At 70.5% G+C, this 224,952-nt stretch carries 207 protein-coding genes, 3 tRNA genes and 4 pseudogenes (2 of these 214 only partly in view); 118 read left to right on the top strand and 96 right to left on the bottom strand.

All coding sequences use genetic code 11. The features are described from left to right. Positions 1-200, bottom strand: the 5' end (the start) of a protein-coding gene (locus H516_RS19540; RefSeq protein ID WP_022889611.1) for an FAD-dependent monooxygenase. 1,063 nt of this gene lie to the left of the window's left edge; only the first 200 of its 1,263 coding nucleotides appear in the window; the start codon lies at positions 198-200; the stop codon falls past the left edge of the window. A 105-nt stretch (positions 201-305) separates the two neighbouring features. Here H516_RS19540 and H516_RS0110145 point away from each other — a divergent pair, with 105 nt between their 5' ends. Beyond that, complete coding sequence (locus H516_RS0110145) at positions 306-872, top strand: TetR/AcrR family transcriptional regulator (protein ID WP_026378653.1); 567 nt, start codon at positions 306-308, stop codon at positions 870-872. A 6-nt stretch (positions 873-878) separates the two neighbouring features. Here H516_RS0110145 and trhO read toward each other — a convergent pair whose 3' ends face one another. Continuing rightward, entirely contained in the window at positions 879-1,781 is a 903-nt protein-coding gene (gene trhO / locus H516_RS0110140; protein WP_026378652.1) for an oxygen-dependent tRNA uridine(34) hydroxylase TrhO, read from the bottom strand. Between the two features lie 82 nt (positions 1,782-1,863). Between trhO and H516_RS0110135 the strand changes: the two genes are divergently transcribed. Then, positions 1,864-2,409 (top strand): YbhB/YbcL family Raf kinase inhibitor-like protein, encoded by a 546-nt coding sequence (locus H516_RS0110135; protein WP_022889609.1) that lies wholly within the window; start codon positions 1,864-1,866, stop codon positions 2,407-2,409. A gap of 520 nt (positions 2,410-2,929) precedes the next feature. Here H516_RS0110135 and H516_RS21345 read toward each other — a convergent pair. Beyond that, positions 2,930-3,379, bottom strand: a complete 450-nt coding sequence (locus H516_RS21345) for an ArsR/SmtB family transcription factor (RefSeq protein ID WP_022889608.1) — start codon at positions 3,377-3,379, stop codon at positions 2,930-2,932. 97 nt (positions 3,380-3,476) lie between these two features. Continuing rightward, positions 3,477-4,114: pseudogene (locus tag H516_RS20945) on the bottom strand (LysE family translocator). Between the two features lie 47 nt (positions 4,115-4,161). Between H516_RS20945 and H516_RS19525 the strand changes: the two are divergent. Then, positions 4,162-5,241 carry an enoyl-CoA hydratase/isomerase family protein gene (locus H516_RS19525; RefSeq protein ID WP_051138789.1) on the top strand — a complete coding sequence of 360 codons (1,080 nt, stop codon included), beginning with the start codon at positions 4,162-4,164 and terminating at the stop codon, positions 5,239-5,241. A 119-nt stretch (positions 5,242-5,360) separates the two neighbouring features. On the opposite strand, the gene sufU is transcribed toward H516_RS19525, so the two are convergent. Beyond that, a complete protein-coding gene (sufU, locus tag H516_RS0110115; protein ID WP_022889606.1) occupies positions 5,361-5,822 on the bottom strand; it encodes a Fe-S cluster assembly sulfur transfer protein SufU in 462 nt (153 codons plus the stop codon). Beyond that, positions 5,819-7,162, bottom strand: a complete 1,344-nt coding sequence (locus H516_RS0110110; protein ID WP_022889605.1) for an aminotransferase class V-fold PLP-dependent enzyme — start codon at positions 7,160-7,162, stop codon at positions 5,819-5,821. Before H516_RS0110110 ends, sufU begins: the two co-directional genes overlap by 4 nt. Positions 7,163-7,338: 176 nt before the next feature. On the opposite strand from H516_RS0110110, the gene H516_RS0110105 reads away from it, so the two are divergent. Genes H516_RS0110105 through H516_RS19520 form a run of 5 tightly spaced genes read left to right on the top strand, consistent with a single transcriptional unit; the run spans position 7,339 to position 12,375 of the window. Beyond that, complete coding sequence (locus H516_RS0110105) at positions 7,339-8,004, top strand: GntR family transcriptional regulator (protein WP_022889604.1); 666 nt, start codon at positions 7,339-7,341, stop codon at positions 8,002-8,004. A gap of 30 nt (positions 8,005-8,034) precedes the next feature. Continuing rightward, complete coding sequence (locus H516_RS0110100) at positions 8,035-9,570, top strand: MmgE/PrpD family protein (protein ID WP_022889603.1); 1,536 nt, start codon at positions 8,035-8,037, stop codon at positions 9,568-9,570. A gap of 55 nt (positions 9,571-9,625) precedes the next feature. Further along, positions 9,626-10,525 carry a methylisocitrate lyase gene (gene prpB / locus H516_RS0110095; RefSeq protein WP_026378650.1) on the top strand — a complete coding sequence of 300 codons (900 nt, stop codon included), beginning with the start codon at positions 9,626-9,628 and terminating at the stop codon, positions 10,523-10,525. A gap of 23 nt (positions 10,526-10,548) precedes the next feature. Further along, on the top strand, positions 10,549-11,682 hold the full coding sequence (locus H516_RS0110090; protein ID WP_022889601.1) for a bifunctional 2-methylcitrate synthase/citrate synthase: 1,134 nt from the start codon (positions 10,549-10,551) through the stop codon (positions 11,680-11,682). A gap of 3 nt (positions 11,683-11,685) precedes the next feature. Beyond that, the gene (locus H516_RS19520; RefSeq protein WP_022889600.1) at positions 11,686-12,375 is read left to right on the top strand and encodes a dihydrofolate reductase family protein; all 690 of its coding nucleotides are present in this window, start codon (positions 11,686-11,688) and stop codon (positions 12,373-12,375) included. 133 nt (positions 12,376-12,508) lie between these two features. On the opposite strand, the gene H516_RS0110080 is transcribed toward H516_RS19520, so the two are convergent. Then, complete coding sequence (locus tag H516_RS0110080; protein WP_022889599.1) at positions 12,509-13,651, bottom strand: M24 family metallopeptidase; 1,143 nt, start codon at positions 13,649-13,651, stop codon at positions 12,509-12,511. 128 nt (positions 13,652-13,779) lie between these two features. Here H516_RS0110080 and H516_RS0110075 point away from each other — a divergent pair, with 128 nt between their 5' ends. Then, positions 13,780-14,340, top strand: a complete 561-nt coding sequence (locus H516_RS0110075) for an acyl-CoA thioesterase (protein WP_022889598.1) — start codon at positions 13,780-13,782, stop codon at positions 14,338-14,340. A gap of 131 nt (positions 14,341-14,471) precedes the next feature. On the opposite strand, the gene H516_RS0110070 is transcribed toward H516_RS0110075, so the two are convergent. Next, positions 14,472-15,581 (bottom strand): AI-2E family transporter, encoded by a 1,110-nt coding sequence (locus tag H516_RS0110070; RefSeq protein WP_022889597.1) that lies wholly within the window; start codon positions 15,579-15,581, stop codon positions 14,472-14,474. A gap of 79 nt (positions 15,582-15,660) precedes the next feature. Then, positions 15,661-16,167 carry an SRPBCC family protein gene (locus tag H516_RS19515; protein ID WP_169513515.1) on the bottom strand — a complete coding sequence of 169 codons (507 nt, stop codon included), beginning with the start codon at positions 16,165-16,167 and terminating at the stop codon, positions 15,661-15,663. A gap of 88 nt (positions 16,168-16,255) precedes the next feature. Here H516_RS19515 and H516_RS0110060 point away from each other — a divergent pair, with 88 nt between their 5' ends. Beyond that, a complete protein-coding gene (locus H516_RS0110060) occupies positions 16,256-16,624 on the top strand; it encodes a hypothetical protein (protein ID WP_026378649.1) in 369 nt (122 codons plus the stop codon). Here H516_RS0110060 and H516_RS0110055 read toward each other — a convergent pair. The 4 genes from H516_RS0110055 to H516_RS0110040 all read right to left on the bottom strand — a co-directional run bounded on the left by H516_RS0110055 (position 16,621) and on the right by H516_RS0110040 (position 21,503). Further along, on the bottom strand, positions 16,621-18,273 hold the full coding sequence (locus H516_RS0110055; protein ID WP_022889594.1) for a phytoene desaturase family protein: 1,653 nt from the start codon (positions 18,271-18,273) through the stop codon (positions 16,621-16,623). The two genes, H516_RS0110060 and H516_RS0110055, sit on opposite strands and share 4 nt — an antisense overlap. Positions 18,274-18,319: 46 nt before the next feature. Further along, positions 18,320-19,423 (bottom strand): MBL fold metallo-hydrolase, encoded by a 1,104-nt coding sequence (locus tag H516_RS0110050; RefSeq protein ID WP_022889593.1) that lies wholly within the window; start codon positions 19,421-19,423, stop codon positions 18,320-18,322. A 185-nt stretch (positions 19,424-19,608) separates the two neighbouring features. Continuing rightward, a complete protein-coding gene (locus tag H516_RS0110045; RefSeq protein ID WP_022889592.1) occupies positions 19,609-20,385 on the bottom strand; it encodes an ABC transporter permease in 777 nt (258 codons plus the stop codon). Positions 20,386-20,513: 128 nt separating this feature from the next. Continuing rightward, on the bottom strand, positions 20,514-21,503 hold the full coding sequence (locus H516_RS0110040) for an ATP-binding cassette domain-containing protein (RefSeq protein ID WP_022889591.1): 990 nt from the start codon (positions 21,501-21,503) through the stop codon (positions 20,514-20,516). A 60-nt stretch (positions 21,504-21,563) separates the two neighbouring features. Between H516_RS0110040 and H516_RS0110035 the strand changes: the two genes are divergently transcribed. Then, a complete protein-coding gene (locus H516_RS0110035; RefSeq protein ID WP_022889590.1) occupies positions 21,564-22,556 on the top strand; it encodes a helix-turn-helix transcriptional regulator in 993 nt (330 codons plus the stop codon). Here H516_RS0110035 and H516_RS19510 read toward each other — a convergent pair. Continuing rightward, positions 22,507-23,178: a TetR/AcrR family transcriptional regulator gene (locus H516_RS19510; RefSeq protein ID WP_022889589.1), complete on the bottom strand. Its 672-nt coding sequence runs from the start codon at positions 23,176-23,178 to the stop codon at positions 22,507-22,509. The two genes, H516_RS0110035 and H516_RS19510, sit on opposite strands and share 50 nt — an antisense overlap. Positions 23,179-23,260: 82 nt before the next feature. Between H516_RS19510 and H516_RS0110025 the strand changes: the two genes are divergently transcribed. Then, positions 23,261-24,055 (top strand): alpha/beta hydrolase, encoded by a 795-nt coding sequence (locus tag H516_RS0110025; RefSeq protein ID WP_022889588.1) that lies wholly within the window; start codon positions 23,261-23,263, stop codon positions 24,053-24,055. Positions 24,056-24,162: 107 nt separating this feature from the next. On the opposite strand, the gene H516_RS22715 is transcribed toward H516_RS0110025, so the two are convergent. Together H516_RS22715 and H516_RS0110015 are read right to left on the bottom strand one after the other, a co-directional pair. After that, positions 24,163-24,615, bottom strand: coding sequence for an META domain-containing protein (locus H516_RS22715; RefSeq protein ID WP_245561785.1), 453 nt, complete (start codon positions 24,613-24,615; stop codon positions 24,163-24,165). A 53-nt stretch (positions 24,616-24,668) separates the two neighbouring features. After that, on the bottom strand, positions 24,669-25,646 hold the full coding sequence (locus tag H516_RS0110015; protein WP_022889585.1) for a LysR family transcriptional regulator: 978 nt from the start codon (positions 25,644-25,646) through the stop codon (positions 24,669-24,671). A 168-nt stretch (positions 25,647-25,814) separates the two neighbouring features. Between H516_RS0110015 and H516_RS0110010 the strand changes: the two genes are divergently transcribed. Next, entirely contained in the window at positions 25,815-29,489 is a 3,675-nt protein-coding gene (locus H516_RS0110010; RefSeq protein ID WP_022889584.1) for a proline dehydrogenase family protein, read from the top strand. A gap of 157 nt (positions 29,490-29,646) precedes the next feature. Here H516_RS0110010 and H516_RS0110005 read toward each other — a convergent pair whose 3' ends face one another. Further along, entirely contained in the window at positions 29,647-30,144 is a 498-nt protein-coding gene (locus tag H516_RS0110005; RefSeq protein ID WP_026378647.1) for an ATP-dependent zinc protease family protein, read from the bottom strand. 26 nt (positions 30,145-30,170) lie between these two features. Between H516_RS0110005 and H516_RS0110000 the strand changes: the two genes are divergently transcribed. Continuing rightward, positions 30,171-31,364, top strand: a complete 1,194-nt coding sequence (locus H516_RS0110000) for a RimK family alpha-L-glutamate ligase (RefSeq protein WP_022889582.1) — start codon at positions 30,171-30,173, stop codon at positions 31,362-31,364. 101 nt (positions 31,365-31,465) lie between these two features. On the opposite strand, the gene H516_RS0109995 is transcribed toward H516_RS0110000, so the two are convergent. The 3 genes from H516_RS0109995 to H516_RS19495 all read right to left on the bottom strand — a co-directional run bounded on the left by H516_RS0109995 (position 31,466) and on the right by H516_RS19495 (position 32,982). Then, complete coding sequence (locus H516_RS0109995; RefSeq protein ID WP_022889581.1) at positions 31,466-31,837, bottom strand: GntR family transcriptional regulator; 372 nt, start codon at positions 31,835-31,837, stop codon at positions 31,466-31,468. A 16-nt stretch (positions 31,838-31,853) separates the two neighbouring features. Further along, positions 31,854-32,291 carry an Lrp/AsnC family transcriptional regulator gene (locus tag H516_RS0109990; protein ID WP_022889580.1) on the bottom strand — a complete coding sequence of 146 codons (438 nt, stop codon included), beginning with the start codon at positions 32,289-32,291 and terminating at the stop codon, positions 31,854-31,856. Between the two features lie 70 nt (positions 32,292-32,361). Further along, on the bottom strand, positions 32,362-32,982 hold the full coding sequence (locus H516_RS19495) for a TetR/AcrR family transcriptional regulator (protein ID WP_022889579.1): 621 nt from the start codon (positions 32,980-32,982) through the stop codon (positions 32,362-32,364). A gap of 117 nt (positions 32,983-33,099) precedes the next feature. Here H516_RS19495 and H516_RS0109980 point away from each other — a divergent pair, with 117 nt between their 5' ends. Genes H516_RS0109980 through H516_RS0109970 form a run of 3 tightly spaced genes read left to right on the top strand, consistent with a single transcriptional unit; the run spans position 33,100 to position 37,025 of the window. After that, complete coding sequence (locus tag H516_RS0109980) at positions 33,100-34,773, top strand: amidohydrolase (protein ID WP_022889578.1); 1,674 nt, start codon at positions 33,100-33,102, stop codon at positions 34,771-34,773. A gap of 26 nt (positions 34,774-34,799) precedes the next feature. Then, positions 34,800-36,176 carry an APC family permease gene (locus H516_RS0109975; protein WP_022889577.1) on the top strand — a complete coding sequence of 459 codons (1,377 nt, stop codon included), beginning with the start codon at positions 34,800-34,802 and terminating at the stop codon, positions 36,174-36,176. 45 nt (positions 36,177-36,221) lie between these two features. Further along, positions 36,222-37,025: an LLM class F420-dependent oxidoreductase gene (locus H516_RS0109970; RefSeq protein ID WP_022889576.1), complete on the top strand. Its 804-nt coding sequence runs from the start codon at positions 36,222-36,224 to the stop codon at positions 37,023-37,025. 120 nt (positions 37,026-37,145) lie between these two features. Here H516_RS0109970 and H516_RS21340 read toward each other — a convergent pair whose 3' ends face one another. The 3 genes from H516_RS21340 to H516_RS19485 form a co-directional block, all read right to left on the bottom strand. Continuing rightward, positions 37,146-39,470, bottom strand: coding sequence for an alpha-L-fucosidase (locus H516_RS21340; RefSeq protein WP_022889575.1), 2,325 nt, complete (start codon positions 39,468-39,470; stop codon positions 37,146-37,148). A 216-nt stretch (positions 39,471-39,686) separates the two neighbouring features. Next, positions 39,687-41,231, bottom strand: a complete 1,545-nt coding sequence (locus H516_RS0109960) for a glucoamylase family protein (protein WP_022889574.1) — start codon at positions 41,229-41,231, stop codon at positions 39,687-39,689. Between the two features lie 160 nt (positions 41,232-41,391). Next, positions 41,392-42,072 carry a TetR/AcrR family transcriptional regulator gene (locus H516_RS19485; protein ID WP_022889573.1) on the bottom strand — a complete coding sequence of 227 codons (681 nt, stop codon included), beginning with the start codon at positions 42,070-42,072 and terminating at the stop codon, positions 41,392-41,394. A gap of 192 nt (positions 42,073-42,264) precedes the next feature. Between H516_RS19485 and H516_RS0109950 the strand changes: the two genes are divergently transcribed. The 4 genes from H516_RS0109950 to H516_RS0109935 are packed head-to-tail and all read left to right on the top strand — an operon-like array spanning position 42,265 to position 46,482. After that, positions 42,265-43,524: a sugar ABC transporter substrate-binding protein gene (locus H516_RS0109950; RefSeq protein WP_022889572.1), complete on the top strand. Its 1,260-nt coding sequence runs from the start codon at positions 42,265-42,267 to the stop codon at positions 43,522-43,524. Positions 43,525-43,528: 4 nt separating this feature from the next. After that, entirely contained in the window at positions 43,529-44,449 is a 921-nt protein-coding gene (locus H516_RS0109945; RefSeq protein ID WP_022889571.1) for a carbohydrate ABC transporter permease, read from the top strand. Position 44,450: 1 nt separating this feature from the next. After that, on the top strand, positions 44,451-45,272 hold the full coding sequence (locus tag H516_RS0109940; protein WP_022889570.1) for a carbohydrate ABC transporter permease: 822 nt from the start codon (positions 44,451-44,453) through the stop codon (positions 45,270-45,272). Between the two features lie 40 nt (positions 45,273-45,312). Continuing rightward, positions 45,313-46,482, top strand: coding sequence for a glycoside hydrolase family 1 protein (locus tag H516_RS0109935; protein ID WP_022889569.1), 1,170 nt, complete (start codon positions 45,313-45,315; stop codon positions 46,480-46,482). A gap of 71 nt (positions 46,483-46,553) precedes the next feature. On the opposite strand, the gene H516_RS0109930 is transcribed toward H516_RS0109935, so the two are convergent. Continuing rightward, a complete protein-coding gene (locus H516_RS0109930) occupies positions 46,554-47,303 on the bottom strand; it encodes a DUF4097 family beta strand repeat-containing protein (protein WP_084620601.1) in 750 nt (249 codons plus the stop codon). Between the two features lie 127 nt (positions 47,304-47,430). Here H516_RS0109930 and H516_RS0109925 point away from each other — a divergent pair, with 127 nt between their 5' ends. Both H516_RS0109925 and H516_RS0109920 read left to right on the top strand, forming a co-directional pair. After that, positions 47,431-48,948, top strand: coding sequence for a peptide MFS transporter (locus H516_RS0109925; protein WP_084620599.1), 1,518 nt, complete (start codon positions 47,431-47,433; stop codon positions 48,946-48,948). A gap of 60 nt (positions 48,949-49,008) precedes the next feature. After that, positions 49,009-49,752: a polyprenol monophosphomannose synthase gene (locus H516_RS0109920; protein WP_022889566.1), complete on the top strand. Its 744-nt coding sequence runs from the start codon at positions 49,009-49,011 to the stop codon at positions 49,750-49,752. 59 nt (positions 49,753-49,811) lie between these two features. Here H516_RS0109920 and H516_RS0109915 read toward each other — a convergent pair whose 3' ends face one another. The 5 genes from H516_RS0109915 to H516_RS0109895 all read right to left on the bottom strand — a co-directional run bounded on the left by H516_RS0109915 (position 49,812) and on the right by H516_RS0109895 (position 56,054). Further along, positions 49,812-51,053, bottom strand: a complete 1,242-nt coding sequence (locus H516_RS0109915; protein ID WP_022889565.1) for an ROK family transcriptional regulator — start codon at positions 51,051-51,053, stop codon at positions 49,812-49,814. A 91-nt stretch (positions 51,054-51,144) separates the two neighbouring features. Beyond that, complete coding sequence (locus H516_RS19480; RefSeq protein ID WP_022889564.1) at positions 51,145-52,773, bottom strand: carboxylesterase/lipase family protein; 1,629 nt, start codon at positions 52,771-52,773, stop codon at positions 51,145-51,147. 9 nt (positions 52,774-52,782) lie between these two features. Next, positions 52,783-54,096: an MFS transporter gene (locus H516_RS0109905; RefSeq protein ID WP_022889563.1), complete on the bottom strand. Its 1,314-nt coding sequence runs from the start codon at positions 54,094-54,096 to the stop codon at positions 52,783-52,785. A 159-nt stretch (positions 54,097-54,255) separates the two neighbouring features. Continuing rightward, positions 54,256-55,461 (bottom strand): ROK family transcriptional regulator, encoded by a 1,206-nt coding sequence (locus tag H516_RS0109900; RefSeq protein ID WP_022889562.1) that lies wholly within the window; start codon positions 55,459-55,461, stop codon positions 54,256-54,258. Further along, positions 55,458-56,054 (bottom strand): TetR/AcrR family transcriptional regulator, encoded by a 597-nt coding sequence (locus tag H516_RS0109895; protein ID WP_022889561.1) that lies wholly within the window; start codon positions 56,052-56,054, stop codon positions 55,458-55,460. Before H516_RS0109895 ends, H516_RS0109900 begins: the two co-directional genes overlap by 4 nt. A 95-nt stretch (positions 56,055-56,149) precedes the next feature. Between H516_RS0109895 and H516_RS0109890 the strand changes: the two genes are divergently transcribed. From H516_RS0109890 to H516_RS0109860, 6 genes are all read left to right on the top strand, one after another. Continuing rightward, entirely contained in the window at positions 56,150-57,466 is a 1,317-nt protein-coding gene (locus H516_RS0109890) for an MFS transporter (RefSeq protein ID WP_022889560.1), read from the top strand. Next, complete coding sequence (locus H516_RS21335; protein WP_022889559.1) at positions 57,466-58,254, top strand: phosphatase PAP2 family protein; 789 nt, start codon at positions 57,466-57,468, stop codon at positions 58,252-58,254. Before H516_RS0109890 ends, H516_RS21335 begins: the two co-directional genes overlap by 1 nt. After that, positions 58,251-60,581: a glycoside hydrolase family 3 C-terminal domain-containing protein gene (locus tag H516_RS0109880; protein ID WP_022889558.1), complete on the top strand. Its 2,331-nt coding sequence runs from the start codon at positions 58,251-58,253 to the stop codon at positions 60,579-60,581. Before H516_RS21335 ends, H516_RS0109880 begins: the two co-directional genes overlap by 4 nt. Before the next feature lie 502 nt (positions 60,582-61,083). Continuing rightward, complete coding sequence (locus H516_RS19470; protein ID WP_022889556.1) at positions 61,084-61,407, top strand: hypothetical protein; 324 nt, start codon at positions 61,084-61,086, stop codon at positions 61,405-61,407. A gap of 63 nt (positions 61,408-61,470) precedes the next feature. After that, positions 61,471-63,105, top strand: a complete 1,635-nt coding sequence (locus H516_RS0109865) for a helix-turn-helix transcriptional regulator (protein WP_026378641.1) — start codon at positions 61,471-61,473, stop codon at positions 63,103-63,105. 122 nt (positions 63,106-63,227) lie between these two features. Next, positions 63,228-64,391: a flavin-containing monooxygenase gene (locus H516_RS0109860; protein WP_022889554.1), complete on the top strand. Its 1,164-nt coding sequence runs from the start codon at positions 63,228-63,230 to the stop codon at positions 64,389-64,391. A 100-nt stretch (positions 64,392-64,491) separates the two neighbouring features. Here H516_RS0109860 and H516_RS0109855 read toward each other — a convergent pair whose 3' ends face one another. Together H516_RS0109855 and H516_RS0109850 are read right to left on the bottom strand one after the other, a co-directional pair. Then, on the bottom strand, positions 64,492-66,285 hold the full coding sequence (locus H516_RS0109855; protein WP_022889553.1) for a SulP family inorganic anion transporter: 1,794 nt from the start codon (positions 66,283-66,285) through the stop codon (positions 64,492-64,494). 94 nt (positions 66,286-66,379) lie between these two features. Then, positions 66,380-66,952, bottom strand: coding sequence for a TetR/AcrR family transcriptional regulator (locus H516_RS0109850; protein WP_022889552.1), 573 nt, complete (start codon positions 66,950-66,952; stop codon positions 66,380-66,382). A 72-nt stretch (positions 66,953-67,024) separates the two neighbouring features. Here H516_RS0109850 and H516_RS0109845 point away from each other — a divergent pair, with 72 nt between their 5' ends. After that, positions 67,025-67,609: a dihydrofolate reductase family protein gene (locus tag H516_RS0109845; protein ID WP_022889551.1), complete on the top strand. Its 585-nt coding sequence runs from the start codon at positions 67,025-67,027 to the stop codon at positions 67,607-67,609. Positions 67,610-67,642: 33 nt separating this feature from the next. On the opposite strand, the gene H516_RS0109840 is transcribed toward H516_RS0109845, so the two are convergent. From H516_RS0109840 to H516_RS0109830, 3 genes are all read right to left on the bottom strand, one after another. Then, positions 67,643-69,013, bottom strand: a complete 1,371-nt coding sequence (locus tag H516_RS0109840; protein ID WP_022889550.1) for an alpha-hydroxy acid oxidase — start codon at positions 69,011-69,013, stop codon at positions 67,643-67,645. A gap of 56 nt (positions 69,014-69,069) precedes the next feature. Next, positions 69,070-69,786: a FadR/GntR family transcriptional regulator gene (locus H516_RS0109835; protein WP_211217087.1), complete on the bottom strand. Its 717-nt coding sequence runs from the start codon at positions 69,784-69,786 to the stop codon at positions 69,070-69,072. A 398-nt stretch (positions 69,787-70,184) separates the two neighbouring features. After that, positions 70,185-71,258 (bottom strand): NYN domain-containing protein, encoded by a 1,074-nt coding sequence (locus tag H516_RS0109830; RefSeq protein ID WP_022889548.1) that lies wholly within the window; start codon positions 71,256-71,258, stop codon positions 70,185-70,187. Positions 71,259-71,461: 203 nt separating this feature from the next. Between H516_RS0109830 and H516_RS0109825 the strand changes: the two genes are divergently transcribed. Further along, complete coding sequence (locus H516_RS0109825; protein ID WP_022889547.1) at positions 71,462-72,433, top strand: aldo/keto reductase; 972 nt, start codon at positions 71,462-71,464, stop codon at positions 72,431-72,433. A gap of 1 nt (position 72,434) precedes the next feature. On the opposite strand, the gene H516_RS0109820 is transcribed toward H516_RS0109825, so the two are convergent. After that, positions 72,435-73,367: a 2-hydroxyacid dehydrogenase gene (locus H516_RS0109820; RefSeq protein ID WP_022889546.1), complete on the bottom strand. Its 933-nt coding sequence runs from the start codon at positions 73,365-73,367 to the stop codon at positions 72,435-72,437. Between the two features lie 143 nt (positions 73,368-73,510). Between H516_RS0109820 and gdhA the strand changes: the two genes are divergently transcribed. From gdhA to H516_RS22140, 15 genes and pseudogenes are all read left to right on the top strand, one after another. Then, positions 73,511-74,872, top strand: coding sequence for an NADP-specific glutamate dehydrogenase (gdhA, locus tag H516_RS0109815; RefSeq protein ID WP_051138787.1), 1,362 nt, complete (start codon positions 73,511-73,513; stop codon positions 74,870-74,872). Positions 74,873-74,972: 100 nt separating this feature from the next. Next, entirely contained in the window at positions 74,973-75,986 is a 1,014-nt protein-coding gene (locus H516_RS0109810; RefSeq protein ID WP_026378636.1) for a LacI family DNA-binding transcriptional regulator, read from the top strand. Between the two features lie 209 nt (positions 75,987-76,195). Beyond that, positions 76,196-77,527, top strand: coding sequence for an ABC transporter substrate-binding protein (locus H516_RS0109805; RefSeq protein ID WP_022889543.1), 1,332 nt, complete (start codon positions 76,196-76,198; stop codon positions 77,525-77,527). A 100-nt stretch (positions 77,528-77,627) separates the two neighbouring features. Then, entirely contained in the window at positions 77,628-78,581 is a 954-nt protein-coding gene (locus H516_RS0109800; RefSeq protein WP_022889542.1) for a carbohydrate ABC transporter permease, read from the top strand. Further along, positions 78,581-79,546, top strand: a complete 966-nt coding sequence (locus H516_RS0109795) for a carbohydrate ABC transporter permease (RefSeq protein WP_022889541.1) — start codon at positions 78,581-78,583, stop codon at positions 79,544-79,546. The genes H516_RS0109800 and H516_RS0109795 overlap by 1 nt, the downstream gene beginning before the upstream one ends. A 93-nt stretch (positions 79,547-79,639) precedes the next feature. Further along, positions 79,640-81,136: an arabinosylfuranosidase ArfA gene (arfA, locus tag H516_RS0109790; RefSeq protein ID WP_022889540.1), complete on the top strand. Its 1,497-nt coding sequence runs from the start codon at positions 79,640-79,642 to the stop codon at positions 81,134-81,136. A 20-nt stretch (positions 81,137-81,156) separates the two neighbouring features. Next, positions 81,157-81,456, top strand: coding sequence for a hypothetical protein (locus H516_RS0109785; RefSeq protein WP_157432215.1), 300 nt, complete (start codon positions 81,157-81,159; stop codon positions 81,454-81,456). Between the two features lie 2 nt (positions 81,457-81,458). Continuing rightward, positions 81,459-82,766: a D-arabinono-1,4-lactone oxidase gene (locus H516_RS0109780; RefSeq protein ID WP_026378634.1), complete on the top strand. Its 1,308-nt coding sequence runs from the start codon at positions 81,459-81,461 to the stop codon at positions 82,764-82,766. 58 nt (positions 82,767-82,824) lie between these two features. Further along, the gene (locus H516_RS0109775) at positions 82,825-83,940 is read left to right on the top strand and encodes a LacI family DNA-binding transcriptional regulator (RefSeq protein ID WP_022889537.1); all 1,116 of its coding nucleotides are present in this window, start codon (positions 82,825-82,827) and stop codon (positions 83,938-83,940) included. 182 nt (positions 83,941-84,122) lie between these two features. After that, complete coding sequence (locus tag H516_RS0109770) at positions 84,123-84,878, top strand: L-ribulose-5-phosphate 4-epimerase (protein ID WP_022889536.1); 756 nt, start codon at positions 84,123-84,125, stop codon at positions 84,876-84,878. Continuing rightward, entirely contained in the window at positions 84,875-86,599 is a 1,725-nt protein-coding gene (locus tag H516_RS19465; protein ID WP_022889535.1) for a xylulokinase, read from the top strand. Before H516_RS0109770 ends, H516_RS19465 begins: the two co-directional genes overlap by 4 nt. 119 nt (positions 86,600-86,718) lie before the next feature. Then, entirely contained in the window at positions 86,719-88,242 is a 1,524-nt protein-coding gene (araA, locus tag H516_RS0109760; RefSeq protein ID WP_022889534.1) for an L-arabinose isomerase, read from the top strand. Continuing rightward, positions 88,239-89,204 (top strand): aldose 1-epimerase family protein, encoded by a 966-nt coding sequence (locus H516_RS0109755; protein ID WP_033197000.1) that lies wholly within the window; start codon positions 88,239-88,241, stop codon positions 89,202-89,204. Before araA ends, H516_RS0109755 begins: the two co-directional genes overlap by 4 nt. A gap of 101 nt (positions 89,205-89,305) precedes the next feature. Next, positions 89,306-89,539 (top strand): hypothetical protein, encoded by a 234-nt coding sequence (locus H516_RS22145; RefSeq protein ID WP_157432214.1) that lies wholly within the window; start codon positions 89,306-89,308, stop codon positions 89,537-89,539. After that, a pseudogene (locus tag H516_RS22140) lies at positions 89,481-89,947 on the top strand (family 1 glycosylhydrolase); the annotation flags it as partial. The gene H516_RS22145 and the pseudogene H516_RS22140, both read left to right, overlap by 59 nt. A 202-nt stretch (positions 89,948-90,149) precedes the next feature. Here the strand turns inward: H516_RS22140 and H516_RS0109740 are convergent. Further along, positions 90,150-91,505, bottom strand: a complete 1,356-nt coding sequence (locus tag H516_RS0109740) for a xylulokinase (protein WP_022889530.1) — start codon at positions 91,503-91,505, stop codon at positions 90,150-90,152. A gap of 20 nt (positions 91,506-91,525) precedes the next feature. After that, positions 91,526-92,716, bottom strand: coding sequence for a xylose isomerase (gene xylA, locus H516_RS0109735; RefSeq protein WP_022889529.1), 1,191 nt, complete (start codon positions 92,714-92,716; stop codon positions 91,526-91,528). A 113-nt stretch (positions 92,717-92,829) separates the two neighbouring features. Here xylA and H516_RS0109730 point away from each other — a divergent pair, with 113 nt between their 5' ends. After that, positions 92,830-93,858 (top strand): LacI family DNA-binding transcriptional regulator, encoded by a 1,029-nt coding sequence (locus H516_RS0109730; protein WP_022889528.1) that lies wholly within the window; start codon positions 92,830-92,832, stop codon positions 93,856-93,858. 99 nt (positions 93,859-93,957) lie between these two features. Here the strand turns inward: H516_RS0109730 and H516_RS0109725 are convergent, their stop codons facing one another. From H516_RS0109725 to H516_RS0109710, 4 genes are read right to left on the bottom strand one after another with little or no spacing between them, the layout of a single operon-like run. Continuing rightward, complete coding sequence (locus tag H516_RS0109725) at positions 93,958-96,300, bottom strand: beta-xylosidase/alpha-l-arabinosidase (RefSeq protein WP_033196999.1); 2,343 nt, start codon at positions 96,298-96,300, stop codon at positions 93,958-93,960. After that, on the bottom strand, positions 96,297-97,193 hold the full coding sequence (locus H516_RS0109720) for a carbohydrate ABC transporter permease (protein WP_022889526.1): 897 nt from the start codon (positions 97,191-97,193) through the stop codon (positions 96,297-96,299). Before H516_RS0109720 ends, H516_RS0109725 begins: the two co-directional genes overlap by 4 nt. Next, the gene (locus tag H516_RS19460) at positions 97,193-98,179 is read right to left on the bottom strand and encodes a carbohydrate ABC transporter permease (RefSeq protein ID WP_022889525.1); all 987 of its coding nucleotides are present in this window, start codon (positions 98,177-98,179) and stop codon (positions 97,193-97,195) included. The genes H516_RS0109720 and H516_RS19460 overlap by 1 nt, the downstream gene beginning before the upstream one ends. A gap of 1 nt (position 98,180) precedes the next feature. Beyond that, entirely contained in the window at positions 98,181-99,503 is a 1,323-nt protein-coding gene (locus H516_RS0109710; protein WP_022889524.1) for an ABC transporter substrate-binding protein, read from the bottom strand. 144 nt (positions 99,504-99,647) lie between these two features. Here H516_RS0109710 and H516_RS0109705 point away from each other — a divergent pair, with 144 nt between their 5' ends. Further along, the gene (locus tag H516_RS0109705) at positions 99,648-100,823 is read left to right on the top strand and encodes an ROK family protein (protein ID WP_022889523.1); all 1,176 of its coding nucleotides are present in this window, start codon (positions 99,648-99,650) and stop codon (positions 100,821-100,823) included. A gap of 64 nt (positions 100,824-100,887) precedes the next feature. Here the strand turns inward: H516_RS0109705 and H516_RS19455 are convergent, their stop codons facing one another. Continuing rightward, positions 100,888-102,294 (bottom strand): MFS transporter, encoded by a 1,407-nt coding sequence (locus H516_RS19455; protein WP_022889522.1) that lies wholly within the window; start codon positions 102,292-102,294, stop codon positions 100,888-100,890. A 5-nt stretch (positions 102,295-102,299) separates the two neighbouring features. Then, positions 102,300-102,833 carry a MarR family winged helix-turn-helix transcriptional regulator gene (locus H516_RS0109695; RefSeq protein WP_022889521.1) on the bottom strand — a complete coding sequence of 178 codons (534 nt, stop codon included), beginning with the start codon at positions 102,831-102,833 and terminating at the stop codon, positions 102,300-102,302. Positions 102,834-102,970: 137 nt separating this feature from the next. On the opposite strand from H516_RS0109695, the gene H516_RS0109690 reads away from it, so the two are divergent. From H516_RS0109690 to H516_RS19450, 7 genes are all read left to right on the top strand, one after another. Further along, entirely contained in the window at positions 102,971-103,927 is a 957-nt protein-coding gene (locus H516_RS0109690; protein WP_022889520.1) for a virulence RhuM family protein/type II toxin-antitoxin system death-on-curing family toxin, read from the top strand. Between the two features lie 230 nt (positions 103,928-104,157). Then, positions 104,158-105,228 carry a glycoside hydrolase family 183 protein gene (locus tag H516_RS0109685; protein ID WP_245561784.1) on the top strand — a complete coding sequence of 357 codons (1,071 nt, stop codon included), beginning with the start codon at positions 104,158-104,160 and terminating at the stop codon, positions 105,226-105,228. A gap of 212 nt (positions 105,229-105,440) precedes the next feature. Further along, complete coding sequence (locus H516_RS0109680) at positions 105,441-106,757, top strand: ABC transporter substrate-binding protein (protein ID WP_211217086.1); 1,317 nt, start codon at positions 105,441-105,443, stop codon at positions 106,755-106,757. Beyond that, positions 106,750-107,670: a carbohydrate ABC transporter permease gene (locus tag H516_RS0109675; protein WP_022889517.1), complete on the top strand. Its 921-nt coding sequence runs from the start codon at positions 106,750-106,752 to the stop codon at positions 107,668-107,670. Before H516_RS0109680 ends, H516_RS0109675 begins: the two co-directional genes overlap by 8 nt. Continuing rightward, positions 107,667-108,572, top strand: a complete 906-nt coding sequence (locus H516_RS0109670) for a carbohydrate ABC transporter permease (protein WP_022889516.1) — start codon at positions 107,667-107,669, stop codon at positions 108,570-108,572. The genes H516_RS0109675 and H516_RS0109670 overlap by 4 nt, the downstream gene beginning before the upstream one ends. Next, positions 108,569-109,321 (top strand): hypothetical protein, encoded by a 753-nt coding sequence (locus H516_RS0109665; protein ID WP_022889515.1) that lies wholly within the window; start codon positions 108,569-108,571, stop codon positions 109,319-109,321. Before H516_RS0109670 ends, H516_RS0109665 begins: the two co-directional genes overlap by 4 nt. Continuing rightward, on the top strand, positions 109,318-111,804 hold the full coding sequence (locus H516_RS19450) for a GH116 family glycosyl-hydrolase (RefSeq protein WP_022889514.1): 2,487 nt from the start codon (positions 109,318-109,320) through the stop codon (positions 111,802-111,804). Before H516_RS0109665 ends, H516_RS19450 begins: the two co-directional genes overlap by 4 nt. A gap of 66 nt (positions 111,805-111,870) precedes the next feature. On the opposite strand, the gene H516_RS0109655 is transcribed toward H516_RS19450, so the two are convergent. Next, positions 111,871-113,004 carry a glycoside hydrolase family 172 protein gene (locus tag H516_RS0109655; protein ID WP_022889513.1) on the bottom strand — a complete coding sequence of 378 codons (1,134 nt, stop codon included), beginning with the start codon at positions 113,002-113,004 and terminating at the stop codon, positions 111,871-111,873. A gap of 86 nt (positions 113,005-113,090) precedes the next feature. Between H516_RS0109655 and H516_RS0109650 the strand changes: the two genes are divergently transcribed. The 3 genes from H516_RS0109650 to H516_RS0109640 all read left to right on the top strand — a co-directional run bounded on the left by H516_RS0109650 (position 113,091) and on the right by H516_RS0109640 (position 117,455). Continuing rightward, a complete protein-coding gene (locus tag H516_RS0109650; RefSeq protein WP_245561782.1) occupies positions 113,091-114,107 on the top strand; it encodes a LacI family DNA-binding transcriptional regulator in 1,017 nt (338 codons plus the stop codon). A gap of 146 nt (positions 114,108-114,253) precedes the next feature. Beyond that, a complete protein-coding gene (locus H516_RS0109645; RefSeq protein ID WP_022889511.1) occupies positions 114,254-115,756 on the top strand; it encodes an FGGY-family carbohydrate kinase in 1,503 nt (500 codons plus the stop codon). Between the two features lie 49 nt (positions 115,757-115,805). After that, positions 115,806-117,455, top strand: coding sequence for a fucose isomerase (locus H516_RS0109640; RefSeq protein WP_022889510.1), 1,650 nt, complete (start codon positions 115,806-115,808; stop codon positions 117,453-117,455). A 27-nt stretch (positions 117,456-117,482) separates the two neighbouring features. Here H516_RS0109640 and H516_RS0109635 read toward each other — a convergent pair whose 3' ends face one another. Continuing rightward, a complete protein-coding gene (locus H516_RS0109635) occupies positions 117,483-117,848 on the bottom strand; it encodes a hypothetical protein (protein WP_157432213.1) in 366 nt (121 codons plus the stop codon). A gap of 77 nt (positions 117,849-117,925) precedes the next feature. Continuing rightward, positions 117,926-118,072 carry an NPCBM/NEW2 domain-containing protein gene (locus tag H516_RS21760; protein ID WP_169513514.1) on the bottom strand — a complete coding sequence of 49 codons (147 nt, stop codon included), beginning with the start codon at positions 118,070-118,072 and terminating at the stop codon, positions 117,926-117,928. A gap of 88 nt (positions 118,073-118,160) precedes the next feature. Between H516_RS21760 and H516_RS22885 the strand changes: the two are divergent. The 3 genes and pseudogenes from H516_RS22885 to H516_RS19440 form a co-directional block, all read left to right on the top strand. Further along, positions 118,161-118,283 (top strand): annotated as a pseudogene (locus H516_RS22885) (alpha/beta hydrolase); the annotation flags it as partial. A 103-nt stretch (positions 118,284-118,386) separates the two neighbouring features. Next, the gene (locus tag H516_RS20940) at positions 118,387-119,010 is read left to right on the top strand and encodes an alpha/beta hydrolase (protein ID WP_342663204.1); all 624 of its coding nucleotides are present in this window, start codon (positions 118,387-118,389) and stop codon (positions 119,008-119,010) included. A 177-nt stretch (positions 119,011-119,187) separates the two neighbouring features. Continuing rightward, positions 119,188-120,459 carry a glycoside hydrolase family 6 protein gene (locus H516_RS19440; RefSeq protein ID WP_033197069.1) on the top strand — a complete coding sequence of 424 codons (1,272 nt, stop codon included), beginning with the start codon at positions 119,188-119,190 and terminating at the stop codon, positions 120,457-120,459. 88 nt (positions 120,460-120,547) lie between these two features. On the opposite strand, the gene H516_RS0109615 is transcribed toward H516_RS19440, so the two are convergent. Further along, positions 120,548-120,793, bottom strand: coding sequence for a hypothetical protein (locus H516_RS0109615; RefSeq protein WP_022889506.1), 246 nt, complete (start codon positions 120,791-120,793; stop codon positions 120,548-120,550). A gap of 32 nt (positions 120,794-120,825) precedes the next feature. Continuing rightward, positions 120,826-121,470, bottom strand: a complete 645-nt coding sequence (locus H516_RS0109610; RefSeq protein ID WP_022889505.1) for a histidine phosphatase family protein — start codon at positions 121,468-121,470, stop codon at positions 120,826-120,828. Positions 121,471-121,612: 142 nt separating this feature from the next. Here H516_RS0109610 and lplAB point away from each other — a divergent pair, with 142 nt between their 5' ends. The 4 genes from lplAB to H516_RS0109590 all read left to right on the top strand — a co-directional run bounded on the left by lplAB (position 121,613) and on the right by H516_RS0109590 (position 125,199). Then, complete coding sequence (lplAB, locus tag H516_RS0109605) at positions 121,613-122,662, top strand: lipoate-protein ligase LplAB (protein WP_022889504.1); 1,050 nt, start codon at positions 121,613-121,615, stop codon at positions 122,660-122,662. Positions 122,663-122,803: 141 nt separating this feature from the next. After that, the gene (locus H516_RS19435; RefSeq protein ID WP_022889503.1) at positions 122,804-123,130 is read left to right on the top strand and encodes a hypothetical protein; all 327 of its coding nucleotides are present in this window, start codon (positions 122,804-122,806) and stop codon (positions 123,128-123,130) included. 61 nt (positions 123,131-123,191) lie between these two features. Continuing rightward, entirely contained in the window at positions 123,192-124,079 is an 888-nt protein-coding gene (locus H516_RS0109595) for a DNA-methyltransferase (RefSeq protein WP_022889502.1), read from the top strand. 199 nt (positions 124,080-124,278) lie between these two features. Continuing rightward, the gene (locus tag H516_RS0109590) at positions 124,279-125,199 is read left to right on the top strand and encodes an alpha/beta fold hydrolase (RefSeq protein ID WP_084620589.1); all 921 of its coding nucleotides are present in this window, start codon (positions 124,279-124,281) and stop codon (positions 125,197-125,199) included. Between the two features lie 65 nt (positions 125,200-125,264). Here H516_RS0109590 and H516_RS0109585 read toward each other — a convergent pair whose 3' ends face one another. After that, positions 125,265-125,810, bottom strand: coding sequence for a hypothetical protein (locus tag H516_RS0109585; protein WP_022889500.1), 546 nt, complete (start codon positions 125,808-125,810; stop codon positions 125,265-125,267). A 53-nt stretch (positions 125,811-125,863) separates the two neighbouring features. After that, a complete protein-coding gene (locus H516_RS0109580; RefSeq protein WP_022889499.1) occupies positions 125,864-126,145 on the bottom strand; it encodes a DUF3892 domain-containing protein in 282 nt (93 codons plus the stop codon). Positions 126,146-126,329: 184 nt separating this feature from the next. On the opposite strand from H516_RS0109580, the gene H516_RS0109575 reads away from it, so the two are divergent. From H516_RS0109575 to H516_RS0109545, 7 genes are all read left to right on the top strand, one after another. Beyond that, positions 126,330-128,372 carry a hypothetical protein gene (locus tag H516_RS0109575; protein ID WP_033196997.1) on the top strand — a complete coding sequence of 681 codons (2,043 nt, stop codon included), beginning with the start codon at positions 126,330-126,332 and terminating at the stop codon, positions 128,370-128,372. Then, complete coding sequence (locus H516_RS0109570; protein WP_022889497.1) at positions 128,372-130,009, top strand: class I SAM-dependent DNA methyltransferase; 1,638 nt, start codon at positions 128,372-128,374, stop codon at positions 130,007-130,009. The genes H516_RS0109575 and H516_RS0109570 overlap by 1 nt, the downstream gene beginning before the upstream one ends. Next, the gene (locus H516_RS21755) at positions 130,009-131,178 is read left to right on the top strand and encodes a restriction endonuclease subunit S (protein ID WP_084620587.1); all 1,170 of its coding nucleotides are present in this window, start codon (positions 130,009-130,011) and stop codon (positions 131,176-131,178) included. The genes H516_RS0109570 and H516_RS21755 overlap by 1 nt, the downstream gene beginning before the upstream one ends. A gap of 69 nt (positions 131,179-131,247) precedes the next feature. Then, positions 131,248-131,610 (top strand): hypothetical protein, encoded by a 363-nt coding sequence (locus H516_RS0109560; protein ID WP_022889495.1) that lies wholly within the window; start codon positions 131,248-131,250, stop codon positions 131,608-131,610. Beyond that, the gene (locus tag H516_RS21330; RefSeq protein WP_022889494.1) at positions 131,607-131,996 is read left to right on the top strand and encodes a helix-turn-helix domain-containing protein; all 390 of its coding nucleotides are present in this window, start codon (positions 131,607-131,609) and stop codon (positions 131,994-131,996) included. The genes H516_RS0109560 and H516_RS21330 overlap by 4 nt, the downstream gene beginning before the upstream one ends. Continuing rightward, positions 131,993-132,400: a hypothetical protein gene (locus tag H516_RS0109550; RefSeq protein WP_022889493.1), complete on the top strand. Its 408-nt coding sequence runs from the start codon at positions 131,993-131,995 to the stop codon at positions 132,398-132,400. Before H516_RS21330 ends, H516_RS0109550 begins: the two co-directional genes overlap by 4 nt. A 185-nt stretch (positions 132,401-132,585) precedes the next feature. Beyond that, the gene (locus tag H516_RS0109545) at positions 132,586-133,482 is read left to right on the top strand and encodes a hypothetical protein (RefSeq protein WP_022889492.1); all 897 of its coding nucleotides are present in this window, start codon (positions 132,586-132,588) and stop codon (positions 133,480-133,482) included. Positions 133,483-133,527: 45 nt separating this feature from the next. On the opposite strand, the gene H516_RS21325 is transcribed toward H516_RS0109545, so the two are convergent. Continuing rightward, complete coding sequence (locus H516_RS21325) at positions 133,528-134,787, bottom strand: beta/alpha barrel domain-containing protein (RefSeq protein ID WP_022889491.1); 1,260 nt, start codon at positions 134,785-134,787, stop codon at positions 133,528-133,530. Between the two features lie 131 nt (positions 134,788-134,918). Between H516_RS21325 and H516_RS0109535 the strand changes: the two genes are divergently transcribed. From H516_RS0109535 to H516_RS0109525, 3 genes are all read left to right on the top strand, one after another. Then, positions 134,919-135,185, top strand: a complete 267-nt coding sequence (locus tag H516_RS0109535; RefSeq protein ID WP_022889490.1) for a helix-turn-helix domain-containing protein — start codon at positions 134,919-134,921, stop codon at positions 135,183-135,185. Then, positions 135,182-136,459 (top strand): HipA domain-containing protein, encoded by a 1,278-nt coding sequence (locus H516_RS19415; protein WP_022889489.1) that lies wholly within the window; start codon positions 135,182-135,184, stop codon positions 136,457-136,459. The genes H516_RS0109535 and H516_RS19415 overlap by 4 nt, the downstream gene beginning before the upstream one ends. Before the next feature lie 112 nt (positions 136,460-136,571). Then, a complete protein-coding gene (locus H516_RS0109525; protein ID WP_051138781.1) occupies positions 136,572-139,772 on the top strand; it encodes a type I restriction endonuclease subunit R in 3,201 nt (1,066 codons plus the stop codon). A gap of 48 nt (positions 139,773-139,820) precedes the next feature. Here the strand turns inward: H516_RS0109525 and H516_RS0109520 are convergent, their stop codons facing one another. From H516_RS0109520 to H516_RS0109500, 5 genes are all read right to left on the bottom strand, one after another. Beyond that, a complete protein-coding gene (locus H516_RS0109520; RefSeq protein ID WP_026378626.1) occupies positions 139,821-140,846 on the bottom strand; it encodes a LacI family DNA-binding transcriptional regulator in 1,026 nt (341 codons plus the stop codon). 21 nt (positions 140,847-140,867) lie between these two features. Beyond that, positions 140,868-142,331 (bottom strand): glycoside hydrolase family 1 protein, encoded by a 1,464-nt coding sequence (locus H516_RS0109515; RefSeq protein WP_026378625.1) that lies wholly within the window; start codon positions 142,329-142,331, stop codon positions 140,868-140,870. A 26-nt stretch (positions 142,332-142,357) separates the two neighbouring features. Next, positions 142,358-143,314: a carbohydrate ABC transporter permease gene (locus H516_RS0109510; RefSeq protein WP_022889485.1), complete on the bottom strand. Its 957-nt coding sequence runs from the start codon at positions 143,312-143,314 to the stop codon at positions 142,358-142,360. Further along, positions 143,311-144,342, bottom strand: coding sequence for a carbohydrate ABC transporter permease (locus H516_RS0109505; RefSeq protein WP_022889484.1), 1,032 nt, complete (start codon positions 144,340-144,342; stop codon positions 143,311-143,313). Before H516_RS0109505 ends, H516_RS0109510 begins: the two co-directional genes overlap by 4 nt. Before the next feature lie 122 nt (positions 144,343-144,464). Next, on the bottom strand, positions 144,465-145,769 hold the full coding sequence (locus tag H516_RS0109500) for an ABC transporter substrate-binding protein (protein ID WP_026378623.1): 1,305 nt from the start codon (positions 145,767-145,769) through the stop codon (positions 144,465-144,467). 254 nt (positions 145,770-146,023) lie between these two features. Between H516_RS0109500 and H516_RS0109495 the strand changes: the two genes are divergently transcribed. Both H516_RS0109495 and H516_RS0109490 read left to right on the top strand, forming a co-directional pair. After that, positions 146,024-146,830 carry a M15 family metallopeptidase gene (locus H516_RS0109495; protein ID WP_245561780.1) on the top strand — a complete coding sequence of 269 codons (807 nt, stop codon included), beginning with the start codon at positions 146,024-146,026 and terminating at the stop codon, positions 146,828-146,830. 5 nt (positions 146,831-146,835) lie between these two features. After that, positions 146,836-148,233, top strand: coding sequence for an MFS transporter (locus H516_RS0109490; protein WP_022889481.1), 1,398 nt, complete (start codon positions 146,836-146,838; stop codon positions 148,231-148,233). On the opposite strand, the gene H516_RS0109485 is transcribed toward H516_RS0109490, so the two are convergent. Together H516_RS0109485 and H516_RS0109480 are read right to left on the bottom strand one after the other, a co-directional pair. Beyond that, on the bottom strand, positions 148,202-149,215 hold the full coding sequence (locus tag H516_RS0109485; RefSeq protein ID WP_022889480.1) for a DUF1648 domain-containing protein: 1,014 nt from the start codon (positions 149,213-149,215) through the stop codon (positions 148,202-148,204). The genes H516_RS0109490 and H516_RS0109485 overlap by 32 nt on opposite strands. Next, complete coding sequence (locus H516_RS0109480) at positions 149,212-149,562, bottom strand: GntR family transcriptional regulator (protein ID WP_022889479.1); 351 nt, start codon at positions 149,560-149,562, stop codon at positions 149,212-149,214. Before H516_RS0109480 ends, H516_RS0109485 begins: the two co-directional genes overlap by 4 nt. Before the next feature lie 228 nt (positions 149,563-149,790). Between H516_RS0109480 and H516_RS0109475 the strand changes: the two genes are divergently transcribed. Beyond that, positions 149,791-151,215: an amidase domain-containing protein gene (locus H516_RS0109475; RefSeq protein WP_169513513.1), complete on the top strand. Its 1,425-nt coding sequence runs from the start codon at positions 149,791-149,793 to the stop codon at positions 151,213-151,215. A gap of 128 nt (positions 151,216-151,343) precedes the next feature. Here the strand turns inward: H516_RS0109475 and pgm are convergent, their stop codons facing one another. Then, positions 151,344-152,969 (bottom strand): phosphoglucomutase (alpha-D-glucose-1,6-bisphosphate-dependent), encoded by a 1,626-nt coding sequence (gene pgm / locus H516_RS0109470; protein ID WP_022889477.1) that lies wholly within the window; start codon positions 152,967-152,969, stop codon positions 151,344-151,346. A 173-nt stretch (positions 152,970-153,142) separates the two neighbouring features. Beyond that, entirely contained in the window at positions 153,143-154,426 is a 1,284-nt protein-coding gene (locus H516_RS0109465) for a DUF445 domain-containing protein (protein WP_022889476.1), read from the bottom strand. A gap of 48 nt (positions 154,427-154,474) precedes the next feature. Here H516_RS0109465 and pheA point away from each other — a divergent pair, with 48 nt between their 5' ends. After that, on the top strand, positions 154,475-155,437 hold the full coding sequence (gene pheA / locus H516_RS0109460) for a prephenate dehydratase (protein WP_022889475.1): 963 nt from the start codon (positions 154,475-154,477) through the stop codon (positions 155,435-155,437). Between the two features lie 34 nt (positions 155,438-155,471). Continuing rightward, a complete protein-coding gene (locus H516_RS21320) occupies positions 155,472-156,374 on the top strand; it encodes a hypothetical protein (protein ID WP_051138757.1) in 903 nt (300 codons plus the stop codon). 37 nt (positions 156,375-156,411) lie between these two features. Here H516_RS21320 and H516_RS0109445 read toward each other — a convergent pair whose 3' ends face one another. Next, positions 156,412-157,422, bottom strand: a complete 1,011-nt coding sequence (locus tag H516_RS0109445; protein WP_245561779.1) for a diacylglycerol/lipid kinase family protein — start codon at positions 157,420-157,422, stop codon at positions 156,412-156,414. A gap of 92 nt (positions 157,423-157,514) precedes the next feature. Here H516_RS0109445 and serS point away from each other — a divergent pair, with 92 nt between their 5' ends. The 6 genes from serS to H516_RS0109415 all read left to right on the top strand — a co-directional run bounded on the left by serS (position 157,515) and on the right by H516_RS0109415 (position 162,906). Then, the gene (serS, locus tag H516_RS0109440; RefSeq protein ID WP_022889471.1) at positions 157,515-158,780 is read left to right on the top strand and encodes a serine--tRNA ligase; all 1,266 of its coding nucleotides are present in this window, start codon (positions 157,515-157,517) and stop codon (positions 158,778-158,780) included. A gap of 2 nt (positions 158,781-158,782) precedes the next feature. Beyond that, complete coding sequence (locus H516_RS19405; protein WP_022889470.1) at positions 158,783-159,685, top strand: HAD family hydrolase; 903 nt, start codon at positions 158,783-158,785, stop codon at positions 159,683-159,685. 189 nt (positions 159,686-159,874) lie between these two features. Next, positions 159,875-161,182 carry an LCP family protein gene (locus tag H516_RS19400; protein WP_022889469.1) on the top strand — a complete coding sequence of 436 codons (1,308 nt, stop codon included), beginning with the start codon at positions 159,875-159,877 and terminating at the stop codon, positions 161,180-161,182. 125 nt (positions 161,183-161,307) lie between these two features. Continuing rightward, positions 161,308-161,392 (top strand) — tRNA-Ser (locus tag H516_RS0109425). Positions 161,393-161,420: 28 nt separating this feature from the next. Further along, on the top strand, positions 161,421-162,719 hold the full coding sequence (locus H516_RS21750) for an LCP family protein (RefSeq protein ID WP_022889468.1): 1,299 nt from the start codon (positions 161,421-161,423) through the stop codon (positions 162,717-162,719). Between the two features lie 98 nt (positions 162,720-162,817). Further along, positions 162,818-162,906, top strand: a tRNA-Ser gene (locus H516_RS0109415). Positions 162,907-163,007: 101 nt separating this feature from the next. On the opposite strand, the gene H516_RS0109410 is transcribed toward H516_RS0109415, so the two are convergent. Further along, positions 163,008-163,568: a CPBP family intramembrane glutamic endopeptidase gene (locus H516_RS0109410; RefSeq protein WP_022889467.1), complete on the bottom strand. Its 561-nt coding sequence runs from the start codon at positions 163,566-163,568 to the stop codon at positions 163,008-163,010. A 341-nt stretch (positions 163,569-163,909) separates the two neighbouring features. Between H516_RS0109410 and H516_RS0109405 the strand changes: the two genes are divergently transcribed. Both H516_RS0109405 and H516_RS0109400 read left to right on the top strand, forming a co-directional pair. Then, positions 163,910-164,698, top strand: a complete 789-nt coding sequence (locus tag H516_RS0109405) for a sulfite exporter TauE/SafE family protein (protein WP_022889466.1) — start codon at positions 163,910-163,912, stop codon at positions 164,696-164,698. Between the two features lie 84 nt (positions 164,699-164,782). Then, complete coding sequence (locus H516_RS0109400) at positions 164,783-165,220, top strand: hypothetical protein (protein WP_022889465.1); 438 nt, start codon at positions 164,783-164,785, stop codon at positions 165,218-165,220. Between the two features lie 179 nt (positions 165,221-165,399). Here the strand turns inward: H516_RS0109400 and ku are convergent, their stop codons facing one another. Next, on the bottom strand, positions 165,400-166,320 hold the full coding sequence (gene ku / locus H516_RS0109395; RefSeq protein ID WP_022889464.1) for a non-homologous end joining protein Ku: 921 nt from the start codon (positions 166,318-166,320) through the stop codon (positions 165,400-165,402). 186 nt (positions 166,321-166,506) lie between these two features. Between ku and H516_RS0109390 the strand changes: the two genes are divergently transcribed. Beyond that, the gene (locus H516_RS0109390; RefSeq protein ID WP_022889463.1) at positions 166,507-168,990 is read left to right on the top strand and encodes an ATP-dependent DNA ligase; all 2,484 of its coding nucleotides are present in this window, start codon (positions 166,507-166,509) and stop codon (positions 168,988-168,990) included. 134 nt (positions 168,991-169,124) lie between these two features. On the opposite strand, the gene H516_RS0109385 is transcribed toward H516_RS0109390, so the two are convergent. After that, on the bottom strand, positions 169,125-169,391 hold the full coding sequence (locus tag H516_RS0109385; protein ID WP_022889462.1) for a DUF7218 family protein: 267 nt from the start codon (positions 169,389-169,391) through the stop codon (positions 169,125-169,127). 33 nt (positions 169,392-169,424) lie between these two features. Next, positions 169,425-170,309 (bottom strand): SDR family oxidoreductase, encoded by an 885-nt coding sequence (locus tag H516_RS0109380; RefSeq protein ID WP_245561778.1) that lies wholly within the window; start codon positions 170,307-170,309, stop codon positions 169,425-169,427. A gap of 202 nt (positions 170,310-170,511) precedes the next feature. On the opposite strand from H516_RS0109380, the gene H516_RS22390 reads away from it, so the two are divergent. The 3 genes and pseudogenes from H516_RS22390 (at position 170,512) to H516_RS0109365 (ending at position 171,434) form a co-directional block, all read left to right on the top strand. Continuing rightward, on the top strand, positions 170,512-170,676 hold the full coding sequence (locus tag H516_RS22390; protein WP_022889460.1) for a hypothetical protein: 165 nt from the start codon (positions 170,512-170,514) through the stop codon (positions 170,674-170,676). Positions 170,677-170,788: 112 nt separating this feature from the next. Next, a pseudogene (locus H516_RS19395) lies at positions 170,789-171,088 on the top strand (DUF7882 family protein); the annotation flags it as partial. A 127-nt stretch (positions 171,089-171,215) separates the two neighbouring features. After that, complete coding sequence (locus H516_RS0109365; RefSeq protein ID WP_022889458.1) at positions 171,216-171,434, top strand: hypothetical protein; 219 nt, start codon at positions 171,216-171,218, stop codon at positions 171,432-171,434. A gap of 9 nt (positions 171,435-171,443) precedes the next feature. On the opposite strand, the gene H516_RS0109360 is transcribed toward H516_RS0109365, so the two are convergent. Then, entirely contained in the window at positions 171,444-171,767 is a 324-nt protein-coding gene (locus tag H516_RS0109360; RefSeq protein ID WP_022889457.1) for a DUF7882 family protein, read from the bottom strand. A 62-nt stretch (positions 171,768-171,829) separates the two neighbouring features. Further along, on the bottom strand, positions 171,830-172,558 hold the full coding sequence (locus tag H516_RS0109355) for a DUF6766 family protein (RefSeq protein ID WP_245561776.1): 729 nt from the start codon (positions 172,556-172,558) through the stop codon (positions 171,830-171,832). 123 nt (positions 172,559-172,681) lie between these two features. On the opposite strand from H516_RS0109355, the gene H516_RS0109350 reads away from it, so the two are divergent. From H516_RS0109350 to H516_RS0109305, 10 genes are all read left to right on the top strand, one after another. Next, positions 172,682-173,689, top strand: coding sequence for a LacI family DNA-binding transcriptional regulator (locus H516_RS0109350; RefSeq protein ID WP_022889455.1), 1,008 nt, complete (start codon positions 172,682-172,684; stop codon positions 173,687-173,689). A gap of 222 nt (positions 173,690-173,911) precedes the next feature. Further along, entirely contained in the window at positions 173,912-175,591 is a 1,680-nt protein-coding gene (locus tag H516_RS0109345; RefSeq protein ID WP_022889454.1) for a glycoside hydrolase family 13 protein, read from the top strand. A gap of 82 nt (positions 175,592-175,673) precedes the next feature. Then, on the top strand, positions 175,674-177,032 hold the full coding sequence (locus H516_RS0109340; protein ID WP_022889453.1) for an ABC transporter substrate-binding protein: 1,359 nt from the start codon (positions 175,674-175,676) through the stop codon (positions 177,030-177,032). 224 nt (positions 177,033-177,256) lie between these two features. Beyond that, positions 177,257-178,231: a carbohydrate ABC transporter permease gene (locus H516_RS0109335; protein ID WP_022889452.1), complete on the top strand. Its 975-nt coding sequence runs from the start codon at positions 177,257-177,259 to the stop codon at positions 178,229-178,231. Further along, a complete protein-coding gene (locus H516_RS0109330) occupies positions 178,231-179,217 on the top strand; it encodes a carbohydrate ABC transporter permease (RefSeq protein WP_022889451.1) in 987 nt (328 codons plus the stop codon). The genes H516_RS0109335 and H516_RS0109330 overlap by 1 nt, the downstream gene beginning before the upstream one ends. A gap of 71 nt (positions 179,218-179,288) precedes the next feature. Then, complete coding sequence (locus H516_RS0109325) at positions 179,289-179,687, top strand: MmcQ/YjbR family DNA-binding protein (RefSeq protein WP_022889450.1); 399 nt, start codon at positions 179,289-179,291, stop codon at positions 179,685-179,687. Between the two features lie 134 nt (positions 179,688-179,821). Then, positions 179,822-179,894 (top strand) — tRNA-Arg (locus tag H516_RS0109320). A 340-nt stretch (positions 179,895-180,234) separates the two neighbouring features. Beyond that, a complete protein-coding gene (locus H516_RS22710; RefSeq protein ID WP_022889449.1) occupies positions 180,235-181,578 on the top strand; it encodes a DUF998 domain-containing protein in 1,344 nt (447 codons plus the stop codon). Next, entirely contained in the window at positions 181,466-181,840 is a 375-nt protein-coding gene (locus H516_RS0109310; protein WP_245561775.1) for an Hsp20/alpha crystallin family protein, read from the top strand. Before H516_RS22710 ends, H516_RS0109310 begins: the two co-directional genes overlap by 113 nt. Beyond that, complete coding sequence (locus H516_RS0109305; RefSeq protein ID WP_022889447.1) at positions 181,837-182,136, top strand: GNAT family N-acetyltransferase; 300 nt, start codon at positions 181,837-181,839, stop codon at positions 182,134-182,136. The genes H516_RS0109310 and H516_RS0109305 overlap by 4 nt, the downstream gene beginning before the upstream one ends. A gap of 300 nt (positions 182,137-182,436) precedes the next feature. On the opposite strand, the gene H516_RS0109300 is transcribed toward H516_RS0109305, so the two are convergent. From H516_RS0109300 to upp, 3 genes are all read right to left on the bottom strand, one after another. Next, positions 182,437-182,880 (bottom strand): MarR family winged helix-turn-helix transcriptional regulator, encoded by a 444-nt coding sequence (locus H516_RS0109300; protein ID WP_022889446.1) that lies wholly within the window; start codon positions 182,878-182,880, stop codon positions 182,437-182,439. Positions 182,881-183,291: 411 nt separating this feature from the next. Then, on the bottom strand, positions 183,292-184,107 hold the full coding sequence (locus H516_RS0109290) for a winged helix-turn-helix domain-containing protein (RefSeq protein WP_022889444.1): 816 nt from the start codon (positions 184,105-184,107) through the stop codon (positions 183,292-183,294). A gap of 496 nt (positions 184,108-184,603) precedes the next feature. Then, a complete protein-coding gene (upp, locus tag H516_RS0109285) occupies positions 184,604-185,236 on the bottom strand; it encodes a uracil phosphoribosyltransferase (RefSeq protein WP_022889443.1) in 633 nt (210 codons plus the stop codon). A 61-nt stretch (positions 185,237-185,297) separates the two neighbouring features. On the opposite strand from upp, the gene tadA reads away from it, so the two are divergent. After that, positions 185,298-185,780, top strand: a complete 483-nt coding sequence (tadA, locus tag H516_RS0109280) for a tRNA adenosine(34) deaminase TadA (RefSeq protein WP_022889442.1) — start codon at positions 185,298-185,300, stop codon at positions 185,778-185,780. Here tadA and H516_RS19390 read toward each other — a convergent pair. After that, positions 185,699-186,997, bottom strand: coding sequence for an MFS transporter (locus H516_RS19390; RefSeq protein WP_022889441.1), 1,299 nt, complete (start codon positions 186,995-186,997; stop codon positions 185,699-185,701). The genes tadA and H516_RS19390 overlap by 82 nt on opposite strands. 131 nt (positions 186,998-187,128) lie before the next feature. Between H516_RS19390 and H516_RS19385 the strand changes: the two genes are divergently transcribed. Beyond that, positions 187,129-188,043 (top strand): winged helix-turn-helix transcriptional regulator, encoded by a 915-nt coding sequence (locus tag H516_RS19385; protein ID WP_051138777.1) that lies wholly within the window; start codon positions 187,129-187,131, stop codon positions 188,041-188,043. 160 nt (positions 188,044-188,203) lie between these two features. On the opposite strand, the gene H516_RS0109265 is transcribed toward H516_RS19385, so the two are convergent. Then, the gene (locus H516_RS0109265; protein WP_022889439.1) at positions 188,204-189,166 is read right to left on the bottom strand and encodes a cation diffusion facilitator family transporter; all 963 of its coding nucleotides are present in this window, start codon (positions 189,164-189,166) and stop codon (positions 188,204-188,206) included. A 24-nt stretch (positions 189,167-189,190) separates the two neighbouring features. Here H516_RS0109265 and proC point away from each other — a divergent pair, with 24 nt between their 5' ends. The 3 genes from proC (at position 189,191) to H516_RS22135 (ending at position 191,774) form a co-directional block, all read left to right on the top strand. Continuing rightward, positions 189,191-190,054 (top strand): pyrroline-5-carboxylate reductase, encoded by an 864-nt coding sequence (gene proC / locus H516_RS0109260; RefSeq protein WP_033197054.1) that lies wholly within the window; start codon positions 189,191-189,193, stop codon positions 190,052-190,054. Continuing rightward, positions 190,051-191,391: a beta-N-acetylhexosaminidase gene (locus H516_RS20935; RefSeq protein ID WP_022889437.1), complete on the top strand. Its 1,341-nt coding sequence runs from the start codon at positions 190,051-190,053 to the stop codon at positions 191,389-191,391. The genes proC and H516_RS20935 overlap by 4 nt, the downstream gene beginning before the upstream one ends. 173 nt (positions 191,392-191,564) lie before the next feature. Further along, the gene (locus H516_RS22135) at positions 191,565-191,774 is read left to right on the top strand and encodes a family 20 glycosylhydrolase (protein WP_157432211.1); all 210 of its coding nucleotides are present in this window, start codon (positions 191,565-191,567) and stop codon (positions 191,772-191,774) included. A gap of 50 nt (positions 191,775-191,824) precedes the next feature. On the opposite strand, the gene H516_RS0109250 is transcribed toward H516_RS22135, so the two are convergent. The 3 genes from H516_RS0109250 to H516_RS21315 all read right to left on the bottom strand — a co-directional run bounded on the left by H516_RS0109250 (position 191,825) and on the right by H516_RS21315 (position 194,794). Next, the gene (locus H516_RS0109250) at positions 191,825-193,342 is read right to left on the bottom strand and encodes a SulP family inorganic anion transporter (RefSeq protein WP_022889436.1); all 1,518 of its coding nucleotides are present in this window, start codon (positions 193,340-193,342) and stop codon (positions 191,825-191,827) included. 184 nt (positions 193,343-193,526) lie between these two features. Beyond that, a complete protein-coding gene (locus tag H516_RS0109245) occupies positions 193,527-194,279 on the bottom strand; it encodes a cytochrome c biogenesis CcdA family protein (protein ID WP_022889435.1) in 753 nt (250 codons plus the stop codon). A gap of 14 nt (positions 194,280-194,293) precedes the next feature. Then, on the bottom strand, positions 194,294-194,794 hold the full coding sequence (locus H516_RS21315) for a thioredoxin family protein (protein WP_022889434.1): 501 nt from the start codon (positions 194,792-194,794) through the stop codon (positions 194,294-194,296). A gap of 154 nt (positions 194,795-194,948) precedes the next feature. Between H516_RS21315 and H516_RS0109235 the strand changes: the two genes are divergently transcribed. Together H516_RS0109235 and H516_RS0109230 are read left to right on the top strand one after the other, a co-directional pair. Continuing rightward, on the top strand, positions 194,949-195,749 hold the full coding sequence (locus H516_RS0109235; RefSeq protein ID WP_022889433.1) for an MTAP family purine nucleoside phosphorylase: 801 nt from the start codon (positions 194,949-194,951) through the stop codon (positions 195,747-195,749). After that, on the top strand, positions 195,746-196,801 hold the full coding sequence (locus tag H516_RS0109230; protein ID WP_022889432.1) for an NAD-dependent epimerase/dehydratase family protein: 1,056 nt from the start codon (positions 195,746-195,748) through the stop codon (positions 196,799-196,801). Before H516_RS0109235 ends, H516_RS0109230 begins: the two co-directional genes overlap by 4 nt. Here the strand turns inward: H516_RS0109230 and H516_RS0109225 are convergent. After that, the gene (locus H516_RS0109225) at positions 196,798-197,943 is read right to left on the bottom strand and encodes a sensor histidine kinase (RefSeq protein WP_022889431.1); all 1,146 of its coding nucleotides are present in this window, start codon (positions 197,941-197,943) and stop codon (positions 196,798-196,800) included. The genes H516_RS0109230 and H516_RS0109225 overlap by 4 nt on opposite strands. Beyond that, positions 197,930-198,676 (bottom strand): response regulator transcription factor, encoded by a 747-nt coding sequence (locus H516_RS0109220; protein WP_084620573.1) that lies wholly within the window; start codon positions 198,674-198,676, stop codon positions 197,930-197,932. Before H516_RS0109220 ends, H516_RS0109225 begins: the two co-directional genes overlap by 14 nt. A gap of 105 nt (positions 198,677-198,781) precedes the next feature. Here H516_RS0109220 and H516_RS0109215 point away from each other — a divergent pair, with 105 nt between their 5' ends. The 4 genes from H516_RS0109215 (at position 198,782) to H516_RS0109200 (ending at position 202,271) form a co-directional block, all read left to right on the top strand. Then, positions 198,782-199,450, top strand: a complete 669-nt coding sequence (locus H516_RS0109215) for a glycosyltransferase family 2 protein (RefSeq protein ID WP_022889429.1) — start codon at positions 198,782-198,784, stop codon at positions 199,448-199,450. After that, positions 199,447-200,088, top strand: coding sequence for a TIGR04282 family arsenosugar biosynthesis glycosyltransferase (locus H516_RS0109210; RefSeq protein ID WP_022889428.1), 642 nt, complete (start codon positions 199,447-199,449; stop codon positions 200,086-200,088). Before H516_RS0109215 ends, H516_RS0109210 begins: the two co-directional genes overlap by 4 nt. Next, the gene (locus tag H516_RS0109205; protein WP_022889427.1) at positions 200,085-200,852 is read left to right on the top strand and encodes a class I SAM-dependent methyltransferase; all 768 of its coding nucleotides are present in this window, start codon (positions 200,085-200,087) and stop codon (positions 200,850-200,852) included. Before H516_RS0109210 ends, H516_RS0109205 begins: the two co-directional genes overlap by 4 nt. Positions 200,853-200,942: 90 nt before the next feature. Continuing rightward, positions 200,943-202,271, top strand: coding sequence for a hypothetical protein (locus H516_RS0109200; protein ID WP_211217085.1), 1,329 nt, complete (start codon positions 200,943-200,945; stop codon positions 202,269-202,271). Positions 202,272-202,312: 41 nt separating this feature from the next. Here H516_RS0109200 and H516_RS0109195 read toward each other — a convergent pair whose 3' ends face one another. The 3 genes from H516_RS0109195 to H516_RS19370 are packed head-to-tail and all read right to left on the bottom strand — an operon-like array spanning position 202,313 to position 204,798. Continuing rightward, positions 202,313-203,095: an ABC transporter permease subunit gene (locus H516_RS0109195; RefSeq protein ID WP_245561773.1), complete on the bottom strand. Its 783-nt coding sequence runs from the start codon at positions 203,093-203,095 to the stop codon at positions 202,313-202,315. 10 nt (positions 203,096-203,105) lie between these two features. Then, positions 203,106-204,056, bottom strand: a complete 951-nt coding sequence (locus H516_RS0109190) for an ABC transporter ATP-binding protein (protein ID WP_022889424.1) — start codon at positions 204,054-204,056, stop codon at positions 203,106-203,108. 40 nt (positions 204,057-204,096) lie between these two features. Further along, complete coding sequence (locus tag H516_RS19370; protein ID WP_157432210.1) at positions 204,097-204,798, bottom strand: TetR/AcrR family transcriptional regulator; 702 nt, start codon at positions 204,796-204,798, stop codon at positions 204,097-204,099. Positions 204,799-204,921: 123 nt separating this feature from the next. Here H516_RS19370 and H516_RS0109180 point away from each other — a divergent pair, with 123 nt between their 5' ends. Both H516_RS0109180 and H516_RS0109175 read left to right on the top strand, forming a co-directional pair. Next, positions 204,922-205,308: a YciI family protein gene (locus tag H516_RS0109180; RefSeq protein WP_022889422.1), complete on the top strand. Its 387-nt coding sequence runs from the start codon at positions 204,922-204,924 to the stop codon at positions 205,306-205,308. After that, the gene (locus tag H516_RS0109175) at positions 205,305-206,585 is read left to right on the top strand and encodes a DUF6596 domain-containing protein (protein ID WP_022889421.1); all 1,281 of its coding nucleotides are present in this window, start codon (positions 205,305-205,307) and stop codon (positions 206,583-206,585) included. The genes H516_RS0109180 and H516_RS0109175 overlap by 4 nt, the downstream gene beginning before the upstream one ends. An 86-nt stretch (positions 206,586-206,671) precedes the next feature. Here H516_RS0109175 and rlmC read toward each other — a convergent pair whose 3' ends face one another. Continuing rightward, entirely contained in the window at positions 206,672-207,838 is a 1,167-nt protein-coding gene (gene rlmC / locus H516_RS0109170) for a 23S rRNA (uracil(747)-C(5))-methyltransferase RlmC (protein ID WP_022889420.1), read from the bottom strand. A 250-nt stretch (positions 207,839-208,088) separates the two neighbouring features. Between rlmC and H516_RS19365 the strand changes: the two genes are divergently transcribed. After that, positions 208,089-210,008: an NAD(P)-binding protein gene (locus H516_RS19365; protein ID WP_022889419.1), complete on the top strand. Its 1,920-nt coding sequence runs from the start codon at positions 208,089-208,091 to the stop codon at positions 210,006-210,008. 187 nt (positions 210,009-210,195) lie between these two features. Beyond that, complete coding sequence (locus tag H516_RS0109155; protein ID WP_022889418.1) at positions 210,196-210,774, top strand: DUF402 domain-containing protein; 579 nt, start codon at positions 210,196-210,198, stop codon at positions 210,772-210,774. A gap of 160 nt (positions 210,775-210,934) precedes the next feature. Here H516_RS0109155 and H516_RS0109150 read toward each other — a convergent pair whose 3' ends face one another. From H516_RS0109150 to H516_RS22125, 7 genes are all read right to left on the bottom strand, one after another. Next, entirely contained in the window at positions 210,935-211,630 is a 696-nt protein-coding gene (locus tag H516_RS0109150) for a response regulator transcription factor (RefSeq protein WP_022889417.1), read from the bottom strand. Beyond that, positions 211,627-214,146 carry a DUF4118 domain-containing protein gene (locus H516_RS0109145; protein WP_022889416.1) on the bottom strand — a complete coding sequence of 840 codons (2,520 nt, stop codon included), beginning with the start codon at positions 214,144-214,146 and terminating at the stop codon, positions 211,627-211,629. Before H516_RS0109145 ends, H516_RS0109150 begins: the two co-directional genes overlap by 4 nt. A gap of 86 nt (positions 214,147-214,232) precedes the next feature. Further along, a complete protein-coding gene (gene kdpC / locus H516_RS0109140) occupies positions 214,233-214,838 on the bottom strand; it encodes a potassium-transporting ATPase subunit KdpC (protein WP_022889415.1) in 606 nt (201 codons plus the stop codon). A gap of 122 nt (positions 214,839-214,960) precedes the next feature. After that, entirely contained in the window at positions 214,961-217,171 is a 2,211-nt protein-coding gene (kdpB, locus tag H516_RS0109135; RefSeq protein ID WP_022889414.1) for a potassium-transporting ATPase subunit KdpB, read from the bottom strand. A gap of 1 nt (position 217,172) precedes the next feature. Continuing rightward, complete coding sequence (kdpA, locus tag H516_RS0109130; protein ID WP_022889413.1) at positions 217,173-218,846, bottom strand: potassium-transporting ATPase subunit KdpA; 1,674 nt, start codon at positions 218,844-218,846, stop codon at positions 217,173-217,175. After that, positions 218,846-218,935, bottom strand: coding sequence for a potassium-transporting ATPase subunit F (locus H516_RS22130; RefSeq protein WP_022889412.1), 90 nt, complete (start codon positions 218,933-218,935; stop codon positions 218,846-218,848). The genes kdpA and H516_RS22130 overlap by 1 nt, the downstream gene beginning before the upstream one ends. Next, positions 218,932-219,081: a hypothetical protein gene (locus H516_RS22125; protein ID WP_157432209.1), complete on the bottom strand. Its 150-nt coding sequence runs from the start codon at positions 219,079-219,081 to the stop codon at positions 218,932-218,934. The genes H516_RS22130 and H516_RS22125 overlap by 4 nt, the downstream gene beginning before the upstream one ends. Before the next feature lie 183 nt (positions 219,082-219,264). Between H516_RS22125 and H516_RS22120 the strand changes: the two genes are divergently transcribed. After that, positions 219,265-219,762, top strand: a complete 498-nt coding sequence (locus tag H516_RS22120; protein ID WP_022889411.1) for a hypothetical protein — start codon at positions 219,265-219,267, stop codon at positions 219,760-219,762. Positions 219,763-219,824: 62 nt separating this feature from the next. Here H516_RS22120 and H516_RS22115 read toward each other — a convergent pair whose 3' ends face one another. The 8 genes from H516_RS22115 to H516_RS0109075 form a co-directional block, all read right to left on the bottom strand. After that, positions 219,825-220,043, bottom strand: coding sequence for a hypothetical protein (locus H516_RS22115; RefSeq protein WP_157432208.1), 219 nt, complete (start codon positions 220,041-220,043; stop codon positions 219,825-219,827). A 20-nt stretch (positions 220,044-220,063) separates the two neighbouring features. After that, positions 220,064-220,393, bottom strand: a complete 330-nt coding sequence (locus tag H516_RS22110; protein ID WP_026378613.1) for a hypothetical protein — start codon at positions 220,391-220,393, stop codon at positions 220,064-220,066. Positions 220,394-220,506: 113 nt separating this feature from the next. Next, entirely contained in the window at positions 220,507-221,076 is a 570-nt protein-coding gene (locus tag H516_RS0109100) for a hypothetical protein (protein WP_022889410.1), read from the bottom strand. 123 nt (positions 221,077-221,199) lie between these two features. After that, the gene (locus tag H516_RS0109095; protein WP_157432207.1) at positions 221,200-221,763 is read right to left on the bottom strand and encodes a hypothetical protein; all 564 of its coding nucleotides are present in this window, start codon (positions 221,761-221,763) and stop codon (positions 221,200-221,202) included. Between the two features lie 115 nt (positions 221,764-221,878). Next, positions 221,879-223,408: an alpha/beta hydrolase gene (locus tag H516_RS0109090; RefSeq protein WP_022889408.1), complete on the bottom strand. Its 1,530-nt coding sequence runs from the start codon at positions 223,406-223,408 to the stop codon at positions 221,879-221,881. A gap of 157 nt (positions 223,409-223,565) precedes the next feature. Then, positions 223,566-223,880 carry a hypothetical protein gene (locus tag H516_RS22105; RefSeq protein WP_022889407.1) on the bottom strand — a complete coding sequence of 105 codons (315 nt, stop codon included), beginning with the start codon at positions 223,878-223,880 and terminating at the stop codon, positions 223,566-223,568. Positions 223,881-224,038: 158 nt separating this feature from the next. Next, positions 224,039-224,524: a GbsR/MarR family transcriptional regulator gene (locus H516_RS0109080; RefSeq protein WP_022889406.1), complete on the bottom strand. Its 486-nt coding sequence runs from the start codon at positions 224,522-224,524 to the stop codon at positions 224,039-224,041. Between the two features lie 26 nt (positions 224,525-224,550). After that, a protein-coding gene (locus H516_RS0109075) for an ABC transporter permease (RefSeq protein ID WP_022889405.1) crosses the window boundary here: on the bottom strand, positions 224,551-224,952 show its 3' portion. 1,221 nt of this gene lie beyond the right edge of the window; the window shows 402 of its 1,623 coding nt (coding positions 1,222-1,623); the start codon falls outside the window, past its right edge; its stop codon occupies positions 224,551-224,553.

Below are 224,952 nucleotides of genomic sequence, written 5' to 3'. Positions count from 1 at the left end.
ATGCCGGCCATGAGCCCCATGCGTTCGGCGACCTCGCGGCTCGCGCCGCGCAGGTCGACGGCCTGGCCGCCGGGCCGGGGAGCGTCGGCGCGCTCGACGATCGTCGAGCGGATGCCGCTGCGCGTGAGCTGCAGTGCAAGGGCGAGGCCGGCGATGCCGGCGCCGGAGACCAGGACGTGCGGTGAGGAGGTGGTGGTCATCGTGGTGTCCCTTCCGAATGAAACAAATGTCTAATACAGATGTCTAACAGGTGAGTGAGACGTTTGTCTAGCACGAATGTCTAAGAGGGCGGCTACCATGGTGCCATGGGCAATCGTGAAGACCTGCTGGCCGGCGCCCGCCGGGTGATCGTCGAACGCGGCGTCGCGAAGGCGACCGCGCGCGACATCGCCGCGGAGGCGGGGGTGAGTCTCGCCGCGATCGGCTATCACTTCGGTTCGAAGGAGGCGCTGATCACCGCGGCGCTCGCCGAATCGCTCAGCGACGGCATCGGCGACGGCATGGAGGCGGTCGTCGGCGAGACGGCCGGGATGCCGCTCGTCGACGGCTTCGCCGCACTCTGGAACCGCATGCCCGAGGTGTTCGCCGAGAATCGCGAAGCACTGATCGCGAGTCTCGAGAACACCGTCCGGGTGCTGCGCGACCCCGAGGCGACGAGCGGCCTTGCGGCCGCGGTGGGGGAGGGCTACCTCGGCATCGCCGAGCAGTTGCGCGAGAACCGGCCCGAGCTGTCGGCCGCCGACGTCGATGCGATCGCGAAGCTCGACTTCGCGCTCGTGCAGAGCCTCGGCATCCTCTGGCTCGTCGACCCCGAACGGCTGCCGAGCGGCGACGAGCTCGCCCGCGCGATCTCGGCCATCGCGGGCGAGTAGCGAGCGTCAGCCCGCGGGCTCGGCCTCGTGCGTTGGGCAGGTGGTCGAGTCGCACGACGCACACAGGACGAACTCGACGTCGCACGAGGCATCCGTGCAGTTGACGGTGCGATTCGTCGCGTCGCCGCAGCGCGCGCATTCGCCGACGAGAGCGGCGTGGTCGCTGAAGTCGATCGAGCCGCGGCCGTCGAAGACATAGAGCGAGCCCTGCCAGAGCCCGTCGTCGCCGAAGCGCTCGCCGTAACGGACGATCCCGCCGTCGAGCTGGTAGACCTCCCCGAACCCGCGACTCACCATGAGGCTCGAGAGCACCTCGCACCGGATGCCTCCGGTGCAGTAGGTGACGACCGGGCGCCCCTTGAGCTCGTCGAACTCGCCCGAGTCGAGCAACCGCACGAAGTCGCGCGTCGTCTCGACGTCGGGCACGACGGCGCCCTGGAAACGGCCGATCGCGGCCTCGAGGGCATTGCGGCCGTCGAAGAAGGCGACCTCGTCACCCCGCTCGGCGACGAGTTCGTGCAGCGCTTCGGGGGTGAGCCTCGTACCGCCGCCGACGACGCCCGCGGCGTCGACCGCGAGTTCGCCGGGTGCGCCGAAGCTCACGATCTCGTCCCGCACCTTGACGCTGAGCTTCGGGAAGTCGAGGCTCGCACCCGACTCGTCGAGGCCGGTGCCCTCGCTCCACTTGAAGTCGATGTGCTTGAACGCGGGGTAGTCGCGAGTCGAGCGCACGTAGCGCTTGAGGGCGCGCAGCTCGCCGCCCAGGGTGCCGTTCAGGCCGTCCTTCGAGATGAGGATCCGCCCGCGCAGTCCCAGCGAGGCGGCGAGATCGCGCTGCCAGAGCCGCACCGCGTCGGGGTCGGCGAGCGGCGTGAAGGCGTAGTAGAGGAGGATCTTGGCGATCGGCACCACGAGAGTCTACGAGCGGATGCTCCGCGCTCGCCGTGTGCGCTCCGGCATAGGCTGGAGGCATCCGTCGAGAGGAACGCCGATGTTCGATCACGACCCGTACGCCGCGTTGCAGGCGCTGAAGCCGATGGCCGAGTTCTCGCTCGAGAGCGCTGACCTCGTCGACGGCGCCGAAATGCCGCTGCCGTTGCGCGCCGCGGGGCCCGGCGCGGGCGATCGTTCGCCGCAGCTGTCGTGGTCGGGGTTCCCGCCCGAGACGCGGAGCTTCGCTCTGACGTGCTTCGACCCCGATGCGCCGACCGGTTCGGGATGGTGGCACTGGGCCGTCGCGAACCTGCCGGCCTCGGTCACGAGCCTCGACGCCGATGCGGGTGAACCGGGCGCACTCAAGCTGCCCGCGGGCGCGCTCGTGCTGCCCAACGAGGACGGGGAGCGGCGCTACGCGGGCTCGGCGCCGCCGCCGGGCACCGGCGTGCACCGCTACATGTTCGCCGTGCACGCGCTCGACGTGCCGCGGCTGACGATCGACCCGGAGGCGACGCCGGCGAACCTCGCGATCCAGTGCTTCTTCCGCGGCATCGGCCGTGCGGTGCTCGTCGGCACAGCGGTGAATCCGGCCGACGCGTAGCCGCGCATCCGGTCGCCCCTGGGAGCTCGGTTCGCCGCCGTTCTTCCGCGGGGAACTCTGGGCGCGTGACGTTCTTCGTTTTGAGTGGTGCCGGTTCCCCCTCATCGGGGAGTGGGGGCGTGAGGTTCTTCGTTTTGAGTGGTGCCAGTTCCCCCTCATCGGGGAGAGCGGCCGGAGCCGCCGGACATGGGCCCGTTCAGAGGAGAAGCCGGGAAGGGATGGCTGCGCTCGCCCTCGGATGAGGGGGAACTGGCACAGCACGAAATCGAAACGTCGCAGGGGGAAGTCGGCGGTGGGGCGGTGGGGCGGTGGGGCGGTGGGGCGGCGGGGCCGTTGGGCAGAGGGCAGGGGGCAATGGGCAGGGGCAGCGGGTGGGCAGGGGGCAGTGATCAGGGGGTGTGCGGCGATGCCCTGCGCGGGCTTGACTGGGATGAGCACCCGCGGGCTGCGATCTTCCCGAATGAGGGGGAACTGGCATAGCTCGAAACGGAAACGCTCGCCGCAGGCCGGCCGGGACGGGTCACTCGCCCTCGGCGTCATCGAGCCACTTGCCGGGTTCGAATCCGCGACGGCCCTTGCGCCCCGCTCGGTGCGGGTGCGGTGCGTTCCGGGTGCGCGGCGGGTGAGGCATCCTCGGCGCGCGCGATGGGTGTTCCGGTGGGAGGGGTGCGCGGTCGTTACCGAAGCCGTAGCGGTGATCCCAGAGGTTGAACAGCTCATCGACCGCCTGGTCGAGGCTGAGCATGAATTCCTCCTCGAGCAGGTAGAGCCGCTCCGTGCAGGCGGGGATGACCCTGACGACCTGCTGCTCGCGCAGGATCTTGAGGTGGTGCGACACGGCCGAGCGAGACACCTGGAATTCCATCGTGATGACGTCGGTGATCATGCCGACGGGGTGCGACCCGACGGCGAGTACTTCGACGATGCGTCGCCGGACCGGTTCGGCGAGGATCTCGAACGGATGCATCATGGCCGCAGGCTACGTGTGCGATTCACCACGCCGACGGGTCTCGGCACGCGTCGTGCGCACTGGGGCCACCCGTCCGTCTGGGGAGGAGCGGCGCGCGTCAGTGCTTGTTGCCGCTGAGCGCGAGCACGCCGCCGAGGCCGATCATCATGACGCCGCCGGTGGCCGAGAGGTGCTCGATGCGCCTCGGCGATCGGGCGAACCAGTTGCGGGCCGCGCTCGCGGCGAGGGCCCAGATCGAATCGCAGGCGAGGGCGAGCACGATGAAGACCATGCCGAGTTCGAAGAGCTGCATGGGAATTACCCCGGCTTCGAACGACACGAACTGCGGCAGCACCGCGACGAAGAAGGCGATCGTCTTCGGGTTCGTGACCCCGACGACGAAGCCCTCGCCGAGCTGCCGCCAGTGCGAGCGTGGGGCGACTTCGCCTTCGGCGGCGCGGGCGGCCTCCTTGCGGTGCCGGATCGCCTGGACGCCGAGGTAGACGAGGTAGGCGGCACCGGCGAACTTGATGATCGTGAACAGCACGACCGACTGCGCGACGATCGCGCCGACACCGAGGGCGACCGCGATGACGAGGGGCACCATGCCGAGCGCGTTGCCGACGACGCTGAGCAACCCCCGAGGCGCCCGAGGGCGAGCGAGCGGCCGATGACGAAGAGCACGCTCGGGCCGGGGATGACGATGAGCACGACGGAGGCGAGCACGAACGCCCAGAGGTTCTCGACGGGGACCATCTCGGAATCCTATTCGCGTTCTCCGCCGGGGCGATACGGTGGCAGGCGTGAGCGACCACATCTCCGCGAGCGTGGCCGACGGCGTCGGCCACGTCACGCTCGACCGACCCCAGGCGCTCAACGCGCTCTCGTACGACATGATCCGCGCCCTCGCCGAGGTGTTCGAGGCCTGGCGGCACGACTCGGAGGTCGCGCTCGTCGTGCTCGACGGCGCCGGCGAACGCGGCTTCTGCGCCGGCGGCGACATACGCGAGCTCCACCGCTACGCCGTGAATGACGACCACGCGGAGGCCCGCGAGTTCTTCCGTGCCGAGTACCGGCTGGATGCGGCGATCGCCCGCTACCCGAAGCCGGTCGTGGCCATCATGGACGGCATCACCATGGGCGGCGGCATCGGCCTCGCCGGGCACGCCTCGGTACGCATCGTCACCGAGCGCTCGCGCATCGCGATGCCCGAGACCCGCATCGGCTTCACACCCGACGTGGGCGGATCGTGGTTGCTCGCGAAGGCGCCGGGCGAACTCGGCGTGCACCTCGCCCTCAATTCGCGCACCATGGACGCGGCCGATGCCCTGCACGCCGGCTTCGCCGACGCCTTCGTGCCCTCCGAGCGCATCCCGCACGTGCTGCAGGCGCTCGCCGAGCGCGCCGACCCCGGCAGCCCCGCCGAGATCGTCATGCTCTTCGACGAGACGCCGGGCCCGTCCGCGCTCGCGCTCTCGCGCGACTGGGTCGACGCCTGCTACTCGGCGCACACGGTGACCGAGATCATCTCGCGACTGCGCGCCCACGCGCACCCAGGGGCCGCCGAGGCCGCCGACGAGCTCGAGGCGCTCTCGCCGACGGCCCTCACGGTGACCCTCGAGTCGGTGCGGCGGGCGCGAACCCTGCCGAACCTCGAGGCCGCGCTCGAACAGGAGTTCCGGGCGGTGACCTGGTTCATCGAGCAGCACGACCTGCGCGAGGGCATCCGGGCGCAGGTGATCGACAAGGACCGCTCGCCCCGGTGGGACCCGCCCGAGCTCGGCGAGGTGCCCCCCCGCCTCGCGGCGAGCGTGCTCGACGAGGCGCGCTTCGGCCCCGTCTTCGACGAGATGAATGAGTCCGATCGCATTCAGCGGCCGTAGGCGCTGAGCTGGCCGTTGCTCGTTTCGGGGGTGCTTTCCCGCAGACCTCGGCACGGAATCGCGGCACCATCTTGCGGGTAAGCACCCCCGAAACGGTGTGGTTCACACGCAGGGCGTCGCTACTCGACCACCGGTGCGGCAGGCGCCGCCTTCGCGAGCGCCGCCTCGAGCGCGACCCACGCGAGCATCGCGCACTTGACGCGCATGACGTACTTCGAGACGCCGTGGAACGCGATCGCGTCGCCGAGCAGCTCTTCGTCGGGTTCACCTGTCCCCTGCGAACGCAGCATAGCGCGGAACCCCTCGATGAGCCCGCCGACCTCGTCGACCGGGCGTCCCACCGCGAGCTCGGCGAGCGTCGACGCCGAGGCCATCGAGATGCTGCAGCCGTCGCCCTGCCACGCGAGTTCGGCGAGGCGCACGCCATCGTCGTCGAGCTTCACCCGAACGGTGATCTCGTCGCCGCACGTCGGATTGAACTCGTGGTGCTCGGCGTCGGCCCCGTCGAGCGGCCCGTCGCCATTGCGACGCTTCGCCTGGTCGAGGATGATCTGCTGGTACAGCCCCTCGAGCCCGCTCATGCGATCACCGCCGCGACCTCGTCGGCGACGCCGAAGAAGCTCCGCACTTCGCCGAGGGTCGCGACGAAGCGGTCCATCTCGTCGGCGGTCGTGTAGACGTGCGCACTCGCGCGGGTCGTGGCGGTGATGCCGAGTGCACGGTGCAGGGGCTGCGCGCAGTGGTGGCCGACGCGCACGATGACGCCGGCGTCGTCGAGGAACTGCCCCACGTCGTGCGCGTGTACCCCGTCGACGGCGACCGAGACGAGGCCGGCGCGCGGCGAGCCCGCGGGCGGCCCGATGAGTCGCACGCCCGGCACCTCGGCGAGCTGCACGGCGACCCGCTCGGCGAGCGAGCGCTCGTGCGCCGCGACCGCGGCCATGCCGAGCGACTCGAGGTAACGTACCGCCTCGGCGAGGGCGACGACCTGCGACACCGGCTGGGTGCCGGCCTCGAAGCGGTGCGGCGCCGGCAGGAACTCGGCCGAATCGATCGTCACGCGCGTGATCGTCGAGCCGCCGGTGCGTGCGGGAGGAAGTGCGTCGAGCAGTTCGGCGCGACCGTAGAGCACGCCGATGCCGTTGGGGCCGAGCATCTTGTGCCCCGAGAACGCGGCGAAGTCGACGCCGAGCGCGCCGAGATCGCTCGGCAGGTGCGGCACCGACTGGCAGGCGTCCAGCACGACGAACGCGCGCGGCGAGCGTTCGCGCACGAGCGCGACGACGTCGGAGACGGGTGCGAGGTACCCGGTCACGTTCGACACCTCGGCGATCGCGACGACGCGCGTGCGCTCCGAGAGCTCGGCGGCGAGCGCGTCGACCGACCAGAGCCCGCGTTCGTCGATGCGCACGGCCCGGAGGCGCGCGCCGGTGCGTGCGGCGAGGCGCTGCCACGGAATGAGGTTCGCGTGGTGCTCGGCCTCGGTCACGACGATCTCGTCGCCGGCTTCGAGGGCGAACCGGGATGCCTCGGGCCCGCCGAGTCCGGCCGAGGCATCCGCCATGCCGAGCGCGACGATATTGAGCGCGTCGGTGGCGTTCTCGGCCCAGACGATCTCGCGCTCGCCGGCGCCGACGAATCGGGCGACCGTGGCGCGGGCGTCCTCGAAGAGGGTCGTCGAGCGGCCGACGGCGGCGCTCGCACCGCGGTGCACGGGGGCGAGGTGCTGCTCGAGGTACTCGCGTTCGGCGTCGAGCACGCGAGCGGGGCGCTGGGCGGTCGCGGCCGAGTCGAGGTACGCGACCGGCGCGCCGCCGTCGGGTCGGGCGCCGTAGGCGGCGCCGTCGGCGAAGGCGGGGAAGTCGCGGCGGAGGTCGGTGACCGCGCGCTGCCCGATGGTGTCGAGGTCGCTGGTGCTCATCACTTCCATCGTCCCACGCGCAGCGGTGCCGGAGGCCGGTCACGGGAGATGTCCAGCCGCGGGCATGCCGCGACGCCCGACGGTCGAGAACGGTACGATGTATACACCAAGCCACATACAAGTGGCGGATCGCGCGCCTGAGTGCGTGAATGTATACATAAGAGTGAGGGGGGTCGATGCGAGCGAGTGAACGCGCGTACCGCGCACTGCGCGAGGAGATCCTCGACGGCGCCCTCGAGCCCGGCGCCGCGCTCGCCGAGGTCGAACAGGCGAACCGGCTCGGCGTCTCCCGCACCCCGGTGCGCGAGGCGCTCGCCCGGCTCGAGGCCGACGGGCTCGCGACCGCCGCCTCCGCGCGAGTGCTCCAGGTCTCGGCGCTCGACGCCGCGAGCATCGTCTCGCTCTACGAACTGCGCGAGGCGCTCGAAGGCCAGGCGGCCCGCCTCGCCGCGGGCCGGCGCGAGCCCGAGCGCTTCACCGCGCTCCGCAAGCGGATCGCCGGCGCCCCCGAGCTGCTCGACTCGGGCGACGAGGGCCTCCGCGCCTACTACGGCGCCGTCGACGCGCTCGACGACGAGATCGAGTCGGCCGCCGCGAACGCGATGCTCGGCGCGGCGCTCCGCAGCGTCCGCCTGCACTCGGCCCGGGTGCGCCGGCTCGCGCGCCACCATCCCGAGCGGCTCCGCGCCGCGGCATCCGAGCACCTGCTCATCGTCGATTCGATCATCGCCGGCGATGCCGACCTCGCGGCCCATGCCACCCATGTGCACCTGCACCTGAGCCTCCGCCATGCGCTCGCCTCGATCGAGGCTCGTCACCCCGACGGCCACCGCGTAGCCTGACCGATGGAACACTTCAGAAAGGTCCACCCCATGCAACTCCACCACGTGCGCACCCACCGCAGCGACGAGAACCTGACCCGAGAAGGACAGCTCGCCTGGAAGCTCGCGGGAGTCGCGACCGACCCGGTCGAGCTCGACGACGACGTGGTCGACATGGTGGTGAACCGGGTGATCGACAACGCCGCCGTCGCGGCGGCGGCGATCGCCCGCCGGCCCGTCGTCTCCGCGCGCAGCCAGGCGCTCTCGCACCCGGTCTCGATCGGCGGCGACGGCGCGACGGTGTTCGGCGCCGACGCGGCCCGCCGCACGAGCCCCGAGTGGGCCGCCTGGGCGAACGGGGTCGCCGTGCGCGAGCTCGACTACCACGACACCTTCCTCGCCGCCGAGTACTCGCACCCCGGCGACAACATCCCCCCGATCGTCGCGGTGGCCCAGCACCTCGCGCAGAGCCGTGGACTCACCGGGCGCGACGTCGTGCGCGGCCTCGCGACGGGGTACGAGATCCAGATCGACCTCGTGAAGGCGATCTCGCTGCACAAGCACAAGATCGACCACGTCGCCCACCTCGGCCCGTCGGCCGCCGCGGGCATCGGCACGCTCCTCGGCCTCGACCAGGAGACGATCTTCCAGGCGATCGGGCAGGCGCTGCACACGACCACCGCGACCCGTCAGCCGCGCAAGGGCGAGATCTCGACGTGGAAGGCGCACGCCCCCGCGTTCGCCGGCAAGATGGCGATCGAGGCCGTCGACCGCGCGATGCGCGGCGAGACGAGCCCGGTGCCCATCTACGAGGGCGAGGACGGCGTCATCGCGTGGCTGCTCGACGGGCCGGATGCCTCGTACGAGGTGCCGCTGCCCGATGCGGGCGAGGCGAAGCGGGCGATCCTCGACTCGTACACGAAGGAGCACTCGGCCGAATACCAGGCGCAGGCGTGGATCGACCTCGCCCGCAAGCTCCACGACGAGTACCCGCTCATCCTCGACGCCGAGCACATCGAGTCGATCACGCTGCACACCTCGCACCACACGCACTACGTGATCGGCTCGGGCGCGAACGACCCGCAGAAGTACGACCCCGACGCCTCGCGCGAGACGCTCGACCACTCGATCCCGTACATCTTCACCGTCGCGCTGCAAGACGGCGCGTGGGACCACGAGACCTCCTACTCGCCCGAGCGCGCCCACCGCGCCGACACGGTCGAACTGTGGCGCAAGGTCACCACCGTGGAGGACCCCGAGTGGACGCGCCGCTACCACTCGCTCGACATCGCCGAGAAGGCCTTCGGCGGCCGCGTCGTCATCAAGCTCGCCGACGGCGGCGAGATCGTCGACGAGATCGCGGTGGCCGACGCGCACCCGCTCGGTGCCCGGCCGTTCGCCCGCGAGCAGTACGTGCACAAGTTCCGCACCCTGGCCGAGTGGGCCGTGACGCCCGACGAGATCGAGCGGTTCCTCGACCTCGCGCAGCGTCTGCCCGAGCTCTCGCCCGACGAGCTCGGCGGGCTCACCTTCACGGTCGCGCCGGGTGCGCTCACCGGAGTCGAGATCCCCGAGGGGCTGTTCTGATGCGACCCCCCGGTCGAGTAGCGAAGCGTATCGAGACCCCCGGAGGAGCGTGCTGATGCTCTACTCATCTCTTCCCGCGCACGAGAAGCGGCGCCTGTTTCGCGAGCGGCTCGCGACCGGCCAGATCATGCGGTTCCCGGGGGCGTTCAACCCGCTCTCGGCGAAGCTGATCGGCGAACGCGGCTTCGAGGGCGTCTACATCTCGGGTGCGGTGCTGAGCGCCGACCTGGGGCTGCCCGACATCGGGCTCACGACCCTCACCGAGGTCGCGGGCCGAGGCAGGCAGATCGCCCGCATGACCGAGCTGCCCGCCATCATCGACGCCGACACCGGCTTCGGCGAGCCGATGAACGTCGCCCGCACGGTGCAGGAGATGGAGGACGCCGGCCTCGCCGGCCTCCACATCGAGGACCAGGTCAACCCCAAGCGCTGCGGGCACCTCGACGGCAAGCAGGTCGTCGACGACGAGACGGCGCTGCGCCGTATCCGCGCGGCGGTCGACGCGCGCCGCGACCCGAACTTCCTCGTCATGGCGCGCACCGACATCGCCGCCGTCGACGGGCTCGAGGCCGCGGTCGACCGGGCGAAGGCCCTCGTCGACGCGGGCGCCGACGCGATCTTCCCCGAGGCGATGCGCTCGCTCGAGGAGTTCGCGGCGATCCGCGCCGCGGTCGACGTGCCCCTCCTCGCGAACATGACCGAGTTCGGCAAGAGCGAGCTGTTCACCGTGCAGCAGCTGGCCGACGTCGGCATGAACATCGTCATCTGGCCGGTGTCGTTGCTGCGGCTCGCGATGGGCAGCGCGATGCGCGGACTCGACGAGCTCGAGGCATCCGGTTCGCTGACCGCCCGCCTCGGCGAGATGCAGCACCGCACGGAGCTCTACGATCTGATCGACTACGAGGGCTACAACCACTTCGACACTTCGATCTTCAACTTCACCGTCGCACGCTGACGCCGAACGCAAGGGAGCACCAATTGGCCGAGCAGGAGATCTACAAGGGCCTGGCCGGTGTGCCGGTCGACTACACCGCCGTCTCGAAGGTCAACCCCGACACGAACTCGCTGCTCTACCGCGGATACCCCGTGCAGGAGCTCGCCGCCTCGTGCACCTTCGAGGAGGTCGCCTACCTGCTCTGGTACGGCGAGCTGCCGAACGACGAGGAGCTCGGCGCCTTCGAGGATCGCGAGCGGTCGCTGCGAGGGCTCGACCACGACGTGAAGCGGATCGTCGACGAGCTGCCGCTCACGGCCCACCCGATGGACGTCGTGCGCACGGCGGTCAGCGTCATCGGCGCGAGCGACCCGGCGACGCCCGACGACTCGCCCGAGGCCAACCTCGACAAGGCCATCCGGCTGTTCGCGAAGCTGCCCTCGATCGTCGCCTACGACCAGCGCCGCCGCCACGAGCTCGAGTTCGTCGAACCACGCGACGACCTCGGCTACTCGGCCAACTTCCTCTGGCAGACCTTCGGCGAAGCGCCCGAGCTCGAGGTCGTCACCGCGTTCGACGTGTCGATGATCCTGTACGCCGAGCACTCGTTCAACGCCTCGACGTTCACGGCGCGCGTGATCACCTCGACGCTCTCCGACCTGTACTCGGCCGTGACCGGCGCGATCGGCGCGCTCAAGGGCGCACTGCACGGCGGCGCGAACGAGGCCGTGATGCACGCGTTCGACGAGATCGGCGCCGGACCGGGCGGCGCCGAGCGTGCGGTCGCCTGGCTCGACGAGGCGCTCGCCTCGAAGCGCAAGATCATGGGCTTCGGGCACCGCGTCTACAAGAACGGCGACTCGCGGGTGCCGACGATGCGCGATGCGATGGAGCGCATGGTCGAGCACTACGACCGCGCCGAGCTGCTCGAGCTCTATGTCGCGCTCGAAGCGGCGATGGGCGAGCGCAAGGGCATCAAACCCAACCTCGACTACCCGGCCGGCCCCGCCTACCACCTGATGGGCTTCGACACCCTGACGTTCACGCCGCTGTTCGTGGCGTCGCGCATCACGGGGTGGACGGCGCACATCATGGAGCAGTCCGCCGCGAACGCGCTCATCCGCCCGCTGTCGGTCTACAACGGCGTCGATGAGCGGCACGTGCCGGTCAAGGACTGAGCCGTGTCGCACGTCTTCCTCGAGATGACGATGACCCTCGACGGCTTTACGGCCGCTCCGGGCGTGAGCCTCGAGCACCCGCTGGGGCTGGGCGGCGAGCGGGTGAACGAGTGGATCCACAACTCGGTGTTCGACGGAACCGTCCCGCGCGGCGACAGCGACGGCCTCGTCGACACGGAGCCAGCACGCGTCGACCGGGAGGCCGCGGAGCGGATGTTCGAGTCGACCGGCGCATTCGTGCTCGGACGGCGCACGTTCGACGTCGGCGAGTCGCAGTGGGGCGACGCACCGGTGTTCGGCGGACGCCCGTGCTTCGTCGTCACGAGTCGCGATCGTGAGCCGCTCGAGCGGGGCGGGTCGCGGTTCGAGTTCGTCACCGGGGGCGTCGCCGAGGCGATCTCACGTGCGAGCGACGTCGCCAGCGCGGCCTCGGTGTGCGTCATGGGCGGTGCCGAGGTCGCGCGCCAGGCGCTCGCCGCGGGCCTCGTCGACGAGGCGCGGCTGCACCTCGTGCCCGTGCTGCTCGGCGGCGGGTCGCGGCTCTTCCCCGACTCGGCCGCTCGCCGCGTGGAGCTCGTGCCGATCAGCGTCGCCCAGGGCGCGAAGGCGACGCACCTGCGCTATCGGGTGCTGCACCCGCCCGCAGTCGTGGATGGTCCTCCGGAGGGTCCTCCGGATGGCACGTTCGGGTGATCCCGCCTCGACCGCCGGGGCACGGGGTCGATCTGGCGGAGGCGACCACATGACCACATGACCACAGGTGGGGCGACCAAATGACCACTTGACCACACCTGCGGCAGAGGTGAAGGCGCCCTCGCAGGGACTTCTACACGACGAGGAGCCCGATCGGCGAGGTGTTCATGAGCCGGGCGCCGTCGTCGCCGACCACGACGATGTCCTCGATGCGCACCCCGAACCGGCCCGGCAGGTAGATGCCGGGCTCGATCGAGAACGCCATACCGGGTTCGAGCTGGCGGGTGTTGCCGGCGACGATGTACGGGTGCTCGTGCACCTCGAGCCCGATGCCGTGGCCGGTGCGCGTGATGAAGTACTCGCCGTAGCCGGCCTGCTCGATCACCTCGCGGGCGGCGCGGTCGATCGACTCGGCCGTCGCCCCGGGCCGCACGGCGTCGACGGCGGCGCGCTGCGCCGTGCGTACGAGCTCGTGCACCCGCGCGAACTCGGGGTCGGGCTCGCCGCCCGCGACGAGGTAGGTGCGGGTGCTGTCGGAGTTGTACCCGGCCGGGTTCGGGCCGCCGATGTCGACGACGACGGGATCACCGGCCCGGATGACCCGGTCGGCGGCTTCGTGGTGCGGCGACGCGCCGTTCGGGCCGGATGCGACGATGACGAAGTCCGCCGTGCGATGCCCCTCTTCGACGAGAGCGGCGGCGATGTCTGCGGCGACCTCGTTCTCGGTGCGGCCCGCTCGCAGCCATTCGCCGATGCGCCGGTGCACGCGGTCGATCGCGGCGCCGACCGAGGCGAGCTCGTCGACCTCGGCGGGCTGCTTGCGCATGCGAAGCTCGGACATGAGTTCGCCGGCCGGCCGCATCCGCAGCTCGGGCCGGGCCTGCTGCAGCCGGAAGGCGTGCAGGTAGGGCAGGTGGTCGTCGACGGCGACGGTGCCGATCGCGGCGCCTGCGGCAGTGGCGCCCGCATCGAGCGCGCTGAGCAGCACCGCATACGGATCCTCGCCGTCGAGCCAGGTCACGAAACGCACCCCGGCGACCTCGGCCGGGCTGCCCTCCCAGCCGCCGCGTTCGAGGGCGGGCAGGATCATGACCGCTTCATGCGGGGCGCTCACGGGCACCGCGAGCAGCGTGAGCCGCTCGTGCGAGGGCACCGAGTGCCCGACGAGGTAGGCGAGATCTGGGCCCGGAGCCACCAGCACCACGTCGATGCCCGCGTCTCGGGCGGCATCGGCGAGGCGGCGGAGGCGGTCGGTGGTCGTGGCTGCGGTCGGCATGCTCGGAGTCTACGGCGGGCCGCTCGCTGCCCGTCGGCCACAAGTCGGGCGCGAGGCATCCGGCCCTTCGTTGTCAGGATCGACGGAATCTCGAGACGCACCGCGATCTCGGCCTACAGTCGTGGATCATGCACATGTTCTTCCGCACGATGCTGCATCTGGTGCTCGCCCGCTTCCGCTCGCGGCTCGGCCACGGCGACGTCGCCCGCACGAACTTCATCACGCTGCCGACCGACCTCGACATCCTCAACCACATGAACAACGGGGTCTACTTCTCGATCATGGATGTCGCGCGGTTCGAGATGCTCGTGCGCAACGGCGTCTGGCAGCTCATGCGCGAGCGCGGCTGGTACCCGGTCGTCGCGAGCGAGACGATCACCTTCCGCAAGTCGTTGAACCCCTGGAACCGGTTCACGATCGAGTCGCGCATCGTCGGCCACGACGACAAGGCGGTCTACATGGAGCAGCGATTCGTCCGGCCGGATGCCACGGGCGCGCCCGAGATCTACGCGACGGGGCACATCCGTGCGCGGTTCCTGCGCAAGGCGGGCGGCACCGTGCCGATGACCGAGCTCGTCGAAGCCTTCGGGGTCGAGGGTTTCGACGGCATCCCCGAGTGGATCGAACGCTGGGGGCAGGATGTCGCGCTGCCCCCGATGCGCGCGGCGGCGCCGTCGATCTGGGACTGAGCCCGTGCAGTGCCGGCTCTGCGACCGTCCCGGGGGTGCTTTCCCGCAACACCACGACTGAGTCAGCTGCCCAGCTTGCGGAAAAGCACCCCGGGAAGCTTCTCGGAGCGCGCGGCGCGTGCGGAGCGGCGCTAGCTCCGCGCCTTCATCGGGACCACGACCTCTTTAATGATGAGCAGGATGCCGGCCGCCACCGGAATCGCGACGAGCGCTCCGGGCAGGCCGGCGAGGGTGCCGCCGGCGAGGGCCGCGATCAGCACGATCGAGCCGGGAACCTGCACGGCCTTACTCATCACCTTCGGGGTGAGGATGTACGCCTCCACCTGCATGTAGACGAGCATGCCGACGAGCACGATGAGCGCGGCGACCGGTGAGACGAAGAGCGACAGCACGGTCATCACGGCCGTCGTCAGCACCGTGCCGATGAGCGGGATCAGGGTGATGAAGAACGCCGCGACCGAGATGACGAGCGCGAAGGGCACCTGGGCGACGGTCAGCAGAATGAGGCTGTACAGGGCGTTGAAGAACGCGAGCACGACCATCCCGCTGAGGTAGCGGCCGACGTTCTGCATGATCCGCTCGGCATACCCGACGACCCGCTCGCGGTGCGAGGCGGAGATGAGCGTGTAGATCGCGGCCTTCGACGGGTCGAGCGTGGCCGTGAAGTAGATGGTCAGGATGAAGACGAAGAACGCGCTCGACAGGCCGCCGAGGAGGGCGAAGCCGAAGTTGAGCGCGCCGCCGCCGATCGTGGTCCAGAACGTGGGGTCGCTGATCGTCTCCACGATCCACTCGTAGATCGAGCCGACGACGCCGCCCGAGCCGTTCACCGCGTCCTGGTACCACTGCTGCTGCTGCAGATTCTCGTACGCCTGGGGCAGCGATCTGACGAAGGCGACGGCCTGGCCGATGACGAGCGGCAGCACGAGCCAGAGCATGCCGACGATGACCAGTACGAAGAGGATGATGACGGTCAGGATCGCGAGGCCGCGCTTCATGCCGCGCCGCTCGAACCAGCGCACGAGCGGGTCGAGCCCGAGCGTGATGAACGCCGCGGCGAGCACCGAGAACACGACGCTCGACATGCTCGCGAACGCCGCCGCGATGCCGAGCGCCACGACGACGCCGAGCGTCGCGACGAACGCCCACTGGAAGGGGCGGTTCGCCATGAAGTCGGCGGCGCGGCCGACGCCGGGCGTCTCGGAGGCGGTCTCGTGCGCGCGGCGCTGGATCGGGTTCACCGCGCCAGTCTAGGGCTGGCAGAGTCGACATGGCGGATGCCGCGTGGCCGAGGCATCCGCGATGCTCGACCGGCGACGCTCAGCCCTTCGCCGCATCGGGAACCTTCAGCTCGCGGTAGTGGGGCGAGAAACCGGGGTAGTAGACCTCCCAGACGGGCAGTTCCGCACCCGAGCGCGCGGCGGCGAGCCGATCGAGGTAGAAGTCCCAGCCGGGCCCGATGCTCGCCGCGTCGGCCGCGTCTCTCACGCGCTGGCCGAGGGTGAGCGTCGTCATGCCGCCGCCCTCGACGAGGTGGCAGAACACGCGCACCCCCGTCGGGCCCGAGCCCGAGTCGGCCGTGAAGCTGTGCGGCGCGCGGCATTCGAGGATGGAGACGTTCATCCACTCGGCGCCCTCCTCGCTCATCTGGAAGCGGACGCCGCCCGTCGACGGACTGCCCGTGTACGTGCCGATCCACCCCTTCATCGCGTTGGGGTTCGTCAGGCTGAACCACACGTCTTCGATCGGCGCGTGGAACAGGCGGTCGAACTGCAAGTACAGGCCGTCGGCCTTCAGCACGTAGTGTCCGGTCGGTTTCGCGGTCATCATCGCCCCCACTCGCTCGTGACTTTCAGGCTAATCCGGGCGGGTGCCGAGCACTAGAGCCGCGCGCGCGAACGACTAGAGTCGGAGCATGAGTTCCAAGGGGACGGCGCGCGTGGCGCACGAAGAAGCGATGGATGTCACTGACGGCAAGTCCGGCCTGTGGGGTTGGCTCGTCGGCCTGATCGTGCTCGCGCTCATCGCCGTGCCGCTCTCGGCCTCCTTCGCGTTCGCGACGCACCCGCACTCGCAGCAGTTGTTCGCCGGTCGTCTCGAAGAGGTCGGAAACGGCGCCTACCAGGCCTTCTGGTGGATCGTGACGCTCTTCCTCGTCGCCCTGCCGATCCTCGTCGGCTACGTGGTGGCGAAGCTCTCGGCGAAGTCCCTCGCGGTCGCCGGTGCGATCATCGCGCTGTTCGTCATCGCGATCCTGGTGCTCGGCCAGCTCTTCGTCTTCTAGGCGAACCCCTCGAGCACGGCCATCGCGGCGTTGTGCCCGCCGATGCCGCTGACGCCGCCGCCGCGCACCGCGCCCGATCCGCACAGGAGAATGCGCGGATGCAGCGTGGCGACGCCCCAGCGTTCGGCCGGCGTCGTGAGCGGTGCGCCGGGCTCGGCCCACGGCCACGACAGCGGACCGTGGAAGATGTTGCCGCCGGGCATCCGCAACGCGGCCTCGAGATCGAGCGTCGTCCTGGTCTCGATGCAGGGGCGGCCCGAGGCATCCGTCATGATCACCGATTCGACGGGTTCGGCGAGCACCGAGTCGAGTGAATCGATGACCGCCTGTTGCAGCAGGGCGCGCAGTTCGTCGTTGCCGTGGCGCTCGAGCAGGCGGTGCGGCACGTGCAGGCCGAAGACGGTGAGGGTGTGCGCGCCCGAGGCGGCGAGCTCGGGCGACAGGATCGACGGGTCGCTCAGGGTGTGGCAGTAGACCTCGCAGGGGAGGGGCGAGGGGATGCCGCCGCGCACCGCCGTCGCGTATGCCGCGTCGAGTTGGGTGGCGAGCTCGTTGATGTGGAGGGTGCCCGCGAAGGCCTGCTCGGGGGCGACCTCGGTGTCGTGCAGGCGGGGGAGCCGGGTGAGCAGCAGGTTCACCTTGACCTGCGCGCCCTCTGGGGCGTGCAGTGCCCGCAGGCGCTCGCGGACGACGGGCGGTACGGCGCTCGTGCGGGTCTCGGCCGAGACATCCGCTGCGCCCGCCTCGAGGAGGACTTCGAGCACGGCGGGTGCGACGTTCGCGAGCAGTGTGCCCGCGCTCGCATGGTGTTCCTCGCCCGCGAGGCGGTAGCGCACCCTGCCGGCGGGGTCGATGCCCAGCACCTCGGCGCCGGTGACGAGCTCGGCCCCGGCCTCGCGCGCCGCGCGGGCGAGCTCGCCGCTCACCGTGCCCATGCCGCCGAGCGGCACGTCCCAGTCGCCGGTGCCGCCGCCGATCACGTGGTAGAGGAAGCAGCGGTTGGCGTCGAGCGCGGGGTCGTCGAGCGAGGTGAAGGTGCCGATGAGTCCGTCGGTCGCGACGACGCCGCGCACGAGGTCGCTCGTGAAGCGCGCGTCGATCGTCTCGCCGAGCGGGCGTTCGACGAATGCGCGCCAGACGTCGTCGTCGCCGACGAGCGCGCGGGCCTCGGCGCGGGTCGGCAGCGGTTCGGTGAGGGTCGGGAAGAGCCGCTCGGCGATGCGGGTCGTGTCGGCGGAGAACGCCTGCCACGCCGCGGCGTCGGGTTCGGCGTCGATTCGGGCGAAGGCGGCGGCGGATGCTGCGGCGTCTGCCTCGTTGTCGATGAGCAGGCCGCGCGTACGATCGGCGGGCGTGTACGACGAGAATCGCCGGCGCACGAGCTCGACGTCGAGACCGAGATCGTCGATGATGCGCTGCGGCAGCAGGCTGACGAGGTACGAGTAGCGCGAGAGTCGCGCTTCGACGCCCGCGAAGGCCTCGGCCGAGATCGCCGCCCCGCCCAGGTGGTCGTCGCGCTCGAGGACGAGCACGTCGAGCCCGGCCCGGGCGAGGTAGGCGGCCGCGGTGAGGCCGTTGTGGCCGCCGCCGACGATCACGACGTCGTGGGCGGAGGGCGCGGGGGCCCCGGCGTGCTCGGTGCTGGGCATGAGTCGAGCGTAGGCGGTGGCGGTCCGACGGCCGAGCCGCCCCGGCTCAGTTCGCGCGGCGGCCGATGCCGATGGCGTCGCCGTCGCGGCCGACGAGGACGGTGCCGTCGAAGCCCTTCCGCGCCTGCCGCTTCCACACGTGGTCGGGCACATCGCGGATGCCGGCGGGCACGAGGTGGCTCAGCGCCAGCGTTCGGACGCCCGCGGCGGTCGCCACCTCGCCGACGCGATCGGACGCCGTGTGCGTGCGTGAGAACGTCTCGGCGAGACGGGGGTTGATGGCGGCGAAGTAGGGGTGGTCGTACACCTCGTGCACGAGGAGATCGGCACCCTCGGCGAGGCGGACCAGATTGCCCGACGGCGCGGTGTCGCCGCTGATGACGACCGAACCGTCGGCGGTGTCGAAGCGGTAGGCGAACGAGGGGAAGACCGGCGGGTGATCGACGAGGATCGCCGTGACCCGAACGAAGCCGTCGTCCATGACCTCGAACGGCTCCATCTCGGGCGCCCGGTTCGCCGCACTCGCGCCGATGTCGGGGAGGTCGATGTCGTGCGGGTCGAGCACGTTCCAGATGTCGGGCTTGCGGCTCTCGGCCATTCGGGTGTTGAGGTCGTAGGCGGTGGCGGCGACCGAAGCGCGGAGGAAGTCGGTGAGCCCGGGCGTCGGCGCGTCGGGCTGCTGGACCGGGGCTCCGGGCGCCTGGGGTGCGCTCCCTGCCGGGCCGGGGCCGTAGATGCCGACCGGTCGTGTGACGCTGCCGCGGGCGCCGGGGGCGCCGTAGTTCAGCCAGAACAGGTTGTACACCTCGGCCAGATGATCGGAATGCAGATGGGTGACGAACACCGACTGGATCTGCTCCATCGCGAGGCCCGCCCTCGCGTACGCCGTCACGGCGCCGGGCCCGAGGTCGACGAGGTAGGCGCGCTCCTCGACCAGCACGACGGTGCAGATGCCCAGGCGCCCGTCCTGCGGGGGCGGGCCCCCGGCGGTGCCGGCCAGCACGACGCGCGTGCGGTACCCGCGGGCCGTCAGCGGCGTCGCCGCAGCCGGAGCCGACCCGAGGGCGACGCCGCCGGCGCCGATCACGGCCGCGCCGGTGAGCATGCTGCGGCGGGTGAGCCCCGAGTGGGATGCGGATTCGAACGTCATCGGTCTTCTCCTTGATTCTGGATACGGTATCCGAAACAAGGTATCGGCAGCGGCCTGCTGTGGCAATGCGAGGCGGCGGGCCGCTCGGGCGGCACTACGTCACTGATTCGCCTGTGGTATCAGTGACGTAGTGCCCTTGCGGTGTTCTCGGCCGGGGTCGATACGGTGCATCGGCCGAGGCCGGCTCAGCTCGCTCGGCGCATCGCCCGCACGCCGACGAGCACGCCGATCGCACACGTCACGACCGCGGCGATCGCGCCGCCGATGACGGCGGGGTCGGCGAAGTCGCCCGCGAGCAGCGCCCGCTCGGCGCCGACCAGGTAGCTGAGCGGGTTCACCGCGGCGGCGACCTTCATCCAGTCCGGGCCGTCGTCGAGCGGCAGCAGCATGCCCGACAGGATCATCAGGGGGAACAGCAGGGTCTGGTGCACCATCCAGAACATCCAGTCGCGGTTGCGGCAGGAGAGCGCGAGCGTATAGCTCAGCGCGCCGAAGCCGATACCGAAGACGGCCAGGATCGCGAGGCCGAGGATGAGCCCCGCGACATCCACCGCGAAGCCGAAGGGCACCGCGACGACGACGACGATCGTGCCCTGGATGACGAGCGGCACCACCTCCTTGAGGGCGCGGCCGACGAGCAGCGCGCTGCGGGAGAGCGGGGCGACGAGCGTGCGTTCGTGCGACCCGGTCTGCATCTCGAAGAGCAGGTTCGCCCCGGTCGAGGCGGTGCCGAAGAGCGCCACCATCACGAGGATGCCGGGGACGAACCACTGCAAGGTGCCGGCGACGTCGCCGCCGGCGGCGCCGATGAGCAACGGCCCGAAGAGGCCGAGGAAGACGAGCGGCTGCACGAGCGAGAACATCACACTGAACGGGTCGCGCACGAGCGGCTTCGACTCGCGGACGAAGACGGCGGCGGTGTCGCGGACGAAGCCCGTCGGGCGGGTGGTGGTGGTGGTCATGAGGGTGGTCCTTTCGGTGGAGGTGGGTTGAGGAGGCGCGGAGCGCCGTCTCGAAACCGGGTGGGTTGAGGAGGCGCGGAGCGACGTCTCGAAACCGGGTGGGTTGAGGAGGAGCGGAGCGCCGCTCCTCAACCGACGAGGGCGGGCTCGGCGTGCGCCGCCTCGTCGCGGAGGCTGCGCCCGGTGAGCGCGAGGAACACATCGTCGAGGGTCGGCTGCCGATGGGTGGCCGCGGCGACCTCGATGCCGAGCTCGGCGAGCTCGAGGATGTACCGGGGCAGCGCGAGGTCGCCGCCGGGCGCCGTGATGTTCACCACGTGGGCGGAGGCACCCTCGGCCCCGCCGATCTCACCGCCGAGGCGTGCGGCGGCGGCCGAGGCATCCGTCGCGTTCTCGAAGGTGAGCGTGACCCGGTCGCCCGCGAGCGACCCTTTGAGGGCCCACGCGGTGTCGTCGGCGATGACCGAGCCGTGGTCCATCACCATGACGCGTTCGGCGAGCCGATCGGCCTCGTCGAGGTAGTGCGTCGTGAGGAAGATGGTGGTGCCGGTGGCCCGGCGCAGCTCGACGATGTGCTGCCAGAGGTTCGCCCGGCTGTGCGGGTCGAGCCCCGTCGACGGCTCGTCGAGGAAGAGCAGCTCGGGCCGGTGGATCAGCCCGAGGGCGATGTCGAGCCGGCGCTTCTGCCCACCCGAGAGCGACTGCACCGTGCGGTTCGCGACCTGTCCGAGCTCGAGCGACTCGATCAGCTCGGCGGCCCGGGTGCGCGTCTCTCGACGGCCGATCCCGTAGAACGCGCCCTGGGCATGCAGCTCGTCGCGCACGCGCTGGGTGTGCCCGCCCGAGCTGCCCTGGCCGACGTAGCCGATGCGGCGGCGTACGCCGGCGGGATCGCGGCGGACATCGCATCCGGCCACGACGGCGTCGCCGCTCGTCGGGGGAAGCAGAGTGGTGAGCATGCGAAGGGTCGTCGACTTGCCGGCCCCGTTCGGGCCGAGGAAGGCGACGAGTTCGCCTTCGCCGACGGTGAGGTCGAGTGAACGGACGGCCTCGACGGTCTGCCCCTTCGAGCGGAACGTCTTCGTGAGGCCCTGTGCGGTGATCATCTGGTTCGTCATGGGGCCAGTTTCTCGAGACATCCGGTCACTTTTCGTCCGCATTGGCGAGAGAATCGAGACATGGCCGCGACCACCTCGAGAACCCTCGAACTCCTCTCACTCCTCCAGAGCCATCGGCACTGGTCGGCGCGCGAACTCACCGGTCGGCTCGGCGTGAGCGACCGCACCCTGCGCCGCGACGTCGAGCGCCTGCGCGAGCTCGGCTACGGCATCGAATCGCTCCGCGGCAGCGCGGGCGGCTACCGGCTCGAAGCCGGAACGGGCCTGCCGCCGCTGCTGCTCAGCGACGACGAAGGGGTCGCGATCGCCCTGGGGCTCCGCTCGCAGGCGACCGCCGGGCTGCGCGGCGCCGAGCACACGACCCTCTCGGCGCTCGCGAAGATCGAGCAGGTGCTGCCTCCCGCGCTGCGTCGCCGCATCGAGGCGCTGCAGTCGCACACCGCGGTCGGGGCGGGCGGCGCGTGGAACCGTTCCGGCCGGCCCACGCCCGAGGTCGACGCCGAGCTCCTCGGCCTCCTCGCACTCGCGAGCCGCGACAGCGAGCGGCTGCGATTCAGGTACACGGATGCCACGGGCGCGGCCTCGGCGCGCGTCGTCGAGCCGTACCGGCTCGTGCCCGTCGCACGCCGGTGGTACCTGCTCGCGTGGGACCGCGAGCGACTCGACTGGCGCACCTTCCGGCTCGACCGCATCAGCGAGGTGTTCTCGACGCGCGTGCGCTTCGAGCCGCAGGAGATGAGCGAGGAGGCCGCCCGCGAGCGGGTCGAGCGTGCCGTGCGGCACCGGCGCCGCAGCATCCGCGCCCGTATCGTCGTGGAGCTGCCGCAGGCCGAGCTCGCCGAGCACCTCGGCTGGTACGGCCGCGAGGTCGAAGCGGTCGACGCGTCGCACTGCGCCTGGCCGATCGAGGCCGAGTCGGTCGAGGCACTCGGCATGGCACTCATCTGGCTTCCCGCGGGGGTGGCCTATCGCGTCGAGGACTCGCCGGAGTTGCGCGCGTACCTCACGGCGCAGGCTGAGCGGTTCGCCGCGGCGGCGAGGGCGTCGGCCTGATCGGTCGGCCCTCGAGCGTGCCACCGAACGCGGCGAAGAAGACCTCGAGCGCCGAGTCGACCTGGGCCTCGATCTCGGACGCCGACGGGATCGCCGTGTCGCCGAGCAGCATCGCGCGGTTGAGCGGCTCGCCCATGACCAGCCAGTTCAGCTGCGAGGCGGCGCGCTCGGGGTCGTCGATGCGCAACGCCCCGGCGTCTCGGAGTTCGGCGATGAGCGCGGCGAGCTTCACGATCGCGCGCCGCGGACCCTGCTCGTAGAGGGCGGCGGCGAGCTCGGGGGAGCGGGTGAGCTCGCCGATGACGAGCCGCCGCAGGCTGAGGATGCCCGGCGACATGACCGTCGTGAGCTGGGCGATCAGGAGCTCGCGCAGCACCGGCCGGGGGCCGTCGACGGAGTCGAGGGATGGTGAGACGGCGCGTCTGGCGGCGACGGTCTTCGCGGTGACGAGTTCGAGGAAGAGCGCGCGCTTCGAGCCGAAATGGCTGTACAGCGTCTGCTTGGCGACGCCGCACTCCTTCGCGATGGAGTCCATCGTCACCGACTCGTACCCCGTCGACAGGAACTGCCGCTCGGCCGCGCGGAGGGCGGCCTCGCGCTTCTGCCTGGAACTCGGACGCATGGGACGACCTCCTTGCAACATCATACCGACGGGTCTATATTCTGGGGTAACAAGACTCATCGGTCTAGAAAACGGGGCGATCATGTCACCGAAGTCAACGCTCGAGTCCGTACAGACGCGCGAAGGCGACCGCGTCGTGTTCGACCGCCACGGTGCGGTCGGCGCACCCGCGGCCCTCTTCATCCAGGGCGCAGGGCCCACCCGCGCCGACGATCCCGTGACCGCCGAGACCGCGCAACTGCTCGCCGCGCGGGGGTTCCAGGCGCTCGTGCACGACCGCATCGGCCGCGGTGAATCGCCCGCGGCCGGTCCGATCCCGCTCGAGCGCGAGCTCGACGCGATCGGGGCGCTCGCCGAATCGGCGGCCGGCCCGGTCGTGCTCGTCGGTCACTCCTCGGGTTGCGCGATCGCCATGCTCGCCGCGTCGCGGGTCGAGCGACTCGCGGGGCTCGTGCTGTGGGAGGCGCCGCTCGGCCAGTTCCCCGACGGCGCGCCGGCCTGGTGGGCAGAGGTCGAGCGGCATCTCGACGCCGGCGAACTCGAACAGGCCGTCGCCGCCTACATGGTCGACATGCCGCCCGAATGGATCGAGGAACTCCAGCGGTCGCCCGACTATCCCGGACTCGTGCAGAGCTGGATCCCCGACGGAGAGGCGCTCGCCGCCGTCGAATCGCGGGGAGCGGCCGCATCGATCGGTGAGCTCGAGGTGCCGGTGCTCGCCGTCGTCGGCGCCGAGACGTTCCCGGGCATGGGCGCAGCCGCCGACGCGATCGCCGCGGCGGCCCCGCACGGCCTCAGCGAAGAGCTCGCCGGCGCGTGGCACAGCTGGGATCCGGAGGCGATGTCCGCGCGGCTCGCCGTGCTGCTCGCCGGCTGAGACGGCGTCTCTGCCGTGCCGGGTGGGCCGGCGCCGAGCCGCTCAGCCGGTGCGCTCGGCCGGTGCGCTCGGCCGGTGCGCTCAGCCGGTGCGCTCAGCCGGTGCGCTCAGCCGGTGCGCTCGAGGGTGCCGATCACGACGTCGTCGTCGCCGAGCACGGTCATCGTGTCGCCGTCGATCGTGGCCTCGTCGAGCGCCGAAAGCCAGGTGTCGACGCCCCCGCACGCCATGCGCGTCGAGGCCACATCGTCGAACTCGATGCGGCCGCCGCCCTCGTCCTCCCAGCGGCCGATGAGCCGGTTGCAGCCGTCGGTGCCCGAGAGGGTGCCGTCGGCGGCGAGCGAGAGCGACGGCACCGTGGCGTCGTTCGTATCGCCCCAGGCGCCCACCGGGCTCATCGAGACCGGAAACGGCGATGGCGTCGTCGCGGGCACGCTCGCCGGGGGCGTGTTCGAGGTGCCGGTGCTCGTGCACGCCGCAGTCAGTACGAGCGTCACGACGGCGACCGAACCTGCGAGCCCCGCGCGGGCGGAGCGCCGATCGATCGATGACGTGCTCATGGGCCGAGCGTAACCCTCCGTCCCGATGTCCGCAGCAGTCGCCCCGCGCGTCGTCAGCGATGGCCCGGCGTCGCGGTCGCCCGCGCAGCGCGGGCGAGGGCGTCGCGGCAGGCGACGACGGCCGGGCGGGCGGCCGCGGCGTGCCGCGTCGAGGTGAAGACCTCGCGCTCGGGATGCCCCGGCAGGTCGACGAGCCGGACGCTCGGCGCCTCGCCCGCCCACACGAGGTCGGGCAGCAGCCCCACCGCGTTCCCCGAGCGGATCAGCCGGATGTGGGCCATCAGGTCGGCCGTCTCGAATCGCACATCCGGTTCGAACCCCGCCTCGCGGCAGAGCTGCTCGGCCCACTCGCGCGAGGCCGTGCCCTGCGGCTCGAGCACCCACGGCATGCGGGCCGCGGCGGACAGTTCGTGCCGCGGCTCTCGAGCGGGCGATGTTGGCGGAGTCGTGCGGCGAGACACAGCCAACTTCGCCCACTCGACTGTGGAGCTCGAGGGGTGCGGGGGGAGGGCGAGCCGGATCGCGTCGGCGGCGAGGTGCACGCGATCGAGCTCGGCGCGGTGCGCGCGGGTGTGGCCGGGGTACTGCTCGGCGACGACGAGGTCGAAGTCGCGCGCCGCGACCTCGAAGAGGCCGACGTCGGGCTCGCGCTCGGTGATCTCGACGCGCAGCGCCGGGTGCTCGGCGCGCAGCAGGGTGAGCGCCTGCGGCACGACCGCGTGCGCCGCCGACTGGAAGACCGCGACGCGCACCGTGCCGCCGACGGCGGTGAGCGAGCGCGCCACCTCGGACTCGGCCTCTTCGAGCCGGTCGAGGATCGCGCGGGCGTGCTCGACGAGCACGAGAGCCTGCGGGGTGAGCTGCACACGCCGGCCGACCTGCACGAGCAGCGGCACGCCGGCCTCGCGCTCGAGCAGGCTGAGCTGCTGCGACACCGAGGAGGGGCTGTACGAGAGCGCCTCGGCGACCGCGGTGAGCGTGCCGCGCTGGCTGAGTTCGACGAGCAGCCGCAGGCGGCGGACATCGAGCATGGGGGCCTCCGTGGCATCCGCTTCACGAACGCGAAATCTTTCGGTTCTTCCGAACAGTATCCATCAGAATCATTCGCTGTACCGAATGGATGTCTCGGGCGCACACTTGATCCGACAGGCGCGCGTACCCCCGGCGTGCCCGAAGAAAAGGACACTACCCTCGTGACCATGTCGAACGCCGCCACCGATGCCCGGCCGGATACCGATCACGTCGTCGCCCTCGTGCGCCGCTGGCTCGAAGAGAGCGCGAAGTACCCCGTCGAGCCCGCCGCCGAGCGGCTCGCGGGCGTGCTGAAGGACCCGAACGGACTCGCCTTCACCGTCGGCTTCGTCGACGGGGTCATGCGCCCCGAAGACCTCGGCGTCGCCGGCCGCAACCTCGAGCAGGTCGCGAAGCTCACCCCGAAGTTCCTGCCCTGGTACCTCAGGGCCGCGATCCGCCTCGGCGGCGTCGTCGCCCCGGTGCTGCCCTGGGCGGTCATCCCGATCGCGCGCCGGGTGCTGCGCGCCATGGTCGGGCACCTCGTGCTCGACGCGACCCCCGACAAGCTCGGCCCCGCGATCGCGAAGCTGCGGCAGGGGAGCGGGCAGCAGTCGGGCAATCGCCTGAACCTGAACCTCCTCGGCGAGGCCGTGCTCGGCGAGCAGGAGGCCGACCGCCGCCTCATGGGCACCTTCGAGTTCCTCGCTCGCGACGACGTCGACTACGTCTCGATCAAGGTGTCGTCGGTCGTGAGCCAACTCTCGATGTGGTCGTTCGACGAGGCCGTCGCGAAGGTCGTCGAGAAGCTGACGCCACTCTACGAGCTCGCCGCGGCGAGCGAGGCCCGCGGGGTCTCGACGGGCTCGACCTCCGGAAAGAAGTTCATCAACCTCGACATGGAGGAGTACCGCGACCTCGACCTCACGATCGCGGTCTTCACGACCCTGCTCGACCAGCCGCAGCTGCGCGGCCTCGAGGCGGGCATCGTGCTGCAGACCTACCTGCCCGACGCGCTGGGCGCGATGCAGGAGCTCACGGCCTGGGCGACCGCGCGCCGCGCGGGCGGCGGTGCCCCCATCAAGGTGCGCGTCGTCAAGGGAGCGAACCTCGCCATGGAGCACGTCGACGCCGCCGTGCACGGCTGGCCGGTGGCGACCTTCGGCACCAAGCAGGACTCCGACACGAACTACAAGCGCGTGCTCGACTGGTCGATGACTCCCGAGCGCACGCACGCGGTGAAGCTCGGCGTCGCCGGCCACAACCTCTTCGACGTCGCCCACGCCTGGCTCACGGCACGCGAGCGCGGCGTCGAGAGCCGCGTCGAGTTCGAGATGCTGCTCGGCATGGCGACCGGCCAGGCCGAGGCGGTGCGCGGCGACGTCGGCAAGCTGCTGCTCTACACGCCGGTCGTGAACCCCTCCGAGTTCGATGTCGCGATCGCGTACCTGATCCGCCGACTCGAAGAGAACGCGAGCGACGAGAACTTCATGTCGGCCGTGTTCGAGCTCGCCGCGAACGAGCGCCTGTTCGAACGCGAGCGCGCCCGCTACGAGCGTTCGCTCGCGGTGCTGCTCGCGGAGCCGGATGCCACGGTGCCGGCCCCGAACCGCACGCAGAACCGCCGCACCGAGTGGCAGGGCGACGCGCTCGCCGCCGCGCTCGCCGCGCCCGAGGCTCCGGCGCCGGGCACCGAGCACGACGACGACGCCTCGCTCACGAGTGTCGTGCTCGGCATCACGCGCGGCTCGGGCGGTGCGGAGCTCGCCGAGCCCGCGGCATCCGGCCTCGTGCCGAGCGGTCCGGGCGTGACCCCCGGCTTCCGCAACGAACCCGACACCGACCCGGCCCTCGCCCCGAACCGCGAGTGGGGCCGCCGGATTCTCGCCCGCGTGCCCGACACGACGCTCGGCCTGGCCACCATCGAGGCCGCCCGCGTCGATGACGAGGCCGATCTCGAGCAGATCATCGCGACCGTCGCGGCCCGGGGCAAGGCCTGGGGCGAACTGCCCGGCGCCGAGCGCGCCGCCGTGCTGCACCGCGCCGGACTCGCGCTCGCCGCGAACCGCGACCGCCTGATCGAGGTGATGGCCGCCGAGACCGGCAAGACCATCGCCGAGGCCGACCCCGAGATCAGCGAGGCCATCGACTTCGCGCACTACTACGCCGAGCGCGCCCGTGAGCTCGACCATGTGCAAGGCGCTGTCTTCGTGCCGCCCCAGCTGACCGTCGTCACCCCGCCGTGGAACTTCCCCGTCGCGATCCCCGCGGGCGGCGTGCTCGCCGCGCTCGCCGCAGGCTCGGGCGTCGTCATCAAGCCCGCGAAGCTCGCCCAGCGCTCGGGCGCCGTCATGGTCGAGGCGCTGTGGGAGGCGGGCATCCCGCGCGACCTCCTCGCGCTCGTCGACATCGGCGAACGCGAGCTCGGCAGGCAGCTCGTCTCGCATCCCGCGGTCGACCGGGTCATCCTCACGGGCGCCTACGAGACGGCCGAGCTGTTCCGCTCGTTCCGCGAGGATCTGCCGCTGCTCGCCGAGACGAGCGGAAAGAACGCCATCATCGTGACACCGTCGGCCGACCTCGACCTCGCGGCCTCCGACGTCGTGAAGAGCGCTTTCGGCCACGCCGGCCAGAAGTGCTCGGCGGCCTCGCTCGTGATCCTCGTCGGCTCGGTCGCGAAGTCCGAGCGCTTCCACCGGCAGCTCGTCGACGCGGCGACCTCGCTGCGCGTCGGTTCCGCGGCCGACCCGCAGAGCCAGATGGGCCCGATCATCGAGCCCGCGAACGGCAAGCTGCTGCACGCCCTCACCCAGCTCGGCATCGGCGAGGAGTGGCTCGTCGAGCCCGAGCAGCTCGACGCGAGCGGCAGGCTCTGGTCGCCCGGCGTGCGCACGGGAGTCGCGCCCGGTTCGTACTTCCACCTCACCGAGTTCTTCGGGCCGGTGCTCGGCATCATGCACGCCCGCGACCTCGATGAGGCGATCCGCTTCCAGAACGCGGTCGACTACGGCCTCACCGCCGGCCTCCACTCGCTCGATGCGGGCGAGCTCGCGACCTGGCTCGACAAGGTCGAGGCGGGCAACCTCTACGTCAACCGCGGCATCACCGGCGCGATCGTCGAGCGGCAGCCGTTCGGCGGCTGGAAGCGGTCGGCCGTCGGCGCCGGTGCCAAGGCCGGGGGTCCGAACTACCTCTTCGGCCTCGGCGACTGGGTTCCGGCGAGCGGCAGCTCATCCTCGAAGTCGCTGCACCTGCGCGGACTCGAGCGCCGCGTCTCCGAGCTCATCGAGGCCTCGCAGTCGGCGCTCGACTACGACTCGTTCGAGGTGCTGCGCCGCTCGGCGCTCTCCGACGAGGTCGCATGGGCCGAGGAGTACGGCACCGTGAAGGACGTCTCGGGCGTCGGCGTCGAGCGCAACCTCTTCCGCTACCGCTCGCTGCCGGTCGCGGTTCGCATCGGCGAACACGCCTCGCTCGCCGAGGGCCTGCGCGTCATCGCGGCGGGACTCCTCGCGAAGTCGGCGTTCACCGTGTCGTCGGCGGTCGAACTGCCGAAGGGCGTCCACACTCTGCTCGCCGCGCGCGAGGTGAAGATCGTGCGGGAGGGCGACGCCGCCTGGCTCGGCCGGGTGGCGAAGGATGCTTCGTCGGCGCTCGTCGGCGCGAGCCGGGTGCGGCTCGTCGGGGGGGATGCGAAGGCGCTGGCTTCGGCGCTCGGCGGAACGCCCGACGTCGCGGTGTGGTCGCACCCCGTGACCCCGTCGGGCCGGGTCGAGCTGCTGCCGTTCCTGCACGAGCAGGCGATCTCGATCACGAACCACCGCTTCGGCAACCCGACGACGCTCTCGGACGGGGTGATCTGAGCGGACCCCGTGGGCGGAGGAGCGACGAAGGAGCGTCTCGAAACCCTTTCAGGCGTCATCAGTTGCAGGACGAGCGGGTCGGCACCCCCGGAATCCGGAGGTGCCTGCCGGCTCGTCCTGCATTCGTGGGCACGCCGTTCAGCCTCGGCGCCCGGGTTCAGCGCCCGCGGTTGCGACGGCGGATGCCCCGGGGTGCCCGCCCACCGACGAACGACCGGGCCGAATCGACGACGAAACCCTGCCGCAGCGCCTCGCGCCCGATGAGCATGCGGAAGCCCATCTCGTCGCGGTTCGTGAGGGTCACCTCGGCGGTGACGGTGCGCTCCTGCAGCACGAGGTCGAGGAGCACGACCATCCGCTCCTCGGAGTGGCCCGAGGAGCTGCGCACCTGACGGCGGTCGTGCACGGGCAGTTCGACGACGACGGCGTCGTCGTCGCTCTCCTGCCAGGGGCGGATGCCGAAACGCACGCGGCCGAGCGACGCCCCCGCCGAGTCATCCGAATCGTCGGGAAGTTCTTCGACGTCGAAGGCGTGCAACGACGAGGTGCGCGCCCCGGTGTCGAGTTTCGCCTTGATCCAGGGCACCCCGGCGTCCGGCAGGCTCACCCATTCTCGCCACCCGGCGATGGTGCTTGAATGGGATTCCTCGTTCACTCGACCATCTTGGCAGGGCTCACCCGATGAAACTCGCGATCCTCTCGCGCGCGCCGCAGGCGTACTCGACCCAGCGACTGCGCGCCGCCGCGCAGCAGCGGGGTCACCAGGTGAAGGTGCTCAACACCCTGCGTTTCGCGATCGATCTCTCGGGGCCCGAGCCCGACCTTCAGTTCCGCGGCCGCCCGCTCTCCGACTACGACGCGATCCTGCCGCGCATCGGCAACTCGATCACGTACTTCGGAACGGCCGTGGTGCGCCAGTTCGAGCAGATGGACGTCTATACGCCCAACACCGCGAACGGCATCTCGAACGCCCGCGACAAGCTGCGCGCCAACCAGATCCTCTCGCGCCACAACATCGCGCTGCCGCCGACCGCGTTCGTGCGCAACCGTGCCGACGTGCGACCTGCGATCGAACAGGTCGGCGGTGCGCCCGTCGTCATCAAGCTGCTCGAGGGCACCCAGGGCATCGGCGTGATCCTCGCGCCGCAGGTGAAGGTCGCCGAGGCGATCATCGAGACGCTGCACTCGACGAAGCAGAACGTGCTCATCCAGAGGTTCATCGCCGAGAGCCGTGGCCGAGACATCCGCGCCCTCGTCGTCGGCGACCGCGTCGTCGCCGCGATGCGCCGCGTCGCGAGCGGCGACGAGTTCCGCTCGAACGTGCACCGCGGCGGCAGCGTCGAGGCCGTCGAACTCTCGCCCGAGTACGAGCTCGCGGCGGTGCGCTCGGCGCAGATCATGGGACTCAAGGTCGCCGGGGTCGACATGCTCGAGGGCAACGACGGTCCGCTGGTGATGGAGGTCAACTCCTCGCCCGGCCTCCAGGGCATCGAGACGGCCACGAACCTCGACATCGCGGGCGCGATCATCGACTACATCGCGAACCAGGTCGCGTTCCCCGAGATCGACGTCCGCCAGCGGCTCACCGTCTCGACCGGGTACGGCGTGGCCGAGCTGCTCGTGCACGGCAACGCCGACCTCGTCGGCAAGACGCTCGGCGAATCGGGCCTGTGGGAGCGCGACATCACGGTGCTCACGCTGCACCGCGGCACGAACGTGATCCCGAACCCGCGCAAGGGCGTCGTGCTCGAGGCCGACGACCGGCTGCTCTGCTTCGGCAGGCTGGAGGAGATGCGCTCGATGATCCCCGAGCGTCGTCGCCGCCGGGCGAAGGTGCGAAAGCTCCCGAAGCAGCCGCTCCAGCAGAACGAGTAGCGCCTTTCGGGTTTACAGGACAAATCGGGCTGCACAGGTCGGCTTCTGCGCTCAACCGTCCTGCAAATCGGCCGATGTCCTGTAAACCCCCCCCCGGGGGGTCAGTGGCTCCGGAGCGCGGTGGTCACGATGTCGAGGGCGGATGCCTCGGCTCCGAGTCTGCGCGCGAGCGCCGCGTAGTCGGCGGCGGCGAGTTGGAGGGCTCGCTCGGCCGGGTCGCCGTGCTCGGCCACGAAGGTGCCGTTGCGGCCGCGCCCCTCGATGACCCCGTCGGCTTCGAGCGCCTTGTACGCCTTCGCGACGGTGTTCACCGCGAGCCCGAGCACCTCGGCGAGGGCCCGGACGGTCGGCAGCTTCGAGCCGGGCGCGAGCCTTCCGTCGGCGACCGCGGCGACGACGGCGCCGTGCAGCTGCTCGTAGGGGGCGGGCGCCGCGCTCGCGTCGATCGAGAGGCCGAGGCTCGAGGCATCCATGTCGGAGTCGCGGGCGTCAGTCGCGGTTGCGGTTCACGAGGCGCGACAGCACGATCGCACTGCGCGTGTGATCGACGTTCGGGGCGATGCGCACCCGCTCGAGGGCGTCTTCGAGCGAGGCGATGTCGCGCGCGCGGATCTGCACGATCGCGTCGGCGCTGCCGGTGACGGTGCCCGCGTAGACGACCTCGGGCACGTCCTGGAGGATGCGCTTGAGCTCGTCGGGCGCGACGGTGCCCCGGCAGAACAGCTCGACGTACGCCTCGGTCGACATGCCGTCGACCGTGGGGTCGACCTGGATCGTGAACGAGCGGATGACGCCGTCGGCGACGAGCCGGTCGACGCGGCGCTTGACCGCCGAGGCGCTGAGCCCGACGGACGACCCGATGTCGCCGTACCCGGCCCGGGAGTTCTGCCGGAGCAGGTCGAGGATGGCGCGATCGAGGTTGTCCATGGTGGGAGTGTACGCGGGTTCTTTGCGCCGTGACCTCTGATTACGGCGGATTCGTGCGGAGCGCGCGGTGTCAGTCGGTTGCCGAGAGGGTGGCGCGCCGCGCGCGCAGGCCGTCGAGGAGCGCGGCGATGCCGAGCTCGAACGCGGCGATCGCGCTGGTGGACTCCTCGTAGCGCGGGTCGAGCGCGGCATGCGCCCGCTCGAGCTCGGCGGGCACCGAGGCCTGGTCGAGCATGTCGCTCGGGGCCACGATGTCGAGCGCCGAGCCGAGCACGTGCGCCTCGACCGTACGCATCACGGCGACCGCGTCACCGTGGGGCCAGCCGCCGTCGATGAGCGCGCCGATGACGACGTCGTAGATCACGAAGGTCGAGACGTCGCGGATCGGGGTCGTCGCGAGCAGCCGGATGAGGTTCGGGTGGGCGGCGAAGACCGTGAGGTACGAACGCGCCCAGGCCTCGAGCGCGACGTCCCACGAGTTCTCGGCGAACGGCGAGGTGTCGATGCCCTCGACGATGCGGGCGCGCACGAGTTCGATGAGCTCGTCGCGACTGCCGACGTGGTTGTAGAGCGAGGAGACCTGCCGGTTCACGCGCTTCGCGAGGGTGCGCATGGTGAGCGCGTCACTGCCCTGCGTGTCGACGAGGTCGAGGGCGACGCGCACGAGTTGCTCGCGATTCACCGTCGACATGGATTCCCCTCGACTCTTCCGTCAGCTCTGCGGAGAGTGTAACCTCTCACCACTGATACGAACAGTGTTCGTATGAACATTGTTCGTACGGCGCTCGGCTCACGAAGGCAACGGTGCATGACGACACTCCACTTCTCCGGCGGAACCATCTGGCGCGGCGCGGGAGCGCCCACGGCGCGGTCGCTCCTCGTCCAGGCGGGGGTGATCGTCGCGTTCGATGACGAGGCGGATGCCACGGCCGACGCGGCACGCGAGACGGAGCACGTCGAGTCGGTCGACCTCGAGGGCGGATTCCTCATGCCCTCGTTCGGCGACGGCCACGCCCACCCGCTGTTCGGCGGGCTCGAAGCCGAAGGCCCGGCGGTGCGTGACTGCGCGACCGTCGACGAGATCGTCACCGCCGTCGCCGAGTTCGCCGCCGCGAACCCCGAGGTCGAGTGGATCATCGGCGCCTCCTACGACCCCAGCCTCGTCGAGGAGGGACTCTTCGACGCGCACTGGCTCGACGCGGCCGTCGCCGATCGCCCGGTCGTGCTGCGCGCCTACGACTATCACACGGTGTGGGTGAACTCGCGGGCGCTCGAGCTCGCCGGCATCGACGCCCAGACCCCCGAGCCCGAGCTCGGTCAGATCATGCGCCGTGCCGACGGCAGCCCGCTCGGCACCCTGCGCGAGTGGGGGGCCGTCGACCTCGTCCTCGACGCCGCCTCGGTCAGGCCCGCCGAGGAGCGCATGCGTGCCCTGCGACGGGCGGGGGAGTACTACCTCGAGCGGGGCGTCACCTGGGTGCAGGATGCCTGGGTCGAGCCCGGCGACGTCGACAGCTACCTCGACGCGGCGGAACGCGGCATCCTGCCCGTGCGATTCAACCTCGCGCTCTACGCCGACCCCCGGCACTTCGCCGCTCAGCTGCCGGTCATGCGCGAGTCGCGCCGCCGCGTCGACGCGCTCGGGTCGCCGATGCTCACCGCGAACACCGTGAAGTTCTTCGCCGACGGGGTCATCGAGTCCGAGACCGGCGCGCTGCTCGAGCCGTACTGCACGGGGCTCCACGACCACGGCGAACGCGGCCGCGGCATGACGGTCTGGGAGGGCGACTCGCTCCGCGACGCCGTGCTCGCCGTCGATGCCGCCGGCTTCCAGGTGCACATCCACGCGATCGGCGACGCCGCCGTGCGCCAGGCCCTCGACGCCGTCGAGCGCGCGATCGACGCGAACGGACCGCGCGACCGGCGTCCGGTGATCGCGCACGCCCAGCTCGTCGACGAGGTCGACCTCGGCCGCTTCGCCGGGCTCGGCGTGGTCGCGTGCATGCAGCCGCTCTGGGCGCAGCTCGACCCGCTGATGACCGTGCTCACCGTGCCCCGCCTCGGGCGGGAGCGCGCCGACCGCCAGTACCGCCTCCGCACGATCGACGCCTCGGGCGCCGTGCTCTCGTTCGGCTCGGACTGGCCCGTCAGCTCGGGCGCCCCGCTCGACGGCCTCGCGGTCGCCGTCTCGCGCCGAACGAGTGCGGGCGACCCCGAGGGCGGGTGGACGCCGGAGGAGATCCTGCCGGTCGAACGCGCGCTCGCTGCGTACTCGACGGCCGTCGCCCACCAGGCGTTCGCCGACGAGGCATCCACCCCATGGGGTCGCATCGAACCCGGTGCGAGCGCCGACCTCGTCCACCTCGCGCGCGACCCGCGCGACGTCCCCGCCGGCGAGCTGGCCGGCATCGCCGTCCTCGCCACCTATCTCGCAGGAACCCCCCATCTCGCAGGAAGCCCCCGATACCGCGCCGCAACGTAGCCGCGCGCCACGAAAGGACCCCCGTCATGTCCCAGCCCGCTCCCCAACCGCTCATCTCGCCCACCTCGGCGACCGCCCAGGTCACCGAGGGCCGCTTCAAACGGGTGCTCGGCACCCCGTCGCTCGTGCTGTTCGGCCTCGTCTACATGGTGCCGCTCACCGTGTTCACGACCTACGGCATCGTCACCCAGCTCACCGGCGGGCGGGTGCCCGTCGCCTACCTGATCACGCTCGTCGCAATGGTGTTCACGGCCCGCTCGTACGCGCGGATGTCGGTCGCCTACCCGTACGCGGGCTCGGCCTACGTGTACACGCAGCGCAGCTTCGGCGGCGCCGTCGGCTTCCTCTCGGGGTGGGCGCTGCTGCTCGACTACCTGTTCCTGCCGATGATCAACTACCTCGTCGTCGGCATCTATCTGAACGCCACCTTCCCCGCCGTGCCTGCGTGGGTGTTCGTCGTCGGGGCGATCGCGCTCGTCACCGTGCTCAACATCGTGGGCATCGCCTCGGTGAACCGCACGAACATCGTGATCATCGCGATGCAGGCGATCTTCATCGTGGTGTTCCTCGTGCTCGCGTTCGGCGGAGCGGCGGGCAACGGCGTCGACCCGCTGCTGCCGTTCACCGGCGACGGCTCGGCCTCGGGAATCGGGGTGCTGTTCGCCGGCGCCGCGATCCTGTGCCTCTCGTTCCTCGGGTTCGATGCCGTGTCGACGCTCGCCGAGGAGGCGAAGGACTCCACGCGCACCGTGCCGCGGGCGATCATGATCACGACCCTCGCGGCGGGCGTCATCTTCATCGTGATCTCCTACGCCTCGCAGCTCGTCTTCCCCTCGAACGAGTTCACCGACGTCGACTCGGCTGGCCTCGACGTCGTGGCGGCCGCAGGCGGCGAATGGCTCTCGGCGCTGTTCATCGCCGGCTACGTCGCCGGCGCGACCGGTTCGGCGCTCACCTCGCAGGCCTCGGTCGCACGAATCCTCTTCGCGATGGGCCGCGACGGCGTGCTGCCGCGCGCGGTCTTCGGGCACCTCAGCAAGCGCTTCGGCACCCCGGTCGTCGCGATCCTCGTGGTGTCGGCGCTCTCGATGCTCGCTCTCGTGCTCGATCTGCTGCTGCTCACCGAGATGGTCAGCTTCGGCGCGCTCATCGCCTTCTCGGTCGTCAACCTCTCGGTGATCAAGCACTACTTCGTCGACGGCCGCGCGCGCTCGGGCGTCGCCGCGCTGAACAACCTCGTGCTGCCCCTCATCGGCTTCGGGCTGACGGTCTGGCTCTGGACGAGCCTGTCGGGTCGCACCTTCGCCATCGGCCTCTCGTGGCTCCTCGTCGGCGTGATCATCCTCGCGATCGCGACGAAGGGGTTCCGTCGTCCGACGCCGATGCTCGACCTGAAGGAGTGACCCGGCGACCCGGGTGCACGCCCGGTGCGTCATAGGCTGGAGCGCATGCCCTACGACGACCGTGTGCGCCTCGGCGTGCAGCTCCAGCCCGAACACGCCCTCTACCCGGGCATCCGCGACGCGGTGCTCCGGCTCGAGGAGCTCGGCGCCGACCTCGTCTTCAACTGGGATCACTTCTTCCCGCTGCACGGCGACCCCGACGGCCGCCACTTCGAAGCGTGGACGATGCTCGGCGCCTGGGCCGAGCAGACCGAGCGCATCGAGTTCGGCACGCTCGTCAACTGCAACTCGTACCGCAACGCCGATCTCCAGGCCGACATGGCCCGCACGCTCGACCACATCTCGGCGAAGGGCACGGGCGTCGGGCGGTTCGTGTTCGGCACCGGCGCCGGCTGGTTCGAGCGCGACTACGTCGAGTACGGCTACGAGTTCGGCACCCGCGGCTCGCGCCTGGACGACCTCGGCCGGGCGCTGCCCCGCATCGAGGCGCGCTGGGCGAAGCTCAACCCGGCGCCGACGCGGCGCATCCCCGTGATGATCGGCGGCAAGGGCGAGCTGAAGACCCTTCGGCTCGTCGCGAAGCACGCCGACATCTGGCACTCCTTCGTCGCGCCCGACGAGATCGCGCACAAGCTCGACGTACTGCGTCGCTGGGGCGACGAGGTCGGCCGGGATGTCTCGGAGATCACCGTCTCGAACGAGCTCGACCGGCACGGGGTCGATCTCGAGCACGCCGACGCGCTCTACGACGCGGGCGTGCGGTTGTTCACCGTGGGGGTCGACGGGCCCGATTACGACCTCGGGCCGGTGAAGCGCTGGCTCGCGTGGCGCGACGCACGCAACGGCTGAGCGCGGGCGACGCGGTGACGCGGCGAGGCGCCGACCGATGTTCCGGCCGGCGCCTCGCCCCACCCTCTCCCGCCCGCGCGTGTCACACGGGTCGGTCCGACAGGGGGAGTGATCTCTCGCTCATCGCTCGGCGGTGAGGGCGAACAGGTGCGCCGCGACGCTCGGAGCGCCGCTCGGCTTCGCGAACGCGACCGACGCGACCGTCTTCTCCGGGTCGATCGCCACCTCGTATCGGTACATCTTCGTCACTGCGTCGGCCTTCGACCCCCATGCGTACCGATGCGCCGTCGTGAACACCGCGGGGTCGCCGCCGGTCATCCAGTCTGCGACGGTGACCGATTCATCCGTGGTGGTGCCGTCGGCATACGTCACGGTGACCGTGCTGGTACCCGGCCCGTCGGCCGCGGCGGCGAGGAGGTGCAGTCGCCGGTACTGGCCCGGCGGCAGGTCCACCGCCTGGCCGTTCAGATTGAGGTTGTTGTTCACGCCGTTCTCCCCGGAGGGCCAGAGGAATCGCACCTTCTCGTACATCAACTCGCCGGGAGCCGGGATCTCGTCGGCGGGATACGCGACCGGGGCGCTGCCGAAGCTGCCGTCGTTCGGGGCGTCGGCGGTGGCGATGGAGTCGAAGTCGTAGGGCAGGGTCACCGGAACCGACTCGCCGACGATCGCGAGGTCGGTGGAGGCGGTGAACTCGCCCTGCTTGCGTGGCTTCGCGGTCACCTCGATGGCAGCGGACCCCGGCGAGGCGGTCGCGGGGACGTCGACGTCGATCGTGAACGTCGTGCGCGTGTGCGGCGGGAGGGCGTCGAACGAGTGCACGACGGGCTCGCCGAACGGCACGTCGATCGACAGGGTTCCCGCGTTGACCTTCTGGTCGCCCCGGTTGGCGAGCGTGACGGTGACCTGCGCGGTTTCGCCCACCGCGGCGGCGTCCGCCTGCATCTCGACGCCGAGCAGCGTGGCCGTCTCCGCGTCATAGCCCTTCGATGCGATGCGGAAGGTGTACGCATACGGCTGGGCGCCCCTCGTGCCCTGGGTCGTGATCTCGAGCAGCCCGTCGGCTCGCTTCGTCCACTTGAGCGGCTTGTCCTGACCGAGCAGCGTGATGGTGTCACCCCGCTCGATCGGGACGTCGGCGCTCAACGTCAGTTTCTCCCCGGGCCAATCCAGGGCGGTCGCGTAGAACGCCTCGGGCTGCGTGGTGAAGCGGACCGGGACGGTTGCGCCGGCGTCCTCCGCCTGGGTCCAGTAGCGGGAGCCGTAGATCGCCTCGCCGTTGACGTCCAGCCAGTCGCCGAGGGCGCGTACGCGCGACGCCTGAAGCTCGGGCACCGTTCCGTCGGCCTTCGGGCCGATGTTCAGCAGGAGGTTTCCGTTCTTCGAGACGACATCGACGAAACTGTCGACGAGACCATCGGGAGTGAGCGTCTGCGCGACGCCCTCTTGCGCGTTGTACCCGTACGACTGGCCGAGGCCGCGACTCGCCTCCCACTTGGATGCCTTGATGTCGGGTTCGACGGAATACTCCGGGGTGCTGTAGTCGGAGACGTTGTTGCCGCAGCGATCGTTGATCGTGACGTCCTTCCGCCCCGCCGCGTTGTTGAAGTAGTAGGCCATGAAGTCGTTGCTGTCGTTGACCCCGCCGATGTCGCACCACATGATGTCGGGGTCGTACTTGTCGACCAGCTCCTTCATCTGGGGCAGTTGGAAGTCCTTGACGTAGTCGTCGACGGGGAGGTACCCGGTGTACGGAACCTCCTCCTGGGTGAACGGATTGCGCGGCGCGCCGCTGCCGAACCACCCGCCCCACTGGACGGGTGACGCCGGATTGTGCCACTCGGGGAGCGAGAAGTAGACGCCCTCCTTGAGTCCGTAGTCGCCGGCACGGTTGGCGGCCGAAAGTTCGCCGACGAAATCGCGCTTCGGGCCGTACTCGACGGTGCTCCGGTCGCTGACATCGGTGTCGTAGAGCGCGATGCCATCGTGATGCTTCGCCGTCAGCACGTAGTACTTGCCGCCGCCTCGCTCGAACAGGTCGAGCCAGGCGTTCGGGTCCCACGACTCCGCCTTCCATTCACGCAGGAAGTCGTCGTACGCGAAGTCACGGCCGTAGGTCTTCTCGTGGTACTTCTGCGTCGAACTGCCGGCGGTGTTCATCTGCGCCCAGTACCACTCGGAGTACTTGTTCTCCGTGCCGGTGAGCGGCGCGTACGCCGGGACGGAGTACGCCCCCCAGTGGACGAAGAATCCGAGCTTCGCGTCGTCGAACCACTGCGGCGCAGAGTGGCCTGAGAGCGACTCCTTCGTCGGCTCGTAGGCGTCGGCATCGGTCGCGGGGGCCGCGGGGGCCGCGGGGGCCGCAGCGGCGGCGGCGGCGCCGAACAGCATCACGCTCGTGGTGGCGGCCGCGGCGACGATGCCGCGCCATGTTCGTTTCATCATGAGTCGAAGTCTGAAAGATCAGATGTTCTATTGTCAAGAGAAAACCGGTCGAGTGTCAGGGATCGGTTCAGATCCGCTCTCTTCCGTCAAAAGCGAGCGCCTGGGTGGGGCGCATGTCGGCTGGGCAAGGAGCAGAACATCAGATGTACTCGGGCAGGATGCCGCGGCGGACCGTATCGAGTTGCCTGCGGCCTCGATACGGTCCGACGCGATGCTTCAGTCAGCCGACGACGGCAGCTCGGAGCCGAACTCGAGTGCTTCCACCAGTGGCCGCACCGTTGCCGTGAACGCGTCGTCGACGAAGTAGTCCTTCAGTCGATCGTCCTTCAGCTCGTTGCCGATCGCGGCCATGATCATCGACTGGTCGAGGCTCAGGTAGCGTTCGGCGATCGTGCCGCTGCCGACGGCGACCGAATCGTAGAACCCGCCCGGGCCGTAGGCGCCGAGGTCGCGCTCGAGCCCGGCGAGGTTGTCGAGCACCTCGCGCTTCGCATAGGGCAGTGCGAGGAACGCGGCGTGCGGGGTGACCACGCCGTCGCCGAAGTCGGGCGTCGGGTTCGTCGCCTCGCGGCATCCCTCGTAGCCGCCGTCGACGTTCGTGCGCTCGACGTCGCTCGCGTACCCGTCTGAGCTGATGCCGATCGCCTCGACACCGTACTCGCGGTACTCCGCGAACGGGTCGGAGGCCGGCGAGAAGCCCCAGTAGCCGTACTCGGCCTCGTCGAGCCCGTGCTCGATCTGGGCGCGCACGGTCGCGGGGTGGTTGACCGCCCACGAGTCGGCGCCCCAGTCGGACTCGGGCACGAACAGGTCGGGCATGAGCGCTTCGAACATGCTGCCGCCCCACGCGGGCACGAGCTTCATGCCGCGGTACTCGTAGACGCTCTCGTACACGGGCACGCCGAGATACTCGCGCATCTCACCGCTCGGCTTCTGCTCCTGCCAGGCCCAGTCGCAGCCCCGGTCGGGCATCGTGCGGAGCGTGCCGTAGTACCCCTCGGCGGGGATCTGCCCGTTGGCGATGCCGAGGTAGGTCGCGATGCGCGACTCACTCACGGTCGTGTCGTAGTGATGGCAGGTGTAGAAGACGTCGGGCCCGTCGTCGCCGTAGTTGCCGGGCACCGAGCAGCCCGCAGGGGCCTCGACCCAGAAGCCACCGCGGTTGATGCCGACGTCCGGGCGCGCCTCGAGGTCGTGGAACCATCCGAAGTCCATGCTCTCGTAGAGAGCGGATGCCTCGTCGGCGAGTTTCGGTTCGGCGGATGCCACGACGCGAAGCGCGGCCGCCAGCCAGCCGTTGTCGACGGTCGAGAGGAAGGGGTCCACCGCGCTGCCGCTCGAGGGCCAGGTCGTGAGCTTCGAGCCGTCGGCCGGCGAGTACCAGTTGTAGTACATGCCGCTCGGCTCATGGCGCTCCATCGTCGCGAGGGAGTCGAGCGTCAGGGACATCCGCTGGCGCGCCTCCTTGCGGGTGATGAGGTGCAGGTCTCGCGCGACCACTGTCGACCAGAGGTACCCGCCGATGTTCGTCGGGCTCGTGTACCCGCTCGCGGCGGTGAGGTCGCCCTCGATGTTGTCGGCGACCAGCCCGGTGTCGGGGTCGGTCATCGCGGTGAGCGAGGCCCAGGTGTCTGACGCGTAGCGCTTGAGCGTGTCGTCGTCGGCCTTGCTTCCGCGGTTTCCCGCGAATGCGGCGGTCGGCGGCACGAGCAGTGCCGCCGTCAACGCGACGCCGATCAGCGCGCGGAGACTCGATCGCATGGTGACTCCTTCGTCATGGTTCCCGGCGGGAACGCGTGCGGCGAGTATGACACGAATACCTAACGTGCGAAAGGTTTTGATCGACCGTGTTCGGCGTCGTGCGCACGCCGCAGCGCGCTCACGACGCGACCCGGCGATGCCGGGTCGCGTCGGTGTCGCGTCAGCTCTCGGGGGGGCCGGCGTGATCGTTGCCGACCGGGTCGAGGAGGTATCCGCGGACGAACTCGTCGAAGGCGGCCGTCATGTCGACGGACGGGTCGAGCAGCCACTGCTGCTGCAGGCCGTCCATGACGGCGGAGATGAGCCGCGCCGCGTGGGCCGTGTCGATGTCGGCGCGGATCAGCCCGTCGCGCTGCGCGTCGGCCAGCACGTCGCGGGTGCCTGTGGCGTTCTCGGCGTACCGGCGCGCGAACTCCGCGTGAGCGGGATGGGCGGGGTCGGTCGCCTCGGCGGAGATCACGGTATAGAGCGAGGTGAGGCCGCGAGTCGTCTGGTTGTAGGCGACGACCTTGCGCACCTGCTCGAGCAGGGTGAGCTCGGAGACGTCGCCGGCGGCGGCCTGGACCCGCGCGTCACGCTGGCGAAGCACCTCGGTGAAGAGCTCCTCTTTGCCGGAGAAGTGGTGCATGAGCCCGGCCGGCGTGAGATCGACGCGCTTGGCGATCTCCCTCAGCGACCCGCTGTGGAATCCGCTGCGCCCGAAGACGACGAGCGCCGCGTCGACGATCTCCTGACGCTTCGCCTGGCCCTTCGCATAGCTTCCCCGTCGCGCCCGTCGCCCCGTGCGAGGGTCGGATGCCTCGCGCGCCGCGATCTCGGCTGTGGTGTCTCCCTCGCCCATGCCATGAATCTATCGCATGCGAAACAAAAACCTATCGCCTGCAAGGTTTTATGAGTATGGTGTGAGTCGACCGGGCGGGATTCGCCACGGACACCTGCAACAGACGAGAATCCGCTGGAAGGCGGACAGCGACCAATGGAGGCCGAACCGATGAATCGATGGAGATCACACCGACCCCTGCGACGGGTGGCGATGGCCGGCGCGGTCGTCGCCGCGAGCGCGATCGTGCTGACCGGCTGCGGGCGCGGTGACGGCGGAGGTGGAGGCGACGCCGAGAGCAAGGGCGCGATCAACGACGAGCCCGCCACGGGCACCGTCGAGATCTGGGCGATGGGCAACGAGGGCGAGCTGCTGAGCGAGCTCGCCGCCAAGTTCGAAGAGGAGAACCCCGACGTCACGATCGACGTCACCGCCGTGCCGTGGGACGGCGCGCACGATCGCATCGCGACCGCCATCGCCGGCGGCAAGACGCCCGACATCTCGATGCTCGGCACGACCTGGGTCGGCGAGTTCGGCGCGACCGGCGCATTCGAGCCGACGCCCGAGGGCCTCGTCGACGAGGGCGACTTCTTCGACGGCTCCTGGAACACCGCCGTCGTCGACGGCGTCGCCTACGGCGTGCCGTGGTACGTCGACACCCGCGTGCTCTACTACCGCACCGACCTGGCCGAAGCGGCCGGTGTCGAGGCGCCCGAGACGTGGGAGGAGCTCACCTCGTTCGTGACGGCGCTGCAGGGGCAGGGCGCGACCTCTGGGCTCTCGCTCCCGCCCGGCGGGTTCGACTCGTGGCAGTCGATCTCGCCGTTCGCCTGGCAGCAGGGCGGCGACATCCTCGACCCCGACGGCGAGACCTTCACCCTCGACAGCCCGGCATGGCAGGAGGCGTTCGAGTACTACGCGAGCTTCTTCGAGGAGGGCCTCGCCGAGCCGGTGCGCCTCGAGGGCGGCGAGCTCGAGCAGAAGTTCATCAGCGGCGAGCTGGGGGCGTTCTACAGTGGCCCGTGGCACACCGGCATCCTGCTCGACCAGGGCGGCCCCGAGTTCGCCGACAAGTTCGCCCTCTCAGTGGTGCCCGGCGCCGACAGCCGCACCAGCTTCACCGGCGGCGGCAACCTGGCGGTGTTCGATGAGGCCGCGAACCGGGATGCCGCGTGGAAGTTCGTGCGCTGGCTGACCGAGCCCGAGACCCAGGTCGCCTGGTACGAGATCGCGGCGGTCATGCCGAGCGTCGAGGCCGCGTGGGAGGCCGAGGCCTTCACCGACGACCCGTACCTCAGCGTTTTCGGCGAGCAGCTCCTCGATGCCAAGGCGCCGCCCGCGATCCCGACCTGGGCGCAGGTTTCGGCCGTCATCGACCAGGAACTCGAGAAGGTGACCCGCGGCGAGACGAGCGTCGAGGACGCGCTCGCCACCATGCAGTCGCAGGCCGAGTCGATCGGCACCGGCTTCTAGTCACATGGTCGCACTCACCCCGTCGGCTCCGACGCGCGCTCGCGCGTCGCGTCGGAGCCGACGCACCACCCTGATCGCCTGGGGCTTCGCCGCCCCATTCGTGATCCTCTTCCTCGTCTTCATGGCCGGCCCGATCGTGGCGTCGTTCTTCATGAGCTTCACCGACCTCACGACACGAGACCTGCAGACGCCGTTCAACGTGAACGTCGTCGGCTTCGAGAACTACGCGAAGCTCTTCGACGACCCACGGTTCCTCCGCTCGCTGCTGAACACCGCGGCGTTCGTGCTCGTCGGGGTCCCGCTCACGATGGCGCTCGCGCTCGCCGTGGCGCTCGCGCTGAACACGGGCATCTCGAAGTTCCGCACCGTCTTCCGGGTCGGCTACTACGCGCCGGTCGTGACGAGCATCGTCGCGATCGCGATCGTCTGGCGGTTCATCCTCCAGCCCGACGGCCTGCTCAACGCCTTCCTCGGCTGGTTCGGCATCACCGGCCCCGACTGGCTGCAGTCGACGACCTGGGCGCTGCCCTCGCTCATCCTCATGGCGGTGTGGCGCAACATCGGCACCCTCATGGTGATCTTCCTCGCCGGCCTCCAGGGCGTGCCGAAGGAGCACCACGAGGCCGCGATGGTCGACGGTGCGAACGCGTTCCAACGCTTCGGCAGCATCACGCTGCCGGCCATGCGCCCGACCCTGCTCTTCGCCGCCGTGATCACCGGCATCGGCTACCTGCAGTTCTTCGAGGAGCCGTTCGTCATGACGCGCGGCGGCCCGCTCGATTCGACCCTCTCGACGGCGATGTACACCTACAACCAGTTCGGCTTCGGCAACTACTCGTACGCCTCGGCCGCGAGTTACGTGCTGTTCCTCGCGATCGTGGTGCTCTCGCTCATCCAGTTCCGCTTCCTCGGAAGGAAGGACTGACATGACTCGCACTCGCACCCGCTGGTGGCTCTACGTCGTGCTCGTGCTCGGTCTGGTCGCGATGGTCATGCCGTTCGTGTGGATGATCCTCGGCTCGTTCAAGACCACCGCCGAGATCCGGCAGTACCCGACGAACTTCTGGCCGATCGATCCGACGCTCGACAACTACGCGCAGCTGTTCGGCCGGCTCGACTTCACGGCGTTCTTCACGAACAGCATCATCGTGGCGTTCTTCGTGACGGCCGGCAACATCGTGTTCTCGTCGATGGTGGGCTACGCGCTGGCGAAGCTCGAGTTCCGTGGCAAGAAGTTGCTGTTCGCGGTCGTGCTCTCGACCCTCATGGTGCCGGGCGTCGTCACCTTCGTGCCGCTGTTCGTGCTCACCGCGAACCTCGGCCTCGTGAACTCGTATCCGGGCCTGATCCTGCCGTTCCTGATCACGCCGCTCGGGGTCTTCCTCATGCGCCAGTTCATGCTGAGCCTGCCCGACGACATCATCGAGGCGGCCCGCATCGACGGGGCGGGGGAGTGGCGCATCTTCCTGCGGGTGATCATGCCGCTCTGCGGCCCCGCGGTCGCGACGCTCACGATCCTCACCTTCCTCGGCAGCTGGAACAACTTCCTCTGGCCGCTCGTCGTCGCGACGACCGAGGACAAGTACACCCTCCCGGTGGCGCTCGCGCTCTACTCGGTGGGCCAGAACGCGGCGCAGTACGGCCTCATGATGGCGGGCGCCGTCGTGGTCGTCGTTCCGGTGCTGCTCATATTCGTGGTGCTGCAGCGCTACTTCGTGCAGGGCATCGCCCTCACCGGAATCAAGTGACGGCTCCGGCCGGCAAGAAACAAGAAGCAAGGAGACCTGGATGGCAGACATCCGCTACCCCGACGGCTTTCTCTGGGGGGCCTCGACCGCCGCGCACCAGGTGGAGGGCAACAACATCAATTCAGACTGGTGGCAGCGCGAGCACGGGCACCTGTCCGGCGCGCCCGTCGAAGCACCGTCGGGAGACGCCGCCGACAGCTTCCACCGCTACCCCGAAGACATGGCGCTGCTGGCCGACGCCGGGCTCAACTCCTACCGGTTCAGCGTCGAGTGGGCACGCATCGAACCCGAAGAGGGCTTCGTCTCGCGGGCGATGATCGACCACTACCGGCGCATGGTCGACACCGCGCGCGAGCTCGGCCTCGAGCCCATGGTCACGCTCCACCACTTCACGAATCCGATCTGGTTCGCGAAGGCCGGTGGCTGGCTGACGGATGCCTCGGTCGATCGCTTCACCCGGTTCGTCGAGGCCGCACTCCCGGTGATCGTCGGCGTCGACCTCGTGTGCACCATCAACGAGCCGAACATGGTCTCGGTGCTCGCCGACCCCGAGGTCGGCTTCCCGTCGATCGGGCTGCCGCCGGGCGTGCCGCACGTGACCGACCGGCTGATCGCGGCGCACAAGCGCGCCGTCGAGCTCGTGCAGGGCATCGGCGGCAAGGCCGGCTGGTCGGTCGCCACGCAGGCGTATCAGCCGGAACCCGGGGCCGAGCAGGTCGCTGCCGACTACGGGCGCTCGCGCGAGGACGTGTTCCTCGACGCGGCATCCGGCGACGACTGGGTCGGGGTACAGGCGTACACGCGGACGAAGATCGGTGCCGAGGGTCCGCTCCCGATTCCCGAGGGCGCCGAGCGCACGCTTACCGGATGGGAGTACTACCCGCCGGCGATCGGCGACGGCATCCGCAACTCGTGGGCCCGCAACGGCCTTCCGGTCTACGTGACCGAGAACGGCATCGCGACCGCCGACGACGCCCGGCGCATCGACTACACGCGCGGGGCGCTCGAGACGATCGCCGCGTGCATGGCCGACGGCATCGACGTGCGCGGGTACCTGCACTGGAGCGCGCTCGACAACTACGAGTGGGGCAGTTTCCGGCCGACCTTCGGGCTCATCGGCTGGGATCCGCTGACCTTCGAACGGCGGCCGAAACCGAGCCTCGCCTGGCTGGGCGAGGTCGCGCGTTCGGGCAGGCTGATCGATGGGTGAGCCGCGCGGTAGCTCGGTTGCCTGCCCGTGTCGGCCTTTCGTCCGGCCAGTCCCAGCGCGTAGCCTCGGGGTCAGCGCCCGACGACGGTGATCGCGCCGTTCGAGGTCGAGAGATCGAGCAGGAACTCGCCGTCGGCGAGGTCGTCGATGTCGACGTCGATCGAACCGTTCGAAGTGTCGGTCTCGACCCGATAGCTTGCTTCGGCGGTCGGCACGGCGACGTCGATCGAACCGTTCGAGGTGCGCGCCTCGACGTCCTGCGGTGTCGCCAGGCGGAGCTCGATCGCGCCGTTCGAGGTCGAGGCGAACACGCCGCGGCCGCTCAGCCCGCGGCCCTCGATGCGTCCGTTGCTCGTCTTCGCCTCGATCTCTCCGGTGACGTCGTCGAGCTCGATCCGTCCGTTGCTCGTCTCGACGTTGACGTCGTCGACGCCGGTGAGGGTGATCGCTCCGTTCGAGGTCGCCCCGCTGACGTCCGCGCCGATCGGGACCTCGACCGTGTAGTCGACCGAGCAGTCGCGCCCGCATCCGCCGAGCACGAGCACCTCGCCGTGCATCTCGGTCGTCTCGCCGACCTCCCGATCGCCGCGATACGACACCGTGCGGGACACCGCGATCGACGAGGCGCCTTCGACGCCCTCGATCGTCACGCGACCCTCGGGGTGATCGATCTCGATCGACCGAACCGGCCCGTCGAGGGTGGCGTCGTCGCTGAACCGCTCGGTCGGCGCGAGCCAGGCGCATCCGCTCGTCGCCGCCGTGGCGGCGGCTGCGATCGCGACGATCGCGATCGTCCGGCCCGTGCGCGTCATTCGAGTCATGATGCTCCCCCTTGCGATCGGGTGCTTCCGCCCCCACGACCGATGCTAACCAGCCCTCCCGGCGCGGGAACGGGGGCTCACCCCCGGATCCGGTCGGGGGATGGCGACGGGGAGTAAGGTGACCCCCATGGGCAGTGTCACCGAACCTGCCCCGGGGGAGTACGGGCCACCGGAGCCGGGCGTGGGCGACGGTGGCGAGCGCGACACCCGGGGTGACCACGGATTCTTCGGGCAGCCGCGGCCGCTGGTCCACATCTTCGGCGTCGAGATGTGGGAGCGGTTCAGCTTCTACGGCATGCAGGGCATCCTGCTGCTCTACCTCTACTACTCGACCGCCGACGGCGGGCTCGGCATGGACCAGACCGCCGCAGCTGGCATCGTCGGCGCCTACGGCGGCACGGTCTACCTCTCGACGATCCTCGGCGCGTGGATCGCCGACCGGCTGCTCGGCAGCGAACGCGTGCTCTTCTACAGCGCGAGTGTCATCATGGCCGGGCACCTCGCCCTCGCGTTCCTCCCGGGGTTCTGGGGCGTCGGCGTCGGGCTCGTGCTCGTCGCCTTCGGCTCGGGCGGGCTGAAGGCGAACGCGACGAGCGTCGTCGGCACGCTGTATTCCGAGCATGACCCGCGCCGCGATGCCGGCTTCTCGATCTTCTACCTCGGCATCAACCTCGGCGCCTTCCTCGGGCCGATCCTCACGGGGCTCGCACAGACCACGCTCGGCTTCCACTGGGGGTTCGGGCTCGCCGCCCTCGGTATGGCGTTCGGACTCATCCAGTACTCGTTCGGCCGCAAGAAACTGCCGCCCGAGGCATCCGTGGTGCCCAACCCACTGCCGCGCGACCGCATCGGTCTCGTGATCGGCGTCGCGGTCGCAGCCGTCATCGTCATCGCGGTGCTCGTGCTCACCGGGCTCGTCACCGCGACGAACCTCGTGACCTGGGTGATCGGCGGAACGGTCGTCGCGGCCGTCGCGTACTTCATCGTGATCCTCGCGAGCCGGCACATCTCCACGACCGAGCGCAGCCGGGTGTACGCGTTCATTCCGCTGTTCATCGCGAGCGTCGCGTTCTGGTCGCTCTACCAGCAGCAGTTCACCGTGCTCACGATCTACTCAGACGAACAGCTGAACCGCGACCTGTTCGGCTGGACGATGCCGGTGTCGTGGGTGCAGTCGATCAACCCGATCTTCATCATCATCCTGTCGGGCGTTTTCGCCGCGATCTGGACGAAGCTCGGCGACCGGCAGCCGTCGACGCCGATCAAGTTCGCGCTCGGCACGGCGATCATGGGGCTCGCGTTCCTGCTGTTCCTGCCGTTCGCCGGTGGCGGCGAGGCCTCGACACCGCTGCTCTGGATGGTGCTGATCCTGTTCGTGTTCACCGTCGCCGAGCTGCTGCTCTCGCCCGTGGGGCTGTCGGTCGCGACGAAGCTCGCGCCGCAGCGGTTCCACACGCAGATGGTGGCGCTGTTCTTCCTCTCGGTCGCGCTCGGCACGGCGATCGCGGGCCTGCTCGCCGAGTTCTACACGGTCGTGAACCAGGCCACCTACTTCGGGGTGCTCGGCGGCATCGCGATCGTGCTCGGCGGCGCGCTCGCGCTCGGCAGCCGCGGCGTGCTGAAGCTCATGGCGGGCGTGCGCTGACCTCTTCGCGGGTCGAGATGGAGCGCGGCGACATCCCGAAACCCGGTTACGATTCTGGGGATGTCCCGACCGCTCGTGGTGATCCCCACGTACAACGAACGTGAGAACCTCGCCGCGATCGTGGCGAGGGTGCGCACGGCGGTTCCGGATGCCTCGGTGCTCGTCGTCGACGACGCCTCGCCCGACGGCACCGGGGCGATCGCCGACGAACTGGCGGCGGGCGACTCGGCGGTGCAGGTGCTGCACCGCCGAGGGAAAGAGGGCCTCGGCGCCGCCTACCTCGACGCCTTCGAGTGGGCGCTCGCGCAGGGGTTCGACCCCGTCGTGCAGCTCGACGCCGACGGGTCCCACCAGCCCGAACAGCTGCCGTCGCTGCTCGTCGCGCTCGCGGGCAGCGACCCCGCGGGCGAGCCCGTCGACCTCGTGATCGGCTCGCGCTGGGTGGCGGGCGGATCGATCGAGAACTGGCCCCGACGTCGGCAACTGCTCTCGCGCGGCGGCAGCGCGTACGCCCGCTGGGTGCTGCGGCTGCCGACCCGCGACGCGACCGCGGGGTACCGGGCGTTCCGCGCCGACGCGCTGCGACGCATCCGGCTGGAAGACGTGCACACGCGCGGGTATGGATTCCAGGTGGACATGCTGTGGCGTGCCCGCGAGGCGGGGCTCACCGTGGCCGAGGTGCCCGTCACCTTCGTCGAACGCGAGCGCGGGCGGTCGAAGATGAGCTTCGGCATCGTCGTCGAGGCGATGCTGCACGTCACCGCATGGGGCATCGCGAGCCGGTTCCGGCGCACCCCGCGCTGAGACGCCGTGTCGGTCGCGCGCAGCCGGGACTGTCGCGCGCAACAAGCGGCGCGCCGTGCTCAGCCGGCGAGCAGCGACGGCTCGGCGACCAGTCGTTCGCGCGCCTGACGGCGGGCCCCTGCGAACACGGCGCCCGGGCCGAGCCGGGCGGGAGCCAGCGTCGGGATCGCCTCGAGCGCACCGCCGCCGATGGTCGGCCGGTTCGCGCGGAACGCCGCATCGATGTCGCCGAGGAGGACGCCCCAGTAGCCGCCGACGATGACCGCTGACGGGTCGAGCGTCGGGACGACGAGCTGCAGTGCACGGCCGATCCAGTGCGCGGCGTCGAGCCACGACCAGCGCGCCCGGTCGTCGGCGGCCGCGACGCGCTCGACGAGTTCGGCGAGGGCGGCGGCGCGACCGCGGGCGGCGGCGTATTCGGTGAGGCCGGCGCGCTCGAGCACGAGCTCGGGGGCCGCGACCGTGGCGAGGCAGCCGAGCTGTCCGCAGGTGCAGCGTGCGCCGCCGGGCACGACCGGGAGGTGCGCGAAGGTGGCCGCGAGACCGTGGGCTCCCGTGAGCGGGCGACCGCCCGCGATCGCAGCGGCCGTCACCGAATCGTCGCCCGCGATGTAGAGCAGTTCGTCGATGCCGGGCAGCTCGGCGTGTTCGGCGGACGCGGCCGCCGCGGCCGCGCTCTGAAGGGTGATCGGGAGCGACAACCCGGGTTCGAGTTCGGCGAGCGTCGGGGCGAGGCTCCGCAGCGCCGCGAGCACGTCGACGGGTTCGCTGCCGATGCGTGCGTCGGCGATGACGACCGAGGGGCGCCCGACGACGGCGCCGTCGACGAGCACGGTGAGGTCGGCGACGGGGTGCTCCCCGCGCTGCGCCCTGGCCACGGCGCGGGTGAGCACGAGTGCGAGGAGCTCGAGCGGGTCGGCGAAGCCGCTGCCGGCATCGATCAGCGGTTCGACGAACCGGGCGATCTCGTCGCCGCCGAGCCCGGCGACGGTGGCGACGGCCTCGTCGGGAGTGAGCATCGCGGTGACGAGCACCCGGTCGGCGGCGGTCAGCGCGAGCGGTGCGGTGCGACCGTCGCCCGAGGCCGCCGTTCCGCCGGGGCGCAGCACGCCCGCGTCGAGCAGGCGCGAGGCGAGCCCGGCGATGGTGCCGCGCCCGAGGCCCGTCGCCGAGGCGAGTTCGGAGCGGGTCGCCGGCCCGTGGACGACGAGGTGGTCGAGCAGGCGGGCCGACTGCGCCCGGTGCACCTCGTCGAGCGGTCCGGTGGTGGTGGGTACGGAGGATTCGCCGGCCGCGGTCATGTCGTAAGCATGCTCGGCTCGGGACGTGCGGTCACGTACCCCGTTCGGGGGACACCTCGTATCGCGGGCACGGCCGATGCGCGGGCGAGGTTCACAGCAGCGGGCGGACGCTTGCAAAGCCGTCGTCCACCATGTGCGACGGGGTGTGGTAGACCCGGGTCGCGCGCGTGGCATCCGACCATCTCGGCCACCCGGCGCCCGGGTCGCCGCTCGCGATGAACGCGACCGCGGCGGCGTGCAGTTCGTCGGCGAGCGCCTGCGGCGGGTTCGGGCCGGCGAGCGGAACCATGGCCGGCCCGTCGAGGCAGTCGAAGAAGAACGGCACGTCGAGGCAGTGCTCGGCGAAGCCGAACGTGCCGCTCGGCCATGAGAAGCGGTAGAGCCAGGTGCCGGCGGCGACGGTGCGCCCGGCCGCGCCAACCGGGCCCGCACCGCCCACGTCTGCGGTGCCCGCGGCCGTCGCGCGGGCGGCGACCGTTCGCAGCATCGGCACCTTGAACATGCGGTCGGTGATGAGCCGGCCGAGCAGCCTGGCGTTGCCGTGCTTCGCGACCGCGCGGTTGGCCGCGAGGTAGTCGCGGGCGACCTGCTTCGACAGGCCCGACTTCTTCAGGAGCTTCGACTTCGGCACGAACCGCAGCAGCTTCGGCGCGTTCATGAGCGCCATCGCGAACTCGTCGTCGGTCGCCCCGAGTACGAGCGGCTTGTCGGCTCCGACGCCGGCCGTCAGCGAGCAGGTCGTCGGGCGTCGCAGCAGATCGCCGTCGATCGTCGGGCCGAGCGGCAGGCCGAGCTCGAGCATCTCGTTCATCGCGTCGGAGCCGCTGGGGGCGGTCGCCGTCTTCTGCGCCTCGAGCAGTCGCTCCTCGTCGACGGAGCGGAACCCCGCGAGGGTCGGCTCGACGCCGAGCTCGCCGGCCATCTTGCTTGCGAGCGCTTCGGCGCGCTCGGGTGCGACGTCGGCCGTCGCCCCCGAGATGGCGTAGACACCGTGGAAGAGGTGCTGCGCCGCCTCCATGCCGAGGAGCGTCAGCACGGCGCCGCCGCCCGCTGACTGGCCGGCGATCGTGACCCGCGAGGGGTCGCCGCCGAAGGCGGCGATGTTCTGCTGCACCCACTCGAGGGCGAGCAGCCAGTCGCGCACGCCGCGGTTCGACGGGGCATCCGCGATCCAGCCGAAGCCGTCGAAGCCGAGCCGGTACGAGATCGACACGGTGACGACGCCGTCGCGGTTGAAGTTGCGGCCGTCGTACCAGGGGCTCGCGGGGGAGCCCGCGAAGTAGCCGCCGCCGTGGATCCAGACGAGCACCGGCAGCGCCTCGGCCGTGCCCGGCGCGACCGTTCGGGGGTTCGGCGTGAAGACGTTCACGTTGAGCGTCGAGTCGCCCTCGATGCTCGGCTCGGGGATGAGCGTGACTCCCGGGTCGCCGCGCTGCGCCGTCGGTGCGAACTCGAGCGCGTCGCGCACCCCCGCCCACGGCGCCTTCGGCACGGGAGCGGCGAAGCGCAGCTCACCGACGGGCGCCTCGGCGAACGGGATGCCGAGGAACGCTGCCGAGCTCTCCGCACCGCGGCCTCCGGCCGCGTCGCCGGCGTGGCGCACGGTCGGGCGCCACCGGCCGCGCACGCGGCCCGCGAGGGTGTCGACCTCGACGAACGGGGATGCCGCCGAGGCATCCTGCTCGGTGCTCGTGCCGGGCTGGACGGGGGTGTGCGACATGTGTTGCTCCTAACGCACGCTCTTGATCGGGGCCACGGCGATCGCGGCGATGAAGACGAAGACCATGGCGAAGACGAACAGCATCGCGTACCCGCCGAGGGCGCTGATGATGAGGGCGGCGACCGCTGCGCTCATGGCCTGGGGGATGTTGGTGGCGATGTTCAGGATACCGAGGTCCTTGCCGGCGTCCTTGCCGCCGCCGGGCAGCACCTCGGTCATGAGTGCGGTGTCGACCGACATGTAGAACCCGAACCCGAAGCCGATGATGATGTTCATGATGAGCATGCCGGTCATGTCGGGCATGAAGAGCGGGAAGGCGAGGCTCGCGACCATGATCGCCGACGAGGCGTAGATGAACACCTTGCGCCGGCCGATCTTGTCGCTCCACCAGCCCGAGATCGTGACCGCGACGAGCGTCGGCACGAGCCCGGCGAGCGTCAGGGTCGCCTGCGCTCCCGCCGCGTCGGCGAGCGACATGCCGATGTAGTCGGTCAGGATGTAGAGCCCGTACGCCGTGACGACGAAGTAGCCGAGCATGAACAGGAATCGGGCCGTGAACGCCCAGGCGAAGTCGGGGTGCTTCTTCGGGCTCACCCAGAATCCGGCGAAGAACGCCCTCCAGCTCCACGGGGCGACCGCGGCCTCTTTCGACGACCAGTCGCGGTCGATGACGACGTAGGCGACGGTGACGACGATCACGATGACGCCGAACACCGAGTAGCCGACGCCGAAGTTCGTCGCGAACTGCCCGGCGAGCACGATGCCGAGCGTCGCACCGATCTGCATGCCGAGACCGAACATCGCGCTCGCGACGCCGCGCTTGTCGCGCGGGAAGCGGTCGGGGGTGATCGCAGACAGCGGACCCTGCACGGCGTTCAGCGAGACCTGGACGAGCACCCAGAAGATCGTGAGCCAGAGGATCGAGTCGAGGAAGCCCATGCCGAACAGCAGGACGCCGCCGATGAGCGCGCCGCCGACCATCCAGGGGGCACGGCGGCCGAGGCGTGAACGGGTGCGGTCGCTGATCGCGCCGACGATCGGCTGGGCGAAGAGCGTGAAGACGAACGAGACGGTCATGATGATGCCGAGGTTGGTGACCTTGTTCGCCTCGTCGATCATGGCGACCTGGATCGGAAGCAGGATGGCGATGAGACCGGCGTAGGTGGCGAACAGTGTGAGTGCCACGAGCAGGATGCCGGGCAGGGTGCGCTTGGTCGGCGGCGGGCTCTGCGGCGGTTCGCCCGGAACGGGCGCGGTGGCCGAGATGACACCGGTCGGTGCCACCTCCGTCGTGGGGTCGGGCAGGGGCGGTTGCAGTGACATGGGGCTCCTCATCGTCGAGACGTCCGTGGTCGTCGGGGAAGGTGCAGGCATGAATACCGAGTGGTGTTCGGCTTCAGTGTGACGCGAAGCGGGGTTAAATTCAAGTCTCGAACTATATCGGGACGCGCGTGCGCCGATGCAGGGTCGCGCGGCTCCGCGTCAGGCCCGGGCGAGTGTCGTGGGGTCGGCGAGCAGCCGCGCGATCGCGGCCCGTTCGGCGCCGATGAGCGCGGCGTCGCGCCCCAGCAGGCTCCCGACGATCGGAGGGGCCGTGAGGAAGGCCTGCTCGACGCTCGGCTGGATCTTCGCGAGCCGATCGCCCAGGTCGTCGGCGAGGGCCGCGAGGTAACCGCCGACGACGATGAGCGCGGGGTCGACCGTCAGGGTCACGATCTGGAGGGTGCGGGCGAGCTCGGCCGCACCGGCCTCCCAGGCGTCGACCGCGGCGGGCTCGCCCGCGCGGATTCGTCGCACGAACTCGTCGAGGGCTGCGGTCAGGCCGTCGTCTCGAGCGAGCTCCGACAGCCCTGCCCGCTCGAGCAGCACATCGGGCCCGGCGACCGTGACGAGGCACCCGTGCTGGCCGCACGCGCACGGCGCCCCGCCCGGAACGACGGGCAGGTGCCCGAGCGCGCCGGCCAGGTGATGGCTGCCGTCGAGCGGCAGGCCGGCGACGACGACCGCGCCGCCGATGCCCGAGTCGCTCTTGAGGTAGACGAGCTCGCTCGGCCGCCCGGCGGCCGCGTGCTCGGCGAGCGCCGCCACCTGCGTGTCGGCGACGAGGCGGGCACGGCCGGCCTGCATCAGCGACGCGAACCCCGGCGAGCGTTCGGCGAGCAGCGCGAGGAGGTCGACGGTGCCCCAGCCCAGGTCGGTGTCGGCGAGCACGATCGCCGGGTCGCCGCCGACGGGTGCCCAGACCACCGCGGAGACCTCGGCGATCTTGCGCTCGCCGACTTCGCCGACCACGGCGTCGAGCGCCTGCGCCGCCACGTCGAGCACCCGGGCGGGGTCGCCCATCGGTCGTCCGTGACGGCGTTCGACGCGAGCCAGCCGACGGCCGCCCAGCGTCGAGGCGACCGCCGCCGCATGGTCGGCGTCGATGAGCAGCGTGACGATCGCCAGGTGATCGGCCGAGAGCTCGAGCATCGTGCGCGGCCGGCCTTTGCCCTCGGCGGCGACCTGCACGGTCTCGCGCACGAGGCCATCGGCCTCGAGTCGCCGCACCAGCGCCGTCACCGAGCCGCGGGCGAGCCCGGTGGCATCGGCGAGGTCGCTGCGCGAGGCGACCCCGACTTCGGCGAGACGTGTCGCGATGAGCGCGAGGTTGTGCCGGCGCACGTCGGCGCTCGCGAGCGAGCTCATGGCGCGGCCGGCCGGCCGAGGATGCCGATGAATTCCTCGATGTGCGCCGCCATGTCGATCGACGGGTCCATGAGCCACTGGGTCTGCAGCCCGTCGGCGAGGGCGAGCAGCATCGTCGCCACGCGACCGGGGTCGAGTTCGGCGGGCAGGCCGCCCTCGCGCTGACGCTCGCGGATTCCCTCCGCGGCCATCTCTCGGAACGCCCTGAAACGCTCGTCGAAGAACGGACGGGCGGCGTGCTCGGGCTCGGTCGCCTCGGCCGACAGCCGTACGTAGAGCTGCACGAGCCCGGGCACGTCGATGTTGTGGCGGACGACCTCCACGAATCCGTCGAGCACGCCGAGCTCGTGGTCGGCGTGGGCCGCCGCGATCGTGTCGCGGTCGACCTCGTCGCGCTTGCGGAGGATCTCGGCGAACAGCTCCTCCTTCGAGGAGAAGTAGTGCAGGAGGCCCGCCTGGCTGAGGCCCACGGCCTCGGCGAGCTCGCGCACCGACGCGCGACCGTAGCCGTTTCGGGCGATGACCTCGAGCGCCGCGGTGAGGATCTCCTCCCGCTTCGCGATCCCCTTCGCGTACGAACCTCGTCGTGCCATGTCTGCAATGGTAGTTGCTTGCCAAGCAAAACCGAGTGGCGTATGGTTTTCGAACTCGGTCTCATCGGCGAGGCCGCTCGAGAAGGATCCCCCAGATGACAACGGCGTCAACCCCCGAACCCGCCACCGACCTCCGCCCCGACGAACCCGACGACGCGGCCGCCTTCATCGAAGCGGCCGCGGGCACCGACGACCCGCCTGCCCCGATCACGGGCGTCCGACGCCTGCTCGGCTGGATCATCCCCGCCAACCTCGGCATCTACATGATCTGGGGCGCCGTCCCCGGCCTCCTGCTGCCGGCGCAGATCGCCTCCCTCTTCGGCGAGGCCGACAAGGTCGCGAACCTCACGATCGTGGCGACGATCGGCGCGTTCTGCTCGATGCTCGCCCAGCCGATCGCGGGTCAGGTCTCCGACCGCACCCGCTCGCGGTTCGGCCGTCGCGCCCCGTGGATCATCATCGGCTCGCTCGCCGGCGGCCTCGCGCTGATCGGTCTCGCGTTCGCGAACAGCCTCGTCGGCGTCATCATCGCGTGGAGCCTCGTACAGATCGCGTACAACATCGCGCAGGGCCCGCTCAGTGCGGTCATGCCCGACCGCGTGCCCCGCAGCCGTCGCGGCACGTTCGCCGCGCTCTCGGGGATCGGCCTCATGGTCGGCGCGCTCGGCGGCCAGGTCGTCGGATCGATGTTCCTCGGCTCCATCGCCGCGGGCTACGTCACCTTCGCGGTGATCTCGCTCGTGGTCCTCAGCCTGTTCGTCGTCTTCAACCCCGACCACTCCTCGAAGGACCTCGAGCCCGAGCCCTTCAGGTTCGTCGACTTCCTCCGCACCTTCTGGGTGAACCCGGTCGAGCACCCCGACTTCTTCTGGGCGTTCACCGGGCGACTGCTGCTCTACACCGGCTACTTCGCGGTCACCGGCTTCCAGTTCTTCCTGCTGACCGACTACTTCGGCGTCGAGAAGCCCGGTGAGGTCATCCCGATGCTCGGGCTCATCAGCCTCGTCGGCATCCTGATCTCGACCATCGTCTCGGGTCCGCTGTCCGACCGGGTCGGTCGCCGCAAGCCCTTCGTCTTCGCGTCGTCGATCGTCACGGGTCTCGCGCTCGTCGTGCCGTGGATGTGGCCCGACCTCACCGCCTGGATGATCATGACGTTCATCTCGGGCATCGGCTTCGGCATGTTCCAGGCCGTCGACACCGCGCTCATGAGCGAGGTGCTGCCGTCGGCGAAGTCGTTCGCGAAGGACCTCGGCGTCGTGAACATCGCGGCGACCCTGCCGCAGACCCTCGCTCCGGGGGTCGCGGGCGCGATCGTGCTCACGCTCGGCTACGCCGCGCTGTTCCCCGTCGGCATCGTGCTCTCGGTGATCGGCGCGTTCGCGGTCTGGCCGATCAAGGCGGTGAAGTGATGGCGGATGCCACGGACACCACTGCTGCGTCGGCATCCGTGCCGCTCGGGGCCGAGGCCGGCGAGGCATCCCGCCAGACGCGGCCGCGCGCGCTGCTCGTGACCGGCATCGCGGGGCTCGTCGTCTTCGTCGCCTTCGCCTTCGCCTTCGCCGTCGCGCAGAACGTCGACGCGCCGTTCACCCAGCCGTTCGACGACGCCTGGCGCGCCCTCGTGGGGCTCGTGCCCGGCACCGGCGGCGAGGCCTGGGCGCTGCCGATGTTCTTCCAGTACCTCGGCGAACTGCCCGGCGCCGTCCTCACGATCCTCCTCATCCCGATCTGGCTGTTCGTGATCCGCCGCTGGCGGTCGGCGCTGTTCTTCATCACGGCCGAGCTCGGGGGCACGCTCCTCGTCTCCCAGCTCGTGAAGAACCTCGTCGACCGCCCCCGACCGGCCGACGACCTTGCGGCGGGTTTGTCCGGTCCGCTGTTCTCGGTCGACCACGGCTCGTTCCCCTCGGGGCACGCGGTGAGCGCGGGCATCCTGCTCGTCGCGGTCGCGGCGATCCTGCCCGCGGCGATGCGTCGCTGGTGGTGGATCGTCGGCGGCCTCATCGCGGTCGGCATGATCTGGCAGCGCACCCTCATCAACGCGCACTGGTTCTCCGACGCCGTCGTCGGCGTCATCGGGGGAGCGAGCGCGACCCTCATCGTCTGGTGGCTCTTCGCGACACTGCTCGCGAAGGACGACGGCAGACCCCTCTTCCGGCGCACGACCGTCGCGCCGGCGAACGAAGGAGCAACATGACCGACACCCTCGAACCGACCGCTGCCGACGCCACGACCTTCGCCGCGCGCGGCGCCGCCGAGATCGTGGCCGAGCTCACCCTCGAGGAGCAGGCGGCGCTCACGAGCGGCGCGAGCTTCTGGACGACGCAGGCCGTCGAGCGCGCCGGGATCCCGGCGATCGTGCTCACCGACGGCCCGCACGGGGTGCGACTGCAGAAGGGCAGCGCCGACCACCTCGGCATCGGCGACAGCGTGCCCGCGACGTGCTTCCCGCCCGCGGTCGCCCTCGGCTCGACGTTCGACCCCGAGCTGCTCGAGCGCGTCGGCCGCGCCCTCGGCGAGGAGGCCCGCGCCGAAGGCGTCGGCGTGCTGCTCGGCCCGGGCATCAACATCAAACGCTCGCCGCTGTGCGGGCGAAACTTCGAGTACCTCTCGGAGGATCCGATCGTGTCGGGTGTGCTCGGCAGCGCGCTCGTCACCGGCCTGCAGTCGCAGGGGGTCGGCGCCTCGCTCAAGCACTTCGCCGCGAACAACCAGGAGCACGACCGCATGAGCGCGTCGAGCGACGTCGACCCGCGGCCGCTCCGCGAGATCTACCTGCGCGGCTTCCAGCGGGTCGTCGAAGACGCCCAGCCGTGGACGGTCATGTGCTCGTACAACCGGCTCAACGGCGTCTACACGAGCGAGGACCCGTGGCTGCTGACCTCGGTGCTGCGCGAGGAGTGGGGCTTCGAGGGTCTCGTCGTGAGCGACTGGGGGGCCGTGAACGACCGTGTCGTCGGCCTGCCGGCCGGCCTCGACCTCGAGATGCCCTCGAACGACGGCCGCTCGGCGGCGAAGCTCGTCGCCGCCGTCGCCGACGGTTCGCTCGACGCGCAGGCGCTCGAGCTCGGCGCCCGCCGCGTCGTCGAACTCGTGCAGAAGGCGGTGGCCGGGGCTCGTTCGTCGTCGGTTGAGCCTGTCGAAACCTACGACGCCGACGCGCACCACGCCCTCGCCCGCGAGGCCGCGGGGCGCGGCGCCGTGCTGCTCAAGAACGACGACGCCATCCTGCCGCTCGCCGCCGAAACGCGGGTCGCCGTCATCGGCGAGTTCGCACGCACCCCGCGCTACCAGGGCGCCGGCTCCTCGCTCATCAATCCGACCCGCCTCGACAACGCGCTCGACGCCGTCATCGAGGTGGCGGGCGCCGAGCGGGTGTCGTTCGCGCCGGGCTTCATGATCGACGGTTCGGATGCCGCGGGGCTCGTCGAGCCCGCGGTGACCGCCGCCGCGGACGCCGACGTGGTGCTGCTCTTCCTCGGCCTGCCGGGTTCGTACGAGTCGGAGGGCTTCGACCGCGAGAACCTGCGGCTGCCGGTCGAGCAGCTCGCCCTGCTCGACGCCGTCGTGGCCGCCAATGCGAACGTCGTGGTCGTGCTCGCGGGCGGCGGCGTCGTCGAGCTGCCGTTCGCCGACGACGTGCCCGCGATCCTCGAGGGCTGGCTCGGCGGGCAGGCCGGCGGCAGCGCCATCGCCGACGTGCTCTACGGTGCCGTGAACCCCTCGGGCCGGCTCGCCGAGACCATCCCGCTGCGCCTCGAGGACACCCCCGCGTTCCTCGAGTTCCCGGGCGAGTTCGGGCATGTGCGTTACGGCGAGGGGCTCTTCGTCGGCTACCGCTGGTACGACGCCCGCGACGCCGCCGTGCGGTACCCCTTCGGGCACGGACTCTCGTACACGACGTTCGAGTACTCGGGGCTCGAGGTCGAGGCGGCGGGGCCCGGCGGGCCCGGTTCGGGGCTCGTCGTGCGCGTCACCGTGACGAACGCCGGTTCGCGCGCGGGCCGCGAGGTCGTGCAGGTGTACACGGGCCGCACGGCTTCGGCGGTGCAGCGTGCACCTCGCGAACTCAAGGGCTTCGCCTCGGTCGAGCTCGCCGCGGGCGAGTCGCGCGAGGTGGAGATCACGGTGCGCCGCGAGGATCTCGCCTACTGGGATCTCCGGGTCGACCGCTGGATCGTCGAGGGCGGCGAATACACGGTCGAGGTGGGATCGTCGAGCCGCGACGTGCGCCTGTCGGCCACGGCCGAGGTGGCCGGTGACACGGTGCGCCTCCCGCTCTCGCTCGGGTCGTCGATCGCCGAGGTGGCGGCCGACCCGATCGCCGGGCCGATCGTGATGCAGGCGATGGGGTCGTTCGCGGCCGGCATGGCCGACACCGACATCTTCGACGCCGACGGTCTCGAGAAGATGATGGCGTCGTTCCCGATCGGCAAGCTCGCCGGGTTCCCGGGAGTGCCGGTCACGCCCGACCAGATCCAGCAGCTCCTCGACGCGGCGAACGGCGCCGACGGCGCACGGTAGCTCGCCCTGCCCGGGCGGGCGGGCGTCGCTCTGCCCGGTCGTTTCGCCGCGCCGGAAGGGCAGGTGCGGCCTCGGCGGACTACGTCACTGATTCGTCGGTGGTATCAGTGACGTAGTCCGCGGCAGGCGTGTGTCCACCGGGGTGATACCAGAGGCGAATCAGTGACGTAGGTCCTGATAGGCGTGTCCGCTGGGAGTGATACCAGAGGCGAATCAGTGACGTAGTGCGTGACGGGTCGTGGTCACCGCGCGAGGATCGGCGTCGTTCGGACGGCGACGAGTCGGGTGCCGGGTGTGGGCGACCGCGAGGTCGCGCCGGAGGCGCCGGGACGCGAAGGGACGGGCGGCCGCAAGCCCGCGTCGAGCGAGTCGCCCCACTCCACGGGACGACAGACCACCCACGTCGTGCGCCGTTCGGCTCGGAATCGTCCTCGTCGTGGCATCCGCACGATGGGTGCTTCTCCCGATGCGGGACCGCCCCGCGCTCCGTACCTTCGGTGTCATGGATGTCGCCGTGATCGCCGGCGTCGTTTCGACCGGCCTCTTCGCCATGAGCTACCTGCCCATGCTGGTGAAGGCGGCGCGCACCAAGGACCTCTCGTCGTACAGCCTCGGCAACCTCGCCATCACGAATCTCGGCAACGTCGTGTACTCGGTCTACGTGTTCAGCCTGCCCTTCGGGCCCGTCTGGTTCCTGCACTCCTTCTACCTCGCCGCGTGCGGCCTCATGTTCGTGTGGTTCCTCCTCTGGGGCGGAACCCGGCGTCGGTTCGTCTCCCGCGGGACGACGAGGGGCGGGCTTGCCGCGACCAGGCACCGGGGGTAGCTTGACCGTATCCGGCGGGTGCACCGCGAGCTGCCGAGCCAGGTGCGCCGCCACGGAGGTGCCATGACGTCTGCACGCGCACTCGAACGCGGACTCGAGGCCTTCGCCGGGCAGCGGTGGCGCGAGGCCTTCGACGCGCTGACCGAGGCCGACGCGGATGCCGAGATCGAACTCGGTCCCGAGCAGATCTCGCAGCTCGCGACCGCGGCGATCCTCATCGGTGACGTGTCGGGAATCGAGACGGCGACCCGGGCGCACGAGGCGTTCCTGCGTCAGGGCGACGACGCGGCCGCCGCGCGGGCCGCGGTGTGGATCGGCATGCACCTGCAGGACGAGGGCGAGCTCGCGCGTGCGGGCGGCTGGATCGCGCGCGCCCAGCGCATCGTCGGGGCGGGCGGCGAGGCCGAGTCGGTCGGTGGATTGCTGCTCATTCCGCAGGGGCTCGGCGCCCTGTACGGCGGGGACCAGTCGACTGCCCGGGAGATGTTCAGCAGGTCCCTCGCGCTCGGCGAGCGCTTCGAGGATCGTGACGCGGTCGCTCTCGCGCGAATGGGGCTCGGCGAGATCGAGATCGCTCGCGGCGAGTCCGAAGCCGGATTCGCGCTCATCGACGAGGTGATGGTGGCGGTCACGGCCGGCGAACTCTCACCAGTGCCGTCGGGAATCGCCTATTGCGAGGTCATCGGGCTCTGTCAGGTCGCCTTCGACTTCAGCAGGGCGCGGGAATGGACGTTCGCCTTCGATCACTGGTGCCGTGCCCAACCCGACATGGTCGCATTCAGCGGGCAGTGCCACGCACAGCGCGCGGCGCTCTTTCGTCTGCATGGTGCCTGGCAGGACGCGTTCGAGGCGGCGACCGCGGCACTCGCGCGTGCGCGCCGCGGCAATCGCGACGCCTTCTACGGGGCGTGGTACGAGCAGGGCGAGATCCAGCGCCTGCGCGGCGAGGGCGCCGCGGCCGAGGAGTCGTACCGTCATGCGAGCGAGACGGGATACCCGCCCGAGCCCGGACTCGCGCTGCTCCGGTTGGCGCAGGGCAGGGCGCGCTCCGCGCAGTCGTTGATCCGTGAGGCGATGGTGGACGCCGATCCGGCCGACCGGCGGCGATTGCTTCCCGCGATGATCGAGATCTCGCTCGCGATGCACGACCTCGCCGCCGCCCGCCGGGCCGTCGACGAGCTGATCGCGACGCTCCCGGTCGCCCCGAAACCGATGCTCCGGGCCGTCGTCGACGCCGCCGAAGGTGCAGTGCTGCTCGAGGAGGGCGCTGCGCGAGACGCCCTCGAGCGGTTGCGCCGGGCGTGGGCGACCTGGCATGAACTCGACGTCCCCTACGAGGCCGCCCGATGCCGGGTGCTCGCGGCCCGGGCATGCCGCGCACTCGGCGACGAGGCATCCGCTTCGATGGAATTCGATGCTGCGCGTACCGCGTTCGCCGAACTCGGAGCGGCAGTCGACCTCACCCGGCTGGACGCGCTCGCTCGCTCGATCTCGAACGCCGCGTTCGGCCCACTGACCGCACGCGAGGTCGAGGTGGTGCGACTCGTCGCCGCCGGCAAGACGAATCGTGCGATCGCGAGCGAGCTCTACCTCAGCGAGAAGACCGTGGCGCACCATCTCAGCAACGTGTTCGTCAAGCTCGGCCTCGCCTCGCGGGCGGCGCTGACGGCCCACGCGTACGAGCACGCCCTGGTGTGAGACGCCGCCGGGGCCGTTTGCTCCCGCGTGCAGGATGGGGAATTCGTCCGATGCGGGCGGCGCTCGCGGCTTCTACGGTCATGCATACATCAATTCGCACCATCGCATGACGGAGGCCCGAAATGCGCACCGACAGCACCGACAGCACCGACAGCACCGACAGCACCGACAGCACCGACAGCACCGGCAGCACCGAGTTCGTCGACACCGTGATCATCGGCGGCGGGCAGGCGGGGCTCGCGATGGGGGCCGAACTGGCTCGCCAGGGGCGTCTCTTCGTCATCCTCGACGCAGCGCAGCGGGTGGGCGACTCCTGGCGACAGCGGTGGGACTCGCTGCGGCTGAACACGCCGGCCCGCTACGACGGCCTGCCGGGGATGCCCTTCCCCGGCGACCCGTTCGCGTTCCCCGCCAAAGACGAGCTCGCCGCGTTCCTCGAGGAATACGCCGCATCCCGGGGGCTCCCGGTGCGCAGCGGCGTGCGGGTGGACGGGCTGCGGCGCGACGGCGACCGCTTCGTGACCACCTCCGGCGCCAGCAGCTGGGAATCGCACAATGTCGTCGTCGCGACGGGCGGGTGTCAGGCGCCGAAGGTGCCCGGCCTCGCCGAGCGACTCGGCGACGAGATAGACCAATTGCATTCGAGCGACTACTGCAACCCGGCTCAGCTGCCCGCGGGCCCGGTGCTCGTCGTCGGGATCGGCAATTCCGGCGCCGAGATCGCCCGCGAGATCGCCGCGTCGCACGAGACCCTGATCGCGGGAAGGCCGAGCGCCCAGCCCCCGGTGCGTCCGAACCGCGCGAATGCACGTTTCTTCTACCCGGTGATCCGATTCGTGGGGCTGCACGTGCTGACGACGGCGAACCCGCTCGGTCGCAGGTCGGCCGTGAAGATGGCTGCCGCTCCGCTCATCCGCACCAAGGTCTCAGACCTCGTCGCCGCGGGCGTGCGAGTCGTTCCGCGTATCACCGGTGTGCGCGACGGGCGTCCGGCCTTCGCCGACGGCTCGTCGTGCGACGTGTCGAGCGTGATCTGGTGCACGGGGTACCGCAACGACTTCGGATGGATCGATCTGCCCGCCTTCGACGACAACGGCGAACCGCTGCATCACCGCGGCGTGGTCGAGGCCGTTCCGGGGCTGTACTTCATCGGCATCGAGTTCCTGTACGCGCTCTTCTCGGCGACGCTGCCCGGGATCGGCCGCGACGCGCGCCACCTCGCGAGGCGGATGCCGCGGCCGCAGCTCGCGCCGGTCGTGCTCGCAGAGGGCCGGGTTCGGGCGTGATCGTGCGCGCTCGCATCGGTGATTCGACGGAGCGGGCGGACACGACTCGTGTGCGGTGGGCCTGATCGACGGCGCGTGCGGGCCGCCGCAGCGGAGTGAACTACCGTTCGGGGGCATCGGCGGCGAAGGCGCGGGCGGCCGCAAGCCCCGCGTCGAGCGAGTCGCCGATGCGGGGGGTCGCGGCGAACACCCGGTCGCGGCCGATCACCACGCTCGCGCGGGTCGCGTCGAGCTGGGTCATCACGCGATCGCCGAGGCCGACGAGGATGAGCGCGCCGCCCGCGCGCCGCAGGCGCTCGGCGTAGTCGGTGACGACGCGGATGAACGTCGAGCCGAGTTCGTCGGTGCCGCGCATGCGGAGCACGACCACCGCGCGATCGCATCGTTCGGGGATCTCGGGCAGTTGACGGGCGAAGACCGGCGCGGCTGCGAAGAACAGGCTGCCGTAGGGGACGAGCACGACGACCTCGCCGGGTGCGAGCGTGGCGGGCGGGTCGGTTTCGGCCGGGTGCGGGCTCGAGTCGTCGTACACCCAGCGACGGATCACGACCCGGTTCGACTGCCGAGCCACGTGCAGCACGACCGCCAGGCCCACGCCGACGAGCACGGCGTACTGGAGCGGCACGATGAGCGTGAGCACGAAGGTGACCGCGACGACACTCGACTGGATCGGGCCCGTCCGCCACACCATGACGAGGTCGTGCGGCTTGAACGTTCGCACGCCGACGAGGATCAGGAGTCCGGCGAGGGCGGGCATCGCGACCGAGCCGATGAGGCCGCCGAGCGTGAGGATGCCGATGATCATGACGACAGCGGCGACCAGGTTGCCGAGCGCGCTGCGGGCGCCTGCCGAGCGCACGATGGCCGTCGCCGACATCGACCCGCCCACCGGCAGGCCCTGGAAGAGCCCGCTCGTGAGATTCGCGATGCCCTGACCGCGGAAGTCGGCCGAGGCATCGGGGAAGCGGCCGTCGGGATTCGCGATCCCGCTCGAGATCGCGGCGCCCTGCACGAGTCCGACGAGCGCGAGCGAGAGCGCGGGCACGGCGAGCTCGAGCACGAGCGCGAGGTCTGGCAGCCCGGGCAGGGGCAGCGAGTTCGGCACCTCGGTGAGGTCGCCGACGAGTGCGACTTCGCCGAACCACGGGATGAGCGGGAGGGCGGAGGCGACGACCACCGCGACGACCATCGCGAGCGCGCCGAGGAAGGTGCGCTCGAGCAGCAGGATGACGCCGACCGTGATCGCGCCCACGATCACGCTGGGCCAGTGCAGGGCGGTGAGATGGAAGACGGTGTCGAAGGTCCGGGTGAGACGATTCGCCCCCTCGGCGTCGTAGCCCGTGAGGTTCGTCAGCTGGCCGAGCACGATGTTCACGGCGACGGCGTTCATGAAGCCGACGAGCACGGCCGTCGGAATGAAGCGCACGAGCGAGCCGAGGTTGGCGAGCCCGAGTGCGAGCATCACGACGCCGGTGAGCATCGCGAGCGTGGCGATGGCGACGCCCTGGTCATCGGCGCCGACGACCGCCGGCACATCGGCGATCATCACGGACATCGCCCCGGTGGCCTGCACCGACATGAAGACCGAGCCCGTGGCGAGCGCCCCGCCCAGCGTGCCGAACAGATAGCCGTAGAGGCCGTAGACCGGGTTCACCCCCGCGAGGACGCCCGAAGCGAGGCCGTCGGGGATGCTCTCGACGCCGAGGACGAGGCCGGCGCGGGCGTCGGCGAGCACCGTGCACCGCGTGCCGAATCGGGCGAGGTATCGGCGCAGCCAGCCGGGAACGCGGCGGCGCGTCGCAGGCTCGACGCGTGCCTCGGGCGCCGCGGGCGTCGTGCCCTCGGGCTCGGCGGCGGGGTCCTCCGACCCCGTCCCGCCCGTGGCATCCGACATACGAACCTCCCCGCCTCATCGTAGGCGGGGGTCGGCCGAGGCCGCAGCACTCGGCGCTCGACGCTCGAGACGTGCCGCGTCGGCGAGTCGCGGGTCAGGAGCCGGGCAGGAGCCCTGCGACGAGATCGTCGATGACCTCGTCGGTCGTCGTGCCGGGATCGATCGGCGTCGTCAGCCGGTCGAGCATGAGGCCGTCGATCGCGTAGTGGAAGAGCGCGATCTCGCGCGCGTCGCCCGGGAGGCCCGCCGAGCGGTTGAACTCGACGTCGGCCGAGAAGGCGGCCCGCTGCCACTCGGCGAGCGTCGCCGCGACCTCGGGTCGTCGGGCGCCCTCGAGGCGGAGTTCGAAGAGTGCGAGCGTCACGTCGGGGTGCTCGCCGAGCCGCCGGACGATGTCGCGGACGTAGTCCGCGAAGAGCGCGCGGCTCGGCGGCCGAGCAGCGCGGCGCGCGAGGTCGGCCTCGGTCGGCATGAGCCGCTCGCCGATGCGGGTGACGAGTCCTGCGATGAGCGCGTCGCGGGTGCGGAAGTAGTTCGAGGTCGTGCCGGTCGGGACGGCGGCCTCGTCGTCGACCGCCCGGTGCGTGAGCCCCCGGGCGCCTTCGCGGGCGAGCACGGACAGCCCGGCGTCGGCGAGCATTCGGCGGCGGTCGTCGTTTCGGGCCATGGCTCCGAGTCTAGACACCATCACGACAGCTGTAGTAGTCTCGCAACCACGACATCAGTAGTGGATGGGAAGATGATGCGAGAACTCGTGTACTACGTGGCCGTCAGCCTCGACGGCTTCATCGCCGGCCCGAACGGCGAATACGACGCCTTCGCCGTCGAGGGCGACCACATGACCGCGATCAACGAGCGGTACTCCGACACTGTGGCGACGCACGTCGCAGAGGCCTTCGGGGTCGAGGCCGACGGGCACATGTTCGACACCGTGCTCATGGGGTGGAACACCTACGCCGTCGGCCTGCCGTTCGGCATCACGAGCCCCTACCGGCACCTCCGGCAGATCGTGTTCTCCCTCGAGCACGCGTCCGCGGCTGAGCCGGCCGACGGCGTCGAGGTGACCGATCGCGACCCCGTCGAGTATGTGCGCGAGCTCAAGGCGGAGGAGGGGAACTCCATCTGGCTCTGCGGCGGCGGGGCGCTCGCCTCGGTGCTCGCCGACGAGATCGACCGCCTCGTGATCAAGCGCTACCCCGTGATCTTCGGAGCGGGCGTCCCGCTGTTCGGGCTGCGGCCGTATGCACCGCGGGCGTTCGAGGCCCTCGAGGCGCGTGCGTTCGAGTCGGGGGTGACCATCGGCGAGTACGCCCGGTCTGTCTGAGCGGCGCCCGGCCCACGGCCGGCGGCCGGAGGCTCAGCTCTTGGCGGCCGTGCGGGGCTTCGCGGCCGGCTTCGCCGCTGCGGCCTTCGCCGCGGTCGGTTTCGTCGCACGCGGCGCCCGCACCGTCTTCGGCGCCGTCGACGAGGCCGACTCCGCGGCATCCTGCATCGGGCGCGCGATGGGCGTGAGGCGCGCCAGTTGCGTGACGTGCTGGGGGCCGAGCTCGTCGAGCGTCTGCACCTCGAGCAGCTTCATCGTGCGCACGACCTGCTTCGAGAGGATCTCGATCGTCTTGTCGACGCCCTCGCGGCCACCCGCCATGAGGCCGTAGAGGTAGGCCCGGCCGATGAGCGTGAAGCGCGCACCGAGCGCCACCGAGGCCACGATGTCGGCACCAGACATGATCCCGGTGTCGAGATGCACCTCGAGGTCGCCGCCGACCTCGCGCGCCACTTCGGGCAGCAAGTGGAACGGGATCGGCGCGCGGTCGAGCTGGCGGCCGCCGTGGTTCGAGAGCACGATGCCGTCGACGCCGCGGCTCGCGAGCTCCTTCGCGTCGGCGAGCGTCTGCACGCCCTTCACGACGATCTTGCCCGGCCACATCGCCCGGATCGTGTCGAGGTCGTTCCAGCCGATCGTCGGGTCGAACATGCCGTCGATGAGCTCGCCGACGGTGCCGCCGGTCGACTGCAGCGAGGCGAACTCGAGCTTCGGCGTCGTCAGGAAGTCGACCCACCATGCGGGGCGGGGGAGTGCGTTGATGACCGTGCCGGGCGTGAGCTGCGGCGGGATCGAGAAGCCGTTGCGGGTGTCGCGCAGGCGCGCGCCGGCGACCGGGGTGTCGACCGTGAAGAAGAGCGTGTCGAACCCGGCGGCCGCCGCGCGGTGCACGAGCTCGTACGAGCGATCGCGGTCGCGCATGACGTAGAGCTGGAACCAGTTGCGCCCGTTCGGGTTCGCCGCCCTGACGTCTTCGATCGAGGTCGTGCCCATGGTCGAGAGCGTGAACGGGATGCCCGCGGCGCCCGCCGCGCCGGCGCCCGCGACCTCGCCCTCGGTCTGCATCATGCGGGTGAAGCCGGTCGGGGCGATGCCGAACGGCAGCGCGGTGGGCCCGCCGAGCACCTCGCGGCTCGTGTCGACCTCGGGCACGTTGCGCAGGATCCCGGGGTGGAACTCGATGTCCTCGAAGGCCTGCCGGGCGCGCGCGAGCGACAGCTCGCCCTCGGCGGCGCCGTCGGTGTAGTCGAACGGCGCCTTCGGCGTGCGGCGCTTCGCGATCGCGCGGAGGTCGGCGATCGTCAGCGCGGCATCGAGCCGGCGCCGCTTCGCATCGAACGTCGGCTTCTTGAAGCGCATGAGCTCGGCGAGCTCTCTCGGGTTCGGGAACTGGCGCTGGACCATCGGGTGCTGCCTCTCGTGTCTCGTGCGTGTGGTATCGGTGGGGGTCTGCGTGGGTGTCAGTGGTGGATCGAGGTCTCGGCGTAGTACCCCGAGATGTGATCGTGCGTGCGAGCGCGTGCCGACGAGGCATCCGCCGCCCTGATCGCGGCGACGATGCCGCGATGCTCGCCGCGGAGCCGCTGCGAGGTCGCCTGCCAGTCGTCGAGGTGCGCGAGGCCCTCGAGGGCGTACCCCTCGATACCGCTGCGGAGCCCCGCCATGGTGGCGGTGATCACCTGGTTGCCGGAGGCCTCGGCCAGCGCGAGGTGGAACTCGGCGTCGAGCGCGAGGAACTCGGCGGGGGCGAGGGCGGGGGAGTCCATCGCGTCGAGCAGGCGATCGGCCGCGCTGAGATCGATCGGCTCGGATGCCTCGCGCCCGAGCCGTTCGGCGAGCTCGCCCGCGACCGTGCTCTCGAGGATGAGCCGGGTGCGCACGATGTCGGCGACCGGGAACCCGCTCGCCGCGACCTGAAGGCGCATGAGGGCGCTCATGGCGCCGCCGGGCGTTGCGATGATGACGGCGCCCGCGCTGGGGCCCGAGCCCGCCTGCGTGCGGATGAGGCCGAGCACCTCGAGCACCCGCAGCGCCTCGCGCACACTCGAGCGGCCGACGCCGAGCTCGGCCGAGAGGGCGCGTTCGCCGGGGAGGTGATCGCCGGGGCGGAGGGCGCCGTCGAGGAGCTGCGTCTCGATGTGCTCGAGCACGGTGCGCCAGGCGCGGGTCTCGCTCATGGCCGCCTCCGTGCTCATGTGTCAGCTCACCGGATGCCCGACCGCCCGGTGTGGTCAGGCCACAGGTTACCAGATGTGGTCAGACCACACAGTGCCGGTGTCTCGCCGCGTCATCCACCCGCCGTTCTCTCGCGCCCCCCGCCGCGCGCGCGCCCCGCGCCCCCCCCCTGCGCGCGCGCCCCATCCCGCCGCCACGATGTTTTGCGGGCGCACGACGGATCGCGGCCGACGGCGAAAGGACGTGGGGCGGCAAAACGTCGTCACGAGGGCGAAGCGCGGGCGGCGCGAGGCGCGCGGGCGGCACGAGGGCGAAGCGCGGGCGGCACGAGGCGCACGGGCGGCACGATACGCGCCTCGGGGCCCGCCACCGGAGGGAGCCGCGAGGTCAGGCGCGAGGCTCAGTCCTTCTTCGGGCGGATGCGCACTCGACCGCGCCCGGTCTCGTCGAGCTCGACGACACCGCCGCGCGACTTCAGGAACTCGGTGAACGAGGCGAACCCGAGGCGTCGCTCCTGGAACGACGGGTCCATGCGCAGCATCTGGTTCTTCACCGCGCTCGACGACTGCCACTCCTCGTCGTTCTTCGCGTGCAGCAGCTCGATCGCCTTCTGCAGCAGACGTCCGGGATTACGCGGGCTGCCGCTGCCCTCCTCGGGCACGGGATCGCCCGGCGCCACGAACTGCAGCACGCGCGGCGAAAGGCGCTCGACCGACGCGACCGGCTCGGCGGGCTCGTCGGCCTCCACGGGTTCGCTCTTCGCGCGCCGCGAACCACGGGCACGGCCGGATGCCTCGGGCGCGTCGTCGGCCGTGGCATCCACCGTCTTCGTCGATGCCCGGCGGCGCCGGTTGGGCGCGGGCTCCGGAGGTGCGGCCGCCACCGTCTCGTCGGCGTCGTCGGTCACCTCGGCGTCGGTCGCGAGCAGGGCGTCGTAGTCGGCGAACTCGTCGACCGCCGCCGTCAGGGCCCGACTCGTGCCGCCCGCGACGCCGATGCCGACGACGTAGCGGCCGAGCCGCTTCGCCTTCTGCGCGAGCGCGACGTAGTCGGAGTCGCCGGCGACGATCACGATATGAGTGAGGTCGTCGATGCGGAACATGTCCTCCACCGCGTCGACCGCGAGCCTGATGTCGGCGCCGTTCTTCGTCGACGACAGCGGGAACAGCTGCACGAGGTCGACGGCGCGGTCGATGAGCTGGCCGCGGTAGCTCGCGTTCACCGGCGTCGACCAGTCGGCGTAGGCGCGGGCGATCGCGATCGTGCCGAAGGTCGCGGCGAAGTCGAGAACGGCGTCGATGTCGACCGTCGCCTCCCGCAGCTTCTCGGCGGTCTTCGTGCCGGCGGTCGGCGCCTTGGAGCGGGAGGTGTCCTTGCGGTACGCGAAATCGCCGTGCAACTGGTCGTAGCGCGAGATGACGATGTTGTCGAAGTCGAAGTACAGGGCCACGCGGGGTTCTGCCGAGATGGGCATGGAGACCTTCCATCGAGGGTGTGCCTCCGATGCTACGCCGCCGAGCTGTGCGAACCCGGGAGACGGCACGCCGGGCACTCCGGGCGGGCCGGCGACACCCGGCGACAGCTGGGAATACCTGCATCCGCCCGTCGTTGTGGTCACTGCCGGAGGCACGCGCGTCGCCGGTGCCGACCCTGACGGCCGACCCGACTGGAGCACGCATGCCCGAGACCGCCACCCCCGCCGCACGCGCCCGCATCGGCGCATCCGACCTCGAGATCGCCCCGCTCTCGCTCGGAACGAACGTCTTCGGCTGGACGGCCGACCGCGACGCCACCTTCGCCGTGCTCGACGCGTTCACGGCCGGCGGCGGGAACTTCCTCGACACCGCCGACGGCTACTCCCACTGGGTGCCCGGCAACACCGGCGGCGACAGCGAGCGCCTGATCGGCGAGTGGATCGCCTCGCGGAGCGCGCGCAACGACGTGGTCATCGCGACGAAGGTGAGCAGCCACCCCGAGTACCCGGGCCTCTCGGCGGCCAACATCCGCGCCGCGGCGGATGCCTCGCTCCACCGCCTCGGCACCGACGTCATCGATCTCTACTACGCCCACTTCGACGACGCCGAGGTGCCGCTTGCGGAGACCGTCGGCGCGTTCTCGGAGCTGGTCGACGCCGGCAAGGTGCGCGCGATCGGCATCTCGAACTACTCGACCGAGCGCATCGACGAGTGGTTCAGCGTCACCGAGGAGCACGGCCTCCACCGCGCGGTCGCCCTGCAGCCGCACTACAACCTCGTCGAGCGAGAGTTCGAGACGAACGGGCTGCGCGAGCGCGCCGAGCGCGAGGGGCTCGCGGTCTTCCCGTACTTCTCGCTCGCGAAGGGCTTCCTCGCGCGCAAGTACCGTACCGAGAGCGACATCACCGCCGAGGGCGCGAGCGTGCGGGCGGGCGGGGTGGCGCCCTACCTCGGCGAGCGCGGGAGCCGGGTGCTCGCGGTGCTCGACGAGGTGGCGGGTGCCCACGGGGCTTCCGTGGCCTCGGTGTCGCTCGCGTGGCTCCGGCAGCAGCCGACGGTCGTCGCCCCCCTCGCGAGCGCCCGCAGCGTCGAGCAGCTCGAAGACCTGCTCGCCTCGATCCCGCTCGAGCTGACCGCGGCGGAGCTCGAGGCCCTCGCCGACGCCTCGTCCTGATTCAGCTGCGCAGCACGACGTTCGCGGGCTCGTCGCCCCGGAGCATCCGCTCGATCTGCTCGCGGAGGAGCCGCGCCATGCGCGGGATCATCGCCGTCGACGCCCCGCCGACGTGCGGGGAGACGAGCACGTTCGGCAGTGCGAAGAGCGGGTGGCCGTCGGGCAGCGGCTCGGGGTCGGTGACGTCGAGGGCGAAGCGCAGGCGCCCCGAGCTCGCCTCGGCGAGGACCGCCTCGGTGTCGGCGACCTTGCCGCGGGCGATGTTCACGACGAGGGCGCCGTCGGGCAGCGCCGCGAGGAAGTCGGCGTCGACGAGACCCGTCGTCGCGTCGTTGAGCGGCACGCCCACGATGACGATCTCGGCCTCGGGCAGCAGCGCCGGCAGTTCGTCGACCCCGTGGATGCGGCCGCGCTCGTCGTCGCGCGCGCGCCCGGCGACCCGCGTGATCTCGACCTCGAAGGGCTCGAGCCGCGCCTCGATCGCGCGGCCGACCCCGCCGTAGCCGACGACGATCACGCGCCGGTCGGCGAGGCTCTCGTACCGTGCGGGCGCCCAGCGGCCCTCTCCGGCGGCTCGCACGAAGTCGGGGATGCCGCGCTGGGCCGCGAGCACGAGGGCGAGGGTCAGTTCGGCCGTCGAGGGCTCGTGCACGCTCGCGGCGTTCGCGAACACGTGCCCCGGCGGCAGGGCGTCGGCGATGTCGTCGTAGCCGATCGACTGCGACTGCACGAGCCGGGTGGTGACGTCGGCGAGCGCCCCGAGCCGGTCGGCGGCGCCCATGTACGGCGGCACCACGATGTCGAGGTGCTCGGCCGGGGGCGGCGAGTCGAGGGCCCAGACGGCGACCTCGACCCCATCGGGAAGCGGCCCGAGGGCGAGCACTGCGTCGCGCAACGTGGCGCCGGGAACGGTGACGAGAAGCGGGGCCGGCATGCTCCGATCCTTGCAGATCGGTCCCTGCGCGGCGGAGGGTGACGATGTCGCACTCGACCGAGGCATCCGGTGCCGTGGGTATGGTGGAGAGCGCCGCGCGCGACTGCACCACGTGGCATCCGTTCGACCATGAAGGAGCGCGCGTGACCGCATCTCGCACTGCCATCGACGACGTCTACGCCCAGATCCTCGCCCGCAACCCGGGCGAGTTCGAGTTCCACCAGGCGGTGCGCGAGGTCTTCGGCTCGCTCGACCGGGTGCTCGAACGCAACCCGCACTATGTGCAGGCGTCGATCCTCGAGCGCATCTGCGAGCCCGAGCGGCAGATCATCTTCAGGGTGCCGTGGGTCGACGACGCCGGGCGCGTGCAGATCAACCGCGGCTTCCGCGTGCAGTTCAACTCGGCGCTCGGCCCGTACAAGGGCGGGCTGCGGTTCCACCCGAGCGTGCTGCTCGGCACCGTGAAGTTCCTCGGCTTCGAGCAGATCTTCAAGAACTCGCTCACCGGCATGCCGATCGGCGGCGGCAAGGGCGGCAGCGACTTCGACCCGAAGGGCAAGAGCGACGCCGAGGTCATGCGCTTCTGCCAGTCGTTCATGACCGAGGCGTACCGGCACCTCGGCGAGTACACCGATGTGCCTGCGGGCGACATCGGCGTCGGCGCGCGCGAGATCGGCTACCTCTTCGGCCAGTACAAGCGCATCACCAACCAGTACGAGTCGGGCGTGCTCACCGGCAAGGGCCTCACCTGGGGCGGCTCGCTCGTGCGCACCGAGGCGACCGGCTACGGCGCCGTGTACTTCACCCAGCACATGCTCGAGACCCGGGGCCGGTCGTTCGACGGCGCGCGGGTGCTCGTCTCGGGCTCGGGCAACGTCGCGGTCTACGCGATCGAGAAGGTGCACGAGCTCGGCGGCGTCGTGGTCGGTGCGTCCGACTCCTCGGGCGCCGTGTACGACCCCGACGGCATCGACGTGGCGCTCCTCCGCGAGGTGAAGGAGGTGCGTCGCGAGCGCATCGAGCGCTACGTCGACGAGCGCGGCGGCCGTGCCGAGTTCGTCGCCGGCGCCACCGTGTGGGACCTCGCCGGCCGCGGTCCCGTGCAGGTCGCGCTGCCGTGCGCGACGCAGAACGAGCTCGGCGAGACGCATGCGCGTGCGCTCGTCGCCGCCGGCGTCGTCGCGGTCGCCGAGGGTGCGAACATGCCGACCACGCCCGAGGCGATCTCGGTGCTCCGCGAGGCGGGAGTGCTGTTCGGCCCCGGCAAGGCTGCGAACGCAGGCGGCGTCGCGACGAGCGCGCTCGAGATGCAGCAGAACGCCTCGCGCGACTCGTGGAGCTTCGAGCACACCGAGCAGCGGCTCGCCGAGATCATGGCCTCGATCCACGAGCGCTGCGCGAGCACGGCCGAGGAGTACGGTGCGCCGGGCGACTATGTGGTCGGCGCGAACATCGCGGGCTTCGTGCGCGCGGCCGACGCGATGCTCGCGCTCGGGGTGATCTGAGCCGGCATCGCGTGCGGGCGCCTTGGCCCGCGCCTCCCCAGCCGAGGGGCTACAACGTTGTACAGTGTTGCGGGTCGAATGGATGGTGAAGGAGAGCCCGATGGCGGTCACGCTGCACGACGTCGCCCGACTCGCGGGGGTCTCGATCAAGACGGTCTCGAATGTCATCAACGACTACCCGCACATCCGCCCGGCGACCCGTGAGAAGGTCGAGCTCGCCATCACCGAGCTCGGCTACACGCCGAACCTGACGGCGCGGAGCCTCCGCTCGGGCCGCACGGGCGCCATCGCGCTCGCCGTACCCGATCTGGCTCTCGCCTACTTCGCCGAGCTCGCGGCGGCCGTCATCGCGGCGGCCGAGGCATCCGGGCTCGTGGTGCTCGTCGAGCAGACCGGTGCCGACCCCGAGCGCGAGCGCGAGCTGCTGCGAAGCCCCCGGCTGAAGATGACCGACGGGCTCATCTTCAGCCCGCTCGGTCTCGGCCAGGAGGACATCGCCGCACTCGAGGTGCCGTATCCGCTGGTGCTCCTCGGTGAGCGGATGTTCGACGGGCCGAGCGACCACGTCACGATGCAGAACGTCGAGGCGGCGCGCGCGGCGACCGAGCATCTCATCGCTGCGGGGCGTCGCCGCATCGCGGTGATCGGCTCGCACGAGGGCGAGGTGATCGGTTCGGCCGGGCTGCGCCTGCGCGGCTATCGGGAGGCGCTGGAGGCGCACGGCATCGCATACGACGAGTCGATCATCGGGCCGTCGATGGCCTGGCATCGCGAGAGCGGCGCCAGGGCGATGCGCGAGCTGCTCGCGCGCGGCGTCGGGTTCGACGCGGTGTTCGCCCTCAACGACACCCTCGCGCTCGGGGCGATGCGCGCCCTGCTCGAGGCGGGCCGGCGGGTGCCCGACGACGTCGCCGTGATCGGGTTCGACAACATCGACGAGGCGCAGTACACGGTGCCGTCGCTCTCGACGGTCGATCCGGGCCGCGCGTGGATCGCCGAGACCGCGGTCGCGACCCTGCTCGAGCGCATCGCGCATCCGCAGAGCGACGTTCCGCCGCGCCTGCTGCTCGCCGACTTCAGCGTCGTCGCACGCGAATCGACCCACGCAGCGTAGTTGCGCGAGTTGCAACCGCACGCCGCGGTCGCTCACCGGCCGTCCGCTCGTCCAGCCTGGGTTGACACCCCGGGCCTGCCGGTGCATCATGTCTCTACAACGTTTACGTACAACGTTGTAAAGCAAGCGGAACCGCCACCGTCGCCGACCGGCGCACTCGTGACGGAACAGACATCGGTGTCCACCACCGCGAGAGGAAGCACAGCACAATGAAGTCGAAGTTCCTGGCCGCGGGCGGCGCCGTCGCCGTCGTCGCCGCCGCGCTCACCGGCTGCTCGGCCGGCGGCGCCGAAGAGGCATCCTGCACCAACGAGATCGTGAACGCCGACGCGACCCAGGTCGACGTCTGGGCCTGGTACCCCGAGTTCGAAGCGGTCGTCGACCTCTTCAACGAGACCCACGAGGACGTCCAGGTCTGCTGGACCAACGCCGGCCAGGGCAACGACGAGTACACGAAGTTCTCGACGGCCCTCGAAGCGGGCTCCGGCGCTCCCGACGTCATCCAGCTCGAGTCCGAGGTGATCTCGAGCTTCTCGATCCGCGACGGTCTCGTCGACCTCGCCGACTACGGCGCGAGCGACGTACAGGGCGACTACACCGAGGGCGCGTGGAAGGACGTCTCGAGCGGCGACGCGGTCTACGCGATCCCCGTCGACGGCGGCCCGATGGGCATGCTCTACCGCCAGGACATCCTCGACGAGCACGGCATCGCCGCGCCCACCACGTGGGACGAGTTCGCCGCCGCCGCACAGGCGCTGAAGGACGCGGGCGCCCCCGGCGTGCTGGCCGACTTCCCGACCAACGGCCGGGCCTACAACCAGGCGCTGTTCGCCCAGGCCGGCTCGGTGCCGTTCGACTACGACAACGCGAACCCCACCAAGATCGGCATCGACGTGAACGATGAGGGTTCGAAGAAGGTCCTCGCATACTGGAACGACCTCGTCGAGAAGGGGCTCGTCGCCACCGACGACGCCTTCACGGCCGACTACAACACCAAGCTCGTCGACGGCTCGTACGCGATCTACGTGGCCGCTGCCTGGGGCCCCGGCTACCTCGGCGGACTCTCGGATGCCGACAGCGACGCCGAGTGGCGCGCCGCTCCGGTTCCTCAGTGGGATGCCGCGAACCCGGTTCAGATCAATTGGGGCGGCTCGGCGTTCTCGGTGACCAGCCAGGCGAAGGACAAGGAAGCCGCGGCCCTCGTCGCCAAGGAGATCTTCGGCACGGAGGAGGCCTGGAAGCTCGGCATCGAGCAGGCCGCGCTGTTCCCGCTGTGGAAGCCGATCCTCGATTCCGACTACTTCCGCGACCTCGAGTACCCGTTCTTCGGCGGGCAGCAGATCAACAAGGACGTCTTCCTCGAAGCGGCCGGCGGCTACACCGGCTTCACCTTCAGCCCCTTCCAGAACTACGCGTACGACCAGCTCACCGAGCAGCTCTTCGCGATGGTCGAGGGCGAGAAGGACTCGGCGACCGCACTCGACGACCTCCAGATCTCGCTCGAGAAGTACGCGACCGAGCAGGGCTTCACGCTGAAGTAACGGGCAGGGCGGATGCCTCGGGCCGGCCTCGAGGCATCCGCCCGGCTCTTCAGTGCAAACCACCCACCGACGACCGACCGCCTCGACGAGGAGCGCGAGCATGACCACCCACACCACCGCCGCGGCGCCACCCGTCGCGACGCGTCGACGCCGCGCACCGCGCGCAGGCGGCTCGACCCTCCTGCGCCGACGGCAGCGCTGGGGATGGCTCTTCGTGACACCGTTCCTCATCGTCTTCGCGACGTTCCTCGTCTTCCCGCTCGTCTACGCCTTCGGCATGAGCCTGTTCACCTCGACCCTCGCGACGGGCACCGACTTCACCGGAGTCGGCAACTACGTGAAGGCGTTCAGCGACCCGCTGTTCCTCGAGGGAATGCTGCGGGTGCTCGCTTTCGCGGTCGTCATGATCCCGGCGCAGCTCATCGTCGCGCTCGCGGCCGCCCTGGTGCTCGATACCCTCGCGACCCGGCTCTCGAAGCTCTCGCGACTGTTCATCTTCGTGCCCTACGCCATCCCCGGCGTGATCGGCGCGCTCATGTGGAGCTTCCTCTACAGCCCGCGCTTCGGCCCCGGGGCGACGATCTTCGGCGCCTTCGGGCTCGAGACCCCCGATTTCCTCGCCGCCGATTCGATCTTCGGCAGCCTCGTGAACATCGTCACCTGGCAGTGGGCCGGGTACTACATGGTCGTCATCTACGCGGCACTGCGATCGATCGACCCGTCGATCTACGAGGCCGCCCGAATCGACGGCGCGAACGGCTGGCAGACCGCGATGCGCATCAAAGTGCCGATGATCGGCTCCTCGATGGTCATGGTCATCATGTTCGCGCTCATCGGAACCCTGCAGTTCTTCACCGAACCGGTCGTGCTCCGCAACGTCGCCCAGGGCGCCATCGACGCGGCCTACACGCCGAACATGTACGCATATTCGCTGGCCTTCTCGTACAGCCAGTTCAACTACGCCTCGGCCATCGCGTTCTCGCTCGGCGCGCTCGTGTTCGCCGGTTCCTTCCTCTTCCTCTTCCTCACCCGCAAGCAGAGCGGACTGAAGTGATGTCGATCTTCACCCAACGCACGAACACCAGCGCAGGCGACCCGGCCTCGACCGATCCGCCGACCACTGCCACGGGCCTACCCTCGCACGTCGACCGCAGCGTGCGCGGCCACGGGCGCGGCCGCGGCACGCGACGCATCGGCGCGCACGTCTTCCTAATGATCCTCGCGATCTACTTCATCGTGCCGATCTGGTGGCTCGTCGTCGCCGCGACGAAAGACACGGCCGGCCTGTTCTCGAGCCCGGCGTTCTGGTTCGCCGACACCTTCGCGCTGTTCTCGAACATCGCCGAGCTGTTCACCCACCAGGGCGGGATCTACTGGCGATGGCTCGGCAACTCGTTCCTCTATGCCTTCGCCGGAGGCATCGGTGCGACGGTGCTCGCGGTCCTCGCCGGGTACGGCTTCGCGAAGTACGACTTCAGGGGGCGCGGCGCCGTCTTCACGATGGTGCTCGGCTCGGTGATGGTGCCGATGACGGCACTCGTCATCCCGACATTCATGCTGCTCAGCCAGTACGGCGTCATCAACACCCCGTGGGCCGTGATCCTGCCGAGCCTCTTGAGCCCGTTCGGCGTGTACCTGATGCGCGTCTACACGCAGGACGCGGTGCCCGACGAGATGCTCGAGGCCGCACGCATCGACGGTGCGGGCGAGATCCGCACCTTCTTCCAAGTGGCGCTGCCGTTGCTGCGGCCCGCGATCGTCACGGTGCTGCTGCTCTCGGTCGTGGGCACCTGGAACAACTTCTTCCTGCCGCTCGCCGTGCTCACCGACCCGCAGCTGCTGCCGGTCACGGTCGGCCTCAACCGCTGGACGGCGCTCTCGAACGCCGGCGCCGGCGGCGAACAGGTGTGGAACCTCATCACCTCGGGCGCCTTCATCTCGGTGCTGCCGCTCGTGCTCTCCTTCCTCTTCCTCCAGCGCTACTGGCAGGGCGGCCTCTCGGTCGGCTCGATCAAGTAGCGGCGCAGCCCCCAGACGAATCAGGGATGCCACGTGGCATCCGGTCACTCCCGGCCGACGGCCAATGGCCCCGGCCTCGACAAAGGAAATCCAGTGAACAAGGCACTCATCAGCGTCGACCGCGAGGCGGTCGTCGCCCCGGTCGACCGTCGCATCTTCGGATCGTTCGTCGAGCACCTCGGCCGGTGCGTGTACGACGGCATCTACGAGCCCGGGCACCCGACCGCGAACGACGACGGGTTCCGCATGGACGTCGTCGACCTCGTGCGCGAGCTCGGCTCGTCGACCATCCGCTACCCCGGCGGCAACTTCGTGTCCGGGTTCCGGTGGGAGGACAGCGTCGGACCGCGCGACGAGCGACCGGTGCGCCGTGACCTGGCATGGCACTCGCTCGAGACCAACCAGGTCGGCGTCGACGAGTTCTCGCGGTGGCTGAAGCTCACCGGCTCAGAGCTGATGATGGCGGTGAACCTCGGCACCCGCGGCATCGAGGCGGCGCTCGACCTGCTCGAGTACTGCAACCACCCGTCGGGCACGGCGCTCAGCGACCAGCGCATCGCGAACGGCACCGCCCTACCGCACGACATCCGCATGTGGTGCCTCGGTAACGAGATGGACGGCCCGTGGCAGACGGGGTACATGACCGCCGACGACTACGGCAAGATCGCCGCCCGCACGGCGCAGGCCATGAAGGCGGCCGACAAGAGCCTCGAGCTCGTGGTGTGCGGCTCGTCGTCGTCATCGATGCCGACCTTCGGCGACTGGGAGCGCACGGTGCTCGAGCACGCCTACGACCACGTCGACTTCATCTCGTGCCACGCGTACTACCAGGAGCGCGGCGGCGACCTCGACTCCTATCTGGCCGCCTCGCTCGACATGCAGTACTTCATCGAGACTGTCGTCGCGACCGCCGACCACGTCGGCAACAAGCTCAAGTCGAAGAAGAAGATCAAGCTCTCGTTCGACGAGTGGAACATCTGGTACCTCGACGAGCACCGCGAGTCCGACGAGGTCAACGACCAGTGGCGCTACGCACCTCGCCAGCTCGAAGATGTCTACTCGGTCGCCGACGCCGTCGTGCTCGGGAACTTGCTGATCACCCTGCTGAAGAACCACGACCGGGTGGCGAGCGCCTCGCTCGCGCAGCTCGTCAACGTCATCGCGCCCATCATGACCGAGCCCGGCGGCGACGCATGGCGGCAGACGACCTTCTTCCCGTTCTCGGTGACTTCCCGCCTCGCCCGGGGCGAGGTGCTGCGCCCGCGCATCGAGGTCGGCACCTACAAGACCGTGGCGTACGGCGACGCCCCGCTCGTCGACTCCGTCGTGACGCACGACGACGACTCGTCGGCGGTCTTCCTCGTGAACCGCGGCCGCACGCCCGTCGAGGTGCAGGTCGACGTGGCGCAGCTCGGTGTGCACGGCATCACCGAGGCCGTGACCTTCTGGGACGACGACGTGTATGCGAAGAACACCCTCGCCGACCAGCACCGGGTCGGGCTCAAGGATCTCGAGGGGGCGAGGCTCGTCGACGGCGTGCTCTCGGTGATGCTGCCTCCAGTGTCGTGGTCGGCGATCGCGCTCGGGTGAGCGGCGCAGAACCGCGACGGATGCCTCGGCGTGCTGGCCGCGCGCGCGAACTCTCGGGCGACCTCGCGACGCACCACCCCGCGCTCGTGCAGGGCGATGACGGCACCTGGTACGTCTACTCGACCGTCAACGGGACCGTGGCCGACGGCAGCGTCCAGATCCGGTCGTCGAGCGACGGGGTGCGCTGGCGGTACGAGGGCGAGGTCTGGGGCGACATTCTCGCGATCCACGACTACGGCGGCGACGCGGGTGGGGCGTTCGAACTCGCGCCGCGGCCGATCGAGGGGGACGGCGAGGGCTGGCCGACCGTACGGTGGTGACCATGCAGGACACGAGTGCGGGCGCTGGGCGCAACTGGGCAGGCAACCTCGAGTACGGGGCGGCGCGGGTCGTGCGGCCGCGCTCCGTGCCCGAGTTGCAGGAGCTGCTCGCGGGCGGCGGAGCAGGGGCCGGCGGCACCGGGCGCTTCCGCGCGCTCGGCTCGCGGCACAGCTTCAACGACCTCGCCGACACGAACGGCACGCTCATCGAGACCGACGGGCTGCCCGTCGTGATCGACGCGGGCAGCGCCCCGGGCGTGGTGCGCGTCTCGGGCGGCGTGCGGTACGGCGCGCTCGCCGAGGCGCTGCATGCCCGGGGGCTCGCCCTCGCGAACCTCGCCTCGCTGCCGCACATCTCGGTTGCGGGCGCGATCGCGACCGGCACGCACGGCTCCGGCGACCGCATCGGCTCACTCGCGACCGCGGTGCGCGCCATCGGGTTCGCGACGGCCGACGGTTCGTCCCGCACCCTCCAGCGCGACGACGCCGACTTCGACGGCGCGGTCGTGCACCTCGGCGCTCTCGGCGTCGTCACGGCGTTCGAGCTCGACGTCGAGCCGAGGTACGAAGTCGCGCAGCACGTGTTCGATCGCCCGAGATGGGAGGCGATGCTCGCCGAGTTCGACCGGGTGACCTCGCTCGCGACGAGCGTGAGCATCTTCACGACCTGGCAGGCCACCGACACCGCCGAGCTGCTCTGGGTGAAGCAGCGCACGGATGCCTCGGGGCCGACGCCCGCTGAAGAGACATCCGCCTTCGTGGTCGAGCGGCTCGGTGCGACGCCCGCCGATCGGCCGCGGCATCCGGTGCCGGGCGGGGCGACCGAGGCGACGACCGAGCAGCTCGGCGTCGCCGGTCCGTGGCACGAGCGGCTGCCGCACTTCCGGCTGGCGTTCACGCCGTCGGCCGGCGAGGAGCTCCAGTCGGAGTACCTCGTGCCGCGCCGTGACGCGATCGCGGCGATCGAGGCGGTGCGCTCGCTCGCGGGTCGTATCGCGCCGCTACTGTTCGTGTGCGAGATCCGCACGGTCGCGGCCGACCCGCTCTGGCTGAGCCTGTCGCACGGGGCCGACGCCGTCGCCCTCCACTTCACGTGGCGGCCCGAGCAGGCGGCGGTCGAGGCGCTACTGCCCGTCATCGAGGCTGCGCTGCCCGAAACGGCGAGGCCGCACTGGGGCAAGCTGTTCGCGCTGCCCGCCGAGGAACTGCGCGGTCGGTACCCGCGCTGGGCCGACTTCGCGGCGCTCCGCGAGCGGATGGACCCCGAGCGGTGCTTCACGAACGCGTACCTCGAACGGCTCGGGCTCTGAGGTCGCATCCCCGCGTCGCCTCGTGCTGGTCGTACACTCGGGCGATGGAGGTGGCCGGGTGAGCGACGTCGAGCACGGGGTGCCGGAGGCCGCGGCCGGCGCCGCCGGCGAGCCCGTCGGGGCACTGCGCCAGGCGACCGCCCGCGCCGTCGGCGTGCGCGAGGTCGCCGCACTCGCGGGGGTCTCGCGGCAGACCGTGTCGCGCGTGCTCAACGACCACCCCGAGGTCGCCACCGCCACGAAGGAGCGGGTGCTCGCCGCGATGGGCGAGCTCGATTACCGAATGAACAACGCGGCGCGAGCCCTCGGCACACGTCGCTCGCGCACGTTCGGCGTGCTCGCCTCGGACGCGTTGCAGTACGGCCCCTCGCGCAGCATCGCCGCGGTCGAATCGGCGGCTCGCGCTGCCGGGTACTGGGTGAGCGCGGCGTTCGTCGACTCGGGCGACGCAGCTTCCGTCACTGCGGCGGTCGAGCACCTCCTCGCGCAGTCGGTCGAGGGGCTCGTCGTCGTGGCGCCGCACGCGCGCACGATCGAGACGCTCGACGTGCTCGAGATCGGCGTTCCCGTCGTCACCCTGCACTCGGCGGGGCACGACGCCCGCAGCTTCTCGGTCGACCAGTCGGCCGGTGCCCGGGCAGCGGTCGGATGCCTCGCCGACGCCGGGCACCGTCGCGTCGCGCACCTCGCCGGGCCCGCCGACTGGCTCGAGGCCGAGGCGCGCCGCGCGGGCTACCTCGCCGAGCTCGAGACGAGGGGCCTCGAGACCGGCCCCGTCATCGCCGGAGACTGGACGGCGCGATCCGGGTTCGCGGCGGCCGCGGCGGTCGTCGACTCGGGGGTGACGGGCGTGTTCGCGGCCAACGACCAGATGGCGCTCGGGCTGATCGGCGGCTTGCGGGCGGTCGGTGTGGCCGTGCCCGAAGACCTCAGCATCGTCGGGTTCGACGACATGCCCGATGCGGCGTACCTGTGGCCGGCGCTCACGACCGTGCGGCAGGACTTCGAGGAACTCGCGCATCATGCGGTCGAGCGGCTCGTGGCCCTCGCCGGCTCCGGGGCCGGCATCGCCGGATCGCGCGCGCGGTCGTCGCTGGGCGAGGAGGCGCCGCTGATCGTCCCCGAGCTCGTCGTGCGGGCGTCGGTCGTTCCGCCGCGCCGCGACCCCCAGTAGGCGTGAGTGAGGTTCGCGCCGCTGAGGCGAGTTCGAACCACGCTCAGAGGCACGAACCCCACTCGGGTGGGCGGGTCGACGCGGCCCGCTTGACGCCGTGCGATGATCGTGGTTTCATTTCCGTGACCGGTCACAGTGACCGGTCACGGACAGAGTTCGACAACGAGTGATCAGGGGTTCCGATGAGCGATGAAGCCCAGCGAACGGCCCGAGCCGCAACCCCCGGCAGTGCAGCCGCGTTCGCGCCCGAGGTCGAGGCCGCGATCGCCCGCGTGCGCAACGAGGTAGCCCGTCTGCACGGCGAGCTCGTGCGCTACGGCCTCGTCGTGTGGACTGGCGGCAATGTGTCGGGGCGGGTGCCCGGGGCCGAGCTCTTCGTGATCAAGCCGTCGGGCGTCTCGTACGACGCGCTCGCACCCGGGAACATGATCCTCTGCACCCTCGACGGCGAGGTCGTGCCCGGCACTCCCGGCAGCGAGCGCGGCCCGTCGAGCGACACCGCGGCGCACGCGTACGTGTACCGCAATATGCCCGAGGTCGGGGGAGTGGTGCACACCCACTCGACCTTCGCGGTCGCCTGGGCCGCCCGCGGCGAAGCGATCCCGTGCGCGATCACCGCGATGGCCGACGAGTTCGGCGGTCCGATCCCCGTCGGACCCTTCGCGATCATCGGCGACGACTCGATCGGCCGCGGCATCGTCGAAACCCTCACCGGCCACCGCTCGCGCGCGGTGCTCATGCAGAACCACGGCCCGTTCACGATCGGCAAGGACGCGAAAGACGCCGTCAAGGCGGCGGTCATGCTCGAGGATGTCGCACGCACGGTGCACCACGCCCGTGAGGCCGGGCCGCTCATCCCGCTCCCGCAGGAGTCGATCGACCGTCTCTACGACCGGTACCAGAACGTCTACGGGCAGGCGGGGGACGTGTCGCGATGAGCGAAGCCACCGGCACCTCCGACACCGAATCGGATGCCTCGGCCCGGGCGATCATCGGCGGGCGCACCGCGCTCGGCATCGAGCTCGGGTCGACTCGCATCAAGGCGTGTCTCGTCGACGCCGACGACCCGACGCGCGTGCTCGCCGCGGGCAGCCACGAGTGGGAGAACGAGTTCACCGCCGACCGCCGCTGGAGCTATCCGCTCGACGCCGTCTGGTCGGGCCTGCAGCGCGCTTGCGCCGAGCTCGTCGCCGACGCCGAGCGTCGTCACGGTGCGCGACCGACGTCGTTCGGCGCGATCGGCATCTCGGCGATGATGCACGGCTACCTCGCGTTCGACGACCAGGGCGAGCTGCTCGTGCCCTTCCGCACCTGGCGCAACACGTCGACCGGTCGCGCCGCGGCCGAGCTGAGCTCCGCGTTCGGGCTCAACATCCCGCTGCGCTGGTCGATCGCCCACCTGCACCAGGCCGTGCTCGACGCCGAGCCGCATGTGCCGCAGCTCGGCTTCATCACGACACTGGCCGGCTACGTGCACTGGAAGCTCACGGGCCGGAAGGTGCTCGGAGTCGGAGACGCCTCGGGCATGTTCCCGATCGACTCATCGACGGGCGACTACGACGCTGGGCTGCTCGCGCGCTTCGACGCCCTCGTCGCCGAGCCGGCCGCACGCGCCGGTCGCGAGACCGGCCTTCGGGTCGCCCAACTGCTGCCCCGGGTGCTCGCCGCGGGCGAGCCCGCGGGCGAACTCACCGCCGAGGGTGCGGCGCTCCTCGACCCGACGGGCGGGCTGCGGCCGGGCGTGCCGCTCTGTCCGCCCGAGGGCGACGCCGGCACGGGAATGGTGGCGACGAACTCGGTCGCGCCCCGTACCGGCAACGTGAGCGCGGGTACGAGCATCTTCGCGATGGTCGTGCTCGAACGCCCGCTCGCCGGTGCGCACCACGAGGTCGACCTGGTCACCACGCCAGCGGGTGACCCGGTCGCCATGGTGCACTGCAACAACGGCGCCTCCGAGCTCGCCGCGTGGGCGGGCATTTTCGGCCGCTTCGCGGACGCGGCCGGCGCGACCCGCGACGGTGCACCGCTCGGGCGCGACGCCGTATTCGAGACGCTCTTCCGCGAGGCGCTCGCCGGCGAGTCCGATGCGGGCGGGCTGCTCGCGTACAACACGCTCGCCGGCGAGCCGATCGTCGAGCTCGACGAGGGGCGGCCGATGGTCGTCCGCACTCCCGACAGCCGGTTCACGCTCGCGAACTTCATGAGGGCCCAGCTCTACGGCGTCTTCGGCGTTCTCGCGCTCGGCATGCGCGTGCTCGACGGCGAGGGCGTCGACATCGACCGCATGTTCGCGCACGGCGGCATCTTCCGTACGGCGGGCGTCGCGCAGCGCTTCCTCGCGGGAGCCATCGACGCTCCCGTCGCTGTCGGCGAGACGGCCGCCGAGGGCGGAGCGTGGGGCATCGCGGTGCTGGCGGCGTACCTCCGCGAGCGGACGGGCGCCGCCCACGACGAGACCGCGCTCGGCAGCTACCTCGACGACCGCGTGTTCGCGGGTTCGGCGATCCAGGTCGTCGAACCCGAGCCGGCCGATGTCGCGGGATTCACCGTCTACCTCGAGCGCTACCTCGCGGGCGTCGCCGCCGAGGCTGCCGCGGTCGCGGCGCTCGAACCGGCCGGCCCCATGAACTTCACGGACGAGTCGACGAAACGTAAGTAGTCGACTTCGGTGGCCGCGGCGCGCCACCACCCTTCCGGCGGGGGCCTCGCGCCCCCGCCGGTCTCGGGACACCGGCATCCGGACCGAACAGATCAGCAGCCCACGCAGAAGGAACGCGCATGACCCGCACCAAGCTCACCACCTCGCTCGACGGCTACGAGGTCTGGTTCCTCACCGGCAGCCAGCACCTCTACGGGCCAGAGACCCTCGCCCAGGTCGCCGAGCAGTCGCAGGCGATCGCGCGGCTGCTCGACGAGGCATCCGCGGTGCCCGTCAAGATCGTGTGGAAGCCGGTGCTCACCGACTCGGCCGCAATCAAGCGCACGGTGCTCGAGGCGAACGCCGCCGACGGGGTCATCGGGCTCATCGCGTGGATGCACACCTTCAGCCCCGCCAAGATGTGGATCTCGGGCCTCGACGCCCTCCAGAAGCCGCTCGCCCACCTGCACACCCAGGCGAATGTCGAGCTGCCGTGGAGCGACATCGACTTCGACTTCATGAACCTCAACCAGGCCGCTCATGGCGACCGCGAGTTCGGGTACATCCAGACCCGGCTCGGCGTGCCTCGGAAGACGATCGTCGGCCACGCGAGCGACCCGCGCGTGCAGGGCGAGCTCGGCACCTGGCAGCGGGCGGCGGCGGGGCTCGCCGCATCACGCAGCCTGAAGCTCGCCCGTTTCGGCGACAACATGCGCTACGTCGCCGTCACCGAGGGCGACAAGACCGAGGCCGAGCTGCGGCTCGGCGTGCAGGTCAACACGTGGGGCGTCAACGAGCTCGCCGCGGCCGTCGCCGAGGCCCCCGAGGCCGACGTCGACGCGCTCGTCGCCGAGTACGAGGAGCTCTACGAGGTCGCGCCCGAGCTGCGCCGTGGCGGCGAGCGGCACCAGTCGCTGCGCGACGGCGCGGCGATCGAGCTCGGCCTGCGCTCGTTCCTCGAGGAGGGCGGCTTCGGCGCCTTCACGACCTCGTTCGAAGACCTCGGCGAGCTGAAGCAACTGCCCGGTCTCGCCGTGCAGCGACTCATGGCCGAGGGCTACGGATTCGGCGCAGAGGGCGACTGGAAGACCGCCGTGCTCGTGCGCATCGCGAACGTCATGGGCGCAGGTCTCCCCGGCGGTGCCTCGCTCATGGAGGACTACACCTACGACCTGACCCCCGGAGACGAGGTCATCCTCGGCGCGCACATGCTCGAGGTCTCGCCCTCGCTCACCTCGGCCAAGCCCTCGCTCGAGGTGCACCCGCTCGGCATCGGCGGCAAGGACGACCCGGTGCGTCTCGTCTTCACCGCCGACCCGGGCCCCGCCGTCGTCGTCGCGATGAGCGACCTGCGCGACCGGTTCCGCCTCACCGCGAACGTCGTCGAGAACGTCGAGCCGCGCGGTGCGCTGCCGAAGCTGCCCGTGGGCCGCGCCGTCTGGAAGCCAGCCCCCGACTTCGCCACGAGCGCCGCCGCCTGGCTCACCGCCGGCGCCGCACACCACACCGTCATGTCGACGGCCGTCGGCATCGAGGTCTTCCGCGACTTCGCCGAGATGGCCGGGCTCGAGCTGCTCGTCATCGACGACGACACCACGACGGCCGAGTTCGGCCGCCAGGTGCGCTGGAACCAGGCGTACTACCGCCTGGCGCAGGGGCTGTGACAGTCGCAGTGCCCCGTTCGGGGCGGCAGTTCTCGATCGCGGCGCACGGGTACACGGCCGAGATCGCGAGCGTCGGCGCGAGCCTGCGCACGCTGCGGTTCGACGGCCGCGATCTCGTCGTGCCGTTCGACGCCGACGAGGTGCGCCCCGGCTATCGCGGCGTGACGCTCGCGCCGTGGCCGAATCGCATTGTCGACGGGCGCTACACGTTCGGCGGCGAGGAGTACCAGGTGCCGCTCACCGAACCCTCCCGGGGGCAAGCCCTGCACGGGCTCGCGTCGTGGCTCGACTTCGCGCCGCGCGTGGTGGAGGCGTCGCGGGTCGTGCTCGCGGCCGTGATCGAGCCGCAGGCGGGCTACCCGTTCCGCGTCGAGGTCGAGGTCGAGTACGCGCTCGGCGCCGACGGACTCACGCAGACCGTGACCGGTCGCAACCTCGGTGCCGACGCGGCACCGTGGGGCACCGGCCCGCACCCGTACCTCATCGCCGGCGCGGGACGGGTCGACGACTGGACGTTCGAACTTCCCGCCGCCGAGGTGCTCACGGTCACTCCCGACCGGCTGAGCCCGGTCGCGGTCGAGCCGGTCGAGGCGCACCCCGAGTTCGACTTCCGCGCTCCGCGCGCGATCGAGGGCACGTTCATCGACCACGCCTTCACCGGGCTCGTGGCGTCGCCCGCGGGCGACGTCGACGGTGCGGTTGACGTCGGCGCCGAGGCATCCACGTACCGGGTCGTGCTGACCGCGCCCGACGGCACCGGTGTCGAAATGGTGTGGGACGCGGCGTGCCCGTGGGTGCAGGTGCACACCGCCGACACCCCGGCCGCCGACGCGACGCACCGCATCGGCCTCGCCGTCGAGCCGATGACCTGCCCGCCCGACGCGTTCAACTCGGGCGTCGACCTCGTGGTGCTGCAGCCGGGCGCGGAATCCTCCGCGTCGTGGCGCATCGGGGCGCGGTAACCGACTCGGGCGGCGGGCGCTGACAGCGGCGCCCGTCGTCCGTACCCAACCGGGGACAACGCATTCGAGGTGCAGCGCCGGTCGGCCCGCTCCGACGAGCGGTGCGCAAGTTGCAGGACTATCTGCCCGGCACCCCGGATATGAGCGGTGGTCGCCGGATAGTCCTGCAACTTCGCGGCATCGCGCACCACTGGGTCGACGCCGGGCGAGGTGCGAGGATGGGCGTCGTGACCAGCGCAGCGCACCTCGATCCCCGCGACTTCGTGATCGGATCGGCGAACGCCGTCGATCTGGGACACGTTCAGCCGAACGCCGGGGCGCACCTGGAACGGTGACACGGGCGACGTCGCGTGCGACCACTACCACCGGCTCGACGCCGATCTCGACCTCATGGCCTCGCTCGGGCTCGAGGCGTACCGGTTCTCGATCTCGTGGTCGCGGCTGCTGCCAGGGGCGGGCGACCGGCCGAATCCCGCCGGCGTCGACTTCTACTCGCGCCTCGTCGACGGGCTGCTCGCCCGAGGCATCCGGCCCATCGCGACGCTCTACCACTGGGACCTGTCTCAGGAGCTCGAAGACGCCGGCGGCTGGACGAACCGCGACACCGCGCTGCGCTTCGCCGAGTACGCGGGCACGCCGTCGACGCCCTCGGCGACCGGGTGCACACGTGGACGACGCTCAACGAGCGGTGGTGCTCGGCGTACCTCGGCCCGGCGCGAGATCGATCTGATCCTGGAGCGACGAGGCGGGGCAGCCGCGGCGATCGAACTGAAGCAGCGGCAGGAGCAGACGCGGGTGACGCACGGCACCTCGTCTGGCTCCGCGACCGGCTCGGGGATGCGTTCACCGCAGGCGTCGTCTTCAACACCGGCGACCTCGGCTACTCGCTCTCCGATCGCATCTGGGTCCTTCGATCGCGGCGATGCGGGCGTGACCCCAGCGACGTCATGCGCTCACCACGCCCGCGGCCTGGCGCGCCGCGCCCAGGGCGACGTACTCGCCGGGCTCGGTCACCTCGACCGGGATTCCGAGCACCTCGGGCGCGATGATGCGCACGGCATCCGACTGCGCGCCGCCGCCGATGAGCAGCGCGCGCCGCAGCGGCACATCGAGAGCGCGCAGCGCTTCGAGACCGGCGCTGAGCCCGCGCAGCATGCCCTCGACGGCGGCCCGCGCGAGGTTCTCACGGGTCGTCGAGGCGAGGGTCATTCCGCTGAGCGACGCGGTCGCTTCGGGCAGGTTCGGAGTGCGCTCGCCCTCGAAGTAGGGCAGCAGAGCGAGCCCGCCCGCGCCGGGCGCAGCCTGGAGGGCGAGCGCACTGAACTCGTCGTGCGAGACCCCGAGCAGCGCCGCGGTGACGTCGAGCACGCGTGCCGCGTTCAGCGTCGCGACGAGCGGCAGGAAGTGCCCGTCGGCTGAGGCGAAGCCGGCCACCGTGCCCGAGGCGTCGCCCGTCGGGGTCTCGCTCACCGAGAACACCGTGCCGCTCGTGCCGATCGAGACGACGACATCGCCCGGCACGGCGCCGAGACCGAGCGCAGCGCCGGCGTTGTCGCCTGCGCCGGGGCCGACACGTCGGCCCGAGGCATCCGTCACCGAATCGGCGGGGCCGAGCACGCGGGGCAGCACCGCGTCGTGGCCGAGCGCCGCCACGAGCAGCTCGCGGTCGTACCCGCCCGACCGGGGGTTCCAGTAACCGGTGCCCGAGGCATCCGACCGGTCGGTGACGAGCTCGTCGAGCACCGGGCCCAGCGGGGACGCCCCGGCCGGGCCGTAGCCGCGCAACCGCCAGGTGAGCCAGTCGTGCGGCAGGGCGACGGCGGCGACGCGGGCGGCGTTCTCGGGCTCGTGGTCGCGCAGCCAGCGCAGCTTCGTGATCGTGAACGAGGCGACCGGCACGAGGCCCGTGCGCGCCGCGAGCTCGGCCGCGCCGAACTCGGCGATGAGGTCGGCGGCGGCACCGGCCGAGCGGGTGTCGTTCCAGAGCAGGGCGTCGCGAATCACCTCGCCGGATGCATCGAGCGCGACCATTCCGTGCTGCTGGCCGCCGATCGCCCAGGCGGCGATGTCGTCGAGCCCGCCGGCTTCGTCGATCGCGGTCTGCAGCGCGAGCCACCACGCCTCGGGGTCGACCGAGGTGCCGCCGGGGTGGGCGGCACGGCCCGAGCGCACGACGGCTGGGCCCACGCGGTCAGAGGCTCCGCGCGACGCGCCAACGGCGCGTGGAGAGGCCGTGGAAGTGTCGACGACGACGACCTTGCACGACTGGGTCGACGAGTCGACCCCGAGGACGAGTGGCATGCCTGCTTCCTCGCGCGGACTCAGTGGGCGCCGAGCAGGTGCTCGGTGGCGAGCTGCTGCAGACGCACGAAGCCGCCGCCCTTGCCGCCGAGGTACGCGTCGGCGTCGAAGTCCTCGTAGGCCGAGCGGTCGGCGAGGAAGTCGTCGTACGACTCGCCGGGGTTCAGCGTCGGCGTCGAGAGCTCGAACACCTTGGCGGCCTCGAGCGCCTCCTGCACCTCGGGGTCGGCGCGGAACGCGGCGGCGCGCTCCTTGAGCAGCAGGTAGGTGCGCATGTTCGCCGCGGCCGACTCCCACACGCCCTTCTCGTCTTCGGTGCGGCTCGGCTTGTAGTCGAAGTGGCGGGGGCCGTCATAGGCCGGGATGCCGCCGGGGCCGCCGTTCTCGAGCAGGTCGACGAGCGCGAACGCGTTGTGCAGGTCGCCGTGGCCGAACACCAGGTCCTGGTCGTACTTGATGCCGCGCTGGCCGTTGAGGTCGATGTGGAAGAGCTTGCCGTGGTACAGCGCCTGCGCGATGCCGGCGGCGAAGTTGAGGCCCGCCATCTGCTCGTGCCCGACCTCGGGGTTGAGGCCGACGAGCTCGGGGCGCTCGAGCGAGTCGATGAACGCGATCGCGTGGCCGAGCGTCGGCAGCAGGATGTCGCCGCGCGGCTCGTTCGGCTTCGGCTCGATCGCGAACTTGATGTCGTAGCCCTTGTCGGTGACGTAGTCGCCGAGCAGGTTCACGGCCTCGCGGTAGCGCTCGAGCGCCTGGCGGATGTCTTTCGCCGCGTCGTACTCGGCGCCCTCTCGGCCGCCCCACATGACGAAGGTCTTCGCGCCGAGCTCTGCGCCGAGGTCGAGCTGGCGGAACACCTTGCGGAGTGCATAGCGGCGCACGTCGCGGTCGTTGGCGGTGAAGCCGCCGTCTTTGAACACCGGGGCGCTGAAGAGGTTCGTCGTCACCATCGGCACGATGAGCCCGGTCGACTCGAGGGCGCCCTTGAGGCGGTCGATCTGCTTCTGGCGCTCGGTGTCGGTCGAGCCGAACGCGAAGAGGTCGTCGTCGTGGAAGGTGAGGCCGTAGGCGCCCAGCTCGGCGAGCTTCTCGACGACGTGCACGACGTCGAGGGCGTTGCGGGTCGGGCCGCCGAACGGGTCGGTGCCGTTGTAGCCGACCGTCCAGAGGCCGAAGGAGAACTTGTCGTCGCGGGTGGGCGCGCTGGCCATTGGGGTCCGCCTTTCAGCGTCGTCGATGATTTGTTGGCATATACAACATAAACCGCTCGACTCGGTGTTCGCAAGTCTTCCAAACCGCAACTTTCGTGATTAGGCTTCGAAAGATGAAGACGGATGCCGCGAGCGAACGGGTGACGCTCGCCGAGCTCGCAGACGAGACCGGCACGAGCCTGTCCACGATCTCAAAGGTGCTGAACGGGCGTACCGACGTCTCGAAAGCCACGAGGGAGCGTGTCGAGCGCGTGATGCGCGAACGGGGGTACGTGCGCCGCGGCGCAGGTCGCTCCGAATCGCGACCCGAGCTGCTCGAGCTCGTCTTCCACGGCCTCGACCCCATCTGGTCGATGGAGATCATCGGCGGCGTCGAGGCCGTGGCGAAGGAGCACGGGCTGAGCGTCGTGCTGACCGTGAGCGGCGACCGCCACGCGCCCGATCCCGACTGGATCGAGGGCGTCATCCGGCGCCGTCCGATCGGCGTCGTGCTCGTCTTCTCCGAACTCTCGCCCGAGTACCGCGAGCGGCTGCGGGCACGGGCCATCTCGTACGTCATCGTCGACCCCGCCGGCGATCCGTCGCCCGACATGCCGAGCGTCGGCTCGGCGAACTGGTCGGGCGGGCTCGCCGCGACCCGTCACCTCATCGAGCTCGGCCACCGGCGCATCGCCGCCGTCACCGGGCCCGAAGACATGATGTGCTCGCTCGCTCGGCTCGACGGCTATCGCAGCGCGATGAACTCAGCGGGCCTCGAGATCGACCCGGCCTGGGTCGGCTACGGCAACTTCGAGGTCGGCGGCGGCCGCGAGCGGGCGCGCGAGCTGCTCGCCCTGCCCGCCGAACGTCGGCCGACCGCGATCTTCGCTGGCAGCGACCTGCAGGCGCTCGGCGCGATCGATGCGGCGCGTGACGCCGGATTCTCGGTGCCGCGCGACCTCTCGATCGTCGGCTACGACGACATCACGCTCGCGCCGTGGGTGAGCCCGCCGCTCACGACCGTGCACCAACCGCTCCGCCGCATGGGCGAGGAGGCCGCGCGGCTCGCGATCCGCTTGAGCGGCGAGCAGCCTGCCGCGACCCCCCGCATGGACCTCGCGACGAACCTCGTCGTGCGCGAGAGCACGGCGCCGCCGGCCTGACCTGATCGTGTTCCTCCCCGCGGACGTTGCGAGGGTCGTCGTCTTCGAAGTCGACCGAGCTCACAGTTGCGGCCGGCGGTCGCCCGCCGGCCGCAGCGGTCACGTCGACTCGGGGTGCTCGACGGCCCAGGCGGGGTGCAGCTGTCGCGTGTGGTCGACCACGCGCACCGGCCCGGTGAGTTCGACGGTCGCCGTGAGCGGCAGCTCGCCGCTCGAGCGCCCGAAGCCGAGCACGAGCGCACCGGGTTCGACGATGCGGAGCCCGTCGCGACCGGTGAACGAGGCGAGGTCGGCCGACACCTCGACGGCGACCCGGGCGGATGCCCCGGGCTCGAGCTCGAGACGCCGGAAGCCGACGAGCCGCTGCCGGGGTCGTACGACGGATGCCACCGGGTCGTGCAGGTACAGTTGCACGACCTCGGCGCCCGCCCGGTCGCCGGTGTTGCGAACGGTCAGCGACAGCCGGAAGGCCCCGTCGGTCGCCGCCTCGGCCGTCTCGACGACCAGGTCGCTCCAGGCGAACGGTGCATAGCCGAGGCCGTGCCCGAAGGGGTACCGGGAGGTCGGGTCGATGTTCGACACCTCGCTGCGCCGCGCGAGCGTCGATGCCAGATAGGTCGACGGCTGCGCGCCCGGGGTCGCCGGCACGCTCACCGGCAGGCGGCCGCTCGGGTTCACCCGTCCCGACAGGATGGCGGCGAGGGCGCGCGTGCCCTCCTCGCCGGGGAAGAACGCCTGCACGATGCCCGCGGCGCGATCGGGGGCGGAGCCGAGCACGTACGGGCGGCCCGAGAGCAGGGTGAGCACGGTCGGTGTGCCCGCATCGAGCACGGCCTCGAGCAGGGCGCCCTGCGCGCCCGGCAGCTCGAGGCTCTCCGCGTCGCATCCCTCACCGCTCGTGCCACGGCCGAAGAGGCCGGCACGGTCGCCGAGCGCGAGCACCACGAGGTCGGCGGATGCCGCGAGCAGGGCCGCCTCCGCGATGCCGCCGGTCTCGCCGCCGTCGATCGAGGTGCCCGCGGCGAGCGAGATCTCGGCGCCGGGGAACTCCTCGCGGAGCGACTCGACGAGGGTCGGCAGCTCGATGCCCGGGCCGCTCTCGGGGTGGTGCACGCCGACGTGCGTCGGGAAGGCGTAGCAGCCGAGCACGGCGAGCGGGTCGTCGCCGGTCGGCCCGATGACGGCGATGCGCGCCGGTGCGGCGAGCGGCAGGGTGCCGTCGTTGCGGAGGAGCACGATCGCCTGCTCCGCGATGCGGCGCGCGAGCTCGCGGTTCTCGGCGGAGTCGAGGTCGACGGAACCCTTCGGGGAGGAGGCGGCCGCAGGTGCGGCGGGGGAGTCGAGCAGCCCGAGCCCGACCTTCTGCATGAGCACCCGACCGAGCGCCCGGTCGATGACCGCCTCGTCGAGGCGACCGTCGGCGACGGCGGCGACGAGTGGCTCGCCGAAGGCGTGCACGGTCGGCAGCTCGACGTCGATGCCCGCCTCGAGCGCGGCCGCGGCCGCGTCGCCCAGGTCGCCGGACGTGCCGTGCAGCGTCTGGAGGAAAGCCACTGAGAAGTAGTCGGCGACGACCGTCCCCTCGAATCCCCAGGTGTCGCGCAGCAGCGACGTGAGCAGCTCGCGGTCGGCGGCGGTGGGCACGCCGTCGAGGTCGGTGTAGGCGTTCATCACCGAGCGGGGGCCCGCCTCGCGGACGACCATCTCGAACGGCGGCAGCAGCACATCGGCGAGCTCCCTCGCACCGACCGACACGGGTGCGAGGTTGCGGCCCGCCCTCGAGGCCGAGTAGCCGACGAAGTGCTTGAGGGTGGCCACGATTCCGGATGCCTCGAGCCCGCGCACGTACGCGGTGGCGACGCTGCCGACGAGGTACGGGTCTTCGCCGATCGTCTCCTCGACGCGGCCCCAGCGGGCGTCGCGCACGACGTCGAGCACGGGCGCGAGACCCTGGTGCACGCCGACCGATCGCATGTCGCCGCCGATGCGGCGAGACATCCGCTCGATGAGCTCGGGGTCGAAGGTCGCACCCCATGACAGGGGTACCGGGTAGGCCGTCGCGCCGTAGGCGGCGAAACCGGCGAGGCACTCCTCGTGCACGAGTGCGGGGATGCCCAGGCGACTCGAGCCGACGATGCGCTCCTGGAGCCGCGCGAGCGACTGCGCACCGAGCGCCGGGTCGATCGGCGCGGTGCCGAAGGCGCGCGTGATCTGACCGAGCCCCTTCGGCAGCAGGGCGTCGAGATCGATGTCGCCGCTCATCTCGTGCTGGTGGGGGGCGACGTCCGCGCCGTCGGCCGAGGCGCCGATCCAGATGCCGTAGAGCTGGGCGATCTTCTCCTCGAGGGTCATCGCCCCGATCAGCGCGGCCACACGCTGACCGGCGGGCCGGGAAGGGTCGCGCCACGGAGCATCCGTTGCGCTGGTTTCGATGGTCCTCATCCCTTCACCGCCCCTTGGAGGCCGCCGACGATGCGTTTCTCGGCGAGCGTGAAGAACAGGATCGCCGGCAGCATCGCGAGCGCGGTGTACGCGAGCACACCCGTCGTGTCCTGCCCATAGGCAGTCGAGTAGAACTGCACGCCCAGCGGCAGCGTGTAGTCCTCCGATGCGGCGCCGCCCGCCTGCAGCACGAACAGCGGCAGCAGGTACGCATTCCAGCTGCCGACGAACGCGAGCACGCCGACCGTCATGAGCCCCGGCATCGACAGCGGCAGCACGATGCGCCAGAAGAAGCCGATGCGGCTCGCGCCGTCGATCAGTGCCGCCTCCTCCAGCTCGCCGGGGATGGCGCGCAGGAACGGGACGAGGATGATGATCGTCGTCGGCAGGGCGAACGCCACCTGCGGGATGATCAGCCCCCACCACGTGCCGAACAGGTCGAGCTGTCGCAGCAGCACCGTCAGCGGGAGGATCGAGATCGTGAGCGGGAACAGCAGGCCCGTTGTGAACAGCGCATACAACAGGCCGCGGCCCTTGAACTCGTAGCGGGCGATCACGAACGCGGCCATCACGCCGAGCAGCATCACGCCGATCGTCGTGCCGAGCGCCGTGACCGTGCTCGCGAGCACCTGTCGCCAGAACGTGGGGTCGCCGAGCACCCGGGCGTAGTTGTCGGTCGTCCACGGGTTCGGCATGCCCGCCGGGTCGGTGAAGAAGTCCGGGTTCGTGCGGAACCCCGAGATGAACACGTACAGCACCGGGCCGACCGCGATCGCAGCGACGGCGAGGGCGACGAGGTAGACGACGGGCTGGCCCCAGTCGAACCGCTGGCCGGCGCGGCGCGAGGGCCGGGCCTTGCCGGGGGCGACGGTGATCGCGGTCGTTGCGGTCATCAGCGAACTCCTCCGGTGAGGGCTCCCGCGAGGTCGCGGCGCAGCGCGAACCGCTGGTACACGAGCGCGACGATCAGGGAGATGAGGAACAGGACCACGGCGACGGCGCTGCCGAAGCCGATCTGGCTGACGTTCAGGCCGTTGCCGACCATGTAGACCGCCATCGTCGACGAGGCGTTCAACGGTCCGCCCCCGGTCACGATCCAGATCATGTCGAACAGTTGCAGCGCCCCGATGATCGACAGGAACGCCCAGATGCGGATGGTCGGCCCGAGCAGGGGCACCGTGATGTGCCACTGCGTCTGCCACCAGCCGGCGCCGTCGAGCGCCGCCGCCTCGTGGAGCTCGTCGGGCACGCTCGCGAGGCCGGCCAGCATGAGGATGATCGCGAGGCCCAGGTACTTCCAGGTGAGGATGCCGAACATCGTCCACATGACGACGTCGGGGTCGGCGAGCCACGACGGCGGGTCCTCGATGCCGAGGGTGCGCAACAGCGTGTCGACAGGGCCCCAGCGCGTGGGCGGCACCGACTGCAGCAGGATCTGCCAGGCGAGGCCGGCGGTGACCTCACTGAGCACGTAGGGCACGAAGATCAGTGCTCGAAGCAGCCCGCGGAACCGCAGCCGGCGGTTCATCAGCAGCGCGATGAGGATCGCGAGCGGGCCCTGGATGAGCAGCGACATCACGACGATGAAGAAGTTGTTGAACACCGAGCGATGGAACACCGGGTCGGCGAGCAGACGCGTGTAGTTGTCGAAGCCGATGAACTGGTCGAGCGGCCCGAGGCCGTTCCAATTGAAGAAGCTGTAGTAGGCCGCCAGCAGCACCGGCAGCAGGACGAAGAACAGGTAGACGAGCACGGCCGGGCCGGCGAGCAGGGCGATCTCGCCCCAGGTGCGGGCGCGGCGCCGTGCGGATCGTTTCGTGGAGCGGGTGGGGGCCGGGCCCGCGGTCACCGCGGGCCCGGCCGTGTCGAGTGCGGTCATGTCAGAGCGTGGCCGCCGCGGCGTTCATCGCTTCGGGAACCGACGCGGGGGTTCCGTCGCCGAACATCAGGTTCACGATCGCGTCGTTCATCGCCTTGCCGATGACCGGGCCGTACTGGGTGTCGAGCCAGGTCACGACGACGCCCGCGCTCTGCGTGGCTTCGGCGATCTGCTGTAGCACGGGGTCGGTGATGCCGGCCTCGGCGCCCGCGACCGTCGGGATCTCACCGGTCTCGGCGAGGCGGGTCTGCACGTCGACGCTCATGATGTATTCGAGCAGCTCGAGGGTCTCTTCGGGGGCGTCGGCGTACACGCCCCACGCGTCGCCCGAGCCGAGTGCGGCGCCGGGAGCGCCCTCGGCGCCCTCGATGTCGGGCACGGGCATCCAGGAGAGCCACTCGGGTGCGGGCGGGTTCTCGGCGGGGGCGCCGGGAACGAGCTTCGCGACCTCACCGCGGTGCCAGGTGCCCATGAGTTCCATCGCCGTGGTCTGGGACGCGAGCAGGCCCGCCGAGCTGTTCGGAACGCTCTGCGCGGGGGTGCTGGTCGGGTTCGCCTGGAAGGGCAGGTCGCCGTCGAATTCATCCATCCAGGTCTTCAGGTTCTCGCCCGCCTCGGTGAAGCAGGGGTCGTCGAACGCGAGCGTCTCGGCCGCGGTCTGCAGCGACTCGGGCGAGCAGGTCTTGATCGCGAACTGGTACCACCAGTGCGCCGCCGGCCAGCCGTCGGCCGCGCCCACGCCGATCGGCGAGACGCCCGATGCGGCGAGCTTGTCGATCACGTCGCCGAACTCGGTGAAGGTCGCGGGGTTCTCGGTCACGCCGGCCTGCTCGAAGAGGTCGGCGTCGTACCAGATGCCCTCGATGCCGTAACGGAAGGGGATGCCGTACTGCTTGCCGTCGACGTTCCACCCGGTGCCCGCCGTGCCGACACTCTCGATGACGCCGGTGAGACCGCTGAGGTCCTCGAGGTAGCCGGCCTCGACCTGGGCCTTGATCTCGCCCTCGGCCCACACCATGAACAGGTCGGGTGCGGCGTCGCCGCCGGCCTGGAGGGCGTTGGGGATGAGCGTGCGCTGCAGGTCTTCGTTCTGGAAGGCCTCGACCTCGACCTTCACTCCGGGGTTCTCGGACTCGAATTCGCTCGCGACCTCCTCCCAGAAGGACTTCAGCGGGTCGCCCGTGCCGTTGTGCCACCAGGTGATGGTCGTATCGCCGGCCTCGCCCTCGCCGCCGCCGCCCGCGGTGCACCCGGTGAGCGCGGCGACCGCGAGCCCGGTCGCTGCCGTGAGCGTGACGAGGCGCATGGTGCTGCGTCTGTTCATCGTTGAACCTCTCGAAAGTTTCGACATCTACGTCGAAAGTGATCTGGACGCCTCGAATATACGACGCGCGCTATTTCGCGTCAAGAGCAACATATTCGGTGCGTCGCGACATGCCGCGCGCCCAGCCCCGCCTAGAGTGGTCGCGTGGCAGAGCGCAGCGGCACCTTCGACGGTGTGCATTCTCGAAACCTCGCGAAAGTCCTCGGGCTCGTGCACCTCGAGGGTGCCCGATCGCGCGCCGCGCTGACCGCCGCGACGGGCCTCAACCGCTCGACGATCGCAGCGCTCGCCGCAGAACTCGCCGAGGCGGGGCTCGTCGAAGAGCGCGCCCCCGATCCGACGAATCGCGTCGGCAGGCCCTCGCCGGTCATCGCCGCTCACCCCGGCGTCACCGCGATCGCCGTGAACCCCGAAGTCGATGCGGTCACGTTCGCCGCGGTCGGGCTCGACGGGCGGATCCCGATCCGCGAGCGCATCGACGTCGACCACCTCGTCTCGCCCGAAGAGGTCGCCGCGATCGTCGCGTCGACCGTCGCCCGCTGGAGCGACGGGCCGCTGCGATCGGCGCGCATCGTGGGGGTCGGCCTCGCAGTGCCGGGCCTCGTGCGCGCAGCCGACGGGCTCGTCCGCCTGGCCCCGCACCTCGAGTGGAACGATGCACCGCTGCGAGAGCTCGTCGAGTCGGCGACGGGGCTGCCCACGGCGGTCGGCAACGACGCGAGCCTCGGCGCCCGCGCCGAGCATCTCTTCGGTGCGGGCCGCGGCATCGACGACCTCGTCTACCTCAACGGCGGCGCGAGCGGCATCGGCGGCGGGCTCGTCGTCGGCGGGGTCGCGGTCGCGGGAGCCAACGGCTACGCGGGCGAGTTCGGACAGAATCGGCCCGGCATCGCCGTGGCCGACGACCGCCGGGCCGAGGGCGGCGTGCTCGAAGACGAGGTCGCCCGTTCACGGCTGCTCGAGGTCGTCGGGCTCGTCGCCGCCGACGAGCCGACCCTGCGGGCCGCGCTCGATGCATCCGACGCGCCCGAGGTCGAGGCCGAGCTGGCGAGACAGCGGCGCATTCTCGCGACCGGCCTCGCGAACGCGGTCAATGTGCTCAACCCGTCGCGCGTGATCCTCGGTGGGTTCCTCGCCACGATCGCCGAGAGCGATGCAGGGGCCTTCACGGCCGCGGTGCTCGCCCAGGCGATGCCCGCCGCGGCCGAGGGCGTCGAGTTGGTCGTCGCAGCCCTCGGCGAAGACCGGCTCGCGATCGGCGCGGCCGAGCTGGCCTTCGCGCCGCTGCTCGCCGACCCCGAGTCGGCGCTCGACGGCTGAGCCCGGGGCGGCCGGCCCGGGCAGGGTCTGCGCGACTTCGCGGGTGGCGTACGGGCAGCCTCCGTCAGCCGCGGTGTGCGGGGTGCGCCGGCAGCGCCCCGGGCGGCAGCGCCCCGGTGGGCACCGCCCCGGTGGGCACCGTGAGTTCCCCGGTCGGTACCTGCAGCGCCTCGGTCGGCACCGCGATCGCCGACGTCGGCACGACCGCGATCGCGGCAGTCGGCGGCGCGTCGAAGCGAACGGCGGCGGCCCAGCGGCGCTCGGGATGCCTCGTCACGCGCATGCCGCGCGAGACGACGAGCCAGATCGCGCCGATCAGGGCTGCCACGCCGGCGGCGATCGCAGCCACTCCGAGGCCCCAGCGCGGGCCCCAGCTGTTCGCGACCGCACCGACGATCGGCGCGCCGATCGGCGTGCCGCCCGAGAGGATCGCGAAGTACAGCGCGAGCACGCGGCCGCGGAGCGCGGGCTCGGTCGTCGTCTGCACGTAGCCATTCGCCGTCGTGAGCATCGTGACCGCGGCGAAGCCGATCAGCACCGTGGAGGCGGCGAAGTGCACGAGCGTGGGCATCACGGCCGAGATCGCCGCGGCCACGCCGAAGCCCGCAGCGGCGAGGATGACGACGCGCATGCGTGCGCGCTCGCGGCGGGCGGCCAGCAGTGCCCCGGCGAGCGAGCCGATCGCGAGGATCGAGTTGAGCAGGCCGTACTCGCCGGCGCCGCGGCCGAACTCGACCGCCATCGTCGAGGAGAAGATCGGGAAGTTCATGCCGAACGCGCCGACGAGGAACACGATGACGAAGACCACGACGAGGTCGGGCCGGCTCCAGACGTAGCGGAAACCCGCGACGAAGGCGCCGCGCTCGCGGCTGGCCCGAGGCATCCGCTTCAGTTTCTTGCCCTTGAGCATGACGAGGGCGCCGAGCACCGCGAGGAAGGTGACCGCGTTGATGATGAAGACCCAGCCCGAGCCGACGAGCACGATGAGCACGCCGGCGACGGCCGGGCCGATGAGGCGCGCGGTGTTGAACGAGGCCGAGTTCAGCGCCACCGCGTTCGACATGTCGGTGCTCGACACGAGGTCGGTGACGAAGGTCTGGCGGGCCGGGTTGTCGATCGCGTTGACGATGCCGAGCAGGGCCGCGAAGACATAGAGGTGCCAGAGCTCGGCGTGCCCGAAGAGCAGCAGCAGGCCGAGTGCGAGGCCGAGCAGCATGAGCGCCGTCTGGGTGCACATGAGGATCTTGCGGCGGTCGAAGCGGTCGGCGATGAGGCCCGTGACCGGCACGAGCAGCAGCTGCGGGGCGAACTGCAGGGCCATCGTGACGCCGACGGCGAGGGCGTCATTGGCGGTGAGCTCGGTGAGGACGACCCAGTTCTGGGCGGTGGCCTGCATCCAGGCGCCGACGTTCGAGACGAGGGCGCCGATGAACCAGATTCGGTAGTTGACGTGGCTGAGGGAGCGGAACATGGCACTCACTGGTCGAGGAGCCTCCCGAGGATGGTGGTGGCGCGCGCGAGGACCTCGCGGTCGGCGGGGTCGAGGGCGGCGTAGCGCTTCGCGAGCCACGCGTCGCGACGCTTGCGGGTCTCTCTGACGGTCGTGTCGCCCGCCTCGGTGACCTCGACGAGCACCTTACGGCGGTCGTCGTCGTCGGTGCGTCGGGTCACGTAGCCGGCGTCGACCAGGCAGTTGACGGTGCGGTTCATGCTCGGCGCGGTCACTCTCTCGAGCTCGGCGAGCCGGCCGATCGTGAGCGGGCCCTCGCTGTGGATCCGCCCCAGGGTCGAGAACTGCGACCCGCTCATCTCGGTGTCGCTGCGCTGCTGGCGCAGGCGCCGCGAGAGGCGCATGACCGCGATGCGGAGTTCGGTCGACTGCTCGGCGAGGGTGCTTCTGCGTGCGCCCGGCAGACGACGGGTGGATGCCGCGGGGGCGGGCCGCTCGGGCGCGGTCGTGTTCGCCGGGGTGTTCGCGGCGGCGCTCGTCGTGGTCGTGGCATCGGGCATGATGCTTAGTCTAACAAATTAGTGTGGCTAAGTATTCATCGGGCTGACGTCGAGTGGGTCGTGTGGGTGGATGTCGGTGGCGCGGTCTATGGTCGTGGTGAACGAACTCGTGCCGGGGTCGAATCGAAGGAGAACCCATGGCGCAATCCCCACTTGATGACCACATCGAGCTCTATCGATCTTCTGACGGCAGCATCGTGTTCGACGTCCGGACCGATGCGGAGACGGTCTGGCTCTCCGCCGACCAGTTGGTTGCTCTGTTCGGCCGCGACAAATCGACGATCTCACGCCACTTGCGCAACGTCTTTGAGGACGGCGAACTCGAGCGGGATTCAGTGGTTGCAGATTTTGCAACAACTGCGTCGGATGGCAAGACCTACGTTGTCACTCACTACAACCTCGATGTCGTGATCTCGGTTGGTTACCGGGTGAAGTCCGTCGAGGGCGTGAGATTTCGTCGGTGGGCGACCGACGTGCTCCGACGCTACGTGATCGAGGGCGCGGCGATCAATGAACGTCGCCTCGAACAGCTCGGTTCGCTCGTGCAGATCCTCGCCCGGTCTGGCGACGACATGATCGTCGGCACCGCCGAGGTACTGGCCCGGTACCTGCCGAGTCTGCGCACGCTGCGTGACTACGACGAGGGGTCGATCGACCTCGCACGCGGCGTTGAGCCCAGTTGGGTTCTCACGTACGACGAGGCACGAGTCGTGATCGACGGCGTCCGAGCCGAGTTTCCCGAAGACCGACTGTTCGGCAGCGAACGCGGCGCCGCGCTGAAGGGAGTCGTCGCGACGATCTACCAGGGCTTCGCCGGTCAAGAGCTCTACCCGACGGTGCAAGAGAAGGCGGCGAATCTCCTCTACCTCGTGGTCAAAGATCACCCGCTCTCAGACGGAAACAAGCGCAGCGGCGCGGCGCTCTTCGTGCACTTCCTCGCGAAGAACGGCCAACTGGCGGATGCCTCGGGGACCCCGCGCATCTCGAACACGGCGCTCGCGGCGATCACCCTGATGGTCGCGATGAGCGACCCGAAGGAGAAGGACCTCATGGTGGCCCTGCTCATGAGCATGCTGACCGGAGAAGCGTCGTGACCCGCATCGACGGTCTGATCGCGGAGCTGCACCCGGGTGCGCAGCGCCCGCAACCCGTCTGAAACCTGAAATCGATTTCTAAAATCGCGCGTCGCGCGTAGGGTATCGGGAGATCGAGGAGGATCATGCGCCATGCCCGAACCCGTCATCCCATCCGAATCGCCGCGGTCGCGGCATCCCTGGCTGTCGCGCTCTGCGCGTGCAGTGCGACCGGTGGGGGAGGCGACCCGATGAGCCCCGTCACCGTCGACCCCGACCCCGACAAGCCGTTCGTGCTCACCGGGGTGCGCGACCTCACCGAGATCGCGAAGCTCACCGGCCCCGACGCGATCAACGACACCGAGGCGGTCGGGGTCGCCGGCACCGACCTCGGCTCGATGGTGAACCTCGGCGACAAGACGTTCTTCCTGTTCGGCGACACCTTCGGCGAACGCGACCCCGACGCGTACGGCGGGCAGGGCGGGTTCTGGCGATCCAACGTGTCGGCGTGGACGACCGACGACGACCCGTCGGACGGCATCACCTTCGACGGGTGGGCGCCCGTCGACGGGATCGGCATGGCGTCGGCGATGGTCGAGGGCGAGCACGACGCCAACGACGGCACGGGCGAGGTGACGAAGATCCCGACGTATGGCTTCGCGATCGACGACACCCTCTACCTCTCGTACATGTCGGTGAAGTTCTGGGGCGAGCCGGGCGCGTGGGACGCGAACTTCGCGGGGCTCGCGAAGTCGACCGACGAGGGCGAGACCTGGGCGGCGCTCGATGCGCCGACCTGGCCCGGCGACTCGAACTTCGTGCAGGTCGCGACCGCGCAGGTCGTCGAAGACGGCGCCGAGTACGTCTACCTCTGGGGCATCCCCGCCGGGCGATTCGGCAGCGTGCAACTCATGCGGGTGCCCGCGGCGGTCGAGGCGGTCGAGGATGCCTCGGCGTACGAGTACTTCGCCGGCACGGGTGCCGACGACATGCCGGTCTGGAGCACCGACCCCGCCGAGGCATCCACGATCGTCGAGGGCACGATCGGCGAGCTCTCGGTGATGTGGTCGGACTACCTCGACCGCTGGCTCATGAGCTACTCCGACGCGGGCAACGCGTACCTGCGCGAGGGCGCCACCCCGTGGGGGCCATGGGGCGAACCCGTCGAGCTCGTGCCGGGCGACGAGTACCCCGGCCTCTACTCGCCGTACCTGAACCCGCGCTACGTCGCCGACGGCGGGCGCACGATCTACTTCACGCTCTCGCTGTGGGGGCCGTACAACGTGTACTGGTTCTCGGCGGAGCTTGAGAAGGGGGAGTGATCAGCCGCAGCCGAGGCGTCACCGTCGCCTCGGCTGCGGCCGAGACATCCGATCGTTGCGCTTGAAATCGATTTCGCATAACCTGACCGCAGGAGAGGTCAACGGCGTACCGAGAACCTGCCAGCGCCCATGGCCTCGCCCGACCGAACCGGGGTTCCTGACCCGGCCACAGCATCGACTCATCGACGAGTCGAGTTCCTGAGGAGGGACGAATGCACAAGAGAATGAAGGGTCTCGCCAAGGCCGCCGCGGTCACCGCGGCCGCGGCACTGCTGATGACGGGGTGCACCGCCGGAGGCGGCGGAGGGGGCGGATCGGAGGGCAGCCCCGACAGCGGCGACCTGAGCTTCGTGTACATGGGCGACGCAGACCAGCAGAAGGCGTTCAACGCCCTGTTCGCGGAGTTCAACAAGGAGTATCCCGACATCAAGCTCAAGGCCGTCGGCATTCCGAGCGGCAACTGGGCGACGTTCTCCACCACGGTCGCCACGCGACTGGCCGGCGGACAGAAGATCGACATCATCCAGGTGGCGACCGAGGGGCAGCGGCTGTTCGCCTCGAAGGGCATCCTGACCGACCTCGCCCCGTACATCGAGCAGGACCAAGACGTCGTCGACGACTACTGGGCCGACCTCAGCCCGAACCTCGTGAAGTTCAACGAGGAGTACGCCTCGGGTCCCGACGGCGAGACCGTCTTCATCCCCGGCGGCTTCAACACCATGGCGATGTATCTCAACAAGTCGGTGTTCGAGAAGGCCGGTGTGCCGATTCCCGAAGACGGCAACTGGACGTGGGACGAGTTCGTCGCGGCCGGCAAGCAGATCAAGGAGAAGACGGGCGCCTACCTCACCGGAGCGGGTTCGGGCTACTTCGTCGACGTCATGCCGTGGCTCACGACGAACGGCGCCAGCACGTTCAACGAAGACTGGAGCGAGCCGACCTACAACACCCCCGAGGCCGTCGAGTCGGCGGAGTTCGCCCGCAGCCTCGTCGAGATGGGCCTCGCGCCCAAGCCCGGCGGGCAGTTCGACGGCAACACCGCGTTCAAGCAGGGCAAGCTCGCCACCCTCAACGGCGGCCGCTGGCCGGTGCTCGGCGTCCGCGACATGGACATGGTCGACCAGACCGTCGTCGTGAACTGGCCGACCAACGCCCAGAACGGCTCGCCGGTCGGCTGGGATGCCTGGAACATCACGAAGAACAGCGAGAACAAGCAGGCCGCCTGGACATTCATCAAGTTCCTCATGTCGAAGGAGGCGGGCGAGTACTTCGCCACCATCGGCGGCACGATCGTGCCGGCGCGCGAATCGGTCGCGAACTCGGAGGCGTTCACCGGGAACGCGCCCGAGGGCACCGTGCGGCTGAGCGAGGCCATGGGCTTCGCGACGCCCATCCCGTCGATCGACCAGGGCGCCGAGGCGCAGAAGGTCATCGAAGAGGCCTGGGGCACGATCGTCGCGGGCCAGGGCGAGGCCCAGCCGACGCTCGACGCCGCGCAGGACGAGCTGGGGTCGCTGGTCGGTGAGTAGCGACACGATCACGGCGCGGCGCCCAGGAGCCCTGCTCCAGCGGCGCCGCGCCGAGGCGGCGGGCTGGCTGTTCGTCAGCCCCGCCGTTCTCCTCTTCATCGTCTTCGTGGCCGCGCCGTTCGTCTTCGCGATCGCGCTCGCGTTCCTCGAATGGGACCTGCTGACCCCGCCCCAGTTCGTGGGCCTCGCGAACTTCGAGCAGCTGTTCACGGATCCCGAGCTGCCGCAGGTGCTCTGGAACACCTTCGTGTTCGCGATCGCCTCGATCGTCACGCACCTCGTGTTCGGGCTGCTGCTCGCGCTCGGCGTGAACAACCTCATCAGCCGTTCGATCGGCTACTTCGCCCGGGTCGCGATCTTCTTCCCGTTCCTGATCTCGTGGGCGGCGGTCTCGCTGCTCTGGAAGTACGTGCTCGACCCGACCTTCGGCTATGTGGGGCAGTACGCCGCGATGTTCGGCATCGAACTGCCGAACTTCCTCGCCGACCCCGCGTGGGCGCTGCCGGCGATCATCTTCATCGACCTCTGGCACACCCTGGGATTCACCTTCATCATCATGCTGGCGGGTCTGCAGACGGTGCCGTCGGAGCTCGTCGAGGCGGCACGTACCGACGGGGCGACCGGATGGCAGATCTTCTGGAACGTGACCCTGCCACTCATGTCGCCGACCCTGTTCTTCGCGACGATCATCACGTTCATCGGGGCGTTCCAGATCTTCGACCCGATCCAGATCATCACGAAGGGCGGGCCGCAGGGGTCGACCACGACAATCATCATGTACCTCTACGAGAAGGGTTTCCAGGCGTTCGACATGGGCTACGCCGCCGCCGTCGCGCTTCTCGTCTTCGTCATCATCATGGGCGTGACGCTCCTGCAGTTCATCGGCCGGAGAAAGTGGGTGCACGAATCATGACGACCATCCCGCTCGCGCCGCCCGTACCGGGCGACGACGTGCTCGTCGCGCTCGAGAAGGCGGGTCGCCGCAAGTCCCGGCGGCGGACCCCGGGCGGCGTCGTCGTCGACGTCGTGCTCGTCGTGTTCGGCATCCTCATGATCTCGCCGCTCGTGTGGTTGATCGTGCAGAGCCTGACCGTGCCCGAGTTCGCGTTCGCGAGCCCGCCGAGCTGGCTGCCGATCCCGTTCACGCTGCAGAACTTCGCGGATGTGCTCGACTACATGCCGTTCTTCCAGCAGTTCGGAAACTCGCTGCTGCTCGCCGCCATCTCGACGGCGGGCGCGCTGCTGTTCTCGATCCTCGCCGCGTACGCGTTCGCGCGCATCGACTTCCGCGGCAGCCGGCTGCTGCTCGTGATCATGTTGTCGGCACTCATGGTGCCGGCCCAGCTCGTGATCATCCCGATCTTCATCATGATGCGGCAGGTCGGGCTCGTCGACACGCTGGCGTCGCTGTGGCTGCCGGCGCTCATCAACGTGTTCCAGATCTTCTTCCTCTCGCAGTACTTCAAGACGATCCCGCGCGAGCTCGACGAGGCCGCCCGGATCGACGGAGCGGGGCACCTGTGGATTCTCTTCCGCATGCTGGTGCCGCTCTCGGCGCCGGCGATCGCGGCGCTCGCGATCCTCGGATTCGAGGCCTCGTGGAACGGCTACTTCGGTCCGCTCATCTTCTTGTCGAGCCCCGAGAACATGACCCTCCCGCTCGGGCTCGTCACCCTGCAGAACGGCTTCGGCGCGGCGCCGGCGGTCGTCGTGTTCGCCGCGATCACGATGGTCGTGCTGCCGTTGCTCGTGGTGTTCCTCGCCTTCCAGCGGCAGATCGTCGAGTCGGTCGCGTCGACGGGGCTGAAGGGATGATCCGCCCGGTCGCCGAGCGGGCCGCCGGCGGGCACGCGGCCGTCGACCCGGTGCTGCGCCGCCTGCCATCGGCGGCATGGCATACGCTGCCGGCGCTCGCGATACTCGGCGTCGTGAACGTCGCAGCGTACGTCGGTGCCGGGTGGTTGCTCGGGCCCGGCTCACCGCTCACCTGGATCGCCGTCGGCGTGGTCGTCGCACCGCCGCTCGCGTGGGCGATCGACCGGCTGCAGGGCGAACTCTTCGAGCTCGACGACCGCCGGCCTGGACTCGGGAGCCGACTCGCGGTCGCCTGGACGTGCACGCTCGCCTTGTGCGTACTCGCGGCATGGAGCAGCTTCGTCGCAGCCGTCGCCGACGCCTCGGGTTCGCCGTTCTTCCAAGTGCTCGCGGTCGCCGGCACGGTGCTCGTCGCGGTCGCCGCGCTCGTCGCCGCCGTCGCCGTGCCGCTCGGCTCGACGCGCGCCGACGTGCGCGTTCGCACGATCGTGCTCGTGGCGTTCCTCGCCGCCGTCCGACGCCCGCTCGGCCCGATCGCCGCAGTCGCGGCCACGGCGGCCGTGGTCTGGCTCGGGCTCACCTGGTTCACCGGGCTGCTCGCCCTCGCGGCATCCGTGTTCGCCGTGCTCGCAGTCGCCTGCGCCTGGCCGACGCTCACCGCCTTCGGGGTCGCGCTGCCTCCGCTCGCGCCGCTGCGCAGCCGGCGCTCCGGCGCCCCCGTCACGCTCGTCACGCAAGGAGAGGCATGACCGACATCCTCCAGCAGGATCTTCCGCACACCGAGGCGCCCGCGCTCGCGATGCCGATCGGCGGCATCGGCACCGGCGGCTTCGCCGTGAACGCCGACGGGTCGCTGCGCCAATGGCAGTTGCACGGCATGCCGAACCATGTCGGCGCCCTGCCGGGAACGGGCTTCTGGCTGCGCGTCACGCAGATCGAGCCGCCGCTCGACGTCGTGTCGATGGTGCAGGGCAACCCCGTCGACGACCCGCGCGCCTCACTGACGACCGACGCCGTCGTGCCCGATTGGATGGCCGCGGCGGCCGAACGCTTCGCGACGTTCGAGTCGGCCCGGTTCAGCGGCACCTACCCGATCGCCGAGATCGAACTGACCGATCCGAGTCATCCCATCGCGGTCACGATGCGCACGCTGAACCCGATGGTGCCGGGCGACGTCGAGACGAGCGGCATGCCGACGGGGTTGTTCTCGTTCACGCTCACGAACACGGGGGAGTACCCGGTGCACGGCACGCTCGCCGGGTCGCTGCTGAACGCGGCCGGGTGGGACGGCATCACCCCGATCGGGGAGCACACGCCGGGCCTCGGCGGCAACGTCAACCGGCTGCTGCGCGGGCGCGGGTGGTCGAGGGTCGTGATGGACAACCCCTCGCTCGACGAAGCCGACCAGCTCGCCGGGCAGCTCGTGCTCGCCGCCGACGACCCGAGCGCCGCCGTGCTCGCGCGGTGCACGGGGGTCGAGCATCTGCGCGCCTTTCTCGACTCGCGGGCGCTCAACGACGGCCGGTCGCGGCTCGAGGCCGCGCCGACGGTCGGCGACCCGCAGCTCAACGCGCCGCGCGGCGGCTCGGGTGCGAGTGCGCCGGGCCGCTCCTGGCTCGGCGTCGTCGGCGTGCCGTTCTGGCTCGAGCCGGGCCAGTCGCGCACGATCCGATTCTCGATGTCGTGGCACTTCCCGAATCGCTTCGTCGACATCGAGCAGTTCGGCCGGCTGCACCCCGAGACCGGGGCGTCGCGCTTCTACCTGGGCAACGCGTACGGGCTGCGATTCCGAGACGCGCTCGACGTGCAGGCCGAGGTCGAGGAGCGGTGGGACGACCTCGTCGTCCGTACGTCGTGCTGGACCGAGACGATCACGAGCTCGAGCCTCGCGCCGCGAGAGGCCGACTACCTCGCCGCTCAGGCCGCCTACGTGCGGAGCCCGACCTGCTTCATCGGCGCCGACGGGCGCTTCTACGGGTACGAGGGCTCGCTCGGCGCTTCGACCTGGATGTGGTCGGGCGTGTTCGGCGGCTCGTGCCCGCTCAACTGCACGCACGTCTGGCAGTACGAGGCCGCGCTCGCGGGGCTCTGGCCCGCGCTCGAGCGCGACATGCGCGACACCGAGTTCGATGTCATGCAGGCGCCGAACGGCGCGATCCCGCACCGGTTGCGCGTGCCGGCCTACCTGCCGCAGATGATCGACGAGGCGATCGGCGGGCCCGAGGAGCCGGCGCTCGACGGCATGCTCGCGACCATCCTCAAGTCGCTGCGCGACGTGCAGCGCGGCGCGGGCACCGAGTGGCTCGACCGGCGCTGGCCGGCGCTCGTGCGGCTCTACCGCCATATTGCCGAGAAGTGGGACGCCGACGGCGACGGCGTGCTGCGCGGCATCCAGCCGTCGACGCACGACATCGACCTCGCCGGGGTCAACCCGTTCATGGGAACGCTGTGGCTCGCGGCGTTGCGGGCCTACGAGGAGCTCGCCCTGCTGGCCGGCGACGACGACGCGGCCGCCGAGGCACGGGCGCGCTTCGAACGGGGCTCGCACGGCTACGACGAGGCGCTCTTCGACGGAACGCACTACATCCAGCGTCTCGATGAAGGCGACCCGACCGACTTCCAGTGGCTGACGGGAATCCTCAGCGACCAGGTGATCGGCCAGTGGTGGGCGCATCAGCTCGGCCTCGGGCACATCCTGCCCGCCGAGCACGTGCGCAGCGCCCTGCGTCAGGTCGTCGACTCCAACCTGCGGCACGGGTTCGCCGACTTCGCGCACCCCTACCGGGTCTACGCCGACATGGCCGACGACGTCGGGCTGCTCATGTGCTCGTGGCCCGACAGCGGTCGCCCCGCGGTGCCGACGCGCTACGCCGACGAGGTATGGACGGGCATCGAGGCTCAGGTCGCCGCGCACTGCCTGTTCGAGGGCATGGATGACGCGGGCCAGGCCGTGCTCGACGGGCTGTGGGCCCGGCACGACGGCTCGCGCCGCAACCCGTACAACGAGATCGAGTGCGGCGACCACTATGCGCGGGCGATGGCGGGGTGGACGGTGCTGCAAGCGCGCTCGGGCGTGCGCGTCGACGAGGCGACGGGCACGCTGCACGTCGCGGTGAACGGGCGCTGGCCGTGGATCGCCTCGACCGGCTACGGCACGGTCGTCGTGACCGATGACCAGGTCGCCGTCGAGGTCGCCGAGGGCGAGTTCGGGCTCGAGGTCGTGCGCGACTGATCGACCGACGCGGGTCCAGGGTGGCGTGCATCGGCGCGTCGCCCCCTGCTTGCGCCGCGACCCGCGTCAGCCGCGCGGCGGCGTCGCCCCGAGATCGGGCACCGGCGCCGAGCCCAGGTGCACCTCCAGGTCGTCGGCCGACGGGGTCTTCGGGCGGCGTGCGGTGGGCCGGTCGAGGTAGAACATCGCGGTCGAGGCGATGTCGTCGCGCAGGGGCAGGTAGCGCCATCCGCTGCGCCAACCGAGGGCCTGGATGTCGACCTTCGGCAGGCCGGTCGTGAAGTGGATGGGATCGAGCAGGTGCCAACGGTACATGCCGAAGCGCTGCTGCGAGACGTAGAGCCCGTCGGGGCGGATCACCTGCGGCATGCCGAGGTACGGCGTCGAGAAGGCCGTGTAGCCCTGGCCGGGGACGTCGAAGTTCCAGGCGCCGCCGAAGTAGTCTTCCGTGCCGGTGCCGCAGATCGTGGGGTGGTCGGTGTCGTCGTCGAGGTAGAACTTGATCTCGCCCTCGCCCCACCAGCCGTTCGAGTTGACGCCCCAGGCGAGGTACGTGCCGACGTACTGGCCCTGCCCCTCGACGCCCTCGAGAATCGTGTGCGGCACGAGCTCGCCGAGCGGGTTCGAGCGGCGCCACTGGGCGTGGAAGTAGCCGTCGTTCGCGTAGTCGCCGCCGATCTCGTAGGTGACCTGGTAGTAGACGCGCACGTCGACGACCGAGGTGTTCTCGATCGTGAGGCGGGCGCCGCGCTTGAACGGCATCGGCCAGTACGAGTTGAAGCCGCCGTGCGGGTTGGCCGCGATGACCTGCGAGTTCACCTGCGCGAACACACCCCAGCCGTTGCAGAAGAAGTCGCCGTAGGGCACCTCGACGGCGGGCTCGTCGGCGCCGTCCCAATAGGCCCGCAGAACGAGTGTGCGCCAGTTGTCGGTGTGCGTCGTGATCCAGATGTGGGTGATCTTGCCGGCGCCGTCGATCGCGGCGAGGTCGAAGGTCTCGCCGGCCTTGACATCGACGCTCGGTGAGATCTTCCACCCCGGGCCGAGGTCGCGGGCGCACGACGCTCCGGTGCCCTCGGTCGCGCGGGCACCGCCGCCCTTCGCGCCGTCGAAGTTCTCGGGCGAGATCGACCGGGTCTGAAGGGGCCGGATCGCGGCGATCGAGGAGAGGTCGGGACTCGGCGGGTGCGGGGCGTTCACGTTTCGACCACTTCCTCGTGTTCGGCGCGGCGCGACGCTCCGCGCGCTTGGAATCGATTTCAACACTGTAAAGTGGCCTCACCGGCATGTCAACGCGGGCCGGCGCAGGGGCAGGGCGCATGGCGACGATCTACGAGGTGGCGAAGCTCGCGGGGGTTTCACCCGCGACGGTCTCACGCGTGTTCAACGGCGTGGCCGTCTCCGACGAGAAGCTCGCCGCGGTGCGCGAGGCGGCGCGCCAGCTCAAGTTCACGCCGAACCGCACGGCCCGCACCCTGCGCAAGCAGGAGTCCGAGGTGATCGCGCTCGTGATCCCCGACATCGAGAACCCGTACTTCACCGAGCTCGCGCGCGGCGTCGAGGACGTCGCCCAGAAGGCGGGCTACTCGGTCGTGCTGTGCAACACCGATTCGCAACTCGAGAAAGAGGCGACCTACCTCCAGATCGCGATCTCGGAGCACATGGCGGGGGTCATCCTCGCCGCCGCGTCCGACACCACGAACCTCGACGACATCCAGGCCGCCGGCCGCCCGGTCGTCGCGGTCGACCGCGGCACCGGGTACGACATCGACGGCGTCGTCATGGCGAATCGGATGGCCGGCCAGGCGGCGACCGAGCACCTCGTGCGCGCCGGCTACCGGCGCATCGCCTGCATCACGGGCCCGCGGCTGATCGAGACGGCGTACGAGCGCGCGCAGGGCTGGCGGGCGGTGATCGCCCGCCAGTTCCCCGACGCGGACCCCGACGAACTGCTGCGCTACTCGACCTTCCGCGTTGATGGCGGGCGCGAGGTCATGGAGGAGCTCCTGGAGCTCCCAGAGCCGCCCGATGCGATGGTGGCCGGCAACAACCTGCTCGGCGTCGGAGCGATCCAGGTGCTCACCGAGCGAGGTCTCACTCCACCGAAGCTCGGGGTCGCCGTGGTCGGTTCATTGCCGTTCACGACGCTGTCGCCGAGTGCGGTCACCCTCGTGAGGCTGCCGGCGCGGCACATGGGCGTGACGGCGGCGAAGATGCTCCTCGAGCGCATCGCCGGTGACGACCAGCCCGCGCGCACGGTCGTGCTGCGCGGCGAGCTGCAGCCGGCTCGCCCGGCCGACTGACCCGGCCGCGCGGCCGACGGTCCCGCGCGCGGCCGACTGTCCCGCGCCGTGAGGCGATGGGGCATGGCGCCCTGCGGTTGATCATGAAATCGATTTCGCATAGAGTGGCCCGCAGGCCTGAACGACGGTGATCGAGGAGGAGCGCCATGTCGGTGCGATGCACGCTGGGGGTCGACATCGGCACGTCCAGCAGCAAGGGCGTGCTGGTCGCGGGCGACGGCACCCTGCTCGCCACGGCCACCCGCCAGCACGAGGTCGACCGCGCGCGCACCGGGTGGGTCGAGATGGACGCGCGCATCTGGTGGCGCGAGTTCGTCGAGCTCGCCCGCGAGCTGCATGACGGCGCGCCCGGGGCCGAGATCGTCGGGGTCGGCGTCAGCGGTATGGGACCGTGCGTGCTGCTCTGCGATGACGACGACGAGCCCGTGCGACCCGCCATCCTCTACGGCGTCGACGCCCGTGCGGGCGAGCAGATCGAACGTATGAACCGCGAGCTCGGGGCAGCAGAGATCGCCCGCGTCGGCGGCTCGCAGCTGACGTCGCAGGCCGCCGGCCCGAAGATCGCCTGGGTCGCGGCTGAAGAGCCCGAGGCATGGGCGCGCGCCCGCCGGCTCTACATGCCCGCCTCGTGGCTTGCCCGCCGTTTGACCGGCGCGTACGTGCTCGATCACCAGTCGGCGAGCCAGACCTCGCCCTTCTACGACGTCGAGTCCGAGGCGTGGCACGAGCCGTGGTGGCAGCGCTACGCGGCCCCGCTCGAGGCGCCGACGCTCGCGTGGGCCGGCGACCTCGCGGGACTCGTGACCGCCGAAGCCGCCGCCGCGACCGGGCTCACCGAGGGCACGCCTGTCATCGTCGGCACGATCGACGCGTGGAGCGAGGCGGTGAGCGTCGGCGCACACGAGGTCGGCGACCTGATGCTCATGTACGGCACGACCATGTTCCTCATCGCGACCGGCGACGAGACGCTCCGCACACCCTCCATGTGGACCACCGTCGGAGCGTTCCCCGGTACCCGCAACCTGGCCGGCGGCCTCTCGACGAGCGGTGCCCTCACCGCCTGGATCGCGAAGCTCACGGCCGCCGACTACCCGCGACTCCTCGCGGAGGCGGCCGAGTCCGGGCCGGGCGCGCGCGGCCTCCTGACCCTGCCCTACTTCGCGGGCGAGCGCACCCCCATCCAGGATCCCGACTCGCGCGGCGTCATCGCGGGCCTCACCCTCGAGCACGGCCGCGGCGACCTCTACCGTTCCGCGCTCGAGGCGACCGCGCTCGGTGTGCGGCACAACGTCGAGACGATGCGCGCCGCCGGGGCCGAGGTCCGCCGCATCGTCGCGGTCGGCGGCGGCACCCAGGGCGAGCTCTGGCTGCAGATCGTGTCGGATGCCACGGGGCTCGTGCAGGAGGTGCCCGAGATCACGATCGGGGCGAGCTTCGGCGCCGCCTTCCTCGCGGCCGTCGCGGTCGCCGGGCGCGACGGCGTCGCCGCGCCGCTGATCACCGACTGGAACCCGACGACCCGCAGGATCACGCCCGACCCCTCGACCCGCGACGCCTACGACGCGCTCTTCGACCGCTACCTGCGGCTCTACGAGGCGACCAAGCCGGTCGTTCACGAGCTCGCTGCCGAGCAGCGCGCCCGCGCATGACCACGATTCGACCCAACCATCGACCTGCAGCACCGACCAGGAGGCATCCATGACCGACACCGCACCGACCCGGTACGCGATCCCGCGCCCGGCATCCCGCCCGGCGGCCGAGCCGAACACCGCCTACCTGATCGCCTCGGGCGACCTGCGCGAGTCGGCCAACACGGCCGGCTGGCCGACGCAGGCGGCGATGGAGGCCGACGTCACCGCGGCGCTCGGCGAGCTCGGCTGGCGGGTCGAGCGGGCGAACGGCATCGACCCCGAGACCGGCCACGGCTTCATCTCGAGCCAGCGGATGGGGCTCGAGGTCTTCAAGGGCATTCCCGTCGACGCCCCGCTCGTCGTCGCCGAGGCGGTGTGGCAGTACTCGCACCACGTGCTCGCCGGGCTCCGCACGCATCGCGGCCCGATTCTCACGGTCGCCAATTTCGCGGGCGACTGGCCCGGCCTCGTGGGGCTCCTCGGCCTCAATGCCGGCCTCACGAAGATGGGCAAGGAGTACTCGACCATCTGGTCGGTCGACTTCACCGACGACTGGTTCAAGCAGGGCCTCCGCGAATGGGTCGAGACCGGCCGCATCGAGCACGACGCCTCGCACGTGCGCCCGCTGCCCGCGCTGCCCGACACCCCCGAGGTCGAGCTCGGCCGAGCCCTCGCCGACGAACTGCTCGCCGACAAGGCGATCATCGGCGTCTTCGACGAGGGCTGCATGGGCATGTACAACGCGATCTTCGACGACGAGCTCGTCAACCGTCTCGGCATCTACAAGGAGCGGCTGAGCCAGTCGGCGCTCTACGCCGAGATGCTGAAGGTCGGCGACGACGAGGCCGACGCGGTCGGCGCCTGGCTCGTCGAGCACGGCATGACGTTCAGGCTGGGCGACGACGAGGCGACCGAGCTCACCGAGGCACAGCTGCGCTGGCAGTACAAGATGTACATCGCCGCGCTGCGCATCGCCGACGACTTCGGGCTCGACGCGGTCGGCATCCAGTACCAGCAGGGGCTGAAAGACCTCGTGCCGGCCTCCGACCTCGCCGAGGGCCTGCTCAACTCGACCGAGCGCCCGCCCGTCACCTCGCGCGACGGCTCGCGCGTGCTGCACGAGGGTCGCGCGTTCCCGCACTTCAACGAGGCCGACGAGGGCGTCGCGGTCGACGCGCTCGTCACCGACCGCGTGTGGCGCGCCATGGGCCTCGTGCCCGACAACACCCTGCACGACGTGCGCTGGGGCGAGGAGTTCGCGGGCGAGTTCGTCTGGGTCTACGAGATCTCGGGCTCGGTGCCCGGCTCGCATCTCGGCGGCTGGCAGCACGCCGAGGGCTGGCGGCAGGATCCGGTCTTCTTCCCGGCGGGCGGCTCGACCGTCAACGGCGTCTCGAAGCCCGGCGAGGTCGTGCTCTCGCGCGTGTTCATCGCCGACGGCATCCTCCAGGCCGACCTCCTGCGCGGCACCGTCGTCGAACTCCCCGCCGAGGAGACGCGCCGCCGCAAGGAGGCCACGAACCCCGAGTGGCCGATCGCCCATGTCGTGCTGCACGAGGTGAGCCGCGACCAGTTCATGGCCCGGCACAAGGCGAACCACGCCCAGCTGGTCTACGCACCGGATGCCGACACCGCCGACAAGGCGCTCGTCGCGAAGGCCGCGATGCTCGACCGGCTCGGCGTGAAGGTCAACCTCGTGGGGCGCGTCGAGCTCTGAGGAAGAGCTCGTGTCGCTTCGGACGACTCACCCGACGCTGAACGACCACAGCACGCAGAACGCGCCGGCGGCGGCGAGCACGATCCACGAGGGGTGCCGGGCGCGGCTGTAGACGAAAGGGAGCACGGCGGTCGCGGCGAGGCACCAGCCCGCTGTCGCGATCGCAGCAGCGGGTCCCGCGCCGACCGCGACAGCGAACAACGCCGCCGCGATCGTGATCGAGAGGCCCGACGCCACGTGCCAGGCGAAGCGCACCGTCGCGAGCGGGAACTCCTGCCCTGCGAGCCGTGGCGGCTCCGGCAGGCGGCCGAGCGGGCCGAGGATGAACCGCTCGCCGAAGATCGAGTGGCCGACGGCGAGCACGACCATGAGTGCCGAGGCGACGAAGAGCATGACGCCCACGCTAGCGGGGCAGGGGCCCGCACGAGGGGCCCGCGCGATCGCGCGAGCCCCTCGGAGGCGGGTACGCCTCAGTCGCAGGTGAACTTCGCGTCGTCCCACACGCCATGGGCGCCGTTGATGCTGCCGGGCGCCTCGACGATCAGGTCGACGTACTGCGCGCCGGTGAGGTCGACGTTCAGCGACTCGGGCGCTGCCGTCGACTGCGACGTTCTCACGCGCACAACGCTCGAATAGGTTCACTCTGCGATCACCCCCGTCAAGGAGGCGCCGAGTTCAAGACGAACGGCCTGCCACAATGACCTCATGCCGACCTTCACCGACGCGCACGGGGTTCGAGTCCATTACGAGTCGTGGCGCGTCGCGCAGCCGCATGCGGTGATCCAGCTCGCGCACGGCGTCGGCGAGCACATCGGGCGCTACACCGAGCTCGTCGAGATGCTGAACGCCGCCGGGTACTCGGTCTGGGCCGACGACCACAGGGGGCCACGGCAAGACCGGATTCGAGCAGCACGGCGGCGACCTCACCCGCATGGGCCGGCTCGGGCCGGGCGGCCTTCGGGCCACCGTCGACGCCGTCGAGCAGTTCACCGGGGTGATTCGCACCGCCGAGAGACCGGAGGTGCCGCTCGTCTACCTCGGACATTCGTGGGGTTCGCTCGTGGGTCAGATCATCATGAATCGCGCGGCCGAACACTACGACGCCTTCGTGCTCACCGGCACGGCCTACCGCACCCTGCTCCACATGAACGGCGGCGACCTCAACGCGCGCTTCCGCAAGCTCGGACCGACGCCGGTCGAGTGGCTGAGCCGCGAACCCGCGGTCGCGCCGGCCTTCATGGCCGACCCGTACACGACCGCCGTGCCGTTGCGGAAGCTGTTCGGCCTGGTCGACGCCGCCCGCCTCCTCGGCCGCCCGGTGAGGGGCCTCCCGCCCGAGCTGCCGCTCCTCATCATGATCGGTTCAGACGATCCGCTCGGCGGTGAACGCAGTGTGCGCCTCCTCGCCGAACGTTACGTGCGGCACTCGGGGCTCACCGATGTCGAGGTCGTCGTCTACGAGGGCGCCCGGCACGAGATCTTCAACGAGACGAACCGCGACGAGGTGCGCGCCGACCTCGTGCGCTGGCTCGACGAGCGGTTCGCGGTCGACTGAGCGCGGCCTGGCCGGCGTGCGTGCGGCGTGCGGTGGGCGTGACCAGCCGGCCCTTGACAACCGGGCGAAGTGGGGCCACTCTGATCGCGGACCCATTGTGAGAGCGCTCTCACGTATCTGGTGACGAGCGTGAATCGAACCGCCGACCCCTGCACGGCGCCGAACCAGGAGGAACCGATGTCGCTTCCCACCCCCCGCCGCTGGCCCGGCGCGGCCGCCGCCCTGTGTGCGGTCATGCTCATGCCGGTCGGCACCGCCGTCGCCGTCGCATCCACCCCGGCGCCCCCACCCGGGCACTCGATCGATCGGGTGCTCGAGCCGGGCGTGCCGCTGTGGGCGAACCCCGGCAGCACGACCATCGAAGCCGCCGCGACCCTCGACGGTCAGGCGGCCGCCGACGCGCTGCTCCTCGGCTCTCTGCCGAGCGCGAACTGGATCAACGGCGGAACGCCCGGCGATGCGAAGCGCGACGTGAAGCGTGTCGTCGCCGCCGCGCACGCGGCGGGCGAGGTGCCGGTGCTCGTGGCATACAACCTGCCTTTCCGCGATTGTGCCCAGTACTCCGCGGGGGGCGCCACGAGCGTCGCCGAGTACACGGCGTGGATCGACGGGGTCGCCCAGGGCATCGGCAACAAGCGCGCCGTCGTGATCCTCGAACCGGACGGCCTCGGCATCATTCCTTGGTACACCTCGAATCAGGGAGCCACGGAGTGGTGCCAGCCCGCGGAGGCCGATGCCGGCACTGCGGCATCCGACCGCTTCAGCATGTTGAACCACGCGGTCGACGCCCTCGCCGCACTGCCGAGCGCCGCGGTCTACCTCGACGGCACCCACAGCGGGTGGCTCGGGGTCGGCGACATCACCGACCGCCTCGTCAAAGCGGGCGTGGAGCGGGCCGACGGCTTCTTCTTGAACGCGTCGAACTACATCGAGACCGGGCGGCTCGCGAAGTACGGCAGCTGGGTCGCGGACTGCCTGCTGCTCGAGACCGAGGTCGAATGGTGGGATGCCTCGTGGTGCGCGAGCCAGTACTACCCGGCGGACCCCGCCGACTTCTCCACGTGGCAGCTCACCGACCGGAAGTATGACGCCGATCTCGCCGGCGCCGGCCTCACCCGTGATGCAGCGTCCCAGGCCCATTTCGTGATCGACACGAGCCGCAACGGGCGGGGCCCGTGGGCGGCGCCCGCCGGGTGGCCCGGCGACGCCGAGGCGTGGTGCAACCCGCCCGACCGCGGTGCGGGGGCGCGGCCGACGACCACGACCGGCTCGCCTCTGATCGACGCCTTCCTCTGGATCAAGGTGCCGGGTGATAGCGATGGCAAGTGCTTCCGCGGCACGGGCGGGCCGCTCGACCCGATCCGCGACATGGAGGACCCGGCGGCGGGGCAGTGGTTCCCCGAGCAGGCGCGGGAGCTGATCGAGTTCGCGGTTCCGTCGTTCGGGTGATTCACGTGGCTCCGGCCCGCGCGGGCCGCTGCGCAGGCCGGAGTGGCGCAGGCCGGAGTCGCGCGCGTACCGCGCGGGGTGCGCCCGTTCAGGCCACGAGCGTCCAGACGATGATCGCCCCGACGACGGCGAGCACGATGACGAGCCCGATCGCCGCGCGCCCGATGCGCCGGCGGCTGATCGTGCCCGGCTTCAGCGAGTCGCGCGAGAGCCGGTCGAGGTTCGGCGCGACCGCCTGATAGGGCGGCTCGGCGGGGCTGCTCGGTTCGGGCGGGTCACCGGGCTCGTTTCCGCGCTCGAGTTCGTCGTCGAGGTCGCGCCGTTGCTCGCTCATGTCGACAGCCTACGCGGGCCCGCGCGCCCGGGCTAGACACCGGCGTGCCAGGGCGGCACGTCGTAGCCGAGCAGCCGGATTCGCGGGTGATGGGCCGCCCGCGACTCGCTCGCCCAGGGGTAGACGATCGTCGTGACGTTGCAGTTGCCGAGCACTGGAAGCAGGTCGCGGTAACCGTCGGGGTCCATGCCGGCGAGCTCGCAGAACAGCAGCCGGATGAGGGTCGCATGCGCGACGATGAGCACCCGGCCGTCGGGGAACTCGTCGGCGAGTTCGTCGAGGACGGGCAGTGCGCGGGCGATGCCGGAGCGGCCGGTCTCGCCGCCGGGGAAGGGGTTCGACGCCGGTGCCTCGCGGAACGCCGCCCACTCCTCGGGGAACTCGTCGGCGAGCTCCTCGGGCGTCAGCCCCTCGGCGGCGCCGAAGTCGATCTCGACGAGCCGCGCCTCGCTGCGCACGGGCAGGCCCGTCGTCTCGGCGGCCGGTGCCGCCGACCTCTGCGCGCGGCTGAGCGGCGAGGCGACGATCGCGTCGAGTCGCGCGCCGACCGCCCAGGCGCCGAGCGCCGCGGCCTGGCCGAAGCCGTGGCGCGTGAGCGGCACATCGGAGTTGCCCGCGTAGCGGTGCTCGGCGTGCCAGACGGTCTCGCCATGCCTGGCCAGGAAGAACGTCGTCATGGGCCCAGCGTACGCAGGGGGTCGACCAACGGGAACCGTTGCTTCCGTGAGCCGTGCAGGTGGCCCCGCTCGCGGTGGAGCGGCGTTGGTCCCGCGCGGCGATCCCCACTGCAGAGGCGTCGTCATCCGTAGGCTGTACCGCATGCACGGTGAATACAAGGTGCCCGGCGGCAAGCTCGTGATCGTCGACTTCGACGTCGAGGGGGGTGCCCTCCAGAACGTCCGCGTCGCGGGCGACTTCTTCCTCGAGCCCGACGAGGCGCTCGATGACATCAACGCCGCGCTCGAGGGGCTGCCCGCGGCATCCGATGCGAAGCAGATCACGGCCGCGATCACCGCGGGCATCCGCAGCGATGCCGTGATGCTCGGTTTCTCGGCCGAAGCGGTCGCGGTCGCCGTGCGCCGTGCACTCACGGAGGCGACGAGCTGGGCCGACTACGAGTGGGAGATCGTGCACGACGACGCCGTGCCGCCTCGCACGCACCTCGCGCTCGACGAGGTGCTCGCCTCGCGGGTGGGGGAGGGGCGGCGGAGGCCCACGCTGCGCTTCTGGGAGTGGGACGAGTCGGCGGTCGTGATCGGCTCGTTCCAGTCGGTGAAGAACGAGGTCGACCCCGAAGGGGCCGAGAAGCACGGCTTCGAGGTGGTGCGGCGCATCTCTGGCGGCGGCGCGATGATGATGGAGCGCGGCAACGTCGTCACCTACTCGTTGTACGTGCCGGCCGAGCTCGTGCAGGGCATGAGCTTCGCCGACTCGTACGCCTACCTCGACGACTGGGTGCTGCAGGGGCTGCGCAATGTCGGCATCGAGGCGACGTACCAGCCGCTCAACGACATCGCGAGCCCGGCGGGCAAGATCGGCGGCGCGGCGCAGAAGCGGCTCGGCTCGGGTGGCGTGCTGCACCACGTGACAATGGCGTACGACCTCGACAACGAGAAGATGCTCGAGGTGCTGCGCATCGGCCGCGAGAAGATCAGCGACAAGGGCATCGCGTCGGCCGCGAAGCGGGTCGACCCGCTGCGCTCGCAGACGGGGCTCAGCCGTTCGGCGATCATCGAGAGCCTGAAGCAGACCTTCGCCTCGCTCACCGGGGCGACGGCGGGCACCGTCTCGGCCGACGAGCTCGCCGAGGCCGAGGCACTCGTCGAGACCAAGTTCGCGACCCGCGAGTGGCTCTACCGGGTGCCGTGATCGCCGTACTACGTCACTGATACGCGAGTGGTATCGGCGATACCGGCGGCGTATCAGTGACGTAGTCCCCTACTCCGCCCCCGCAAACGGCCCGCAATCGGAGCGGAGGAAGTCTCAGGGTCACCCCGCTAGACTCGCCGGGTGGATTGGTGGATCTGGCTCCTCTGTGCGCTCATCGCCGTCGCCGTGCTCGGCGTCGCGGTGAAGCGTGGCTGGGTCGACCTCTCGGACAAGACGAAGAAGGGCCGCCCGAGCGGCAGCGCCGTGATGATGATCGGCGACGAGGTCTTCGCGCCGCGCAAGTACGAGGCCCAGGTCGAGCTCGACCGGCAGAAGCGTCTGCCGACGCCGGCGCCGACCCCCGACGGCGACAAGGGCATCGCCTTCGCCGATGAGGGGTCGGATGCCTCGGGGGCGCCTCCGGCGCGGGCCGAGCGATTCAAGGGCTCCATTCGCCTCGACGTCTGAGCTGTCGGCGGTCGAGTCGCGCAGCGTATCGAGACCCCGGCGTGCTGGCAGACTGGAGCGCGTGGCCCCCGACGAACCGAACCGCATCATCCATGCGGACAACCTCGCGGTGCTGCCGACCTTCCCCGACGGGCACTTCACCCTCATCTATCTCGATCCGCCGTTCAACACGGGCCGTGCGCAGGCACGGCAGGCCACTCGCCACGTGCGACAGGGCGCGACGGATGACTCGGGGCCCGTGGCATCCGGCACCATCACCGGGTTCGCCGGCAGGCAGTACGAGCGGATTCGCGGCGACCTGCTGCGCTACGACGACCGCTTCGACGACTACTGGGCGTTCCTCGAGCCGCGCCTCGTCGAGGCGTGGCGGCTGCTCGCCGACGACGGCACCCTCTACCTGCACCTCGACTACCGCGAGGCGCACTACGCGAAGGTGCTGCTCGACGCGCTGTTCGGGCGCGAGTGCTTTCTCAACGAGTTGATCTGGGCGTACGACTACGGTGCGAAGTCGAAGCGGCGCTGGCCGACGAAGCACGACACGATCCTCGTGTACGTGAAGAACCCCGACGCCTACTGGTTCGACTCGACCGCCGTCGACCGCGAACCGTACATGGCGCCCGGGCTCGTGACGCCCGAGAAAGCCGAACTGGGAAAACTGCCGACCGACGTCTGGTGGCACACGATCGTCTCGCCCACCGGGCGTGAGAAGACGGGCTACCCGACGCAGAAGCCCGAGGGGATCCTGCGGCGCATCGTGCAGGCCTCGACCCGTGAGGGCGACCGGGTGCTCGACTTCTTCGCCGGCTCGGGCACGACCGGCGCCGTCGCGGCGACGCTCGGCCGCCGATTCGTGCTCATCGACGAGCACGCCGACGCGATCGCGATCATGCAGGCCCGATTCGCCGAGGTCGCGGGGGTCGAATTCTCGTCGGGGCCGGCGGCGAGCTGAGGCCGTCGCCGGGGCGCAGGCCGCTCACCCGGATCGTGCGACCATCGAGTCGCCGAAAACCGTCGGAAACCGCGTCGTGAACAGCGTTTCTCGGCGACTCGCGGGGTCAGTCGCACGATGGCGTCGGTTCTGGCGGAGCGCGCCGAGGTCTGGTCAGGCGCAGCGGCGGTGTCTACGCTGGGGTGCGGGAGATCCTGACATGCAACGACGCACTATGGCTCTGCTCGTGACGGCGACGGCCGCCGCGCTCGTGGTCGCGGCGGTTGCGTTGCGTCGTCGCACGACCGGGGCGGCCGTTTCTCAGGAGCCCCGATACGGGCGTTTCACGAACGGCATCGAGTTCGCGTCGTGGGGCGACGGCCCCAAGACGATGCTCTGGCTCCCCGGGGGGCCGGGCAGCGAGCTGCCGCGCGGATTCTTCGCGCGGCTCGCCGCCCGCCAGCTCCGTCCGCTCATCGACGAGGGATACACGGTGTGGAGTCTCACTCGCAGGCGCGGCATGCCGCCCGGCCACACCATCGCCGACATGGCCGATGACGTCGCGGAGGTCATCGAAGACCGGTTCGGGAGGGTGGACCTCGTCGTCGGCATCTCGTACGGCAGCTTGATCGCACAGTGTCTTGCCGCGCGTCATCCCAGTCGAGTCGGACGGGTCGTCCTGGCGCTGTCGGGGGTGCGGGTGTCCGACTGGGGCCGCGACGTCGACCTCCGATGGGCTCGCGCCCGTGCGGACGGCCGCATGGCCGAGGCCGGTGAAGTGTTCCTCGAGTCCGTGCTGCCGAATGGGCGATGGCGTCGGCTGCGGCACCGGCTCGGCCCGCTCGCCGGACGCATGTTCGCGAGCGAGCAGACGTCGGCCGATGACCTGCGTATCGAAGCATCCGCCGAAGCCGCCTTCGACTCACGAGACCAACTCGGGAAGCTCGACATGCCCGTCCTCCTGCTCGTCGCCGAGGACGACCGATTCTTCACCGCTGACATCGTCGCCGAGACCGAACGCCTCATCCCCGAGTGCACCGTGATCCGCTACGCCGGGATGGGGCACATGGGCGCAGCGATACGCGCCCCGATCGCCCGCGACATCGTCGCGTGGACGGAGCGGCGGGCGCGCGACGAATGACCGGATGCTCCGAGCGGCCCCCGCCCGGAGCATCCGCCCCTGCCCCAGATTCCTCGACTGCCGCCCTATCCGACTGTGGTCGAGAAGATCGCCGTGTCGTATGAGAACGGCGCCGGCGACACCGAGACGGTGACGTCGGCGAGGTCGGCGAGCGAGTACGCCATCGTCCAGGAGAACGACTGGCCGGGCAGTACGTTCGCGTTGCCGCCGAACGGTTCGAGCGCGACCTGGTCGTTCGAGAGATCGGTGATCGATTCGCCGGCCACGCCGCCCGAGGTGACCTCGGGCATGGCGAGCAGTTCGAGCGTCTCTTCGCTCTCGTTCGCGACGGTGAAGGTCATCGTGACGTTGTTCGCGAGGGTCGCGCCGGCGGCGTATTCCGACGGCGTGTACGGGGTGGGGGCGGCGACGGTGATGGCGACGCCGTCGTCGTAGGTGAAGGTGCCGCCGAGCAGAGTGACTCCCGGCTGTGCGGGTGCCTCGGGCGTCGCTGCCTCGGGTGCGGCCGCCGCGGGCTCTTCGGCCGAAGTGGTCGTTCCGCCGGTGGAACAGCCGGTGAGCGCGAGCGCTCCGGCGAAGAGCAGGGCGGCGATGGAGGTGTGCTTGATCATGGTGTCGTTCTCTTTCACTGTGGTGATCTGGTGACGGTCCGGATGCTTCTGGATCAGAACTGCGGCAGTCGCAGCAGATTGTCGGACTCGCGGCCGTTGGCGACGGTCGTGATGTAGCGGTCGCCGTTGCCGCCGGTGCGCCCGATGACGAGCGTGCGGGTGCTCGTCACGTCGTTGTGGCTCCAGAACGGCGTTCCCGCTTCGATCGAGCGGGCGATGGCGGCCGGCGTCGCGACGGTCAGCGACCCGTTGGTCGTCGTCGAGTACTGCACGGCGGTGATGTGCGAAGCGTGCGTGCCGGGCGACTGCACTCGGACGCGGCGGATGTACGGCATGACTGGCGGCCTCTCGATTCGGATGTCGCGCCGAGGAGTTCGGCGGATGACGAAACGCTAGGCCGGCAACCACGACGCGCCGCACCGGCGTACTGATAAGGAGGGTTATCGGCGATTCAATGGGCAGGCGGCGCAGATCTCGATACGCTGACGGGGCAATGGAGGCGACCGCGAGGGAGGGCCGATGAACACCAGTGTGGCAACGACCACCGACCTTCGCATCACGCTCGCCGGCACTGCCCGGCTCGCGCGGGTGCAGCGGCCGGTCGTCACGACCTGGCGCAAGCGCTTCGCCTCGGGCGATGATCGCTTTCCCAAGCCGGTCGGCCGAGACGGCGCGATGGAACTCTTCGACGCGACCGAGGTCGCCCGCTGGCTCAGCGAGACGTCGCACGGCAACAATCCCGACGCGATCGACGACGCCCCGCTGTTCGCGCTCGACGCCGCCTCGCACGACTTCGGCGGGCTGACCGCGATGCTCGCCCTGCGGGCCATCCACGGCGCAGCGCTGGGCGAACTCGATGATGACGAGTTGCTCGACCTCGCCGATGAGGCCGACTCCGACGACGAGCTGCTCTTCAGCGAGCTCGAGGCGCTCGGCGAGCATGCCTCCGCGGTCGCGCGCCGGGCCGATCAGCTCGTCGAGGCGGCGTACACCCCGGCGACCGCGCTCGAGGCACTCATCGCCGAACACCTGCGCGACGGGCGTTCCGCGCTCGCGCGCGTCGCCCTGATTCCCGAGGCGTCGGCGCTCGTGAGCGAGGTCGCGATCGAACTGGCACTGACGAACGACACCACGGATGCCTCGGCGCCGTGTTTCGTCGACCCGACCGGTGTCGGCGGCGACCGGCTCGTCGACCTGGCCGGGCGGCTCGACGAGATCGCGGAAGTCTCGATCGTCTCCGCCGATGCCGGGGGCGATGCGGCACGCCTGCTGCGTCGGCGCATCGCGGTGCTCGGCATCGCGCGCTCGGGCCTGCAGATCGGTGTCGCGGGCGATTTCGAGGTGCACGGCTCGGTGGTGCACGTGGCGCAGTACCCGACGCCGGATGGCTCGGCGTCGACCCCGCTCGAGATGCTCGACGCGATCGACCAGATCGTCGTGCAGATGAGCGATGCGCAGCGCGGCGTCGTCGTCGCGCCGGCCGGCGTGCTCATCGAGGGCGGACTCGAGCGCGAGGCATCCCGCCGCCGTGCCGAACTGCTGCGCTCGGGGCGTGTGCGTGCGATCGTCGCGCTGCCGGCCGGGCTCGTCGTGGCGCAGCCGAGGCAGCGGCTGGCACTGTGGGTGCTCGGACCGGCGCACCGCGACGTGCCCCTCGCCGAGCGGTGGACCCTCGTCGCCGACCTCACCGCGTCGCCGCTGGACGCTGCGGTGCGCGCTGACCTCGTCGGTGACCTGGCGGCGTCGATGGGCGGGCCCGAGAGCGTGCGTGCCCACGCGTTCAGGGGTCCGAGGCTCGTGCCCACCCGCCGGCTGCTCGCTCGCGAGGGGTCGCTGCTCGACGACCCGGCGCCGGTCGGGCACACGCCGCGTACCGGCGCCGGCCCGGCCGCCCGATCGGTGCCGGCGGAGTTCGACGTCGCGCGCGACGCGCTCGGGGCCGGAGTTCCGAGCTCGCTCGAAGCAGTCGGCCCCGCTCGACGGGTTGCGGCGCTCCCCGAAGCGGCGCTCGGCGTGCTCGCGGGCGACCGTCACATTCGGTGCGTCGCCGGCAGCCGTATCGACGAGGCCGATCTCGTCGCCGAACACGGTTACACGGTCATCGGGCGCGACGAGCTCGATGAACTGGTGCCGTTCGGCTCACGGCGGGTCGATCGGCTGCTGCTGGCAGATCGCTACCCGAGCGCGAGGCTCACCGAGCCGGGCGACGTCGTCTTCGTCGCCTCGCCCCGACCCCGCGCCTGGGTCGACGGTGAGGGCGCCTCGGTGGTCGTCGCTCCCGCCCGGGTGCTGCGGATCAACCGTGCCGACCCGGCCGGACTCGTCGCCGAGGTGCTCGCGGCCGACATCTCGTCGCAGCCCGAACGAAGCCGAGACTGGCGGTCGTGGCGCGGTCGCCGCGTTCGGCCCGACGAGGCCGGCGGGCTCACGGCGGCGCTGCGCGACATCCATGCCGAAATCGCGGCGGCCCGACGCCGCGCCGAGCGCCTCGCCGAAGTCGAGCGCCTCCTGATCTCCGGCGTGACCGCCGGCACCCTGACGACCACCGAGAGGAACGATTGATGCCCCCGAAGACCAAGGCCGCGCCCACGGCGCCGTCGACCATGAAAGAGCTGAAAGACACGCTCTGGAAGGCGGCTGACAAGCTGCGCGGCTCGATGGATGCGTCGCAGTACAAAGACGTCATTCTCGGGCTCGTGTTCCTGAAGTACGTGAGCGATGCCTTCGACGAGCGACGCGAGCAGATCGCCGCCGAGCTCGGCGAACAGGGCATGAACGCCGAGCAGGTGGCGCAGCTCATCGACGACGTCGACGAGTACACGGGGCGCGGGGTGTTCTGGGTGCCTGAGGCGGCACGGTGGCGGTTCCTCTCAGAGAACGCGAAGGGCGCGGTGGATGCCTCGGGCCACACCCGCTCGATCGGTCAGTTGATCGACGAGGCGATGGGCGAGCTGATGACGGCGAACCCCTCGCTCAGCGGTGTGCTGCCGCACATCTACAACCGCGACAATGTCGATCAGCGCCGGCTCGGCGAGCTCATCGACCTGTTCAACTCGGCACGGTTCTCGGGGCAGGGTGCGGCGCGGGCGCGCGACCTGTTGGGTGAGGTGTACGAGTACTTCCTCGAGAAGTTCGCCCGCGCCGAGGGTAAGCGCGGCGGCGAGTTCTTCACGCCGGCCGGGGTGGTGCGGGTGCTCGTCGAGATGCTCGAGCCGACGCGCGGGCGCGTGTACGACCCGGCGGCGGGCTCGGGCGGCATGTTCGTGCAGGCCGAGAAGTTTCTCGAGGCGCACGACCGTGAGGGCAGCGAGATCTCGGTGTACGGGCAAGAGCTGAACGAACGCACGTGGAAGCTCGCGCAGATGAACCTCGCCATTCACGGGCTGAACGGCAATCTCGGCGCGCGCTGGGGCGACACCTTCGCCCGCGACCTGCACGCCGGGGTGGAGTTCGATTATGTGATGTCGAACCCGCCGTTCAACATCAAGGACTGGGCGCGCAACGAGCAAGACCCGCGGTGGCGGTTCGGGGTGCCGCCGGTCGGCAACGCGAACTACGCGTGGATCCAGCACATCCTCTCGAAGCTCGCGCCCGGCGGGCAGGGTGCTGTGGTGATGGCGAACGGGTCGATGTCGTCGAACTCGGGCGGTGAAGGCAGGATTCGGGCCGAGATCGTCGAGGCCGATCTGGTGTCGTGCATGGTCGCGCTGCCGACGCAGTTGTTCAGGTCGACGGCGATTCCGGTGTGCACGTGGTTCTTCGCGCGCGACAAGGCCGCCGGACCGGGCGGCTCGGTCGACCGTCGCGGACAGGTGCTCTTCATCGACGCGCGGGGCTTGGGCCATATGGTCGACCGCGCCGAGCGCGCGCTGTCTGATGACGACATCGCCCGCATCGCCGGCACCTTCCACGCCTGGCGCGGCACGGCCCCCGTCGGTCGAGTAGCGAGCGCCAGCGAGCGTCTCGAGACCCCTTACGCCGACATCCCCGGCTTCTGCTACTCCGCCACCCTCGATGAGATCAAGGCCGCCGACTACGCCCTCACCCCGGGCCGTTACGTCGGCGCCGCCGAGGTCGAAGGCGACGGCGAAGACATCCAGCTGAAAATCGACCGCCTCACGAAGGAGCTCTTCGAACAGTTCGCCGAGTCGGAGCGGCTCGCGGGTGTCGTCAAGGAGCAGTTGGGGCGGGTGCTCTAATGACGTGGCCCAAGCTCCCACTCGCTGACGTCCTCGAATTCCGCGAAGGCCCCGGGATCCTCGCAGCTGACTTTCACGACTCTGGTATCCCGCTAGTACGACTTGCTGGGCTCAAGCGCGGACGTGACCTTCTCGAAGGATGCAACTTTCTGGACCCCGCGAAGGTAGAGGCGCGCTGGAGCCAGTTCCGGCTTCGTGAGGGCGACGTACTGTTGAGCACATCCGCGTCGCTTGGAGAGGTCGCGGTCGTGGGCGAGTCAGCCGTGGGGGCCGTCCCATACACGGGATTGATCGCTTTCCGCCCGAAGAACTACAACGTCGTCCACCCGGGGTTCATCCCGCTGATGCTCCGTGAGAGGGCTTTCAGGGATCAGATCGAGGCCATGGGCGTCGGTAGCGTGATGAAACATTTCGGCCCGTCACATCTGAGAGTGATGTCGGTAACGGTGCCGCCGCTGCGCGAGCAGCGCGCCATCGCCGAAGTCCTCGGCGCCCTCGACGACAAGATCGCCGCCAACACCACGCTGATCGCAGCAGCCGAGGAGCTTGCGATCGCGAAACTGCACTGGCCCGATGCGCCGCGGACTCACCTCGGCAATGTGGTCTTCCACCGTCGGTCGCAGGTCAACCCTGCCCAGCTGAGTGAATCGACGGTCGCTCACTACAGCCTCCCTGCGTTCGATCAGGGGGCCGTGCCCGAGACCGTCGACCCGGGGTTGATCAAGAGCGGAAAATTCGTCGTCGACACGCCGGCCGTGCTGGTGTCGAAGCTGAACCCGCAGACCCCGCGTATCTGGCGGGTCGAATTCGATCCGTCGACAACGCGTTTGGCGTCGACAGAGTTCTTGGTGCTCGAACCCTTCACCTGCACTCCTCAGGTCCTCTGGGCGATCCTCAACCAACCAGACTTCTCGCGCTACCTACAGGGCTTGGTCGCGGGCACCACCGGCAGTCACCAGCGTGTGAGGCCGGCAGACGTGCTCGGCACCTCGATTCTCGACCCCCGCGAGATTCCATCACCGCTCCATGACGAGCTCAACGCGATTCTCCGCCCGGTTGACGCGCTCAAGGCCGAGAACCGCACCCTCGCCGCCACCCGCGACACACTCCTCCCGCAGCTCATGTCCGGCAAGCTGCGCGTCCGAGATGCCGCACAGGCCGTCTCGTGACGTCGGTGGTGACTGATTCCCTATCTTGAGTCCCATCGGAGGGTGTGTTAAGTTTTGACTGAACAGCACGTGATTCGCGTCTTCGCCGACAGCGACATCGTCGTGCTCGTCGTCCGTGCGAACGGGGGTTCCGATGCTTTGCAGTTCATACATGAACTCGACCGGCGTTACCAGGCTCGGTTCAAGCGGTACTTCGAACGGTTGCGCGATGGCCACGCCATGCAGTCACCACAACACATCCGGCGGCTGAACGATGGCAGCGAGCCGGTGGTGCACGAACTGAAGGCTGACAAGTACCGGCTCTACCTCATCAGGGTGGGGCCACGCTGGTTCGTCACGCACGGCCGCGAGAAACCCAAAGACAGCCAGGTAGCGAGAGAAGCCCAGAAGGCGCGAGTCATCTTCTGGGAGGCGCGAGGAGAACAGAGATGAACACCGATTCCGTGTTCCCGACGGATGACGCGGAGTTCGACGCGGTCTACGCCGAAGAGGCGGCGATGGTCGACGCGAGCGAGTTGATCGCCGCGGCGCTGATCGAGAGCGGCATGACGAAGACCGAACTCGCGGCACGCCTCGGCGTGAGCAAGAGCGAGGTCTCCGCCCGCCTCGCCGGCGAACGGAACATCACCGTGCGCACGCTCGCGGCGACACTTCACGCGCTCGGGCAGCGGCTCGAGCTGGCGCTCGAGTCAGGAGTGGGCGCGCCCGAGGCATCCGAGCGCTCGATCTGGAAGTTCAGTTCTGATGACGCGCGACACAGCGCACCGCATCGTCGCGGCGTACGCGGGTGGGCTCTCCCTGCTGGAGCGGCCAAATGAACACACGGTTTCGCATCACCGACCCCGAGGTCTCGTTCGTCGCGGCGCACCGTGCCGAGGCCGAGACGCCCCACCTTCACTGGAACGTCGGCTACGCGCCCGATCTCGTCGAAGGCCTCGACGCGCGTGTCGTCCTTGCTACGATCCACGCGGCGGGCGCAAGCGGCGGCGGTGATATCGAAGTCAGCGCACTCTTCTGGCGTTCAACCGATGCGCCGTGGAACCTCGACACCCTCGCGGCCGATCTCCAAGCATCAGATGCCATCGAGACCCTCTACGACTTCGCCAGAGTGAGCCTTCGCTCGGTGCTCGCGCTGACCGACGCTGAGATCGCGCTTCCCGTGAAGGCGCCCGAAGCGCAGGTCAGCGCCCTCGTGAGAGACGAAGGCGCGCCTGAGTCCTGACGCGACCGCTGCATGAAGCCGCGAGCGAAGGCCGGTCGGGCAGAGCGCGTCCACCGCGCCCGACCGGTGATCGATCTCGACGCGGAAAAGCTGATCACAGGCGTTATCAGCCGGCATCCGCGAACGGTGGGAGGCCGCCGCTACCGTGATCTCGACCGCATCGCGCATCGAGACAGGAGACGACCATGGCGGCATTCGACATCGGCGAGCAGGCGAAATCACTGCGAGAAGAGGTGCAACACCTCTTCGGGCTCCGGTGGGACAGCTTCATCGAGTGGACGCTGATCGGCTGGCTCTCGCTCTGGCTCTGGACCTCGTGGCTCGTCTCGAACTCGCTCACTCTGCCGACCGTCGGCCCCATCGAATGGATCGCCGACGTGCTCCGCGCACTCGACGTCGAACCTGCGGCCTGGCTGCTCGGCATCCCCGCTTGGCTCACCGCGCCCGACCGCGCCTGGCTGCTGCAGATATTCGTCATCGCCGCGGCGGCCGCCGCGACGCTCGCGGCGCGAAGCTACCGCCACAGCGGGCTGCGCGTGCTCTCGCTCGCATGTGCGGTGCTCGCCTACGAGGTGGATGCCTCGGCGTCGCCGGTGCTGCAGATCATGCTGTTCTCGGCGATCCCGCTTGTCGTGGCGCTGCTCGTGTCGTTCCTTCCCGATCAGCGCGAGTGGGACGACCACACGTCGCCCTTCTACCACCGCGAGGGAATGTTCTGGAAGTACGTCACGCGCGTGCTCGCGCTCTTCTTCGCCCCCGCGTTCGCACCGGTGCTGCTCTTCGCCGCGCTCGTCACGAGCTATCGCACCGAGCCGCTGTACGAGCCCGCGAGCGATCTCGCATTCACCGCGGCATCCGAACTCGACGCACACGGCGCCGAGCAAAAGCTGGCCGACGCCGATGCGCTCGCCGTCGTGTCGGCACTGGTCGCGGCGATCACGGCCGGAAGCACTCATCGTGAGAGCCGACGCGCGGCCTCGACCTTCAACTACCGCTGGAAGCAGCGGCGCGAGGCCCGCGCAGCGAGGGAGCGCGACGAGCGTCGCCGCCGCTTCGGGCTCGGCGGCGAGGCCCTCTCGTGACGCGACGGTACCTGCTCTGCATGGTCCGACCCCGGCCCACCCGAGCTACACCCGCGCCGCATCCATCCGCTTGATGAGCGACGGGCGCCGCGCGTACTTCGCCCGCAGGTGAGCGAGCAGTTCGTCGCCGAACTCCGGCATCCCCGCGCGCACCGCGGCCTCGCGCAGCTTCTTCATGCGCCGCACCGCACCCGGGTAGACCCGCGTGTTCGCCTCGACGAGCCGGTCGTCGATGAGCTGCGCCATCACCGGCAGCGCCGCGGCGGGGTCGATGGGCAGGTAGCGGTCGACGAGCTCGTCCCACCGGTCGGGGTCCAGCCGACCCGTCGCCTCGTCGAGCGAGCGCAACGCTTCGCTCCACGCGCGGCGCACGTCCGAGGCATCCATCAGATAGGCGATCAGCTCCCATGGGCGGGCTCGCATCCGCTCGATCGCCGCTTCGCGCCGTGACGGCCAGGATGCCTCGTCGGCACGTTCGAGCGCCGATGCATTCGCCGCGGTGGGCCAGCGTTCGAACACCTCGGTCGCGACATCCGCCGCCTGTGCAGGGTCGGCCTCGACGGCCAGCGTACGCCACAGCTCGCCGCACTCCTGCTGCTGGTGCGGCCCGCCGGGCAGGGTCATGCCCTCGTGCGCGACCGCCGCGGCCCGCGCGGTGAAGCCTGCCTCGGCGAGGGCCTTCGCGGCGTCGGCTCGTCGGTGCGCCTTCGGCAAGTCGCCGCCGTGGGTGCGCACGATCGCCTCCTCGTCGCGGTGCAGCACGGCGAGTCGCTGCATGTTCGCAAGCACGGCATGGCGGGCGAGCCACTCGTCGTCGTGCGAGAACTCTGCGTCGGGGCGACCGTCGAAGGGCAGCGTGAGCGCCGCACGCCGCACGAACAGCTCGGATTCGAACCGTGCGACACCTTTCTCGCCGAGCGCGTCGGCATAGTCGACGACGTCGAGCTCGAAGTACTCGCCGAGCTCGCCGAACTGCTGCTTCTGAATCCAGGCGACGAGCTTCGCGGGGGCCGGCGGCGCCTCGGCGCAGAGCTTCGCGTGCAGCGCGAGCAGCTTGTCGATCACGACCTGAATGAGCCCGCCCGAATCGTCGGCGCGCATGAGCACGCGGAAGGTGCTCGCGATCGCCTTCTGCACCACCGGGATGACGCCGGCCGCACCGTAGTCGTCGGCCATGTCTTGCAGCAGCTCGACCGCGTTCTCGGCCTCGAAGGCGTAGTCGCTGACCTTGCGCCAGTTGTAGAGATCGCGCGAGGTCGTGCGAAAGTCGGCGAGCACATTGGGGATGTCGCGGGCGAGGGTCATGCATCAAGGATGGCATTTGTGCGGAACCTCTCGCCTTGCCCGCCGAAGCCGAGTACGTTTAAACGCACTTCACAGAAAGTGTGTTTAAACGTACAATTCGAGATGTGCGGTAGAACGCACAAGGAGGCGATATGCAGATACCGGTTTTCAGCTCACGCGAGCTCGGCGCCGCAGTGCGGGCAGTTCGTGAACGTCGCCGACTCTCGCAGACCCAGCTCGCGCAGCAGGCTGGGGTCGAGCGACCCTGGCTGGTCAGGCTTGAGACCGGCAGGCTCGACAATCCGACGCTCGGCAAGGTGCTCGATGTCGTCGATGCGCTCGGATGTCAACTCGAACTCGCGATGAAAGCGGACCCTGCAGGCGAGCCGAGCCTCGACGAACTGATGGGGCGCTCATGAGTGCGCAGCGGTCACGCGGTCGCGAGCTGGTCGCCTACATCGATGGGGAGCAAGTGGGGCTTTTCACTCAGAACGCCGCGGGAGCCATCGAGTTCGTCTACGGCGAAGACCGCCGACCCGAGATGACACGGCTCTCGATCTCCATGCCGTCGATCGGCGGCGCGCGCTACGGCAATCGAGTTGCGAGACCGTTCCTTCAAGGATTGCTCAGCGACAACCCCGAGACCCTCGAGGCGCTCGCTGCGGCGCATCATACGAGCCCGGGGCCGATGAACCTTCTGCGGTACGTCGGCCGAGACACGGCCGGTGCGCTGCAGTTGTTACCGCCAGGTGTCCATTCCGACGACGCTGCTCTGCGAACCGGTGACGTCCGATATCTCGACGACTTCGACGACCTCATCGCCGATGTGGCCAGCGAAGCCGGCGACTGGGTGCGCAATCGAGACGAGATTCGTTGGAGCCTTGCAGGGGCGCAACCGAAGGTCGCGCTCTACCGCGCGGCTGACGGGCGCTGGGGTGTTCCGCAAGACTCGACACCGACCACCCACATTCTCAAGCCCGCCGCACGAGGCCGGCGCCACGATCTGAATGAATTCGTCACTATGCGGGCTGCGCGAATTCTCGGACTCGACGTCGCCGACCACGAAATCCTGACCACCGAGCGGGGTGACCATGTGTTCATCGGCCAACGCTACGACCGAGTCGTGGTCGATGGCGCCCTCCGCAGATTGCACCAAGAGGACTTCGCTCAGGCGCTCGCCGTCGATCCCGCCTACAAGTACCAGATCGATGGTGGACCTGGTGTCGGCGACTTCGCACGCGTCCTGAATGCGTTCCCGGCGACCGTTCGTGAAACCGCCCGCATGCGTCTCTTCGAGGCGCTGGTCTTCTCGATCGCGAGCGTGAACACCGATGCCCACGCCAAGAACTATTCCGTCATCCATTACCGGACGCAGATGCGACTTGCACCGCTCTATGACCTCGGCAGCAATGTGCTGTACCAGGGAGGGCAGCCGATCACCTCCGCGGTGACGATGGGCGGAGAGCGCGTCATGGACCGGATCGGGCGACGTGAACTACTCAAGGTCGCCAAGACGCTCGGACTCGAGGCTGAGCGCGCGGAGGGCGTGATCGAACGAATCCGAAGCGGGGTCGCAGCCGCCTATCTCAGCGCACGTGATGACGTTCTGACTGATCCCGCAGGGTCGCAATACGTGGCCGAACTCGTCGACGCGATCGCCGCCAGGGCGAAGGCCCGCGGCTGGATCGGCTGATGACCCACGTTATCAGCGCCCTGCGAGTACGTCGGTGGGATGCCTCATACGCTGGCCACGAGGCATCCGTCATCGAAATCGGGCGGAACGAGCGAGAAGCAAGGGAGTGCGCGTGAGCGGATACAGCGAGGCCCAGTGGGAGCAGGACCTGCTCGACCAGCTCGCCGAGCCGCTGCTCTGGCAGACCAAGCGGGGTGAAGAGATCGCGCCCGGTTCGGGCGAGCGCGACAGCTGGGACGACCTCGTCATCCGACCGCGGCTGCTGCAGGCGATGCAGCAGCTCAACCCGGCGGTGCCGGCGCCGTACCTCGAGCAGGCACTCGCCGAAATCGTCACGCCGAGCTCGCAAGATGCGATCACCGAGAACCAGCGCATCCACAAGATCCTCATCGACGGGTACCGGCTGAGCTACCTCGATGTCGACGGCACCGAACGGCACCCGTCGATCCGCCTCGTGAGCCCCGACCCCGACCGCAACGACTGGCTCGCAGTGAACCAGGTGACGATCCGGCGCCCTTCGACAGGCTCAGGGAGCGAGGGGATGCGCCGCTTCGACCTCGTGCTCTACCTCAACGGCATGCCGGTGTCGATCATCGAGCTGAAGCGAGCCGGAGCCGGCGAAGCGGATGCCTCGTCGGCGCACGCCCAGCTCGCGAGCTACCTGCGCGAGTTTCCGATGGCGTTCCGGTTCTGCGTGTTCACCCTCGCAAGCGACGGGGTCGACGCGATCTACGGCACGCCGTTCACCCCGCTCAACCACTTCGCACCGTGGAACGTCGACGATGACGGGCGCCCGGTCGAGGCGAACCGCATCGTCGCCGGCGAGGTGGTGACCGCGCTCGAGGACGCGGTCGACGGCCTCTACAACCAAGAGCGCTTCCTGCAGCTCATGCGCGACTACACCGCCTTCGACGAGGGCGACGACGGGCTGTCGAAGCGCATCGCGAAGCCGCACCAGTACTTCGCCGTCGCGAAGGCGGTGGGCACCACGATCGACGCGGTGCGCACCAACGGCAAGGCCGGCGTCGTCTGGCACACCCAGGGCTCGGGCAAGTCGATGGAGATGGAGCTCTACACGGCGCTCGTCATGCGCGAGCCCGCACTGAAGAACCCGACCGTCGTCGTCATCACCGACCGCAAAGAGCTCGACGGCCAGCTCTACGAGGGCTTCGCCCGCAGCCTGCTGCTGCCCGAGAAGCCGAGGAAGATCCGCCTGCGCAGCGAACTGCGCGACGAGCTCGCCAACCGGGTCACCGGCGGCATCCTGTTCACCACGCTCCAGAAGTTCGGGCTCAGCATCGACGAGAAGCGCACGGGCCAGACCCATCCGCTGCTGAGCGACCGGCGCAACATCATCGTCATCGTCGACGAGGCGCACCGCAGCCACTACGACGACCTCGACGGCTACGCCCGCCACCTGCGCGACGCCCTGCCGAACGCGACGCTCATCGCGTTCACCGGTACCCCGGTCTCGTTCGACGAACGCGATACCCGAGAGGTGTTCGGCGACTACATCGACATCTACGACCTCACTCGCTCGGTCGCCGACAAGGCGACCGTGCCGGTGTACTTCGAGCCGCGGCTCATCAAGGTCGCTCGTGCCGACGAACTCACCGAGGAGGCGATCGACCTCGCCGCCGACGAGGCCACGATCGGGCTCTCCGACGACGAGCGGGCCCGGCTCGAGGCATCCGTGGCCGTCGTGAACGCCGTCTACGGCGCACCCGAACGCCTCGAAGCGCTCGCCGCCGACCTCGTCACCCACTGGGAGGAGCGGCGCGCGCGAATGCAGCCGTTCATCGCGAGCCCCGGCAAGGCGCTCATCGTCGGAGGGACCCGCGAGATCTGCGCCCTGCTCTACGACGAGATCGTGAAACTCAGGCCCGACTGGCACTCCGACGACCTCGCCGGCGGGGTCGTCAAGGTGGTCTACTCCGGGGTGCCTGCCGACCCTTCGCCCATTGTCGAACACGTGCGGCGCGACAGCGCGAATGCCGCGATCAAAGAACGGCTCAAAGACGCGGATGACTCGCTGGAGCTCGTGATCGTCAAAGACATGATGCTCACCGGATTCGATGCGCCGCCGCTGCACACGCTGTACCTCGACCGGCCGCTGAAGGGCGCGTTGCTCATGCAGACGCTCGCCCGGGTGAACCGCACGTTCCGCGGCAAAGAAGACGGGCTGCTCGTCGGCTACGCGCCGGTTGCCGAGAATCTCGCCGCCGCGCTCGCCGAGTACACGGTGACCGACCGTGAAGAGCGGCCCGTCGGGCGCGACGTCGACGAGGCGGCCGCGCTCGCGATGCAGATCGTCGGCGAGGTGCGCAGCCTCGTCGCCGGGTTCGACTGGAGAGCCGTGCTCGCTGCGGGCGGGCCGAAGCCGTACCTCAACGCCGTCGCCGGCACCGTCGACCACCTGCGCGACGCGCGGAACCCGCTCAACGACCCGGCGCTCGGCGCCGACACGCTCGCCGCCCGCTACCGGCGGCTGTCTGGCCAGCTCGCCCGCGCCTGGGCGCTCGCCTCGGGGCGCAAGACCCTCGGCGAGGTGCACGACGAGCTCGCCTTCTACCAAGAGGTGCGGGTGTGGATGGCCAAATACGACGCGGCCGAGCGCAAGGCGTCGGGCCAGCCGATTCCCGAAGAGGTGCAGCGACTGCTCGGCGGGCTCATCGCCGAGGCGACTGACGCGGGCGGGGTCGTCGACATCTACGAAGCGGCCGGGATGCCTCGGCCCTCACTCTCCGACCTCACCCCCGAGCTCGTGCGAACCGCTCAGGCGGCGCGCAATCCGCAGCTCGCGATCGAGGCGCTGCGCGCCCAGCTGCTCGAGGAGTCGGCCGCGGTCACCCGCGGCAACGTGATCCGCCAGCGAGCGTTCTCAGAGCGCATCGCCGAGCTGATGAACAAGTACACGAACCAGCAGCTCACCTCGGCCGAGGTCATCGCCGAGCTCGTCGAACTCGCGCGTGAGGTCGCAGCCGAGGGCAACCGCGGAGCATCCTTCTCGCCGCCGCTCGACGACGACGAGCTCGCCTTCTACGATGCGGTCTCGCAGAACGAATCGGCCGTGCTCGAGCAGGGCTCGGGCGTGCTGGCGGAGATCGCCCGCGAGCTCGTCGCGATCATGCGCCGCGACGTGCGCACCGACTGGACGGTGCGCGCCGACGTGAAGGCGAAGTTGCGTTCGTCGATCAAGCGGCTGCTGGTGCTGAAGGGGTACCCGCCCGACAAGCAGCCCGAGGCGATCAAGCTCGTCATGGACCAGATGGAGTCGATGGCGCCGCGGTATGCGGAGGAGCGGGCGGGCTGATGGCGGCATCGGTCGATGTGGGAGTCCTGGGAAGAACTGGAATGGGCCCTACGCCGACTCGCGCACCACGAGCTCGGTCGGCAGGATCGTCGCGTGCGGCACCTCGGTTTCACCGGCGATGAGTCGGAGCAGCACGTCGGCCATCGCGGCGCCCGCCGCCTCGGAGGGTTGTGCGACGGTCGTCAGCGGTACGGGCCCGGCGACCGCCGCCGGGCTGTCGTCGAAGCCGAGCACGGCGACGTCGTCGGGTACGCGCAGGCCGCGCTCGCGCAGTTCGCCGATCACCCCGGTCGCCATGAGGTCGCTCGCGACGAACAGCGCGTCGAGGCCGTCGTCGCCGACGCGGTCGAGCAGACGTCGGGCGGCGAGCGCCGCCCCGGAGGACGTGAAGTCGGCGGTCTCGAACAACTCGTCGGAGAGGCCGGCACCGCGCACCGCGTCGAGGTAGCCGTCGAGTCGGTCGATGCCGGCCGGCATGTCGACCGGTCCCGAGATCGAGCCGATGCGGCGATGCCCCCGGTCGATGAGGTACTGGGTGCCCGCCGCGGCGGCGGCACGGTTGTCGACGTCGACGAAGTAGTCGTCTTGGCCTGCTGCGAGCGCCGGCCGGCCGCCGAACACGAGCGGCACCGCCGGCCGGGTGTCGGCGAGGATCGCATCGCCCACGTGGTGCGAGATGACGATCGCCCCGTCGACCACGCCCGAGTTCAGGTAGCGAAGCGTCTTCTGGTGCGGGTCGGTCGAGGCGACGAGCAGGTTCAGCACGAACTCGCTGTCGTCGACGCGGCTCGTGATGCCCTTCACGATCGTCGCGAAGTAGGGGTCGCTGAAGAACCACGTCACGTCTTCGGGCACCACGAGGGCGATCGCGTTCGACGAGCGCCGCGCGAGCGAACGCGCCGCACGGTTCGGCACATACCGCAGCTCGGCGACGGCGGCGTTCACCGCCTCCACGATGTCGGCGCTGACCTTCGGCGAACCGTTGACCACCCGGCTCACGGTCGCGCGCGAGACGCCCGCCACGCGGGCCACCATCTCGAGCGTCGGGGGCGATCCCGCGGCATCCATCGCCATGTCGTCAGTCTAGGTCGACGGTCACAGCGCGCGGTCGCGGATGATCCGCGAATATTCGCGTCCGCTGTGCTTCACCGTGCGCACCTGGGTGTCGTAGTCGACGTGCACGATGCCGAAGCGCTTGTCGTAGCCCCAGGCCCACTCGAAGTTGTCGAGCAGCGACCAGTAGAAGAACCCGCGGACGTCGACCCCGGCGTCGGCGGCGTCGAGGGTCGCTGCGAGATGCGCGCGAAGGAACTCGGCCCGGTCGGCGTCGTCGATGCGGATGCCTCCGGCGCCCGCGTCGACCGTGACGGCGTCGTCGTAGGCGGCGCCGTTCTCGGTGACGTAGAGCACCGCGCCGGCAGCGGCGGCGTAGTCGCTCCAGATGCGTCGCAGCAGCCGGGTGAGCCCTTCGGGCTGCACCTCCCAGTTCTGCGCCGTGCGGGCAAGGCCCCGCTCGACCGAGTGCAGCCCGTCGGGCGCCGGGTAAGGGCTGCGCGTCGGGCGCGCGTTCGCGGGGGCGCCCGAGGCCGGCGTGTCCGCCGGCGCGGGCGGCTCGGCCGAGACGAGGTCGCCGTGGTAGTAGTTCACGCCCAGTGTGTCGATCGGCGTGGCGATCACCTCGAGGTCGCCGTCGTGGACAGCGGCCTCGAATCGCTCGACGGCCGGGGCGTCGACGGCCCGGATGTCGTCGATGACGTCGGCCGGGTACGAGCCCCGGAAGATCGGGTCGAGGAACCAGCGGTTGAACTGCCCGTCGAGGCGCCGCACCGCATCGATGTCGGCGGGGTTCTGCGGGTCGGCCGGGTCGGCGACGGTGTGGTTCAGGGTGAGGCCGAGGTCGAGCGAGGCGTCGCGCGCCCGCAGTTCGCGCACGACCTGCCCGTGGCCGAGCAGCAGGTGGTGCGAGGCGAGCAGTCCCTCGGCGACGCTCTGGTGCCCCGGCGCGTGCTCGCCGCCCGTGTACGAGAGGAACGACGCGCACCACGGTTCGTTGAGCGTCGTCCAGGTGGTGACCCGGTCGCCGAGCGCGTCGTGCAGCGAGAGCGCGTACTCGGTGAAGCGGTCGCTCGTCTCACGCGCGGTCCAGCCGCCGAGCTCCTCGAGCGCCTGCGGCAGATCCCAGTGGTAGAGCGTGAGCCACGGCTTGATGCCGGCGCCGAGCAGTTCGTCGACGAGGCGGGAGTAGAAGTCGATGCCGAGAGGATTCACCGCGCCGCCGTCGGGGCGCACACGCGCCCACGAGGTCGAGAAGCGGTACGTCTGGAGGCCGAGCTCGCGCATGAGCGCGACATCCTGCGGCATCCGGTGGTAGTGGTCGCAGGCGATGTCGCCGTTGTCGGCACCGAACACGGCGCCGGGAACGCGCGCGAAAGCATCCCAGATGGACGGGCGGCGGCCGTCTTCGAGCGCGGCGCCTTCGATCTGGTACGCGGCAGTGGCCGCGCCGAACAGGAACTGCTCGGGGAAACGGCGGCGCGTGGCATCCGTCGTCGTGGTCATGGGGTGGTCCTCTCGGATCTCGACGGTCATCCCTTCACTGCTCCTGCCATGATTCCCGAGATCAGTTGCTTGCCGGCGACGAAGAACAGGATCAGCAGCGGAATCGTCGCCATCACCGCGCCGGTCAGCACGATCGAGTAGTCGATGTAGAAGCCCGACTGCAACTGGCTGAGCGCGGTCTGCAGGGTGGGGTTCGAGGGGCTCAGCACGATGAGCGGCCAGAGGTAGTCGGTCCAGGCCGTCATGAACGTGAACAGGCCGAGGATCGCCATCGCCGGTCGCGCCGCGGGCAGGCCCACGGTGAGGAAGGTGCGGAACTGGTTGGCGCCGTCCATGCGTGCCGCCTCGATGAGTTCGTCGGGGATGACGTCGATGAGGTACTGCCGCATGAAGAAGACCCCGAACGCGGTGACGAGCGTCGGCACGATGACGGCGCCGATCGTGCCGGTCCAGCCGAGCTCTTTCATGATCATGAAGAGCGGAATGATGCCGAGCTGGGTCGGGATCGCCATCGTCGCGACGACGAAGACCATCAGCCCGTCGCGACCCTTGAACCGGAGCTTCGCGAAGGCGTACCCGGCGAGCGTCGAGAAGGTCACGACCGAGATCGTGATGATCGTCGAGATCAGGATCGAGTTGCCGAGCGCGAGCCAGAACGGGATGGCGTCGAGCACCTTCTGCGCGTTGGCGAGGAAGTTTCCGCCCGGGATCAGGGGCAGGGTCTCGCCACGCGTCCTGTTGGTGCCGCTGCCGACGACGAAGGACCACCACAGCGGGTAGGCGCTGCCGATGAGGAACGCGGTGAGCAGGCCGTAGGTGAGGAACCCGGGTCGGCTGCCGAGGCCGGCGGTGCCGCCCTTGCCGCGGCGACGTCGCCGGGGGTCGATCGGGCGCCCTCCGGTGACCTCGGGGTGGGCGGCGGTCTCGGGGGCGACCACGTCGACCTCGACCGCGGGAATCGGCTGGGGGGTGGCGGTGCTCATCGGTTCCCTCCTCGGGCGAGCGCGCGACGGGTTCGGCGGTTCGGGCGACCCTCTCCGGTGGCGATCCGCCGCGAGATCAGGAAGTTCACGAGACCGAAGCCCACGATCAGCAGGAACAGCAGCCAGGCCACGGCGGCGGCCTCGCCGAAGTCGCGGCGGAAGAAGGCGAGCTCCCACATGAACAGCACGGTCGTCTGGAACTGGCGGTCGCTGCCGCCGATGCCGCCCGCGCTCGATACGTCGAAGAGTCGCGGCTCGGCGAAGATCTGGAGGCCGCCGATCGTGGCCGTGATGATGACGAAGATCAGGGTCGGGCGGATCGACGGGATGGTGATCGAGAAGAAGCGGCGGATGCTGCCGGCGCCGTCGATCGCGGCGGACTCGTAGAGGTCGCGCGGCACGGACTGCATCGCGGCGAGCAGGATGAGGGCGTTGTAGCCGGTCCAGCGGAAGTTCACCATCGTGGCGATGGCGAAGTGGCTGAGGAAGGTGTCGTGCTTCCACGCCTGGTCGGGGATGCCGATGAGGTTCAGCAGGTTGTTCGCGAGACCGTCGGCCTCGTTGAAGATGCTCGAGAAGATGAGGGCGACCGCGACGGGCGTCACGACGAAGGGCAGCAGCACGCCCATGCGCCAGAAGGTGGGGGCGCGCAGGCCCTGGTCGAGCAGATACGCGACGACGATGGCGACGATCAGCTGGGGGATGGCCGAGAGCAGGAAGATGCTCACGGTGTTGAAGATCGAGTTCCAGAACATGCCGTCGCCGAGGATCTCGACGAAGTTGTCGAGCCCGACGAACGGGCCCTGGCCCTTCAGCAGGTCCCACTCGTGCATCGAGACGACGAGCGTGTAGGCGAGCGGGAAGAGGCCGACGAGGGCGAAGAGGAGGAAGAACGGTGAGACGTAGAAGTAGGGGGAGGCCTTCAGGTCGAACCTGGACAGTCGCTGCCTGAACGTCGGTCGGGGCGGGCCCGCGGGCGGCGGGGTCGGCGCCGCGTCCGCGCGGGGGGTGCGGAGCGTGGTGGTCATCTGGAAGTCCTCTCTGGAACCGCAGGTCGAGTAGGAGCGGAGCGACGTATCGAGACCCGAGATCGGGTCACCGGGTCTCGATACGCTCGCTGACGCTCGCTACTCGACCTGCGAGGGGCCGATCAGTCCTCGACGAGCTCGTGGAGCAGCTCGATGGCCTGGTCCCACCCGGTGGTGGCGTCGACCTCACCGCGGTCCAGTGCGTCGAGCACGGGGCCGAACACGTTCTCCTGGATCACCGAGTCGTCGGCGCCCTTGAACTGGGCGACGATGCCTTCCGCGCGCTTGGCGAGGATCGCGCCGGTGGGCGCGTCGTTGAAGAACTCGTTCGGCTCGGCTGCGGACGCGAGCTCCTCCTGGGCGCCGAGCGTGCTCGGGAAGTTGCCGGCGGCAGCGGACTGCTTCACCTGCTGCTCCGGCTGGGTCAGCCAGTCGGCGAGCTTCGCGGCCTCCTCCTTGTGCTTGCTGGTCTCGGGGATCGAGAGCCATGCGCCGCCCCAGTTGCCCTGGCCGCCGGGGAACACGTCGGCGAAGTCCCAGCCGGTCGAGGCGTCGGCGCCGCCGGCCTCTGCGCTGCCCTGGATGACGCCGAGCATCCAGCCCGGGCAGACGGCCGTCGCGAAGGTGCCGTCGACGAACGACTTGCCGCCGTTCCAGTCCCACTCCGCCTGGGCGCCCGAGAGGCCGTCGCCGACCGCGGCGGCGAGCAGGTCGAAGCTCGCCTTGAGCTCCGCGTTGTCTTCGACGTTCAGTTCGCCGTCGCTCGTGTAGTAGCCCTCGGGCATCTGGTTCACGATCGAGTTCCAGACGAAGCCCGACTGGTCGAACCACGCCTTGCCGGTCGCCGCCTGGTACTGGCGACCGATGTCGAAGTAGTGCGCCCAGTCGCCCTCGAGAAGCGCGGCGACCTCTTCGCGGTCGCTCGGCAGACCGGCGGCTTCGAACGCGGGGCCGTTGTAGCAGAGACCCGTCGGGCCGACGTCGGTGCCGTAGCCGATGACCCGGCCGTCGGCGTCGGTCGCCTGGTCGTACTTCCAGTCGACCCAGTCGCCCTTGCGGTCCTCGATGCCGTATTCGGTGAGGTCGACGAACTGGTCCGAGACCTCCATGATCGCGCCGAGCCAGCCCTCCTCGATCGCGACGACGTCGCTGAGGCCGGAGCCCGCGGCGATCTTCGTGAACGCATCGGTGCGGGCGTTGCCACCGGTGTCGATGTTGGTGGCCTCGATCTTCACGCCGGGGTTCGCTTCCTCGTACTCGGTGTAGAGGTCGTCGTATCCGAACGTGCCGAAGGTGGTGACGGTGAGGGTGATGTCCTCGCCGTCGGAGCCCTGGTCGCCACCCGTCGAGCATGCGGTGGCGAGGAGGGCGATGGATGCCGCGCCGGCGAGGGCGACGGCACCGCGGGTGCGTCGTGAGAGCTTCACGGTCACTCCTTTGTGTGCGTGGATTGTGGTTACGGGATGTGTATCGGTGCCAAGGATGAGAGCGCTCTCTCACGTCGATGTGAGAGCGCTCTCACGCTGTCGGGAGGTGACTCTACGAGGGATTCTGCGCGATGTCAAGAGAGCGCTCTCATGGAGGCTGCCGAGGAGCCCTCGCACGGCCGATGCGCGCGATGCCGGGAACGACTCTGCCTCCGGGCCGGAGCGCCCCGGGGGCCGAGCGTAGACTCGTGAGAGTGTCCGATCCCGCAGGCCTGCCCCCCATCGACGAGACGGCTCAGCGACGCCGCATGACGATCGCGCTCTCGCTCATCGCGGTGCTCGTTGCGATCGCCGTGATCATCATCGGCGCGGTCGTCGGCGCCGGCGGCGGCGGTGCGAACGCCGGCCCCGAAGCATCCGCCGAGGAGTCAACCACCCCGCGACCGGCGCCCACCGCACCGCCCGAGCCCGCCGTCGTCGACACCTTCGACAAGTCCGCCCACTCGCTCGACGACCCGGCGAGCATCTGGGTCGTGGTCAACCAGGTGCGCGCGCTGAACCCCGAGGACTACGTGCCCGACGACCTCGTCGAGGTGCCCGTGGCCCACACCTGGGTGCCCGAACTCCGGCAGGAGGCCTCCGATGCCGTCGTCGCGATGTTCGCCGCGGCCGCCGACGAGGCCGACTACTACCTGGCCTCGAACAGCGCCTTCCGCAGCTACGACACGCAGGTCGAGCTCTACGGCGACGGCGACGACCCCACGACCGCGCCGCCCGGGCACTCCGAGCACCAGACCGGCCTCGCGATGGACATCGGCACCGAGGGCGGCTGCACCTTCGAGTGCATGGATGACAGCGCCGAAGGCGAATGGCTCAGGGCCAATGGGTATCGCTTCGGCTTCATCCTCCGCTACCCCGCCGACAAGGTCGAGATCACCGGATACCCCCACGAGTCCTGGCACTTCCGCTACGTCGGCGTCGAGCTCGCCACCGAGATGCACGACCGCGGCATCACGACTCTCGAAGAGTTCTTCGACGTGCCGGGCGGCGCAGCGCAATGAGCCGGATGCCTCGCGCGACCCCCGTACCGCACCGCGGTCTGTCGCTCGCGGTGCTCATCGTCAACCAGCTGCTCGCCGGAGTCGGGGTGGCCTCGGGCATCGCCGTCGCGGCACTGCTCATCGGCGAGCTGACCGGTGCCGCCGTGCTCGGTGGGCTCGCCCAGTCGTCGAGCGTGCTCGGCGCGGCGATCACGGCGATCCCGCTCGCGCGCCTCGCGGTGCGCTCGGGCCGTCACGTCGCCCTCGCAACGGGCTACGCCCTCGGCATGATCGGCGCCGTGCTCATCGTCGTCGCGGCGACGAGCGGATGGGTGCCGCTCGTGTTCCTCGGGCTCGCCGCGTTCGGCGCAGGCGCAGCCGCCGGCCTGCAGGCGCGCTTCGCCGCGACCGAGGTCGCCGCGCCCGGGTTCGAGGCCCGTTCGATGTCGCTCGTGCTCTGGGCGACGACGCTCGGCTCGGTCGCGGGCCCCTTGCTCTCCGAGACCGGCGACACGGTGGGGCTCGCGCTCGGGCTCCCGCCGCTCGTCGGCCCGTTCCTGTTCTCGGGCGCGGCGTTCGGACTGTCGACCCTGCTCGTCGCGACCCTGCTGCGACTGCCGAAGGCGGGGCAGCTCGCGGCCGATGCGGTGCCGGGTGCCGCCGTGTCGCCCACCGAGGTCGCACCCGGCGCGGGCGGCGGCGGCGCACCCGAGGCGGCGCTCGCCGAGCCGATCGGGGCCGAGGTCTCCGCCTCGACGGTCGCCGAGGCATCCGCCCCCGACCCGGCGAGGCCGATCGGCGCGTGGGGTGCGCTGCGCATCGCGGCCGCGAACCCGCGGGCGCTCTTCGCCATTCTCGCGATCGTCTGCTCGCACACCGTCATGGTCGGGGTCATGGTCATGACGCCCGTGCACATGATGGCGCACGGGCTCTCGCTCACGCTCGTCGGCGTGGTGATCAGCATTCACATCCTCGGCATGTACGGCGCGAGCCCGCTCGTCGGGTGGCTCGTCGACCGCATCGGCCCGTCGCGCGTGATCTACCTCGGCGTCGGGGTGCTGCTCGCGGCGACCGGCACCGGCATCCTCGCGCCGGCCGACGACATGTTGATGGTGCCGCTCGCGCTGGGCCTGCTCGGGCTCGGCTGGTCGTGCGGACTCATCGGCGGCTCGACGCTCGTCACGAGCGCCGTCGACCCGTCGATCCGCGTGCCGCTGCAAGGTGCGACCGACGCGGCGATGAACCTCGCTGCGGCGATTGCGGCCGCGCTCTCGGGCTTCGTGCTCGGCGTCGGCGGCTTCGCCGGGGTGAACATGGTCGCCGTGCTGGTGCTCGTGCCGCTCGTGGTCGCGGGCGTGCGTGCGGCCCGGTCGGGCGGCGCCGGTGCCGAGGTCAGTGACGCGCCTCGCGAGCCCGTGCGCTGAGCGCCTCGAGCAGCGCGGCTGCGGTCGCCGCGTCGTCGACCGTCACGACGAAGCGCCGACCGTTCTCGCGTACGAGCTGCAGCGCCTCGCCGCTGCGCAGCACGACGCCGAACGCGCCGTCCGGGGCGAGCCTGATGCCCCACCCGCCGAACTCGGCGGTCGGGTTCACGTCGGTCACCGACACCTGGCGCATCTGCGCGAGCGGCACTCTGAACCAGGGTGCGCCGATCGACGAACGCACCTCGAGGCCGCGCTCGTCGACGCGCACGCGGAACACGAAGGTCGTGGCGGCGAGCGCTGCGAGCAGCAGGCTCGTGGCGAGCAGGATCCACCAGGCCGGCGAACCGACCGCCGCCGCGACGATCGAGCCGATGGCCAGCCCCGCGACGCCCGCCCCGATCGCGATCATCGCGGCACGCGACATCGTCGTGGTGCGCACCCAGACGGCACGCTCGTTCGGATTCAGCTCGAGCGGGGCGACCGACTCGCTCGCGTGCGGCCCGGCGAGGGTCGTGCGGGGCTGGGCGAACCAGGCCACGACGCCCGAGAGCACGGCGAGCCCCGCCGAGACCAGCAGCGGGACGCCGATGCCGGGCGCCTCGGCGGGGTCGTCGAGTCCGCGCTGCATGCCGAGCGACCAGGTCAGCAGCACCACGAGCAGCACGGTCGTGCCGAGCGAGAACGCACCGAGCAGCCGCATCATCGGCCCCCAGCGACCGTCGCGGGTGCCGCCGAACATGATTCCGACGAAGAGCGCGGTGAGGCCGAGGCCGAGCAGTGCCGCGCCCAGCGGCGCGGTCCACGCCGGGGCGAAGCCGTCGGGGGCGCCGCCACCGCTCCAGTGCGTCGCGATGGTCGACGGCACCTCGGGCAGCCAGGCGAGCATGAGAGCGACCCCGACGATCGTGACGAGCACGGGCGCGAGGGCGGCGACGAGCAGGAAGCGCCGGCGGGCGGTGCGGAATTCGTCTGAGCGGGTCATCGGTACGTCTCCTTGACGAGGGCTGCGAGGGCGTCGGGCGAGAGGGCGAGGGTGCGAGCGCGGGCGACGAGCGCCTCGATGTCGTGGTGCAGCCGGGCGAGCGGTTCGACCGCGTCGGTGGCCACGGCGCCGCGACCGCGTCGCATGTCGACGAGCCCCTCGTCGCGCAGCAGCTGGTAGGCGCGCAGCACCGTGTGCAGGTTCACGCCGAGCGAGGCGGCGACCTCGCGGGCCGACGGCAGACGGTCGCCCGAGCGCAATCGGCCGGCTGCGGCGTCGGCGCGGACGGACGCCGCGACCTGGGCGAAGATCGGGGTCTCGCTCGAGGGATCGACTCGGATCAGCACCGGTACTCCTTCACAACTGTTCTATAAATACTAGAACAGTTCTGGGGATGGCCGGGACCGATCGCGAAGCCGAGCTCCGTTCGCCTTTCAGGAGAGCGTTCTCACCGCTCTCCCAGAGTTCAGGAGGCTTCCTCACAAAATCGCGTGATGAGGTGTCCTGTCCTCCGAAACGCCGACCCGGAATCCCCCTTCGTGTTCAAACGCCTCAGCAAGACGCCGCCTGCCTCCATGCCCGAACGCCGTCGCTCGACCTTCCGCGCGCCCGGAGCGATCGACACCGCCCTCCTCGCGGAGGGGGCGACGACCGACGGGACGGTGCCCGACCCGGCGACGGCCGCCGAGGGTGAGGTGCGTTCGACCGCATCCGATCCGGTCGAGACGTCGACGGCCCCGCGTCGTCGCCGCGGATTCCGCGCGGCCGCCGAAGCAGCCGAGCGCGACCCGGCTGCCGGCAGCCGAACTGAAGCCGCCCCCGAATCGTCGGCATCCGTCGGCTCCGAGCCCGACGCCGCGCCGAGCCCTGTCTCGGGCGCCGCGGCGATCTCGGAACAGGCCGCCGCGGCGATCTCGGAACCGGCCGGCGCGCAGGAGCACCAGCCGCGCCACCGCGCCGATCACGTGCGGAACCGACGCCCGTCGAGCGGCGCCGCCCGCCGGCTCATGGCGCTGTCGTGCAGCACCGCGATCCTCGGCGTGAGCGCCTTCGGTGCCGTCGCCGCGTGGACCGACACCCCCGGCGGGGCCTCGCTGCTCGCCGAGGAGTCGGTCGCGGCGGAGAGCTCGGTCGCGGCGGGAGCCGCCGACGAGATCGTCTCCACCCCGGTCGTCGCCGAGGAGGACGGGCCCACCGTCACGAGCGGGCTCTCGACCGCCTCGGTGCCCTTCACCGGCGGCCAGCAGATCACCGTCACCGGTGAAGAACTCGACCAGGTCGGCGCCGTCAGCGTTGCGGGCGTTCCCGCGACGATCGTCGCCGCCGACGAGAGCGCGGTCACCTTCGCGGTGCCCGCAACCACCGCCGACGCGCTCGGCGGCGCAGAAGTGCAGTTCTCGGATGTCTCGGGCGAGCCCGTGCCCGTCGAGGAGACCGTCGCATCGATCGCCGCCGCGGGCGTCGAACTGAAGGCGACGACGGTCGCCCCGACCGAGCAGCTCGACGCGCTCACGCTCACCTACACGAGCAATCGGGCCATCGACGCGCAGCTCGGCTATGTGCTGACCTACTGGAGCAGTTACAACTCCGCCGAGTACACCGTCTTGAGCGGTGTCGACTGCGCGAACTTCACGAGCCAGTCGCTCATCGCCCGCGGCTGGGCGATGGACGCGGGCTGGTACTACGACCGCGCGACCGGCGCCATGTCACCGAGCTGGTCGAGCTCGACCGCGATGCGCGACTGGCTGACCTCGCGACCCGACCTCGCGACCCCGCTCGACGACTCGCACCGCGGCCTCGTGAAGGTCGGCGACATCGCCCAGTTCGACTGGGACGGCTCGGGCGACCGCGACCACACCGCGGTGGTCACCCGGGTCGAGCACTCGGCGAACGGCACCGCCGTCTGGGTGGGCGGCCACACCAAGGACGCCGACTACTGGAACGTCGACGAGGCCCTCGCCTCCGGCGGCGGTTCGGTCAGCTACTTCTCGCTGGAGTAACCGCCGAAGCGGGTTGAGGAGGCGCTCCAGCGCCGTCTCGAAACCCGGTGGGTTGAGGAGGCGCTCCAGCGCCGTCTCGAAACCGCGTCCACCGCGTTCCGAGGCGCTCGCTCCGCATCCCGCCCTCGCTATGACGCGAGCGCCGCGTCGACGATGCGCTTCGCCTCGGCCTGCACCTCCGCGAGGTGGTCGGCGCCGTTGAACGACTCCGCGTAGATCTTGTAGACGTCTTCGGTGCCGCTCGGCCGGGCGGCGAACCACGCGTCGGCCGTCTCGACCTTCACCCCTCCGATCGCGGCCCCGTTGCCGGGCGCGTGCGAGAGCTTCGCCGTGATCGGATCGCCGGCGAGCTCGGTCGCCGCGATCGCGTCACCGTCGAGCCGGCCGAGTGCGGCCTTCTGTGCGGCGTTCGCCGGGGCATCCACTCGTTCGTAGGCGGGGTCGCCGAACCGTTCGACGAGTTCCGCGTAGAGCTCCGACGGCGATCTGCCGGTGACCGCGCGGATCTCCGCCGCGAGGAGGCACAGCAGGATCCCGTCCTTGTCGGTCGTCCAGACCCTGCCGTCGAAGCGCAGGAACGACGCGCCCGCGCTCTCTTCGCCGCCGAAACCGACCGAGCCGTCGACGAGCCCCGGCACGAACCACTTGAAGCCGACGGGCACCTCCCAGAGGCGGCGGCCGAGCGAGGCCGCGACGCGGTCGATCATCGACGACGAGACGAGGGTCTTGCCGATCGCGGCATCCGACCGCCAGCCCGGACGGTGCGCGAACAGGTACTCGATCGCGACCGCGAGGTAGTGGTTCGGGTTCATGAGGCCGCCGTCGGGGGTGACGATGCCGTGCCGGTCGGCGTCGGCGTCGTTGCCCGTGAGGATGTCGTAGCCCTCGTGCGAGAGCACCGAGGCCATGGCGCTCGGCGAGGACGGATCCATGCGGATCCTGCCGTCCCAGTCGAGCGTCATGAACGCCCAGCGCGGGTCGACCCGCTCGTTGACGACCGTGAGGTCGAGTTCGTAGGCGTCGCGGATGGCGCCCCAGTACGAGACGGACGCCCCGCCGAGCGGGTCGGCGCCGATGCGGATGCCCGAGCGCCGGATCGCGCCGAAGTCGATTACGTTCGCGAGGTCGGCGACGTACGCGCCGCGGAAGTCGTAGGTCTCGACCGCGCTCGGCTCGGCCTGGAGGACGCCGCGCAGGCCGCCTTCGATGAGCTCGTTCGCCCGGGCTGCGATCCACTTCGTTGCATCCGAATCGGCCGGGCCGCCGTGCGGCGGGTTGTACTTGAACCCGCCGTCCTGCGGGGGGTTGTGCGACGGGGTGATCACGATGCCGTCGGCCTCGCCCTCGGCGCGCCTGACCGGGTCGTTGTTCCACTTCAGGATCGCGTGCGAGAGCGCGGGCGTGGGTACGTAGTCGTCGAACTCGTCGGCAAGCACCCGCACGCGGTTCGCGACGAGCACGTCGAGCGCCGTGGTCTGCGCCGGTGCGCTCAGCGCGTGGGTGTCGGCGCCGATGAAGAGCGGCCCGGTGATGCCCTGTGCGGCGCGGTACTCGACGATCGCCTGCGTCGTCGCGAGGATGTGGTCTTCGTTGAAGCTCGTCGTGAGCGAGGAGCCGCGGTGGCCCGAGGTGCCGAACACGACGCGCTGGCCGGGCACCGAGGCATCGGGCTTCTGCTCGTAGTAGGCCCGGACGAGGGCCTCCACGTCGATGAGGTCGGATTCGGCAGCCGGTTCTCCTGCGCGCTCATGCATGCCCCCAGTCTGGCATCGCGCCCCTCCCGCCGACAGGTGCGTCACGGGGGTGTATTTCCGCAACTGAACCGGGTTCGAATGCCCTGAGATTGCGGAAATGCACCCCCGGGCGGGGTGAGGGCGGGGATGGGGCGAGGGTGAGGGCGGGGTGAGGGCGAGTGGCGGTTGTCAGGTCAGGCGAGCGCGTGCAGGGCGGTTGCGATCGAGAAGATCGCGAGCCCGGCGAGGGCGCCCACCACGGTGCCGTTGATGCGGATGAACTGGAGGTCGCGCCCCACCTGAAGCTCGAGCTTCTCGGTCGTCTCGCGCGGATCCCACCGCTCGACGGTCTCGGTGATGACGCCGGCGATCTCGTGCCGGTAGTTGCGGACGACGTAGGCGGCGGCATCCGTGAGCCAGGCGTCGACCTTCGCGGCGAGCGCCTCGTCGCTCGCGAGGCGGGTGCCGACCTCGATGATCGCCGCCCGCAGCCCCGTCCGCAGTTCGCTCGCAGGATCGCCGAGCCCGTCGAGCAGCGTCGACTTCACCGCGCCCCAGGCCTCGCCGGCGAACTCGCGCACGCGCGGGCTCGCGAGCAGCTCGGCCTTCAGCCGCTCGACGCGGGCGATCATTCCGGGGTCGCGCTGCAGGTCGTCGGCGAGTTCGGCGAGGTAGCGGTCGATCGCGAGCCGCAGCGGGTGCGCGTCGTCGGCGCGCACCGCCCGCACGAAGGCGAGCACCTCGCGGTGGGCGCGGTCGTCGACGAGGCGGTCGACGAAGCCGGGCATCCATCGCGGCAGCCGCTCCGACACCATGCGCCCGAACGCCTCGGGGTGCGCGCTCAGCCATGACGACGCCTTCTCGAGCACGGCGTCGACGGCGGCGCGCTGCTGGTCGGCCGCGACGAGGCTCGAACCGATCCGCCCGATCGCGGGCCCCCACTCGGGCTCGAAGAGGTGGCGGCGGGCGAGGCGCTCGATGACGTCCTCGACGTCGTCGTCGCCGAGCAGGGTGAGGATGCCCCGGGCCGCGACCGAGGCCTCGGCGGCGACCCGTTCTGCATGCTCGGGCGAAGCGAGCCATCCGCCGACCCGCCGCGAGATGCCGATCGAGCGGAGCTTGCCGAGGACGACCTCGTCGGAGAGGAACTCGTGCTCGACGAACGCGCCGAGGCTCGCCCCGATCTCGTCCTTGCGCTTCGGGATGATCGCGGTGTGGGGGATGGGGATGCCGAGCGGGTGCCGGAACAGCGCCGTCACCGCGAACCAGTCGGCGATCGCGCCGACCATCGCGCCCTCGGCGGCGGCGCGCACGTACCCGAGCCACGCGAACTCGTCCTGCAGGGCGAACGAGACGGCGAATACCGCGGCGGCCACGAGGAGCAGGCTCGTCGCGACCCGCTTCATGCGCCGCAGCGCGGCCAGCCGCTCCGCGTCGCCCGGCGCGGGCGACGCGGCCCTCGTCGTCGCGGGATCCATCTCCGCAGTATTTCAGGAGCCTCGCGCGGCGCTCGTTAGGCTTGGCGCATGACCACGGATGCCACGCCGACACCCCCCGACGAGACGTACTCGTACCTCGGTCCGGCCGGCACCTTCACCGAGGCGGCCCTGAAGCAGGTACCCGAGGCCGCGGGCAGGCACTGGCGCTCGGTGAACAACGTGGGCGAGGCGCTCTCCGACGTCGTGAGCGGTCGTTCGACGGCGGCGATGATCGCGATCGAGAACTCGATCGACGGCGGCGTGAGCGCCACGCAGGACGCACTGGCGACGGTGCCGGGCCTCCGCATCATCGGCGAGTACCTCGTGCCGGTGAACTTCGTGCTGGTCGCTCGCCCGGGCACCGCCCTCGCCGATGTCCGCATCGTCAACGCGCATCCCGTCGCCTACGCCCAGTCGCGCGGTTGGCTCGAGCGCGAGCTGCCCGACCACGGGCACATCCCGGCGACGAGCAATGTCGCGGCCGCGGCATCCCTCTTCGAATCGAGTCAGGCCGATGCGGCGGTGGCGCCGCCCGGCATCACCGAGCATCTCGACGTCGAGGTGCTCGCCCGCGACCTCGGCGACAACCCCAACGCGGTGACGCGCTTCGTGCTCGTCAGCCGCTCGCGCACACTCCCCGAACCGACCGGGGCCGACAAGACGAGCCTCATCGTCGAACTGCCCGACGACGAGCCGGGTGCGCTGCTCGCGATGCTCGAGCAGTTCTCGACTCGGGGAGTGAACCTCTCGCTCATCCAGTCGCGGCCGATCGGCGATGCCCTCGGCCGGTACCGCTTCGTCGTCGACCTCGACGGGCACGCGGCCGACGAACGCGTCGCCGACGCGCTGCTCGGCCTGCGCCGCACGAGCCCGAAGGTGATCTTCCTCGGTTCGTACCCGCGCGCCGACGAGCAGGAGGTCGCCTACCACTCGAAGTACGATGACGAGATCTTCATCGAGGCGCGCGACTGGTTGCGCGGCATCTTGAGCGGCGAGCCCGACGGCGCCTGACGGTGGCGCGTCGCGAGCGAGGGGGTGGTCGACGATGACCGACACCGATCGGGGTATCGACCCGAGGTACGATCCGCGGTTCCAGCGTGGGTACGACGGGTCGGGCGATGGGGATGCCTCGGCGCTCGCCGGCTCCGCAGGGGTCGCCGGGTCCGGGGTCGAAGCGGGGCGCGTCCGGGCAGGCGACGCCGAGCCCGCGGCGGTGCGCGAAACGGCGGCCGAGTGGATCGCCGAACTCCCGGGCCCCGACCCGTCGTCCGACGTGGATCGCGAACCGGCGGCGGCGCCGAAGCAGGCCACGGAATCGGCAAAGGCCGCGGTTCCGGACCCGAACCCGGTTCCGACGACTGAGGCGGGTCGCCGTGCGGCCCACGCGCGCGTGCGCAACTGGCTGCTCGCCGGGTGGGCGGTGACCGGGGGAGCGATGCTGCTCGGCGCCTGGCTGGGATGGCGCGTGAACTCGGACTTCAGCTACTACAGTGGCGTCGTCGACCAGGCGTCGGAGAACCTGCGGGTCCTCGGCTGGACCCTCGCGCCGGCCCTGCTCGTGATCGGTGCCGTCGGCGCGGTCGTGGTGACCGGCGTGGCGGCGAGCCTGCACGATGCCGTGCCGTCTCCCGTGGCGGTGGAGGCTCCAGGGTTCCGGCGTGCCCCCGCGTGGTGGGCGTTGCCGGTGATCGCGGTGGCCGCGGTCGTGCTGATCGCGTGGGCGGTCGCGCGCGCGGCCGAAGGCAATGCGGCAGGTTCGTCCCTCTCGTTCGCCGTCGACGGGAACGTCACCGACGATCAGCAGGCGAAGATGGACACCATGGCGCTCGGTCAGGTCGCCCAGATGCTGATCGGGCCGTTCGCGTCCGCCGCGGTCGCCGCGCTCGTCGCCATCGCGGTCATCGAGGCCGGGCGCGCCGGTCGAACGGCGCGCGCTGCGCACCGCTGACGGACCCGATACGCTCCGCTGCCCGATCGCCGAAGGGTCAGCGAGGCACACGAACCACGAGCGCCGCCGCGTCGACCCTGAACCGCGCCGACACGACGCTGCCGAATTCGTCGCCGTCGATCTCGAACTCCTGCGGGCCGCCCTCGATCTCGAGCTCGACCGAACGACCGCGGCGGTAGACGATCTGCTGACGCCGGTTGCCGCTCGTGAGATCGATGAACTGTCGACCGAGTGCCGATCTGCGCAGCACCCGGTTCTCCCACACGACGGTGCGCCAGATGAAGAGCCAGCCGAGCATGTTGCGCGGCTGCAGCACGACCACGTCGAGGCGACCGTCGTCGATCTCGGCGTCGGGGATGAGTTCGATGTTGCCCGGCAGGTAGCCGAGGTTCGCGACGAGGATGCTCGCGACCCGGGCCCGGTGGTGTCGCCTCGAGTCGAGGCGGTACATCGCCCGGTACGGCTTCGAGGCGGGCAGCGCGCGGATGCCAGCGTCGACGTACGCGAGCCACCCGACGCGCTTCTTGAGCTCGGGGTTCGTGTTCTGGATCATCTCGGCGTCGATGCCGATGCCGGCCATGACCAGCGAGACGTGCGTCTCGTCGTCGCCGTCGGGGCGGGTGACGTCGGCGACGATCACGTCGACCGCACGGTCGGCTCCGGCGAAGGCCAGCACGACCGCGTCGTCGATGTCGTTCACGGGGATGCCGAGGTTGCGGGCGAACAGGTTGCCGGTGCCGAGCGGCACGATGCCGAGGGGGATCCCGGTGCCGCGAAGCGCGGCGGCGACCGATCGCACGGTGCCGTCGCCGCCGGCGGCGATCACGAGGTCGGCCTCGGCGTCGACCGCTTCGTGCGCCATACCCTTGCCGGGGTCGTCGAGGGTGGTCTCGATCCAGAGGCTCGGCGCGAACGACTGCCGCTCCTCGGCGCGGCCTACCGCGGCGCGCAGCGCATCGGTACCCTGCTTGCTCGGGTTGAAGATCACGGCGGCGCGCAGGCGCGGGTGCGTGGCATCCCCCTGGCGCTCGTTCTGATCGTCCGACACGCTGCCACCGTATTCCATCCGCCCGAGAACGCTGCGGAACGGCGCATCCGGCCCAAGAAGGGTGTCGGATGTCGCGGGCTAGACTTGCTCGGGTGATCGATCCCGTACTGCTCCGCGAGAACCCCGACCTGATCAAGCGTTCGCAGGAGCTCCGCGGCGAGTCCTCGGAGTACGTCGACGAGGCGGTGGCCGCCGACGCTGCGCGCCGCACCGCCATCACCGTCTTCGAGGCGCTGCGCGCCGAGCAGAACGCCTTCGGCAAGCAGGTCGCGCAGGCGCCGAAAGACGCCAAGGCCGCGCTGGTCGCGCAGGCGCAAGAGCTCGCGGGCCGGGTGAAGGCCGCGAACCAGGCTGTGAGCGATGCCGAGGCCTCGTTCACGCTCGCCGTGCAGAAGCTCGGCAACATCGTGCTCGACGGGGTGCCCGCGGGCGGCGAAGACGACTACATCGTGCTCCGCGAGGTCGGTGAGATCCCCGCCTTCGCGTTCGAGCCGCGCGACCACCTCGAGATCGGCGAGCTGCTCGACGCGATCGACATGCCGCGCGGCGCGAAGGTGTCGGGAGCGCGCTTCCACTACCTCAAGGGCGTCGGCGCCCGCCTCGAGCTCGCGCTCATGAACATGGGCCTCGACCGCGCGATCGCGGCCGGCTTCACGCCCCTCATCACGCCCACGCTCGTGCGCCCCGAGATCATGAACGGCACCGGGTTCCTCGGTGCGCACGCCGACGAGGTCTACTACCTGCCCGAACAAGAGCTCTACCTCACCGGCACGAGCGAGGTCGCGCTCGCCGGGTACCACGCCGACGAGATCATCGACGTGTCGAACGGGCCCGTCCGCTACGCCGGCTGGTCGACCTGTTACCGCAGCGAGGCCGGCAGCCACGGCAAGGACACCCGCGGCATCATCCGCGTGCACCAGTTCAACAAGCTCGAGATGTTCAGCTACATCGACCCGGCCGACGCCGAGGCCGAGCACCAGCGCCTGCTCGCCTGGCAGGAGGGCATGCTGCAAGACCTGGGTCTCACGTACCGCGTGATCGACACCGCGGCCGGCGACCTCGGGTCGAGCGCTGCCCGCAAGTACGACGTCGAGGCGTGGGTGCCGACGCAGGGCGCGTACCGCGAGCTCACCTCGACCTCGAACTGCACGACGTTCCAGGCTCGCCGCCTCGACATCCGCCACCGCACCGAGAGCGGCAAGACGGCGCCCGTCGCGACCCTCAACGGCACGCTCGCGACGACGCGCTGGCTCGTGGCGATCCTCGAGACGCACCAGCAGGCCGACGGCTCGGTGGTGGTGCCCGAGGCGCTGCGCGGCTACCTCGGCGGACTCGAGCGACTCGAGCCCGTCGCGTGAGCATGGCGAACCCCGCTGGTCGAGGAGCGAGCGCCGCGAGCGTCTCGAGACCCCGTGGCGAGGCTCTCGAGACGCGTCCTCGTTCCTCGGACGCTCCTCGATCCACGGACGACTCGTGGTTCGTCGCGCTCGACGTCGACGGCACGATCATGCACGAGGACGGCACGATCGACGACGCCGTCGCCGAGGCGGTCGCCCGCGCGGTCGATCGGGGCCACCTCGTCACGCTCGCGACCGGCCGCTCGTGGTCGACGACGAGGCCGGTGATCGAGGCGCTCGGTCTCGCGCCCGAGTACGTGGTGTGCGCGAACGGCGCCATCACGATGCGCCGTGACGACACCGCCGACGGCGGGTACGTGCGCACGCACGTCGAGACCTTCGATCCGACGGCGGTGCTCGAGCGCATCCGCACCTTCCTGCCCTCGGGCAAGTTCATGGTCGAGCTCGCCGACGGCTACCGTCTCTACACCGAGGGCATGACCGAGTGGAACCTCGAGAACGCCCGCGAGGTCGTGTTCGACGAACTGCTCGACCAGCGCGCGACGCGCGTCGTCGTGACGAGCCTCGAGCACGGGCTCGAGGAGTTCTTCGGCATCGTCGACCAGATGGGGCTCCACCACGTGAGCTACGCGATCGGCTGGACGGCGTGGCTCGACATCGCCCCCGACGGCGTCAACAAGGCGACCGCGCTCGAGCGGGTCCGCGGATGGCTCGGCGTCGACGCCGCGCGCGTGTTCGCCGCCGGCGATGGGCGCAACGACCTCGAGATGTTCGCCTGGGCGGGCTCGGCAGGGCGTGCCGTCGCCATGGGACAGGCCCCCGACGAGGTGCGGGCCGCCGCCGGCGAGGTGACCGGCCCGGTCGGTGAAGCGGGTCTCGCCTCGGCGCTCGACTCCCTCCCCTGATCCCTGACCCCTCCCCGATTCTGTTTCTCAGGAGAGATTCGGCCGATACGGGGTTTCTCAGGAGCGTGCGGGAACCCCTGGGGCCTCGGTCGCGCGGAAACACGCGGGTCGCCCGCCCTCGCCGCTCGGCCCCGTCCTGAGAAACAGCAGAGGCCGGCGGTAGGATCGATTGGTCGGGAGGGGACGGGGTTGGATCAGGAGACCGCAGAAGCGTTCCGACCGTCGACCGATGCCGCGGATGAGGCCGAGGAGCGGGGCGCGTCGGGAGTGCCCACACGGCACGGTCGCCTGCCCCGGCACACGGGGCCTCGCACCGCGGTGAAGCTCGTGGCATCCGCCGCTGCCGTACTGCTCGTGAGTGCGGGCGCCGTCGGCGCCTACGCGGCCGCCGATCTCGTCGGCTCCGTCACGGGCACCGAAGGCGTCAAGCTCGCCAACGAGGAGATCCTCGAGGGCGTGCCCGACATCGGCGCGATGGACGGCGGGCTCAGCTTCCTGCTCGTCGGCAGCGACAAGCGGCCGGCCGACGGCTCGTTCGGCGACCCCGAAGTCGACTCCGGCATCCTGAACGACGTCAACATGCTGCTGCACATCTCGCAGGACCACTCGCACGTCGAGGTCGTGAGCTTTCCGCGCGACATGATGGTCGCGGTGCCCGAATGCCCCGACCCCGTCGACCCCGATTCCGGCCCGCTCTCCGCGATGTCGGAGGTGCCGCTCAACAGCGTGCTGGAACACGGCGGCCTCGGCTGCGTCGTGATGACGCTCGAGCTGCTCACCGGAACGAAGATCCCCGTGGGCGGGGTCGTCGAGTTCAAGGGCGTCGCCGCGCTGTCGTCGGCGGTCGGCGGCGTCGAGGTCTGCCTCGTCGACCCCATCGACGACATCGACTCGGGGCTCCACCTGCCGGCGGGCACGAGCACGATCGAGGGCTACGACGCGCTCGCGTTCCTGCGCACCCGCAAAGCGGTCGGTGACGGCAGTGATCTTGCGCGAATCGCGAGCCAGCAGGCGTTCATGGCCTCGCTCGCCCGCACCCTCCAGTCGAGCGGCACGCTGAGCGACCCGGTGAAGCTCTACTCGATCGCGAAGGCCGTGCTCTCGAACATGGAGCTCTCGAACAAGCTGCAGAACCCCACGGTGCTCATGTCGATCGCCCGTACCCTGCAAGACGTCGACCTCTCGAAGATCGCGTTCATCCAGTACCCGACCGCCGAGTACGGCGACGGCCAGCACGTGATCCCCGCCGACTCGGCCGAGGCCGTGAACCTGGCTCTCCAAGAGGACCGCCCGGTCGTGCTCGACCCGAGCGCGAACGAGAACTCCGAGTTCGGCACGGCCCCGGCCGCCCCGGCGACCGAGACACCGGTCGACCCGGCGACCGAGGCCCCGGCACCGGATGCCACGGCGTCGGCGCCGCCCGCCGAGCAACTGCCGCCCGACATCACCGGACTCACCGGCGACGAGGTGCGCTGCACCACGTCGAACGACGGCTGAGCGAGGCATCCGACCTCGCCTCAGCGCTCTTTCAGGAGCGCCTGCGAGGCTGAACCGAACGCGATTCGGCTAGAATCGGGGCCTGCCTGCACGACGAATCCCCTCGACGGGTCGCGCGCGGGCGAGGAGGGCTGTCCGAGCGGCCGATGGAGCTGGTCTTGAAAACCAGTGGGCAGAAATGTCTCGTGGGTTCGAATCCCACGCCCTCCGCGCGACCACCACACACGAGAGGATCCCGGTGAACGAAGCGTTGCGACCCAGCTCGCGGCGCGCCGCGAAGAACCCCGCGGTGGCGCAGCACGGCAAGCTCCGTCGTCGATCGATCGGACGCACGCTCGCGAAGGTGGCGGGCATCGGCCTGTCGGTCGCGCTCGTCTCGGGCGGCGCGGTCGCCGCATACGCCGCGTGGGACCTCGCGAACACCCTGAAGCCCACCGTCTCGCTCGGCAACGAAGACGTGCTCGAGGGCGTGCCCGACGTCGGGGCGATGGAGGGCGGCGTGAACGTGCTGCTCGTCGGCAGCGACAGCCGTGAAGGCCAGGGCAACGGCTTCGGCGACCCCGACGAAGAGACCGCCGTGCTCAACGACGTCACGATGCTCATGCACATCTCGCAGGACCACTCGCACGTCGAGGTCATCAGCTTCCCCCGCGACATGTTCGTCGACGTGCCAGCGTGCACCGACCCCGAAGACCCCGCCGGCGAGCCGCTCTACGAGCAGTACGGCGTGAAGATCAACTCGGTGCTCGACTATGGCGGGCTGGGCTGCGTCGTGAAGACCGTCGAGCAGCTCACGGGCGTCACGATCCCCTTCGCGGGTACGGTGCAGTTCATGGGTGTCGCCGCGATGAGCGAGGCCGTGGGCGGCGTGGAGGTCTGCGTGGCCGAGCCCATCGAAGACGAGTACACCGACCTCTACCTCGACGCCGGAATGCACGAGCTCAAGGGGCTCCCGGCGCTGCAGTTCCTGCGCACTCGGCACGGCGTCGGCGACGGCTCCGACCTCGGGCGCATCTCGAACCAGCAGGTCTTCATGTCGGCGCTCGCCCGCAAGCTGCAAGACGGCGGCACCCTCGGCGACCCCGTCGCGCTCTACTCGATCGCCAAGGCTGCCCTCGGCAACATGGAGCTCTCCGACTCGCTCGCGAACCCCACCACGATGGTCTCGATCGCGAAGGCGATGAAAGACATCGACCTCTCGAAGATCGCGTTCATCCAGTACCCGACCGGCACCACCGACGGTGGGGTCATCCCGAGCGACTCGGCCGAGATCGTGAACCTCGCGCTGCAGAACGACACCCCGGTGGTCTTCGACCCCGAGGCCGATGAAACCTCGTTCGCGTCGGCCGGCGACCCCACGGCGGTGCCGGTCGAAGGCGAGGAGGCCGCAGAGGAGCCGGTGGCTGAAGAGCCGGTCGCCGAGGAGCCTGCCGCCGAGGCTCCGGCTCCCACGTCCGAGGCGCTGCCGACCGACGTGACCGGGCAGACGGCGGCCGAGACGCGCTGTTCGGCGGGTCGAACCCTCGAAGACCAGTAGCTTCGGGCCGCTCGGCGGCCCCTCGTTCTCGTTCGAATCGTCGTTCGGCCCGTCGTCGGGTTATGATGACAGTCGCGTGTGCGCGTGCGCACCCGCAAGGAGACGTCGCATAGTCCGGCCGAGTGCACCACCCTGCTAAGGTGGAGTCCCCGTAAGGGGACCAGGGGTTCAAATCCCCTCGTCTCCGCACAGAGACAGAACAGACGCCTGGAAGCCCCGCGATTCGCGGGGCTTTCGCCGTTTCTGCGTCACGCGCCCGCGCGGGCCGCTCTCCGGGCGCCGGCGTCTTCACGGATCGTGCTGACGACGAGGACGACGGCGAGGACGCCGAGGAGCAGCTGCACCGTGACGGTCACCGGGGGTGCCGGGCGCCTGCACGCTGCCTGGCTCGCCCGAGTGCAGGAAGATCGAGAAGTCGTCGAGTGCGTGCAGGGCCATCGGCACCCAGAGCCGGCCCGTGGCACGGAACGCGGCGTAGAGGGAGACGCCCGTGAACGCGGTGACGCTCACCTGGAACGCGATGGTCTCGAGCGGGATGCGCTGCATGAGCGAGCCGAAGGAGTGGGCGAGGCCGAAGAGCGAGGCCGTCACGAGCAGCGTGAGGAACTCTCCGTGGTGGGCCCGGACGCTGACGCGCAGGATGCCGCGGAAGTAGAGCTCCTCGCCGATGCCGACGAGCGCGAGGCCCACCGCGACGACGACGATCGCGCCGAGCTGCTGGTCGCCCCAAGGCGCGGTGCCGAGCTGGACGAGCGACTGGATGAGCATGAGCGCCGGGATGGCGAGCAGCCACCAGTGCCGAGGCCGGGTCTCCCATGAGGCGGGGCGCGCCAGACGTCGCGCGACCATCCCGAGCGGCGTACGAAGACGAGCCCGGCGACGATGAGGACCGGGACGGAGATGAAGTGTCCGAGCGCGAAGTCGACGAGCTCGTCGCTCGGCGCGGCGAGCTCGAGCAGCAGGTTCGCGCCCACGCCGGCGATCAGCACGTACACCGCGACGGCGAGGAGCCCCACCCAGAAGCGGCGGGGCACGGTGTCGCGGCCGGTCGGTCGTCTCGGCGTCGGTCATGTGCCCCTGGTGCTCGGCGACCTGAAGCATCCCATATCTCGGGACGACGTCACTCGCGTTCGCTACGGTCGTATCGTCCGCGTCGCCGCGCGATCACCATCACCACGAAACCGGAATCGATGACCGAGAACCACCGCCCCGCCGTCCTGCCCCTCATCCTCGTCGGCATGCTCGGGGGGCTCCTCTCGGGACTCTTCGGCATCGGCGGCGGCCTCGTCATCGTGCCGGCGCTCGTGCTGCTGCTCGGGATGCCGCAACGTCTCGCGGCGGGCACCTCGGTCGCGGCGATCCTGCCGGCTGCTGCGGTGGGGGCGGTGAGCTACGCGATCCAGGGCCACGTCGACTGGGTCGCCGCACTGCTGCTCGCGGCCGGAATCATCGTGGGCTCGCAAGTGGGCAGCGCGCTCCTGGCGAAGCTTCCCGTGCGCACGCTGCACTGGTTCTTCCTGGCGTTCCTGCTCGTCGTGATCGTGAGCCTCTGGTTCGTGGTGCCGCAGCGCGACAGCGAGATCGGCATGACCTGGCTCGCCGGCGCGCTGCTCGTGGTCACCGGCTTCGTGACGGGCGTGCTCTCGGGCGTGCTCGGCGTCGGCGGCGGCATCATCGTCGTTCCCGTGCTGATGTTCTTCTTCGGCGCGAGCGACCTCGTCGCCAAGGGCACCTCGTTGACGATGATGATCCCGGGATCGATCTCGGGCACGCTCGCGAACTGGCGCCGGAAGAACGTCGACCTGCGCACCGCGGCCGTCGTCGGCATCGCGGCGAGCGTGATGTCGCCGCTCGGCGCCCTGATTGCGGCTGGGATCGACCCGTTCTGGTCGAACGTCGTCTTCTCGATCTTCCTCGTGTTCGTCTTCCTCCAGATGCTGCTGCGCCGCCTGAAGGACGTGCGCGCCCGTCGGGCGTAGCGGCCGGAGGGAGGCGGCTCGGCGGCAGCTGTCGGTGCGCGTCGCTAGACTCTTCTGGTCACTGAATTCAGGGGGAATTGCACCATGCAACGAATCATCACTTCCGCCGCGATCGTCTTCGCCGGCGCACTGCTGTTCACCGGCTGCGCCGCGGGCAGCAACGACGACACCACCGCCCAGGGCGACGACAACTGCGAGATCGTCCGGGTCGCCGTGCGCGACGTCTCGAACGGCGCGCAGAACGCGGTGCTCACGGGCACCGAGCAGGCGGCGCTCCTCGAGAAGCTCGACGGCTACTCGACGCGACTCGACGACCTCGCGGCCGACAACGCCGACAACCCGAAGATCGCCGACGCGATCGCGGGCCTTCAAGAGAAGGTCACCGCCGCCGAAGACTACGCGGGCACCCTCCCCACCGCGCCCGACGAGACCTTCGAGGCCGACGCCGAGGCGCAGGCCGCGGTGACCGGCGACATCCAGGCCGCCGCGGTCACCGTCACCGAGGTGTGCGAAGCCGAGTAATCGCCACCGCTGTACCCCGCGAACGCGCGGCGCCTGTCGATCTGGTGCCGCGCGTTCCGCGTCTGCGGGGACGAGGGGGTCTGCGAACTCGCGAACTTGCAGGATTATCCATACACCAGGTCCGTATTCACGGGTGCTGGCCGGATAGTCCTGCAAGTTCGGCGGAGCCGGAGGTAGGATCAGGCCGACTTCGACTTCTTCGGCTTGTCGGCAGCCGACGACTTCGCCTTCGCGGTCGATTTCGGCGTCGCCGAGGCATCCGCCCTCGTCGCCGTGCCGGCGCTGCCGCCGCCCGTCGTCTTGCCGCCCGGCCCCCCGCGCTTCTCGGCGATCGACCGGCGCAGCGCCTCCATCAGGTCGATGACCTCTCCGCCCTCCTCCTCCTCGGGCTCCTCGCCGAACGTCGCGGCGGTGTCGAGCGCCTCGCCCTGCTCGAGCTTCGCCTCGATGAGGGTGCGCAGCTCCTGCTGGTACTCGTCGACGTACTGCTCGGGATCGAAGTCGGAGACGAGGCTCTCGACGAGCTGCTTCGAGAGATCGAGCTCCTTCGAGGAGATCTTGACGGGCTCGTCGAGCGAGGCGAACGAGGCCGCGCGCACCTCGTCGCTCCAGAGCAGGGTCTGCACGACGAGCACGTCGCCGTGCACCCGCAGCGCCGCGAGGCGCGTCTTCTGGCGCAGCGCCATCTGCACGATCGCGGTGCGCTCGGTCGACTCGAGGGTCTCGCGCAGCAGTACGTAGGCCTTGTTCGAGGCCGAGTCGGGTTCGAGGTAGTAGCTCTTGTCGAGCATGATGGGGTCGATCTGTTCGCTCGGCACGAACTCGACGACCTCGATCTCGCGGCTGCGCTCGGCGGGCAGCGCCTTGAGGTCGGCGTCGGTGATCACGACCGTGCGTTCACCGTCGTCGTAGGCCTTGTCGATGTTCTGGTAGGCGACGACCTTGCCGCACACCTCGCACTTGCGCTGGTACCTGATGCGCCCGCCGTCTTCGTCGTGCACCTGATGCAGGGACACGTCGTGGTCTTCGGTGGCGCTGTACAACTTGACGGGCACATTGACGAGGCCGAATGTGACCGCCCCCTTCCAGACGGCTCGCATACCCTCCAGTAGACACCCGGGGGATGCCTCGGCGATACCCCGAGGCATCCACGCCCCCGACACCCCCCCCGACACGCCCCCGCGTTTACAGGACAATTCCCGATCTGCAGGACACGTGCCGCCGAGTACGTCCTGCAAACCTCGAGATGTCCTGTAAACCCGTGGGGGAGGCGGCATGATGGGGGAATGGCCGATGGGGAGCGGCAACTCGTCGAGGTCGACGGCCGGAGGCTCAGGCTGACGAACCTCGACAAGGTCATGTATCCCGAGTCGGGAATGACCAAGGGCGAGGTGATCTCGTACTACGCCGAGATCGCCCCCGTCATGCTGCCCCACGTCGCGGGGCGTCCGATCACGCGCAAGCGCTGGGTGCACGGGGTGGGCACGGCGGATGCCCCCGAGTCGCCGTTCTTCGAGAAGACCCTCGCCGACCACGCCCCCGACTGGATCAGGCGCGGCGTGATCGAGCACTCCGACGGGCCGAAGACCTACCCGATCGCGGGCGACCGGGCGACGCTCGTGTGGCTCGCCCAGCAGGCCGCGCTCGAGCTGCACGTTCCGCAGTGGCGCTTCGCCCCCGACGGTGCGCCGTCGAACCCCGACCGCATGGTCTTCGACCTCGACCCCGGCCCCGGCATGGGCCTTTCCGAGTGCGCCGCGGTCGCCAGGCTCGTGCGCGACCTCGTCGCCGGCATGGGCCTCGCGGCGATGCCGGTGACGAGCGGCAGCAAGGGTCTGCATCTCTACGCCGAGCTCGACGGCTCGCAGACCTCGCAGCAGGTCTCGGAGGTCGCCCACGAACTCGCCCGCGCCCTCGAGGCCGATCACCCAGAACTCGTCGTCTCGAGCATGCGTAAGTCGCTGCGGGGCGGTCGCGTGCTCATCGACTGGAGCCAGAACAACGGCAAGAAGACGACGATCGCCCCGTACTCATTGCGCGGCCGCTTGCGGCCGACGGTCGCCGCGCCGCGCAGCTGGGAGGAGCTCGAGGACCCGGAGCTGCGGCACCTCGAAGCCCACGAGGTGCTCGCGCGGATCGCCGAGCACGGCGACCCGATGGCCGGGCTCGCGGATGCCACGGGGCCCGGCCCGCTCGCGACGTACCTCTCGATGCGCCGGGAGGGGCGCACGCCCGAGCCGATGCCGGGCGCTCCCGGCGACGGGCGGGCGGGGGAGGAGCCGAGCTTCGTGATCCAGGAGCACCATGCGCGGCGGCTCCACCACGACCTGCGGCTCGAGCGCGACGGGGTGCTGAAGAGCTGGGCCGTGCCGAAGGGCGTGCCCGAGAGCTCGGGCAAGAACCACCTCGCCGTGCAGACCGAGGACCACCCGATCGAGTACCTCGACTTCGAGGGCACGATCCCCGCCGGCGAGTACGGCGCCGGGTCGATGACGGTGTGGGACACCGGCACCTACGCGGTCGAGAAATGGCGCGACGACGAGGTGATCTTCACGCTCACGGGATCGACCGGCGGGCCGCTCGGCCGAGTGCGGCTCGTGCTCATCCGCACCGACGGCAGTGGCGAGAAGAGCACCTGGCTGCTGCACCGGATGAAGGAGCAGAGCGTCCAGCGGGTTGAGGAGCGCCCGGCCCAGCGGGTTGAGGAGCGCCCGACGAAGGAGGACACGTCTCGAAATTCGCGCGACCCCGGTTTCGAGACGGTCGCTGCGCTCCCTCCTCAGCCCGCGAGAGTCGCCGAGAAGCCGATGCTCGCGACCGCGGGCGCGCTCGGGATGCTTCGGGGCGAGGACTGGGTGCTCGAATGGAAGTGGGACGGGATCCGCGCGCTCGCCCGGGTGGAGGGCGATCGGGTCAGACTGCTGAGCCGCAACGGCATCGACATCACCGTGCGCTACCCCGAGCTGTACCGCCTGCCGGAGGCGGTCGACGGCGATGCGCTCCTCGACGGCGAGATCGTCGCGCTCGACGCCGAGGGCCGGCCCGACTTCGGCGTGCTCCAGCAGCGGATGGGCCTCACGAAGCCGCGCGAGATCGCCGAGGCCGCGGCATCCGTGCCGGTGCGCCTGCTGCTCTTCGACGTGCTCGAAGCGGGCGGCACCCCGCTCGTCGAGGAACCGTACCGGGTGCGCCGGGCCCGCCTCGAATCGCTCGTGCGGCCGCGTCGCGGCGTGCCGGTCGAGGTGCCGGCGCCCGCGACCGGCGATGCCGAGGATGCGCTCGAGGAGAGCCGGGCGCTCGGCCTCGAAGGCCTCGTCGCAAAGCGGCCCGGCTCGGTCTACCGGCCCGGCGTGCGCTCCGACGACTGGGTGAAGCTCAAGCTCACCCGCACGCAGGAGGTCGTCGTCGGCGGCTACCGTCGCGGCGTCGGAAGCCGGGCCGGGCGCATCCGCTCGCTCCTCGTCGGCATTCCTGCCGAGCGCGACGGCGCCGACGGCGAGCCCTCGCTCGAGTACGTCGGACGCGTGGGGTCGGGGTTCCGGGAGCGCGAGCTCGAACGGCTGCTCGCCCGGCTCGACGCGACGGTTCAACCCGATGCGCCCTTCGCCGAGGTGCCGGCCGCGGACGCCGCCGACGCCGTCTGGGTGCGCCCCGAGCTCGTCGGCGAGATCGAGTTCAGCGAGTGGACGGGCACGGGCGTCGCCCGGCACCCGCGCTGGCGCGGGCTGCGACCCGACAAGTCGCCCGACGAGGTGCTTCGGGAGTCCTGACGCACTGCGCGCGGGCGCACCGCCCGTTGCGTGCCATCGAGTCGCCGAAAAACGCTCTTCCTGCTTCGAGGAACAGCGGTTTCTGGCGACTCGATCGCGCGCGAGGTGGCGCTCGGGGAGACCGGCGGGCCGGCTCAGTGATTGCGCAGTGCCGAGATCAGCTCGGCCTTGCGCTTGCCGCTGTAGCCGGTGAGGCCGAGCTCCTGCGCGCGCTTGCGCAGCTCGTCGACCGTCCAGTCCTCGTAGTCGCCGTGCTGCCCTCCCTTGCGGCCGATCGCGCTCCGGCCCTGCTTCGCCGCGGCGTTCGAGATGCGCGCGGCCTTCTCCTTCGAGGCGCCGTCTTCGCGGAGCTCTTCGTAGAGCTCCGGATCTTCGAGCGACGCGTTCGTGCGTCCGGGCATGATGTGCTCCTTCCTCTCGTGGCGTTCCGGTCGTCAGAACGCGCGTCCGCCGGTGACCGGCAGCACCGCCCCCGACACGTACGAGGCGTCGTCGGATGCGAGGTACACGTACGCCGGGGCGAGCTCGGCCGGCTGGCCCGCCCGCCCGAGCGGGGTGTTCCTGCCGAAGTCTGTGATCTTGTCGGGCCATCCCGTGGCCGGGATCAGCGGGGTCCAGATCGGCCCCGGCGCGACGGCATTGACGCGGATGCCACGTGGCCCGAGCTCCTCGGCGAGGGCCTTCGTGAACGCGACGAGCGCGGCCTTCGTCATCGCGTAGTCGACGAGGGCCGGGGAGGGTTCGGAGGCCTGGATCGAGGTGGTCGTGATGATGCTCGACCCCGGCTCCATGAGGGGCACTGCCGCTCGGGCGAGGAATACGGGGGCGAACAGATTCACTCGCATCACCGCCTCGAAATCATCGCTCGGCACGTGCTCGATGCCCCCGCGGTCGCGCTGGTGCGCGGCGTTGAGCACGAGCACGTCGAGGCTGCCGAAGGCCCGTTCGGTGCGCTCGACGAGTTCGGTGCAGTGCGTCTCGCTGCGGAGATCGCCCGGAAGCAGCAGCGGATCGCTGCCGGCGTCGGTGATCCAGCTCGCAGTCTCCTCGGCGTCGGGCTGTTCCTCGGGCAGGTACGCGATCGCGACCCTCGCGCCCTCGCGGGCGAAGGCGATCGCAACCGCCCGGCCGATGCCCGAGTCGCCGCCGGTGATGAGTGCGCAGCGGCCGTCGAGCCGACCGTGGCCGCGGTAGCTCTGCTCGCCGTGGTCGGGGCGCGGTGACATCGCATCGGTGAGCCCCGGTGGCGTCTGCTCCTGACGCGGGAACCGGTCGGTGGTGTGCTTGGTCGTCGGATCGATCAGTCGGTCGTTCATCATGTTCATCCACCCTTCGAACCCGCGCGACCCTCGAACGCGTGCCACGGTACGCGGCGGCGCGGGCGCGCGGCAGGGGATTGACAGGCGGATGAATCGACCCCGGCTGGAGCGCCCGTGCGCGGTACACGGCACTCCAGCGCAACGTCAACCCCTCGCGTCGGCCGGCGACTGGCCCAAACCTCGGAGAGGTGAGGGAGGAATCATGAACATCCTTGTCGTCATCATCGCCATCGCCGCCGTCGCGCTGCTCATCACGGGCGGGATCGTGCCGACACTGAACTTCCTGCTCTGGGTCGGTCTCGCGCTCGCCGTCGTCGCCGTCATCGCGTTCCTGGTGCGATACATCGGCGGCAACCGCGCGGTGTGAAACCCATGCCGTTCTCGATCGAGCGGGGAGCCCATCGGGCCCCCCGCTCGATCGCGCGCCACTCGTCTCGCATCAGGTGCCGCGGAAGGGCGGGAGGCATAGGCTGACGCACGTGGGAACCCTCTACTACGGCGACTCCGGCACGCCGATCGGCATCGAGGACCGTGCCCTCGCGCACCTCAAGGTCGCGATCATCACGAAGCTGCGGCGCGGCGAGAGCTTCACCCTCTCGTGGCGTCACACCGACGACCAGCCTCGCGGACGGAGCACCCTCTGGGTGCACCAGTCCATTCCGCTGCGCTTCGTGTTCGACGAACCCGAGCCGCCCGAACTCAGCCGAACGTGGATAGAAGACCTGATGCGGTCGGCGAACAGCACCGGGGGCGTGCAGCTCGTTCCCGAGCATCTCGACACCGGGGCGATCCAGACCGTCGACGAACAACCGGTCCAAGTCGGCGTCGATGTGCAGAAGGTCGAGCAGGGTCGCTCATCGGTCGAGGCGCGCGAGGGCGCGGACTCGAGGTAGGAGGTGGTGATCGATGGATTTCGCTGACTCGCAGTCGGCACGGCCGGCGATCGAGGATTGGTGGCCGAGGCTCTCGATCGGCGCGAAGCATCGTCTCCTCGAAGATCTCGAGGCGCCGCTGCACGCCGAGGTCGCGGCCGAGATCGAGCGCATCTCGGGGATGAGGTCACCCGATCTGCTCTCGCACGAGGAGCGGCGGTTCGTGCTCACGCAGATCGAGCCGGTCGACTGAGGCGACCGTTCAGTCGGTCTCGAACTCCTCGCTCTCGGCGGGCTCGGGCACGAAGTGCAGGCCGCTGGTGCTGTTGGCCGTCAGCACCAACTGCTCGATCCAGAGGCGGTTGAGTGTCGGCGCGCGATTGCCGCTGAAGACGAACTGGAGCGGGATCGATTCGTTGAGCCACAGGGTCGTGCGACCGCTGCCGTTCTCGATGCCGTGCTCCCACGTCATCGCGAAGCTCTCCGAGCGTCGCAGCTTGTTCAGGATCGCGACCCGGAGGTGGGCGAGGGTGCGGTCGTCGATGTCGAGCTCGCGTGTCGAGGAGTTGTAGATCAGCTTGCCCATGGCTGCACTCTAATCCTGGAGTGCGCGCCGCCGGAACGACGCCCGCAGCAGTACCCTCGAAGCTACGCGCCGGTCTCGTGATGCGGCGCCGCGACCGGCTTCGATTCGGGCGAGCCGCGCTGGCGCAGGTAGACCGTGGCCCCGACGATCGCGGCCACGGCGAGGAACTCGCTCTGCCAGTTCTGCATCGACTCGAACCAGAACTGCGCCGTGCCGAGGTACTCCCACGCTGAGACGCCCGGCAGTCCGTGGAGCGACTGCTCTTCCGAGTACGCCTCCGCCCCGCCGACGGCGTGCAACCAGAACGAGAGTCCGAAGAACACGAAGAAGAAGATCGCCAGGGAGTTCTCGTAGAGCACGAGCACGATGCCTCCGCGGCGCACTGGCCACGGGGTGCCAGGGCCGTGTTCGACCGTCCGGGGGTCGTCGTCCTGCGGGGTTCGCTCGCCGACGGGCTTGGACTCGCTCGAACCCTTCTGGAAGAGGAAGACCGTCAAGACGACGTAGGCGCTCATCTGCAGGAACTCGGACTCCCAGTTCTCGAACGTCGCCTCGATGAACTGCCCGGAGCGCAGGTACTCGCCGAACGCGAGCGGGTCGGCGCCGTGGTCGAACCGTTCCTCGTTCGTCACCTGGAACCCGCTTGCGGCCATGCCGGCGAGACACAGCACGAAGATCGCCATGCAGACGAGGAACAGGGCGTGCTCGTGGAACCATCGGGCAGGTCCGCGGCCGCGCCTCGTCGCTCGCTGCGGGTCTCGCTGCGGATCGGTCGCGGCGTCGCGGGTCATCAAGACTCCCTTCGTCCCATTCCGATGCTGGTTCCGCCGGTGCCGGGCGGCAAGGGCTTCGACGACTTCCACGAGGGTCGGGATCTTGTCGAGTTCTTGCGTGGCCTCGCGTAGCATTGCGCCATGTCGAGAAGGCTGGCGGACGTCGCGCGCAAGGTCGGAGTGAGCGAGGCGACCGTCAGTCGGGTGCTCAATGGCAAGCCCGGGGTCTCGGCCTCGACTCGCGACGCCGTGCTGACGGCCCTCGACGTGCTCGGCTACGAGCGCCCGACGAAACTCCGGGGTGAGCGCGCCCGGCTCGTGGGGCTGGTGATGCCCGAGCTTCAGAACCCGATCTTTCCGGCGCTCGCCGAGGTCATCGGCGGTGGCCTCGCCCAGAACGGCTTCACCCCGGTGCTCTGCATCCAGACCGCGGGCGGGATCTCCGAGTCCGACTACGTCGAACTCCTGCTGCACCAGCAGGTCTCGGGCGTGATCTTCGCCGGCGGGGCGTACGCTCAGGCCGACGTCAATCACGACCACTACGAGCGCCTCCGCGAGCTGGGGCTCCCGACGGTGCTGGTCAACGCGCCCATCGACGGCCTCGGCTTCGCGACCGTCTCGTGCGACGACGCGATGTCGATGGAGCAGGCGCTCGGACACCTCGCGCAGCTCGGGCACGAGCGCATCGGGATCCTGCTCGGGCCGGGCGATCACATGCCGTCGCGGCGCAAACACGCGGCGGCGATCGCCATGGCGGCGCGGCTCGGGCTCGAGCTTCCCGACGAGCGGGTCGTCCACTCGTTCTACTCCCTCGAGTCGGGGCAGACCGCGGCGACGAAGCTCCTGGCCGCAGGCGTCACCGGCATCGTCTGCGCGAGCGACCCGATGGCGCTCGGCGCGGTGCGCGCGGCACGGCGGGCCGGCCTCCGGGTGCCCGAGGACGTCTCGGTGATCGGCTTCGACGACTCCGCGCTCATGAACTGCACGGAGCCGCCGCTCACGACCGTCAGGCAGCCCATCGAGTCGATGGGCAAGATGATCATCGAACTGCTCATGCGCCAGATGTCGAGCGAGCGGACGATCGGCGACGAGGTGTTCTTCGCGCCCGAGCTCGTGGTGCGCGCCTCGACGGCTCCGGCGGTGGGCTGAGCCCAGGGTTTCGAGACGCGGGCTCCTTCGTCGCGCGCTCCTCAGCCGGCGGTTTCCGCAAGCGGCTGCCGCAAATCGACGCAAGTTGTCGCAAACTGATGCTTGATTGTTGAATAGTTGCATCATTCTGTTGCTCTCATTACGTTGAGGCGCATCGACGCCGGCGTCTCGAACCGTCCGGCGCGAAGCCCGCCCGACTCGAGGAGAAGCGACCGCGTGACCATGCCGCTCACCGACACCCCCGCCATCGCGCCGACCGCGTTCACCCGCGACCCGCTGTGGTGGCGCAGCGCCGTGATCTACCAGGTGTACGTGCGCAGCTTCGCCGACTCCGACGGCGACGGCACGGGCGACCTCCGCGGGGTTCGCAGCCGCCTGGGCTACCTTCAGGAACTCGGCGTCGACGCGCTCTGGTTCAACCCGTGGTACCCGTCGCCCTTCGCCGACGGTGGCTACGACGTCGCCGACTACCGCGGCATCCACCCGGCCTTCGGCACCCTCGCCGACGCCGAGGAGCTCATCGCCGAGGCGGCGGCCCGAGGCATCCGCACCATCATCGACATCGTCCCGAACCATGTCAGCTCCGAGCACCGGTGGTTCCGCGAGGCGCTCGCCGCCGGCCCGGGCAGTCCCGAGCGCGAGCGGTTCTGGTTCCACCCGGGCAAGGGACCGAACGGCGACGAGATGCCGACGAACTGGGTCTCGAATTTCCAGGGCGACACGTGGACCAGGACCACGAACCCCGACGGCACCCCGGGCGAGTGGTACCTGCACCTCTTCGCACCCGAGCAGCCCGACCTCAACTGGAATCACCCCGAGGTGCGCGCCGAGCACGAGGACATCCTGCGGTTCTGGTTCGACCGCGGCGTCGCCGGCGTGCGCATCGACTCGGCCGGCCTGCTCATCAAGGACCCGGCGCTGCCCGAGGTGCCGGCCGAGCCGCGGCAGGGGGAGCACCCCACCGAGGACCGCGACGAGGTGCACGAGGTCTACCGGGCATGGCGGCGCGTGGTCGACTCGTACGAGGGCACCCGGGTGCTCGTCGGCGAGGTCTGGGTGCCGGATGCCTCCCGCTTCGCGGCCTACCTGCGGCCCGACGAGATGCACACCGCGTTCAATTTCGACTTCATGACGCGCCCGTGGAGCGCCGACGAGCTGCGCGCCTCGATCGACCTCATGCTCGCGGCGCACGCGCCGGTCGGGGCGCCGAGCACCTGGGTGCTCTCGAACCACGACGTGACCCGCCCGGTCACCCGGTACGGCCGCGACGACTCGGGCTTCGCCTTCGCGAAGAAGCGGTTCGGCACGCCGACCGACCTCGAGCTCGGCACGCGCAGGGCGCGCGCCGCCGCCATGCTCGCCGCAGCACTGCCCGGCTCCCTCTACGTCTACCAGGGCGACGAGCTCGGCCTGCCCGAGGTCGAGCTGCCGCGCGAGGTGCTCGAAGATCCGATGCACTTCCGTTCGGGCGGCATCGACCCCGGCCGCGACGGATGCCGCGTGCCGCTGCCGTGGCGGGGCGCCGCGACGCCGTTCGGCTTCAGTCCCGACGGCGCCGGCCACGCGGCATCCGCCGCCCCATGGCTGCCGCAGCCTCCCGAGTGGGCGGAGCTCACGGTGCAGGCGCAGGAGGCCGACCCGGGCTCGATGCTCTGGCTGTACCGGCAGGCCCTGCGCATCCGCAAGCGAGAGCGCTCGCTCGGCGACGGCCCCATGACGTGGATGCCGAGCGAACCGGGCGTGCTCGCGTTCAGCCGTGGCGAGGACGTCGTCTGCGTCACCAACTTCGGCGCCGAGCCCGTCGCCCTGCCCGACCACGACCGCATCCTCATCAGCAGCGCGCCGCTCGTCGGCGGACTGCTGGCCCACGACTCCACGGCCTGGCTCCACCGAACCGCCTGACCGTCGAGGCCGCACCCTGCACCACCTGCATCACCCGCGGCGTCACCATCACCGCTCCACACAGCACCGAAAGGACTGGACAATGAAGTCATCGAGAACAGTCGCGATCGCCGGCCTCGCCGCGATCGCAATGGTCGGCTCGCTCGCCGCCTGCAGCGCGGGAGCATCGAGCGAGAGCGGCAAGACCGAGCTGCGCGTCGCGACGTTCCCGCCCGGGGCCGACGAGGCCGCGTACACGGCCTTCGCCGAGCAGGAGAAACAGTTCGAGGCCGAGCACGAGGACATCGACATCATCGGCGTCGAGTACGAGTGGGAGGGACCGACCTTCGCCGTGCAGCTCGCCGGCGGCAGCCTGCCCGACGTGTTCACCGTGCCGTTCACCGACGCGAAGACGCTGCTCGAGAACGGCCAGCTCATGGATGTCACCGACGAGATCGACGAGCTCGGCTACACCGACAAGTTCAACCCGATCATCCTCGACGCCGTCAAGGACGGCGATCGCATCTACGGGTTCCCGCGCCAGGCCTACGCCATGGGCCTCCACTACAACCGCACGCTCTTCGAAGCGGCCGGCCTCGACCCCGACAGCCCGCCCACCACGTGGGACGAGGTACGCGAGGCGGCGAAGGCCATCTCGGAGCAGACCGGCAAGGCGGGCTTCATGGAGATGACGCAGAACAACACCGGCGGCTGGCAGCTCACCGCGGCGACCGTCGCGCGCGGCGGCAGCATCCAGGAGGACAACGGCGACGGCACGTACACGTCGACCATCGCGAACGACGCCACCGCGTCGGCCCTCGAGTTCCTGCAGGCGCTGCGCTGGGAGGACGACTCGCTCGGCTCGAACATGCTGCTCGACTGGGGCACCATCAACCAGGAGTTCGCCGCGGGCAACATCGGCATGTACTCGTCGGGCTCCGACGTCTACACCGCGCTGGTGCGCGACTTCTCGCTGAACCCCGACGACTACGGCCTCACGGTCGTGCCCGTCGAGAACGGCGGCGGCACGCTCGGCGGCGGCGACATCGCCGTGGTGAGCCCCACGGTCGACGACACGACGAAGGCCGCCGCGGTCACCTGGATCGACTGGTACTACATGCAGAAGCTCCTCGACGAAGACGCCGCGGTGCTCGACGCCAAGACGCTCGCCGAGAGCGACCAGGCCGTCGGCACGCCGGTGCTGCCCGTGCTCGATCGCGAGACCTACGAGGAGTCGCTCACCTGGATCGAGCCGTACATCAACGTGCCGCGCGAGCAGATGACCCCGTTCATCGACGGCGTCTGGGAGCAGACCCCGGTCGGAGAGCCGAAGAGCAAGACGCAGGAGATCTACGCCCTGCTCGACACCGTGGTGCAGGCTGTGCTTACCGATCGGAACGCCGACATCGACACCCTCCTCGCGCAGGCCGACCTCGACGCGCAGGCGCTGCTCGACCAGTAGCCCATTCGCGGGTTGAGGAGGGAGCGCAGCGACCGTCTCGAAACCGCGACATGAACGTCGAGCGGGTTGAGGAGGGAGCGCAGCGACCGTCTCGAAACCGCGACATGAACGTCGAGCGGGTTGAGGAGGGAGCGCAGCGACCGTCTCGAAACCCCACAAGGTTTCGAGACGCGTCCTCCTTCGCCTGCCGCTCCTCAACCCGCTCGACCGCACGAAGGACTCCGATGACCCTCACCGCGAAACCGCCGGCGATGCCGTCGGCCGACGAACCCGGGCCGCCCGCGGCATCCGCCCGCCCGAAACGAACCCGCAACCCGCGCACCTGGGTGCGCGGCGGCGGCCTCTCGACGCTCGTGTTCCTCGCGCCGATGCTCGTGGTGTTCGGATTCTTCAGCTGGTCGCCGATCGTGCAGTCGGTGATCATGAGCCTGCAGAAGACGAACCTGCTCGACCCGCCGACCTGGGTCGGGCTCGACAACTTCGCCAACGTGCTGAGCGACCCGCTCCTCGGCACCGCCGTCGTGAACACCCTGTACTTCGCGGGGCTCGCGCTCGTCCTCGGCTTTCCGCTGCCGATCATCATGGCCGTGCTCATGAGCGAGGTCCGGCGCGGCAAGGGCTTCTACAGCGCGCTCGCGTACCTGCCCGTCGTGATCCCGCCGGTCGTGGCCGTGCTCCTCTGGAAGGTGTTCTTCGACGCCAGCCCGACGGGCCTGTTCAACACGATCCTCGGCTGGGTCGGCATCCCCCCGCAGCCCTGGTTGCAGTCGCCCGCGACCGCCATGCCGTCGCTCGTGCTCGAAGCGACCTGGGCGGCCGCCGGCGGATCGATCATCATCTACCTCGCGGCGCTGCTCAGCGTGCCGCCCGAGCTGTACGACGCGGCGGAGGTCGACGGCGCCTCGATCTGGCGCAAGATCTGGCACGTCACGCTGCCGCAGCTGCGGGGCATCCTCTTCATCATGCTGATCTTGCAGATCATCGGTACCGCGCAGGTGTTCCTCGAGCCGTACCTGTTCACCGGGGGCGGGCCGAACAACGCGACCGTCACGATCCTGCTGCTCATCTACCGGTACGCCTTCCAGAACAGCCTGGGCGGCGACTACGGCGAGGCGACGGCGCTCAGCGTCATGCTCGCCGTCGTGCTGGCACTGCTCAGCTGGTTGTACTTCAAGCTCACCGAACGCTGGAGCTCCTGATGACCACGACCCGACCGCCCGTCTTCGAACAGCTCGATGCGCCGCGTGCGGCCGGCGGGCTGCGCGGCGTGTTCGGCCGACGGCGCGCCGACCGCCGCAGCGACGGCGGCGACCGCGGAGTCGTCTCGGCGGCCGAACGCAAGAAGCCGAGCGTCAAGCTCGGCCTCTCGGGCGTGCATCTCGTGCTCTTCGTCGGGCTCGTCGTCGCCGGGCTCGGGCCGTTGCTCTGGCTCGCGAAAGCCGCCGTCACGCCCACCCAGGACACGCTGCGCCAGCCGCTCGCGCTCTGGCCGAACGGCATCGACTGGGCGAACCTCCCGCAGGCGTGGAACGACGTGCACATCGACCAGTTCTTCTGGAACACGATCGTGATCGCCGCAGGGTCGTGGGCGTTCCAACTCGTCGTGGCCACGACGGCCGGATATGCGCTCTCGGTGCTGCGGCCGAGGTATGCGCCGATCCTCAACGGCGCGATCCTCGCGACCATGTTCATTCCCGCCGTCGTGCTGCTCGTGCCGCTGTACCTGACGATCGTGAATCCGCCGCTGCCCGGCGACGTGTCGCTGCTCAACAACTACCTCGCGGTCTGGCTGCCCGCCGCGGCGAACGCGTTCAACATCCTGCTCGTGAAGCGATTCTTCGACGCGCTGCCGCGTGAGGTGTTCGAGGCCGCGCGCACCGACGGCGCGGGCCCGTTCCGGTTGTTCTGGTCGATCGTGCTGCCGATGTCGAAGCCGATCCTCGGCGTCGTGTCGGTGTTCGCGATCATCGCGGCGTGGAAGGACTTCCTCTGGCCGATGCTGGTGCTGCCCGATCCCGCGGTGCAGCCCCTCTCGGTGCGCCTGCCCGCGGTTCAGCAGTCGATCGAGCTCGACGTGTTCCTCGCCGCCCTCGCGATCTCGACGCTCATCCCGGTCGCGCTGTTCCTGCTCTTCCAAGGCGTGTTCCTGCGCTCGGCTGGGCTCGGCGGGGCGGTCAAGGGCTGAGGATGCCACGGTGGGGCGCCGTCCTGGCCCCCACCGTGGTGGGTGTCGGCGCCCGCGGGTAGGGTGGCGGCGTGGAGCATCCCCGGGTCGTCGATCCCGAGCACCCGCTGGTCGAACGCGTGCGCGCGCTCTGCCTCGCCCTGCCCGAGGCCGTCGAGGTCGAGGCGTGGGGGCGGCCGACGTTCCGGGCGGCGAAGCCGATCTTCGTGCACGTGTCGGCGAGCATGGAACGGCCGCTCTCCATCGTCGTGAAGACCGACCCCGACGAGCACCTCGCGCTCGTGCAGGACGGGCGGTTCTTCGGGCCCCCGTACTACGACCGCGCCAGGTGGGTCGCGACCGATCTCGACGGCCCCGCCACCGATTGGGAGTTGCTCGCCGAACTCATCGAGACCTCGTACCGGCAGGTCGCGAACCGCCGCCAGCTCGCCGCGCTCGATGCGCAGCGACCCGAGCACGCCGGCGGGTGAGACGATCCAGCGACGCCGTCCTCGCACGCTCGGCGGGCAGGGGCGGCACGACCGCTCGATTGGCGAGAACGCGAACGGTGCGTTAGAGTTACGTGGTTGCCTGATCGCAGATGATGCGGCAGGCGACGAGCCATGCGCCCGTAGCTCAATGGATAGAGCATCTGACTACGGATCAGAAGGTTGGGGGTTCGAGTCCCTCCGGGCGCACGGAAGAAGGCGGTTCGCAGCTTGCGAGCCGCCTTCACTGTTTTCTGCTCGGGGCTGCGGCTATCGGGGCGGCGGCGTATCGGGGCTGCGCGGCGGCCCACTCGGTGTTCACCGCCTGTGAATCAACTGCGCATGCAGTCAGCGACGCCATCCGCGTGGTGACAGCTGTCTGAGGCGGTCACTAGGCTCGCCTCAGGCTTGGTTCCCGTTGATCGAGGTTCGACCCATGAGGGTTGTGTGTGCGAGGGAGTTCCCCGTCTCGTCAGCCTCGGGAGTCGCGTCGCGTTTCGACGCGATGCACCACCCGAGGAGAGCCGACCATGAGGGGCATGGTCGGCCGGTGGTCGAGCCCCCGAGCCACGAATCGATGCATCCGGGCCGCCTCGTCTCGCTCGTGCGTCGGCTCTACGCGCTGCTCATCGCCGCGGCGATCTCGGTCGTCCTCGCCCGCGCGTTCGCGCCCGCCGCGCTCGATCCCGCGAGTGCCCTCGACGTCGTCGGGCTCATTCCCGCGCTCGCGGGCGGTGCGGCGGTGTGTGCTGCGCTCACCGCCGTCTCCGCGTCGCACGCGGGTCTCGCCTCGATCGCGCACCTGCGCCTGCCCGGTCTCGGCCCGGGGCCCAGGGCGGTCGCCAACGGACTCACCTGGGCGGCGCTCGCGCTGCTCGCCGTGCACTTCACCGCGGCGGCCTTCGAGCCGCTGCCGGGCGGGCCCCGAACGATCGGCTGCCTGCTCGGGGCGGCCTTCGGCGTCGGCACGTACCGCCTGCATCGGCATGCCCTCGATCACGAGGCGTACCGCACCTTCAACCTCGTCGCGATGCTGCTCGCGGCCGGAAGTCTCGCGAGCATGAGCATCACCCCGACGGGCGACTGGTGGGCGCACAACTTCAGCACCCTCGGCACGTCGAACGACCTCGCCGCCGTCTGCTTCAACGTCGCCGTGGTCGTCTCGGGCGCGGGCATGGCGGGTCTCTCGGGCGCGCTCACCCGGGCGCTCGCGTTCGGCGCCTTCGCGATTCGGCGAGGGGCGCGTACGACGATGCGAGTGCTCATCGGGCTCGTCGGATTCGGGCTCATGGGTGTCGGCACGGTGCCGATCGACCGCCAGGCCGAGCTGCACAACGCCTTCGCGCTCGGCGCCGCCCTCGCGTTCGCGCTCCTGTGCGTCGGGGCCCGGTGGTACGCGCGGCGGTTGCCGCGTCGGCTCCTCGTGTTCTCGTACGCCGCGCTGGCGCTCGAGCTCGTGGCGATGGCGGGCTACGACGCGCTCGGCTGGTTCAGCCTGACGGTCTTCGAGATCATCGCGTTCGCGCTCGTCTTCGCCTGGCTGATCGCGCTCGTCGCGACGACCTCCGGCCACCATCACGGTCACGGCCGTTCGCTGTCGGCGCACGCCGGGGCGGAATCCTCCGACGGGCGCAGCGTTGGGTTCGGTAGAGAGTTGAGTCGAGATGGCTCAAGAAAACCGATCAGGAGGAAAGATGGCCACCGCATACGACCCGTTCCGCGACCTCGACCGAGTCGCGTCGGCGCTGTTCGAGCCCCGCCGCGGGCCGCGGCGCATGCCGATGGATCTCTACCGAGACGGCGACCACTACGTGCTCACCGCCGACCTGCCGGGCATCGACCCCGGCTCCGTCGACATCGACGTGGACGGCCAATTGCTCACGATCCGGGCTGAGCGCACGCTCACCACCGGCGACGGCGTCAAGTGGATCACGCGCGAGCGCGAGGCCGCGTCGTTCCTGCGCCAGCTGAACCTCGGTCAGGGCGTCGACACCGAGCGCATCTCGGCGAGCTACCGCAACGGCGTGCTGAGCGTCACCATTCCGGTCAGCGAGAAGGCGAAGCCGCGCAAGATCGCGGTCGAGCAGACGGATGCCTCGGGCACCGAGTCGACCGCGAGCGATCGCGTCGGGCCGGTCGAACCGGTAGAGCCGTGAGCGACGCCGGCGGGGCGGTCGAGATCACGCGACTCGACGATCGGCACCGCTACGAGCTCGTGGTCGACGGCGCGCGCGCCGGCTTCGCCCAGTACCGCCTCGAACCCGGGAGGGTGGTGTTCACCCACACCGTCATCAAGCCCGAGTACGAGGGCCGCGGGCTCGGCAGCCGGCTCGCGAAGCACGTGCTCGACGAGGCGGTGGCCCGGGGGGAGCGGATCGTCCCCGAATGCCCGTTCATCGCGGCATATCTTCGCCGTCACGGCGACTACGAGGCAACCGTCGACTGGCCCTGAGCGGGCTGTTCGGCAGCTCGGTGCGGAATCACCCCCTGTTGGGGGCGGTGCGGGGCGAGCGTCGCAGGATTACGATTTCGATCACAACCCGAGTCCGACCGGACCGGCCGGTCATGCCTCGACGGCCGAGCGATCGGAGTGTCCCTCTCGATCGCTCGGGTCAGGCTCGCCGAGCTCAGTTCGGGTCGCTCGGTGAGAAGGTCTCCTCAGGAGACCGCGATGGGGTGGGAGGTAGGGTTCCCACCCCGTCGTCATGCCCGCTCGTGCCGGCTCGGGCCGGCGCGGATGCTTCGACCCGGATCAGTCGCGAGCGGACTCGGGGCGCGCCCGGACGCTGAGTTCGGCGAGCTTCTGTAGCTCCTCCTCCGAGAGGGAGGCGCCGAACCGGCGGTGGATCGCGTCCATGTGCTGGATCGCGACACGGCGGAACAGGGCGAATCCGGCGTCGGTGATGCCGACGATCGTGCCGCGCCCGTCGTCGGGGTCGGGCTCCTTCACGACGAGGCCGCGTGCGGTGAGCCGGTCGATGAGCCGGCTGATGCTCGGCTGCGTGATCAGCGAGTTGCGATTGAGCTCTTTCAACCGGAGCCGTCGGCCGGGAGCGCGCGAGATGTTGAAGAGCACGTCGTACTCGTTCAGCGACATGAGTTCGGTCGGGAACTCCGCTGCCAGTTCTCGCATGGTCGTGACCTGGGTGCGGAAGAGCGCCTCCCATGCAGCGACCGTGAGTGCGCGTTCGGCCATCGGGGCTCCCTTCGTCAGCGACTCATCCAACATTAGGGAATCGGCGGAGGAAACGGTTGAGGGCCGGTCGTAGAGGCTGACGACCGACCCTCGCCCTTGCACCAAGAGTGTCCTGCAATCACATTCCGCGCCGTCCGCCACAGCAAACGTTCGGCGCACTTCCGAATATATAACGGATCGGTAACAGGCGCTAGTTATCGTTTCGTGATTTTTCGAAGAGGGGAGCTCAGAAGTGAAGACGAAGCTCCTCACGGGTCTCGCGCATCCGCTCACTTCGTCAGCGCGCGGCGATCTGCAGCGGCACCCGATCGAACTTGCAGGATGAGCCGACCGGCACACCCGTATTCGGCGCTGCCGGCCGGATGTTCCTGCAGCCGACCGGGCCGCGTGGGTCGGGGCTCGGTCGCGCGCTCAGTAGAGGTCGGGCGAGGGCGTGGAAGCCTGGCGGATCGACACGTCGGCGTGACGGTCGAAGCGGTACCCGACGCCGCGCACGGTGCGCACGATGTCCTGGTAGTGCGCGAGCTTCGAGCGGAGTCGGCGCACGTGCACGTCGATCGTGCGCTCGCTGGGCGCCTCGTCGTCGGCGTCCCAGAGGCTCTCGATGAGCTCGTGGCGGTCGATCGTGCGGCCCTCGCGCAGCACGAGGTACTGGAGCAGTTCGAACTCCTTGTAGGTGAGGCCGGCCGCATCGCCGTCGAGCAGCACCCGCTTGCGCGAGATGTCGATGATGACCCCGTTGGGGTGGCGGTCGGCGTCGTCGCGGGTGCCGCCCTGCGCCTCGCGCTGCTTCGCGAGTGCGGACGGGTCCTGGAGGGCGAGGCGCACGACGTCGACGTCGCGTCCGCCGGCGCCTTCGGGGGCCAGCGCGACGGCGGCGTACGTCTCGGACGAGGGCGAGACCTCGGCGGTCAGCGCGCGCAGCGCCTCGACGATGCGGTGGAGGGTGGTGCCGTCCTCGGCGGCCTTCGACTCGTCGATGCCGACGTAGAGCACGAAGCCGCGGGCCTCGGTGCCCTCGGGCACGGCGCGGACACGGGGCCCTGCGGGAGCGGCAGCCGACGCCGCAACGGTGGGCGCGACGTGAGCGGCGGCGAGATCGGCGGCCGCCGCGTTCGAGAGCGAGCGGAGCGGAGCGGCCGAGGCGGCGGTCGACAGCGACGGAGCGGTGCGGGCCTGGACGGCGCGGACGGGAGCGGTGCGGACGGGAGCGAGTGCGAGAGACATGACGGGGATCCTTGTGTCGGAGGGTGCTGCAGGAGACCCCGATCTGCGGGGTCTGAACGAATGGCCGATCGGCCTGGCGAACCCGAGATCGGCGGGTTCAGTGGAGTCCGTGCCGATCGGGATGCTGATCGGCTGCGTGACTCGGCGGAGGGGTCGCGGTCAGCGGCACATTCGACAACACATGGGTGCACGCGACGACATCATCATGTCGTTCGTCCTGAGAGCGCCGGGGGCGGTCAGGGTGCGTGCGTTGTCAGTCATGGGTGCGAGTAAATCCGACGGTCGGGCATGTGTCAATTCATGACCCTCGGATGACGGGGTGTGACGTCGCAGTGGGTGCGCGTCAGCGCGAGGCATACGGAGGAATCAGGCGACCCGATGCCACGCATGAAAGATTCTGCGATCAGATACGAATCTAGAGAATCTTCCGCACTCGATCTGCGCTCCGGCGTGTCGAGGCGTGAAGAATCTGCGAAGAGGATGCCTCGGGGCGCGCTTATACCGTGCCGTAGAGGCGGTCGCCCGCGTCGCCGAGACCCGGCACGATGAAGCCGTGCTCGTTGAGGCGCTCGTCGACCGCGCCGAGCACGATGGTGACCTCGCGGCCGTGCATCGCCTTCTCGACCGCCTCGAGACCCTCGGGCGTGCCGAGGATGCAGATGGCCGTCACGTCGTCGGCGCCGCGCTGGAAGAGGTACTCCATCGCCGCGGCGAGCGAGCCGCCCGTCGCGAGCATCGGGTCGAGCACGAAGCACTGCCGCCCCGAGAGGTCGTCGGGCAGGCGCTCGGCGTAGGTCGCCGGTTCGAGCGTCTCTTCGTTGCGCGCCATGCCGAGGAACCCGACCTCGGCCGTCGGCACGAGCTTCACCATGCCCTCGAGCATGCCGAGGCCCGCCCGCAGGATCGGGACGACGAGCGGCTTCGGCTCGGCGATGCGCACGCCTGTCGTCGGTGCCACCGGTGTCTCGATCTCGACCGGCGTGACGCGCACGTTGCGCGTGCCCTCGTAGGCGAGCAGGGTCATCAGCTCTTCGACGAGCGCGCGGAAGACGGGTGACGGGGTGTTCACGTCGCGGAGCACCGTCAGCTTGTGGGTGATGAGCGGGTGATCGGCAACGTGGACTCGCATAGGCTTGATTCTAGTTTGCGGGGGTCTGCTCCCGTCAGGGGCTCGGCGAGGGGAGAGCGGCATGGATGCTTCGGGGCCGGCGATCCACCGCGAGTGGATGCGACTCGCGCTCGCCGAGGCGGCCGAGGCTCCGGCGACCCGAGACGTGCCGGTCGGCGCCGTGGTGGTCGACCGCGACGGCCGCGTCATCGCGTCGAGTCGCAATGAGCGCGAGTTGCACGGCGACCCCACCGCGCACGCCGAGGTGCTCGCGCTGCGACGCGCGGCCGAGGCGACCGGCGACTGGCGACTCGAGGGCTGCACGCTCGTCGTCACGCTCGAGCCGTGCGTCATGTGCGCCGGGGCGATCCTCGCCGCACGGGTGCCGACCGTCGTCTTCGGCGCCTGGGACGAGAAGGCCGGCGCCGCCGGATCGCTCTACGACGTGCTGCGCGACCGACGGCTCAATCATCGGGTCGAGGTCTACGCGGGTGTCGAGGCCGAGGCATCCGCAGCGCTGCTGCTCGAATTCTTCGAGGACCCGCTGCGCCGCCCCTCGTCGTAGTCGTCGAGGTCGCGCAGTCGCCGGACGGGGCTGAACCACACGATGATCGGGGCGAGCAGCAGGACGAACGCCGAGCCCAGCAGCACGGCCCGGCTGCCCACCTGCTCGGCGAGCAGGCCGGCGACGACGGCGCCGAGCGGGATCATGCTCCATGAGACGAAGCGCACGGTCGCCATGACGCGCGAGAGCAGCTCGGGCGGACTCGCCACCTGCCGGTAGGTGCGCGTCACGACGCTGCCGGGCACCACCGACGCGCCGAACACGAGGGTGCCGATCGCGAAGCACAGCCAGCCGACGGCGCCGGCGCCGAGTGGGATGAGCACGGCCCCGGCGAATCCGATCAGCCCGTCGACCAGCAGCACCCGCGCCGACCCGAACCGGCGCACGAGCCACGGCGTGGCCGCCGCGGCCATCAATGAGCCCAGGCCGTCGGCGGCGAGCAACAGCCCGACCATGGCCGGCGGCGCCTCGAGCTCGCGCACCAGGTACACCGCGAACAGGCCGGCCTGTACGCCGCACACGAGGTTGACGGCGCACGCCCACCAGGTGGCCGGTGCCATCACCGGGTGCCGCACCACGAACCGCCAGCCCTCGGCGATCATCGCTCGCATCCCCGGCCGCTCCCGCCCGTCGACGGGTGCGGGCTCGCGCCGCTCGGGCAGCCGCCGAAGCAGCAGGGCCGACGCGAGATAGGAGACTGCGTCGACGAGGAGGGCGGGGACCGCGCCGATCGCCTGCACGAGCAGGCCGGCGGCGGACGGGCCGCCCAGCTGGGTCGCGGCCTGAGTGCCCGAGACGAGGCTGTTGCGGCTCGTCAGTTCGTGCCTCGGCACGACGGAGGGCAGGAACGTCGTGTTGGCCGTGAAATAGATCACCTCGGCGACGTTGACCGCGAGGGCCGTGATGACGAGGTGGGCGAGCGAGAGTTCGCCCAGCCACCAGGCCAGCGGCACGGTGAGGATCGCCGTCGCCCGCACCAGGTCGGCGACCACCTGCGTGGCGCGGAGCGGCAGCCGATGCACGATCGCGCCGGCCGGCAGGCCGAGCACCACCCAGGCAAGGTACGACGACGCGGCGAGCAGGCCCGTCTCGATCGGGCCGGCCCCGAGCACGGTCACGGCCGTGAGGGGCAGCGCGACGGCGGTGACGGCGGTGCCGATGCCGCTCGTCGTGCTCGCGGTCCAGTAGATCCAGAATGGCCGTGCGCTCGTGGCCATCGGCCACCTCCTCGGTCGGGGCGAGCCGCGCGGGAAGAGGCGAGCTCGAGTCGTCACTGGTAAGTTTCATAATGGAACTTACACGACGGGCCGGATGGACACATCCTCCGCTCGGCGGGAGGATGGAGACCATGCGCCGCGAGGACCTCACCGACAGCTCGTGCGGCATCGCGCAGTCGCTCGGCGTCGTCGGCGACTGGCAGAGCCTGCTGATCGTGCGTGAAGCCGCCGCGGGGGTCACTCGATTCGAGGGTTTCGACCGCGAGCTCGGGCTCTCGCGCCGTGCACTCGCCGAGCGGCTGGGATCGCTCGTCGAGCACGGCGTGCTCGAGAAGGTGCCGTACTCGGCCCGCCCGCTGCGCCACGACTACCGGCTCACCCCGAGCGGCGAGGGGCTGCTTCCGACGCTGCTCGCGTTGCAGGAGTGGGGGACGAGGTTCGTCAGCGGCGACGGCAGCCTGAGCGGCGCACTCGGCGACGGCGATCTGGTGCGCGCTCGCGCCCTCGAGGGCACCCAGGTGCCCGACGTCGTCCTCGAGGCGCACGACGGATCCGCGGTGCGCCTCGTCGACCCCGACCGCTGGACGGCCCTCTTCTTCTTCCCGGGCGCGTACGCCCCCGGCACCCACGGCTATCCGCCGCGATGGGGTGAGGTGCCGGGCACCGCCGGCTGCACGCTCGAATGCGTGACGTACGCACGGCGGCACGCCGACCTCGGGGCGGCCGGCGCACGCGTGCTCGGGGTGAGCACCCAGCATCCCGACCAGCTCGCGGCGTTCGCGACGCACGCCGAGCTGCCCTACCTGCTCGCCTCCGACCAGGACGGGCTCGCGGCGTCCGCGTTGCGGCTGCCCGTGTTCCGGGCCGGCGGCGCCGACCGGCTGAAGCGCGTCACCCTGCTGGTCGACCCCGAGGGCGTGGTGCGTCACGTGCAGGCACCGGTCACCGACCCCGCGCAGTCCGTCGACGACGTGCTCGCGCTGGTGCGCGACCTCGTCCCCCCTGCCGGCTGGCTCGCGAGCAACGACGGCGGAACGCACTTCTGACGTCGAGCCTCCCCGGCTAGCGGGGCCGCCGGCCCCCGCTGCGCTCGGGTGGCCGGGTGTGCAGGACAAAGGCCGCTTTACAGGACGATTCTCAAGAGAACTGTCCTGTAAAGCGGCCTTTGTCCTGTAAACCCCGCGGCGGATGTCGCGAGAGCCGGGCCTACTCGAGGCCCTTGATGACGATCGCGTCGGTCGGCGGCGCAGGCAGGTTCGGCTCGACGTAGACGTCGGGCTCGATGTAGATGACGCGGGCCGCCGGCACAGCGGCGCGGATGCGCTGCTCGATCGCGTTCGTCGCGGCGGCGACCTCGAGCAGGCGCTGGTCGGCGGCGAAGCCGAGCTTCGCGGCGACGAGCAGCTCGTCGGGCCCCAGGTACAGGGTCTTCATGTGGATGATGCGCTCGGCCTCGGGGCCCGCGACGATCGCCTGTTCGATCTTCTCGATGTCGTCGTCGCTCGCGCCCTCGCCGACGAGCAACGACTTCGTCTCGATGCCGAGCACGATCGCGACGAGCACGAGCAGCGTACCGATCATGAGCGTGCCGATCGCGTCGAACAGCGGGTTGTCGGTGATGACCGTGAGGCTCACGGCGGCGAACGCGAAGACGAGGCCGATCAGGGCCGCCACGTCTTCGAGGAGCACGACCGGCAGCTCGGGAGCCTTCGCGCGCCGCACGAACTGCACCCAGCTCTGGCGCCCGCGCACGTGGTTCGACTCCTTCACCGCCGTGCGCAGCGAGAACGACTCGAGCACGATCGCGATCCCGAGCACGAGCAGCGGCAGCCAGGCGTTCTCGAGCTCGTGCGGGTTCGTCAGCTTCTCGACGCCCTCGTAGATCGAGAAGATGCCGCCGACCGAGAACAGGATGATCGAGACGACGAACGCGTAGACGTAGCGCTCGCGACCGTACCCGAACGGGTGCTCCTTGTCGGCGGCCCTGCGGGCCTTGCGGCCGCCGAGGATGAGCAGCAGCTGGTTGCCGGCGTCGGCGACCGAGTGCACAGCCTCGGCGAGCATCGAGGCGGACCCCGAGAAGAACCATGCGATGAACTTCGTCAGGGCGATGCCCGTGTTGGCGAGGAAGGCCGCGATGATTGCTTTGGTGCCGCCGGATGCGCTCATGCGGTCAATCCTAGGATGGTCGCCATGAGCATCGAAGCATCCGAGCCAGCGACCGTGACCCTGCCCGCGATCGCCTTCCTCGGGGCGGGCGCCATGGCCGGCGCCGTGATCTCGGGGCTGCGCCGGCCGGGCGTCGTCGTCGACGGAGGCATCCGCACCACGAACCGCACCGCCGGGAAGGCCGCGACCTTCGCGGGCGTCGACGGCATCACCGCCTACGCCACCGAATCGGATGCCGCGGCGAACCGTCGCGCGGTCGTCGGCGCGAAGCTCGTGGTCGTCGCGGTGAAGCCCGCGATGGTGCCCGATCTTCTTCGCGAGATCGCCGGTGTGCTCGAACCGGGCACGGTCGTCGTCTCGGTCGCAGCCGGAGTCACTGTCGCGACGTTCGAGGAACTGCTGCCCGCCTCGGTCTCGGTGATCCGCTCCATGCCGAACACCCCCGCCGTCGTGGGCCGGGCCGTCACCGGTGTGTCGGCCGGCACGCGTTCGAGCGACGAGGACCTCGCGCTCGCCGTGACGATGTTCGAGACCGTCGGCGAGGTGCTCGTCGTACCCGAGTCGCAGCTCGACGCCCTCTCGACGATCTCGGGCTCGGGACCGGCGTACGTCTTCTACCTGATCGAGCAGTTCACCGCGACGGCGATCGGCAAGGGATTCACGCCCGAACAGGCGGCACTCATGGTGCAGGGAACGTTCCGCGGCGCGAGCGAGCTGCTCGCGACCTCGGGGGAGGATCCGGCCGAGCTCCGCCGTCGGGTGACGAGTCCGAAGGGAACCACCGAGCGCGCAGTTGCCGTGCTCGAGGAGGCCGCGCTCGAGCAGATCTTCGATCGTGCCACCGACGCAGCCCTCGCCCGCGCCCGCGAGATGGCGGCGGGCGCATGAGCGGGCGGGGTTTCGAGACGCGTCCTCCTGCGTCGGGCGCTCCTCAACCCGCCGGGGCGGGAGCCGCAGGTCTCCGGCTCGACGGCGAGCCCCGCTTCGCCTGGCGCGGCGTCATGCTCGACGTGGCACGGCGCTTCCGCCCCGTGGCCGATCTCGAGCGATTCATCGAGCTGCTCGCCGACCACGGCCTCAACGTGCTGCAACTGCATCTCACCGATGACCAGGGCTGGCGCTTCGAGGTGCGCGCCTACCCCCGCCTCACCGAGGTCGGCGGGCGGCGCTCGCAGACGCAGCTCGGGCACGGGCCGCGCTCGACGCTCGACGGCGTGCCGCATGAGGGCTGGTACACCCAGCACGAACTGCGAGGGCTCGTGCGATTCGCGGCGGAGCGTGGCATCCGCATCGTGCCCGAGATCGACGTACCGGGGCACGCGCAGTCGATCCTCGCCGCGTATCCCGAGTTCGGGGTCGGCGGGGCCGACGCCGTGCGCGAGCGCGTCGCAGAGCCGTGGCCGCGCTTCGGTGTCAGCGACGAGGTGCTGAACGTCGAGGACGCGACGCTCGAGTTCATCGGCACGGTGTTCGACGAGCTGTGCGAGGTGTTCGACTCGGAGCTCGTCGGCCTCGGCGGCGACGAGGTGCGTAAAGACCGGTGGCGCGGTGACGAGCGCACGCAGCAGCTCATGGTCGAGCGCGGGCTCGCCGACGAAGATGAGTTGCAGTCGTGGTTCCTCGCGCAGATCGCCGATCGGGTGCGCGGGCACGGTCGCCGCGTCGTCGGCTGGGACGAGATGCTCGAGGGCCGCGACCCGGCACCCGACGCCGTCGTCGCCTCGTGGCGCGGGCCTGTCGGCGCCGAGCTCGGCGCCCGGCTCGGGCACGAGGTCGTGCTCTGCCCCGACCTGTGGACGTACTTCGACTACCGCCAGTCCGAGCGGGACGACGAGCCGATCCCCGTCGGCACCGTGCTCTCGCTCGAGGACGTCGGCACCTTCGACCCCGTGCCGGCCGGCGCACCGAGGTGGTTCGCCGACCGCGTGGTCGGCGTGCAGGCGAATGTCTGGTGCGAGCACCTCGACGGTCGCGACCGACTCGACTACGCAGTGTTCCCGCGGCTCGGCGCGTTCGCCGAGGTCGCGTGGAACGGCGGCCCGCTCGACTGGTCCGACTTCGAGGGCCGGCTGCCGTCGTACCTCGCGTGGCTCGAAGAGCAGGGCGTCGACTACCGACCGCTCGCCGGACCCCGGCCCGAGCAGCAGCGCCCGGGCGTGCCCGGCGTGCCGCGCGACCGCGCCGACCGGCTCGCCGAGCTCGCCCGCCTCACCGCGAACCTCTGAGCCTGCGCTCGATCATCTCGAGCTCGTTCGAATCGGTGCCGGGTTCGCGCGTACGCGACTCGATCGCCGCGAGGTTCGGTTGCGGATGCCGCGGAGGAGCCGATCTCGGCGGGCACCGTGCTCTCGCCCGGGGATGTCTCGACCTTCGGCCCTGTGCCCACGGATGCGCCCGAATGGTATGCCGAGCGCATCGCGGGGGGCAGGTCTGGACCGAGCACCTCGACACGCGCGAGCGGCTCGACTACGCCGTGTCCCCGAGGCTCGGGGCGTTCGCCGAGGTCGCCTGGAACGGCGGGCCGCTCGGCCGCGTTCGCCGAGCGGCTGCCCGGCTACCTTGTGTGGCTCGACCAGCGGGGCGTCGACTACCGTCCGCTCGACGGTAGCCTCCCGGCATCGAACCGGCCGGGGGCTTCTCGCCCGTCTTGCCCCGCGTTCAGTGACCGCCGAGACGCCCGGCGAGGCGCTGATGCATGGCCGCGCTCGCGTCGTTCAAACCGACGATCACTGCGCGCTTGCCGTGATGCTCGTATTTCGTGGTGATCGCGTCGAGGGCGGCGACGGTCGAGGCATCCCAGATGTGAGAGTTCGACAGGTCGATGACGACGCGATCAGGGTCGCTCGCGTACTCGAACTGCGTGGTGAGGTCGTTCGACGAGGCGAAGAACAGTTCGCCCTCGACACGGTAGTTCACGGTGGGGACGCTGGCTTGCTCGTCGATGCTCCGCTCGACGGTGGCGAAGTGCGCGACGCGGCGGGCGAACGCGACCATCGCGACGATCACGCCGACGATGACGCCGATCGCCAGGTTGTGCGTCGCGACGACGACGACGACGGTGGCGACCATGACGGCGGTCTCGCTCTTCGGCATCCGCTTCAGGGTGCTCCAGCGGATCGAATGCCAGTCGAAAGTGGCGACCGAGACCATGATCATGACGGCGACGAGCGCGGCCATGGGGATGATCGCGACGAGGTCGCCGAGCACGACGACCAGAATGAGCAGGAACACGCCGGCGAGGAAGGTGGAGATGCGGGTTCGGGCGCCCGACACCTTCACGTTGATCATGGTCTGCCCGATCATCGCGCAGCCGCCCATGCCGCCGAACAGGCCCGACAGCACGTTCGCGGCGCCCTGCCCGAGCGCCTCACGGGTCTTGCGTGAACGGGTGTCGGTGACGTCGTCGACGAGTTTGGCGGTCATGAGCGACTCGAGCAGTCCGACGAGCGCCATCGCGAGTGCGTACGGGGCGATGGTCGTGAACGTCTCCCACGTGAGCGGAACGTTCGGGATGAACAGTTCGGGCAGGCTCTCGGGCAGCTCGCCCTGATCGCCGACCGTGGGCACATTGAGCCCGACGGTCACGACCGCCGCCGTGATGAGGACGATCGACACGAGCGGAGCGGGCACCACCTTGGTGAGCTTCGGGAAGAAGACCATGATGAGCAGGCCCGCCGCGACGAGCGGGTAGACCATCCACGGCACGTCGATCAACTGGGGGAGCTGAGCCGTGAAGATCAGAATGGCGAGCGCATTGACGAAGCCCACCATCACGCTGCGCGGGATGAACCGCATGAGCTTCGCGACGCCGACCGCGCCGAGGACCAACTGGAAGACCCCGGCGAGGATGACGGTCGCGATGAAGTAGTCCATGCCGTACTCGCGCGCGACCGGCGCGATCACGAGCGCCACCGCGCCGGTCGCGGCGGTGATCATCGCGGGTCGACCACCGAGGAAGGCGATCGAGACCGCCATCACGAAGGAGGAGAACAGGCCCACGCGCGGGTCGACGCCGGCGATGATCGAGAACGAGATCGCCTCGGGGATCAGGGCGAGTGCGACGACCAGGCCGGCGAGCACCTCCTTCGTGAGCAGGCGCGGGGTTCGCAGCGCGGTCAGGACCGACGGTTCGGCTCGGTATCGTTCGGGCGCGGCGGAACGCGGCGTGATCGCCAAGATCGGGTCTCCAGGTCGGGGCAGGGTTCTCGGGAACCAGTGGATAGAGTCGAGGGTCGAGCGCCCCGTTGCGCGAGGACCGAGGATGAAGGGCACCGTCGAGCGGCGCCTGCGAACTCCACCCTACGGTGCGTGGTCGACAGCGACGAGCGCAGGCCTCGACTTCAATGTCGGCCGGGCTCGGTCATCCCGCGCCGATCAGCTCCTCGAGCCGGGCGATCGGATCGTAGAGCCCTGCGTCGAGGATCCACGTCTGAAGCTGCTTGTCGAAGCCTGCGATCACGACGATGCCGACGAGCACGAAGACCGCCCCGACCGTGCGGCGGAACCACCCGAGGGGGTTCGCAAGCCAGCCGAGCCGCCGCACGAGCGCCCGCCCGAGCAGGGCGACGAGCAGCAGCATGCCGGCGAGGCCGGCCGCGTACGCGAGGATGTAGAGCAGACCTTCGCCGAACGAGACCGGCAGCACCGCCGCGACGATGAGGGCGTAAGTGGGGCTGCAACTCGAGAACACCGGGCCGAGCGCAGCGCCGGTCAGCACGTCGCCCGTGAAACTCTGCCGTGAGACCGAGCGGTCGAGCGCCGCGCCGCTGCGGGCCGACAACCGGAGCGCCGACGAGATGCGGTCCCATACGGCGGGGAACAGCAGGTCGAGGCCGAGCAGCACGACGATGCCGCCCGACACGAGCTGCCACACCTGGGGCGGCACCCCGAGCAGCACCGTCGTCGCCTTCAGCAGCAGCGTGAACAGCACGACGCTCGCGGCGAGCGACGCCGCGATGACGTACGGCCGCCAGCGCGCCCGCCGAGCGTCGCCGCTCCCGCCGTCGCCTCGCACGATCGCACCGCCGGCGACGACCGGCAGCAACGGCAGCACGCAGGGCGCAGCGACCGTCAGCACGCCGGCGGCGAAGCTGAGGTAGAGGGTCGCGGTCACGGGATCGGCGTCGGTCAGGGCATCGCTGCGCGCAGCGACTCGATCGACGGGTCGTCGTAGAGCACGGTGCTCGAGATCAGGTCGCCGCGGTCGTCGACGAAGACGATCGTGGTCTGCAGGGTCACCTCGTAACGTTGCCGGAGGTCGGTGCGCGAGTCGTAGTCGACCTTGAACACGGTGAGGCCGTCGGGCGGGCCTTCGGCGCGCAGCTCCTCATCGAGGGCGCGGCACTTCGGGCACCAGCTCGCGTGGAAGAACAGGGCCTTCGGCCCTGCCGTCGCCTCGATCGCACCGTCTTCGTAGTCGAGATAGGCGCCGGCGGGCGCGGGTGGTTCGGATGCCTCGGGGGAGGCCTCGCCCGTCGGCGTCGCCGCGGCCGGCGGCGTCGTCTCCACGGACTCGCTCGTGCTCGCGGTCGGCCCCGCGCCCGGGGCATCCGTAGTCATCGTGGAGCAACCGGTGACCGCAAGCGCGCCGAGCAGGAGGGGAACGATGGTGAGTGTGCGTAATCGCATGGTTCGGTCGTCCTCACGGTCGGGGCTGGGCGCCACGATCCGATTCCACGGTAGGCCGCAACGGGCGGAGAATGGGTCCGCGCGGGGCAGCCGTCATGGGATCGTAAGGGAATTCAGGGGCCCGGGCCGCGGCAGGCGGGGCAGGGTGGGGAGCATGGCGAGCTCGGTGGGCGTGATCGGCGGCAGCGGGCTGGGCGACCTGGTCGGCGGCGACGGACGCCCGGTGGCCACACCGTACGGCGAGTGCACGGTGACCGTCGGCGAGCTCGGCGGCCGCGAGGTCGCGTTCATCGCCCGACACGGCGCGGGGCACACCGTGCCGCCGCACCGCATCAACGCGCGAGCGAACGTGTGGGCGCTGGCGCGCCTCGGCGTTCGGGCGGTCGTGTCGACTGCGGCGGTCGGCTCGCTCCGGCCCGAACTGGCCCCCGAGCGCTTCGCGATCGCCGACCAGCTCGTCGACCGCACGACCGCCCGGGCCGGCACCTACTTCGACGGCGCCGACGGGGTGGTGCGCCACGTGCCGTTCGCCGAGCCGTTCTGCCCCGAGCTTCGCGCGCTCGCCGCCGCGGCGATGCCCGACGCCGCCCCCGCCGCGACCGTCGCGGTGATCGACGGGCCGCGGTTCTCGACCGCGGCCGAATCGCGCATCCTGCGCGGGCACGGCGTCGATCTCGTCAACATGACCCTGTGCCCCGAAGTGGCGCTCGCCGCCGAGCTCGGCATGGGCACCGTCGCGCTCTGTTTCGTGACCGACACCGACGGCGGCATCTCGGCCGACGACCCCGACGCGGCGAGCGCCGAGCTCGTCTTCGGCCGTCTGACGGCCGCGAAGCCCCGCATCGCCGGGGCGCTCGAGCGCATCGTCGGGGCGGTGCCCGCCTCGTACGCCCCGCGCCCGCTGATCGACGACGACGCGATCGCGGCCGTGCTCGCCCGGCCCGTGGTGCGATGATGCTGCTCGTCACCGGCGGTGCGGGGTTCATCGGCCACGAGATCGTGCGACTCGCGGTCGCTGAGGGGCGACCGGTGCGGGTGCTCGACGCGCTGCGACCCGATGTGCACCGCGCGCCGCCGCAACCGATTCCCGGCGTCGAGTTCGTCCGCGGTGACATTCGCGACCCCGCGACGCTCGACCTGGTGTTGGGCGGGGTCGACGTCGTCTGCCATCAGGCGGCGAAGGTCGGACTCGGCGTCGACCTGGCCGACGCACCCGACTACGTGTCGACGAACGTGCTCGGCACCGCCGAGCTGGTCGCCGCGATGGGTCGCTCGGGCTGCGGATCGCTCGTGCTCGCCTCGTCGATGGTGGTCTACGGCGAGGGTGCCTATCGAGACGCGCAGGGCCGTCGGCGGCGCCCGGCGCCGCGCACCGCCGACGACCTCGAGGCGGGGCGGTTCGAGCCGCGCGACCCGGAGTCGGGTGCCCAGCTCGAGCCCGCGCTGATCGACGAGGACGACCGGCTCGACCCGCGCAACGGCTACGCCCTCACGAAGCTCGCCCAGGAGCACCTCGGTGCCGAGTGGGCGCGATCGACGGGCGGCGCGGTCGCGATGCTGCGGTACCACAACGTCTACGGCGTCGGGATGCCGCGCGACACGCCCTACGCCGGGGTGGCCGCGATCTTCCGCTCGTCGATCGCCCGCGGCCAGGCGCCGCGTGTCTTCGAGGACGGCGGACAGCGGCGCGACTTCGTGCACGTGCACGACGTCGCCCGGGCGAACCTCGCCGCGATCGACTGGCTCGGCGCGCGGGCGCCGTCGACGGTGCGCGCCTTCAACGTCGGTTCGGGCACGGTCACGACCGTCGGCGAGGTCGCGGCCGGGCTCGCCCGCGCGATGCACGGCCCGCCCCCGCAGGTCACGGGCGAGTACCGCCTCGGCGATGTGCGCCACATCACCGCCTCGTCGGCGCGGGCGCGCGAAGAGCTCGGCTGGTCGGCCGCGATCGACCTCGAGTCGGGCCTCCGCGAGTTCGCGGGCGCGAGTACGGACCGGGTGGTCTAGGCGCCGACCGGGGAGTCGAGCGGGAAGAGCAGATCGAATCGGCACCCGCCCGGCACGTTGCGCACGGCGACCTCGCCGCGGTGCGCGCTCATGATGCCCTTCACGATCGCGAGGCCGAGCCCGGCGCCGACCGAGGGCCCGGTCTCGAGCGAGGGCGTGCGCGCCTTCGATCCGCGCCAGGCCGGGTCGAACACGCGCTCGAGGTCGGCCTCGTCGATGCCGCCGCCGGCATCGATCACCGAGACCATCGCCCGGTCGTGCACGAGGTCGACGGCGACCGTGATGGGGGTGCCGTCGGGGGTGTGCTGGATTGCGTTCATGAGCAGGTTGCCGATGGCGCGCGACAGCTCTCGCGGGTCGGCCATGACGACGAGGTCGTGCGCGAGCGCCGCCTCGACCCGGATCTCGCGGCCCCGTGAGGCCGGCCGCAGATCGGCCACGGTGTCGCTCACGATGTCGGGCAGCGACACCTCCTCGAGCGAGAGACGCATCGCATCGGCGTCGATCTTCGACAGCTCGAAGAGGTCGTCGACCATGCTCGCGAGCCGATCGACCTGGAAGCGCATCTGGCGGTGGTACCGCTCGGGGTCGGGCGCGATGCCGTCCTCCAACGCCTCGGCCATCGCGCGGATCCCTGCGAGCGGGGTGCGCAGGTCGTGCGAGATCCAGGCGATGAGCTCGCGACGAGACGCCTCGATGCGCTGCTCGCGCTCGCGCGACTCGGCGAGCTTCGCGCTCGTCGCCACGAGCTCGTCGGCGAGGGCGTTCAACTCGCTGTTGGAGTAGCGGCCGGCGGATTCGAGCCGCTCGCCCGCGCCGATGCGGCGGGCCGCCGCCGACAGGGCGCGGGCGTTGCGCGCGACGAGGCCGCCGAGCACGGCGACGAGGCCGAGCGAGACGATGCCCGAGATCGCGGCGACCGCGACGGCCACCGTCAGATCGTGCTCCGAGAGGTACATCTCGTTCGCGACGCCGACCATGCTCGCCACGATCGAGGCGACGGCGGCGACCACGAGCACGCAGACCTGGAGCACGACCGAGGTGCGGCGCAGCAGGAGCAGCGCCGCGACGCCGACGGCGCCGACGACGGCCGAGAAGGCGAACGCGATGCCGGCGATCGCGAGGAGGTCAGCCCATGGCATCTTCAGCACCCATCGTGAATCGGTAGCCGACGCCCCACACGGTCGTCAGCATGGTCGGCGTGCGCGGGTCGCGCTCGATCTTCTCGCGAAGCCGCCGCACGTGCACCGTGACCGTGGAGAGGTCGCCGTACGTCCATCCCCACACGGTGCGCAGCAGGTCTTCTCGGCTGAACACCTGGTTGGGATGCTTCAACAGGAACTCGAACAGGTCGAACTCCCGGGTCGTGAGCGAGAGCTCGACGCCTCCTCGACGTGCGGTGCGCGCCGAGGGATCGAGCCGGAAGTCGCCGCATTCGAGCACGGGCGCGGGGGCGAACTCGTCGAGCGACCGGCGAAGCACCGACTGCGCGCGCAGCACGAGCTCGCGCGGGGAGAACGGCTTCGAGAGGTAGTCGTCGGCACCGGCCTCGAGACCCGCGATGCGGTCGTCTTCGGAGCCGAGGGCGGTGAGCAGGATCACCGGGGCGGCCGTCTGCTCGCGGAGCCGGCGGAACACCTCGAGCCCGTCGATGCCCGGCAGCATGCGATCGAGCACGACGAGGTCGGGCGCATGAGCCTGCACCGCGTGCAGCGCCGCGAAGCCGTCGCCGGCTTCGTCGACGACGAACCCCGAGGCGCGCAGGTAGCTCGAGGCCACCTCGGCCACGGTGGGGTCGTCGTCGACCAGCAGGACCCGTCGGCCCACGAGGTCTTCGTTGCCGATCGTCGACGGCGCAGCGGGAGACACGTTCACAGGGTACGTCCGCGCCGGTGCGGCGGGTTCGCGAACCCGGCATCCGTCCGAGTTCCGTAAGACTTGACGCGCCACCGGCGAGCACGCCGGACGTAGCGTCGAACCATGACCGGAGCCCGTGTCGATCTCGTGCTGCCCTGCCTCGACGAGGAGCGGGCGCTGCCGTGGGTGCTCAACCGGGTGCCGACCTGGTGCCGTGCGATCGTCGTCGACAACGGGTCATCCGATCGCTCTGCCGACCTCGCCCGCGAACGCGGAGCGCTCGTGGTCGCCGAGCCCAGGCGCGGCTACGGGGCGGCGGTCGCGGCGGGCCTTGCGGCGGTTCGGGCCCCGCTGGTGGCGGTCTGCGACGCCGATGCGTCGCTCGACCCGTCAGAGCTCGCCCGGCTCGTCGATGCGGTCGAGCACGGCGATGCCGACCTCGTGCTCGGTCGGCGCCGTCCGACGACGCGGGGGGCGTGGCCGGTGCACGCCCGACTCGCCAACCGCGTGCTGGCGGCGCGTGTGGCCCGGCGCACCGGAGTGCGGCTGCATGATCTCGGTCCGATCCGGGTGGCGCGCACCCAGGCGCTGCGCGCCCTCGGCGTGCGCGATCGTCGCAGCGGCTACCCGCTCGAGCTCGTGCTCCGGGCGGCGGCCGCCGGATGGCGCATCCGCGAGGTCGACGTGCCGTACACCCCGCGCGCCGGCCGCTCGAAGGTCACCGGCACGGTCCGCGGCACGGTCACCGCCGTCGCCGACATGTCGCGGGTGTTCGCGGCGGTGCCGCGATGACGACGGTCGCGGTCATCGCGAAGGAGTGCGTACCCGGCCGGGTGAAGACGCGGCTGCACCCGCCGTTCACGCTCGACGAGGCGGCGCAGCTCGCGGCGGCGAGCCTCGATGACACGCTCGTGGCGGTGGCCGGCTTGCCCGTGTCGCGGCACGTCCTGTATTTCGAGGGCGGGCGCCCGCCGGCGAGCGCGGCGGGCTTCGAGGTGATGCCGCAGGGATCGGGAACGCTCGATGAACGGCTCGCGCAGCTGTTCGACGTGCTGAGCGAGCCGGTGCTCCTGGTCGGCATGGACACGCCGCAGCTCACCGGCTCGCATCTCGCCGCCGTGCTCGACTCGTTCGACGGCGACGCGGGCGCCGACGCCGCGGACGGTTGGATCGGCCCGGCCGCCGACGGCGGGTTCTGGCTGCTCGCGCTCCGCGCACCGAGGGGCGACCTCGTGCGGGGTGTGCCCATGTCGCGCAGCGACACCGGGGCACGGCAGCGTCTCCGGCTCGTCGCGGCCGGCCTCACCGTCGGTGTGCTGCCCGAACTGACCGACGTCGACTCGATCGCCGAGGCCGCCCTGGTCGCGCGCGAGGCCCCCGGCACCCGATTCGCGCGGGAGTTCCGCCGGTTCACGGGAGCGCGCGGATGAGCGGTCAGGCGCCGCAGGGCCGACGAACGGGCTCGTTCGGCGCCGGACGAGGCGAGCCGTACGGGCGGCTGCTCGATGCGGCCCCCGCCGCGGTCGTCGTCGTCGACACGACGCTGCCGCGCCGGCCGCGCACCGCCCGGGTCGCACCGGCACCCGCTCGCGAGCTCGTGCTCCGCAGCATCGACGGCCGTCACGGCCCGTACCGCCTCGACGCCGGCAGCTGGATCAGCTCGGCGACCCCCGCCGATCTCACCGCGCTCGACGGTGCGGCCGGTCTCACGCTCGACGTCGGGTGCGGCCCGGGTCGCATGGTGCGCGCCGCGGCGGCGCGCTCGATCCCCGCGCTCGGCATCGACATCGCGCCGCTCGCGGTCGCCCGCACCCGGGCCGACGGCAGCCCCGTGCTGTTGCGGTCGGTGTTCGACCGGGTGCCGCTCGAGGGCTGCTGGCAGACGATCCTGCTCATGGACGGCAATGTCGGCATCGGCGGCGACCCCGAGTCGCTGCTCCGGCGCTGCCGCGAGCTGCTCGCGCCCGTCGGTTCGGTCGTGATCGAGACGGACGCCGAGCCCGAGCTGTCGGTGCGGGCGATGTGCACCGTCGCCGACGACGACGGCAACGAGAGCGAGCCGTTCCCCTGGGCACGCATCGGCTGGGCCGCCGTGGTCGCGGTGGCGCGACGGGCCGGACTCGAGACGGTGGCGCACTGGGAGGCGGCCGGCCGGCACTTCGTGCGCTCGGTGCCGTCGACCCGCCCGGCCTGACGACGACGGCGGGATGCCGCGGGGCGGGCCGTTCCACTTCCGTAAGGTTTCGCCGGGGTCGCGGCAGGCCGGAATCCATAGGGTCGAGACGTGCCAGCACGCCCAGCCGCCGTGCCGTGGATCGGTCTGTCCGTCGCGGTCGGGCTGATCGTGCTCGCCGTGGTCGTGCCGGCGGTCTTCGATTGGAACGTGCACGTGCGCTCCTTTCCGCCGTTGCACGCGGAGTGGCTGCCGCGCGTCGGCCCCGGCACGCTTCCCGCCGTGGTGCTCGCGCTCGCCGCCGCCGTGTACGGCGTCGAGGCGGCCGCGAGGGCGCCGTGGTGGGCGCTGCTCGCGGGCGGCTTCGTCGTCGGCGCGGCCTGGCTCGCGAGCCTCGCTGCCGTCGACGGGGCGGACGGCATCGGCGTGATCCTCGAGACCTCGTACGAGTACCTCGACACCGCGAGGTCGGTGACCGACCTCCCGTCGACGCTGCGCGAGTACGTGTCGCGCATCCCGCTCGACTCGGTCGACAACTGGCCCGTGCACATCGCCGGCCACCCGCCGGGCGCCCTGCTCTTCTTCGTCGTGCTGGTGGAGCTCGGCCTCGGCAGCGGGTTCGCCGCGGGCCTCGTGGTGCTGCTCGTCGGCGCGACGACCCCGATCGCGGTGCTCGTGCTCCTGCGCCGACTCGACGCCGAGCGCTGGGCACGCCGAGCCGCGCCGTTCCTCATCATGGGGCCCTCGGCGATCTGGATCGCGGTCTCGGCGGACGGCATGTTCGCCGCGATCGCCGCGTGGGGGCTGTGCGCCCTCGGCTTCGCCGCCACCGCCCGCGGTCGGGTCGCGCTCGTCGGGTGGGCGCTCGCCGCGGGCGCCCTGCTCGGGTACTGCGTGATGCTGTCGTACGGGCTTCCGCTGCTCGGGCTGCTCGCGCTCGGCGTGCTCTGGTCGGTCAGATGCTGGTGGCCGCTGCCCATCGCCGCCGCGGCGGCCCTCGCTGTGGTGCTCGCCTTCGCCGCATTCGGATTCGCCTGGTGGGAGGCCTACCCGGTGCTCGTCGACCGGTACTGGGACGGCATCGCGAGCCGCAGGCCGCTCGGGTACTGGATCTGGGGCGACCTCGCCGCGCTCGCCGTCAGCGCCGGTCCGATGGTGGGGGCCTCGGTCGCCGTGGCGGTGCACCGCGCCATCCGGCTGGGGCGCCTCGACCATCGTGAGCGCGTCATCGTCGTGCTCGCGCTCGCTGCGATGCTGACGGTGCTCGTGGCCGACCTGTCGCAGATGAGCAGGGCCGAGGTCGAGCGCATCTGGTTGCCGTTCGTGCCGTGGCTGATGCTCGGCACCGCGCTCCTCGGCGCCCGGTGGCGACGGTTCGGCTTCGCGGGCCAACTCGGCTTCGCGCTCGTCGGGCAGCACCTGCTCGCCACCGGGTGGTGATCGCGGTGGGGTGCAGCTTCGCCGCACCCCACCGCCCCGGGTCATCCGGTGAGGTCGCGCTCGCGGAGGATCAGCGTGCCGGCGACGACGGAGACGGCGGCGAGCCCCCAGAGCAGTCCGAGGCCGGCCCAGTCGGCGCCCTCGACGAGCGGAAGCTCCCGGTACGCCCACGAATACGGCGAGAGACTGCGCAACCATTCGGCGTCCTCGACCTGGTTGGCGATCGCATTGAACACGTAGCCGACCACGGCGATGCCCGCTCCGGCCGCGGTCGCGAGGATCCGCCGGCCGGTCGCGGCACCGACGAGCAGTGCGACCGCCCCCGACACGAACGCGAGACCGACGAGCGCGGCCGTGACCGCGAACACCTGCGGCGGTTCGATGCCGAGCTCGGACGGTTCGTTCAGTGCCAGCACGATGCCGGCGGCGAGGAGGCCGAGCCAGGCGAGCCGGACCAGGACGGAGAGTGCGGATTCGAGGGCGTACTGGCTGCGGCCGACGGCGTGGGCGAGCGTCAGTTCGAGGCGGCCGGACTCCTCGGCCCCCGCGATCGACGAAGACCCCCACGAGGTGGCCGCGATCACCAGCAGCAGGAATCCGATCAACCCGTAGAACGTGCCCTGCGTGTAGCCCGGACCCGAGGCGATCTGCTCGTAGCCGAGCGTCTTCACGAGCTCAGGGGGCAGCGTCTCGAGCATCTGCTGCATCTCGCCGTCGCCGCCGAGGCTCGGGAACAGCGGCAGGTACATGAGCAGGGCGGCCGCGACACCCAGGCTCCACCCGATGAGGGATCGCCAGGAGTCGCCGAGTGAGCGACGGAACACGGGAAGGACCCTAACCACGACGCACCTCCTCACCGCTTGCGCTGCCGGTCGACCCGCCGTACAGCTGCAGCACGGACTCCTCGAGGTCGGGCTCTTCGATGACGAGGTCGCCGACCCGATGCCGCGCGAAGAGTTGCACGAGCGGATCGATTTCGCCGTCGAGCGTCGCGGTGAGCCGCGTCGTCCGCGTCGCTTCGTCGCCGATCACGGTGACCTCCCTGACACCGGGAACGGTCGCGAGTTCGGCTTCGATCCCGCCGGGATCGGCGCCGTCGAGGCTCGCCCTGATGCGCCGGATCTTCCCCAGGCGCAGTGACGCGACCGCGCCCTCGGCCACGACCCGCCCGGTGCTGAGCACCGCGACGTGATCGGCGGTCTGCTGGATCTCGCTGAGCACGTGCGAGCTCAGCAGCACGGTCTGGCCACCCGCGCGCGCCTCCCGCACCAACTCGAGGAACTCCCGTTGCACGAGCGGGTCGAGCCCGCTCGTCGGCTCATCGAGCACGAGCAGTTCGGGGCGGTGCATGAAGGCCTGGATGAGCCCGAGCTTCTGCTTGTTGCCCTTGGAGAGGGTGCGAACGTTCCGGTTCAGATCGAGGCCCAGCCGGTCGGCGAGGTTCTCGATCACACCCGGTGCGACCGGACCGCTGATCTCCGCGTAGTGGCGCAGGAGGTTGCGGCCGCGGATGCGCCCCTCGAGGCGCAACTCGCCGGGCACGTAGCCGATCCGGCGTCGGAGGGTCGGTCCGCCGGCTCGCGGGTCGGCGCCGAGCACCCGGGCCACGCCTCCGGACGGGCGGATGATGTCGAGCAGCATGCGCAGCGTCGTCGTCTTGCCGGCCCCATTGGGGCCGATCAGTCCGAAGACGGTGCCGGGTGCCACCGAGATGTTCAGGTCATGGATCGCGGGGTGCGTTCCGTATCGTTTCTGCAGGCCGATCGTTTCAATGGCAGGGGTCATCGCCCATGCTCCTTTCAGGTTCGAGAACGTCTCCGAATGATCACGAGCCGGCGCCGCGCGGCGGGTCGGGATCTTGATTCGGGTCGTTCTCGCCCTTGTCGGAGCGGGGACCGCTCGTGCGCGCGAGTGCCTCGTGCGCGGCGACGAGGAACCGGTCGTCGGCGTAGAGGCCGTGGGTGTACAGCTCGAGGATCGGCACGGTCGTGCGGCGGAGGCCGGCCGCGCTGAGTTGCTCGACCCCGAGCGCTCGTGTCAGCTGTCGATGCATCACGAGCGGGACCAGGCCGTACAGGGTCAGGTAGAGCGCGGTCGCCGAGCGGTCGCTCGGCTCGCGCATGATGCCGGAGGCCACCTGTTCGTCGACCATCGCCGAGGTGCCCTCGAGGAGGGCGTCGAAGAGCTCGTCGCCGGCGGAGCCGCTCGAGGTGAGCATGCGCGCGGTGTAGTCGATCAGCGGGCGGTAGGTGTCGACGTCGGCGAGCCAGCGCCGGATCGCCGACGCGGCGTCGCCGTGGGAGAGGTCGTCCTTCCGCCCGAGGAACTCGCCGACCACGTAGTCGTCGCAGGCGAGGCGGAGGCCCTCCTTCGAGGCGAAATGGTGCACGACGAGCGCCGGGCTGACGTCGGCCAGAGAGGCCACGGCGCGCACGGAGGTCGCCGCGTAGCCGTCGCGACCGAACAGCACGACGGCCGCGTCGCGGATTCGGGCGCGAGTCGTCAGGTCGGACGTAGCTGTACGCATGTTCAATAGTCTAAACACTTGTTCAGTGCTGGGCAAGACTGTCGAATTCACGTGTCCGACTTCGTCACCATGGTGTGACGATGGTCGTCACGGCCCCCGACGGGCATCGACGAAGGAGACACCATGACCGACACGTACGCGTACCTCATCCACGAGCCCGACTGGGAATCGGACGACTACCTCGAGGGCGGGGGAGTGCCCGGCGGGGCCCCGGAGACGAACTTCCCGGCGCACCAGGCCTTCCAGGATGCGGTCGAGCGGCTCGGCGCCCGGATCGTCGGCGGATCGGCGCTGCAGAATGCCCGTCACGGAGGACGGGTCACGCCCGGGGCGGGCGACCGCGTCGAAGCCGACGCCGTCTACTCCGACGGGCCCTACCCCGACACCACCGAGGTCGTCTCGGGCTTCTACCTCGTCGAGACCGACGACGAGGCGCTCGCCCGGCGCATCGCCGCGCTCGTTCCGACTGGCGGACACGTCGAGTGGCGCAAAGTGTTCCCGACCTCGTGAGCGACTCGATCGCCGGCCTCGGCGAGGACTTCGTCGAAGCCTGGCCGCGGATCGTGCGCGCCCTGGCCGCCTACACGGGCAGCCTCGACGACGCGCAGGAATACGCGGCCGAGGCGATCGCGAGGGCCGTCGCCCAGGCCGGCGACGACGCGAGGCCGCTCGGCTCGCTCGCCGCGTGGTGCACGACCGTCGGCAAACGGGCATGGCTCGACGACCGGCGACGATCGGCCGTCGAGCGGCGCAACGCGCCACGACTCGTCGAGGATGCCACGTCGCCCGACCCCGCCGACGAGGCATCCGCCCACCCGTTCATCGGCGACGCACTCGACGATCGGCTTGCGCTGCTCTTCGTCGCGTGCGATCCGGCGCTGACCGAGCAGGCCAGGGTCGTCCTCGCGCTGCGCGTCGTCTGCGGACTCGACGTGGCGCGCATCGCGGCACACCTCGGCGTGCAGGCGTCGGCGGCAGCGGCGCGACTCACCCGGGCGAAGCGGGCCCTCGCCGAGGCCAGGGGGCGGTTCCATGTGCCCGAGGCGCCCGAGCGCCGGGGTCGGTTGCCCGTCGTGCTCGCCGTGGTCGCGGGCATGTTCACGGTCGCCCACCGCGACGTCCTCGACCCGGCCACGCCGCTCGACGATCTCGGCCGCCAGGCGCTCTCGATCGCCGACTCGATGGTCGCGGAGTATCCCGACGATTCCGAGGTTCGCGGTCTCCGGGCCGTCGTCCGTCTGGGGCTCGCAAGGCGACCGGGCCGGCTCGACGAGAACGGTGCGGCGGTACCGCTCGACGAGGTCGACCGCAGCCGGTGGGACGCCCGGCTGATCGAGGCCGGGCTCGACGACGCGGCCGCGGCCGCTGACCGCGGTGACGGTCGCTTCGCGCTCGAGGCGGCGATCGCCGGACTGCACAGTTCGGCCACGAGTTTCGCCACTACCGACTGGACCCGCGTCGTGGCGTTCTACCGCGCGCTCGAGCGGGTGTGGGGCGCGCCGTCGGTGACCGTCGCGCGGCTCTCGGCCGAGCTGCACCGGGCGCTGCTCGCGCCGCCATCCGGGGAACGGACCACGCGGCTGCGAGCCGTCGAGCGAGAGCTGCGTGTACTCGGGGAGGGGGCGGCGGCGTACGCGGCGGTCGACGCGCAGCTCGCGCTCGCCGACCTCGCGTGGCGTACCGAGCGGCGCGACGAAGCGCGGCAGCACTACGCGCGGCTCGCCGAAGTCGTCCCGACGGAGTCGGTACGGCGCTTCTGCCTGGCGCGGGCGGGTGCAACCGGCTGAGCTGCGGCGGTCCACGCGTCAGCGCGTCGGCGTGTCGGCGTGTCGGCGTGTCGGCGTGTCGGCTGACCGCGCTGCGTCGATCGCGTTCAGCACCGCTCGAGCAGCACCATCACCTCGAAGTGCGTCGTCTGCGGGAACATGTCGAAGACGCGCGCCTTCACGGGGCGCAGCGACGGCATCGCCGCGAGGTCCTTCGCGAGCGAGGCCGCGTTGCAGCTCGAATAGAGCACGTGCGACACCGCGGATGCCTCGAGCCAGCCCGCGAGCTCGGAGCCGATCCCGCGGCGGGGCGGATTCACGATCACGAGATCGGGCACCTCGGTCGTCGCCGCGCCCGCGGCGAAGGCGGTCGCATCGCCCGAGGCGAAGCGCAGGCGCGAGAGCGCGGCATCCGTTCTCGAGAGCTCGGCGCTCGCGACCGCCTCGACGCTCGTCTCGATGCCGGTGACCTCGGGGCCGGGGCCGGCGCTCGGGCCGGCGCTCGATGCGTCGTCGCGCCCCGCGATGTGCAGCGCGAAGCCGCCGACACCCGAGTAGAGGTCCCAGGCGGTGTCGGGCGCGAGGTCGCGGATCCAGTCGCGGGCCTCGGCGTACAGGGCCGCGGCGATCTCGGTGTTCGTCTGGAAGAAGCTCTGCGGCCGCAGGTGCATGGTCACGTCGTTGAGCCGCATCGCGAGGGTCTCGGCCTCGGTCAGCACGATCTCGTGTTCGCCCTCGAGCACCGCCTTGTGCTCGGGCAGCACGTTCGCCGTGACGACGCGCGCGTGCGGCAACTCGGCGAGCAGCGCGGGCAGGTGCTTGCGCAGGCGGGCCACCGGCTCGGTCGAGCGCAGCACGAAGCGGATCATGAGCTCGCCGTCGGGCGACTCGGTGACGATCAGGTGCTTGAGCTCGCCGGTGCGACGGCGTACGTCGTACGGTGTGAGCCGGGCGAGCGTGATGAAGCGGGCCAGCACGGGGAAGGCCGCCCGATGGCCGGGGGAGCAGATGCCGCACGCCTCGAGGTCGACGCCATGCCCGTCGGCGTCGAGGATGCCGATCGTCGGGGCATCCACGGTGCCGCCGACGACCATCTTCGCCTTGTTGCGGTAGCCGTCCTCCCGGCTCGCGACCGGTGCGAGCCACTCGGGCACGTCGAACGGGGCGAGCAGCTCTTCGGCATGCCGCTGCTTGCCCGCGAGCTGCACGGGGTACGGCCGACCCATGAGCGCGCACGAGGTGCATCGCCCGGCGTCGAAGTACGCGCAGTCCACGGGTTCAATCCTCGCATCCGGCTCGCGCCCTCTCGCGCCTCGCGCGATGTCGCGCGAATCGCCGTGATTCCGGGTCGATGACGACGATTCGCGCGACATCACCTCGTGGGGGGCTACGGAATTCGTTGGATGAGCGTGGATGCGCAGACGAGATCAGCCGATTTCGCAGATTGTGCAACGAAATCGTTGACCACGAGTTCGCCGCGTCGCTAGCCTGCGGGCACGGACGGCACGAGACGAAGGAGTCGACATGGCGAAGCACGGGGACGACGAACTGGGGATGTCGGCGGGCATCAGCCGACGCGATCTGCTGAACGGCATGGCGGTCGTGGCCGGCGCCGCCGCACTCACCGCGGTGCCGGGCGGTGCCGCGCACGCGCAAGGGGGCGGGGGCGGCGGCGGACACGGCGCTGCGGGTGCTCCTCGGCAGACCGGCCTCGTCGGGCAGACCGACTCGGCCCGCTCGGCCGGCCACGGCGCGACCTTCGGCGGCGGCTCGTTCGGCACGCCCAAGGCCACCGGCGAGGCCTACGACCTCGTAGTCGTGGGTGGCGGCGTGAGCGGCCTCGCGGCCGCGCACTTCTACCGCAAGCGGTACGGGGCCGATGCGAAGATCCTGGTCGTCGAGGCGCTCGCCGACTTCGGCGGACACCAGCACCGCAACGAGTTCAAGGTCGGCGGTCGCACGCTGCTCAGCAACGGCGGCATGGTCAACCTCGACAGCCCCGACACGTGGAACGCGCCCTCGCTCGAGTTGATGGACGACCTCGGCATCGACTTCGCCGCACTCGCCGAGGGCGTCGACCTCGGGCTCTACGGCGGCATGGGACTGACCAACGGCTACTTCTTCCCCGAGGAGTCGTTCGGCGCCGACACGTTCCTCCGGAGAGCGCCGGGGGAGTCGACCGCCTCGCTCGTCGGTCGGCTGCCGCTCTCGCAGCGGGCCCGAGACGACATCATGCGCCTCGAGACGTTCGACGACGACGTCCTGCCCGGGCTCAGCGACGCCGAGAAGAAGCAGGCCCTCGCGCGCATGACCTACCGCGAATACCTCCAGAACCTCGTCGGCGTCGGCGACGAGGCCCTCGTGTACTACCAGAAGCGGCCGCACGGGCTCTGGGGCGCCGGCATCGAGGCCGTCCCCGCGGGCGACTGCTGGGGCGTCGGCTACCCGGGATTCCGCGGCCTCGGGCTGAGCCCCGAGCCGTACCCGGGCATCGGCCGCACACCGGCGATGTCGCTCACGACGACCGACGAGGAGCTCTACTACTTCCCCGACGGAGGCGCGACGGTATCGCGCCTGCTCGTCTCGCGGCTCATCCCGCAGGCGTTCGGCGGCGTGCAGACGCAGGAGAGCATCATCGGCGCCCGTGCGAACTACGCGCTCCTCGACCACCCGAAGTCCGCGGTGCGGATCCGCCTCAACAGCATGGCGACCGCGGTGCGGCATCGCGCCGGCACGAGCGGGCCGATCGACGTCGACTACGTCAACGGCGGCAAGGCCTACCGGGTCGAGGCGAAGCACGTCGTCATGGCGTGCTGGAACGCCGTCTCCTCGTACATCGTCGACGGCCTGCCGGGCGAGCAGGTCGAGGCGATGCGCTACGGCGTGAAGGTGCCGCTCGTCTACGCCAGGGTCGCGGTGAAGAACTGGACGGCCTGGGCGAACGCCGGCGTCTCGCGGGTCACCCCGTACGACCACTTCTGGGACAGCCTCGGCCTCGCCACGCCGACCGACCAGGGCGGGTACCGTTCGGCGCGCGACCCGAAGGAGCCCATCGTCGTCTCACTGTCGAAGACGCCGAACCTGCCGGGTGAGCGCATCACCCGCGAGCAGCACAAGGCCGGGCGCCGCGAGCTGCTTCAGGTGTCCTTCGCCGATTTCGAGCGGGATATCCGCGACCTCATGCAGCGTTCGCTCGGCGAATTCGGGTTCGACGCGAAGCACGACATCGCCGCGATCACGGTGAACCGCTGGTCGCACGGCTACGCCTACGAGTACAACTCGATCGCCGACCCGGCGATCTTCGGGCCGCTCGAGCAGCAGCCGTTCCAGGCCGCGCGCCGTCGGCACGGCAACATCACGATCGCGAACTCCGACGCGCAGGCCTTCGGGTACACGCACGCCGCGGTCGACGAGGCGAGCCGAGCGGTCGCCGAGCTGAGCTGAGCCGAGTCCGACCGCGCGCTGCGCGTGATGTCGCGCGAATCGTCGCCATCCCCGGCGGTTGACGACGATTCGCGCGACATCGGTGGCGCGGGGGCGGCAGTGGCAGGGGCAGGGGCAGGGCCAGGGCAGGGGCAGCACGCGGTTGGGCATCGCAGGCCGCGGCAGCCGGCCGGGCTACGGTGGTCGGATGGACCGACCCGCGACGCCACTTCTCCACCCCGGCGACGCCGTGCGCGTTCGTGCGCTCAAGTGGGGCGGCGCGCCGCACTGGCAGTTCGACGGCCTCTGGCTCGGTGACGACGAGCACGGATCCTGGGTCGGGTTCCCGGTGGGCACGCGCTTCGTCCGACCCGGCAACGAGTTCACGGCGACCTGGCATTCGGTCTCGCTCTTTCCGCACGCGGGTTGGGCGGCCGGGTTCAATTCGGGGCATCCGCGTGGGCTCGGCACCTACGTCGACCTCGCGACGACCCCCGAATGGCGGGCGGATGCCACGGGCGCGACGGTCTCGTACGTCGACCTCGATCTCGACGTGGTCGAACGCGAGGGCGTACCGGCCTTCATCGAGGACGAGGACGAGTTCGCAGAGCATGCGGCGGATTTCGGGTACCCCGCCGATCTGATCCGGCGGGTTCGGTCCGACGCGGAGCGGGTGCTCGGAGCGGTGCGGAACCGCGAGCCCCCGTTCGACGGTGCCACGGCCGCGCGGTGGCTGGCACGCCTCGCCGGCCTCGCGGCACGCGCCGCACGCGACCCCGCCGGGTAAGCCGTCGAGTCGCCGAAAACCGCTCGACCCCGGCTCGGGTTGATCGGTTTCTGGCGACTCGCATCGAACGCGGGGCGTTGGAGGGGTGGTCGGTTCTGGCGACTCGGTGGGGGCGGGCGGGCGAGGGGCGAGGGGCGAGGGGCGAGGGGCGAGGGCGTGGCTACGGCTCGAAGCGGTAGCCCATGCCCGGCTCGTTGAGGAAGTGCCGCGGCTCGGCCGGCACCGGCTCGAGCTTGCGCCGCAGCTGCGCCACGTAGAGCCGCAGGTAGCCGGCGTCGTTCGCGTGGAACGGCCCCCATACCTCGCCGAGCAGCATCTCGCGGGTCAGCAGCCGCCCGGGATGCTTGAGGAAGAGCTCGAGCAACCGCCACTCGGTCGGGGTCAGGCGAACGGATGCCCCGTGCCCCTCGCCGTCCTGGGTGACGGGCCGCACGACACGGGCCGCGAGGTCGACCTCGAGCTCGCCGATGCGGTGCACCGCGACCCCGTCGACCTCGTCGGCGGGGCGACGGGAGCGGGCGCGGATTCGGGCGAGGAGTTCGTCCATCGCGAAGGGCTTCGTCACGTAGTCGTCGGCGCCGGCGTCGAGCGCCTCGACCTTCTCGCCCGAATCGGTGCGACCCGAGAGCACGACGATCGGCACGCCGGACCACGCCCGTACCGCGCGGATCACGTCGAGACCGTCGACCTTCGGCATGCCGAGGTCGAGCAGCACGAGGTCGGGGTGCGCGCTCGCGGCGAGGTCGATCGCCTCGGCGCCGTCGCGGGCCGAGACGACGTCGTAGCCGCGCGCGCCCAGCGTGATGCGCAGCGCGCGCTGGAGCTGGCCGTCGTCGTCGGCGAGGAGGATCTTCATGGGGCCTCCTCTGGAGCGGGCGCGGGCGGCACGGCCTGCACGCTCGGCGCGGCCGGCAGGGTGACGACCATGGTGAGGCCGCCGCCGGGGGTGTCGTCGACCTCCAGTGTGCCGTCCATCCCCTCGACGAAGCCCTTCGAGAGGGCCAGGCCGAGGCCGAGACCCGTGTCGTTGTCGGTATCGCCGAGCCGCTGGAAGGGAGTGAACACCTCGTCGCGCCGTTCGGCCGGGATGCCGGGGCCGCGATCGACGATCCGCAGCTCCACCTGGCCGCGGAACGCCGATGCGGCCACCCGCACCCGCTCGCCCGCCGGGGTGTGCCGCACCGCATTCGCCAGCAGGTTCACGACGACGCGTTGCAGCAGCACCGCGTCGGCGAGCACCGGTGCCAGCTCGTCGGCGACCTCGAGCTCGACTTCGGCGGGGCCGAGCCCGAGTTCGTCGAGCGCGGGGAAGACGACGTCGGCGACCTCGGTCGGCGCGAGCGTCACCGCGAGCGCGCCCGCCTGCACACGGCTCACGTCGAGCAGGTTCGTGACGAGTTCGGCAAGCGCGTCGAGGCTCTCGGCGGCGGTGGTGAGCAGCTCGTCGCGCTGCACGGCGGGCAGGTCGAGGTCGGGCGCGCGCAGCGCGCTGACCGACGCCGACGCCGAGGTGAGCGGTCGGCGCAGGTCGTGCCCGACGGCCGCGAGCAGTGCCGAGCGCACCCGGTCGGTCTCGGCGAGCCCCGCCGCGCTCTCGGCGGCCCGCGCGAGTGCGCCGTGCTCGATGGCCTGGTCGAGCTGGGTCGCGATCACCTGCAGCAGGCGGCGTTCGGATGCCTCGAGGTCCTGTCCGTGCAGTTCGAGCACGCCGTGCCGGCCGATGGGCACGTTCGTCACCCGGTCGTCGCGAGCGGGTTCGCCGTCGGCGACCCGGGTCTCGCCGTCGACCAGGAGGCGTACGCCGGTGAGGCCGAAGGCCTCCCGGGTGCGGGTGACCATCGCCTGCAGCGCATCCTCTCCGCGCAGCACGCTGCCGGCGAGGGTGGCGAGCAGCTGCGATTCGGCCGCGGCGCGTCTGGCCTCGCGAGTACGGCGGGCCGCCTGGTCGACGACGTAGCTCACGAGCAGCGCGTTCGCGACGTAGAAGACCAACGCGAGCAGTTGTCGCGGGTCGTCGATCGTCAGCGTGTAGAGCGGCGGCACGAACAGGAAGTTCAGGGTGAGTCCGGAGAGCACCGCGGCGAAGAGCCCCGGCCAGATGCCGCCGACGAGCGCGACCACGATCACGAGCAGCTGGTACGCGAGCACGTCGCTCGTGATCGACGTCTCGGTGTGCAGCGCGGAGAGCAGCCAGCTGAGCAGCGGGCCGACGACGAGCGCGAGCGCGAAGCCCGCGACCAGTCGTTTGCGGCTGAGCGCCCCGCCGAGCTTCGGCAGCGAGAACGTCGCCCCCGCTGCGGCGTGCGTCACGATGTGCACGTCGATGTCGCCCGACTCGCGGATCACGGTCGCGCCGATGCCGGGGCTCGAGAACGCCGCGGCGAGCCGGGAGCGACGGCTGACGCCGATGACCAGCTGCGTGGCATCCGCGGCTTTCGCGAACTCGACGAGCGCCCGCGGCACGTCCTCGCCGATGACCTGGTGGAAGGTGCCGCCGAGTTGCTCGACGAGCGTGCGCTGGGCGTCGAGTGCGCCGGGATGCCTCGCCCGCATGCCGTCGGGATTCGTCACGTGCACGGCGATGAGCTCGCCGCCCGACGAGCGGGCGGCGATGCGCGCGCCGCGCCGCAGGAGGGTCTCGCCCTCGGGGCCGCCCGTGAGGGCGACGACCACCCGCTCGCGCGCCTCCCAGGTGCGGTCGATGCCGTGCTCGGCGCGGTACTTCTTGAGCGCCTGGTCGACCTCGTCGGCGAGCCAGAGCAGCGCGAGCTCGCGGAGCGCAGTGAGGTTGCCGAGCCGGAAGTAGTTCGACAGTGCGGCGTCGATGCGCTCGGCCGGGTAGACGAGACCGCCCGCGAGTCGATCGCGCAGCGCCTGCGGGGCGAGGTCGACGACCTCGATCTGGTCGGCGGCGCGCAGCACGCGGTCGGGGATCGTCTCGCGCTGCGGCACCCCGGTGATCTGCAGCACGACGTCGCCGAGCGATTCGATGTGCTGGGTGTTCACGGTCGAGACGACGTCGATGCCCGCGGCGAGGAGTTCTTCGACGTCCTGCCAGCGCTTCTCGTGCCGCGACCCCGGCGCGTTGGTGTGGGCGAGCTCGTCGACGAGTGCGATCTCGGGCCGCCTCGCGAGCACCGCATCGAGGTCCATCTCCTCGAGGGACATGCCCCGATGGGTCGTGCTGCGGCGCGGCACGATCTCGAGGCCGAGCGTCATCGCCCCGGTGGCGCGGCGGCCATGCGTCTCGACGAAGCCGACCACGACGTCGCGACCCTCGCCGACGAGCCGCTTGCCCTCCTCGAGCATCGTGTAGGTCTTGCCGACGCCTGGTGCGGCGCCGAGCAGCACCCGTAACCGGCCGCGTCTCATGTCGTCAGTCTCCCATCAGATGGTTTCGCGCCGAGTCGCCCGGCTTCGATCGAAGTCGGGCGACTCGGCGCGTTTCGGGCGAGAGGTCAGAGCTCCGCGAGCGCGAGATTCAGCTGCAGAACGTTCACGGTCGGCTCACCCAGGTATCCGAGATCGCGCGCCTGGGTGCTCGTCTCGACGAGGTCGCGTACCTCTCGCTCATCGAGACCGCGGGCCTCCGCGACGCGAGCCGCCTGGAGCAGCGCGTACTCGGGGCTGATGTGGGGGTCGAGTCCCGAGCTCGACGCCGTCACCGCGTCGGCCGGGACATCCGCCTCGTCGACGCCGTTGAACTCGGCGATCGCCGCCTTCCGCTCCTCGATCGCGGCGATGAGGTCGGCGTTCTCGGGGCCCCAATTGCTGCCGCTCGAGGCGCCGCCGTCGTAGCCGTCGCCGGCCGCTGACGGGCGGGGCTGGAACCACTCGGGCAGCGGTTCGCCGTCGGCGTCGGTGAAGGGCTGGCCGATGAGCGCGGAGCCCACGACCTCGCCGTCGGCGTCGTGCACGACCGAGGCGTTCGCCTGGGCGGGCAGCACGAGCTGTCCGATGCCGGTGATGACGAGCGTGTAGGCGACGCCGAGCACGGCGGTGAAGATGAGCATCGCGCGGATCGCCACCCAATGGGTGCGTGCCGCGGTGCGAGTGGAGCTCATGATGGTGGTTTCCTTTCGAAGGTGTCCAGCGGGTCGAGGAGCGACGAAGGAGCGTCTCGAAACCCTCGAGACGGCCGGTCTCGAGACGCTCGATGCGCTCGCTCCTTGACCAGCGGAAGGGTTCAGAACCCGGGGATGAGGCTGACGACGAGGTCGATCAGCTTGATGCCGACGAAGGGCGCGATGATGCCGCCGAGCCCGTACACCAGGAGGTTTCGGCTGAGGATCGCCGAGGCACCGCCGGCCTTGTACTTCACGCCGCGGAGCGCGAGCGGGATCAGGATCACGATGATGATCGCGTTGAAGATGATCGCCGACAGGATCGCGGAGGCGGGCGAGTGCAGCTGCATGAGGTTCAGCACCGCGAGCCCGGGGAAGACGCCCGCGAACATCGCGGGGATGATCGCGAAGTACTTCGCGATGTCGTTCGCGATCGAGAACGTCGTGAGCGCACCGCGGGTGATGAGCAGCTGCTTGCCGATGCGCACGATCTCGATGAGCTTCGTCGGGTCGCTGTCGAGGTCGACCATGTTGCCGGCCTCCTTCGCGGCCGACGTACCGGTGTTCATCGCGACGCCGACGTCGGCCTGCGCGAGCGCGGGGGCGTCGTTCGTGCCGTCACCGGTCATGGCGACGAGGTTGCCGCCCTCCTGCTCGCGCTTGATGAGCGCCATCTTGTCTTCGGGCGTCGCCTCGGCGAGGTAGTCGTCGACGCCCGCCTCGGCGGCGATCGCCTTCGCCGTGAGCGGGTTGTCGCCCGTGATCATCACGGTGCGGATGCCCATGGCCCGCAGCTCCGCGAAGCGCTCGGTCAGGCCGTCCTTGACGACGTCCTTCAGGTGCACCACGCCGAGGATCCGTGCGGTGCCCGACGCGTCCTTCGACGCGACGACGAGGGGGGTTCCGCCGCCGGTCGAGATCGCCTCGACCCGCTGCTCGAGTTCGTCGAGGGTCGACGACGCGATTCGACCGGATGCCTCGACCCACGCGATGACGGCCGAGCCGGCGCCCTTGCGCACGATCGTGCCGTCGGCCAGGTCGAGCCCCGACATTCGGGTCTGCGCCGTGAACGGCACGACCTCGCCCGCCGCCTCGTTCGCCGAGCCCGTCGAGGCATCGAATCGGATGCCGCGTTCCGCCGCCAGCTCGACGATCGACGAGCCCTCGGGCGTGGGGTCCGCGAGCGACGACAGCGCCGCCGCCCGCACGAGCTCGGCCGACTCGACCCCCGGCATCGGCACGAACTCGCTCGCCCGGCGGTTGCCGTACGTGATCGTGCCGGTCTTGTCGAGCAGCAGCGTCGTCACGTCGCCGGCTGCCTCCACTGCGCGACCCGACATCGCGAGCACGTTGCGCTGCACCAGCCGGTCCATGCCGGCGATGCCGATCGCAGACAGCAGGGCGCCGATCGTCGTCGGGATGAGGCAGACGAGCAGGGCGATCAGCACCGGGATGGAGGCGGGCGTCGCCGCGTAGGACGCGATCGGGTTCAGGGTCAGGGCGACCACGACGAACACGATTGACAGGCTCGCGAGCAGGATGTTCAGCGCGATCTCGTTCGGCGTCTTCTGGCGCGACGCACCCTCGACGAGGGCGATCATGCGGTCGACGAAGGTCTCGCCGGGCTTCGACGTGATGCGCACGACGATGCGGTCGGAGAGCACACGGGTGCCGCCGGTGACCGCCGAGCGGTCACCGCCCGACTCGCGCACGACCGGCGCCGACTCGCCGGTGATCGCCGATTCGTCGACGGTCGCGATGCCGTCGATGATGTCGCCGTCGCCCGGGATGAGCTCGCCGGCCGACACGACGACGACGTCGCCGAGCCGCAGCTCGGCCGAGGAGACCTCGGTCAGAGGCGTCCGTTCGGCCGCCGCATCCATCACCTCGTCGTATTGCGCGACCAGGTGCGCCACGGTCGACGTGCGAGTCTGGCGCAGCGTGTCGGCCTGCGCTTTGCCGCGTCCTTCGGCCACCGATTCCGCGAGGTTCGCGAAGATCACGGTGAGCCAGAGCCAGACCGCGATGCCCCAGGTGAACGAGACCGGCACGGCCGTGCCGCCGGAGCCTTGCGGCCCGCCGAGGAACGGCTCGGCGATCGCGAGCACCGTGGTGAGTGCGGCACCCACCTCGACGATGAACATGACGGGGTTGCGCCACATCTGGCGCGGGTCGAGCTTCTTGAGCGCGCCCGGGAGCGCCTGGACGAGCTGGGCGGTTCCGAATGCGCTCTGTCGGCGCTTCGACGGGGATGAGTGCGGATGCTGCGCGGCCTGCGTCGTGGCATCCGGCCCTTCGACAGGCTCAGGGAGCGTCTTCGTGATGGTGGACATGTCAGTTCAGCCCTTCAGCCAGGGGACCCAGCGTGAGCACGGGGAAGTAGGTGAGTGCGGTCACGATGACCGTGACGCCCACGAGGAGGCCGACGAACTGCGGCCGGTGGGTGGGCAGGGTGCCGGCGGTCGCGGGCACCTTGTCCTGCGCGGCGAGGCTGCCGGCGAGCGCGAGCACCAGCACGATCGGCACGAAGCGGCCGAGCAGCATCGCGACGCCGAGCGCGGTGTTGAACCACGGCGTGTTCGCGGTGAGGCCGGCGAACGCCGATCCGTTGTTGTTCGACGCGCTCGTGAAGGCGTAGAGCACCTCGCTCATGCCGTGGATTCCGGGGTTCCAGATCGAGGTCGCCTCGACGTCCTCGCGGACACCGGGGATCGCGAAGCTCAGCGCGGTGCCCGCGAGCACGAGCGTCGGCGTGACGAGGATGTACAGGCTCGCGAGCTTGATCTCGCGCGGCCCGATCTTCTTGCCGAGGTACTCGGGGGTGCGGCCCACGAGCAGGCCCGCGATGAACACCGCGATGACCGCGAGCACGAGCATGCCGTAGAGGCCTGAGCCGACGCCGCCGGGGGCGACCTCGCCCAGCATCATGTTCAGCATCGGCATCATGCCGCCGAGCGCGGTGTACGAGTCGTGCATCGAGTTCACGGCGCCGGTCGAAGTGAGCGTCGACGTCGAGCCGAACAGCGTGGTGGCGAAGATGCCGAAACGCTGCTCCTTGCCCTCCATCGCACCGCCGGCGACCTCGGGGGCGGTGCCGTTGCCGGCCGCCTCGAGCGAGCTGAGCGCGACGAGCGAGACGACGTAGAGCGTCGTCATGACCGCGAGGATCGCGTAGCCCTGTTTGTTCGAACCGACCATCCTGCCGAACGTGCGCGGCAGGGCGAACGGGATGGCGAGCATCAGCACGCACTCGAACAGGCTCGTCCATGCGGTCGGGTTCTCGAACGGGTGCGAGGAGTTCACGTTGAAGAAGCCGCCGCCGTTGGTGCCGAGCTCCTTGATGACCTCTTGCGAGGCGACCGGACCGCCGGGGAGTGTCTGCGAGTTGCCCGCGAGCGTCGTGATCTCGGTGAAGCCGTTGAAGTTCTGCACGACGCCGCCGACGATCAGGATGATCGCGCCGACGACGGAGAGCGGCAGCAGCAGGCGGAACGAGCCGCGGAACAGGTCGACCCAGAAGTTTCCGATCGTGCCCGAGCCCCGGCGCGCGAAGCCGCGCACGAGGGTGATCGCGACCGCGATGCCGACGGCGGCGGAGACGAAGTTCTGCACGGCGAGGCCCGCGAGTTGCACCGTGTAGCCGAGCGTCACCTCGGGCGAGTACGACTGCCAGTTCGTGTTCGTCACGAAGGAGGCCGCCGTGTTGAAGGAGAGCCCCTCGGGCACGGCAGGCAGGCCGAGCGAGTATGGCAGCACGGCCTGCGCACGCTGCAGCAGGTAGACGAAGAAGACGCCGATGACGCTGAACGCCAGCACGCCGCGGAGGTACGCGGGCCACGACTGCTCGGAGCGCGGGTCGACCCCGATCAGCCGGTAGAGGCCTCGCTCGACCCTCCAGTCCTTCGTCGAGGTGTAGATGCGGGCCATGTAGTCGCCGAGCGGGCGATACAGCAGGGCGAGGATGAGTGCGAGAGTAGCCGCCTGAAGGACGGCGAAGAACACGTCCATCAGAACCTCTCGGGTTTGACGAGGGCGACCACCAGGTACACCACTGCGGCGACACCCAACGCGGCGGCGAGGAGTTCGAAGAAGATCACAGCTTCTCGACCCCTCTCGCGATGAGGCCGATGACCACGAACACGGCGATGATGCCGAGGATGTAGACGACGTCGAGCACGGAGACTCCAGGTTCGGGATTCCGCGGACCGCAGGGGCGCGATGGGCGGGCAGCGTTCAGCTGCACGTCAGATGCAACACCCGGCGGGATGCCTCGGGCCGCGTCCTCACGGATCCCTAACGCTTGCGCGTGCTCATCCGAACGCGGTGCTCACACCGGGCGTCGGGAACGCGTCAGGATGCCGCCCGGAGCCGTTCCGGATCCGTCACGACCGGCATCGGGAGCGTCGTCGCGTCGTAGAACCGTCTCATGACCCTCACGTCGATCCTTCCCACGCTGCGCCGCTCGATCCCCGACCCGCTCGACGCCGATCGCTGGCCCGAGCACACCTCGGCGACTCCCGACGATGTCATCGTCTCAGGGGTCTCGCTGTGCCGGCTCGCCGAGCTCTGCGGGCTTCCGTGCGTGCACACCGCCTCGGCGTCGTTGCCGGGCACCGGTGGCCTGCCGTCGCCTACCGCGGAGTGCACGGTCGCGGTGCTCGAGGTCGCCGAGGTGCGGACGGAGGGCGAGGAACGGGTGATCGCCCTCGACGCCCAGGTCGACGACATCGGGGCGTGCTGGTCGGAGCTTCGGCTCATCGGCCGCGCATCGACCGCCCACGAGCACCCCTACCTCGTCGCGCGCACCGGCAGCCGCGGCGCCGGGGCGGAGTCGGCCCGGCTGCCGGGAGACATCCAGCCGGGCGACGTCGTCGCGGTGCCGTGCCGGGTGCCGCTCACCGCGGTGCGGCTGCGGCGTCGCTGACCGTGCACACGCCGACGGGGGTGCACGACGACGTGCACCCCCGTCTCACTGCGGAGTCCGGGTCAACGTCCGCAGTGGGTCCACGGCTGCTCGTCGTCGTGCCCGCCCTGGTGGGGCTTGCGTCGTTCGGCCGCGGGACGCGACGAGCGGCCGCGGACATCGGCCAGGGCGGTACCGCCGCGGCAGGGGATCGCGATCACATCGCCCGCGCGGAGGTCGGCCGGAAGGGTCGCCTCGGGCATGCCGGCCCGGTCGGGGCGAAGCCGAACCCGGCGGGTCACGGCCGTGCTGCTGCGGCCGATCAGGGTGCACTCCTCGGTGAGGGGCTGCGCCTGGTCGAGCACCGCGTCGATCCAGGCGCGAGCACGCCCTCGGGGAGCTCGTCGACGGCGAGTACCCGGGTGACGATGACCGAGGCGAATCGTTCGCCGCCGGCGGTCGCAGCCGCTGCCGCGGCGGAGGTACGGGTGCACGGCGTGCCGATCGCCCGGGCGAGTTCGAGCATGGAGTTGCCGTCGACGACGAGGTCATGGCCGACGATCCGCGCGGACGCGGGCCAGACGCCCGCACGCAGCGGGCGGGTCGACAGGCGTGCGGTGGAGAGGTGGGAGCGCAGGTGTGCGATGAACATGTCATCGGGTCTACGCCCATGTGCCGCGGCGGAGGTCGGCGCTGACGAGAGCCGAACGGGCGGCGGCGGAGATCCTCACGCGACCCTCATGGGGCGGGTGAGGCGCGCAGCTGTCAGGGGGCCGGGGCGGGCGTCGGTGTCGGTGTCGGGCCGAAGCCCGGCTGGCCGGGCGTGACGCCGAAGAACAGGGGATCGCTCGGCGCTTCTTCGTGCGGCAAGTATCCCTCGGCGAGGGTGACGCCGCCGAAGATCGCACGGCTGAGCTCGGCGCGTTCGCCGGGCCAGCACTTCGTGTCGGCGGACACGAGCACGTTGCCGTTGTGGATGAACGTCACCATGAGCAGTGAGAAGTCGCCCTGCTTGCGGACGATGACGTCCGACGAGCCGGACTCCGACGAGCCGAATTCCTTGTCCTCGAACTCGTACCCGGCGTCTTCGAGGTAGGTGCGGACGGCGTCGGCGAGCTCATCGTGTTCGGCCGGGTCCACGTGCGTCGAACGCGTGAGGCTGAAATTGTACGAGCCGTCGGGGCAGCCGGCGCCAGATGGCTGCATCCCGAAAGTGCCGATCTCAGCGTCCCATGGGCCCTCGTCGATCAACGCCTGGATGTCGTTCGTCACGGCGCGGTAGTCGAAGTAGTGCTGCTTCGCTTGTGCGACGAGTTCATTGCCGGTGGGAGTCACTCCGCCTCCTTCATTCGCGCACCCGACTAGGGCGAATGCCAGTGCACCCGCGGCGGCCGCGACTCTCCAGCGCTTGTTCACCTTACGAACTCGATTGTTGGCCGTCGCACGAAGGTGACTGCGTCAAGGGGTGAGGGTCGGCGTCGGTGTCGGGCCGAACTCGGGCTGGCCGGGTGTGACGCCGAAGAATAGGGGATCGCTCGGCGCCTCCTCGCGCGGCAGGTACCCCTCTGAGAGGATGGCATCGCCGAAGATCGCGTCGCTGAGCTCGTTGTCATCGCCGGGCCAGCACTTCGTCTCGGCGGAGACGAGCACGTTGCCGTTGTGGATGAACGTCACCATGAGCAGGGAGAAGTCGCCCTGCTTGCGGACGATGACGTCAGACGAGCCGGACTCGGCCGAGCCGAGGTTCACTCCCTCGTACTCGTATCCGGCGTCCTCGAGGTAGGTGCGGACGGCGTCGGCCAGCTCATCGTGTTCGGCCGGATCCACGTGCGTCGAACGCGTGAGGCTGAAATTGTACGAACCGTCGGGGCAGCCTGCGCTCGAGGGCTGCATTCCGAATGAACCGATCCTAGCCTCCCACGGGCCCTCGTCGATCAGCGCTTGGATGTCGTTCGTCACGGCACGGTAGTCGAAATAGTGCTGCTTCGCCTGTGTGACGAGTTCATCGCCTGTGGGAGTCATTCCGCCTCCTTCATTCGCGCACCCGACGAGGGCGAATGCCAGTGCACCCGCGGCGGCCGAGATCCTCCAGCGCTTCATCATCCCCGAGGCCCGTCCGTCGTCACGATCATCGTGTTCACCGGAGCGGCTCCCCGTTGGCGACGACGTTGGCAATGTTACGGAACGATTCTGAGTCCCGTGACAGGTAGCCGTTGTCCTGCTCCCACCAGCCCCATGCTGGGGCATTGCCGCCGTCGTGCGCGGCATGCCCGGGGGTCCCGAGGCCGTACTCCGTGCCGCCGTTGAGCGCAGGTACCTCGCCCCCGTCGCTCTCGAAACTGATCGCACCCGGAAGCGTCTCCGGGTCCGTCCCATGCCCGAACGAGCTGTGCTCGCCGTAGCGTGCGACGATGTCTCCCGGCGCACGGGAGGCGAAGACCTCGATGTCGGAGTAGTCCATCGGATCGTCGCCCGTCCAGCCGGCGTGGTATCCGTCGGGCACGCCGGCGGAACCGACGGCGACGAGTCGGTCGACGCCGAGGTCGCCCTCCGCCCCGCCGACGGCGAGGAACGCCGTGGTGCTGCCGTACGAGTGCCCGATCACCGAGGTCGTGACCGCCGCCGACACCGCGGTGTCGAGTCCGAGCAGCGATTGCGTCAGCGTCGCGGAGCCTTCGGTTGCAGAGCCCATCGTGTGCTCCGTCGCGAGATTCGGGGAATCGTAACCGTACCAGGCGATGGTGGCCGAGCGGACGCCGTTGCCGTAGGCGTCGGCGAACTCGTCGAGGTCGCGCGCGCTCTTCCCCCACGCCTTGAGATCTCCCAGGCTCGAGAACATCCCGCCCACGAGGACGTTCACGTTCGTGATCCCTTCCAGAGGGTCGATCGGGTTGCCGTCGTCGTCCGAGATGCGTACGCCGTACATGACGGCTGCGGTCGCCTGAGGCTCTTCCAAGGGGTGGAACATGAGCAGCTGACCGTCGAAGGAGTTGAGTTCCCGCTTGAGGCTTTCCAGTTGCGAGTCCAGCGGTTCGCCGTAGGGTCCCGCCTTGACCGTCGCGTCGTAGACCGCCCGATTCGCAACAAACCGATCCAGGTACGGGATGCCCTCGAGATTGCCGATGAACTCGGGGTGCGTGCGCCGCAGCGCGTCGCGCTGTGCCTCCGACAGGTCGTCCCACACCCGGGCGACCTCGTCCGGCGAATCGGCGTTCGCGAGTGCGTCGACCGCGGCGAGGGTCGACGCGCCGAGTGGGGATGCGCTGAGGGTCCGCCCATCGACGTTGACCAGTGCGGCGATCGCAGCACCGTAGGCATCGTCCCAGCGTGCGTATGCCCTCTCCCACTGGTCCCAGAGATCGTTCAGCGTGGTCTGCGCGCCCGACAGAGCGCTCTGGGCGTCGTCGACGTTCGACGTTGCGCGCCGCGCGGCGGCTGCATCGCTGCCGTTCTCCGTCGTCGCTTGCTCGGATTCGGCGGCGCCGAGAGCGGAATCGGCATCTTGGAACGCACGATGCGCGGCTTCGACTTCGTCGATCAGAGCGTTGGCGTCACGGGCATACAGTGCAACGGCCTCGCCGTACTCGCGCACGACGCTCGCGACGCGGCGGAGCCATGCGACGGTCGGGACGATGCTCGTGGCCAGCGCCCCCGACTCGGATTTCACACGTCTGATGCTGGCGCCGCGACCCTCGAGCCCGAGCTGGACGTTTCGAAGGACGATGCGCGCGTTGCCGGCTTCGTCGATGAGCTCCGAAATGTCCCGATGGATGCTCTCGAGCTGACCACTGTCGTAGTCGATGCGTTCGAGCGACCACCCGCGGTTAGGCGAAATCAGCGACAGAGTCGTCGTCCCATCCCGCGCCGAGCGAAACGTCGAGCGCATCGAACGACTCGTTGATCTCGCGGAGCCTCCCGCTGATCGCGACCCCGGATGCGTGATGATCGCGTACCTCGAGCGCTGCCTGCCCCAATGCGTTCTCGAGCATCACGCGGAGCGCGGTCCTGCCGACCGGGTTGCCGACGCCGGTGTCGCGCGCCCACAGATCGTTCGCGTACGCGACGTACTGCCCGAGCGTGGCATCGACGTTGATGATCGCGCCCTCGAGCGCCGCCTTCTCGATCGCGACATCGGTCACGTGCCCTCCCCAGCATGTACCTGTGGAGACACCATATCGGCAGTGGCATACGCGGTCGAAATCGCGCGAGGGGGTCTCGATACGCTCGCTGGCGCTCGCTACTCGACCACCGAGCCGGTGCGACCACCGGCCTGGCGCTCGCGACCACCGGGCTGGCGCTACTCGACCACCGGGGCACCGGCGCCGCGCAGAGCCTCCCACTCGGCGAGCAGTCCGGGCATCCTGCCCTCGATGAAGCGGAAGAACGCGACCATCTCGCCCGTGCGCCGGGCGCCCGCCGACGAGGGGTCGCCGATCGCATCGATCGCCTGCGCCGCCGTCTCGGCGAAGGTGCCGTAGACCGAGTTTTTGCCGGCGAGCGCCGTGTACCAGGCGTCGTCGAAGATCTCCCAGCGTTCGCGCCGACTACCGGGATGGGGCATCCGGTGGATGATGCCGAGCGAGCGCAGGTACCTGACCGCGCCCGAGATCGCGGCGGCGCTCACGCCGAGCGACTCGCCGAGTTCGGACGCCGTGAGCCCGCCCTCGTCGGCGACGAGCAGGGCCATCAGCACACGCGCCGGCATCTTCGGAAAGCCCGCGGCGGTGAGCACGGCGGCCGACTGTTCGACCGCCGTGCTCAGTGCCTGCTCGTCGCGCGCCATCCTTCGATTCTCTCAGGGTGCCCGGCTCAACCGGCCGTCGTGAGCTCGCGGCGTCGCATCGAGGCGACGGCGAGGGCTGCCGCGACCAGTCCGATCGCGAGCATCCAGAACCCGCCTGCCCAGTCGACGTCATCGCCCGTCGGAACGGGGGAGTGGGTGAACGGCGAGAGATCGGTGAGCCAGTCGGGTGCGCCGAGCAGCGGGCCGAAGGTGCCGAGGATCGCCGCGCCGCCGACGAGCACCCAGCCGAGCACGATCGTCAGGCGCGGCATCCAGACGAACGCGAGCAGCACGAGCCCGAGGAACACGAGCGAGACCGGCAACTGGGCGAGGGCGGCCTGCGAGATGAGCGGCACGAGTTCATCGGCGCCATCGGATGTCGCGGCGCCCGCCAGCCCCGCGAGCCACGCGGCGGCGAGCACGACCAC

It is taken from the genome of Agromyces italicus DSM 16388 (genome assembly GCF_000421545.1).
Taxonomy (GTDB): Bacteria; Actinomycetota; Actinomycetes; order Actinomycetales; family Microbacteriaceae; genus Agromyces; species Agromyces italicus.
This window is presented reverse-complemented; position numbering and strand designations above follow the sequence as displayed.

Excerpts from the sequence above, each read along its gene's own strand:
- H516_RS0110145 (WP_026378653.1), top strand. The coding sequence starts at position 306 with ATGGGCAATCGTGAAGACCTGCTGGCCGGCGCCCGCCGGGTGATCGTC.
- H516_RS0110135 (WP_022889609.1), top strand. The coding sequence starts at position 1,864 with ATGTTCGATCACGACCCGTACGCCGCGTTGCAGGCGCTGAAGCCGATG.
- H516_RS21345 (WP_022889608.1), bottom strand. The coding sequence starts at position 3,379 with ATGATGCATCCGTTCGAGATCCTCGCCGAACCGGTCCGGCGACGCATC.
- sufU (WP_022889606.1), bottom strand. The coding sequence starts at position 5,822 with ATGAGCGGGCTCGAGGGGCTGTACCAGCAGATCATCCTCGACCAGGCG.
- H516_RS0110110 (WP_022889605.1), bottom strand. The coding sequence starts at position 7,162 with ATGAGCACCAGCGACCTCGACACCATCGGGCAGCGCGCGGTCACCGAC.
- H516_RS0110105 (WP_022889604.1), top strand. The coding sequence starts at position 7,339 with ATGCGAGCGAGTGAACGCGCGTACCGCGCACTGCGCGAGGAGATCCTC.
- H516_RS0110100 (WP_022889603.1), top strand. The coding sequence starts at position 8,035 with ATGCAACTCCACCACGTGCGCACCCACCGCAGCGACGAGAACCTGACC.
- prpB (WP_026378650.1), top strand. The coding sequence starts at position 9,626 with ATGCTCTACTCATCTCTTCCCGCGCACGAGAAGCGGCGCCTGTTTCGC.
- H516_RS0110080 (WP_022889599.1), bottom strand. The coding sequence starts at position 13,651 with ATGCCGACCGCAGCCACGACCACCGACCGCCTCCGCCGCCTCGCCGAT.
- H516_RS0110075 (WP_022889598.1), top strand. The coding sequence starts at position 13,780 with ATGCACATGTTCTTCCGCACGATGCTGCATCTGGTGCTCGCCCGCTTC.
- H516_RS19515 (WP_169513515.1), bottom strand. The coding sequence starts at position 16,167 with ATGACCGCGAAACCGACCGGACACTACGTGCTGAAGGCCGACGGCCTG.
- H516_RS0110060 (WP_026378649.1), top strand. The coding sequence starts at position 16,256 with ATGAGTTCCAAGGGGACGGCGCGCGTGGCGCACGAAGAAGCGATGGAT.
- H516_RS0110055 (WP_022889594.1), bottom strand. The coding sequence starts at position 18,273 with ATGCCCAGCACCGAGCACGCCGGGGCCCCCGCGCCCTCCGCCCACGAC.
- H516_RS0110050 (WP_022889593.1), bottom strand. The coding sequence starts at position 19,423 with ATGACGTTCGAATCCGCATCCCACTCGGGGCTCACCCGCCGCAGCATG.
- H516_RS0110045 (WP_022889592.1), bottom strand. The coding sequence starts at position 20,385 with ATGACCACCACCACCACCCGCCCGACGGGCTTCGTCCGCGACACCGCC.
- H516_RS0110040 (WP_022889591.1), bottom strand. The coding sequence starts at position 21,503 with ATGACGAACCAGATGATCACCGCACAGGGCCTCACGAAGACGTTCCGC.
- H516_RS0110035 (WP_022889590.1), top strand. The coding sequence starts at position 21,564 with ATGGCCGCGACCACCTCGAGAACCCTCGAACTCCTCTCACTCCTCCAG.
- H516_RS19510 (WP_022889589.1), bottom strand. The coding sequence starts at position 23,178 with ATGCGTCCGAGTTCCAGGCAGAAGCGCGAGGCCGCCCTCCGCGCGGCC.
- H516_RS0110025 (WP_022889588.1), top strand. The coding sequence starts at position 23,261 with ATGTCACCGAAGTCAACGCTCGAGTCCGTACAGACGCGCGAAGGCGAC.
- H516_RS22715 (WP_245561785.1), bottom strand. The coding sequence starts at position 24,615 with ATGAGCACGTCATCGATCGATCGGCGCTCCGCCCGCGCGGGGCTCGCA.
- H516_RS0110015 (WP_022889585.1), bottom strand. The coding sequence starts at position 25,646 with ATGCTCGATGTCCGCCGCCTGCGGCTGCTCGTCGAACTCAGCCAGCGC.
- H516_RS0110010 (WP_022889584.1), top strand. The coding sequence starts at position 25,815 with ATGTCGAACGCCGCCACCGATGCCCGGCCGGATACCGATCACGTCGTC.
- H516_RS0110000 (WP_022889582.1), top strand. The coding sequence starts at position 30,171 with ATGAAACTCGCGATCCTCTCGCGCGCGCCGCAGGCGTACTCGACCCAG.
- H516_RS0109995 (WP_022889581.1), bottom strand. The coding sequence starts at position 31,837 with ATGGATGCCTCGAGCCTCGGCCTCTCGATCGACGCGAGCGCGGCGCCC.
- H516_RS0109990 (WP_022889580.1), bottom strand. The coding sequence starts at position 32,291 with ATGGACAACCTCGATCGCGCCATCCTCGACCTGCTCCGGCAGAACTCC.
- H516_RS19495 (WP_022889579.1), bottom strand. The coding sequence starts at position 32,982 with ATGTCGACGGTGAATCGCGAGCAACTCGTGCGCGTCGCCCTCGACCTC.
- H516_RS0109980 (WP_022889578.1), top strand. The coding sequence starts at position 33,100 with ATGACGACACTCCACTTCTCCGGCGGAACCATCTGGCGCGGCGCGGGA.
- H516_RS0109975 (WP_022889577.1), top strand. The coding sequence starts at position 34,800 with ATGTCCCAGCCCGCTCCCCAACCGCTCATCTCGCCCACCTCGGCGACC.
- H516_RS0109970 (WP_022889576.1), top strand. The coding sequence starts at position 36,222 with ATGCCCTACGACGACCGTGTGCGCCTCGGCGTGCAGCTCCAGCCCGAA.
- H516_RS21340 (WP_022889575.1), bottom strand. The coding sequence starts at position 39,470 with ATGATGAAACGAACATGGCGCGGCATCGTCGCCGCGGCCGCCACCACG.
- H516_RS0109960 (WP_022889574.1), bottom strand. The coding sequence starts at position 41,231 with ATGCGATCGAGTCTCCGCGCGCTGATCGGCGTCGCGTTGACGGCGGCA.
- H516_RS19485 (WP_022889573.1), bottom strand. The coding sequence starts at position 42,072 with ATGGGCGAGGGAGACACCACAGCCGAGATCGCGGCGCGCGAGGCATCC.
- H516_RS0109950 (WP_022889572.1), top strand. The coding sequence starts at position 42,265 with ATGGCCGGCGCGGTCGTCGCCGCGAGCGCGATCGTGCTGACCGGCTGC.
- H516_RS0109945 (WP_022889571.1), top strand. The coding sequence starts at position 43,529 with ATGGTCGCACTCACCCCGTCGGCTCCGACGCGCGCTCGCGCGTCGCGT.
- H516_RS0109940 (WP_022889570.1), top strand. The coding sequence starts at position 44,451 with ATGACTCGCACTCGCACCCGCTGGTGGCTCTACGTCGTGCTCGTGCTC.
- H516_RS0109935 (WP_022889569.1), top strand. The coding sequence starts at position 45,313 with ATGGCAGACATCCGCTACCCCGACGGCTTTCTCTGGGGGGCCTCGACC.
- H516_RS0109930 (WP_084620601.1), bottom strand. The coding sequence starts at position 47,303 with ATGACTCGAATGACGCGCACGGGCCGGACGATCGCGATCGTCGCGATC.
- H516_RS0109925 (WP_084620599.1), top strand. The coding sequence starts at position 47,431 with ATGGGCAGTGTCACCGAACCTGCCCCGGGGGAGTACGGGCCACCGGAG.
- H516_RS0109920 (WP_022889566.1), top strand. The coding sequence starts at position 49,009 with ATGTCCCGACCGCTCGTGGTGATCCCCACGTACAACGAACGTGAGAAC.
- H516_RS0109915 (WP_022889565.1), bottom strand. The coding sequence starts at position 51,053 with ATGACCGCGGCCGGCGAATCCTCCGTACCCACCACCACCGGACCGCTC.
- H516_RS19480 (WP_022889564.1), bottom strand. The coding sequence starts at position 52,773 with ATGTCGCACACCCCCGTCCAGCCCGGCACGAGCACCGAGCAGGATGCC.
- H516_RS0109905 (WP_022889563.1), bottom strand. The coding sequence starts at position 54,096 with ATGTCACTGCAACCGCCCCTGCCCGACCCCACGACGGAGGTGGCACCG.
- H516_RS0109900 (WP_022889562.1), bottom strand. The coding sequence starts at position 55,461 with ATGAGCTCGCTCGCGAGCGCCGACGTGCGCCGGCACAACCTCGCGCTC.
- H516_RS0109895 (WP_022889561.1), bottom strand. The coding sequence starts at position 56,054 with ATGGCACGACGAGGTTCGTACGCGAAGGGGATCGCGAAGCGGGAGGAG.
- H516_RS0109890 (WP_022889560.1), top strand. The coding sequence starts at position 56,150 with ATGACAACGGCGTCAACCCCCGAACCCGCCACCGACCTCCGCCCCGAC.
- H516_RS21335 (WP_022889559.1), top strand. The coding sequence starts at position 57,466 with ATGGCGGATGCCACGGACACCACTGCTGCGTCGGCATCCGTGCCGCTC.
- H516_RS0109880 (WP_022889558.1), top strand. The coding sequence starts at position 58,251 with ATGACCGACACCCTCGAACCGACCGCTGCCGACGCCACGACCTTCGCC.
- H516_RS19470 (WP_022889556.1), top strand. The coding sequence starts at position 61,084 with ATGGATGTCGCCGTGATCGCCGGCGTCGTTTCGACCGGCCTCTTCGCC.
- H516_RS0109865 (WP_026378641.1), top strand. The coding sequence starts at position 61,471 with ATGACGTCTGCACGCGCACTCGAACGCGGACTCGAGGCCTTCGCCGGG.
- H516_RS0109860 (WP_022889554.1), top strand. The coding sequence starts at position 63,228 with ATGCGCACCGACAGCACCGACAGCACCGACAGCACCGACAGCACCGAC.
- H516_RS0109855 (WP_022889553.1), bottom strand. The coding sequence starts at position 66,285 with ATGTCGGATGCCACGGGCGGGACGGGGTCGGAGGACCCCGCCGCCGAG.
- H516_RS0109850 (WP_022889552.1), bottom strand. The coding sequence starts at position 66,952 with ATGGCCCGAAACGACGACCGCCGCCGAATGCTCGCCGACGCCGGGCTG.
- H516_RS0109845 (WP_022889551.1), top strand. The coding sequence starts at position 67,025 with ATGATGCGAGAACTCGTGTACTACGTGGCCGTCAGCCTCGACGGCTTC.
- H516_RS0109840 (WP_022889550.1), bottom strand. The coding sequence starts at position 69,013 with ATGGTCCAGCGCCAGTTCCCGAACCCGAGAGAGCTCGCCGAGCTCATG.
- H516_RS0109835 (WP_211217087.1), bottom strand. The coding sequence starts at position 69,786 with ATGAGCGAGACCCGCGCCTGGCGCACCGTGCTCGAGCACATCGAGACG.
- H516_RS0109830 (WP_022889548.1), bottom strand. The coding sequence starts at position 71,258 with ATGCCCATCTCGGCAGAACCCCGCGTGGCCCTGTACTTCGACTTCGAC.
- H516_RS0109825 (WP_022889547.1), top strand. The coding sequence starts at position 71,462 with ATGCCCGAGACCGCCACCCCCGCCGCACGCGCCCGCATCGGCGCATCC.
- H516_RS0109820 (WP_022889546.1), bottom strand. The coding sequence starts at position 73,367 with ATGCCGGCCCCGCTTCTCGTCACCGTTCCCGGCGCCACGTTGCGCGAC.
- H516_RS0109810 (WP_026378636.1), top strand. The coding sequence starts at position 74,973 with ATGGCGGTCACGCTGCACGACGTCGCCCGACTCGCGGGGGTCTCGATC.
- H516_RS0109805 (WP_022889543.1), top strand. The coding sequence starts at position 76,196 with ATGAAGTCGAAGTTCCTGGCCGCGGGCGGCGCCGTCGCCGTCGTCGCC.
- H516_RS0109800 (WP_022889542.1), top strand. The coding sequence starts at position 77,628 with ATGACCACCCACACCACCGCCGCGGCGCCACCCGTCGCGACGCGTCGA.
- H516_RS0109795 (WP_022889541.1), top strand. The coding sequence starts at position 78,581 with ATGTCGATCTTCACCCAACGCACGAACACCAGCGCAGGCGACCCGGCC.
- H516_RS0109785 (WP_157432215.1), top strand. The coding sequence starts at position 81,157 with ATGCCTCGGCGTGCTGGCCGCGCGCGCGAACTCTCGGGCGACCTCGCG.
- H516_RS0109780 (WP_026378634.1), top strand. The coding sequence starts at position 81,459 with ATGCAGGACACGAGTGCGGGCGCTGGGCGCAACTGGGCAGGCAACCTC.
- H516_RS0109770 (WP_022889536.1), top strand. The coding sequence starts at position 84,123 with ATGAGCGATGAAGCCCAGCGAACGGCCCGAGCCGCAACCCCCGGCAGT.
- H516_RS19465 (WP_022889535.1), top strand. The coding sequence starts at position 84,875 with ATGAGCGAAGCCACCGGCACCTCCGACACCGAATCGGATGCCTCGGCC.
- araA (WP_022889534.1), top strand. The coding sequence starts at position 86,719 with ATGACCCGCACCAAGCTCACCACCTCGCTCGACGGCTACGAGGTCTGG.
- H516_RS0109740 (WP_022889530.1), bottom strand. The coding sequence starts at position 91,505 with ATGCCACTCGTCCTCGGGGTCGACTCGTCGACCCAGTCGTGCAAGGTC.
- xylA (WP_022889529.1), bottom strand. The coding sequence starts at position 92,716 with ATGGCCAGCGCGCCCACCCGCGACGACAAGTTCTCCTTCGGCCTCTGG.
- H516_RS0109730 (WP_022889528.1), top strand. The coding sequence starts at position 92,830 with ATGAAGACGGATGCCGCGAGCGAACGGGTGACGCTCGCCGAGCTCGCA.
- H516_RS0109725 (WP_033196999.1), bottom strand. The coding sequence starts at position 96,300 with ATGAGGACCATCGAAACCAGCGCAACGGATGCTCCGTGGCGCGACCCT.
- H516_RS0109720 (WP_022889526.1), bottom strand. The coding sequence starts at position 97,193 with ATGACCGCAACGACCGCGATCACCGTCGCCCCCGGCAAGGCCCGGCCC.
- H516_RS19460 (WP_022889525.1), bottom strand. The coding sequence starts at position 98,179 with ATGACCGCACTCGACACGGCCGGGCCCGCGGTGACCGCGGGCCCGGCC.
- H516_RS0109710 (WP_022889524.1), bottom strand. The coding sequence starts at position 99,503 with ATGAACAGACGCAGCACCATGCGCCTCGTCACGCTCACGGCAGCGACC.
- H516_RS19455 (WP_022889522.1), bottom strand. The coding sequence starts at position 102,294 with ATGTTCCGCTCCCTCAGCCACGTCAACTACCGAATCTGGTTCATCGGC.
- H516_RS0109695 (WP_022889521.1), bottom strand. The coding sequence starts at position 102,833 with ATGCCCGATGCCACGACCACGACGAGCGCCGCCGCGAACACCCCGGCG.
- H516_RS0109690 (WP_022889520.1), top strand. The coding sequence starts at position 102,971 with ATGGCGCAATCCCCACTTGATGACCACATCGAGCTCTATCGATCTTCT.
- H516_RS0109685 (WP_245561784.1), top strand. The coding sequence starts at position 104,158 with ATGAGCCCCGTCACCGTCGACCCCGACCCCGACAAGCCGTTCGTGCTC.
- H516_RS0109680 (WP_211217086.1), top strand. The coding sequence starts at position 105,441 with ATGCACAAGAGAATGAAGGGTCTCGCCAAGGCCGCCGCGGTCACCGCG.
- H516_RS0109670 (WP_022889516.1), top strand. The coding sequence starts at position 107,667 with ATGACGACCATCCCGCTCGCGCCGCCCGTACCGGGCGACGACGTGCTC.
- H516_RS0109665 (WP_022889515.1), top strand. The coding sequence starts at position 108,569 with ATGATCCGCCCGGTCGCCGAGCGGGCCGCCGGCGGGCACGCGGCCGTC.
- H516_RS19450 (WP_022889514.1), top strand. The coding sequence starts at position 109,318 with ATGACCGACATCCTCCAGCAGGATCTTCCGCACACCGAGGCGCCCGCG.
- H516_RS0109650 (WP_245561782.1), top strand. The coding sequence starts at position 113,091 with ATGTCAACGCGGGCCGGCGCAGGGGCAGGGCGCATGGCGACGATCTAC.
- H516_RS0109645 (WP_022889511.1), top strand. The coding sequence starts at position 114,254 with ATGTCGGTGCGATGCACGCTGGGGGTCGACATCGGCACGTCCAGCAGC.
- H516_RS0109640 (WP_022889510.1), top strand. The coding sequence starts at position 115,806 with ATGACCGACACCGCACCGACCCGGTACGCGATCCCGCGCCCGGCATCC.
- H516_RS0109635 (WP_157432213.1), bottom strand. The coding sequence starts at position 117,848 with ATGCTCTTCGTCGCCTCGGCACTCATGGTCGTGCTCGCCGTCGGCCAC.
- H516_RS20940 (WP_342663204.1), top strand. The coding sequence starts at position 118,387 with ATGGGCCGGCTCGGGCCGGGCGGCCTTCGGGCCACCGTCGACGCCGTC.
- H516_RS19440 (WP_033197069.1), top strand. The coding sequence starts at position 119,188 with ATGTCGCTTCCCACCCCCCGCCGCTGGCCCGGCGCGGCCGCCGCCCTG.
- H516_RS0109615 (WP_022889506.1), bottom strand. The coding sequence starts at position 120,793 with ATGAGCGAGCAACGGCGCGACCTCGACGACGAACTCGAGCGCGGAAAC.
- H516_RS0109610 (WP_022889505.1), bottom strand. The coding sequence starts at position 121,470 with ATGACGACGTTCTTCCTGGCCAGGCATGGCGAGACCGTCTGGCACGCC.
- lplAB (WP_022889504.1), top strand. The coding sequence starts at position 121,613 with ATGCACGGTGAATACAAGGTGCCCGGCGGCAAGCTCGTGATCGTCGAC.
- H516_RS0109590 (WP_084620589.1), top strand. The coding sequence starts at position 124,279 with ATGCAACGACGCACTATGGCTCTGCTCGTGACGGCGACGGCCGCCGCG.
- H516_RS0109585 (WP_022889500.1), bottom strand. The coding sequence starts at position 125,810 with ATGATCAAGCACACCTCCATCGCCGCCCTGCTCTTCGCCGGAGCGCTC.
- H516_RS0109580 (WP_022889499.1), bottom strand. The coding sequence starts at position 126,145 with ATGCCGTACATCCGCCGCGTCCGAGTGCAGTCGCCCGGCACGCACGCT.
- H516_RS0109575 (WP_033196997.1), top strand. The coding sequence starts at position 126,330 with ATGAACACCAGTGTGGCAACGACCACCGACCTTCGCATCACGCTCGCC.
- H516_RS0109570 (WP_022889497.1), top strand. The coding sequence starts at position 128,372 with ATGCCCCCGAAGACCAAGGCCGCGCCCACGGCGCCGTCGACCATGAAA.
- H516_RS21755 (WP_084620587.1), top strand. The coding sequence starts at position 130,009 with ATGACGTGGCCCAAGCTCCCACTCGCTGACGTCCTCGAATTCCGCGAA.
- H516_RS21330 (WP_022889494.1), top strand. The coding sequence starts at position 131,607 with ATGAACACCGATTCCGTGTTCCCGACGGATGACGCGGAGTTCGACGCG.
- H516_RS0109550 (WP_022889493.1), top strand. The coding sequence starts at position 131,993 with ATGAACACACGGTTTCGCATCACCGACCCCGAGGTCTCGTTCGTCGCG.
- H516_RS0109545 (WP_022889492.1), top strand. The coding sequence starts at position 132,586 with ATGGCGGCATTCGACATCGGCGAGCAGGCGAAATCACTGCGAGAAGAG.
- H516_RS21325 (WP_022889491.1), bottom strand. The coding sequence starts at position 134,787 with ATGACCCTCGCCCGCGACATCCCCAATGTGCTCGCCGACTTTCGCACG.
- H516_RS0109535 (WP_022889490.1), top strand. The coding sequence starts at position 134,919 with ATGCAGATACCGGTTTTCAGCTCACGCGAGCTCGGCGCCGCAGTGCGG.
- H516_RS19415 (WP_022889489.1), top strand. The coding sequence starts at position 135,182 with ATGAGTGCGCAGCGGTCACGCGGTCGCGAGCTGGTCGCCTACATCGAT.
- H516_RS0109520 (WP_026378626.1), bottom strand. The coding sequence starts at position 140,846 with ATGGCGATGGATGCCGCGGGATCGCCCCCGACGCTCGAGATGGTGGCC.
- H516_RS0109515 (WP_026378625.1), bottom strand. The coding sequence starts at position 142,331 with ATGACCACGACGACGGATGCCACGCGCCGCCGTTTCCCCGAGCAGTTC.
- H516_RS0109510 (WP_022889485.1), bottom strand. The coding sequence starts at position 143,314 with ATGAGCACCGCCACCCCCCAGCCGATTCCCGCGGTCGAGGTCGACGTG.
- H516_RS0109505 (WP_022889484.1), bottom strand. The coding sequence starts at position 144,342 with ATGACCACCACGCTCCGCACCCCCCGCGCGGACGCGGCGCCGACCCCG.
- H516_RS0109490 (WP_022889481.1), top strand. The coding sequence starts at position 146,836 with ATGCCTCGCGCGACCCCCGTACCGCACCGCGGTCTGTCGCTCGCGGTG.
- H516_RS0109485 (WP_022889480.1), bottom strand. The coding sequence starts at position 149,215 with ATGACCCGCTCAGACGAATTCCGCACCGCCCGCCGGCGCTTCCTGCTC.
- H516_RS0109475 (WP_169513513.1), top strand. The coding sequence starts at position 149,791 with ATGCCCGAACGCCGTCGCTCGACCTTCCGCGCGCCCGGAGCGATCGAC.
- pgm (WP_022889477.1), bottom strand. The coding sequence starts at position 152,969 with ATGCATGAGCGCGCAGGAGAACCGGCTGCCGAATCCGACCTCATCGAC.
- H516_RS0109465 (WP_022889476.1), bottom strand. The coding sequence starts at position 154,426 with ATGGATCCCGCGACGACGAGGGCCGCGTCGCCCGCGCCGGGCGACGCG.
- pheA (WP_022889475.1), top strand. The coding sequence starts at position 154,475 with ATGACCACGGATGCCACGCCGACACCCCCCGACGAGACGTACTCGTAC.
- H516_RS21320 (WP_051138757.1), top strand. The coding sequence starts at position 155,472 with ATGACCGACACCGATCGGGGTATCGACCCGAGGTACGATCCGCGGTTC.
- H516_RS19405 (WP_022889470.1), top strand. The coding sequence starts at position 158,783 with ATGGCGAACCCCGCTGGTCGAGGAGCGAGCGCCGCGAGCGTCTCGAGA.
- H516_RS0109410 (WP_022889467.1), bottom strand. The coding sequence starts at position 163,568 with ATGGTCGCGCGACGTCTGGCGCGCCCCGCCTCATGGGAGACCCGGCCT.
- H516_RS0109405 (WP_022889466.1), top strand. The coding sequence starts at position 163,910 with ATGACCGAGAACCACCGCCCCGCCGTCCTGCCCCTCATCCTCGTCGGC.
- H516_RS0109400 (WP_022889465.1), top strand. The coding sequence starts at position 164,783 with ATGCAACGAATCATCACTTCCGCCGCGATCGTCTTCGCCGGCGCACTG.
- ku (WP_022889464.1), bottom strand. The coding sequence starts at position 166,320 with ATGCGAGCCGTCTGGAAGGGGGCGGTCACATTCGGCCTCGTCAATGTG.
- H516_RS0109390 (WP_022889463.1), top strand. The coding sequence starts at position 166,507 with ATGGCCGATGGGGAGCGGCAACTCGTCGAGGTCGACGGCCGGAGGCTC.
- H516_RS0109385 (WP_022889462.1), bottom strand. The coding sequence starts at position 169,391 with ATGCCCGGACGCACGAACGCGTCGCTCGAAGATCCGGAGCTCTACGAA.
- H516_RS0109380 (WP_245561778.1), bottom strand. The coding sequence starts at position 170,309 with ATGATGAACGACCGACTGATCGATCCGACGACCAAGCACACCACCGAC.
- H516_RS22390 (WP_022889460.1), top strand. The coding sequence starts at position 170,512 with ATGAACATCCTTGTCGTCATCATCGCCATCGCCGCCGTCGCGCTGCTC.
- H516_RS0109365 (WP_022889458.1), top strand. The coding sequence starts at position 171,216 with ATGGATTTCGCTGACTCGCAGTCGGCACGGCCGGCGATCGAGGATTGG.
- H516_RS0109360 (WP_022889457.1), bottom strand. The coding sequence starts at position 171,767 with ATGGGCAAGCTGATCTACAACTCCTCGACACGCGAGCTCGACATCGAC.
- H516_RS0109355 (WP_245561776.1), bottom strand. The coding sequence starts at position 172,558 with ATGACCCGCGACGCCGCGACCGATCCGCAGCGAGACCCGCAGCGAGCG.
- H516_RS0109350 (WP_022889455.1), top strand. The coding sequence starts at position 172,682 with ATGTCGAGAAGGCTGGCGGACGTCGCGCGCAAGGTCGGAGTGAGCGAG.
- H516_RS0109345 (WP_022889454.1), top strand. The coding sequence starts at position 173,912 with ATGCCGCTCACCGACACCCCCGCCATCGCGCCGACCGCGTTCACCCGC.
- H516_RS0109340 (WP_022889453.1), top strand. The coding sequence starts at position 175,674 with ATGAAGTCATCGAGAACAGTCGCGATCGCCGGCCTCGCCGCGATCGCA.
- H516_RS0109335 (WP_022889452.1), top strand. The coding sequence starts at position 177,257 with ATGACCCTCACCGCGAAACCGCCGGCGATGCCGTCGGCCGACGAACCC.
- H516_RS0109330 (WP_022889451.1), top strand. The coding sequence starts at position 178,231 with ATGACCACGACCCGACCGCCCGTCTTCGAACAGCTCGATGCGCCGCGT.
- H516_RS0109310 (WP_245561775.1), top strand. The coding sequence starts at position 181,466 with ATGGATCTCTACCGAGACGGCGACCACTACGTGCTCACCGCCGACCTG.
- H516_RS0109300 (WP_022889446.1), bottom strand. The coding sequence starts at position 182,880 with ATGGCCGAACGCGCACTCACGGTCGCTGCATGGGAGGCGCTCTTCCGC.
- H516_RS0109290 (WP_022889444.1), bottom strand. The coding sequence starts at position 184,107 with ATGTCTCTCGCACTCGCTCCCGTCCGCACCGCTCCCGTCCGCGCCGTC.
- upp (WP_022889443.1), bottom strand. The coding sequence starts at position 185,236 with ATGCGAGTCCACGTTGCCGATCACCCGCTCATCACCCACAAGCTGACG.
- tadA (WP_022889442.1), top strand. The coding sequence starts at position 185,298 with ATGGATGCTTCGGGGCCGGCGATCCACCGCGAGTGGATGCGACTCGCG.
- H516_RS19390 (WP_022889441.1), bottom strand. The coding sequence starts at position 186,997 with ATGGCCACGAGCGCACGGCCATTCTGGATCTACTGGACCGCGAGCACG.
- H516_RS19385 (WP_051138777.1), top strand. The coding sequence starts at position 187,129 with ATGCGCCGCGAGGACCTCACCGACAGCTCGTGCGGCATCGCGCAGTCG.
- H516_RS0109265 (WP_022889439.1), bottom strand. The coding sequence starts at position 189,166 with ATGAGCGCATCCGGCGGCACCAAAGCAATCATCGCGGCCTTCCTCGCC.
- proC (WP_033197054.1), top strand. The coding sequence starts at position 189,191 with ATGAGCATCGAAGCATCCGAGCCAGCGACCGTGACCCTGCCCGCGATC.
- H516_RS20935 (WP_022889437.1), top strand. The coding sequence starts at position 190,051 with ATGAGCGGGCGGGGTTTCGAGACGCGTCCTCCTGCGTCGGGCGCTCCT.
- H516_RS22135 (WP_157432211.1), top strand. The coding sequence starts at position 191,565 with ATGGTATGCCGAGCGCATCGCGGGGGGCAGGTCTGGACCGAGCACCTC.
- H516_RS21315 (WP_022889434.1), bottom strand. The coding sequence starts at position 194,794 with ATGCGATTACGCACACTCACCATCGTTCCCCTCCTGCTCGGCGCGCTT.
- H516_RS0109235 (WP_022889433.1), top strand. The coding sequence starts at position 194,949 with ATGGCGAGCTCGGTGGGCGTGATCGGCGGCAGCGGGCTGGGCGACCTG.
- H516_RS0109230 (WP_022889432.1), top strand. The coding sequence starts at position 195,746 with ATGATGCTGCTCGTCACCGGCGGTGCGGGGTTCATCGGCCACGAGATC.
- H516_RS0109225 (WP_022889431.1), bottom strand. The coding sequence starts at position 197,943 with ATGCCATGGGCTGACCTCCTCGCGATCGCCGGCATCGCGTTCGCCTTC.
- H516_RS0109215 (WP_022889429.1), top strand. The coding sequence starts at position 198,782 with ATGACCGGAGCCCGTGTCGATCTCGTGCTGCCCTGCCTCGACGAGGAG.
- H516_RS0109210 (WP_022889428.1), top strand. The coding sequence starts at position 199,447 with ATGACGACGGTCGCGGTCATCGCGAAGGAGTGCGTACCCGGCCGGGTG.
- H516_RS0109205 (WP_022889427.1), top strand. The coding sequence starts at position 200,085 with ATGAGCGGTCAGGCGCCGCAGGGCCGACGAACGGGCTCGTTCGGCGCC.
- H516_RS0109190 (WP_022889424.1), bottom strand. The coding sequence starts at position 204,056 with ATGACCCCTGCCATTGAAACGATCGGCCTGCAGAAACGATACGGAACG.
- H516_RS19370 (WP_157432210.1), bottom strand. The coding sequence starts at position 204,798 with ATGCGTACAGCTACGTCCGACCTGACGACTCGCGCCCGAATCCGCGAC.
- H516_RS0109180 (WP_022889422.1), top strand. The coding sequence starts at position 204,922 with ATGACCGACACGTACGCGTACCTCATCCACGAGCCCGACTGGGAATCG.
- H516_RS19365 (WP_022889419.1), top strand. The coding sequence starts at position 208,089 with ATGGCGAAGCACGGGGACGACGAACTGGGGATGTCGGCGGGCATCAGC.
- H516_RS0109155 (WP_022889418.1), top strand. The coding sequence starts at position 210,196 with ATGGACCGACCCGCGACGCCACTTCTCCACCCCGGCGACGCCGTGCGC.
- H516_RS0109150 (WP_022889417.1), bottom strand. The coding sequence starts at position 211,630 with ATGAAGATCCTCCTCGCCGACGACGACGGCCAGCTCCAGCGCGCGCTG.
- H516_RS0109145 (WP_022889416.1), bottom strand. The coding sequence starts at position 214,146 with ATGAGACGCGGCCGGTTACGGGTGCTGCTCGGCGCCGCACCAGGCGTC.
- kdpC (WP_022889415.1), bottom strand. The coding sequence starts at position 214,838 with ATGAGCTCCACTCGCACCGCGGCACGCACCCATTGGGTGGCGATCCGC.
- kdpB (WP_022889414.1), bottom strand. The coding sequence starts at position 217,171 with ATGTCCACCATCACGAAGACGCTCCCTGAGCCTGTCGAAGGGCCGGAT.
- kdpA (WP_022889413.1), bottom strand. The coding sequence starts at position 218,846 with ATGGACGTGTTCTTCGCCGTCCTTCAGGCGGCTACTCTCGCACTCATC.
- H516_RS22120 (WP_022889411.1), top strand. The coding sequence starts at position 219,265 with ATGACCCTCACGTCGATCCTTCCCACGCTGCGCCGCTCGATCCCCGAC.
- H516_RS22110 (WP_026378613.1), bottom strand. The coding sequence starts at position 220,393 with ATGTTCATCGCACACCTGCGCTCCCACCTCTCCACCGCACGCCTGTCG.
- H516_RS0109095 (WP_157432207.1), bottom strand. The coding sequence starts at position 221,763 with ATGACTCCCACAGGCGATGAACTCGTCACACAGGCGAAGCAGCACTAT.
- H516_RS0109080 (WP_022889406.1), bottom strand. The coding sequence starts at position 224,524 with ATGGCGCGCGACGAGCAGGCACTGAGCACGGCGGTCGAACAGTCGGCC.